The sequence below is a fragment of the Ruegeria sp. BHSC223 genome (genome assembly GCF_059613025.1).
This window is the reverse complement of record NZ_JBXWRR010000002.1, coordinates 166413-389578: the sequence shown is the minus strand read 5'-3', so window position 1 is coordinate 389578 and position 223166 is coordinate 166413. Positions and strand designations below refer to the sequence as shown.

215 protein-coding genes and 1 tRNA gene (2 of these 216 cut by a window edge) are annotated in these 223166 nt (G+C 63.6%); 115 read left to right on the top strand and 101 right to left on the bottom strand.

What is annotated here, in order from left to right; translation table 11 throughout:
• The 6 genes from sdhA to AC2FNY_RS05835 all read left to right on the top strand — a co-directional run.
• On the top strand, window positions 1-796 hold the final stretch of the coding sequence (gene sdhA / locus AC2FNY_RS05860; RefSeq protein ID WP_238904165.1) for a succinate dehydrogenase flavoprotein subunit. It extends 1010 nt beyond the left edge of the window; the window shows 796 of its 1806 coding nt (coding positions 1011-1806); the start codon falls outside the window, past its left edge; the stop codon is at window positions 794-796.
• 124 nt (window positions 797-920) lie between these two features.
• Window positions 921-1520, top strand: a complete 600-nt coding sequence (locus AC2FNY_RS05855) for a sulfotransferase (protein ID WP_234165622.1) — start codon at window positions 921-923, stop codon at window positions 1518-1520.
• Window positions 1521-1551: 31 nt separating this feature from the next.
• Window positions 1552-2331, top strand: a complete 780-nt coding sequence (locus tag AC2FNY_RS05850; protein WP_234137256.1) for a succinate dehydrogenase iron-sulfur subunit — start codon at window positions 1552-1554, stop codon at window positions 2329-2331.
• A 179-nt stretch (window positions 2332-2510) separates the two neighbouring features.
• Window positions 2511-2663, top strand: coding sequence for a hypothetical protein (locus AC2FNY_RS05845; protein ID WP_234137257.1), 153 nt, complete (start codon window positions 2511-2513; stop codon window positions 2661-2663).
• 420 nt (window positions 2664-3083) lie between these two features.
• On the top strand, window positions 3084-4259 hold the full coding sequence (locus tag AC2FNY_RS05840) for a type III PLP-dependent enzyme (RefSeq protein ID WP_496801894.1): 1176 nt from the start codon (window positions 3084-3086) through the stop codon (window positions 4257-4259).
• Window positions 4260-4339: 80 nt separating this feature from the next.
• Window positions 4340-5185, top strand: a complete 846-nt coding sequence (locus AC2FNY_RS05835) for an urea carboxylase-associated family protein (protein WP_496801893.1) — start codon at window positions 4340-4342, stop codon at window positions 5183-5185.
• A gap of 83 nt (window positions 5186-5268) precedes the next feature.
• Here AC2FNY_RS05835 and deoD read toward each other — a convergent pair whose 3' ends face one another.
• The 3 genes from deoD to AC2FNY_RS05820 form a co-directional block, all read right to left on the bottom strand.
• Window positions 5269-5979, bottom strand: coding sequence for a purine-nucleoside phosphorylase (deoD, locus tag AC2FNY_RS05830; RefSeq protein ID WP_496801892.1), 711 nt, complete (start codon window positions 5977-5979; stop codon window positions 5269-5271).
• Window positions 5980-5994: 15 nt separating this feature from the next.
• On the bottom strand, window positions 5995-6312 hold the full coding sequence (locus AC2FNY_RS05825) for an H-NS histone family protein (RefSeq protein WP_234137261.1): 318 nt from the start codon (window positions 6310-6312) through the stop codon (window positions 5995-5997).
• 110 nt (window positions 6313-6422) lie between these two features.
• Window positions 6423-8423 carry a protein meaA gene (locus tag AC2FNY_RS05820; RefSeq protein ID WP_234142577.1) on the bottom strand — a complete coding sequence of 667 codons (2001 nt, stop codon included), beginning with the start codon at window positions 8421-8423 and terminating at the stop codon, window positions 6423-6425.
• Between the two features lie 149 nt (window positions 8424-8572).
• On the opposite strand from AC2FNY_RS05820, the gene AC2FNY_RS05815 reads away from it, so the two are divergent.
• The 7 genes from AC2FNY_RS05815 to AC2FNY_RS05785 all read left to right on the top strand — a co-directional run bounded on the left by AC2FNY_RS05815 (window position 8573) and on the right by AC2FNY_RS05785 (window position 15501).
• Window positions 8573-9973 (top strand): 1-acyl-sn-glycerol-3-phosphate acyltransferase, encoded by a 1401-nt coding sequence (locus AC2FNY_RS05815; RefSeq protein WP_234137263.1) that lies wholly within the window; start codon window positions 8573-8575, stop codon window positions 9971-9973.
• Window positions 9974-10083: 110 nt separating this feature from the next.
• A complete protein-coding gene (gene ccrA / locus AC2FNY_RS05810) occupies window positions 10084-11370 on the top strand; it encodes a crotonyl-CoA carboxylase/reductase (RefSeq protein ID WP_496801891.1) in 1287 nt (428 codons plus the stop codon).
• A gap of 213 nt (window positions 11371-11583) precedes the next feature.
• The gene (locus tag AC2FNY_RS05805) at window positions 11584-11802 is read left to right on the top strand and encodes a hypothetical protein (protein ID WP_234137265.1); all 219 of its coding nucleotides are present in this window, start codon (window positions 11584-11586) and stop codon (window positions 11800-11802) included.
• On the top strand, window positions 11741-12460 hold the full coding sequence (locus tag AC2FNY_RS05800) for a helix-turn-helix transcriptional regulator (RefSeq protein ID WP_234162791.1): 720 nt from the start codon (window positions 11741-11743) through the stop codon (window positions 12458-12460). The genes AC2FNY_RS05805 and AC2FNY_RS05800 overlap by 62 nt, the downstream gene beginning before the upstream one ends.
• An 82-nt stretch (window positions 12461-12542) precedes the next feature.
• Window positions 12543-13181, top strand: a complete 639-nt coding sequence (locus tag AC2FNY_RS05795; RefSeq protein ID WP_234137542.1) for an acyl-homoserine-lactone synthase — start codon at window positions 12543-12545, stop codon at window positions 13179-13181.
• A 59-nt stretch (window positions 13182-13240) separates the two neighbouring features.
• Complete coding sequence (locus AC2FNY_RS05790) at window positions 13241-14776, top strand: ATP-dependent DNA helicase (protein ID WP_234176331.1); 1536 nt, start codon at window positions 13241-13243, stop codon at window positions 14774-14776.
• Window positions 14773-15501: an SDR family oxidoreductase gene (locus AC2FNY_RS05785; protein ID WP_234142584.1), complete on the top strand. Its 729-nt coding sequence runs from the start codon at window positions 14773-14775 to the stop codon at window positions 15499-15501. The genes AC2FNY_RS05790 and AC2FNY_RS05785 overlap by 4 nt, the downstream gene beginning before the upstream one ends.
• Before the next feature lie 2 nt (window positions 15502-15503).
• Here the strand turns inward: AC2FNY_RS05785 and AC2FNY_RS05780 are convergent, their stop codons facing one another.
• The 10 genes from AC2FNY_RS05780 to AC2FNY_RS05735 all read right to left on the bottom strand — a co-directional run bounded on the left by AC2FNY_RS05780 (window position 15504) and on the right by AC2FNY_RS05735 (window position 24450).
• The gene (locus AC2FNY_RS05780; RefSeq protein ID WP_234162790.1) at window positions 15504-16277 is read right to left on the bottom strand and encodes a TIGR02186 family protein; all 774 of its coding nucleotides are present in this window, start codon (window positions 16275-16277) and stop codon (window positions 15504-15506) included.
• Between the two features lies 1 nt (window position 16278).
• Window positions 16279-17199 (bottom strand): sulfite exporter TauE/SafE family protein, encoded by a 921-nt coding sequence (locus AC2FNY_RS05775; RefSeq protein WP_234137270.1) that lies wholly within the window; start codon window positions 17197-17199, stop codon window positions 16279-16281.
• A gap of 91 nt (window positions 17200-17290) precedes the next feature.
• Window positions 17291-18256, bottom strand: a complete 966-nt coding sequence (locus AC2FNY_RS05770; RefSeq protein WP_234137271.1) for an ABC transporter permease — start codon at window positions 18254-18256, stop codon at window positions 17291-17293.
• Window positions 18256-19350 carry an ABC transporter permease gene (locus AC2FNY_RS05765; protein ID WP_234142587.1) on the bottom strand — a complete coding sequence of 365 codons (1095 nt, stop codon included), beginning with the start codon at window positions 19348-19350 and terminating at the stop codon, window positions 18256-18258. The genes AC2FNY_RS05770 and AC2FNY_RS05765 overlap by 1 nt, the downstream gene beginning before the upstream one ends.
• Window positions 19350-20879: an ABC transporter ATP-binding protein gene (locus tag AC2FNY_RS05760; protein WP_496801890.1), complete on the bottom strand. Its 1530-nt coding sequence runs from the start codon at window positions 20877-20879 to the stop codon at window positions 19350-19352. Before AC2FNY_RS05760 ends, AC2FNY_RS05765 begins: the two co-directional genes overlap by 1 nt.
• A 123-nt stretch (window positions 20880-21002) precedes the next feature.
• On the bottom strand, window positions 21003-22001 hold the full coding sequence (locus AC2FNY_RS05755; RefSeq protein ID WP_234137274.1) for a BMP family lipoprotein: 999 nt from the start codon (window positions 21999-22001) through the stop codon (window positions 21003-21005).
• A gap of 159 nt (window positions 22002-22160) precedes the next feature.
• Window positions 22161-22574 (bottom strand): GNAT family N-acetyltransferase, encoded by a 414-nt coding sequence (locus AC2FNY_RS05750; RefSeq protein WP_496801889.1) that lies wholly within the window; start codon window positions 22572-22574, stop codon window positions 22161-22163.
• Complete coding sequence (gene tsaB / locus AC2FNY_RS05745; protein ID WP_496801888.1) at window positions 22571-23161, bottom strand: tRNA (adenosine(37)-N6)-threonylcarbamoyltransferase complex dimerization subunit type 1 TsaB; 591 nt, start codon at window positions 23159-23161, stop codon at window positions 22571-22573. The genes AC2FNY_RS05750 and tsaB overlap by 4 nt, the downstream gene beginning before the upstream one ends.
• Window positions 23151-23714, bottom strand: a complete 564-nt coding sequence (locus tag AC2FNY_RS05740) for a NifU family protein (RefSeq protein ID WP_234137277.1) — start codon at window positions 23712-23714, stop codon at window positions 23151-23153. The genes tsaB and AC2FNY_RS05740 overlap by 11 nt, the downstream gene beginning before the upstream one ends.
• A gap of 121 nt (window positions 23715-23835) precedes the next feature.
• The gene (locus AC2FNY_RS05735; protein WP_234142591.1) at window positions 23836-24450 is read right to left on the bottom strand and encodes an FMN-dependent NADH-azoreductase; all 615 of its coding nucleotides are present in this window, start codon (window positions 24448-24450) and stop codon (window positions 23836-23838) included.
• Between the two features lie 128 nt (window positions 24451-24578).
• On the opposite strand from AC2FNY_RS05735, the gene AC2FNY_RS05730 reads away from it, so the two are divergent.
• On the top strand, window positions 24579-25169 hold the full coding sequence (locus AC2FNY_RS05730; protein ID WP_496801887.1) for a CGNR zinc finger domain-containing protein: 591 nt from the start codon (window positions 24579-24581) through the stop codon (window positions 25167-25169).
• 53 nt (window positions 25170-25222) lie between these two features.
• On the opposite strand, the gene AC2FNY_RS05725 is transcribed toward AC2FNY_RS05730, so the two are convergent.
• From AC2FNY_RS05725 to AC2FNY_RS05705, 5 genes are read right to left on the bottom strand one after another with little or no spacing between them, the layout of a single operon-like run.
• Window positions 25223-25816, bottom strand: a complete 594-nt coding sequence (locus AC2FNY_RS05725) for a 2-hydroxychromene-2-carboxylate isomerase (protein WP_496801886.1) — start codon at window positions 25814-25816, stop codon at window positions 25223-25225.
• A 7-nt stretch (window positions 25817-25823) separates the two neighbouring features.
• Window positions 25824-26279 (bottom strand): universal stress protein, encoded by a 456-nt coding sequence (locus AC2FNY_RS05720; protein ID WP_234137281.1) that lies wholly within the window; start codon window positions 26277-26279, stop codon window positions 25824-25826.
• Window positions 26280-26318: 39 nt separating this feature from the next.
• Window positions 26319-27383, bottom strand: a complete 1065-nt coding sequence (locus AC2FNY_RS05715; protein WP_496801885.1) for an AbrB family transcriptional regulator — start codon at window positions 27381-27383, stop codon at window positions 26319-26321.
• Entirely contained in the window at window positions 27380-28243 is an 864-nt protein-coding gene (locus AC2FNY_RS05710; protein WP_496801884.1) for a branched-chain amino acid aminotransferase, read from the bottom strand. The genes AC2FNY_RS05715 and AC2FNY_RS05710 overlap by 4 nt, the downstream gene beginning before the upstream one ends.
• Window positions 28244-28303: 60 nt before the next feature.
• Entirely contained in the window at window positions 28304-28765 is a 462-nt protein-coding gene (locus tag AC2FNY_RS05705; RefSeq protein WP_011046150.1) for an Lrp/AsnC family transcriptional regulator, read from the bottom strand.
• Window positions 28766-28894: 129 nt separating this feature from the next.
• Between AC2FNY_RS05705 and AC2FNY_RS05700 the strand changes: the two genes are divergently transcribed.
• Window positions 28895-29944 (top strand): Leu/Phe/Val dehydrogenase, encoded by a 1050-nt coding sequence (locus AC2FNY_RS05700; protein WP_496801883.1) that lies wholly within the window; start codon window positions 28895-28897, stop codon window positions 29942-29944.
• 23 nt (window positions 29945-29967) lie between these two features.
• Here the strand turns inward: AC2FNY_RS05700 and AC2FNY_RS05695 are convergent, their stop codons facing one another.
• Window positions 29968-30453, bottom strand: coding sequence for a VOC family protein (locus tag AC2FNY_RS05695; RefSeq protein WP_234184463.1), 486 nt, complete (start codon window positions 30451-30453; stop codon window positions 29968-29970).
• Between the two features lie 105 nt (window positions 30454-30558).
• Window positions 30559-31575: a tryptophan--tRNA ligase gene (trpS, locus tag AC2FNY_RS05690; protein ID WP_234142602.1), complete on the bottom strand. Its 1017-nt coding sequence runs from the start codon at window positions 31573-31575 to the stop codon at window positions 30559-30561.
• An 85-nt stretch (window positions 31576-31660) separates the two neighbouring features.
• Between trpS and AC2FNY_RS05685 the strand changes: the two genes are divergently transcribed.
• On the top strand, window positions 31661-32347 hold the full coding sequence (locus tag AC2FNY_RS05685) for a rhomboid family intramembrane serine protease (RefSeq protein ID WP_234137288.1): 687 nt from the start codon (window positions 31661-31663) through the stop codon (window positions 32345-32347).
• 20 nt (window positions 32348-32367) lie between these two features.
• On the opposite strand, the gene AC2FNY_RS05680 is transcribed toward AC2FNY_RS05685, so the two are convergent.
• The 5 genes from AC2FNY_RS05680 to AC2FNY_RS05660 all read right to left on the bottom strand — a co-directional run bounded on the left by AC2FNY_RS05680 (window position 32368) and on the right by AC2FNY_RS05660 (window position 38718).
• On the bottom strand, window positions 32368-32559 hold the full coding sequence (locus tag AC2FNY_RS05680; RefSeq protein ID WP_234137289.1) for a YgaP family membrane protein: 192 nt from the start codon (window positions 32557-32559) through the stop codon (window positions 32368-32370).
• Between the two features lie 70 nt (window positions 32560-32629).
• Window positions 32630-33214: a Crp/Fnr family transcriptional regulator gene (locus tag AC2FNY_RS05675; protein ID WP_496801882.1), complete on the bottom strand. Its 585-nt coding sequence runs from the start codon at window positions 33212-33214 to the stop codon at window positions 32630-32632.
• Window positions 33211-34752 carry a murein biosynthesis integral membrane protein MurJ gene (gene murJ / locus AC2FNY_RS05670; protein WP_496801881.1) on the bottom strand — a complete coding sequence of 514 codons (1542 nt, stop codon included), beginning with the start codon at window positions 34750-34752 and terminating at the stop codon, window positions 33211-33213. The genes AC2FNY_RS05675 and murJ overlap by 4 nt, the downstream gene beginning before the upstream one ends.
• A complete protein-coding gene (locus tag AC2FNY_RS05665; protein WP_496801880.1) occupies window positions 34749-37583 on the bottom strand; it encodes a [protein-PII] uridylyltransferase in 2835 nt (944 codons plus the stop codon). Before AC2FNY_RS05665 ends, murJ begins: the two co-directional genes overlap by 4 nt.
• Window positions 37543-38718, bottom strand: a complete 1176-nt coding sequence (locus tag AC2FNY_RS05660; RefSeq protein WP_496801879.1) for a penicillin-binding protein activator — start codon at window positions 38716-38718, stop codon at window positions 37543-37545. Before AC2FNY_RS05660 ends, AC2FNY_RS05665 begins: the two co-directional genes overlap by 41 nt.
• Before the next feature lie 84 nt (window positions 38719-38802).
• Between AC2FNY_RS05660 and rsmI the strand changes: the two genes are divergently transcribed.
• The 3 genes from rsmI to gshB all read left to right on the top strand — a co-directional run bounded on the left by rsmI (window position 38803) and on the right by gshB (window position 41028).
• Window positions 38803-39660: a 16S rRNA (cytidine(1402)-2'-O)-methyltransferase gene (rsmI, locus tag AC2FNY_RS05655; RefSeq protein WP_234137293.1), complete on the top strand. Its 858-nt coding sequence runs from the start codon at window positions 38803-38805 to the stop codon at window positions 39658-39660.
• Window position 39661: 1 nt separating this feature from the next.
• Entirely contained in the window at window positions 39662-40033 is a 372-nt protein-coding gene (locus tag AC2FNY_RS05650) for a YraN family protein (RefSeq protein ID WP_234165644.1), read from the top strand.
• 62 nt (window positions 40034-40095) lie between these two features.
• Window positions 40096-41028 (top strand): glutathione synthase, encoded by a 933-nt coding sequence (gshB, locus tag AC2FNY_RS05645; RefSeq protein WP_234137295.1) that lies wholly within the window; start codon window positions 40096-40098, stop codon window positions 41026-41028.
• Window positions 41029-41095: 67 nt separating this feature from the next.
• On the opposite strand, the gene AC2FNY_RS05640 is transcribed toward gshB, so the two are convergent.
• The 4 genes from AC2FNY_RS05640 to cobU are packed head-to-tail and all read right to left on the bottom strand — an operon-like array spanning window position 41096 to window position 44703.
• Entirely contained in the window at window positions 41096-42610 is a 1515-nt protein-coding gene (locus AC2FNY_RS05640) for a YifB family Mg chelatase-like AAA ATPase (RefSeq protein ID WP_496801878.1), read from the bottom strand.
• A gap of 58 nt (window positions 42611-42668) precedes the next feature.
• Window positions 42669-43544: a glutathione S-transferase gene (locus AC2FNY_RS05635; protein ID WP_496801877.1), complete on the bottom strand. Its 876-nt coding sequence runs from the start codon at window positions 43542-43544 to the stop codon at window positions 42669-42671.
• Window positions 43545-43603: 59 nt separating this feature from the next.
• Window positions 43604-44182, bottom strand: coding sequence for a histidine phosphatase family protein (locus AC2FNY_RS05630; RefSeq protein WP_234142614.1), 579 nt, complete (start codon window positions 44180-44182; stop codon window positions 43604-43606).
• Window positions 44179-44703 carry a bifunctional adenosylcobinamide kinase/adenosylcobinamide-phosphate guanylyltransferase gene (cobU, locus tag AC2FNY_RS05625; protein WP_496801876.1) on the bottom strand — a complete coding sequence of 175 codons (525 nt, stop codon included), beginning with the start codon at window positions 44701-44703 and terminating at the stop codon, window positions 44179-44181. Before cobU ends, AC2FNY_RS05630 begins: the two co-directional genes overlap by 4 nt.
• 98 nt (window positions 44704-44801) lie before the next feature.
• Between cobU and AC2FNY_RS05620 the strand changes: the two genes are divergently transcribed.
• The 6 genes from AC2FNY_RS05620 (at window position 44802) to AC2FNY_RS05595 (ending at window position 50238) form a co-directional block, all read left to right on the top strand.
• Window positions 44802-45680: an RNA polymerase factor sigma-32 gene (locus AC2FNY_RS05620; RefSeq protein ID WP_234137300.1), complete on the top strand. Its 879-nt coding sequence runs from the start codon at window positions 44802-44804 to the stop codon at window positions 45678-45680.
• The gene (locus AC2FNY_RS05615; protein ID WP_496801875.1) at window positions 45677-46501 is read left to right on the top strand and encodes a ChaN family lipoprotein; all 825 of its coding nucleotides are present in this window, start codon (window positions 45677-45679) and stop codon (window positions 46499-46501) included. The genes AC2FNY_RS05620 and AC2FNY_RS05615 overlap by 4 nt, the downstream gene beginning before the upstream one ends.
• A 78-nt stretch (window positions 46502-46579) precedes the next feature.
• The gene (coaBC, locus tag AC2FNY_RS05610; protein WP_238904137.1) at window positions 46580-47776 is read left to right on the top strand and encodes a bifunctional phosphopantothenoylcysteine decarboxylase/phosphopantothenate--cysteine ligase CoaBC; all 1197 of its coding nucleotides are present in this window, start codon (window positions 46580-46582) and stop codon (window positions 47774-47776) included.
• A gap of 64 nt (window positions 47777-47840) precedes the next feature.
• The gene (dut, locus tag AC2FNY_RS05605) at window positions 47841-48296 is read left to right on the top strand and encodes a dUTP diphosphatase (RefSeq protein ID WP_496801874.1); all 456 of its coding nucleotides are present in this window, start codon (window positions 47841-47843) and stop codon (window positions 48294-48296) included.
• Window positions 48296-49336 (top strand): HesA/MoeB/ThiF family protein, encoded by a 1041-nt coding sequence (locus AC2FNY_RS05600; RefSeq protein WP_496801873.1) that lies wholly within the window; start codon window positions 48296-48298, stop codon window positions 49334-49336. The genes dut and AC2FNY_RS05600 overlap by 1 nt, the downstream gene beginning before the upstream one ends.
• A gap of 26 nt (window positions 49337-49362) precedes the next feature.
• Complete coding sequence (locus AC2FNY_RS05595; protein ID WP_496801872.1) at window positions 49363-50238, top strand: hypothetical protein; 876 nt, start codon at window positions 49363-49365, stop codon at window positions 50236-50238.
• Window positions 50239-50343: 105 nt separating this feature from the next.
• Here the strand turns inward: AC2FNY_RS05595 and AC2FNY_RS05590 are convergent, their stop codons facing one another.
• Window positions 50344-50793: a phasin family protein gene (locus AC2FNY_RS05590; protein WP_234162779.1), complete on the bottom strand. Its 450-nt coding sequence runs from the start codon at window positions 50791-50793 to the stop codon at window positions 50344-50346.
• Window positions 50794-50902: 109 nt separating this feature from the next.
• Complete coding sequence (locus tag AC2FNY_RS05585; protein ID WP_234165652.1) at window positions 50903-52114, bottom strand: aminotransferase class I/II-fold pyridoxal phosphate-dependent enzyme; 1212 nt, start codon at window positions 52112-52114, stop codon at window positions 50903-50905.
• 121 nt (window positions 52115-52235) lie between these two features.
• Here AC2FNY_RS05585 and AC2FNY_RS05580 point away from each other — a divergent pair, with 121 nt between their 5' ends.
• Window positions 52236-54251, top strand: a complete 2016-nt coding sequence (locus tag AC2FNY_RS05580; protein WP_496801871.1) for a M3 family metallopeptidase — start codon at window positions 52236-52238, stop codon at window positions 54249-54251.
• Between the two features lie 64 nt (window positions 54252-54315).
• Here the strand turns inward: AC2FNY_RS05580 and AC2FNY_RS05575 are convergent, their stop codons facing one another.
• From AC2FNY_RS05575 to AC2FNY_RS05550, 6 genes are all read right to left on the bottom strand, one after another.
• Entirely contained in the window at window positions 54316-55248 is a 933-nt protein-coding gene (locus tag AC2FNY_RS05575) for a 2-hydroxyacid dehydrogenase (protein WP_496801870.1), read from the bottom strand.
• 19 nt (window positions 55249-55267) lie between these two features.
• Window positions 55268-56407: a rod shape-determining protein RodA gene (gene rodA / locus AC2FNY_RS05570; protein WP_496801869.1), complete on the bottom strand. Its 1140-nt coding sequence runs from the start codon at window positions 56405-56407 to the stop codon at window positions 55268-55270.
• Window positions 56404-58329 (bottom strand): penicillin-binding protein 2, encoded by a 1926-nt coding sequence (gene mrdA / locus AC2FNY_RS05565; RefSeq protein WP_496801868.1) that lies wholly within the window; start codon window positions 58327-58329, stop codon window positions 56404-56406. The genes rodA and mrdA overlap by 4 nt, the downstream gene beginning before the upstream one ends.
• A gap of 22 nt (window positions 58330-58351) precedes the next feature.
• Window positions 58352-58888, bottom strand: coding sequence for a rod shape-determining protein MreD (locus tag AC2FNY_RS05560; RefSeq protein ID WP_234137312.1), 537 nt, complete (start codon window positions 58886-58888; stop codon window positions 58352-58354).
• Window positions 58881-59798: a rod shape-determining protein MreC gene (mreC, locus tag AC2FNY_RS05555; protein ID WP_234137313.1), complete on the bottom strand. Its 918-nt coding sequence runs from the start codon at window positions 59796-59798 to the stop codon at window positions 58881-58883. Before mreC ends, AC2FNY_RS05560 begins: the two co-directional genes overlap by 8 nt.
• Window positions 59799-59877: 79 nt before the next feature.
• Window positions 59878-60924, bottom strand: a complete 1047-nt coding sequence (locus AC2FNY_RS05550; RefSeq protein WP_234137314.1) for a rod shape-determining protein — start codon at window positions 60922-60924, stop codon at window positions 59878-59880.
• Between the two features lie 163 nt (window positions 60925-61087).
• On the opposite strand from AC2FNY_RS05550, the gene AC2FNY_RS05545 reads away from it, so the two are divergent.
• Complete coding sequence (locus AC2FNY_RS05545) at window positions 61088-61873, top strand: 23S rRNA (adenine(2030)-N(6))-methyltransferase RlmJ (protein ID WP_234162777.1); 786 nt, start codon at window positions 61088-61090, stop codon at window positions 61871-61873.
• An 89-nt stretch (window positions 61874-61962) separates the two neighbouring features.
• Here the strand turns inward: AC2FNY_RS05545 and AC2FNY_RS05540 are convergent, their stop codons facing one another.
• Window positions 61963-63537 (bottom strand): 2-isopropylmalate synthase, encoded by a 1575-nt coding sequence (locus AC2FNY_RS05540; protein ID WP_234165656.1) that lies wholly within the window; start codon window positions 63535-63537, stop codon window positions 61963-61965.
• A 271-nt stretch (window positions 63538-63808) separates the two neighbouring features.
• On the opposite strand from AC2FNY_RS05540, the gene AC2FNY_RS05535 reads away from it, so the two are divergent.
• Complete coding sequence (locus AC2FNY_RS05535) at window positions 63809-64474, top strand: SDR family NAD(P)-dependent oxidoreductase (RefSeq protein WP_496801867.1); 666 nt, start codon at window positions 63809-63811, stop codon at window positions 64472-64474.
• Complete coding sequence (locus AC2FNY_RS05530; RefSeq protein WP_496801866.1) at window positions 64471-65997, top strand: cryptochrome/photolyase family protein; 1527 nt, start codon at window positions 64471-64473, stop codon at window positions 65995-65997. The genes AC2FNY_RS05535 and AC2FNY_RS05530 overlap by 4 nt, the downstream gene beginning before the upstream one ends.
• On the opposite strand, the gene AC2FNY_RS05525 is transcribed toward AC2FNY_RS05530, so the two are convergent.
• Complete coding sequence (locus AC2FNY_RS05525) at window positions 65994-67415, bottom strand: MORN repeat-containing protein (protein ID WP_496801865.1); 1422 nt, start codon at window positions 67413-67415, stop codon at window positions 65994-65996. The genes AC2FNY_RS05530 and AC2FNY_RS05525 overlap by 4 nt on opposite strands.
• A 153-nt stretch (window positions 67416-67568) precedes the next feature.
• Here AC2FNY_RS05525 and AC2FNY_RS05520 point away from each other — a divergent pair, with 153 nt between their 5' ends.
• The 4 genes from AC2FNY_RS05520 (at window position 67569) to AC2FNY_RS05505 (ending at window position 72276) form a co-directional block, all read left to right on the top strand.
• A complete protein-coding gene (locus tag AC2FNY_RS05520) occupies window positions 67569-69227 on the top strand; it encodes an NAD+ synthase (RefSeq protein WP_234137319.1) in 1659 nt (552 codons plus the stop codon).
• Between the two features lie 200 nt (window positions 69228-69427).
• Window positions 69428-70021: a hypothetical protein gene (locus AC2FNY_RS05515; protein WP_234137320.1), complete on the top strand. Its 594-nt coding sequence runs from the start codon at window positions 69428-69430 to the stop codon at window positions 70019-70021.
• A gap of 187 nt (window positions 70022-70208) precedes the next feature.
• A complete protein-coding gene (locus AC2FNY_RS05510) occupies window positions 70209-70829 on the top strand; it encodes a hypothetical protein (RefSeq protein WP_234137321.1) in 621 nt (206 codons plus the stop codon).
• Between the two features lie 115 nt (window positions 70830-70944).
• Entirely contained in the window at window positions 70945-72276 is a 1332-nt protein-coding gene (locus AC2FNY_RS05505) for an NAD(P)/FAD-dependent oxidoreductase (RefSeq protein ID WP_496801864.1), read from the top strand.
• A 10-nt stretch (window positions 72277-72286) separates the two neighbouring features.
• On the opposite strand, the gene AC2FNY_RS05500 is transcribed toward AC2FNY_RS05505, so the two are convergent.
• Window positions 72287-73219, bottom strand: coding sequence for an MBL fold metallo-hydrolase (locus AC2FNY_RS05500; protein ID WP_234137323.1), 933 nt, complete (start codon window positions 73217-73219; stop codon window positions 72287-72289).
• A 229-nt stretch (window positions 73220-73448) separates the two neighbouring features.
• Between AC2FNY_RS05500 and gltX the strand changes: the two genes are divergently transcribed.
• Window positions 73449-74774: a glutamate--tRNA ligase gene (gene gltX / locus AC2FNY_RS05495; protein ID WP_234176364.1), complete on the top strand. Its 1326-nt coding sequence runs from the start codon at window positions 73449-73451 to the stop codon at window positions 74772-74774.
• A 79-nt stretch (window positions 74775-74853) separates the two neighbouring features.
• Here gltX and AC2FNY_RS05490 read toward each other — a convergent pair whose 3' ends face one another.
• Window positions 74854-75423 carry a gamma-glutamylcyclotransferase family protein gene (locus tag AC2FNY_RS05490; protein WP_234165662.1) on the bottom strand — a complete coding sequence of 190 codons (570 nt, stop codon included), beginning with the start codon at window positions 75421-75423 and terminating at the stop codon, window positions 74854-74856.
• A gap of 105 nt (window positions 75424-75528) precedes the next feature.
• Between AC2FNY_RS05490 and AC2FNY_RS05485 the strand changes: the two genes are divergently transcribed.
• A complete protein-coding gene (locus AC2FNY_RS05485; RefSeq protein WP_234142653.1) occupies window positions 75529-75996 on the top strand; it encodes an RrF2 family transcriptional regulator in 468 nt (155 codons plus the stop codon).
• A gap of 1 nt (window position 75997) precedes the next feature.
• Here the strand turns inward: AC2FNY_RS05485 and AC2FNY_RS05480 are convergent, their stop codons facing one another.
• Window positions 75998-78514: an ABC transporter permease gene (locus AC2FNY_RS05480; RefSeq protein WP_496801863.1), complete on the bottom strand. Its 2517-nt coding sequence runs from the start codon at window positions 78512-78514 to the stop codon at window positions 75998-76000.
• Entirely contained in the window at window positions 78511-79206 is a 696-nt protein-coding gene (locus tag AC2FNY_RS05475) for an ABC transporter ATP-binding protein (RefSeq protein WP_496801862.1), read from the bottom strand. The genes AC2FNY_RS05480 and AC2FNY_RS05475 overlap by 4 nt, the downstream gene beginning before the upstream one ends.
• 48 nt (window positions 79207-79254) lie before the next feature.
• Between AC2FNY_RS05475 and AC2FNY_RS05470 the strand changes: the two genes are divergently transcribed.
• Both AC2FNY_RS05470 and AC2FNY_RS05465 read left to right on the top strand, forming a co-directional pair.
• Window positions 79255-79890, top strand: coding sequence for an arylesterase (locus tag AC2FNY_RS05470; protein WP_234176366.1), 636 nt, complete (start codon window positions 79255-79257; stop codon window positions 79888-79890).
• 71 nt (window positions 79891-79961) lie between these two features.
• Window positions 79962-80090, top strand: coding sequence for a hypothetical protein (locus AC2FNY_RS05465; protein ID WP_496801861.1), 129 nt, complete (start codon window positions 79962-79964; stop codon window positions 80088-80090).
• Between the two features lie 41 nt (window positions 80091-80131).
• On the opposite strand, the gene AC2FNY_RS05460 is transcribed toward AC2FNY_RS05465, so the two are convergent.
• From AC2FNY_RS05460 to AC2FNY_RS05450, 3 genes are all read right to left on the bottom strand, one after another.
• Window positions 80132-80338 (bottom strand): cold-shock protein, encoded by a 207-nt coding sequence (locus tag AC2FNY_RS05460; protein WP_011046198.1) that lies wholly within the window; start codon window positions 80336-80338, stop codon window positions 80132-80134.
• A gap of 202 nt (window positions 80339-80540) precedes the next feature.
• Window positions 80541-81098: a L,D-transpeptidase gene (locus tag AC2FNY_RS05455; protein WP_234137330.1), complete on the bottom strand. Its 558-nt coding sequence runs from the start codon at window positions 81096-81098 to the stop codon at window positions 80541-80543.
• 60 nt (window positions 81099-81158) lie between these two features.
• The gene (locus AC2FNY_RS05450) at window positions 81159-81503 is read right to left on the bottom strand and encodes a hypothetical protein (protein ID WP_234165666.1); all 345 of its coding nucleotides are present in this window, start codon (window positions 81501-81503) and stop codon (window positions 81159-81161) included.
• 168 nt (window positions 81504-81671) lie between these two features.
• Between AC2FNY_RS05450 and AC2FNY_RS05445 the strand changes: the two genes are divergently transcribed.
• The 4 genes from AC2FNY_RS05445 to AC2FNY_RS05430 all read left to right on the top strand — a co-directional run bounded on the left by AC2FNY_RS05445 (window position 81672) and on the right by AC2FNY_RS05430 (window position 83330).
• Window positions 81672-82064, top strand: coding sequence for an acyl-CoA thioesterase (locus tag AC2FNY_RS05445; RefSeq protein ID WP_234137332.1), 393 nt, complete (start codon window positions 81672-81674; stop codon window positions 82062-82064).
• Between the two features lie 146 nt (window positions 82065-82210).
• On the top strand, window positions 82211-82540 hold the full coding sequence (locus AC2FNY_RS05440) for a hypothetical protein (RefSeq protein WP_496801860.1): 330 nt from the start codon (window positions 82211-82213) through the stop codon (window positions 82538-82540).
• 71 nt (window positions 82541-82611) lie between these two features.
• Complete coding sequence (locus AC2FNY_RS05435; protein WP_496801859.1) at window positions 82612-83037, top strand: thioredoxin domain-containing protein; 426 nt, start codon at window positions 82612-82614, stop codon at window positions 83035-83037.
• A gap of 92 nt (window positions 83038-83129) precedes the next feature.
• Window positions 83130-83330 carry a YgaP family membrane protein gene (locus tag AC2FNY_RS05430; RefSeq protein WP_234137335.1) on the top strand — a complete coding sequence of 67 codons (201 nt, stop codon included), beginning with the start codon at window positions 83130-83132 and terminating at the stop codon, window positions 83328-83330.
• A gap of 12 nt (window positions 83331-83342) precedes the next feature.
• Here the strand turns inward: AC2FNY_RS05430 and AC2FNY_RS05425 are convergent, their stop codons facing one another.
• Together AC2FNY_RS05425 and ettA are read right to left on the bottom strand one after the other, a co-directional pair.
• A complete protein-coding gene (locus AC2FNY_RS05425; RefSeq protein ID WP_234137336.1) occupies window positions 83343-83558 on the bottom strand; it encodes a hypothetical protein in 216 nt (71 codons plus the stop codon).
• 457 nt (window positions 83559-84015) lie between these two features.
• Window positions 84016-85671 carry an energy-dependent translational throttle protein EttA gene (ettA, locus tag AC2FNY_RS05420; RefSeq protein ID WP_234137337.1) on the bottom strand — a complete coding sequence of 552 codons (1656 nt, stop codon included), beginning with the start codon at window positions 85669-85671 and terminating at the stop codon, window positions 84016-84018.
• Window positions 85672-85827: 156 nt separating this feature from the next.
• On the opposite strand from ettA, the gene AC2FNY_RS05415 reads away from it, so the two are divergent.
• Window positions 85828-86298: an MOSC domain-containing protein gene (locus tag AC2FNY_RS05415; RefSeq protein WP_496801858.1), complete on the top strand. Its 471-nt coding sequence runs from the start codon at window positions 85828-85830 to the stop codon at window positions 86296-86298.
• Between the two features lie 33 nt (window positions 86299-86331).
• Entirely contained in the window at window positions 86332-86973 is a 642-nt protein-coding gene (locus AC2FNY_RS05410; protein ID WP_234171992.1) for a nicotinate-nucleotide adenylyltransferase, read from the top strand.
• On the opposite strand, the gene AC2FNY_RS05405 is transcribed toward AC2FNY_RS05410, so the two are convergent.
• Window positions 86926-87753, bottom strand: coding sequence for a DMT family transporter (locus AC2FNY_RS05405; RefSeq protein ID WP_234142667.1), 828 nt, complete (start codon window positions 87751-87753; stop codon window positions 86926-86928). The genes AC2FNY_RS05410 and AC2FNY_RS05405 overlap by 48 nt on opposite strands.
• A gap of 84 nt (window positions 87754-87837) precedes the next feature.
• Between AC2FNY_RS05405 and dacB the strand changes: the two genes are divergently transcribed.
• A complete protein-coding gene (gene dacB, locus AC2FNY_RS05400; protein ID WP_496801857.1) occupies window positions 87838-89328 on the top strand; it encodes a D-alanyl-D-alanine carboxypeptidase/D-alanyl-D-alanine endopeptidase in 1491 nt (496 codons plus the stop codon).
• A gap of 48 nt (window positions 89329-89376) precedes the next feature.
• On the opposite strand, the gene AC2FNY_RS05395 is transcribed toward dacB, so the two are convergent.
• Together AC2FNY_RS05395 and AC2FNY_RS05390 are read right to left on the bottom strand one after the other, a co-directional pair.
• Window positions 89377-89799 (bottom strand): tellurite resistance TerB family protein, encoded by a 423-nt coding sequence (locus AC2FNY_RS05395; protein WP_234137342.1) that lies wholly within the window; start codon window positions 89797-89799, stop codon window positions 89377-89379.
• Window positions 89800-89891: 92 nt separating this feature from the next.
• On the bottom strand, window positions 89892-90350 hold the full coding sequence (locus AC2FNY_RS05390) for a cupin domain-containing protein (RefSeq protein ID WP_234137343.1): 459 nt from the start codon (window positions 90348-90350) through the stop codon (window positions 89892-89894).
• Between the two features lie 93 nt (window positions 90351-90443).
• On the opposite strand from AC2FNY_RS05390, the gene AC2FNY_RS05385 reads away from it, so the two are divergent.
• From AC2FNY_RS05385 to AC2FNY_RS05365, 5 genes are all read left to right on the top strand, one after another.
• Window positions 90444-91325 (top strand): LysR family transcriptional regulator, encoded by an 882-nt coding sequence (locus AC2FNY_RS05385; protein WP_234137344.1) that lies wholly within the window; start codon window positions 90444-90446, stop codon window positions 91323-91325.
• A 101-nt stretch (window positions 91326-91426) separates the two neighbouring features.
• A complete protein-coding gene (locus AC2FNY_RS05380; protein ID WP_496801856.1) occupies window positions 91427-93001 on the top strand; it encodes a lysine--tRNA ligase in 1575 nt (524 codons plus the stop codon).
• A gap of 98 nt (window positions 93002-93099) precedes the next feature.
• On the top strand, window positions 93100-93420 hold the full coding sequence (locus AC2FNY_RS05375; protein ID WP_234137346.1) for a DUF4389 domain-containing protein: 321 nt from the start codon (window positions 93100-93102) through the stop codon (window positions 93418-93420).
• Window positions 93421-93472: 52 nt separating this feature from the next.
• On the top strand, window positions 93473-93874 hold the full coding sequence (locus tag AC2FNY_RS05370; protein WP_234165675.1) for a DUF4864 domain-containing protein: 402 nt from the start codon (window positions 93473-93475) through the stop codon (window positions 93872-93874).
• Window positions 93875-94014: 140 nt separating this feature from the next.
• Complete coding sequence (locus tag AC2FNY_RS05365; RefSeq protein ID WP_234137348.1) at window positions 94015-96300, top strand: glycosyl hydrolase family 28-related protein; 2286 nt, start codon at window positions 94015-94017, stop codon at window positions 96298-96300.
• Between the two features lie 49 nt (window positions 96301-96349).
• Here AC2FNY_RS05365 and AC2FNY_RS05360 read toward each other — a convergent pair whose 3' ends face one another.
• Window positions 96350-97162, bottom strand: a complete 813-nt coding sequence (locus AC2FNY_RS05360; protein WP_496801855.1) for a hypothetical protein — start codon at window positions 97160-97162, stop codon at window positions 96350-96352.
• On the opposite strand from AC2FNY_RS05360, the gene parA reads away from it, so the two are divergent.
• The 4 genes from parA (at window position 97154) to AC2FNY_RS05340 (ending at window position 99290) form a co-directional block, all read left to right on the top strand.
• Window positions 97154-97783: a ParA family partition ATPase gene (gene parA, locus AC2FNY_RS05355; RefSeq protein ID WP_496801854.1), complete on the top strand. Its 630-nt coding sequence runs from the start codon at window positions 97154-97156 to the stop codon at window positions 97781-97783. The genes AC2FNY_RS05360 and parA overlap by 9 nt on opposite strands.
• A gap of 49 nt (window positions 97784-97832) precedes the next feature.
• A complete protein-coding gene (locus AC2FNY_RS05350) occupies window positions 97833-98159 on the top strand; it encodes an antibiotic biosynthesis monooxygenase family protein (protein ID WP_234137351.1) in 327 nt (108 codons plus the stop codon).
• Between the two features lie 77 nt (window positions 98160-98236).
• Window positions 98237-98644: a universal stress protein gene (locus AC2FNY_RS05345; RefSeq protein ID WP_234137352.1), complete on the top strand. Its 408-nt coding sequence runs from the start codon at window positions 98237-98239 to the stop codon at window positions 98642-98644.
• A gap of 106 nt (window positions 98645-98750) precedes the next feature.
• Window positions 98751-99290 carry an NYN domain-containing protein gene (locus tag AC2FNY_RS05340; protein ID WP_496801853.1) on the top strand — a complete coding sequence of 180 codons (540 nt, stop codon included), beginning with the start codon at window positions 98751-98753 and terminating at the stop codon, window positions 99288-99290.
• Here the strand turns inward: AC2FNY_RS05340 and AC2FNY_RS05335 are convergent.
• The 4 genes from AC2FNY_RS05335 to phnF are packed head-to-tail and all read right to left on the bottom strand — an operon-like array spanning window position 99287 to window position 101325.
• Window positions 99287-99571, bottom strand: coding sequence for a pyridoxamine 5-phosphate oxidase (locus tag AC2FNY_RS05335; RefSeq protein WP_496801852.1), 285 nt, complete (start codon window positions 99569-99571; stop codon window positions 99287-99289). The two genes, AC2FNY_RS05340 and AC2FNY_RS05335, sit on opposite strands and share 4 nt — an antisense overlap.
• A gap of 24 nt (window positions 99572-99595) precedes the next feature.
• Window positions 99596-99769: a hypothetical protein gene (locus tag AC2FNY_RS05330; RefSeq protein ID WP_496801851.1), complete on the bottom strand. Its 174-nt coding sequence runs from the start codon at window positions 99767-99769 to the stop codon at window positions 99596-99598.
• Window positions 99766-100557: a formate/nitrite transporter family protein gene (locus tag AC2FNY_RS05325; RefSeq protein WP_496801850.1), complete on the bottom strand. Its 792-nt coding sequence runs from the start codon at window positions 100555-100557 to the stop codon at window positions 99766-99768. The genes AC2FNY_RS05330 and AC2FNY_RS05325 overlap by 4 nt, the downstream gene beginning before the upstream one ends.
• Before the next feature lie 57 nt (window positions 100558-100614).
• Complete coding sequence (gene phnF / locus AC2FNY_RS05320) at window positions 100615-101325, bottom strand: phosphonate metabolism transcriptional regulator PhnF (RefSeq protein ID WP_496801849.1); 711 nt, start codon at window positions 101323-101325, stop codon at window positions 100615-100617.
• Window positions 101326-101428: 103 nt separating this feature from the next.
• Between phnF and phnG the strand changes: the two genes are divergently transcribed.
• From phnG to AC2FNY_RS05285, 7 genes are all read left to right on the top strand, one after another.
• Window positions 101429-101884 carry a phosphonate C-P lyase system protein PhnG gene (gene phnG / locus AC2FNY_RS05315; RefSeq protein WP_496801848.1) on the top strand — a complete coding sequence of 152 codons (456 nt, stop codon included), beginning with the start codon at window positions 101429-101431 and terminating at the stop codon, window positions 101882-101884.
• Window positions 101884-102459, top strand: coding sequence for a phosphonate C-P lyase system protein PhnH (gene phnH, locus AC2FNY_RS05310; protein ID WP_496801847.1), 576 nt, complete (start codon window positions 101884-101886; stop codon window positions 102457-102459). The genes phnG and phnH overlap by 1 nt, the downstream gene beginning before the upstream one ends.
• A gap of 3 nt (window positions 102460-102462) precedes the next feature.
• Complete coding sequence (locus AC2FNY_RS05305; RefSeq protein ID WP_496801846.1) at window positions 102463-103554, top strand: carbon-phosphorus lyase complex subunit; 1092 nt, start codon at window positions 102463-102465, stop codon at window positions 103552-103554.
• Window positions 103555-103832: 278 nt separating this feature from the next.
• Window positions 103833-104663 carry an alpha-D-ribose 1-methylphosphonate 5-phosphate C-P-lyase PhnJ gene (locus AC2FNY_RS05300; protein ID WP_496801845.1) on the top strand — a complete coding sequence of 277 codons (831 nt, stop codon included), beginning with the start codon at window positions 103833-103835 and terminating at the stop codon, window positions 104661-104663.
• 85 nt (window positions 104664-104748) lie between these two features.
• The gene (gene phnK, locus AC2FNY_RS05295) at window positions 104749-105519 is read left to right on the top strand and encodes a phosphonate C-P lyase system protein PhnK (RefSeq protein WP_496801844.1); all 771 of its coding nucleotides are present in this window, start codon (window positions 104749-104751) and stop codon (window positions 105517-105519) included.
• A 66-nt stretch (window positions 105520-105585) separates the two neighbouring features.
• Window positions 105586-106269 carry a phosphonate C-P lyase system protein PhnL gene (gene phnL, locus AC2FNY_RS05290; protein ID WP_496801843.1) on the top strand — a complete coding sequence of 228 codons (684 nt, stop codon included), beginning with the start codon at window positions 105586-105588 and terminating at the stop codon, window positions 106267-106269.
• Window positions 106266-106814, top strand: coding sequence for a ribose 1,5-bisphosphate phosphokinase PhnN (locus AC2FNY_RS05285; RefSeq protein ID WP_496801842.1), 549 nt, complete (start codon window positions 106266-106268; stop codon window positions 106812-106814). Before phnL ends, AC2FNY_RS05285 begins: the two co-directional genes overlap by 4 nt.
• On the opposite strand, the gene AC2FNY_RS05280 is transcribed toward AC2FNY_RS05285, so the two are convergent.
• Window positions 106796-107479 carry a DUF1045 domain-containing protein gene (locus tag AC2FNY_RS05280; protein ID WP_238904098.1) on the bottom strand — a complete coding sequence of 228 codons (684 nt, stop codon included), beginning with the start codon at window positions 107477-107479 and terminating at the stop codon, window positions 106796-106798. The genes AC2FNY_RS05285 and AC2FNY_RS05280 overlap by 19 nt on opposite strands.
• Window positions 107480-107532: 53 nt before the next feature.
• On the opposite strand from AC2FNY_RS05280, the gene AC2FNY_RS05275 reads away from it, so the two are divergent.
• Window positions 107533-108675 (top strand): alpha-D-ribose 1-methylphosphonate 5-triphosphate diphosphatase, encoded by a 1143-nt coding sequence (locus AC2FNY_RS05275; RefSeq protein WP_496801841.1) that lies wholly within the window; start codon window positions 107533-107535, stop codon window positions 108673-108675.
• A gap of 4 nt (window positions 108676-108679) precedes the next feature.
• On the opposite strand, the gene AC2FNY_RS05270 is transcribed toward AC2FNY_RS05275, so the two are convergent.
• Entirely contained in the window at window positions 108680-109093 is a 414-nt protein-coding gene (locus tag AC2FNY_RS05270) for an excalibur calcium-binding domain-containing protein (RefSeq protein WP_496801840.1), read from the bottom strand.
• Between the two features lie 176 nt (window positions 109094-109269).
• On the opposite strand from AC2FNY_RS05270, the gene AC2FNY_RS05265 reads away from it, so the two are divergent.
• On the top strand, window positions 109270-109521 hold the full coding sequence (locus AC2FNY_RS05265) for a hypothetical protein (RefSeq protein WP_234162759.1): 252 nt from the start codon (window positions 109270-109272) through the stop codon (window positions 109519-109521).
• A gap of 59 nt (window positions 109522-109580) precedes the next feature.
• Here AC2FNY_RS05265 and AC2FNY_RS05260 read toward each other — a convergent pair.
• The 6 genes from AC2FNY_RS05260 to AC2FNY_RS05235 all read right to left on the bottom strand — a co-directional run bounded on the left by AC2FNY_RS05260 (window position 109581) and on the right by AC2FNY_RS05235 (window position 113782).
• Window positions 109581-109657 (bottom strand) — tRNA-Arg (locus tag AC2FNY_RS05260).
• A 35-nt stretch (window positions 109658-109692) separates the two neighbouring features.
• Window positions 109693-110169 carry a GNAT family N-acetyltransferase gene (locus AC2FNY_RS05255; RefSeq protein WP_234137368.1) on the bottom strand — a complete coding sequence of 159 codons (477 nt, stop codon included), beginning with the start codon at window positions 110167-110169 and terminating at the stop codon, window positions 109693-109695.
• 7 nt (window positions 110170-110176) lie between these two features.
• Window positions 110177-110488 (bottom strand): ETC complex I subunit, encoded by a 312-nt coding sequence (locus AC2FNY_RS05250; protein ID WP_234137369.1) that lies wholly within the window; start codon window positions 110486-110488, stop codon window positions 110177-110179.
• 455 nt (window positions 110489-110943) lie between these two features.
• Complete coding sequence (locus AC2FNY_RS05245) at window positions 110944-111150, bottom strand: cold-shock protein (RefSeq protein WP_234165693.1); 207 nt, start codon at window positions 111148-111150, stop codon at window positions 110944-110946.
• Window positions 111151-111376: 226 nt separating this feature from the next.
• On the bottom strand, window positions 111377-113059 hold the full coding sequence (locus AC2FNY_RS05240) for an adenylate/guanylate cyclase domain-containing protein (protein WP_496801839.1): 1683 nt from the start codon (window positions 113057-113059) through the stop codon (window positions 111377-111379).
• Window positions 113060-113086: 27 nt separating this feature from the next.
• A complete protein-coding gene (locus tag AC2FNY_RS05235; RefSeq protein ID WP_496801838.1) occupies window positions 113087-113782 on the bottom strand; it encodes a glutathione S-transferase family protein in 696 nt (231 codons plus the stop codon).
• An 85-nt stretch (window positions 113783-113867) separates the two neighbouring features.
• Here AC2FNY_RS05235 and AC2FNY_RS05230 point away from each other — a divergent pair, with 85 nt between their 5' ends.
• From AC2FNY_RS05230 to AC2FNY_RS05205, 6 genes are all read left to right on the top strand, one after another.
• Window positions 113868-114359 (top strand): MarR family winged helix-turn-helix transcriptional regulator, encoded by a 492-nt coding sequence (locus tag AC2FNY_RS05230; protein ID WP_496801837.1) that lies wholly within the window; start codon window positions 113868-113870, stop codon window positions 114357-114359.
• A 43-nt stretch (window positions 114360-114402) separates the two neighbouring features.
• Window positions 114403-115788: an alpha/beta fold hydrolase gene (locus AC2FNY_RS05225; RefSeq protein WP_496801836.1), complete on the top strand. Its 1386-nt coding sequence runs from the start codon at window positions 114403-114405 to the stop codon at window positions 115786-115788.
• An 84-nt stretch (window positions 115789-115872) separates the two neighbouring features.
• Window positions 115873-118071: an excinuclease ABC subunit UvrB gene (uvrB, locus tag AC2FNY_RS05220; RefSeq protein WP_496801835.1), complete on the top strand. Its 2199-nt coding sequence runs from the start codon at window positions 115873-115875 to the stop codon at window positions 118069-118071.
• Between the two features lie 2 nt (window positions 118072-118073).
• A complete protein-coding gene (locus AC2FNY_RS05215; protein WP_496801834.1) occupies window positions 118074-118838 on the top strand; it encodes a DUF4145 domain-containing protein in 765 nt (254 codons plus the stop codon).
• Between the two features lie 423 nt (window positions 118839-119261).
• On the top strand, window positions 119262-119600 hold the full coding sequence (locus tag AC2FNY_RS05210) for a hypothetical protein (RefSeq protein WP_496801833.1): 339 nt from the start codon (window positions 119262-119264) through the stop codon (window positions 119598-119600).
• Window positions 119601-120224: 624 nt separating this feature from the next.
• The gene (locus AC2FNY_RS05205) at window positions 120225-121358 is read left to right on the top strand and encodes a response regulator (RefSeq protein ID WP_496801832.1); all 1134 of its coding nucleotides are present in this window, start codon (window positions 120225-120227) and stop codon (window positions 121356-121358) included.
• A gap of 34 nt (window positions 121359-121392) precedes the next feature.
• Here AC2FNY_RS05205 and AC2FNY_RS05200 read toward each other — a convergent pair whose 3' ends face one another.
• From AC2FNY_RS05200 to AC2FNY_RS05190, 3 genes are all read right to left on the bottom strand, one after another.
• Window positions 121393-122745 (bottom strand): cytochrome P450, encoded by a 1353-nt coding sequence (locus AC2FNY_RS05200; protein WP_234137378.1) that lies wholly within the window; start codon window positions 122743-122745, stop codon window positions 121393-121395.
• Window positions 122746-123281: 536 nt separating this feature from the next.
• Window positions 123282-124682, bottom strand: a complete 1401-nt coding sequence (locus AC2FNY_RS05195) for a sensor histidine kinase (RefSeq protein ID WP_234137379.1) — start codon at window positions 124680-124682, stop codon at window positions 123282-123284.
• 165 nt (window positions 124683-124847) lie between these two features.
• Window positions 124848-125606, bottom strand: a complete 759-nt coding sequence (locus AC2FNY_RS05190; protein WP_234137380.1) for an acyl-homoserine-lactone synthase — start codon at window positions 125604-125606, stop codon at window positions 124848-124850.
• 461 nt (window positions 125607-126067) lie between these two features.
• Between AC2FNY_RS05190 and AC2FNY_RS05185 the strand changes: the two genes are divergently transcribed.
• Entirely contained in the window at window positions 126068-127009 is a 942-nt protein-coding gene (locus tag AC2FNY_RS05185) for a response regulator (RefSeq protein ID WP_255699897.1), read from the top strand.
• 101 nt (window positions 127010-127110) lie between these two features.
• On the opposite strand, the gene alr is transcribed toward AC2FNY_RS05185, so the two are convergent.
• From alr to AC2FNY_RS05135, 10 genes are all read right to left on the bottom strand, one after another.
• Entirely contained in the window at window positions 127111-128226 is a 1116-nt protein-coding gene (alr, locus tag AC2FNY_RS05180) for an alanine racemase (protein ID WP_234137382.1), read from the bottom strand.
• 2 nt (window positions 128227-128228) lie between these two features.
• Window positions 128229-129380: an amidohydrolase gene (locus tag AC2FNY_RS05175; RefSeq protein ID WP_496801831.1), complete on the bottom strand. Its 1152-nt coding sequence runs from the start codon at window positions 129378-129380 to the stop codon at window positions 128229-128231.
• A 117-nt stretch (window positions 129381-129497) separates the two neighbouring features.
• Window positions 129498-130790: an ArgE/DapE family deacylase gene (locus tag AC2FNY_RS05170; protein ID WP_234165704.1), complete on the bottom strand. Its 1293-nt coding sequence runs from the start codon at window positions 130788-130790 to the stop codon at window positions 129498-129500.
• A gap of 8 nt (window positions 130791-130798) precedes the next feature.
• The gene (locus AC2FNY_RS05165) at window positions 130799-131452 is read right to left on the bottom strand and encodes a 3-oxoacid CoA-transferase subunit B (RefSeq protein ID WP_496801830.1); all 654 of its coding nucleotides are present in this window, start codon (window positions 131450-131452) and stop codon (window positions 130799-130801) included.
• Complete coding sequence (locus AC2FNY_RS05160; protein ID WP_496801829.1) at window positions 131436-132131, bottom strand: CoA transferase subunit A; 696 nt, start codon at window positions 132129-132131, stop codon at window positions 131436-131438. The genes AC2FNY_RS05165 and AC2FNY_RS05160 overlap by 17 nt, the downstream gene beginning before the upstream one ends.
• Window positions 132128-133480 (bottom strand): aminotransferase family protein, encoded by a 1353-nt coding sequence (locus tag AC2FNY_RS05155; RefSeq protein ID WP_496801828.1) that lies wholly within the window; start codon window positions 133478-133480, stop codon window positions 132128-132130. The genes AC2FNY_RS05160 and AC2FNY_RS05155 overlap by 4 nt, the downstream gene beginning before the upstream one ends.
• Window positions 133477-134247 carry an amino acid ABC transporter ATP-binding protein gene (locus AC2FNY_RS05150; protein ID WP_234137388.1) on the bottom strand — a complete coding sequence of 257 codons (771 nt, stop codon included), beginning with the start codon at window positions 134245-134247 and terminating at the stop codon, window positions 133477-133479. The genes AC2FNY_RS05155 and AC2FNY_RS05150 overlap by 4 nt, the downstream gene beginning before the upstream one ends.
• Window positions 134248-134263: 16 nt before the next feature.
• Complete coding sequence (locus AC2FNY_RS05145) at window positions 134264-134920, bottom strand: amino acid ABC transporter permease (protein WP_234137389.1); 657 nt, start codon at window positions 134918-134920, stop codon at window positions 134264-134266.
• Between the two features lie 17 nt (window positions 134921-134937).
• Window positions 134938-135585 carry an amino acid ABC transporter permease gene (locus AC2FNY_RS05140; protein WP_234137390.1) on the bottom strand — a complete coding sequence of 216 codons (648 nt, stop codon included), beginning with the start codon at window positions 135583-135585 and terminating at the stop codon, window positions 134938-134940.
• Between the two features lie 173 nt (window positions 135586-135758).
• Entirely contained in the window at window positions 135759-136535 is a 777-nt protein-coding gene (locus AC2FNY_RS05135; protein WP_496801827.1) for a transporter substrate-binding domain-containing protein, read from the bottom strand.
• A gap of 137 nt (window positions 136536-136672) precedes the next feature.
• Here AC2FNY_RS05135 and AC2FNY_RS05130 point away from each other — a divergent pair, with 137 nt between their 5' ends.
• Both AC2FNY_RS05130 and AC2FNY_RS05125 read left to right on the top strand, forming a co-directional pair.
• On the top strand, window positions 136673-137647 hold the full coding sequence (locus AC2FNY_RS05130) for a LysR family transcriptional regulator (RefSeq protein ID WP_234162752.1): 975 nt from the start codon (window positions 136673-136675) through the stop codon (window positions 137645-137647).
• 187 nt (window positions 137648-137834) lie between these two features.
• Window positions 137835-138098: a hypothetical protein gene (locus AC2FNY_RS05125; protein WP_234137393.1), complete on the top strand. Its 264-nt coding sequence runs from the start codon at window positions 137835-137837 to the stop codon at window positions 138096-138098.
• Between the two features lie 6 nt (window positions 138099-138104).
• On the opposite strand, the gene AC2FNY_RS05120 is transcribed toward AC2FNY_RS05125, so the two are convergent.
• The 8 genes from AC2FNY_RS05120 to AC2FNY_RS05085 are packed head-to-tail and all read right to left on the bottom strand — an operon-like array spanning window position 138105 to window position 145883.
• A complete protein-coding gene (locus AC2FNY_RS05120; RefSeq protein WP_234137394.1) occupies window positions 138105-138581 on the bottom strand; it encodes a class I SAM-dependent methyltransferase in 477 nt (158 codons plus the stop codon).
• Window positions 138578-139342, bottom strand: a complete 765-nt coding sequence (locus AC2FNY_RS05115; protein ID WP_496801826.1) for a polysaccharide deacetylase family protein — start codon at window positions 139340-139342, stop codon at window positions 138578-138580. The genes AC2FNY_RS05120 and AC2FNY_RS05115 overlap by 4 nt, the downstream gene beginning before the upstream one ends.
• A complete protein-coding gene (locus AC2FNY_RS05110; protein ID WP_496801825.1) occupies window positions 139339-140478 on the bottom strand; it encodes a glycosyltransferase family protein in 1140 nt (379 codons plus the stop codon). Before AC2FNY_RS05110 ends, AC2FNY_RS05115 begins: the two co-directional genes overlap by 4 nt.
• Window positions 140475-141059: a histidine phosphatase family protein gene (locus tag AC2FNY_RS05105; RefSeq protein WP_234165710.1), complete on the bottom strand. Its 585-nt coding sequence runs from the start codon at window positions 141057-141059 to the stop codon at window positions 140475-140477. Before AC2FNY_RS05105 ends, AC2FNY_RS05110 begins: the two co-directional genes overlap by 4 nt.
• A complete protein-coding gene (locus tag AC2FNY_RS05100) occupies window positions 141056-142135 on the bottom strand; it encodes a glycosyltransferase family 4 protein (protein WP_496801824.1) in 1080 nt (359 codons plus the stop codon). The genes AC2FNY_RS05105 and AC2FNY_RS05100 overlap by 4 nt, the downstream gene beginning before the upstream one ends.
• Window positions 142136-142137: 2 nt before the next feature.
• Window positions 142138-143382 carry a glycosyltransferase family 4 protein gene (locus AC2FNY_RS05095; protein ID WP_496801823.1) on the bottom strand — a complete coding sequence of 415 codons (1245 nt, stop codon included), beginning with the start codon at window positions 143380-143382 and terminating at the stop codon, window positions 142138-142140.
• On the bottom strand, window positions 143379-144593 hold the full coding sequence (locus AC2FNY_RS05090) for a glycosyltransferase family protein (RefSeq protein ID WP_496801822.1): 1215 nt from the start codon (window positions 144591-144593) through the stop codon (window positions 143379-143381). Before AC2FNY_RS05090 ends, AC2FNY_RS05095 begins: the two co-directional genes overlap by 4 nt.
• A 9-nt stretch (window positions 144594-144602) precedes the next feature.
• Window positions 144603-145883, bottom strand: coding sequence for a nucleotide sugar dehydrogenase (locus tag AC2FNY_RS05085; RefSeq protein WP_234137401.1), 1281 nt, complete (start codon window positions 145881-145883; stop codon window positions 144603-144605).
• Between the two features lie 238 nt (window positions 145884-146121).
• Between AC2FNY_RS05085 and AC2FNY_RS05080 the strand changes: the two genes are divergently transcribed.
• Window positions 146122-148464 (top strand): mechanosensitive ion channel family protein, encoded by a 2343-nt coding sequence (locus AC2FNY_RS05080; protein ID WP_496801821.1) that lies wholly within the window; start codon window positions 146122-146124, stop codon window positions 148462-148464.
• Between the two features lie 53 nt (window positions 148465-148517).
• Here AC2FNY_RS05080 and AC2FNY_RS05075 read toward each other — a convergent pair whose 3' ends face one another.
• Genes AC2FNY_RS05075 through AC2FNY_RS05060 form a run of 4 tightly spaced genes read right to left on the bottom strand, consistent with a single transcriptional unit; the run spans window position 148518 to window position 154388 of the window.
• Complete coding sequence (locus AC2FNY_RS05075; RefSeq protein WP_234142794.1) at window positions 148518-149669, bottom strand: ABC transporter permease; 1152 nt, start codon at window positions 149667-149669, stop codon at window positions 148518-148520.
• Window positions 149666-150694, bottom strand: a complete 1029-nt coding sequence (locus tag AC2FNY_RS05070; RefSeq protein ID WP_496801820.1) for an ABC transporter permease — start codon at window positions 150692-150694, stop codon at window positions 149666-149668. Before AC2FNY_RS05070 ends, AC2FNY_RS05075 begins: the two co-directional genes overlap by 4 nt.
• A 12-nt stretch (window positions 150695-150706) precedes the next feature.
• A complete protein-coding gene (locus AC2FNY_RS05065) occupies window positions 150707-152623 on the bottom strand; it encodes an ABC transporter substrate-binding protein (RefSeq protein WP_496801819.1) in 1917 nt (638 codons plus the stop codon).
• Window positions 152616-154388, bottom strand: coding sequence for an ABC transporter ATP-binding protein (locus tag AC2FNY_RS05060; RefSeq protein WP_496801818.1), 1773 nt, complete (start codon window positions 154386-154388; stop codon window positions 152616-152618). The genes AC2FNY_RS05065 and AC2FNY_RS05060 overlap by 8 nt, the downstream gene beginning before the upstream one ends.
• A 241-nt stretch (window positions 154389-154629) precedes the next feature.
• Here AC2FNY_RS05060 and AC2FNY_RS05055 point away from each other — a divergent pair, with 241 nt between their 5' ends.
• The 6 genes from AC2FNY_RS05055 (at window position 154630) to AC2FNY_RS05030 (ending at window position 161969) form a co-directional block, all read left to right on the top strand.
• Complete coding sequence (locus AC2FNY_RS05055; protein ID WP_234162743.1) at window positions 154630-155133, top strand: class I SAM-dependent methyltransferase; 504 nt, start codon at window positions 154630-154632, stop codon at window positions 155131-155133.
• 99 nt (window positions 155134-155232) lie between these two features.
• The gene (locus tag AC2FNY_RS05050; protein ID WP_496801817.1) at window positions 155233-155862 is read left to right on the top strand and encodes a glutathione S-transferase; all 630 of its coding nucleotides are present in this window, start codon (window positions 155233-155235) and stop codon (window positions 155860-155862) included.
• A gap of 191 nt (window positions 155863-156053) precedes the next feature.
• Complete coding sequence (locus AC2FNY_RS05045; protein WP_234162741.1) at window positions 156054-158462, top strand: GcvT family protein; 2409 nt, start codon at window positions 156054-156056, stop codon at window positions 158460-158462.
• Entirely contained in the window at window positions 158459-159982 is a 1524-nt protein-coding gene (locus tag AC2FNY_RS05040; protein WP_496801816.1) for a trimethylamine methyltransferase family protein, read from the top strand. The genes AC2FNY_RS05045 and AC2FNY_RS05040 overlap by 4 nt, the downstream gene beginning before the upstream one ends.
• A gap of 11 nt (window positions 159983-159993) precedes the next feature.
• A complete protein-coding gene (locus tag AC2FNY_RS05035; protein ID WP_234137410.1) occupies window positions 159994-160668 on the top strand; it encodes a TetR/AcrR family transcriptional regulator in 675 nt (224 codons plus the stop codon).
• Window positions 160665-161969, top strand: coding sequence for an NAD(P)/FAD-dependent oxidoreductase (locus AC2FNY_RS05030; RefSeq protein WP_496801815.1), 1305 nt, complete (start codon window positions 160665-160667; stop codon window positions 161967-161969). Before AC2FNY_RS05035 ends, AC2FNY_RS05030 begins: the two co-directional genes overlap by 4 nt.
• 185 nt (window positions 161970-162154) lie before the next feature.
• Here the strand turns inward: AC2FNY_RS05030 and AC2FNY_RS05025 are convergent, their stop codons facing one another.
• Complete coding sequence (locus tag AC2FNY_RS05025; RefSeq protein WP_496801814.1) at window positions 162155-165604, bottom strand: indolepyruvate ferredoxin oxidoreductase family protein; 3450 nt, start codon at window positions 165602-165604, stop codon at window positions 162155-162157.
• A gap of 149 nt (window positions 165605-165753) precedes the next feature.
• On the opposite strand from AC2FNY_RS05025, the gene AC2FNY_RS05020 reads away from it, so the two are divergent.
• A complete protein-coding gene (locus tag AC2FNY_RS05020) occupies window positions 165754-166212 on the top strand; it encodes an Lrp/AsnC family transcriptional regulator (RefSeq protein ID WP_234137413.1) in 459 nt (152 codons plus the stop codon).
• A 326-nt stretch (window positions 166213-166538) separates the two neighbouring features.
• Here AC2FNY_RS05020 and AC2FNY_RS05015 read toward each other — a convergent pair whose 3' ends face one another.
• Complete coding sequence (locus AC2FNY_RS05015) at window positions 166539-166928, bottom strand: DUF3307 domain-containing protein (RefSeq protein ID WP_234137414.1); 390 nt, start codon at window positions 166926-166928, stop codon at window positions 166539-166541.
• Window positions 166929-167139: 211 nt separating this feature from the next.
• Between AC2FNY_RS05015 and AC2FNY_RS05010 the strand changes: the two genes are divergently transcribed.
• The gene (locus AC2FNY_RS05010; RefSeq protein WP_496801813.1) at window positions 167140-170139 is read left to right on the top strand and encodes a cyclic nucleotide-binding domain-containing protein; all 3000 of its coding nucleotides are present in this window, start codon (window positions 167140-167142) and stop codon (window positions 170137-170139) included.
• A gap of 95 nt (window positions 170140-170234) precedes the next feature.
• Here AC2FNY_RS05010 and AC2FNY_RS05005 read toward each other — a convergent pair whose 3' ends face one another.
• The gene (locus tag AC2FNY_RS05005; RefSeq protein ID WP_496801812.1) at window positions 170235-171392 is read right to left on the bottom strand and encodes an acyl-CoA dehydrogenase family protein; all 1158 of its coding nucleotides are present in this window, start codon (window positions 171390-171392) and stop codon (window positions 170235-170237) included.
• Window positions 171389-172018, bottom strand: coding sequence for a TetR/AcrR family transcriptional regulator (locus tag AC2FNY_RS05000; protein WP_234137417.1), 630 nt, complete (start codon window positions 172016-172018; stop codon window positions 171389-171391). Before AC2FNY_RS05000 ends, AC2FNY_RS05005 begins: the two co-directional genes overlap by 4 nt.
• 113 nt (window positions 172019-172131) lie before the next feature.
• On the opposite strand from AC2FNY_RS05000, the gene AC2FNY_RS04995 reads away from it, so the two are divergent.
• From AC2FNY_RS04995 to AC2FNY_RS04970, 6 genes are all read left to right on the top strand, one after another.
• Window positions 172132-173895 carry an acyclic terpene utilization AtuA family protein gene (locus AC2FNY_RS04995; protein WP_496801811.1) on the top strand — a complete coding sequence of 588 codons (1764 nt, stop codon included), beginning with the start codon at window positions 172132-172134 and terminating at the stop codon, window positions 173893-173895.
• 12 nt (window positions 173896-173907) lie between these two features.
• Complete coding sequence (locus AC2FNY_RS04990; protein WP_496801810.1) at window positions 173908-175527, top strand: acyl-CoA carboxylase subunit beta; 1620 nt, start codon at window positions 173908-173910, stop codon at window positions 175525-175527.
• A 2-nt stretch (window positions 175528-175529) separates the two neighbouring features.
• A complete protein-coding gene (locus AC2FNY_RS04985) occupies window positions 175530-177509 on the top strand; it encodes an ATP-binding protein (protein WP_496801809.1) in 1980 nt (659 codons plus the stop codon).
• Complete coding sequence (locus AC2FNY_RS04980) at window positions 177506-178636, top strand: NAD(P)H-dependent flavin oxidoreductase (protein WP_496801808.1); 1131 nt, start codon at window positions 177506-177508, stop codon at window positions 178634-178636. The genes AC2FNY_RS04985 and AC2FNY_RS04980 overlap by 4 nt, the downstream gene beginning before the upstream one ends.
• A gap of 2 nt (window positions 178637-178638) precedes the next feature.
• The gene (locus AC2FNY_RS04975) at window positions 178639-179430 is read left to right on the top strand and encodes a TIGR03084 family metal-binding protein (RefSeq protein WP_496801807.1); all 792 of its coding nucleotides are present in this window, start codon (window positions 178639-178641) and stop codon (window positions 179428-179430) included.
• Between the two features lie 104 nt (window positions 179431-179534).
• Complete coding sequence (locus AC2FNY_RS04970) at window positions 179535-180692, top strand: acyl-CoA dehydrogenase family protein (protein ID WP_496801806.1); 1158 nt, start codon at window positions 179535-179537, stop codon at window positions 180690-180692.
• A 182-nt stretch (window positions 180693-180874) separates the two neighbouring features.
• Here AC2FNY_RS04970 and AC2FNY_RS04965 read toward each other — a convergent pair whose 3' ends face one another.
• The gene (locus AC2FNY_RS04965) at window positions 180875-181756 is read right to left on the bottom strand and encodes a LysR substrate-binding domain-containing protein (RefSeq protein WP_496801805.1); all 882 of its coding nucleotides are present in this window, start codon (window positions 181754-181756) and stop codon (window positions 180875-180877) included.
• An 81-nt stretch (window positions 181757-181837) separates the two neighbouring features.
• On the opposite strand from AC2FNY_RS04965, the gene AC2FNY_RS04960 reads away from it, so the two are divergent.
• The 4 genes from AC2FNY_RS04960 to AC2FNY_RS04945 are packed head-to-tail and all read left to right on the top strand — an operon-like array spanning window position 181838 to window position 187602.
• Entirely contained in the window at window positions 181838-183016 is a 1179-nt protein-coding gene (locus tag AC2FNY_RS04960) for a pyridoxal phosphate-dependent aminotransferase (RefSeq protein ID WP_496801804.1), read from the top strand.
• A gap of 38 nt (window positions 183017-183054) precedes the next feature.
• Complete coding sequence (locus AC2FNY_RS04955; protein ID WP_496801803.1) at window positions 183055-185247, top strand: dehydrogenase E1 component subunit alpha/beta; 2193 nt, start codon at window positions 183055-183057, stop codon at window positions 185245-185247.
• The gene (locus tag AC2FNY_RS04950) at window positions 185244-186281 is read left to right on the top strand and encodes an ACP S-malonyltransferase (RefSeq protein WP_496801802.1); all 1038 of its coding nucleotides are present in this window, start codon (window positions 185244-185246) and stop codon (window positions 186279-186281) included. Before AC2FNY_RS04955 ends, AC2FNY_RS04950 begins: the two co-directional genes overlap by 4 nt.
• 43 nt (window positions 186282-186324) lie before the next feature.
• The gene (locus AC2FNY_RS04945; protein ID WP_496801801.1) at window positions 186325-187602 is read left to right on the top strand and encodes an NAD(P)/FAD-dependent oxidoreductase; all 1278 of its coding nucleotides are present in this window, start codon (window positions 186325-186327) and stop codon (window positions 187600-187602) included.
• Here the strand turns inward: AC2FNY_RS04945 and AC2FNY_RS04940 are convergent.
• Complete coding sequence (locus AC2FNY_RS04940; protein ID WP_234142820.1) at window positions 187596-188507, bottom strand: LysR family transcriptional regulator; 912 nt, start codon at window positions 188505-188507, stop codon at window positions 187596-187598. The two genes, AC2FNY_RS04945 and AC2FNY_RS04940, sit on opposite strands and share 7 nt — an antisense overlap.
• 75 nt (window positions 188508-188582) lie before the next feature.
• Here AC2FNY_RS04940 and AC2FNY_RS04935 point away from each other — a divergent pair, with 75 nt between their 5' ends.
• On the top strand, window positions 188583-191801 hold the full coding sequence (locus AC2FNY_RS04935; RefSeq protein WP_496801800.1) for a reductive dehalogenase: 3219 nt from the start codon (window positions 188583-188585) through the stop codon (window positions 191799-191801).
• A 9-nt stretch (window positions 191802-191810) separates the two neighbouring features.
• Here AC2FNY_RS04935 and AC2FNY_RS04930 read toward each other — a convergent pair whose 3' ends face one another.
• The gene (locus tag AC2FNY_RS04930) at window positions 191811-192839 is read right to left on the bottom strand and encodes a LacI family DNA-binding transcriptional regulator (RefSeq protein WP_496801799.1); all 1029 of its coding nucleotides are present in this window, start codon (window positions 192837-192839) and stop codon (window positions 191811-191813) included.
• A 144-nt stretch (window positions 192840-192983) separates the two neighbouring features.
• Between AC2FNY_RS04930 and AC2FNY_RS04925 the strand changes: the two genes are divergently transcribed.
• From AC2FNY_RS04925 to AC2FNY_RS04885, 9 genes are all read left to right on the top strand, one after another.
• Window positions 192984-193172, top strand: coding sequence for a hypothetical protein (locus tag AC2FNY_RS04925; RefSeq protein ID WP_234137429.1), 189 nt, complete (start codon window positions 192984-192986; stop codon window positions 193170-193172).
• A 23-nt stretch (window positions 193173-193195) separates the two neighbouring features.
• Complete coding sequence (locus tag AC2FNY_RS04920) at window positions 193196-194341, top strand: TRAP transporter substrate-binding protein (RefSeq protein WP_496801798.1); 1146 nt, start codon at window positions 193196-193198, stop codon at window positions 194339-194341.
• An 80-nt stretch (window positions 194342-194421) separates the two neighbouring features.
• On the top strand, window positions 194422-194964 hold the full coding sequence (locus tag AC2FNY_RS04915) for a TRAP transporter small permease (protein ID WP_234137431.1): 543 nt from the start codon (window positions 194422-194424) through the stop codon (window positions 194962-194964).
• 10 nt (window positions 194965-194974) lie between these two features.
• Window positions 194975-196303 carry a TRAP transporter large permease gene (locus AC2FNY_RS04910; protein ID WP_234137432.1) on the top strand — a complete coding sequence of 443 codons (1329 nt, stop codon included), beginning with the start codon at window positions 194975-194977 and terminating at the stop codon, window positions 196301-196303.
• A gap of 12 nt (window positions 196304-196315) precedes the next feature.
• Window positions 196316-197623, top strand: coding sequence for a histidinol dehydrogenase (hisD, locus tag AC2FNY_RS04905; protein ID WP_496801797.1), 1308 nt, complete (start codon window positions 196316-196318; stop codon window positions 197621-197623).
• On the top strand, window positions 197616-198377 hold the full coding sequence (locus AC2FNY_RS04900) for an SDR family NAD(P)-dependent oxidoreductase (protein WP_496801796.1): 762 nt from the start codon (window positions 197616-197618) through the stop codon (window positions 198375-198377). Before hisD ends, AC2FNY_RS04900 begins: the two co-directional genes overlap by 8 nt.
• A complete protein-coding gene (locus tag AC2FNY_RS04895) occupies window positions 198374-199372 on the top strand; it encodes a zinc-dependent alcohol dehydrogenase (RefSeq protein WP_496801795.1) in 999 nt (332 codons plus the stop codon). The genes AC2FNY_RS04900 and AC2FNY_RS04895 overlap by 4 nt, the downstream gene beginning before the upstream one ends.
• 3 nt (window positions 199373-199375) lie before the next feature.
• Window positions 199376-199780, top strand: coding sequence for a universal stress protein (locus tag AC2FNY_RS04890; RefSeq protein WP_234137436.1), 405 nt, complete (start codon window positions 199376-199378; stop codon window positions 199778-199780).
• A gap of 43 nt (window positions 199781-199823) precedes the next feature.
• A complete protein-coding gene (locus AC2FNY_RS04885; protein WP_496801794.1) occupies window positions 199824-200978 on the top strand; it encodes an alpha-hydroxy acid oxidase in 1155 nt (384 codons plus the stop codon).
• On the opposite strand, the gene speB is transcribed toward AC2FNY_RS04885, so the two are convergent.
• The 5 genes from speB to AC2FNY_RS04860 form a co-directional block, all read right to left on the bottom strand.
• Window positions 200948-201796: an agmatinase gene (gene speB / locus AC2FNY_RS04880; protein ID WP_496801793.1), complete on the bottom strand. Its 849-nt coding sequence runs from the start codon at window positions 201794-201796 to the stop codon at window positions 200948-200950. The two genes, AC2FNY_RS04885 and speB, sit on opposite strands and share 31 nt — an antisense overlap.
• Entirely contained in the window at window positions 201793-202962 is a 1170-nt protein-coding gene (gene nspC, locus AC2FNY_RS04875) for a carboxynorspermidine decarboxylase (protein ID WP_496801792.1), read from the bottom strand. The genes speB and nspC overlap by 4 nt, the downstream gene beginning before the upstream one ends.
• 104 nt (window positions 202963-203066) lie before the next feature.
• A complete protein-coding gene (locus AC2FNY_RS04870) occupies window positions 203067-204278 on the bottom strand; it encodes a saccharopine dehydrogenase family protein (protein WP_496801791.1) in 1212 nt (403 codons plus the stop codon).
• Between the two features lie 25 nt (window positions 204279-204303).
• Entirely contained in the window at window positions 204304-206193 is a 1890-nt protein-coding gene (gene speA / locus AC2FNY_RS04865; RefSeq protein WP_496801790.1) for a biosynthetic arginine decarboxylase, read from the bottom strand.
• A gap of 233 nt (window positions 206194-206426) precedes the next feature.
• Window positions 206427-207095, bottom strand: coding sequence for a GntR family transcriptional regulator (locus AC2FNY_RS04860; protein WP_496801789.1), 669 nt, complete (start codon window positions 207093-207095; stop codon window positions 206427-206429).
• Between the two features lie 152 nt (window positions 207096-207247).
• Here AC2FNY_RS04860 and AC2FNY_RS04855 point away from each other — a divergent pair, with 152 nt between their 5' ends.
• The 15 genes from AC2FNY_RS04855 to AC2FNY_RS04785 form a co-directional block, all read left to right on the top strand.
• Window positions 207248-208198 (top strand): dihydrodipicolinate synthase family protein, encoded by a 951-nt coding sequence (locus tag AC2FNY_RS04855; protein ID WP_234216017.1) that lies wholly within the window; start codon window positions 207248-207250, stop codon window positions 208196-208198.
• A gap of 10 nt (window positions 208199-208208) precedes the next feature.
• Window positions 208209-209639, top strand: a complete 1431-nt coding sequence (locus tag AC2FNY_RS04850; protein ID WP_496801788.1) for an aldehyde dehydrogenase family protein — start codon at window positions 208209-208211, stop codon at window positions 209637-209639.
• The gene (locus tag AC2FNY_RS04845; RefSeq protein WP_496801787.1) at window positions 209636-210880 is read left to right on the top strand and encodes an NAD(P)/FAD-dependent oxidoreductase; all 1245 of its coding nucleotides are present in this window, start codon (window positions 209636-209638) and stop codon (window positions 210878-210880) included. Before AC2FNY_RS04850 ends, AC2FNY_RS04845 begins: the two co-directional genes overlap by 4 nt.
• Window positions 210881-210886: 6 nt before the next feature.
• A complete protein-coding gene (locus tag AC2FNY_RS04840; protein ID WP_496801786.1) occupies window positions 210887-211888 on the top strand; it encodes a 4-hydroxyproline epimerase in 1002 nt (333 codons plus the stop codon).
• Window positions 211889-211901: 13 nt separating this feature from the next.
• Window positions 211902-213575 carry a cis-3-hydroxy-L-proline dehydratase gene (lhpI, locus tag AC2FNY_RS04835; protein ID WP_496801785.1) on the top strand — a complete coding sequence of 558 codons (1674 nt, stop codon included), beginning with the start codon at window positions 211902-211904 and terminating at the stop codon, window positions 213573-213575.
• 14 nt (window positions 213576-213589) lie between these two features.
• Window positions 213590-214615: a trans-3-hydroxy-L-proline dehydratase gene (locus AC2FNY_RS04830; protein WP_496801784.1), complete on the top strand. Its 1026-nt coding sequence runs from the start codon at window positions 213590-213592 to the stop codon at window positions 214613-214615.
• Window positions 214616-214773: 158 nt separating this feature from the next.
• The gene (locus AC2FNY_RS04825; RefSeq protein WP_234137450.1) at window positions 214774-216507 is read left to right on the top strand and encodes an ABC transporter substrate-binding protein; all 1734 of its coding nucleotides are present in this window, start codon (window positions 214774-214776) and stop codon (window positions 216505-216507) included.
• Window positions 216508-216619: 112 nt separating this feature from the next.
• A complete protein-coding gene (locus AC2FNY_RS04820; protein ID WP_496801783.1) occupies window positions 216620-217684 on the top strand; it encodes an ABC transporter ATP-binding protein in 1065 nt (354 codons plus the stop codon).
• A 7-nt stretch (window positions 217685-217691) separates the two neighbouring features.
• The gene (locus AC2FNY_RS04815; RefSeq protein WP_496801782.1) at window positions 217692-218777 is read left to right on the top strand and encodes an ABC transporter ATP-binding protein; all 1086 of its coding nucleotides are present in this window, start codon (window positions 217692-217694) and stop codon (window positions 218775-218777) included.
• Window positions 218774-219637 carry a carbohydrate ABC transporter permease gene (locus AC2FNY_RS04810; protein ID WP_234137453.1) on the top strand — a complete coding sequence of 288 codons (864 nt, stop codon included), beginning with the start codon at window positions 218774-218776 and terminating at the stop codon, window positions 219635-219637. Before AC2FNY_RS04815 ends, AC2FNY_RS04810 begins: the two co-directional genes overlap by 4 nt.
• Before the next feature lie 11 nt (window positions 219638-219648).
• On the top strand, window positions 219649-220446 hold the full coding sequence (locus AC2FNY_RS04805; RefSeq protein WP_234137454.1) for a carbohydrate ABC transporter permease: 798 nt from the start codon (window positions 219649-219651) through the stop codon (window positions 220444-220446).
• Complete coding sequence (locus tag AC2FNY_RS04800; protein ID WP_234142841.1) at window positions 220446-220724, top strand: DUF2160 domain-containing protein; 279 nt, start codon at window positions 220446-220448, stop codon at window positions 220722-220724. The genes AC2FNY_RS04805 and AC2FNY_RS04800 overlap by 1 nt, the downstream gene beginning before the upstream one ends.
• Window positions 220725-220811: 87 nt before the next feature.
• Window positions 220812-221207 carry a BlaI/MecI/CopY family transcriptional regulator gene (locus AC2FNY_RS04795; protein ID WP_234143020.1) on the top strand — a complete coding sequence of 132 codons (396 nt, stop codon included), beginning with the start codon at window positions 220812-220814 and terminating at the stop codon, window positions 221205-221207.
• On the top strand, window positions 221197-222330 hold the full coding sequence (locus AC2FNY_RS04790; RefSeq protein ID WP_234165753.1) for a M56 family metallopeptidase: 1134 nt from the start codon (window positions 221197-221199) through the stop codon (window positions 222328-222330). The genes AC2FNY_RS04795 and AC2FNY_RS04790 overlap by 11 nt, the downstream gene beginning before the upstream one ends.
• Before the next feature lie 85 nt (window positions 222331-222415).
• Window positions 222416-223166: the 5' portion of an NADPH:quinone reductase gene (locus tag AC2FNY_RS04785; RefSeq protein ID WP_234176486.1), read on the top strand. 242 nt of this gene lie beyond the right edge of the window; 751 of the gene's 993 nt are visible here — the first part of the coding sequence; its start codon is at window positions 222416-222418; its stop codon lies beyond the right edge, outside the window.

The window sequence follows — 223166 nt, the reverse complement described above, 5'->3', positions numbered from 1 at the left end:
CAAGATCTTTGCGGGCGTCGACGTGACCAAGGAACCGATCCCGGTTCTGCCCACCGTGCATTACAATATGGGCGGCATCCCGACCAACTATTGGGGTGAGGTGCTGAACCCCACCGCCGACAACCCGACCGCCGTCGTGCCCGGCCTGATGGCCGTGGGCGAGGCCGGTTGCGCCTCGGTGCATGGGGCCAATCGCCTCGGCTCGAACTCGCTGATTGACCTTGTTGTGTTTGGCCGTGCCTCGGCCATTCGCGCGGGCAAGGTGGTGGACCCCGCGGCGCCGAACCCGGTGCTGAACCTCGCCTCGGTTGAAAAGGCGTTTGACCGGTTCGACGGGCTGCGCAACGCCAAGGGCAATGTCGCCACCGCCGAGTTGCGGCTGGAGATGCAGAAGACCATGCAGGCCGACGCCGCCGTGTTCCGCACCGCCAAGACCATGGCCGAGGGCGTCGAAAAGATGACCGCGATCGCGGCCAAGATGGACGATCTGAGCGTCACCGACCGCAGCCTGGTCTGGAACAGCGACCTGATGGAAACGCTGGAACTGACCAACCTGATGCCCAGCGCGCTGGCCACCATCGTCGGTGCCGAAGCGCGCAAGGAAAGCCGTGGCGCCCATGCGCATGAGGATTTCCCGACCCGCGACGACGAAAACTGGCGCGTTCACACCGTGTCGCGCGTGGAGGGCAACAAGGTCGATCTGAGCTATCGCCCGGTGATCACCGACCCGCTCACCACCGAAGAGCAGGGTGGCATCAGCCTGAAGAAAATCGCGCCCAAGGCGCGGACTTTCTAGACAGGAGGTAGGGACCGCTTTGGCGGTCCTCCGTTCCCATGGCCGACACCGCGCTCATATCCTGCCACTATGGCCCGGCCCGTTTTCGGGCCGTCATCGCTGTGCGCAGTCGAAGGGAGCTGTGATGACTGACCCAAAGATCATCCTGATTGGTCTCAACCGGTGCGCCACCACCACATTCTACAAGCTGTTTCAAAACAGCGGCATTCCGGCGGTGCACTGGCAGGATGGTAAAGGCAAGAATATCGCCCTCAGGATGATGACCAATATCGCGATGGGTCGAAAACCGCTGGACGGTTTCGGGGAGGTGCGTGCCTTTACTGATATGGCGTTTGTCAGCCACCGGATGATGCTGGACTGCGCACGCTTATTTCGCGAACTGCATCAGGCGTATCCCGACGCTTATTTCCTGCTGAATACCCGCGACAAGGATGATTGGCTTGCCTCTAGGGCACAACATGCCGATGGCTCCTATTTGGAGCGCTGCTGCAAAGCCAACGGCCAGGACGAAGACGAGGTCAAGTCGGGTTGGGCGCAGATGTACGACGTACATCATGCCGAGGTCATGGGTTATTTCGCGGGCAACCCCCAATTCATGTATTTCGACATCGACCGCGATGATCCGCGAGCCGTGGTCAATTGGCTCGCGCCGGATTTCGACGTAAACCTCGCCCATTGGGGGCATTACAATCAAAAGGCCCCCAAGCGGGTCAAAACAGGCTGAATGGCGGCCCAGTGCCGAATGGAGGATTGACATGGTTCAACTGACCCTGCCCAAGAATTCCCGGATCACCACCGGCAAGACCTGGCCCAAGCCGGACGGCGCGACCAATCTGCGCAAGTTCCAGATCTATCGCTGGAATCCGGACGATGGGCAGAACCCGCGCGTCGATACCTATTTCGTCGATATGGACGATTGCGGGCCGATGGTTCTGGACGCTCTCATCTATATCAAGAACAAGGTCGATGCGACGCTGACCTTCCGCCGGTCCTGCCGCGAAGGGATCTGCGGATCCTGTGCGATGAACATCGACGGGATCAACACGCTGGCCTGCATTTACGGCATGGACGAGATCAAGGGCGACGTGAAAATCTATCCGCTGCCGCATATGCCGGTGGTCAAGGACCTGATCCCGGATCTCACCCATTTCTATGCCCAGCACGCCTCGATCATGCCCTGGCTGGAGACCAAGACCAACCGCCCGGCCAAGGAGTGGAAGCAATCCATCGAGGATCGCAAGAAGCTGGATGGCCTTTATGAATGTGTGATGTGCGCGAGCTGCTCGACCTCGTGCCCCAGCTATTGGTGGAACGGCGACCGCTATCTGGGGCCCGCCGCGCTGCTGCACGCCTACCGCTGGATCATCGACAGCCGGGACGAGGCCACGGGCGAACGCCTGGACAACCTCGAAGACCCGTTCAAGTTGTACCGCTGTCACACGATCATGAACTGCGCCAAGACCTGCCCCAAGGGGCTGAACCCGGCCAAGGCGATTGCCGAGATCAAGAAAATGATGGTCGAACGCACGGTCTGATCGGTTCAATACCCATGGTAACAGCGGGCCCTCCTTTGGCGGGCCCGTTTTTTTGGTGATCTATTAAGTGTTGCCCTTTCTGCATGGCCAGTCTGCACAACTGTCCGATGCATCCGCTGTGCTTTGCGCTTAGTTTGATCGGCAGGGAGGGGCCAAATCTGATGCAAAGGATGACGCCCATGAACACCGCGAACAAACCCGCCAGACCCCATATCCCCGCGCAAGAGGCGCTGGACCTGCTTAACCAGGCTTGGGCTTACTACGTGCCCGAACCAGTCATGGTTGCAAAGGAAGAGCAACCCGACCTCTTCCAATATGCCAATGCCGCCTGAGGGCAGATTGCCTAAGCGGTACTGACAAGATAGGACGGGGTCATGCCCGTCCTTCTTCTGTTTTTGGCGTTGGTTGTCTTTGCCTATTTCTTCTGGCGCGCCCGCAGCACCACTCTGACCCGAAACTGCCGCTGGCGGTTTGACCGAAATCGCGAAATCTGGACTTGCGCCTATTGCGGAGGTCAGGTTTTGGGGTCTGTGGATAAGCCACCAACCTGTTGCGTTGAAACAGCAAATAGAGCCGACTAGGAAGAAATTTGCGTGCTTTGGAAATTCCTCTTGAAACGACTCATCATTAGACCGATATCGCGATTCAAGACGCCAACGCACGCGCCTCTGTCGTAAGGGACGCACCCTATGGTTACGCAGCGACGGTAACGTCTCCACTTTTGCCGCACGGCTTTGCCGCGTCTGTTGGAGATGACCTTGAACGCAGTTGTAACCGGGCCCCTGGCCTGTGAAAGCGCGACTCTGTCCCGCGCCGAAACCTTTATCCTGTCCAACCGTTTCGATCGCCCGACGCTGGTGATCGACACCCAGGCCGTCGCCCACCAGTTCGCCGCGCTGGCCCAAGGGCTTGGCCGCGCGCGTATCCACTACGCGGTCAAGGCGAACCCGCTGCCGGAAATCCTGTCGACGCTGGCCCGCTTGGGCAGCAATTTCGACGCCGCCTCGCGTGCCGAGATCGAGCTGTGCTTGGCCGCCGGGGCCTCGGCTGACCGCATTTCCTTTGGCAACACGGTCAAGAAACCGGCCGATATAGTCTGGGCGCATGCGGCGGGGATCACTCTGTTTGCCGCGGATGCGGAAGACGAATTGAACAAGATCGCAGCCCATGCGCCGGGCGCGCAGGTCTATGTCCGCATGATCGTCGAGGCCTGTGAGGCCGACTGGCCGCTCAGCCGGAAATTCGGCTGTGCGCCGGACAAGGCCATCGCTGTCCTCGACTACGCGCGCTCTGTCGGCCTCGACCCGGTTGGCCTGTCCTTCCACGTCGGCTCGCAAACCCGGCGAGCCGAGATGTGGGTGCCGGTGCTGGATCAGGTGGCGGCTGTCTGGCATGCCGCCCGCGCCGCAGGGCATGAACTGAGCCTGCTCAATATCGGCGGTGGTTTCCCGGCCTTCTATGGTCAGGAGGTGGATGCGCCCGAACTCTACGCCGCCGAGGTGATCCGCCTGATCAGCGAACGGTTCGGCGACGTTCCCCAGATCATGGCCGAGCCGGGCCGCGGCATGGTGGCCGAAGCCGGTGCGATTGCCGCCGAGGTGCTGCTGGTCTCGCGCAAATCCACCAATGACCTGCACCGCTGGGTTTACCTGGATATCGGCAAGTTCTCGGGTCTGGCCGAAACCATGGACGAGGCGATCCGCTATCAGTTCCTCACCGAGCGCGAGCACGAGCCGACCGGTCCCTGTATTCTTGCCGGTCCCTCCTGCGACAGTGCTGATGTTCTCTATGAAAAGAAGATGGTGCATCTGCCGCTGGGCCTGCGCGATGGCGACCGCATCGTGATCCGCAACTGCGGAGCCTATACCTCGACCTATGCCAGCGTCGGTTTCAACGGTTTCCCACCGCTTGACGTTGTCGCGATCTGAGACACTGCTGTCGGAGACGGTCTTGCGCCGTCTCCGTTCCGACGGCTTTATGGGGTGGCAAACAGACAGGTGACCGCCCGATGACCGATACCCCCGCCGATGCCGATGCTCGCCGCGCCGTAAAGCCGGTGATCTGTTATCCCAACGACAGTCTTCCTCGCCCCGACCTGGATCTCTATCGCGCCGCGCGCGCGTCTGCCCGCAAGACGGACGAGGTGCTGGTCCCGCCGCGCGAGGGGCGGTGCTTCGAGGTCAAGGCGGGTCAGGTCTTTCGCATCAGCTCCGTCGAGGGGCCGCAGGTGGGGGACTTGAACCTGCACAACCTGCATGACCTGAGCGAGCGGTTCTTCTCGGGCAAGACACGCGCCCTGCACGGTACCCACGTTACCACCGGTGAACGGTTGTGGTCGAATCTGCCCTACCTGCGACCGATGGCGACGATCATCGAAGATACCCTGGGCTGGTACGGGATCGACCAATTTGGTGGTTCTGTCCATGATGTGATCGGCACCCGCTGCGATCCCTATACCGGCAATTTGCTGGCGGGCGACCACTACCATCATTGCTGCCATTCGAACCTGACGCGCGCCCTGGCCGACCATACCGGGCTACCGCTGCACGATGCCGAGATGCTGGTACATGACGTTCTGAACGTGTTCATGTGTACCGGCTTCACCCGCGATACCGGGCAGTATTTCATGAAGGCTTCGCCGGTGCGACCGGGGGATTATCTGGAATTCTTTGCCGAGATCGACCTGTTGGGCAATCTCAGCGCCTGTCCCGGCGGCGACTGTTCGTCCGAGCATTCCTCGGACACGGCAACCTGTCACCCGCTTCTGGTAGAGATCTTTACGCCAGCAGAGGGCGCGCTTGGCGATTGGTCCAGTCCGTCGGTCAATGGCTATGATCGTAGCCACGGGCGATAGGCTTGTGCGGAAACAGCCCGACAGGGCGGGATGAGCGCATGAAAAACGCGGCCCCAGAGAGCCGCCTTTTTTTTCTTTTCGGTTCAGGCGTCGGGAAAGGCCGCGTGCAGCGCGATCTCGACCATGTCGCCAAAGCTGGTTTCGCGCTCTGCGCTGGGCAGGGCGGCCCCGGTCAGCAAATGGTCGGAAACCGTCAGCACCGCCAGCGCCCGGCATTTATGCCGTGCCGCCAGAATGTACAGCTCTGCCGCCTCCATCTCGACCCCCAGCACGCCGTGGCGCACCATCTGTTCGTTCAGATCGGGCCGCTCGTCATAGAACACGTCCGACGAATAGATGCCGCCCACATGGGTCCGCACGCCTTTTGTTTCGGCGGCACGCGCCGCTGCGTGCAGCAGGGACCAATCGGCGCAGGGGGCAAAGTTCAACTCGCGAAAGATGCCGCGTGACGGCGTGCCAAGCGTCGAGGCTGTCATCGCCAGGATCACGTCCCGCACCTCGACACTGTCTTGCATCCCCCCGCAGGAACCGATCCGGATCAGCGTTTTTGCCCCAAAATCGCGGATCAGTTCGTTGGCATAGATCGACAGTGACGGCATGCCCATCCCGGACCCATGAATGGTTACCCGATTTCCGCGCCACATGCCGGTAAACCCCAACATGCCCCGAACCTCATTTACCAGAACCGGATTATCCAGGAACGTTTCGGCCGCCCATTTCGCGCGATAGGGATCGCCGGGTAAAAGAACGGTTTCCGCGATTTCGCCAGCCTTGGCGCCAATATGGATCGTCATTTCCCCAGAATCCGCTCAGATTTCCAGATCGGAGATATCTGCGCCGCTCTGAATGGCATCATGCACCCATTGCGGTTTGCGTCCGCGGCCCGACCAGGTCTGTTCCGGATTGGCGGGATTACGGTATTTGGGCTGGGCCTTGGTCCCTTTGGTCGACTTCCGTGTTTCACCGGACAATTCAGCCAATGAAAAGCCGAATTCGGCTGCCGCTTTTTCCGCCGCTTTCAGGGCTTCCTGACGTTCGCGTTGTTCGGCGGTTTTGATGGCTGCATCAACCTTGTCCCTTAGGTTGATCAGTTCCTTACGCGTCATGCCGCTAAGATCGTGTCCCATCCTGTGTTCCTTTTTGAGTTCTATTGAGCGCAAAAAAACGTGGCGCCAATCGCGCCACATTAAGCACAGACAAAGACGCGTTTCAGCATCATTTTTTTAGAGCAGCGAATTTATTCCGCCGCTATTTCGGTGTCTCTCACCAGCGTCACGATATCACCCATAATTCCGTTCAATTCGAAATCCTTGGGTGTATAGACCTTGGAAACCCCCATTGCGCGCAATTTTTGGGCGTCCTCGTCAGGGATAATGCCGCCAACGATTACCGGGATATGTGCCAGACCGGCGAGGCGCATGCGATCCATCACCTCTTCGACCAGCGGCAGATGACTGCCCGACAGGATCGACAGGCCGACTACATGGGCCTGTTGCTCGAGCGCCGAGGTGACCAGTTCCTCGGGCGTGAGGCGGATACCGTCATAGCTGATATCCATGCCACAGTCGCGGGCGCGAAAGGCAATCTGCTCGGCGCCGTTGGAATGACCGTCCAGCCCGGGCTTGCCCACAAGGAATTTCAGGCGACGGCCCAACCGGTCGCTGACCGCGTCCACCGCCGCGCGCAGGTCTTCCAAGCCTTCGGTCTTGTTCGAGACCGATCCGGATACACCGGTAGGGCCGCGATAGGTGCCATAGGCCTTGCGCATTTCTTCGGCCCATTCGCCGGTGGTGACCCCGGCCCGCGCCGCCGCGATCGAGGGTTCCATCACGTTCGCTCCGGTCCGGGCCGCGGCGCGCAGCGCCTCCAGCGCCGCCGCCACCGCCGCATCGTCGCGTTCGGCGCGCCAGCTATCCAGCCGCGCAATCTGTTCCTGTTCGACCGCCGGATCGACGACCATGATACCGCCATCCTCGGTCTGCAGGGGCGAGGGTTCGCCTTCGGTCCAGCGGTTGACGCCAACCACTACGGTTTCGTTGCGCTCAATCCGGTTCAGGCGTTCGGCATTGGAATCGACCAGACGCGATTTCATGTATTCGATCGAGGCAACCGCACCGCCCATCGAGTCGAGATTGGCAAGTTCCGCCCGCGCTCCCGCCTTCAGCTCTTCGACCTTGGCATCCACGACCGGGTTGCCGTCAAAGAGGTCGCCATATTCCAGCAGGTCGGTTTCGTAGGCCAGAATTTGCTGCATCCGCATCGACCATTGCTGGTCCCAGGGGCGGGGCAGGCCCAGTGCCTCGTTCCAGGCGGGCAGCTGCACGGCGCGCGCGCGGGCCTTCTTCGACAGGGTCACGGCCAGCATTTCGATTAGGATGCGGTAGACGTTGTTTTCCGGCTGCTGCTCGGTCAGGCCCAGCGAGTTCACCTGCACCCCATAGCGAAAACGGCGGAACTTCGGGTCGTTGACGCCATAGCGGCTTTCCAGAATCTCGTCCCACAGATCGACAAAGGCGCGCATCTTGCACATCTCGGTGACAAAGCGGATGCCTGCATTCACAAAGAATGAGATGCGGCCACACAACGCCGGGAAGTCTTCGGCGGGGACACGCGGTTTCAACTCGTCGAGTACCGCGATGGCGGTGGCCAGCGCATAGGCCAGTTCCTGTTCCGGTGTCGCGCCCGCCTCTTGCAGGTGATAGGAACACACGTTCATCGGGTTCCATTTCGGCACGTTGGTGTAGCAATATTCGGCCACATCCGCGATCATCTTGAGCGACGGTTTCGGCGGACACACATAGGTGCCGCGCGAGAGATACTCTTTGATCAGGTCGTTCTGAACCGTACCTTGCAGTTTCGAGACATCCGCGCCCTGTTCTTCGGCCACCGCGATATAGAGCGCCAGCAGCCAAGGCGCCGTGGCGTTGATCGTCATCGAGGTATTCATCTGTTCCAACGGGATCTGGTCAAACAGCACCCGCATGTCGCCCAGGTGGCAGATCGGCACACCGACCTTGCCCACCTCGCCACGCGCCAGCACGTGGTCGCTGTCATAGCCGGTCTGCGTCGGCAGGTCGAAGGCCACCGAAAGGCCGGTCTGCCCCTTGGACAGGTTATTGCGATAGAGCGTGTTCGAGGCCTTGGCGGTCGAATGGCCGGCATAGGTGCGGATCAGCCAGGGACGGTCCGCCTTGCGGTCGGAGTTTGCAGTCTGACGGTCTTTTTGCATCTGCGACATGGACGGCCTCTCGATTCTGCTTCGGTAACAAAGTTTCGCTAGAGGGTTCTAAATCGCAATTTTCGGGACATGTCAATTCGCTGCATTGCGGCGAAGCCATCTCGCATCATTCGATTGTGAGGGGCCGCGATTGGTGGCAGTGTGCCGGAATGACGCAGACCGTGGAACTCCCGCTTTGGCTATTCGTGCTGATCGTGCTGTTTGCCGCGGTCACCTTCGCCTCGCACTTTCTTTTCCCATCAGTCCGCTGGTTTTTCCGCCGCAGGCTGGAACGCGCGGTTGCCCGGTTGAACACGCGGTTGGCCCGACCGATCCAACCCTTCAAGCTGGCCCGCCGTCACGACATGATCCAGCGGCTGATCTACGATCCAGAGGTGGCGCGTGCCGTGCGTGACCAGGCTCGCGACGAAGGTATCCCCGAAGCGGTGGCCTTCGAGCAGGCGCGACGCTATGCGCGCGAGATCGTTCCGGGCTTTTCGGCCTTTACCTATTTCAGTTTTGCAATCCGGTTGGCACGCTTTCTCTCTAACGCGCTTTACCGCGTCCGGCTGGGCCATGTGGACGCCGAGGCGCTGCGCGGCATCGACCCCGAGGCGACTGTTGTTTTTGTGATGAATCATCGCAGCAACATGGATTACGTTCTGGTCACCTATCTTGCCGCCGAGCAATCCGCGCTCAGCTATGCGGTGGGCGAATGGGCGCGGGTCTGGCCGCTCAGCCGGCTGATCCGGGCGATGGGCGCCTATTTCATCCGCCGTAGATCGCGCAGCGACCTCTACCGCAAGGTGCTGGCCGCCTATGTCCGCCATGCGACCGAGGCGGGCGTGACACAGGCAATGTTTCCCGAAGGCGGGCTCAGCCTGTCGGGCGGGTTGGGGCGGCCCAAGTTGGGTCTGCTGAAATACATCGTAGACGGCGCCGACCCGGCTGGGCGCGATGTGGTCTTTGTTCCCGTGTCGATCAACTATGACCGCGTGCTCGAGGACACGATCCTGACAGCGGCTGCCAGCCGCGGAGAGCGCCGTTTTCGCGCGCGGATTGGCGTGATCACGATCTGGTTTCTCAAGCAGTTCTGGTGGCGGATCACCGGACGGTTTCACCGCTTTGGCTATGCGGCTGTCAGTTTCGGCAGGCCACTGTCTTTGTCCGGGTTTCGAACCAAGGCCAAGGGAGACCCGACAGTACCGCTGGCACGCGAACTGATGGCGCGTATCGGGGCTGTTGTTCCGGTGCTTCCGGTGCCGCTGGTGGCCTGGCTGATCCAGCAAAACGGGCCGATGACCCGCAGTGCTTTGGCCGCAGGGTTCGATCATGCCCTTGCTGCGTTGCCGCATGCACATATCCATATGCCGCGCGACGACCGCCACTATGCGATCGAAGTGGGGCTGCGGCAGTTGATCGAGCGGCGCATCCTGGTCGAGAGTGATGGCCGCTTTGGTCCGGGTACCGAGCGGCAGGACCTGTTGGCCTATTACGCGGCCTCGATTGCACATCTGATGGATGGCGGCGCTGCATATGCAGCAGAACTTTCTGCGATTGCAGGGTCATAAAATTTCAAAACATTGGTCAATTGCTATTGCAATGTTGCGTGACCGTTTGTAGGTCATGCTGAGGGCCGCGATTCTGCGTTGCGGCAAAGAGATCGTAAAAGGAGGCCACCATGGCTTTGGACACCGACAGCGGTATCGCGTCTTACGAGGCGCCCGAAAAAGACCTCTATGAGATGGGTGAGATCCCGCCGCTGGGATATGTGCCCAAGAAGATGTATGCATGGGCGATCCGTCGCGAGCGCCATGGCGAGCCCAACTCCGCCATGCAGCAGGAAGTGGTCGATATCCCCGAGCTTGACAGCCACGATGTGCTGGTTCTGGTGATGGCCGCGGGCGTCAACTACAACGGCGTCTGGGCGGCGCTGGGCAAGCCCATCAGCCCGTTCGACGGCCATGGGCAGCCCTATCACATTGCCGGTTCGGATGCCTCGGGCATCGTCTGGGCGGTGGGCGACAAGGTCAAGCGTTGGAAGGTCGGCGACGAAGTCGTGATCCACTGCAACCAGGATGATGGCGACGACGAGGAATGCAACGGTGGCGATCCGATGTATTCGCCCAGCCAGCGGATCTGGGGCTACGAGACCCCTGACGGGTCGTTTGCCCAGTTCACCCGTGTGCAGGCACAGCAGCTGATGCCGCGCCCCAAGCATCTGACCTGGGAAGAAAGCGCCTGTTACACCCTGACCCTCGCAACCGCCTACCGGATGCTGTTCGGCCACCCGCCGCATGACCTGCAACCGGGCCAGAACGTGCTGGTCTGGGGCGCATCGGGCGGTCTGGGGTCCTATGCGATCCAGTTGATCAACACCGCTGGCGCCAATGCGATCGGTGTGATCTCGGACGAGGACAAGCGCGACTTCGTCATGGGACTGGGCGCCAAGGGCGTGATCAATCGCAAGGACTTCAACTGCTGGGGCCAGTTGCCCACGGTCAACACGCCCGAATATGCCGCTTGGCTAAAAGAGGCGCGCAAGTTCGGCAAGGCGATCTGGGACATCACCGGCAAGGGTGTGAGTGTCGACATGGTCTTTGAACACCCTGGCGAGGCGACCTTCCCGGTGTCGTCGCTGGTGGTGAAAAAGGGTGGCATGGTGGTGATCTGTGCCGGGACCAGCGGGTTCAACTGCACCTTTGACGTCCGTTATATGTGGATGCACCAGAAGCGTTTGCAGGGGTCGCACTTTGCCCATCTTAAGCAGGCCGCCGCTGCCAACCGGTTGATGTTGGAGCGCCGGCTTGATCCTTGCATGTCCGAGGTTTTCACCTGGGCCGACCTGCCCGAGGCGCATATGAAGATGCTGCGCAACGAGCACAAACCCGGCAACATGTCGGTGTTGGTGCAAGCGCCCCGCACCGGTCTGCGCACGTTGGAAGAGGTGCTGGACGCCCGCGATTAACCCAACCGACAGAACTGGCTGACATCATGGCCTGCGAATCACCGCTATGGTTCGCGGGCCATTTGCGTTTGCGGGACACGGCCACGGGGTATCAGGAGGTTAGAAATTGCCACCTCGCTACTTTTGGGGAGTGGAAAGCAGTGAATTTTCACCCACAAGCCGCACATGCTATAGTTGTGTTAACCTTTCGTTAACCGTTTCGGAGAGACTCTGATGCCGCAAACTGAGTGGATACTGGACGTCCTGTCGGACCTCAAAACCTTCGCCAACGCGAATGGCTTGAGTGCCCTGGCCGAGCAGCTCGACGACACCAAGATCGTTGCTGCGGCCGAGATCGCGTCCAAGAGAGAAGAGGCGCTGTCACCGACCCATGGGCAGAAAGGTCAACCTGAACCCGATTTTGGAGGACTTGGACGCCACCAGCGCGCTTGAAGACCTCGAAAGGGTTACCGTCAAACTGCGCGATACGCTCGAAATTGACCACATCGTCTATCATTGGGTTGACAGCGCAGGCGATCAATATGGATGTGCAACCTATCCTCAAGCCTGGCAGGAACGGTACCTGGAAAAGAACTATCACCGGATAGACCCGGTGATTCTGGGATGTTTTCAAAGGTTTCACCCGGTAGACTGGAAGCGGCTCGACTGGTCAGGCAAGGTTGCCAAAGCGTTCTTGCAGGATGCGCTGGAACACGGGGTTGGAAATCAGGGTTACTCGATTCCGATCCGAGGTCCAAACGGGCAGTTCGCCCTCTTTACCGTGAACCATGTCTGCGATGACGCGGTCTGGTCCGAGTTTACCGAAACGTACGGGCGCGATCTGATCCTTATCGCTCATTTTTTCAACCGCAAGGCGCTGGAGTTCGAGAGATCGCGCCAACCGGACCAGCTCCGCAACCTGTCTCCGCGTGAAGTCGATGCGATGACTTTGCTGGCACTGGGCTATAGCCGAGCGCAGGTGGCGCATTCATTGTCAATCTCGGAACATACATTGCGGGTCTATATCGAAAGTGCTCGTTTCAAACTTGGGGCACTTAACACAACCCACGCGATAGCTACCGCAATGAGTCGCGGTCTTATTGTAGTTTGAACGGCGCTCGCACTACTGACCAGATTTTAACCATTTGTACGTACCCCTTTTGTTCCATATCGGACGGCAAGGGAACAAACAAATGCTGCGCTATTTGTATGCGGATGAATTGCACCAATACCCGAAACTAGCGAAATCCATGTTTTTGGATCGCGCGGACCAGTTCAAGACGCGCCTTGGATGGGATGTACATGTCAACGAAGATGGGGAAGAGCGCGATCAGTACGACGAGCTTAACCCGCTCTATGTCATCTGGGAGGAACCCGATGGAAGCCATGGAGGCTCCATGCGGTTTCTGCCTACGACTGGCCCTGTGATGATCAACGATGTGTTTGGTCACCTGACCGGGGGTAGCCCGATCTGCAGCCCGATGATCTGGGAAGTCACGCGCTTCTGTCTCTCGCGGAGGGCCAGTTCGCGCGTTGCTGGCGCGATCATGCTCAGTGGGGGCGAGGTGATGGAGGGTTTCGGCCTGACGCATATCGCCGGTGTCTTTGATGAGCGAATGATCCGAATTTATCGATTGATCGGCTCGTCGCCCGAGATACTGGGCAGCGAGGGCGAAGGCCGCGACCGGGTTTCGGTAGGTCTATGGCCGTTTTCGCCCGCCGATTGTGCGCGGGTAGCCGAACGGGCGGGTGTCCCGCGCGAACTCTCGCGGCTCTGGTTCAATCGCGCCTTTGGCAAGGTGAACCGTCGCCGCTTTGCCCGGGCGGGATAATTCCCGTCACGGACCGGTCCTCTCTGGCACGGCGCGGCCCCCGACTGTAGGGTCGCGCCATGACCACAAATGCTGTTACCTACTCCGATGATCAGGCCAATGCCTTTGACGCCATAGCCGAGCTGCTGCGCGCGGCCGGGGTCGATCTGGACGATGATGCGCTGCTGCGCCCGCCCGGCGGGGGCAAGACCGGGGTGATGGCGGTGATCGGCAAGGCGGGTTCGGGCAAAACCCTGTTGCTGGCCGAACTCTGCAAGGCGCTGACCGAAGCCGGGGTACAGGTCGTTTCGGGCGACTACGAGGGGCGCAAAAGCAAGGACCGGCGCACGCTCGCGATACTGGCCCCGACCAACAAGGCCGCCAGTGTTCTACGCCTGCGCGGGGTGCCTGCGACCACGATCCATCGTATCCTCTATACTCCGGTTTATGATCCCGACTACGAGCGTATCGCCGAATGGCTGGCTGGCAATGGCGACCGGCCCGAGATCGAGGGGTTGAGCGACGCAGCGCTGGACCGGGCGGCGGCGTTTTACGCGCGCAACACATCGATTCCCGGCGCGCTAGCAGCGGCGGGGCTGCGCGGGTCTGATTTCATCACCGGCTGGAAGCGCCGTGAGGAACCTCTGGATATCGGATTCATCGACGAGGCGTCGATGCTGGACGACCGCCAGTTCGAGGATTTGAAAGAGATCTTTCCCACCCTGATCCTGTTCGGTGACCCGGCGCAGCTGGCACCGGTCAACCAGTCCGGATCGATGGTGTTCGATGCATTGCCCGAACCGCGCAAGCTGACGCTCAGCCGCATTCACCGGCAAGAGGCCGACAGCCCGATCCTGGATCTGGCCCATGCCCTGGCCGATCCGGCAGTCGATTTCGAGGCCTTCGAGCGCATGGTCGAGGACAAGGCCCGTCAGGACGACCGCGTCGTCTGGGGCGGCAGGGTCGAGGTCGACCTGATGGCCCGCAGTCCGGTCCTGGTCTGGCGTAACGCCACTCGGATTCGCCTGATCAACGCCTTTCGCTCGGTCCACGGTGCGCCCGAGACAGAACTTCTGGAGGGTGAACCGCTGATCTGCGACGGGATCGAGTTGCCGCTCAAACACCGTAAGAAACGGCTCGACCTCGAAGCGCGCGGCCTGATCAAGGGGGCGCAGGTGATCTATCTGGGCCCCGGCCGCAAACCGGGTTTCTCGCGCCTGCATGTGATGGGTGCCGAAGATCCGCAAGTCAGCGCCGCCTCGATCGTCAAGATCGAGAAGCCCGATGAAGAGGAGCCGTTCATCCCTTTCGCGGCCCGCATGGGCGCGACGTTCCTGCACGGGGCGGCGGTGACCATCCACAAGGCGCAGGGGTCGCAATGGGAGACGGTGCAGGTCTTTGCCCCTGACATCTATGCCGCTGCCCGCGCCGGACGCGTCGAGGCGGGGCAACCCCTCTGGAAACGACTGGCCTATGTGGCAATCACCCGTGCGCAGGAACGGCTGATCTGGGTGGTGCGCAATCGCCTGTCGAAACCGACCTATCCGCTGCGGGTCGATGATCTGCGGCAGGCCGCCGCGCCGGTGCTGACGCTGGAAGAGGAGCAAGAGGCATGAGAACCATCCTGATCACCGGTGCCAGTTCCGGCATCGGGCGCGCCACCGCCGAGCTGTTCCTTGGCGAAGGGTGGACCGTGGGATTGCTGGCTCGGCGTGGCGAGATGCTGGAGGAAATCGCGGCAGGTCACGACCGTGCGGTTCCTCTGGTGGCAGATGTGACCGATCCGCAGTTGGTCGAGCGGGCCTTTGACCGGTTTCAGGGCAGGGTCGGGCGGCTCGACGTGCTGTTCAACAATGCGGGCATTTTTGCGCCGGGCGGCACCATAGACGAAATCGCTCTCGATGACTGGTTCACAACCGTCAATGTGAACCTGAACGGCATGTTCCTTTGCGCCCGAGCCGCTTTTGCCTGGATGCGAGGGCAGGCGCCACAGGGTGGTCGGATCATCAATAACGGGTCGATTGCCGCCCATGCACCTCGGCCGAACTCGATCCACTACACCACGACAAAGCATGCGATCACCGGTCTGACCCGCAGCTTGTCACTGGATGGCCGCGCCTTTGGCATCGCGGCGGGACAGATCGACATCGGCAATGCCCAGACCGATATGGTGCGGGGCCTGAACGAAAGGGCGCTGGCCGAAGGCCGCACGCCCGATCCGTCGATGGCGGTCATGGATGCGGCCCGCTCGGTTCTGCATATGGCGACCCTGCCGCCCGAGGCGAATGTCCTGTTCATGACGGTGATGGCGACCACGATGCCCTATGTCGGGCGCGGCTGAGTCTAGGTTCCGCGCAGCGCGCGGAAGGCGGCAGAGGCGCCCCATCCGGCGGCGATGGCAATGGCCAGAGACATCAGCCCGTACAGAACCGGTTGCTGATGCGCCAGATTGAACAGGAACCGTTCCAGCCCCACCTTTCGCACATCGATCGTGGTTTGGAAGTTCGAAACCACCTTGCCGCCGCGAGTCAGGAAGATACGCGCGACATATTCGCCCTCGGTCAGGTTGGCGGGCATGTCGATCTCGGTCCGGAACAGGGTCTGTTCATCCACGGCAACGGTGTTCTCGCGGATGGAATACAGCCCTTCGTTCTGGCGAATGCGAACAACGGCCCGGGTAAACTCTTGCGCGTCGGCGATGTTCATGTCGGCGCCGACCGAGCGGATTGCCCGCTTGATGGACACCTTGTGGCGCAGGTCCTCGGTATCGCTCAGGGCCTGGCTGAACGGCGCACTGGTCGCGGCGGCATAGAAACTGGGGGCTGAATCCACCAGAACGCTGTCGGTGTTGACCCAGATTCCCAGCTTCTTTTCTTTGCGGCGAACCAGCACCGGGGTCGAAGGACCCGACACCGCCACGATCACCTGAAGCGGATCGCCCTGCGGGATCGGTGTCTCGCGCTTCACCGCGCCAAAGATCAGGATGTCTGAACCGTCAAAGTCGGCGGTGATCGCAACGCGGTCACGGCTCAGGCCAAGTACCACTTGTTCTTCGGTGGCCGTGGCCATCAGCGGCATCACCAGCGCCAGCAGAGTGGCAAGAACGATGCGGCGCATCTCAGTGCCCCCCCGAGGCGCCAAGCGAGAAAAGCTCGCTGGGCATCAGCAACAGGTCAAGGGCCAGTTTCGCACAGACCGCCAGAACCAGCCCAGCCAGCAGGATGCGCAGCTGTTCGGCCTTCATCCGGGCGCCGATCACCGTTCCGATCTGAGCTCCGATCACGCCCCCGATCAGCAGCAGCACCGCAAGCACCACGTCAACCGTGTAGTTGGTGGTAGCATGCAGCATGGTGGTGAATGCGGTGACAAAGATGATCTGGAACAGCGAGGTGCCCACCACGACCTTGGTCGGCATGCCCAGCAGATAGATCATCGCGGGCACCATGATAAAGCCGCCCCCGACCCCCATGATTGCTGACAGCACCCCGACCAGCAGACCGACCACCACAGGCGGGATAACCGAGATATAGAGGCCCGAGGTGCGGAACCGCATCTTGAACGGCATCGCATGGATCCAGCCACGCTGGCGCCGTTTCGGCACTGTGCCACCTGACTTGCGGGATTTGCGGATGGCATTCAGGCTTTCGATGAACATCAGCCCGCCGATGATGCCCAGAAAGACGACATAACAGAGCTTTACCAGCAGATCGACCTGGCCCAGGCTCTTAAGGTAGTTGAACAGGACCACGCCCAGCGCCGCACCCGTCAGGCCGCCGATCAGCAGGATCGTTCCCATCCTGAAATCGACCGTACGCCTTCGGAAATGCGCCAGAACCCCCGAAAAGGACGAGGCGACGATCTGGTTCGCTTCGGTCGCCACCGCCACAGCGGGCGGGATGCCGATGAAGAACAGCAAGGGCGTCATCAAAAAGCCGCCACCAACCCCGAACATGCCCGACAGGATGCCGACCATGCCGCCGAGGCCCAGCAGCAGGAACGCGTTGACCGAAACCTCGGCAATGGGAAGGTATATCTGCATGTTTTTTGTTAAACCGGCATGCCCCGTCAAATCAACGGGGAATGCCGCTTTGCAGCGAACAGGACCGAAATTCCCCGGGGAACTGGCCCTATCACCGCTCTTTCACATAGGGTTCGCCGCCTGCGCGCGGGGGAATCGCCTTGCCGACGAATCCGGCCAGGATCACCACCGTCAGGATATAGGGCAGGGCGTCCATCACCTGCACCGGGATCACCACGCCGCCCAGGTCGATGTTCTGGAACCTGAGCGCAATGGCTTGCAGCAACCCGAACAGCAGGCAGGCCCACATCGCGTGCAGCGGGCGCCATTTGGCAAAGATCAGCGCAGCCAGCGCGATAAAGCCGCGCCCGGCGGTCATGTCCTTGACGAACCCGGCCTGCAATGCGGTTGCCAGATAGGCGCCGGCAATGCCGCAGAGCACGCCGCAGATCATCACCGCCGCATAGCGCAGCCCCACGACCGAGACGCCGGCAGTATCGACAGCGGCCGGGTTCTCACCCACCGCGCGCAGGCGCAGGCCGAAACGGGTGCGATAAAGTAGCCACCAGGTGCCGGGCACCGCCAAAAACGCCAGATAGACCAGCACCGAATGGCCCGACAGCAGTTCGGCATAGATCGGACCCAGAACGGGGATGCCGCTCAGCGTTTCGGCCAGTGGCCAGTCGATCGGTTCGAATCGGGCGCCACCGAACAGCGACGGCGTGCGCCCGCCCTGCTTGAACCAGTCCTGCGCCACCAGAACGGTCATGCCAGCGGCGAGAAAGTTGATCGCGACCCCGGAAATCAGCTGGTTGCCGCGAAAGGTGATCGAGGCCAGCCCATGCAACCCCGCCAGCACCAGAGACGAGGCGATCCCGGCAAGAAGGCCCAGCAGGACCGAGCCGCTGACCGCCGCAACGGCCGCGGAAAAGAATGCGGCCATCAGCATCTTGCCCTCAAGCCCGATGTCAAAAATGCCCGCCCGTTCGGAATAGAGCCCGGCCAGACAGGCGAGCAACAGCGGCGTTGACAGGCGGATCGTCGAGTCGAGCACCTGGATGATCGTCAGGAAATCCATCACGCTTTGCCTTTCCGCAGGGCCAGGAAGACTTTCTCCAGCGGCATCCGCACCATGTTGTCCAGCGCCCCGGTGAACAGGATCACCAGCGCCTGGATCACCACAATCAACTCGCGCGGGATATTGGTCCACAGAGCTAGTTCAGCGCCGCCCTGATAGAGAAAGCCGAACAGGATCGCGGCCAGAAACACCCCGAACGGGTGGCTGCGCCCCATCAGCGCCACGGCGATCCCGATGAAACCGGCGCCCTCGGTCGAGTTCAGGACCAGCCGCTCGGCCTCGCCCATCACGTTGTTGGTGGCCATCAGCCCGGCCAGCGCGCCCGAGATCAGCATGGCGACCATGGTGATCTTGAAGGGCGAGATCCCGGCATAAAGCGCGCCGCTCTCGGAATGGCCATAGGCGCGGATTTCATATCCCAGCCGGGTGCGCCAGATCAGCGCCCAGACCACGACGCAGGCCAGCACCGCAACCAGCAAAGACACGTTTGCCGGCGCCGCCTTGGAAAAGCTGATGCCGATCGGGGCCAACAGCTCATGCAGGGTGGGCAGATGCACGGCGGCCGGAAAGCGTTCGCTGGCCGGGTCCATCGACCCATCGGGCCGCATCACGTTGACCAGCATATAGTTCAGCAAGGCCGCAGCGATGAAGTTGAACATGATCGTGGTGATCACGATATGGCTGCCTCGGCGCGCTTGCAGATAGGCCGGGATCGCGGCCCAGACGGCACCGAACAGCATCGAGGCCGCGCAGGCGGCCAACAGCGCCATGGTCCAATGCGGCCAGGGGATGTAAAGGCAGATCATCGCCACACCAAGCCCGCCCAGCATCGCCTGCCCTTCACCGCCGATATTGAACAGGCGCGCATGAAAGGCGACGGCCACGGCCAGGCCGGTGAACATGAAGTTGGTGGCGTAATAGAGCGTGTAGCCCCAGCCATAGGTCGACCCCAGCGCCCCCGATACCATCATGTTGACGGCGGCCACCGGGTCTTCGCCGATGCCAAGGATCACCAGCGCCGACAGGATCGCGGCCAGGATCAGGCTGATCAGCGGGATCAGCACCACATCGGCCCATTTGGGCATCTTGTCCATCAGGCGGCCTCCCCGTTGACACCGGCCATGAGCAGGCCGAGTTCCTTTTCATCCGTCTCGTCGGGCAGGCGTTCACCCATGATATGGCCGTCGAACATTACGGCGATGCGATCGGCGAGGCCAAAGATCTCCTCCAGCTCGACCGAGACGAGCAGCACCGCCTTGCCCTGATCGCGCAGGGCGACGATCTGCTTGTGAATGAACTCGATGGCGCCGATATCGACGCCACGCGTCGGTTGACCGACCAGCAACAGGTCGGGATTGCGCTCGATCTCGCGCGCCACGACGATCTTTTGCTGGTTGCCGCCCGAGAAATTCTTGGCCGCCAGCCAGCCATCGGCGGGGCGAACATCGAATTTCTCGATCTTGCGCTCGGTATCGGCGCGCAGGGCGGCGTTGTTCATGAAGATGCCGGATTGATAGGCCGGATCGTGGTGATAGCCAAAGGCGACGTTTTCCCAGGCGTGGAATTCCATGATCAGCCCTTCGCGCTGGCGGTCCTCGGGGACATGGGCCACATGGGCGGCACGGCGGGCGCGCGCGTCGGACCCGGGTCCGCTCAGCGGCAGCGGGGCGCCGTTCAGCCGGATCGCGCCGCTGCCCGGTCGCATGCCGCCCAGCACCTCGAGCAGTTCCGACTGCCCATTCCCTGCGACGCCGGCGATGCCCAGGATCTCGCCCGCGCGCACGGTCAGGTCGATGCCCTTGACCCGTTCGACGCCCTTGTCATCGGTTACGCGCAGGTTTTCGATTTCCAGGATCGGCTTGCCGGGTTTGGCGGGCACCTTGTCGACACGCAGCAACACCTTGCGGCCCACCATCAACTCGGCCAGATGTTCGGGGCTGGTCTCGGCCGTCTTGACGGTGGCGGTCATCTCGCCCCGCCGCATCACGCTGACGGTATCGGTCGCCTCCATGATCTCGCGCAGCTTGTGGGTGATCAGGATGATCGTCTTACCCTCATCCTTGAGCCGGTGAAGGATGCGGAACAGCTGATCGGCTTCGGCCGGGGTCAGCACGCCGGTCGGCTCGTCCAGAATCAGGATTTCGGCCTGACGATACAGCGCCTTGAGGATCTCGACCCGCTGCTGCATACCGACGCCGATCTCTTCGATCACCGCATCGGGGTCGACATTCAGCTCGTATTCGGCGGCCAGCTCGGCCAGGGTGCGGCGGGCCTTGGCCAGCGAGGGTTTCAGCAACCCGCCATCCTCGGCGCCCAGAATGATGTTTTCCAGCACGGTAAAATTCTCGACCAGCTTGAAATGCTGGAACACCATGCCGATCCCGGCAGCAATGGCCGCCTGGCTGTCAGGGATCTCGGTCTTCTTGCCGTTGATCCATATCTCGCCCTTGTCGGCCTTGTAGAAGCCGTAAAGGATGCTCATCAGGGTGGACTTGCCCGCACCGTTTTCGCCGATGATACCGTGAATGGTGCCGGGGGCGACGCTGATCGAGATGTCCTTGTTTGCTTGCACAGGCCCAAAGGATTTGGAAATCCCTTTGAGCTCGATGGCGGGGACGGTCATGTCTTGTCCTCGATGGCCGAAAGGGCGCTCATCCGCCCGGGCGGGCGTTTTCGCAAGGATGGCCCGCAGGGCCGGAGGAGCGCCGGGTGAATGCGGGCCGGAAGGTCCGGCCCGCGATCTGGATCAGAACTTCAGTGCGGGGCAGCTGTCGTTCTCGTAATAGCTCACCACGCTCAGCTTGCCGTCGATGATGTCCTGGCGGGCCTGATCAACTGCGGCCTTCATCTCGTCCGAGATCAGCGCGGCGTTGTTGTCATCCAGCGCATAGCCCACGCCCTCTTCGGCCAGACCCATGTTGAAGACGCCGGTTTCGAGGTTTTCGCCCGCCTTCATCGCGTCATAGACGGCCACGTCGACGCGTTTCAGCATCGAGGTCAGCACCTTGCCGGGATGCAGGTGGTTCTGGTTGCTGTCGACGCCGATCGACAGGATGCCCTCGTCGGCTGCGGTTTGCAGCACGCCGACACCGGTGCCGCCAGCAGCGGCATAGACCACATCAGCGCCCTGGCTGATCTGCGCCTTGGTCAGTTCCGAGCCCTTCACCGGGTCGTTCCATGCGGCCGGGGTAGTGCCGGTCATGTTGGCCACGATCTTGACATCGGGGTTCACCGCCTTGGCGCCCTGGGCATAGCCGCAGCCAAAGTGGCGGATCAGCGGAATGTCCATGCCGCCGACAAAGCCCACGGTGCCCGATTTCGAAGCCATCGCCGCCATCATGCCGACCAGATACGAGCCTTCGTGTTCGGCAAAGCCGATCTGGCGAATATTGGGCGCGTCAAGCCAGGTCACGTCGACCGCGACGAACTTTGTGTCGGGATAGTCCGCAGCAACGGCGCTCAGCGGGTCGGCCATGGCAAAGCCCATGGTGATGACCGGGTTGGCGCCTGCCTCGGCAAAGCGGCGCAGCGCCTGCTCGCGCTGGGCCTCCGATTGCAGTTCGATCTCGCGGAAGCTGCCGCCGGTTTCCTCGGCCCAGCGTTGGGCGCCGTTGAATGCGGCCTCGTTGAACGACTTGTCGAACTTGCCGCCCAGATCAAAGATCAGGGCCGGTTCGGCCAGGGCGGCGCCCGCGGTCAGCGCCATCGCTGCGGCGGCTCCCATCAGGGATTTCATCAGGGTCATCTTATACTCCCGTTGGTTTTTTGTTCCCGGGGTGGTGGTCGGACCAGTCACCCCGCTCAAAGCGAGCAGAACTGCTGTGATGCTGGTAATTAAGGACGGTTGCAACCCTGCCGGTCAACCGCTTTTTGACCGCTTGGTCCGAGAATGCGGCGCTTGCCGTCAGGGCAGGGGGCGCTCCATCACGATGGCATCGGCTGTCTCTCCACTCGGACGCCGGTAATAGCCCCGGCGCAGACCGCAGGGCGCATAGCCGCAGGCGGTGTAGAGTGCAATGGCCGGGTCGTTATCGGCCGCGACGTCAAGCAGGGCGCGCGTTGCGCCGGCATGCGCCGCCTGTATCTGCCACTCATTCATGCAGGCGCGTGCCAGCCCCTGACGGCGGTAGACAGGGTCGGTGGCAATGGTCAACAGCTCGGCCTCATCCGCGATGAGCTGAAACAGGGCGAAGCAGCGGTTATCGCCGACCAGATGGTTGTACGGGTTGCCAAGCAGCGTCGCGAATTCCGCCTCGCTCCAGGGGCGCGACTGGGTGAAGGCGCGGCCATGCAGCCGGGCCAGGTCCGCCGGTGTCATGGGTCGAGCAACACCGGAGGCCGGTCGCGCGAGGGCGCCGCATCCGCCGGGCGGACATATAGCGGGGCGGGTGGAGTCGTGGTATCGCGCCAGCGGGTGGCGGTGGTCCGGGCGATGGCCTCTGCCAGCTGGTTGGGAGCGTATTCGGTCTGAAGCAGCCCAAACGCCTCGGCCTCTTGCCGGGGCATGAGTTGTGCCGTGCCACCTTCGGGCATCAAATAGACCTGATCGCGCGGCGCCGGAATCGCGGGCCAGATCCCCGGCAACGTCAGCGGCACACGGGCTTCGAACCCGTCGACCCCGACTGCGGGAATGCCGAGTCCCAGTGCCAGGCCACGCGCGGCGGAAACGGAAATGCGGATACCGGTGAAGTTGCCCGGCCCGATGCCGACGCCGATGGCATCAAGGTCGCGCCAGCCCAATCCCGCTTCTCGCAGCATCTCTTCGAGCAGGGGCATCAGCCGCTCGGCCTGACCGCGCGTCATCTCTTCGACGGTGGCGGCAACGATCCGATCGCCCACCAGCAAAGCGGCCGCGCAATGCGCGGCCGATGTGTCGAATGCCAGAATGACCGGGTCAGACGGCAACGGGGCGCACCTCGGTCACTTCGGGGATGTAGTGGCGCAGCAGGTTCTCGATCCCCATTTTCAGGGTCAGCGTCGAAGAGGGGCAACCCGCACAGGCGCCCTGCATGTGCAGATAGACCACGCCCCGGTCAAAGCCGTGGAACGTGATATCGCCACCGTCCTGTGCCACCGCCGGGCGCACCCGGCTGTCCAGAAGCGCCTTGATCTGGGTCACGACCTCTGCATCCTCGCCGCTATGTTCGGCATGGCCCGAGGCGGCCTGTGCATCGGCGCCCATCACCGGCTGGCCGGACTGGTAATGCTCCATCACCGCGCCCAGGATCGCGGGTTTGATATGGTCCCATTCGACGCCTTCGGCCTTGGTCACGGTCACGAAATCATTGCCGAAGAAAACACCGGTCACCCCGGAGACAGCAAAGATGCGCGCGGCCAATGGTGATTTCTCGGCGGCGTCGGCCGAGGGGAAATCGGCGGTGCCTGCTTCCAGAACGGTCTGTCCGGGCAGGAATTTCAGCGTTGCCGGGTTCGGGGTCGATTCGGTCTGGATGAACATGGTCGGAATTCCTTATCGCTCCCCTCAGATATGAGGCGGCACCCGCCCCTTGTCAACTTTTGAACCATTCTAAATCTCGGGTTGGCCATGATCTGGCCAACCCGTTGACGGGCACCGGTGATCACATCGCGGTCAGGGTGGCTTGGGCGTGGTCATACCCCGCCTGCGGATCGTTCGTCAGCAGCGAAGGCTGGTATCTGACGATGGTCACATCCGTGATCCCGATGGTCTCGAACCACCATTTCAGATAGGTCGAGTGAAAATCGCTGCCATACTTTGCGTCCGCCCCCTCGGACCAGACGCCGCTGGTGGTCACCACCGTTGCCTTCTTGTTCCGCAGAAGGCCCGAATACCCCGCTTCAGGGTCGAAGCCGAACAGCATGCCGGGCTGGGTAATGATGTCGATATAGTGCTTCAGCCGATAGGGGATGCCGCCGTTCCACATCGGGACACCGATCACGATGTGATCGGCCGCCATGAAGCGGTCCGTGATCCGTGCAACCTCGGACCAGGCTTGTTCCTTGGCGGGGTCCATCTCGCCCACTCCGAAAAAGGTCATCTTGGCAGCGGCTGGATCGCCGTCAAAGGCGGGCAGGTCCTCGTCCCAAAGGTCAAGGCGATCCACCTGGAGAGTGGGGTCCTTGGCGCGTTGTGCGGTGACGAAGGTCTCGGCAAGCGCGTTCGATTTCGATGCACTTCCGCGGGGCGAGGCGACGATATGAAGAAGGGTTGGCATAGGTGGGCTCCTTTGTAACCATTATAAGTGAGATAAACGGTTACATGGGGGTGGAAACTTGTAAAGGGCATTTTAGGGGGTTACATAATGGGTCACGCCAACGTGACCTGACTCGGGGCATTCGATCCATGCGCACCACGCTTCCACCGCCTTATCTGATTGCCGACAACACAGGGGTCGAGTTGCTGAACTCGATGGGGGCGCCCTATGGCGAGGAACTGGACTGGTTGCGGAACGGTACCGAGATGCTGTGTTGGATGCAGTCCGTCGGATTGCTCACCGCCCAAGAGGCAGAGGCAGTACGCAACACGCTTGAGGCACAGGAACTTGAGGCCGCCGCCTCTGACCTGCGGGACCTGCGGGCCGCGTTTCGCGACAATGTCCCCGTGGCCTCGGCCGAATTCCTTGACCGCCTGAATGCCTGTCTTGCCGAAACCAGCCGGCATGACCGTATCGTCGTGACACAGCAGGGCGTACCGGAATTGCAGCAGGTGCCAAGACTTCGAAATGGCCGCGATCTGGTCGGCCTGTGCGCCGCCGCCATCGCCGAGTTGTTGTGCCAGGGAGAACCCGGCCGGACCCGTCAATGCGACGGGCCCACCTGCACCTACTGGTTCCGCGATACCAGCAAGAACAATCGGCGCCGATGGTGCAGCATGGCCGTCTGCGGCAACCGGGCCAAGGTGGCGTCACATCGCGCCCGCGCAAGATCGGATTGACCTCGACCGCGCGTGCGAACGGGCTTGAAAGCGAAGCCTAGGACGTGGGGCAATCAGGATTGGGCAGCCAGCGCCAATGCCTGGTCCAGCCGATCATCACCCCAGAACAGCTCCTCCCCCACCACGAAACTGGGGGCGCCGAACAGGTCAAGCGCGGCGGCGCGCTCGCCCTGGGCAAACAGCGCGGCCTTGATCTCGGGCGCCTTGGCCCGCTCCATCGCCTCGGGCGGCAATCCTGCTTCGGCCCAGCACGAGGCCAGCACGTGCGGATCCGAGATCACCAGCCCACGCCCGAATTGCGCGCCATAGACGGCGCGGACAAAGGGCGCGATGTGGCCCATCTCGCGGGCCACCAGTGCCAGTCGTGCCGCCGGAAGCCCGTTTTGAGGGAACGGATCGGGTCGCGTCAGCGGCAGGCCCTGCCGGGCACAAAGCCGCTCCATGTCGCGCCACATGTACCGCCCCTTGGCCGGATAGAGGTTGAAGGGCGAACTGGTCCAGCCCTGCGCGGCAAAGATCGGACCCAGCAGGAATGGCTCCCAGTCGACCGAGACCCCCAACGCCTCGGCGGCCCGTTCGATCCGCATCGCCGAGAGATAGGAATAGGTCGAGGCAAATTCGAACCAGAATGCAATGCGCTTGCCCATGCCCGCCTCAGGTGATCGCTTCGAGCTTTTCCTTGCTCAGGTCGCCCGGCACGATGGTTATGGGAATGGGCAGGCTGCCCGACGAACGGCTCATCTGCGACACCAGCGGGCCGGGTCCCTTCTTGTCGGTGCCAGCACCCAGAACAAGAACCCCGATTTCGGGGTCTTCCTGAATCTGTGCGATGATCTCGGGTACGGCCTCGCCCTCGCGGATCACCAATTCGGGCTCAACCCCCTGCTTGTCGCGCATCCATTTGGCGAACACCTCGAAATGCGCGTGGATACGCTCGCGTGCCTCTTCGCGCATCACTTCGCCGACGCCGATCCAGTGGTTGAATTCGTCCGGCGGTATGATCGACAGGATCGCCACCCCGCCACCTGTGTGCGCGGCGCGCATGGCGGCAAACCGCATCGCGTTCAGGCACTCGCGGCTGTCATCCAGTACAACAAGAAACTTGCGCATCTCGGTCCTCCACAATCCCGGTCAATCTGCCTGAGGGGCCTAACACTGTCCATCGCTTTTCCCTGCCGCCCTCCGCGCCACGTTGGTGGCATAGAGGGTCAGGACGACGGCCAGTACCGACAGGCGGAACAGATGCGCCGCCGCGACAAAACTGGGATCGGCGCCCAGGGCGGCGCTGAGAATGATCATGGTTTCAAGGCCGCCGGGCGAAAAGCCCAGCAACACATCCAGCAGCGGCAGACCGGAAAGATAAGAGGCCGGGAGCGCCACCAGCGTCGCCAGGCCCGTGGTCACGGTGACGATGGCCAGACCCGCTGTCAGGCTCTGGCGCAGGTCGCGCCACCCCATGCCGCCAAATCGGGTTCCGATCAGCGTACCCATCAGGACCAACGCTGCCTGCGCGGCCCAGCCCGGCAGGCCACCTGCCGTCCAGCCCGCAAGATGCGTCGTGGCGGCCACCAGGATGCCGGCAATCAGCACATGGGCCGGCAGCCTGGCCGCTTTCAGCAAGGGGGCAAGCAGCAGGGCCGCGACGAGTTGGCCAAGAATCCAGGCCCATGGGGTCACAGCCGAGGCCTGCGGCAGGCCCGGTCCAATGTCGATCCCCGCCAGGGTGGCGGCCAGAGGCACCAGCAGTGTCAGCGCCATCAGGCGGATCGAGGCCAGCACGACGGGACGTGTCAGCGACAGGCGCAGACTGTCTGCCAGAGCGATGACAAGGCTCAGGTGACCGGGTGCCGCCGCGAGAAATGCTTCGTCCTGGTCGATGGGCAACAGGCGCGGGATCAGCCAGCGTCCGGCCCAGGGCGTGACCAGCGTCAGTCCGGCCAGCAGGCCGAAGGCCACTGGCCAGCGCATCATCGCCTCGATGCTTTCAGGGCTCACCATAGAGCCGATGCTGAGGCCGACAATGAGAAAGCCCGCGTCGCGCAACTGTGGCGAGATATGAAGCGACAGCCCCGCCAGCCCCGCCAGCGATACCAGAACGGCGGGCCCGGCCAACAGGGCCATGGGAAAGTGAAGCAGCGCCGCAACCAAGGCGCCAAACGCACCGACCGCAAGCGTCAGCAGGTCCCGACGCAGCTCTGCGAAGCGCAGGATCACGCGTTGGATTTCGCCCAGTCCCAATAGAGAGCGCGCGCGCGACGGGCGATCGGGCCGATCTGGTACTGGGTGTCGTCCAACGCGGTGACCGGGGTCACCTTGCTCATGTTGCCGGACATGAACACCTCGTCGGCTGCGTGGAAATCGGCAAAGCTCAGCACCGTTTCATGCACGGCGACACCATCGGCGCGCAGGTTCTTGATGTGGCGCGCGCGGGTAATGCCTGCCAGAAAGGTGCCGTTTGCGATGGGTGTGAACACCTCGCCATCCCTGACCATGAAGATATTGGCGGTGGCGGTTTCGGCCACATTGCCCAGCGCATCGGCCACCAGCGCGTTGGTGAATCCCTTGGATCGCGCCTCGCGCAGCATCCGGGCGTTGTTGGGGTAAAGGCATCCGGCCTTGGCGTTGACCACCGCGTCCTCGAGCACCGGGCGGCGGAACCGGGTGGTGGTCAGCGTCGCCGAGGCCGTGGCGGGCGCCATCGGGATTTCTTCCAGGCAGACGGCGAAGCCGGTGCTGTCGGCCATCGGGATGATCGCGGTCGGATCGCCGTCTATCCCCCAATACATCGGCCGGATATAGACCGCCTGGTCCGGGCGATAGGCCTTGAGCCCCTCGCGCACGATCTCGATCATGTCTTTGGTCGATACCGTGGGGGTCAGCATCAGCGCCTCGGCCGAGCGGTTGACCCGCGCGCAATGCGCCTCAAGATCGGGGGCCATTCCGTCAAAATAGCGGGCACCGTCAAAGACGCCCGATCCCAGCCAGGCGCCGTGATCGGCGGCGCGGATGATCGGGGCGTCGCCCTCGTGCCAGCTGCCTTGGAAATAGGTGCGGATATTGCTGCCGGTTGCCATGATCGCCTCCCTCGGGTTGGTATCAGGGTAGGCTTGACTGGGTCAGAGGTCCAGACCTTTCTAGCGGCGGATCGCGGGCAGGCTGTCGCGCTGGACCATGGTGCGCAGGGCGAAGTTGGACCGCAAATTTCGAATGCCGGGGATCTGCATCAGCCGGTTTTCCAGAAACGCATCGAAGGCCGCCAGATCGGCCACCAGAACCCGCAGCAGGATATCACGCGAACCGGTCATCAGATAGCATTCCATCACCTCGTCACAGGTGCGGATTGCCCGTTCGAATGCATCGACGGCGGCGCGCTCCTGCCGCTCCAGTTCGACCGAGACAAAGACCGACACGCCTAGCCCCAGCTTTGCCGGATCAACCCGGGCGCTGTATCCGGTGATCACGCCGTCACGCTGCAACCGTTCCAGCCGCCGGGCGCAGGGGGTGGGCGACAGCCCGACCTTGTCGGCCAGATCCGAGATGGTCATGCGCCCGTCGCGTTGCAGGGCGCGGACAATGCGATGGTCGATCTGATCCATTGGTGAAACACTCCAATACTATCCAAAGTAATGGTGAATATCTCTAACCTTTCCCAATTTCGCGCGCAATCTTGGTGAAAAACAGCGCCGCAGTTGTGGCAGATAATGGGCCATTCAGCGGAGGATTCCATGCAGATTACACCCGTCGCAGCGCCCGAACACGAACAGGTGGTCCGAATAGCGGACCCTGAGAGCGGGCTTCTGGGCTTTATCGCCATCCACTCCACCCGGCGCGGTCCCGCTGCGGGCGGCGTGCGGATGCGCCCCTATGTGCAAGAGGCAGACGCGCTCGACGACGCGCTGCGCCTGTCGCGCGGCATGACTTACAAGAACGCCGCCGCGGGTCTTGATCTGGGCGGTGGCAAGGCGGTGATCATGGCTGATCCCGCAACCCAGAAGACGCCGGACCTGCTTGCCGCATTTGGTGCGGCGGTCGAGGCACTTGCGGGCCGTTACTGGACCGCCGAGGATATGGGCATGACCCCCGCCGACATGGCGCGGATCGGCACCCGCACCGCCTGTGTTGCGGGTCTCGCCGACGGGGATTTCGCCAGTGGCGACCCCTCGCCGATCACCGCGCGCGGCATCTTCAACGCGATCCGCACCGCTGCGCGGCACCGCTTTGGCTCGGACGATCTGCGCGGGCGCACCGTCTCGGTGCAGGGGCTGGGCCATGTGGGTCACTACCTGTGCGGCTATCTGCATGACGCGGGCGCCAAACTGATCGTCACCGATATCGACGCGGGCCAGGTTGCCCGCGTGGCCGAGGAGTTCGGCGCCACCGCCGTCGCGCCCGATGCGATCTACGGGGCCGAGGCCGATATCTTTGCCCCCTGCGCCATCGGTGCCATCCTGAATGCCGAGACTATCCCGCAGTTGAAGGTCGGGGTGGTCGCGGGCGGTGCCAACAACCAGTTGGCCATGCCCGAGGATGCCGCCCGTCTGCACGATCTGGGCATTCTTTACGCGCCCGATTACGTGGCCAATGGCGGCGGGATCATCAATGTGGCAACCGAGATCCTCAAGATCTCGGGGCGCGAGGCCTGGGTTGCCGGCCGCCTTGCGGCGCTGGACGACACCATGGACCGCATCCTGACCCGCGCCCGCACCCTGTCGGTCAGCCCGGCCGAGGTGGCAGATGCGACCGTGGACGAGATCCTGCAGGCAAAGGCTGCCTAAAAGTAGCGTGACCGGGGCCGGTCCTAACCGGCCTCGGCCAGCAGCGCAGGGATATCGAGCGGCGCGTTGACCATGGCCAGATTACCCTCGGCATCGCGCGGCCAGTCCTCGGGCGCGCGGTCGCGATACAGCTCGACCCCGTTGCCGTCGGGATCGCGCAGATAGACGGCCTCGCTGACCCCGTGATCGGCTGCGCCGTCGATGGCTATCCCGGCCTCGACCACCTGACGCAGCACTGCCCCCAGCGCCTTGCGGTCGGGGTAGAGGAAGGCCGAATGATACAGCCCGGTCGCCCGAGCGGGCGGTTGCGGACCGCCCCGGCTGTGCCAGGTGTTCAGCCCGATATGGTGGTGATAGCCACCGGCGCCCAGAAAGGCGGCGGCGTCGCCGTATCTCTGTTGCAGTTCGAACCCCAGAACATCGCGATAGAATGCGATAGCCCGGTCCAGATCGGACACTTTCAGATGGACATGGCCGACACAGGTGCCGGCGGGGGCGGAATAGGTCATGATGCGTCTCCTTTGCCCGATTATCGGATGGATCCGCGTTCCCGCAAAGGGTCGATCCCGCGCAGATCTCCTGCGCGGACGCACATTATTCTTGATACTTGGGTGTCAGGACACCATGCCGACGATTTCATAGGTCCGTTTCAGGATCGGCGCGGTGATCGCGCGGGCGCGTTCAGCGCCACGTGCCAGGATGCGGTCGATCTCGGCCTGATCGTCCATCAGCCGCGCCATCTCGGCCGAGATTGGCGACAGTTTCGCGACCGCGAGTTCCGCCAGCATCGGCTTGAACTCTCCGAACTGTTTGCCGCCCACCTCGGCCAGCACCTGATCGACGCTCTGATCCGCCAGTGCGGCATAGATATTGATCAGGTTGCGCGCCTCGGGGCGCCCCTCCAGCCCCTCGGCCTCGGATGGCAGGGCGTCGGGATCGGTCTTGGCCTTGCGGATCTTTTGCGCGATGGCATCGGCATCGTCGGTCATGTTGATCCGGCTCATGTCCGAGGGGTCGGATTTCGACATCTTCTTGGACCCGTCGCGCAGGCTCATCACCCGCGTTGCCGCGCCCTCGATCACCGGTTCGGTGACGGGAAAGAAATCGACGCCGTAATCGTGGTTGAACTTGATCGCGATGTCGCGCGTCAGTTCCAGATGCTGTTTCTGGTCCTCGCCCACCGGCACATGGGTGGCGTGATAGATCAGGATGTCGGCGGCCATCAGCGACGGATAGGCAAACAGGCCCAGCGAGGCGTTCTGCTGGTTCTTGCCGGCCTTGTCCTTCCACTGGGTCATCCGCTGCATCCAGCCCATGCGGGCGACGCAGTTGAAGATCCACGCCAGCTGCGCATGTTCGGGCACCTGGGATTGGTTGATCAGGATCGACTGTTCCGGGTCGATCCCGGCTGCGATGAAGCCTGCACACAGTTCCCGCGTGGAATGCGCAAGTTCCTTGGGATCTTGCCAGACGGTAATCGCGTGGAGATCGACCATGCAATACACGGTCTCCATCTCGGGTCCCTGCATATCCACAAATCGCTTGAGCGCACCGAGGTAGTTACCAAGATGCAGGTTTCCCGAAGGCTGGATGCCGGAAAACACACGCGGCGTGAACTGGGTTTCGGTCATGATGGGGAACTCCCGTCTGGAAAATTCGGCCCCCGTCGCTTACCCATGGGGCAAAGGGACGTCAACAGCCGCGAAAGGCCCGCCCATGAGCAGTGATAACGATACATCGCCGGTCAATCCGCTGCCGCCCGTCGTGGTGGCGCTGGTCCTCTTCATCATGGGGATCGAGATCGCCTTCTCGCTGGGCGCGCGCGGCATCGTCGGCGGGCCGCAGGCGGTGGGCTGGCGGCTGGCGGCGATGCAGTCCTATGCCTTCTCACCCGATATCCTGACCTGGATGTGGGAGACGGGGCGCTGGCCTGTCGAACATGTGATCCGGTTTGTCAGCTATCCCTTCGTCAACGCCTCGTTCACCCAGTCGCTGTTCGTATGTGTCTTCGTGCTGGCGATGGGCAAGATGGTGGCCGAGAGCTTTGGCAGCCTGGCGATGCTGGTGGTTTTCGTGGTCTCGGGCATCGGCGGGGCGCTGGGATATGCACTGATGACCGGGTCGCCGGTGGCGCTGATCGGGGGGTTTCCACCCGTCTACGGGTTGATCGGCGCCTTTACCTGGCTCTTGTGGCGCAAGCTGTCGCTGGTGGGGCAGCATCAGGCGCGGGCGTTCAGTCTGATCGCCTTTCTGATGGGGGCGCAGCTGCTGTTCGGCCTGCTGTTTGGCGGTGGGCTGGACTGGGTCGCCGATCTGGCGGGCTTTGCCACCGGATTTGCGCTGTCCTTCTTCCTGTCGCCGGGCGGCTGGGCGCGGATGCGCGGCCGGATCCGCCACGATTAGGGCGGTCCGGCCGGGCAGGTTTACTTCTTCAGCGGGCAGGTGTTCAGGCCCAGGATGGTATAGAGCGGGCAGGACCCCACCAGCCCGGTCAACAGCGGGATCAGGCCGACCAGGCCCCACATGGTCTTGGGGCCGATCACGGTCAGCGACAACAGGACGAGGCCCAGAATGATACGGGCGGCGCGGTCGAGGGTTCCTGCGTTACGGGTCATTTGCGAATCCTTTCAGGTCAGAGGTCTGTGCCCCTTGTGACCGATCCCGCGGCCGCTGTCGGTGACAGTGTCACCGTTCCTCTGCGGCAATCCGTTCCAGCCCGGACCGGTCGCACAGCGTCACCTGTCCGCGCGCCAGTTCCACCAGGCCCTGACGCGCGAATTCGGCCAGCCGGCGACTGACAAAGGCCCGGCCCGAGGCGGTCTCGGCCGCCAGCGCCTCATGCGTTGCGGATACTGTGTCGCCTTTTGCCAGCCGCAACAGCACCCGCGCCAGCCGCGTGTCGAACCCAGTCAGGGCCACGTCCTCGACCAGATGTTCGAAATCGGCAAACCGGCGTGCCACCGCCTGCATGACCTCGGTGCGGAACGCCTCGTTCTGGGCCAGCGCGCTGCGGAACTCGGCATGGCTCATCAGATGGCCGCGCACCCGGGTTTCGGCCACCCCTTCGGCGCTGTAGCTGCGCCCCTCGGTGAGGCAGGCAAAGGTTTGCAGGCAGACATCGCCCGGCCCGACCCGATAGAGCACCACCTCGCGCCCGTTGGCGGCGGTCAGGGTGACGCGGATCGAGCCTTCGTCCAGGCGCAGGAAACCGGGGCAATCCTGCCCGGCGCGGAACAGGACGGTGCCGGCGGGACAGTCAAGCGCGCTCATGACCGCCTCAACGCGCGGCGGAATTCCGACAGGCGGAAGGCGCCGATCAGATGGCCGACCCCGAAATAGATCACAGCAGCAAAAAGGATCAGCGCCAACAGGCCCAGATAGCGCCAGCTGGGCAGGTCCAGCACCCAGCCCAGCGGGATCAGCACCGCATACAGCGCCGCCCCCATGATCAGCGAGGCCATCAGGATACGCCAGGCGCGACGGTGAAAGCGAGCGTCGAACCGGGCCACGTCCCCCATGCGTCGAGCGCCCAAGGCCAGTTGCGCCACCATGGTCCAGCCGGCGACGGTGGTGGCGATCGCGGGCGCGATCCAGCCCAACAGGGGATAAAGTGCAAAGGCCAGCACAGCGTTGATCACCATGGCCACAACTGCATAGCGGAACGGGCTTTTGGTGTCTTCGCGGGCAAAGAACAGCGGTTGGAACACCTTTTGCAGCATGAAGGCGGGCAGGCCCAGCCCGTAGACCGCGACAGCCAGAGCGGTGGCGGCGCTGTCCTCGGGCGTAAAGGCGCCGCGCTGGAACAGCACCGCGACCAACGGCAGCGGGATCGCCACCAGCGCCATGGCCGAGGGCAGGGTCAGGATCAACGAGAACTCGCCCGCGCGCGAATAGGCATCGCGCGCGCCGGTATCGTCACCGGCCCGCAGGCGGCGCGACAGATCGGGCAAAAGAACGATCCCCACCGCGATGCCCACCACGCCCAGCGGCAGTTGATAAAGTCGGTCCGCCGCAAAGAGCCAGCTGACCGCGCTTTCGGTGCGCGAGGCGACAAGCTGTCCCACCACCAGGTTGATCTGCGTCACCCCCATCGCCAGCGCGGCGGGAAAGGCCACCCGCACCAGCCGCCGCATGTCTGGGCTGAGCCGGGGAAGGCCGGGGCGCAGTCGGATGCCCGCACGCTCGGCCGCGACCCAGACCAGTGCCAGCTGCGCCACACCCGCGACCGGGATCACCCAGATCAGCCAGTCGATCACTTCTCCACCCAGTGCCGAGCCGGCCAGCATCGCGGCGCAGGCGAACACGTTCAGCAGAACCGGCGCGGCGGCAGCGGCGGCAAACCGCCCGGTGGCGTTCAGAACGCCGGAAAACAGCGCCGCCAGCGACATGAACAGGATATAGGGAAAGGCGATCTTGCCGTATCCCACCGCCAGGTCGAACCGCGCGTCCCCGGCAAAGCCGCTGGCGGTGACCCAGATCAGCGCGGGCATGAAGATCATGGCCAGCGCCACCAGCGTCAGCACCGCCGTACCCAACAGGTTGAACGCCTGCTGGGCAAATCCCTCGGCATCCTCGCCGCCTTCTAGCCGTTTCGAGAACATCGGCACGAAAGCCGCGTTGAACGCACCCTCGGCAAAGAAGCGGCGGAACAGGTTGGGCAGGCGAAAGGCCGCCACAAAGGCATCCATAACCGGGCCGGGGCCGATATAGGCGGCCAACAGGATCTCGCGCACGAAACCCAGAATGCGGCTGGCCAGAGTCCAGAAACCGACCGTGAAGAAACCGGCCATCATGCGAACGGGCTTCATGATGCGGCAGCCCGTTCTGCACCTTCGGTTATGGCCTTGCGCAGCTTTGTCTCAAGCGTGCGCTGCTTGGCCTCGGAATGGTATTTCAGTCCGAACATGTCCTTGACATAGAAACTGTCGACCACCTGTTCGCCATAGGTCGCGATCACCGCATTGGCGATATAGACATTTGCCGCCGCCATTGCCCGGGCCAGATCATAAAGCAGGCCGGGCCGGTCGCGGGTATCGACCTCGATGATCGTGTAGATGTCCGAGCCTTCGTTGTCGAAGGTGATATGGGTCGGCACGTTGAATGCCTTTTCCCGCTTCTTGATCTTGTCGCGGGATTTCAGCGCGTCGCGGGCCACCACCTCGCCCTTGAGGGTTTTCAGGATCATCTGGCTGAGCCGGGGCAGGCGCGCGGCCTCGTAAGGGTGGCCTTCGGCGTCCTGGATCCAGAAGGCATCGGTCACGTAGCCGTCCTTGGTCGTATAGCTGCGGGCATCGACCACGTTCGCGCCAACCAGCGCCAAGGCGCCGGCCATCCGTGAAAAGATACCGGGATGATCGGCCATGGCGAAACAGGCGCGGGTGGCATCGCGGTCCTCGTCCGGGTCGAGCCGGATTTCGATGCCGCCGGGATCGCCGCTTTGTTCCAACTGGCGCAGCATCTCGGCAAAGGTGACATGGGTCTCGACATTGAAGCCCTGCCAATAGGGCGGATAGTGGCGGGCGATCTCAGTCTTGATCTCGCCTGCGGGCCAGTCGGACAGGGCCGTGCGCAGCGCCTTCTTGGCCTCGTTGCCGCGCCCTTCGCGGTTCAGTGCCTCCATCCCCATTTCAAGCGCCCGCTTGGTTTCCGCATGCAGGGCGCGCAACAGCGTTGCCTTCCAGTTGTTCCAGGTGTTGGGGCCGACGCCGCGAATATCGCAGACGGTCAGCACCGTCAGCAGGTCCAGGCGCTTGACCGTCTGCACCGCCTTGGCAAAATCGCGCACGGTCCGGGGATCGGAGATATCGCGTTTCTGCGCCATGTCCGACATCAACAGGTGATAGCGCACCAGCCATTCCACCGTTTCGCAATCGGCCTTGGACAGGCCCAGACGCGGCGCCACGCGGCGGGCGATACGCGCTCCCAGAATCGAGTGATCCTCGGGCCGGCCCTTGCCGATATCGTGCAACAGCAGCGCCACATAAAGAACCTTGCGGTTCACCCCGGCCTTGAGGATGGACGAGGCCAGCGGCAGCGACTCGACCAACTCTCCCTTTTCGATCTGGGCAAGGTTGACGATGGTCTGGATGGTGTGTTCGTCCACCGTATAGCTGTGATACATGTTGAACTGCATCATCGCCACGATGGGTTCGAATTCGGGCACGAAGGCCGACAGCACCCCCAATTCGTTCATCCGCCTGAGCGCCCGTTCGGGGTTGCCGTGTTTCAGCAGCAGGTCCAGAAAGATGCGCCGCGCCTCCTTGTTGTTGCGCATGTCGTCATCGATCAGGTCCAGGTTGGCGGTCACCAGCCGCATTGCATCCGGATGGATCAGCATGCCGGTACGCAACCCCTCCTCGAAGATGCGCAGCAGGTTCAGCTTGTCGTCCAGAAAGGTCTCGGGATCGAGCACGTCGATCCGGCCATGAACCACCTTGTACCCCTGCTTGACCCTGCGGCGACGACGAAAGATGCGTTCCAGCAGCGGCGCGCCCTTCATATGCGACGCTTCGAGCTTGGTCAGGAAAATCCGCGTCAGTTCGCCCACGCGCGTGGCCTCGCGAAAGTATTTCTGCATGAACACTTCGACCGCGCGGCGCCCGGCGCGGTCCTGATAGCCCATGCGCTCGGCCACTTCGACCTGGAGATCAAAGGTCAGCTGTTCAGTGGCCCGCCCGGTAACCAGATGCAAATGCGCGCGTACCGCCCACAGGAACTCTTCGGCCTGTACAAAGGTGCGGTATTCCGATGCGGTGAACAGGCCCAGCGGCACCAGTTCGGCGGTCTCCTTCACCCCATAGATATATTTGGCGATCCAGTAGAGCGATTGCAGGTCGCGCAGCCCGCCCTTGCCCTCCTTCACATTCGGTTCGACCATGTACCGCTCGCCCTGCTTGCGGTGGCGGGCGTCGCGCTCCTCCAGCTTGGCCTCGATGAATTCGCGCTGGGTATCCTTGTAAAGCTCGCTTTTCAGACGCTGGTCCAGCGAGCGCGCCAGAGGCGCATGCCCGGCCAGGAACCGGTGTTCCAGCATCGCGGTGCGGATGGTGAAATCCTCGCGCCCGAGCCGCACGCAATCCTTTACCGTGCGCGAGGAATGCCCGACCTTCAGTCGAAGATCCCAAAGGATGTAGAGCATCGATTCGATGACGCTCTCGGCCCAGGCGGTGATCTTGTAGGGGGTCAGAAACAGCAGATCGACATCGGAGAACGGCGCCATCTCGCCGCGCCCGAACCCGCCCACCGCCAATACCGCGATCCGTTCGCCCTGGGTGGGTGTGGCCAGCGGGTGCAGGATTTCCGAGGCAACATACATTGCCGTCTTGACCAGCCCGTCGGTCAGATAGGTATAGGCGCGGGTCAATGGTCGCGCGGCAAAGGGGTCGCCCGCAAAACCGGCGGCGATCGCGGCCCGGCCCGATTTCTGAACATCGCGCAGAATGGCCACGACAGCCCCGCGCAGCGCTGCGTTGTCGGCGGCCTCGTTTGCCGCCTCGTTGATCCGCGCGAACACGGCCGGGGCGTCGAACACCTCGGCCGGGTCGCAGATCAGATCGCCGGTCAGCCTGGGCTGGATCGGCAGAGAGGTATCGGCCGGATCAGAATCCGGCGCCGGAGAAGCTTTGTGGGGCAGGGTCAATCACAACCACCTGTTTGTTCTGGATCGTGGCCACGGCCAGCCCCCGTTCATTAGTCCCGTCGGGGCGCAGACGGAAGATGCCACCGACACCCTGGAACCCAGCACTTTGGGTCAGGGCGGCGCCAGTCAACGCATCCGACTTGCCCGCGCCCACCAGCGCGCCGATGGCGGCAATGCCGTCATAGGCCAGCCCGCCGATCGGGTGCGGTGCGCCGCCATAGGTGCTTTGATACCGGGCGCGGAACGCCTGTGCCTTGGACGGGTCGGGCAGAGCGAACCAGCCGCCCTGCACGCCGGGAAGTTCCAGCGTCTGCGCCGGAATGTCCCAGCGGGTCAGGCCGATATACTGGGTCTCCGCCGGTGATACGCCCGCCTCGGGTAAAAGCTGGGTGTAGAGCGGCAATGCCCCGGCCGTGGTCGAGGTGAAAAAGATCGAATCCGCGCCGGCCCCGTCCACCGTTGCCTTGACCTGCGGGATCGAGTTGATCACACCCTGCTGCGATCGTTCATAGGCAACCGTTCCGGCCAGTTTGGCGCTGCTGCGCGATATGGCGTCGGTGATCGCCGCCCGGCCCAGCTGCCCGGCCTCGTCGTTGCTATGTACCACGACGATATCGCCCTTACCCTGCCGCGCTGCGAAATTGACCAATCGGTTTGCGCTGTTGTTGAAGGTCGGCCCCAGGACAAACACGTTGCCACCAGCGATGTTGACGTTGTTGGAGAAGGACAAGACGTTGATGTTGTCGCTTAGCACCGCCAGCCCGGCGGCGTTGGCGGCCTGGGCATAGACCGGGCCGAGGATGATCTTGGCGCCGTCTCCGACGGCCTGTTTGGCAACCGCAGCGGCAGTGCCCGCATCGCCTGCGGTGTCATAAACCCGTAGGTCGATCTGTACGTTCTGCAGGTCCGCAATCGCCAACCGGGCCGCGTTTTCCAGGCTTTGCGCCAGAACCGCGTCACCCGACTGGGCCGAGCCGCGCGGAACCAGCAGCGCAACGGGGACCGGTTTCGAGGTATTGATGCTGGGACCGCCGCCACCGATGGCGACCGGCTCGCAGGCCGATAACAGTGCAGCCGCCGCCAAGGCCATCGCGGAAAGGGCAATCTTGCGGGCGGGGTTGAAAACGGCAAACATCTAATCAATAGCTCCTTGATCCGGCGGCAGCCCGCCTCAATGGTCGAGCCGCGATAATAGACGTCATGAAACACGGGTCCAGCGTTGAATTACCAAAAGCTCAGATTGCCTGCGGGCCTGTATTTCGTCGGAACCCCGATCGGGTCGGCGCGCGACATCACGCTCAGGGCGCTGGATGTGCTCGCCTCGGCCGAGGTGATCGCTGCCGAGGATACACGCTCGCTGCGCCATCTGCTTGATATTCACGGCGTGCCGCTCGATGGGCGGCGGGTCCTTGCCTATCACGACCATTCCGGTGCCGGGGCGCAGGCGCGGTTGCTGCAAGCATTGGCCGAGGGCAAGTCGGTGGCTTACGCCTCGGAGGCGGGCATGCCGCTGATCGCCGACCCGGGCTTTGAGCTGAGCCGTGCCGCCGCCGAGGCAGGGCATATGGTGACCTGCGCACCAGGGCCGTCGGCGGTGCTGACAGCGCTGACGCTCGCGGGTCTGCCGACGGATGCGTTTTTCTTTGCGGGGTTTCTGCCGAATGCTGCAGCGGCGCGCAAAACCCGGCTCGAAACCCTGCGGGGAGTGCCCGGCACGCTGGTCTTCTACGAATCGCCCAAGCGGCTGGCGGCCAGCCTGCGGGACATGACCGCGGTGCTGGGTGGTGACCGGCCAGCTGCACTGTGCCGGGAACTGACGAAGAAATTCGAGGAAACCCGCCGGGATACGCTGGCCGGCCTGGCCGAAGCGCTGGTCGAGGCGCCGGTCAAGGGCGAGATTGTGGTGCTAGTTGATCGTGTCCGTTCAGGTCCGGTTAAGGAGTCTGACCTAGAAAAAGATCTCATGGCAGCACTCGAAACGCATTCGGTCCGGGACGCCGCCGATCTGGTGGCGCGCATGCATGATGTGCCCCGGCGCCCGGTCTACCAGTTGGCGCTGAAGCTCGGGAAGGGATGACATGAAGGCGCTTGCATCGCGAGGGGCACAAAATCACCTGGCCGGAGAAGCGGCCGAGCATTCGGTGCTGCGCGATTACGAGCGGCGCGGATATCGACTGGTTCACCGTCGCTGGCGCGGCAGGGGTGGCGAGATTGACCTGATCGCTCGCTTGGGTGACGAGGTCGTCTTTGTCGAGGTCAAGCAGAGCCGGGATTTCGCCCGTGCCGCCGAAAGCCTTGGTGCGCGCCAGATGGAGCGCCTGCATGCGGCCGCGGCCGAGTTCCTGGCGGAGGAACCCGCCGGGCAGCTGACGCCGATGCGCTTTGACGTGGTTCTGGTCGATGGAACCGGGCAGCTTGAAATTATCGAGAATGCCTTTGGTCATGGCTGATCGCCATTGAACCCTCTGCCCCTCTGCGCCATGTATCTGGACAATCGATAGAGGGACTTGCCATGAAGATCGCCTTTCAGATGGACCCGATCGGGGCCGTGAACATCAATGCTGACAGCTCTTTTCGGCTGGCAGAAGAGGCGCAGGCGCGCGGGCACGAACTGTTTTATTACGGTCCTGATCAACTGGCCTATCAGGAGGGCCGGATCACCGCGCGCGGTCATGATATGACCGTGCAGCGCGTGGTGGGAGCCCCGGCTGTTCTGGGACCAATGCGCGAGGTCGATCTGGCAGATTTCGATGTGGTCTGGCTGCGTCAGGATCCCCCGTTCGACATGCATTACATCACCTCGACGCATCTGCTGGACCGGCTCAAGGGGCAGACTCTTGTTGTCAACGACCCGTTCTGGGTGCGCAACTATCCCGAGAAGCTTCTGGTTTTGAATTTTCCCGAGTTGACCCCGCCCACCGCCATAGCGCGCGATCTGGAGACCATCCGCGCATTCAAGGCGCGGCACGGCGACATCATCCTGAAGCCGCTCTACGGCAATGGCGGCGCCGGGGTGTTCCGCTTGGACGAGAACGATCGCAACCTGTCCTCGCTGCATGAGCTGTTCGTGGGTTTTTCGCGCGAGCCGCTGATCGTGCAGAAATACCTGCCCGATGTACGCAACGGCGACAAGCGTGTCATTCTGGTCGATGGCGAGGCGGTGGGCGCCATCAATCGGGTCCCGGCTGAGGGAGAGGTGCGTTCGAACATGCATGTGGGCGGGCGGCCCGAAAAGATCGGGCTGACCGAGCGCGACCGTGAGATTTGCGCTGCCATCGGCCCGCTCCTGCGGGAAAAGGGGCAGGTTTTTGTCGGGATCGATGTGATCGGCGACTATCTGACCGAGATCAACGTGACCTCGCCAACCGGGATTCAGGAATTGGAGCGCTTTGACGGGGTGAATATTGCCGGGCGTATCTGGGAGGCCATCGAGGCCAAGCTCTAAGCGAGCGGCAGGCGGCCGTTTTCCGCTGCGGAAAACGGCCCGGAAAACGTGTCGTTTTCCGGTACCCTCAATTCAGAGCTTTGGCCGAAACCCGAAAGCTGAGCGCTTCGGCGATATGCGGGCGCCGAACATCGGGTTCTCCGGCAAGATCAGCGATGGTGCGCGCCACCCGCAGGATGCGGTGGTAAGCGCGTGCGGACAGCCCGAACCTGTCGGCGGCGGTGATCAAGAGGTCGCGTCCCTCGGCGTCGGGCGTGGCGATCTCTTCCAGCGCTTTACCCTCCGCATCGGCATTCTGCCGTAAGCTCGGGTGGCTACCGAATCTCAATGTCTGGACCGCCCGCGCTGCCGCAACGCGCGCCGCCACCTCGGCTGAACCTTCGGCGCTGGGCGGCAGGTCGAGATCGGTAAAGGCCACTGGCGGCACCTCGATTCTGAGATCGAACCGATCCATCAAGGGCCCTGAAATGCGGCCCAGGTAATCTTCGCCACAGGCGGGCACCCGGGCACAGGCGCGTGCCGGATCACTGAGATAGCCGCAACGGCAAGGATTGGCCGCTGCCACCAGCATGAACCGGCAGGGATACTTTACATGGGCGTTGGCGCGGGCCACCATCACCTCGCCGGTCTCGATCGGCTGGCGCAGGGTTTCGAGCACAGTGCGCGGAAATTCTGGGAATTCGTCCATGAACAGGACCCCGTTATGGGCCAGGCTGATCTCTCCCGGTTTGGCTCCTTTGCCTCCTCCCACGATCGCCGCCATCGAGGCGGTGTGATGCGGTTCGCGAAATGGCCGGGTGCGGCTGATCCCGCCCTGGTCCAGCAGGCCGCACAGCGAATGGATCATCGAGGTTTCCAGCGCCTCGACCGGGGTCAGCGGTGGCAGGATGCCGGGGATGCGCGCGGCCAGCATGGATTTTCCCGACCCGGGCGTGCCGATCATGATCATGTGATGTCGGCCCGCCGCCGCGATCTCCAGCGCCCGTTTGGCTCGTTCCTGTCCCTTGACCTCGCGCAGGTCGCGCTCGAACGCGGTGGCGCTGACCTCTCCGGGCCGGGCCGCGTCGATCGGAGCCTGCCCGGTAAAGTGGCGTACCACCGCCGCCAGGGATGGAGCGCCGATCACCTTGGCCGCGTCGACCCAGGCGGCCTCGGCGCTCGACGCTTCGGGGCAGAGTAGCAACCAGTCCTCTGATGCCGCGGTCATCGCGGCGGGCAGCGCGCCGACCACCGGCACCAGCGACCCGTCAAGCGACAGTTCCCCCAGTGCCAGCGTCGCTTCGGCCGCATCGGCGGGCACGATCTCCAGCGCGGCCAGCAGCGCCAGCGCGATGGGTAAGTCGAAATGGCTGCCTTCCTTGGGCAGGTCGGCGGGGGACAGGTTGATGGTGATCCGTTTAGAAGGCAGCGCGATGGCCATGCCGCTCAGCGCGCTACGCACCCGATCACGCGCCTCGGACACCGCCTTGTCCGGCAGGCCAACGATGGAGAAGGCGGGCAGGCCCGGTGTGACGGCGCATTGCACCTCGACCGGGCGGGCCTCGACCCCCTGAAATGCAACGGTATGGGCGCGGGCGACCATGTGGAACCTGCCTCGTGGTTAACACTTCGTTGCTATCCCGAGGCAGGTTTAAGAATGGTTAACCCTTGGCCACCATCGCCATGAATTTCGGCCAGGCGCCGGGGTCGGCCACGGTCTTGTCCCGGCAGAAGGCGTTGCAGAAACCCCAGACGCTTCCATCGAGTTCCAGGAAATCGGTCACCGGATTCCCGGAATAGGGGCAGGAGGCGTTCACCGACGGGCCGGCTTCGACCGCGCGCGCGGCGCTGGGCGTGCCCACAGGCCAGTCAAGCGTCGGCAGGTCCAGCGCATAAGGCATCGGATCGTATTGCACCGTCAGCCCCATCGCCCGCCATTGCCGGACGGCGGTATCCCCGAGAAGGAACAGGCAATAGTCGCGCGCCGCCGCGCTGACCGGCAGGCCATAGCCGATGATGCGCGCGGCGACCGGCACATAGAACACATCCGCCAGCGAATAGGTACCAAAGAGCGGCCCCGTCGCAACGCCCGACACCGCCCTGGCATGCGACCAGAGCGTTTCGATCCGCGCCAGATCGGCCAGCGTCCCTTCACTGGGTTGGAATCCGTCAAAACAATAGAGAAGCTGCATCGGGCATTCGCCGCGCAGGGCGGAGAAGCTCGACACCATTTCGGCGCACAGCCAGCGGGCGGTCGCGCGGCCAGCAGGATCGGCGGGCCACAGCCCGGCCTCGGGATGCCGTTCAGCCAGGGTCTCGGCCATGGCGAGACTCTGACCCACCACGATACCCTCGGATGTCCGCAGCGCCGGCACCTGCCGTGCCGGAGCCAGGGGCGCCAGATCCGAGGCCATGTTGCCGGAATAAAGCCCCATCAGATGCGAGCGATACGGGATGCCGAATTTCTCGAGCATCAGCCAACCGCGCAGCGACCAGCTGGAGAAACTGCGGTCGCCGATAAAAAGATCATATGTCATGCGCAGACGTTACGCGTCAGGCAAAGCGCCGGTAAATCGACGTTTCGTGCGGCGGCGCATCACACCAGATGATTGATCCGCCCGACCTCCCACCCCTGCGGCAGGCGGGTGATCTCGGTCACGGACAGGTTGTCGATCCGATGGGCAAAGGCCTGATCGGCGTCCAGCCGCAGGGCGCGCTGTACCTGGGTCAGGATCATGCCGAAATGGCCGACCACGATCAGGTCACCGCCGGGATGCGCGGCGATCAGTGCGTCGATCTCGGCATCGACACGGGCGCAGACCTCGTTCCAGCTCTCGCCGCCGGGGGGACGCACATCGCCGGGGGTCTCCCAATAGGCGCGGATATGCTCAGGGTCCTCGGCCTCAATCTCGGCAAAGCGGCGCAGCTCCCAGGCGCCGAAATTGATCTCGCGCAGCCCGGCCCGATGCGGCAGGCGGGTGCGGGCGCCCTGGATGGCGCTGGCGGTATCGGCGGCGCGGCGCAGGTCGGACGAGACGACCAGCGCCTGTTGCGGCAGGTGCGCGGCAAGGCGGGTCAGGAAACCGGTATCGCTCAGATCGGCGGGCAGGTCGGACCAGCCGACCATGGATTTGGCATGAGTGGGACCATGACGGACCAGATGCAGGCGGGTCATGGCAATTGCCCCTTCAGGACGAGTGGCAGCCCGGCCACCACCAAAACGACCAGATCGGCCTCGGCCGCCAGCGCGATGTTGAGCCGCCCCTGCGCTTCGCGGAACTGGCGCGCCAGGGCGTTGTCCGGCACGATCCCGTGCCCCACCTCGTTCGAGACCATGACCAGCGGCGCCGGACAATGGCGGATGGCCGCCATCAGCCGTTCCTGCGCGGCGTCCAGATCGTTCTCGGCCAGCAGGTGATTGCTCAGCCACATGGTGGCGCAGTCAAACAGGCAGATTTCGCCGGCGCTCAGCGCAGCGAGGGCCGGTCCGGGCTCCAGCGGTTCCTCGATCGTGGTCCAATCCGGCCCGCGCTGGGCCAGATGGCGGTCGATCTTGGTCTGCATCTCGGCATCAAAAACTTGTGAACTGGCGAAATAAACGCGGGATTTTCCAGTGGAAACAACCATCTGTTCGGCAAAAGCCGATTTGCCCGATGCCGCACCGCCCAGAACAAAGGTGAATTTGGGATACAGCATTCCTACCTTTCTGGTGATCCATCCGTGCAATCCGTGCGTAATGGGTAGGACGGCTCAGGGAAAGTCAAGCTGAGCGCCGGACATTTGGGGAGAGATGTATGGCACTGGACGACCCGCAGGACAAACGCATGTCCCGACAGGCGATGAAGGCCGAACTGCTCGATGCCGAGACCGAGCTGGCCTTGGCCTATGCCTGGCGCGACCACCGCGACGAGGCGGCGCTGCACCGCCTGATTACCGCTTACATGCGGCTGGCGATATCGATGGCGGCCAAGTTCAAACGCTATGGCGCGCCGATGAACGACCTGATCCAAGAGGCCGGTCTGGGCCTGATGAAGGCCGCCGACAAGTTCGACCCCGATCGTGGCGTTCGGTTTTCGACCTATGCGGTCTGGTGGATCAAGGCCAGCATTCAGGACTATGTGATGCGCAACTGGTCGATGGTGCGGACTGGCTCGACCTCGAGCCAGAAATCGCTGTTCTTCAACATGCGCCGCGTGCAGGCCCGGCTGGAGCGTGAGGCCGCCACCGATGGGCTGGCGCTGGACCGGCATCAGTTGCACCAGATGATCGCCTCGGAAATCGGGGTGCCGCTGCGCGATGTCGAGATGATGGAGGGCCGGCTCTCGGGTTCCGACTTCTCGTTGAATGCGACCCAGGCCTCGGACGAGGAGGGGCGCGAATGGATCGAAGCGCTGGAGGATGAGAGCGAGCAGGCCGCCGAACTGGTGGCGCACCGGCACGATACCGAGCAACTGCGCGATTGGCTGATCGAGGCGATGCAGGCGCTGAACGAGCGCGAACGCTTTATCGTGCGCGAACGCAAGCTGCGCGAGGATCCCCGCACGCTGGAAAGTCTGGGCGATGAGTTGGGGCTGAGCAAGGAGCGGGTGCGGCAGTTGGAAGCGGCGGCCTTTGCCAAGATGCGCAAGAGCCTTGAAGCGCGCTCGCGCGAGGTGCAACACTTCCTGGTATGAAACGTTTCTTTGCCGCGGGCCTGGCGCTGGCCCTGTGTCTGGTCGCCCCGCTTCGGGCGGCGTCTGCCGGTGAGCTGATCCCGGAGGATATCCTCGCCGCCATGCGGCAGGCCGATGTGGTGATCCTGGGTGAGACTCACGACAACCCTCGTCATCACCTGGTTCAGGCCGAGGCGGTCGCCGCCATCGGCCCCGGCGCGGTGGTCTGGGAGATGCTGACCGAGGAGGGCGCCCAGCGCCTGACCCGCAAGGCCGTGAACGATCCCGACGAACTGGAGCGCATCCTGCAATGGGCGGAACTGGGCTGGCCCCCGCTGGCGATGTACCTGCCGGTGTTCGCGGCGGCGGATGCGCCCGTGTATGGCGCGCTGGTGACGCGGACCGCAGCGCGCGCCGCGATGGAGACGGGGGCCGCCGCGGCGATGGGCGCGGATGCCGCACGCTTTGGGCTGACGGTACCGTTGACCGAGGCCGAGCAGGCCGCGCGCGAGGCCGATCAGCAGGCCGCCCATTGCAACGCCATGCCGCCCGAGATGCTGCCGAAACTGGTGGCGATCCAGCGCCTGCGCGACGCGGTGCTGGCGCGTGCCATTCTGCGCGCGCAGGACGAAACCGGCGGTCCTGTTGCGGTGATCACCGGAAATGGCCATGCGCGGGCCGACCGGGGCGTCCCGGTCTATCTCTCCCGGATTTCGCCGGGACTGCGCGTCTATGTGCTGGGCCAGTCCGAGGATGGCATGATCGAGGGCCGGTTCGATGCGGTGATCGACAGCCCCGCCGCCCCGCGCGAAGACCCTTGCGCCGCTTTCGACAAGAGCTGAAGCCGGGGTTTTGTGCTGGCACTTGGCCGGCGGCGGGCCTAAGTTCAGGGCCGACCCGGGTTTTCGGAGACGCGCGCCATGCTGGCATCCAGACGCATTCTGCTGATCATCGGCGGCGGCATCGCCGCCTACAAGTCGTTGGACCTGATCCGGCGCCTGCGCGAACGCGGCGCGGCGGTGACGCCAGTCCTGACCCGGGCCGCCGAGGAATTTGTGACGCCGCTCTCGGTCTCGGCCCTTGCGGGCGAGAAGGTTTATCGCGAGCTTTTTGATCTGACCGACGAGGCCGAGATGGGCCATATCCAGCTGTCGCGCTCGGCCGATCTGGTGGTGGTGGCCCCGGTTACCGCCGATCTGATGGGAAAAATGACGGCCGGTTTGGCCAATGACCTCGCCTCGACCCTGTTGATGGCGACAGATACCCCGGTGCTGATCGCGCCGGCGATGAATGTGCGGATGTGGCAGCATCCGGCGACACAGCGCAACCGGGCACAGCTGGCGGCGGATGGCATCCGTTTCGTGGGGCCGAACGAGGGCGACATGGCCTGCGGCGAATTCGGGCCGGGGCGGATGTCGGAACCGCTGGAAATCGTGGCCGCCATCGAGGCGGCGCTGGGCGACGGGCCGCTCAAGGGTAAGCGGGTGCTGGTGACCTCGGGGCCCACGCACGAGCCAATCGACCCGGTGCGCTACATCGCCAACCGGTCCTCGGGCGCGCAGGGCACGGCGGTGGCGCGTGCCCTGGCGGCGCTGGGTGCCGAGGTGGTGTTTGTCACCGGTCCGGCCGACGTGCCCCCGCCCGAAGGGGTCGAGGTGGTGCGGGTGCAGAGTGCGCGTGAGATGGACGCCGCCGTTGATGCGGCTCTGCCTGTCGATGCCGGGGTGTTCGCGGCGGCGGTTGCCGATTGGCGCGTGGCCAGCGCCTCGGACCGCAAGCTGAAGAAATCCAGGGACGGTCTGCCGGTGCTGGAATTCGCCGAGAATCCGGACATTCTGAAACGGGTAAGCCAGATGGAACAGGGCCGCCCGGCGCTGGTCGTGGGATTTGCCGCCGAGACCAATGACGTTCTCGAGAATGCCACCGCCAAGCGGCTGCGCAAGGGCTGTGACTGGATCGTCGCCAATGATGTCAGCCCGGCCACCGGCATCATGGGCGGGCGCGAGAATGCGGTGACCCTGATCACCGGCGAGGGGGCCGAGGAATGGCCGCGCATGGGCAAGGACGCGGTCGCCGACCGTCTGGCCCGGCGCATCGCCGAGACCTTGGCGGGGTAGAGATTTTTCGTCGAAGAATCTCGCGTGCCGCACGGGCAACGCAGAGAAACAGGAGAGGTTGGAAATGATTGCCATTCGGGTGATCCGGGATGCAGGGGCGGATCCGGGCGTGCCGCTGCCATCCTATGAGACGGCGGGCGCAGCGGGGGCCGATATCCGGGCCAATCTGCCTGATCGCGGGTCACTGACACTGGCCCCGGGCGGACGGGCATTGATCCGGACCGGGCTGCGCGTCGAGATCCCCGCGGGCTTCGAGATTCAGATCCGCCCCCGCTCGGGTCTGGCGCTGAAACACGGGATCACCCTTCCCAATACCCCCGGCACCATCGACAGCGACTATCGCGGGCCGCTTGGGGTAATCCTGCTGAATGCGGGCGCCGAACCCTTCGAGGTGGTCCATGGCGAGCGGATTGCCCAGCTGGTGGTGGCGCCGGTGGTGCAGGCCCGGTTCGACCTTGTCGACAGCTTGGACGAGACTGCGCGCGGGGCGGGCGGTTTCGGCTCGACGGGGCGCGGCTGATGCTGCTGGTGTTGGCACTTGCGGCGGGTCTCTGGGCCATGGGGCATATGATGGGCGTGTCACGGCGAGCCCGGCTGGTGATGCTGACCGCTCTCTTTGCCGTTGTTTTGTTGCTGCAAGTCGCCTTGCCTGCGTCCCATCCCCTGCGCGTGGCGACCGGCGGGTCGCCTGCGCTCTGGTTGCTCATCGGCGGCTTTGGCATTCTGGCCTTTGGCTATGGCAGCGGGGTTGCCTGGCTCAAGGCGCGCGCGCAGGGGCAGCCTGCCGAGGCTACGGCAAAACCCGGCAGTTTCACCGAGACCGAGCTGGACCGTTACGCCCGCCATATCGTCCTGCGCGAGTTGGGCGGACCGGGGCAGAAGCGGCTGAAACAGGCGCGGGTGCTGGTGATCGGCGCAGGGGGGCTGGGCGCGCCCGCGTTGCAATATCTTGCGGCGGCGGGGGTCGGCACCATCGGTGTTATCGACGATGACGTGGTCGAGAACGCCAATCTGCAACGGCAGGTGATCCATCGCGATGCCGATATTGGCAAGCCCAAGGTGTTTTCTGCCGAGGCCGCGATGCTGGCGCAGAACCCCGCCGTGACCGTGCGCCCCTATCACCGGCGCCTGACCGAAGAGATCGCGGCCGATCTGTTTGCCGATTACGATCTGATCCTGGACGGAACCGATAATTTCACCACCCGCTACCTGGCCAACCAAGTGGTGGTAGCGCAGGGCAAGCCTCTGATCTCGGGGGCGTTGTCGCAATGGGAAGGGCAGCTGAGTGTCTTTCATCCTGCCGATGGTACACCCTGTTACCAGTGCATCTTTCCCGAGGCGCCCGCGCCGGGGCTGGCGCCATCCTGTGCCGAGGCCGGGGTGATCGGCCCCCTGCCCGGTGTGGTGGGCGCGATGTTGGCGGTTGAGGCGATCAAGCTGATCACGGGCGCCGGAGCACCGCTCAAGGGTGAAATGCTGATCTATGACGCGCTCTATGGCGAAAGCCGCAAGATCCGGCTGAGCCGCCGGGCCGATTGCCCGGTTTGCGGCAAGGGGTGACCCAATCCCGAGAGGGCCAGCACGAGATGAGCACGAACCTGTTTCACGCCGAATTGGCCAACTATCTCGGGGTCGGGGACCTGCGCAGCGACTATTCCGATGGCAGTTGGTCGTGGAACCGCCACAGGCTGACACTGGGTCGCTACCGGGTGGAGTTGACGCAGGACCGCCAGATCGTCGCGCAGCGCCCGCGTGGTGGCGGGCTGATCCCGTCCACCCAACTTGTCATTACCGGTGTGCGCAGCTTTGGCGAGGGAGAGCGGGTGACCGACGATCTCTGCCGCCTGTTGTCATTGGCCGCACAGTCGCAGGTGGTGCCGCTCAGCTATCGGTTCGGCGGCCGCGGACGCCAGCCTCTGCATCCAATGGGGCAGGCACTCTATTTTCGCCCTCTCCTGCCCATTCGTGACGGCGCCGTGATGCGGACCTATCTGGAAACGGTCTGGCCGCGCTATCGGTTGCTCAGTCGGCGGCGCAAGCTGGCCGAAGTGATCGACATGCTACTGATCGCCGAATTGCCGGTGCAGCCGCTTGAGGTGAAACTGGCCCAGCTCTTCATCGTCATGGAAAACCTCAAATCGACCCATGCCAAGGCCTGCGGCTATCCGTTCCGGCGTGGGCGCTATCGTGACCCGGCTCAGCCCTCGCGTGTCCTGGGGTTTGAGGCGCTGCTGCGCGAAATGTTTGCCGAGATGGGGATGCGCCCCGGTCTGCGCCGCCTTGTCACCCTGCGCAACGAGATCGTGCATTTCGGCCTGTCCCGCCGACCCTACGAGTCGCTTCGCGACCACCACGATCGCGGCAAGGATATCCTGCACGAATACCTGCTCCGGCTGCTGGGATTTCGCGGCCGGATGCTGCTGTACCGCCATGCAGCGCGGGTGGGCAAGGATATCGGTTGAACGCGCGACCGCGCCGGGGACCCATCGGGCGCCGGGCGCCGGGCCCAACGCCGCCAGCGGGCATCCTTGATGCCTGCGCGGGGGCGGGAGCCGCCCCTGACTGGATCAGACCGGTTCGGATTTCGCCGATTTGGTCGCCTTGCGGGCGATGTCGCGGGCCTCGTCCAGCGTTTCCTCGACCGCTTCGGCCTCGGTCTTGGTCACGTAATCGGCGCAGCGCGAGACCGTGTCGAACCATTCGCGCGCATCCTCGACCATGCGTTCGACCGAATGGCGCTGCCAGTCCATTACCGTTTCCATCGCCTCGGCCGGATTGGACGGATCAGCGGCGGTGGCGCTGCGGGCGGCGTCCAGCGCGGTGCGGATCGCTTCGTGTCGGCGCTCGAACCAGTGCCGGGTGAAGCGTTCGGATTCGGCCAGCAGCTTTTCCTGCGCGTCCCAGAATTGTTCCAGCTGCGGCTGAACCAGCGATGTCATCGACACCGGCCCCTGCATGGATTTCAACACCTCGGTGAACGAGGCGGGTGTGATCTTCGTCGTGTCTGTCTTGGCCATCTCTTTTCTCCCGGTCACGATTGCCCAACCAAGTCTGGCAGACCCGTTGGGGGTCTGCCTTAACCCAGATCAATTTGGCCGGTTTTCGCCTTTGACCGGGGACGTGGGTCTAGGCCAGCGCCCGATCCAGATCGGCGATCAGGTCCTCGGGGTCCTCGAGCCCGACCGACAGACGGAAAATCCCGTCGCCCGCATAGGCGCGATAGGCCTCCAGCTGGGCGCCCTCCAGCCGGAACGAGGTCTCCATCAGCCCCTCGGTCCCCATCCAGAAGATCAGGCTGCGGTGATGGCCCAGCGACACGGCATAATGGATCACCTCTAGCCGCTCGATCATCTGCCGGGCCAGACGTTCGCCCGTGGCGGCATCGCCCACCTGGAACGAGATCATCGCCGACATGTTCGACATCTGCCGCGCGGCCAGCTCTGCCTGCGGATGCGAAGCGAGGCCCGGATAGATCACCCGACCAACGCGCGGATCGGCCTCCAGCCATTCGGCCACAGCCTGGGCGCCCGCCGCATGCGCCTTCATCCGCAGGGGCAGCGTGGCGGCCCCGCGTGCGATCAGCCAGGCGTTGAAGGGCGACAGCACTCCGCCATGATGGATCGCCGCCTCGACCCGCATTTGCGAGACCAGATCGGCCCGGCCACAGACCGCGCCCGCCACCGCGTCACCATGGCCGCAGATATACTTGGTCACCGAATGCATGGTCAGATCGACACCCAATGCGACCGTGTCCATTCCCAGCGGCGAGGCAAAGGTGGCGTCACAGCTCAGCAGCGCGCCTGCCTGCCGTGCCAGCGCGGAAATCGCAGCCAGATCGGTCAGCCGCCCGATCGGGTTCACCGGGGTCTCGGTATGGATAAGCCTGGTCTCGGGCCGGATCGCCGCCGACACTGCGGCAAGGTCGGACATGTCCACGGTGCTGACCGCGATTCCCATCCGGGGCAGCGTGTCGCGCGCCAGTTCCGCCACGCCCGCATAAGAGACATCCGACACGATCACATGATCGCCCGCCGACAGGAAGGTGAAGAAGATCGCCGCCGCCGCCGCCATGCCGGATGCGGTGCACAGGCAGGCCTCGGTCCCCTGCATCGCGGCGATCTTGGCCTCGAGCATCGCGACGGTGGGATTGGCCCAGCGTGAATAGGCATAGGGGCTTTGCGGGGTCAGGTCATGGGCGGAAAAGCCCAACACATCCTCGGACACATAGGTCGAGGACATGTGGATCGGCGGCGCCGAGGCCAGCGTTGCCGGGTCCGGGGACTCTCCGGCGTGAATGGCGGTGGTCATCGGGCCTGCGGGGCGGTTGGTCTTTTTCATCGTGTCTCCTCCTTGCGCCCGACCCTGAGGGGGAGGGCGCGCAGATGCAACCCGGTTTCGGTCCGGCACCTCTGGACCATTCCCGCGCGCGCTCCTAGCTTGTCGGACAAAGGAGAGCCGCATGACCAACCCCATCCTTGCCGATTGGCAGACCCCGTTCGACATCGCCCCGTTCGACCGGATCGCGGACAGCGATTTCGCCCCGGCGCTGGAGGCGGCGCTTGCCGAACACAGGGCCGAGATCGCTGCCATCGCCGACAGCCCCGAGGCGCCGACCTTTGCCAATGTTGTCGAGGCGCTCGAGGCGGCGGGCGGTGCACTGGACCGGGTTTTGGGCGTGTTCATTACCGTGGCGGGGGCGGACAGCAATCCGGCGCGCGAAGAATTGCAGCGCGCGTTCTCGCCCCAGTTGGCGGCGCATTTCTCCGAGATTTCGGCCAACAAGGCGCTGTTCGCCCGCGTCGCCGCCGTGTGGGATGCGCGCGAGGATCTGGAACTGACCGACGAACAGCAGCGGGTACTGATGCTGACCCATCGTGGCTTTGTTCGTTCGGGCGCGGCGCTCAGCGGTGAGGCCGAGGCGCGGATGAAGGAGATAAAGGCGCGGCTGGCGGTGCTGGGTACCGAATTCACCCAGAACCTGCTGGCGGACGAGCGCGACTGGTTCATGGACCTGTCCGAGGAGGATCTGGAGGGGCTGCCCGATTTCGTCACCGCCGCCGCCCGCGCGGCAGGGCAAGAGAAACAGGCCGCCGGGCCGGTGATGACCCTGTCGCGCTCGCTGATCGTGCCCTTCCTGCAATTCTCGCCGCGCCGCGATCTGCGCGCGCGGGCCTATCGCGCCTGGGTGGCGCGTGGGGCCAATGGCGGCAAGACCGACAACCGCGCCATCGCGACCGAGATCCTGGCGCTGCGCGAGGAGCGCGCCGCGCTCCTGGGTTATGACAGTTTTGCCACCTACAAGTTGGAGACCGAGATGGCCCGCAGCCCCGACAGGGTGCGCGACCTGCTGATGCAGGTCTGGGCGCCCGCCCGCGCGCGGGCCGAGGAGGATGCCGAGGTGCTGACGGCGATGATGCAGGAAGACGGGATCAACGGGCCGCTGGAGCCCTGGGACTGGCACTATTACGCGGCGCGGCGGCGCAAGGCCGAGCATGACCTGGACGAGGCGGCGCTGAAACCCTACCTGCAACTGGACCGCATGATCGAGGCGTCCTTTGCCTGCGCCAACCGGCTGTTCGGGCTGGAGTTCCGCCCGCTCGACATCGCGCTCTATCATCCCGATTGCCGGGCCTGGGAGGTGACGCGGGACGGTCGGCATGTGGCCGTCTTTATCGGTGACTATTTCGCGCGTGGATCGAAACGCTCGGGCGCCTGGTGTTCGGCGATGCGGGCGCAGGCGAAGTTCCCGCGACCCCAGGCGCCGGTGGTGATCAATGTCTGCAACTTCGCCAAGGGCGATCCGGCGCTGCTGAGCTATGATGACGCGCGCACGCTGTTTCATGAATTCGGTCACGCCCTGCACCAGATGCTGTCCGATGTGACCTATGAAAGTGTGTCGGGCACATCCGTTGCACGTGATTTTGTGGAACTGCCCAGCCAGCTTTACGAGCACTGGCTGGAGGTGCCCGAGGTGCTGGCAGAGTTTGCCACCCATGCCGAGACGGGGGAACCGATGCCCACCGAGATGCTGGAAAAGGTACTGGGCGCGGCCAACTTCGATCAGGGGTTCCAGACGGTGGAATATGTGGCCTCGGCCCTGGTGGACCTGGCATTTCACGACGGGGCGGCACCGGTCGATCCGATGGCGAAACAGGCCGAGGTGCTGGCGGAACTCGGCATGCCCCATGCCATCGGCATGCGGCACGGCACCCCGCATTTCGCCCATGTCTTTGCCGGCGACGGCTATAGCTCGGGCTATTACAGCTATATGTGGTCGGAGGTGATGGATGCCGACGCCTTTGCCGCGTTCGAGGAGGCGGGCGGGGCCTTTGATCCTGAGCGGGCCGAGGCGCTGGAGCGGCATATCCTGTCGACCGGCGGCTCGCGCGAGGCCGAGGACCTTTATCTGGCCTTCCGGGGCCGTCTGCCGGGGGTCGAGGCCCTGCTCAAAGGCCGCGGATTGATCGCGGCCTGAGATTTTTCGACGAAAAATCTCGCCTCCGGCGGGAGTATTTCGGGCGAAGTGAAAGGGTTGGGCTTCAGTAGCCGAGAGTGCGGTCGACCAGGTGCAGGAACGGTTCGCTGCTTTCGCCCCGGCGGATGTTCTCGCAGATCACCTGCGCCGCCGTTTCGGGGCGGGTTTCCGAGGCGATATGCGGGGTGACGGTGACGTTGGGATGTGCCCAATAGGGATGATCCCGGGGCAGTGGTTCGATGCGGAATACATCGAGTGTCGCATGGCCCACCTGCCCGCTGTCAAGCGCGGCAAGCAGAGCGTCGTCGTCGATCAGCGGCCCGCGCCCGGGATTGATGATGCGGGCGCCCCGGGGCAGGCGGGACAGCTTTTGGGCATTGAGCGTGTTTTCGGTTGCGGCGGTGCTGGGCAGCAGCAGCACCAGGATTTCGGCGCCCGACAGCGCTTGGTCCAGCCCCTCCGGCCCATGCAGGCAGGTGATGCCGGGCAGGTCCTTGGGCGATCTGCTCCACCCCGTGACTTGGAAGCCCAGCGCAGTCAGAGCGCGGGCGGCGGCCTCTCCCAGCGCGCCGAGGCCTAGGATGGTCACCTGCCGCTGGCTGGCCAGTGGCGGCACGTCCTGACGCCAGTCGCCTTTCAGACCGTGGATATGGGCGTCCATCCCGAGATGGTAGCGCAGCACGTGTCCCACCACCCATTCGGTCATGCCCTGGGTCAGTCCGTGATCGACCATCCGGGCCAAGGGTGCCGTCAGTGTCGGATTGTCGGCGATGCTCTCTACTCCGGCCCAGAGGCTCAGCACTGCCTTGAGCCGGGTGAACGGGGTGAAATCGTGCAGACCGCCATTGGGCGCGTAGACGACATAGTCTACCTCTTCCGGCGCGAATGCATTGCGCAGGTCAAAGGTGACTCCCATGCCTGAGAGGTATCCTTCGATCAACGGTCGATAGATCGGCCAAAGCTCGGGGCGCGCGGAAAAGAGCACATTGGCGGGCATGGTGGATCCTTTCAGGGGGTCAGCGGGGGCGGTGGATATGGGCACTGTGCACAAGGCCAAAGGCCACCATCAGCACCAGCATGGCCGAGCCACCATAGCTGACCATCGGCAGCGGCACGCCAACAACCGGGGCCAAGCCCATGACCATCGACATGTTGACAGCAAAAAACAGAAAGAAGTTCACCGCGATCCCCATCGTGACCAGTGACGAGAACCGGTCGCGGGTGGCGAGCGCAGTGACCACGCAAAACGCGATGATCAGCGCATAGAGCGACAACAGCGAGATGCCGCCGATAAAGCCGAATTCCTCGGCCAGCGTGGTAAAGATGAAGTCGGTATGCTTTTCGGGCAGGAAGTTCAGCCGCGACTGGGTGCCCTGCATGAAACCGCGCCCCGACCAGCCGCCCGAACCCAGCGCGATCTTGGACTGGGTGATGTGATAGCCGGCGCCCAGCGGATCCGAGGACGGGTCCAGAAAGGTGTCGATGCGGCGGAACTGATAATCCTTGAGCAACTGCCAATCGGTTCCACGGCTTTTGAACACCGTTGTGATCAGTCCTACGCCCGCCGCGATGACGGCGGCGAAATAGGCCCAGTGCACCCCGGCCAGGAACATCAGCGCGCCCCCCGCCGACAGCAGCAGGATGGCGGTGCCGAGATCGGGCTGTTTCAGCACCAGCGCGGTGGGGACCAGGATGATCAGCACCGGCACCAGCACCCAGAGCGGGCGCGAGGTCTTCTTGCCCGGCAGCCAGTCGTAATAGGCGGCCAATACCATGACCAGCGTGATCTTGGTCAGTTCCGAGGGTTGCAGCCGCATGAAACCCAGGTCGATCCAGCGCTGGGCGCCCATGCCGACGGCGCCGAACAGCTCGACCATGATCAGCAACACCAGCGATCCGCCATAGGCGACGGCGGCCATGTTGCGCCAGAACCAGATCGGCACCATTGCGACCGCTGTCATCACCAGAAGCCCGGCCACGAACCGCTTGATCTGCGGTTCGGCCCAAGGGCTGAACGAGCCGCCAGCAACGGAATAAAGCATCAGGAAACCGACCGAGGCCACCGAGATCAACAGCAGCGTCAGGGGCCAGTTCATGTAGAGAATCTTGCGCAGGCCGCTGGGTGTCGCTTTGACCGTATATTCAAGATAGCTCATGCGCGGTCCTTGTCCTCGGGCCGGGTAACCGGGCGCAACTCGCGGCGCAGGCGATCTTGCTGCGCCTCGATCCGGCTGCGGTCCTTGGCCGGATAGGCATCGAGCGGCGGGAACCCATCATAGAGCGCCTGAAGCAGGATGTCGCGGGCGATCGGTGCCGCCGCAGTCGAGCCGCCACCGCCATGTTCGACCACCACCGACACTGCGAAACGCGGGTTATCGAAGGGGGCGAAGCAGACAAACAGCGCATGGTCGCGCCGTTCCCAGGGCAGGTCCTCGTTGCGGATCACCCCGGCGGCACGCTCGGCGGCTGTGATGTTGCGCACCTGACTGGTGCCGGTCTTGCCTGCCATCCGGTTGTCATCGGCCAGGATGCGGCTGCGATAGGCGGTGCCACGGCGATTGTTGCTGACCGCGTACATGCCCTTGCGCAGGCGGCGCAGGTTGGCCTGGTTCATCGCCAGCGGCTCGCCCGCGCCCGAGGGCTGCTCGACCCCGTCGACCGATTTCACCAGCCGGGGCGCCACCTTGCGCCCGGTGGCGATCCGGGCGGTCATCACCGCCAGTTGCAAAGGTGAGGCCAGCATGAAACCCTGACCGATCGAGGCGTTGGCGGTATCGCCGACCAGCCAGTCCTGCCCATGCACCCGTGCCTTCCAATCGCGATTCGGGGCCAGCCCGCGCGCCACTGCAGACATAGGAATGTCATGCCTTACGCCTATGCCGAATTCCTCGGCCATGGCCGAGATCTTGTCGATGCCGACCTTGAGTGCCACGTCGTAATAATAGACGTCGCAGCTCTGCTCCAACGACTCTTCCAGGTTCATATGACCGTGGCCACCGCGTTTCCAGCAATGGAAGCGGCGGTTGCTGACCTCAAGGAAGCCGGGGCAATAGACCGTCTCCTCGGGGCTGGTGATCCCTGCCTCAAGCGCCGCCATGGCGGTGATCATCTTGAAGGTCGAGCCGGGCGGATAGGCCCCCTGAACCGACTTGTTCGCCAGCGGGCGGTAGGGGTCCTCGGTCAGGCCGCGGTAGTCGGCCACCGAGATACCGCGCACGAACAGGTTGGGGTCGAAACTCGGGGCCGAGGCGATGGCGCGCAGATCGCCGGTTTCGCAGTCGATGACCACGGCCGCCGCGCTTTCCTGTCCCAGCCGGGCCTGCACATAAGATTGCAGCGCCGAGTCGACGGTCAGCTGCAGGTCGGCGCCAGGCTTGCCCTCGCGCCGGTCCAGCTCGCGCATGACGCGCCCGTTGGCGTTGACCTCGACCCGTTTGGCGCCGGCCTTGCCACGCAGGAGGTCTTCCTGTTTGGCCTCCAGCCCGACCTTGCCGATCTGGAAACGCGGAATGCGCAGCACCGGTTCGGGATCCTGGATCTGGCTCAGGTCGTAATCGCTGACCGGGCCGACATAGCCCACCACATGGGCAAAATCACCGGCCTGCGGATAGACACGGGTCAGGCCGACCTCGGGTGTGATGCCGGGCAGGGCCGGGGCGTTCACCGCCACTTTCGAGATATGCTCCCAGCTGATCTGATCGGCCAGCGTGACCGGCAGGAATGGCGGCGAGCGGCGCATCTCGGCCAGGGCGCGGTCCAGTTCCTCGGGGTCCAGCGGGATCACCCGCTTCAGGTTTTCGATCACCTCATCCACATCGCCCGCATCCTCGCGCACCATGACGATCCGGTACGAGGGGGTGTTCTGGGCGATGATGGCGCCGTTGCGGTCGAACAGTTCACCCCGTGTTGGCGGGATCAGGCGGATGTTGATCCGGTTCTCCTCGGCCAGCAGGCGGAACTGGTCGGCCTGATCGACCTGCATGTAGCGCATGCGCATCGCCAGCCCGCCGACAAAGGCCGCCTGCGCACCGCCAAGCAACAGGGCGCGGCGGGTCAGGACCCGCTGTACCTTGTCCATGTCGCGCGCCGATCGTCTCAACTCAACGGGCTCCCAGTGCTTCGGCATCGGCGGGCGTCAGGCGGCGCACACCGAACACCGCCTGGCTGGACCCGGCCACCAGCGGATAGATCAGGATTGTCAGCAGCAGTTGCGAGGTTGCTAGGAACAGAGGCGCCTGATCGACCGAGGTGATCGCAAGGACGATCCGGTAGAGCAGGGCGATTACCGCCATAACCACCGCCACTGCCAGCCACTCGGCGGCAAAACCGGATTCGCCATGTCCTCCGAAACGGCTGCGCAGGAACACTGCACCCGCCAATATCAGTGCCGCCAACAGGCCCGGAGGACGCTGCAACAGCAGATCGGCCAGCAGGATCACCACAGCAATCAGCAGCGCTGGCACGAAATCGGGACGGCGTAGCGCCCATGCCAACGTCAGCGCCAGCAACAGGTCGGGTTCCGCCCAGCCTTTTGGCAATGTGTCGAGCGGCAACAGGTGAAAGAACAAGATCACTGTCGCCAGCCCGGCGTAGCACAAACGCATCAGCCAGATGCGCGAGGGAGCCAGACTATCCATCGGTGGCCTCTGCAGGGTTTGCCAGAGAGGAGGTGTTGGGCGCGACCGGTGCCGGCGGCCCGACCACGCCGCCATGATCTTCGATCTGCTCGGTGCCGTGATGGCGCAATACGCGCAGGAATTCCAGCCGCTCATAGTCGGCCGAAAGTCGCACGCGCAGGCGCCCGTTGCGGTCCTCGGCCACCTGCCCGATCAGCAGCCCGGCGGGAAACACGCCACCATCGCCCGAGGTAACGACCCGGTCGCCGGGCCGAACAAATTCGCGGTTTTCCAGGAAATCGATCACGGGTGCTGCAGTATTGTCACCGGTGATCAGGGCGGTCTGTCCCGAGGGTTGGATCGTGGCGGGGATCGAACTGGCCGCATCGATGAGCAGGATGACTCTGGCCGAGGATTGGCCCACGCCCGAGATCCGACCCACCAGCCCGATCCCGTCCATCGCCGCCCACCCATCGACGATCCCGTCGCGCGCACCGACGTTCAGCAACACTGATTGCCGGAAGGGCGAACCGCTATCGGCCATGACAACGCCGGTGATATAGGTCAGGCGCGGGTCGAGCCGGACATTGTTGAGATCCAGCAGCCGGGCGTTTTCTTGCTCGAGCTGTAGTGCCGCCTCTTTCCAGGCCCGCATCTGGCGCAGCTCGCTGCGCAGTTCACGGTTCTGCTCGCTCAGCCGCTGATAGCTCTGGAAGTCGCGGATCAGGTTGATCGTGCCGGTGACCGGCACCATGGCCCAGTCCATCGAAGGGATGACCGTATCGACGACTTGGGCGCGGAACCGTTCGACTCGCGGGCTGTCGATACGCCAAACCAGGAAGATGCCCAGCAGGCACAGCAACACGACCCCGAGCAACAGACGGCGCAGGGGGCCGGCATAGTCCTCGCGCTGTGAGCGGTCGCGTGCCAAAGAGGTCCTTTCCGCCAATAGTCCGGGCCGCCGGACGGCAGCCGCTTAAACCGCCGAATACCCCGGGATCCTGCGCGGCTTAGCTGTCGTAGTCAATCGCGTGGCGCAGCTGCTTTTCGTATTCCAGCGCCTTGCCGGTGCCGAGTGCGACGCAGTTCAGGCTTTCATCGGCAATCGAAACCGCCAGCCCGGTCTGTTCGCGCAGGGCCAGGTCAAGATCGCCCAGCAACGCGCCGCCGCCGGTCAGCATGACACCGCGGTCGACGATATCGGCGGCCAGATCGGGCGGCGTGGTCTCCAGCGCGGTCATCACCGCCTCGCAGATTTGCTGTACAGGCTCGGCCAGCGCCTCGGCCACCTGGGCCTGGCTGATCTCGATTTCCTTGGGAACGCCATTCAGCAGGTCGCGCCCCCGTATCTGCATCGACTGGCCGCGCCCGTCATCGGGCATGCGCGCGGTGCCGATCGAGGTCTTGATGCGTTCGGCGGTGCTTTCCCCCACCAAAAGGTTCTGCTGACGGCGCAGGTAGCTGATGATCGCCTCGTCCATCCGATCGCCACCGACACGAACCGAGCGGGCATAGACGATGTCACCCAGTGACAGTACCGCCACTTCAGTGGTGCCACCGCCGATGTCCACGACCATGTTGCCGGTCGGGTCGGTGATGGGCATGCCAGCACCGATGGCGGCGGCGATCGGTTCGGCGATCAACCCGGCGCGGCGGGCACCGGCGCTCAGCACCGATTGACGGATCGCGCGCTTTTCAACCGGGGTGGCGCCATGAGGAACGCAGACGATGATCTTGGGCTTCGAGAAGGTCGAGCGCTTGTGCACCTTGCGGATGAAATGCTTGATCATCTCTTCGGCGGTGTCGAAATCGGCAATCACGCCTTCGCGCATCGGGCGGATCGCCTCGATGCTGCCCGGGGTGCGGCCCAGCATCAACTTGGCGTCCTCGCCCACGGCAAGAACCTTCTTGACCCCGTCCTTGACGTGGTAGGCCACAACCGAGGGTTCGGACAAAATGACACCGCGTCCCTTGACATAGACCAGTGTGTTAGCCGTGCCTAGGTCGATCGCCATGTCCGCTGCGAACAGGCTGCCCAGACTATCGAAGATCCCCATGTGAGTGGTCCTGTCTACCAGAATTCTTGCAATGCCCACGACTCGACGGGCCTGCGACGAATGACTTATAGGGCGCAGACGCACTGTGGAAAAGGGCCGAATCTGCTCGGATCAGCACCAATCCGCCGCGCAAGCGGACATGACGCGGGGACAGAACAGGCAAATGCTATCTTATCAGCACATTTATCACGCCGGAAACCTGGCCGATGTCCAGAAACACGCGCTGTTGGCGGTAGCGCTAGATTATCTCACCCGTAAGGACAAGCCGTTGAGCTATCTGGAAACGCATGCCGGACGCGGTCTTTATCATCTGGATGCGGCCGAGGCGGTGCGCACGGGTGAGGCGAGGGTCGGGATCGGCCGGGTCGAAGAGGCGGAATGGTTCGTTTCGGGGCATCCGATAATGCGGGTGCTGGCCGCAGTTCGGGCGGATCACGGCGGTGCGGCCTACCCCGGCTCACCGCTGGTGGCGGCGCACCTGCTTCGTCCCGGTGATGTGATGCACCTCGCCGAGATGCACCCGCAGGAAAACGCGGCGCTGGAACAGACGATGGCAGGTTTTCCGGCACGTGTGTATCGGCGGGACGGGTTCGAAATGGCGCAGTCGCTGCTGCCGCCCGATCCTCGAAGGGGGATGATGCTGATCGATCCCAGCTACGAGGTTAAATCCGACTACGACCGGATGCCGGCGGTGATCGCGCAATTGCACCGCAAGTGGAATGTGGGCGTGATCGCGCTTTGGTATCCGATCCTGACCGATGAGCGGCACAAGGTGATGCTGGCGGCGCTAGAGCGGCAAGGCCTTCCCAAGGTCCTGCGGCATGAGGTCCGTTTTGCGCCCGCCCGCGAGGGGCATCGGATGGTGGGGTCGGGTATGTTCGTGATCAATACGCCCTTTGGTCTTTCCGCCGAGGCGACGCGCCTTTCGGGCCTGTTCGCTCAGCTCTGAGAGAGGCACCGTTTTCCGAGCCGGAAAACGGCCCGGAAAACGAAGTTTTCCGTTTCGGAATTCTTGCAGAATTCCGATCTACCAAGGCGTCAGGTCAGGTCCTTGTAGCTGATCTCGCGCGTATCGGCGCCGGGGCCAGCCTTCTCGCGCCGTACGATCAGACGGTTGAGTGCGTTGATATAGGCCTTGGCGCTGGCCACCACCGTGTCGGTATTGGCGGACTCGCCGGTGGCAATCATCCCGTCCTCTTCCAGCCGAACGCTGACCGTGGCCTGGGCGTCGGTGCCTTCGGTCACCGCATGCACCTGGTAGAGCTGCAGATGTGCCTTGTTGGGATGCAGCTCGCGGATCGCTTTGAAACTGGCATCTACCGGCCCGTCGCCATGCGCGGTCGCGCTGACATCCTTGCCGTCGATCTCCATCTCGACCGTCGCCTCGGCCGGGCCACCGGTGCCGCAGATCACCTTCATCGAGACCAGCTGCAAATGGTCCTGTTCGGCATTCTCGCCCGAGCGCATCAGCGCGATCACATCGTCGTCGAACACCTCTTTCTTGCGGTCGGCCAGTTCCTTGAACCGAACGAAGATGTCCTTGAGCTGGTTGTCGCCCACCTCATAGCCGAGGTGTTCGAGCTTGTCGCGCAGCGCCGCGCGCCCCGAATGCTTGCCCAGTGGCAACGAGGTGCCCGAGAGGCCGATATCCTCTGGCCGCATGATCTCGAAATTCTCGCGGTTCTTCAGCATCCCGTCCTGGTGGATGCCGCTTTCATGGGCGAATGCGTTCTTGCCCACGATGGCCTTGTTGAACTGCACGTTGAACCCGGACACGGTCGCCACACGGCGCGAGATCGCCATGATCTTGGTGGTGTCGATCCCGGTGTGCCAGGGCATGATGTCGTGGCGGGTCTTCATTGCCATCACCACCTCTTCCAGGGCGGTGTTGCCGGCGCGTTCGCCCAACCCGTTGATGGTGCATTCGATCTGGCGCGCGCCACCTGCCACGGCGGCAAGGCTGTTGGCCGTCGCCATGCCGAGGTCGTTGTGGCAATGGGTGGCAAAGATCACATCGTCGGCACCCGGCACCGTTTCGATCAGCCGCCGGATCAGATCGGCGCTTTCGGCAGGGGCGGTATAGCCCACGGTATCGGGGATATTGATGGTGGTGGCGCCGGCCTTGATCGCGATTTCGATCACACGGCACAGGTAGTCCCATTCGGTCCGGGTCGCATCCATCGGCGACCATTGCACGTTTTCGCACAGGTTGCGGGCGTGGCTGACCGTTTCGTGGATCTTCTCGGCCATTTCGTCCTGGGTCAGGTTGGGAATGGCGCGGTGCAGCGGTGACGTCCCGATAAACGTGTGAATGCGGTTATGTTCGGCGTGTTTCACCGCCTCCCAGCAGCGGTCGATATCGGCGAAATTGGCGCGCGCCAGCCCGCAGATGCGGCTGTTTTTCGAACGCTTGGCGATCTCGCTCACCGCTTTGAAGTCCCCTTCCGAGGCGATGGGGAAGCCCGCTTCGATGATATCCACGCCCATCTCGTCGAGCATCTCGGCGATCTCGAGCTTTTCTGAATGGGTCATGGTGGCGCCCGGGCTCTGCTCGCCGTCGCGCAAGGTGGTGTCAAAGATCAAGACGCGGTCTTGGTCGGTCGCATGGGTCATGTCGGTAACTTTCGTATCTGTCCTAAGCCAAATGGCGCGCAAGCCTCCTCCTCTGAGCGGGCGCGCCGAAAGGGCACGCTCAGAGGCGGATTAGGATCAGTAGGCCACGCAGAACGGCGCCAGAAATGGCGGTGCCGGTCGATGCTATGTCTGCGCGGTTGATCATGCGGAAAGGTTATACCGGCCCGCGCGGGAATGGAAAGGGAGAAAATGCTGTCTCGGACGTGGCGCTGATATTGAAGTCGTTGCCGGTCCAGCTAGCTGCGGAAGCATGAAAAAGGCTCTTGTTATTGGTGCTTCGGGGGGGATCGGTGCGGCCATTGCGGCGCAGCTTGAAGCGCGCGGCATTTCCGTGACCGGCCTGTCGCGCTCTGCCGATGGGCTGGACCTGACCGATGATCAGAGGAGTGCGCGGATCTTGCAAGGGCTCGATACCCCGTATGATCTGGTTTTGGTGGCGACCGGCGCGCTGGAAATCAACGGTACCGGGCCAGAGAAATCGTTGCGCGCCCTGTCGGCGCAGGTCATGGCCGACCAATTCGCCCTGAATGCCATCGGCCCGGCCCTTGTCCTGCGTGAGGCGGGCCGACTGTTGCCGAGAGAATCCCGTAGCGTATGCGCGGTGCTTTCCGCGCGGGTCGGGTCGATCGGTGACAACCGGTTGGGCGGATGGGTCAGCTATCGCGCGTCCAAGGCGGCGTTGAACCAGATCGTCCGAACCGCAGCCATCGAGCTTGCGCGCAGCCACAAGCAGGCCGTCTGTGTCGCCTTGCATCCCGGTACAGTCGCCACCGCCTTTACCGAGAAATACCTTGGCCGCCATCCGGCGGTCTTGCCGAACGAAGCGGCGTCGAACCTGTTGCGCGTGATCGAGGGGCTTACCCCCGAGCAGAGTGGTGGGTTCTATGATTGGGCCGGGAAAGAGGTTCCCTGGTGACCCGACTCATCCTTGTTCTGGGTGATCAATTGAGCGCCGGCCTCTCCGCGCTGGCCGAGGCGGACCCAAACACCGATTGCGTTGTCATGGCCGAGGTCGCCGCCGAGGCAGAATATGTTCCGCATCACCCCAAAAAAATCGCGCTGGTGCTGGCGGCGATGCGCAAGTTTGCCGAACAGCTGCGCCGGGCAGGGTGGCGGGTCGCGTATTCTCGGCTCGACGACCCGGATACGGGCGGTTCCGTTGACGACGAATTGCTGCGCCGGGCCGGTGAAACCGGCGCGACCGAGGTTCTGGTCACCACGCCCGGCGAGTGGCGGTTGATCGGGCAGCTTCGAGAGCTGCCGCTCAAGGTGAGGCTACTTCCCGATACGCGGTTCATCGCGTCCCGGCGCGATTTCGAGGACTGGGCAAAGCGGCGCAGCCAGTTGCGCATGGAATGGTTCTATCGCGACATGCGCCGCAAGACTGGGTTGTTGATGGAGGGTAATCAGCCTGCTGGCGGCAGTTGGAACTATGATGCCGAAAACCGCAAGCGACCCCCGAGCGGCCACCAGTTTCCGGCCCCGATGCAATTCGCACCTGATAGCGTCACTGCCGAGGTTCTGGATCTTGTCGCGGCCCGTTTTGATGCCAGTTTCGGTACTCTGCGCCCGTTCTGGTTCGCCACCGACCGGGTACAGGCGTTGCAGGCGCTTGACCATTTCATCACCGAGGCGCTGCCTCTTTTTGGTGACTACCAGGATGCGATGCTGATGGGGGAACGGTTTCTGTATCATTCCGTCCTGTCGGTCTATCTCAATCTCGGTCTGTTGGAGCCGCTGGAGGTCTGCCGTGCTGCCGAACAGGCCTGGCGCCAGGGCCATGCGCCCTTGAACGCCGTCGAAGGCTTCATTCGGCAGATCATCGGTTGGCGCGAATTCGTAAGGGGCATCTATTTCCTCGAGGGGGCGGGATACACGGCATCCAATGCGCTGGGACACCAGCGTGATCTGCCGACTTTTTACTGGGGCGGCGAGACGCGGATGACCTGTATTCGCGAGGCGGTGTCGCAGACGCGGGACGAGGCCTATGCCCATCATATCCAGCGCTTGATGATCACCGGTAACTTCGCCCTTCTGGCGGGTGTTGATCCGCAAAAGGTCCACGAATGGTATCTGGCCGTTTACGCCGATGCTTTCGAGTGGGTCGAGGCCCCGAACACCATTGGCATGAGCCAGTTCGCCGATGGCGGGATCGTGGCGTCCAAGCCCTATGTGTCGAGCGGCGCCTATATCAATCGGATGTCGGACCACTGCAAGACATGTGCCTATGACGTCAAGGCCAAGACCGGAGACCGGGCATGCCCTTTCAACCTGCTATACTGGAGCTTTCTGGATCGCCATCGGGACCGGTTTGCGAGCAATCCTCGCATGGGTAACATGTACCGGACGTGGGAGCGGATGGACCCGGATCAGCGCCGGACCATCCTGTCGGATGCCGACACCCTTCTGGCCCGGCTTGACGGCGGAGATATCGTCTAGCCGTCAGACGCGGCGGGGGCCGGATCACCTTTGGTCAGCGCACCATTGTCCCAGTTGCCCTTTTCTTCCTGGCCGCTGGCATATTTCATGGTGCCTTCGCCCTGACGCTTACCATTACGGAAATGGCCTTCGTAGACATCGCCATTGGCATAGGTGGCGACACCGATGCCGCTGATCTTGCCCGCCTGCCACTGGCCTTTGTAGCGGAACCCGTCGGCCATCACGATCTCGCCGTCGCCCTCGCGCTGGCCGTTGACATATTGCCCGGTATAGACCGATCCGTCGGGATAGGTGGCCTTGCCCTGTCCGTGGCGGACCCCGTCCAGCCATTCGCCCTCGTAGCGATAGCCGTCGGCATAGGTCATGATGCCCTGGCCGTGGTTCTTGGCATTCTTGAAGGTGCCCTTGTAGACGATGCCATTGGCATAGATCGCGGTCCCGGTGCCCTCGATCACGCCGGCGACCCATTCGCCCTCATAGCTTGACCCGTCGGGATAGGTGATCTTGCCCTGGCCATCGGCCAGATCTGCGCGGAAATTGCCCTCGTAGACAGAGCCATCGGGATAGGTGACGCGGCCCTGGCCCTCGATCTGACCCGCGACCCAGGACCCGGCATAGCTGTAGCCGTCGGTGCCGGTGAAGATGCCCTGACCCTCGCGCCGGTCATCGGTGAAATCACCTTGATAGACATCGCCATTGGCATAGGTGACCTTGCCCTTGCCTTCGCGACGGCCAGCGATCAGGTCGCCTTCGTAGACATCGCCATTGGCCTGGGTCAGCGTGCCCTTGCCGTTGATCTGGCCATCGGCCCAGAAGCCCACATAGACCAGCCCGTCGGGCAGGGTCAGCGTGCCCTCGCCATGACGCTGCCCCGCGACGATGCCGCCCTCGTAGACGGCGCCGTCGGGATAAGTGATCTTGCCCAACCCCTCTTTCTGGCCGTCGACCCAGTCGCCATCATAGACATATCCACCGGGGCTTTGCATCACGCCCTTGCCATGATGTTTGGCATCACGGAACCCGCCTTCGTACCGTACACCGTTGGCATAGATCGCGACACCCTGGCCGTTGATCACACCGTCCGACCATTCTCCCTCGTAGGTGCCTCCATCGGAAAAGGTGATCTTGCCCATGCCTTCGGGCTTGCCCTGGGCAAAGCTGCCCTCGTAGACCGACCCGTTGGGAAAGCGCGCGACGCCGCGGCCGCGGATCTCGCCATCGACCCATTCGCCGCTGTATTCATAGCCGTTGGGCAGCCGATAGGTGCCGGTGCCATGTTGCAGGCCGCCCCGGAACGTGCCCTCGTAGACGCCGCCGATCTCGTCCTGCGTGGTCAGGACCTGGTTCTGCTGGGCATAGGCCGCAGGGGCCATGGCCAGGATGGCGGCAAATGCGATGCGTCTGCGGTTTCTGGTCATTGGTGCCTCTGTCTGCCCTGTCGACCGTCTGAATGCGGCACCGCGAAATTAAGGCAGGTCCGGGCAAGGGGCAACGCCTTTTGCCGCATTTGGCTTTTCCTCGCGCGTCGATCTGATAAATCGGCAGATCAGGAGCAAGGGCAAGGGGGCATCATGGCCGACCGTTTCCGTATCACTCTGGCGCAGCTCAATCCCACCGTGGGCGACCTGGCTGGCAATGCCGCCAAGGCCCGCATGGCCTGGGAGCGGGGACGCGCGGCGGGGGCCGACCTGGTGGCGCTGCCCGAGATGTTCGTGACCGGGTACAACACGCAAGATCTGGTGATGAAGCCGGTGTTTCATGATGCCGCCATAGCCATGGTCGAGGCGCTGGCCGAGGAGTGCGCCGATGGCCCGGCGCTGGCCATAGGTGGCCCCTGGGTCGAGGACGGCAAGCTCTATAACGCCTACCTGATCCTGCGGGGTGGCAAGATCGTCAGCCGCTCGCTCAAGACCCACCTGCCCAACGAGACGGTGTTCGACGAGGTGCGCATTTTCGATGCCGGGCCGCTGGGGGGGCCGTATTCGGTGGGCAACACCCGCATCGGCAGCCCGATCTGCGAGGATGCCTGGCACGAGGACGTGGCCGAGACTCTGGCCGAAACCGGGGCCGAGTTTTTGCTGGTGCCCAATGGCTCGCCCTATTACCGCGACAAGTACGATACTCGGATCAACCAGATGGTGGCGCGGGTGGTCGAAACCGGCCTGCCGCTGATCTATCTCAACATGGTGGGTGGGCAGGACGATCAGGTGTTCGATGGCGGCACATTCGGCCTGAATCCAGGCGGCGCGCTGGCCTTTCGCATGCCGGTCTTTGACGAGGCAATCACGCATGTCGATCTGGAGCGCGGACCCGAGGGCTGGCGGATCGCCAAGGGAGAAGTGGCGCTGCTGCCCGACGCCTGGGAGCAGGATTACCGCGTGATGGTCGAAAGCCTGCGCGATTACATGCGCAAGGCCGGCTTTGCCAAGGCGCTGCTGGGCCTCTCTGGCGGTGTGGATTCGGCGCTGGTGGCGGCAATAGCGGCCGACGCCTTGGGTGCAGAAAACGTGCGCTGCGTCATGTTGCCCTCGGAATACACGAGCACCGAGTCGCTGGAGGATGCCGAGGCGGTGGCGCAGGCGCTGGGCGTTCGATACGACTATGTCCCGATCTCTGAAAGCCGGGCGGCGGTGACCAATACGCTGGCACCGCTCTTTGCCGGGACCGAACCGGGCCTGACCGAAGAGAACATCCAGTCCCGCCTGCGCGGCCTGTTGCTGATGGCGCTTTCCAACAAGTTCGGCGAAATGCTGCTGACCACCGGCAACAAGTCCGAGGTGGCGGTGGGTTATGCCACCATCTATGGCGACATGGCGGGCGGCTATAACCCGATCAAGGATCTCTACAAGACGCGGGTGTTCGAAACCTGCCGCTGGCGCAACGCCAACCACCGGCCCTGGATGATGGGACCGGCGGGCGAGGTGATCCGGCCCTCGGTCATCGACAAGCCTCCCAGCGCCGAGTTGCGCGCGGATCAAAAGGACAGCGACAGCCTGCCGGACTATCCCGAACTGGACGCGATCCTGGATATTCTGGTCGATCAGGACGGCTCCATCGCCGATTGCGTGGCCGCAGGGTTCGACCGCGATGTCGTCCGCCGGGTCGAGCATCTGATCTATATCAGCGAATACAAGCGGTATCAGTCGGCCCCCGGCGCGCGGCTGACCCCGCGTGCCTTCTGGCTGGACCGTCGTTATCCCATCGTGAATCGCTGGCGTGACCCGAGTTGATCTATTGTCGTGGACAATCGTGGGTTCTTCGAGGTGACTGTCATCCGCTTCGGTTCGATTTATGGCGAATTTGACCCAAATGTGACATTTTGAGGGCTTCCGAGGTGAGGGGATGGCAGAATGTCCAAAGTCATCGCCCCACACCTGTTTTAACGAACTCAACCTGGGGCGGAACATAACTCGTGTCTGGGATGTGTGCCATGTTGAACCCGCTGAATGCGCCCCCTAAAGGCGTAAAAATGCTGAAATCGCCACCGAGAGAACTGGACGAAGCCGATATCGATCGTGTTGTCCAGGAAATCATACGCGAAGAGATCGCGGCGCCTAAGCTGAAGCCGCGCAAGACGCTGCCGGAGCTCGCTCCCGCTTTGCCATTCGAGCCCGAGAGCGAAGAAGCCTCGTTAGGCAAGCCGCGCTATCAACCGAAACTTCGCCACTCGGCCGCAATTCTTGCGCTGGCGTTGATGATCGGCTGGCCGTGGCTATTGCCGACTTTCTTAGGGCTGGCGATCATTCTTCCCGTTGTTGCCTGTCTTGTGTTGGGCCGGAAACGCATTGGCAAGGTCGTCGCGAGCGGTTTCTCGCGCTTCCACCAGCTCAGCCCTGCTCAGGCGGAGGCGCTGCGCGGATGGGCCATGCGGCGTGTTGCCGGAATGGAGCGAATGCTAGCACGCCTTCCGAACCGTTGGACCGCTGGGCTCTATCTTCCGGATTTGGGGCCCACGCCTGAGAGCGCTGAAAAAATGCAGCAGGATCCGTTCGACAGACTCCGCCTGGATCAGGCCGAAGTCTGACGGAGGCGCAATTGTGATGGAATTCTCCATTCTGTCACAATTCGGCCCAAACGGCGCCCTATTTGCCTTTTTAAAGTCGATATAGGTAAGTTAAGACCACATAAATGGCGATTTTGCCCGAGCAGTGAATAGCGTCTGAATAAAGACGAAGGTGGGAAAGAAGCTGAACTCGCTTGGGGACAGTCACATGAAAGCGCCGCATAAGCTTCACTTGTCCGCTGAAAACATGAACCAATCCAAGGGGCGTGATGTCGATGAACAGTTGATCGACACGACAATTCGAACCCTTCTGGAAAGTGACGTTTCGGCCCCTCGACAGCAAGCGAACCGGGATTGTGTTCAGGAGCGGGAGCAGGGCACGGCACCGATACGGCCTGATAGTCCAGTCTCCGCCTCGGTTCGGCGCTCTTTTCTGGGTAATCCGCCGGGGTGGCGGGTTTCGCTCGTAATTCTTGTCCTGGCCATATTGATCGGCTGGCCGATCTTGTTGCTGGTCTTTTTCGGGCTGTTGGTGGCTATCCTGGTGATCCCGTATCTCACGCTTGGCCATGATCGCTCGGTGGAGATTTGCCTTCTTGGTTACGACCTGCTGTCCCGACACAGCCCAAGTCGCGCCGAATATTTGAGAGGCTGGGCTGCTAGGCAAACTAGCGCGATGGAACGTTGGCTGACCCATTTGCCGGAGAGCTGGGTCTCGGGATTGTACTTGCCAGATTTTGAGACCGATACTGGAAGGCCGGAAAAAATGCAGACGGATCCGTTTGACAGGCTGTATGAACGTCTGCGCAGCAAGGATGCCGAACCGTAAGTGCAGTTTTGCCACAGCTATCCGGGATGTGATCCGGCGCGTCATTTTTGACCCTTTCGTTCGGGTAGGCCGGGCTACATCTCTGGCACCGATTGTGTCACTTGATTGAGATTGAATGCCCGGACCCCGCCCGACCGATTTCTATTCCGACCTTGCCCTGCCCAAGCAGGTCGAGGTCGTTGTGGTTGGTGGTGGCATCATCGGGGTCTCGGCGGCGCTGGAATTGGCGGAACGAGGCGTCTCGGTCCTGTTGTGCGAAAAGGGTCAGATCGGCGCTGAACAAAGCTCACGCAACTGGGGTTGGGTGCGGCTGGGCATGCGCGACCCGCGCGAGATACCGCTCATGCAGGCGGCGCTGGAGATCTGGCACGGGTTGGATGCGCGTCTGGGACGCAACACCGGTTTTGTGCGCTCGGGCATCCTGTTTGCCGCTTCGGGGCGGCGCAGTACCGGGAATCTGGAGCGCTGGGCGCGCCATGTGGATGGGCTGGACACGCGGGCCCGGATGATCGAGGGCGCCGAGCTTGCCGCCCAACTGTCCGGTCACCGCAAACCTCCGCAAGCGGCGCTGTTCATGCCGCAGGACGGCCGGGCCGAGCCGCAATGGGCCGCCCCCGCGATTGCCGAGGGCGCCCGTGACCGGGGTGCACAAATCCTGACGGCCTGTGCGGTGCGTTCGGTCGATGTCGAGGCGGGCCGGGTGACAGGGGTCTATACCGAACGGGGCCGGGTGGGCTGTTCCAGAGTGATTTTGGCGGGAGGGGCATGGTCACGCCTCTTTGCCGGTAATGCTGGCGTGTCGCTGCCGCAACTCAAGGTGCTGAACACCGTGTTGCGCAGTTCGCCGATGCCCGATGGTCCGAATGCCGCCTACTGGTCTGATGCGTTTGCCATGCGCCGTCGCGCCGATGGAGGGTTCACCATCGCTGCCGGCACCCAGAACACGGTCGAGCTGGTACCTGACAGCTTGCGCTTGGCCTATAGCTTCCTGCCCGCCTACCGGCAGGAATGGCGTTCGCTGCGCTTTCGGCTATCGCGCCGCTGGCTGGAAGAGGCGCAGATGGCGCGCCAGTGGCAGCCGGGCGATGTAACTCCGTTCGAGCTGACCCGGATACTCGACCCGGAGCCGTCGCAGAAACACCTGCGCCGCGCGTGGTCTGCCGCCCGCCGCGCCTTTCCGATGCTCGACGGGGCCGAGATCATGCAAAGCTGGGCCGGGATGATCGACGTGACCCCGGATGCGATCCCGGTAATCTCAGGTGTCCCGGATCTGCCGGGCCTGTTCATTGCGACCGGGTTTTCCGGTCACGGGTTCGGGATTGGACCGGGCGCCGGGCGGCTGATCGCCGATCTGGCGACAAGCGAACCCCCGGTGGTGGACCCGTGGGAGTTTCGCCTGTCGCGGTTCAGCGATGGCAGCCGGGTGGCGCCCGATCCGGGGTACTGAGCCTGGAGCCTTAGCCCATCAACTGATAGCTGACGGGCACGAAGCGGAAACCGTCACCGCGCGCTTCCACGTAACCTGCCGCGGGGAAAGGCATGTGATAGCCGATCATCGGCACCCGGTCTGCGGCCAGCATACCCAGGATCTGACGGCGCGAGGCGGTTGCCTTGGCCTTGTCCATGTCGAACCGTACCTCCCATTCAGGATGGGCGAAGGACCAGACATAATGGTTCGCCAGATCGGCGGTCAGCATCAGCTGTTGCCCGTCGCTCTCGAGCATGTAACCCATATGGCCCGGCGTGTGCCCCGAGGCATCAACCGCCGTTACCCCGGCGGCGACCGAGGCGCCCGGCTCGACAAAGGTCATTTTCTCCGCCAACGGCGTTACATGCGACTTGACGAGGTCACCGACACGGTTGCCGGCCTCGGCCTTGGACCAGAAATCGTATTCGGCGGCGCCGGTGACATAACGGGCATTGGCAAAGGTGGGGGCGCCATCGGTCATCATGCCGCCGATATGGTCGGGATGCATATGGGTGATTACCACCACATCGATGGCTTCGGGCGCAACGCCAGCTGCTTCTAGCGCGCGGGTGATGCCGCCCTGGCCCAGACCGGTGTCGAACAGCACCAGTTCGGCCCCGGTATCGACCAGCGTAGGGGTAAAGAAGAATTGTGCCGTGTCGGCAGGGATGAAGTTCTCGGCCGAGACACGCGCGAAATCCTCGTCCGATGCGCCACCGCCAAAGATGTCCTTGGCCCCGTCACGCGGCAGGCTGCCGTCAAGAAGGGTGGTCACCCCCAGGCTGCCCAGCTTGAACGAGCGGGCGATGGGGGCCGCCGCCTTGCCGCCATGGGCACCGGCCAGGACGGGCGCCGCGGCGGCGGCAAGCGGCAGGGATGCGGCACCGGTCAAGGCGGCGCGGCGCGAAAGCTTCAGGGTCATGTCAGACCTCCCCAGTTATGTGTGAAACACCCAAAAGGATAGGGCAGCGCGTGCCCCCGGCAACCTCGGCATTCGTGCATAAATCTGTGCGGATTTGAGGTGGTGCCGGATGATCGGCCGGATCGGCGACATGCGAAACAGTGATGTTGTCTGTGTGATACGGGTGGCTGGGGCCGAACTGGACAATTGTCGGCCCTTGTGACAAGGGGATCGGCAACAGGAGATGTCCATGACCACCACCCGTTTCGCCCCTTCGCCCACCGGTTACATTCATGTGGGCAACCTGCGCACCGCGCTGATGAACTATCTGATCGCCCGCAAGGCGGGCGGTACCTTCATCCTGAGGATCGACGACACCGACCCCGAGCGGTCGAAAGAGGAATATGTCGACGCAATCAAGCAGGATCTCGACTGGCTGGGCCTGCATTGGGACCGGGTGGAGCGTCAGTCCGAGCGGCTGGACCGCTATGCCGAGGCCGCCGACAAGCTGCGCGACATGGGCCGGTTCTACGAGGCGTTCGAGACCCCGACCGAACTGGATCTGAAGCGCAAGAAGCAGCTCAACATGGGCAAGCCGCCGGTCTATGACCGGGCGGCGCTGTCGCTGTCTGAGGGTGAGAAAGACGCCCTGCGTGCCGAGCGCGGTAACGGGGTGTGGCGTTTCAAGCTGGATCAGGAGCGGATCGAGTGGACTGACGGCATCCTCGGGGATATCTCGATCGACGCGGCCAGTGTCAGCGACCCGGTCCTGATCCGGGGCGACGGTCAGGTTCTCTATACGCTGGCGTCGGTGGTGGATGATACCGATATGGGTGTCACCGATGTGGTGCGCGGATCGGACCATGTGACCAACACCGCGACCCAGATCCAGATCATGGCGGCGCTCGGGTTCGAACACCCCCGCTTCGCGCATCATTCGCTGCTGACCGGCCCGCAGGGCGAGGCGTTGTCGAAGCGCCTGGGCACGCTGGCCCTGCGCGACCTGCGCGAACAGGGAGTGCAGCCGATGGCGCTGCTCAGCCTGATGGCGCGGCTCGGCTCGTCCGATCCGGTCGAGTTGCGCAGCGACATGGCCGAGCTGATCGAGGGGTTCGACGTGACCCGGTTTGGCGCGGCACCGACCAAGTTCGATGTGCAGGATCTGTTTCCGCTGACGGGGCGCTACCTGCAGGCGCTGCCGCTGGAGGCAGTCGCGGCAGACGTGGCAGCGGCGGGTGTGCCCGAGGATATGGCCGCGCCTTTCTGGTTGATGGCGCGCGAGAACATCACCACGCTGAACGATCTGGCAGGGTGGTGGGCGCTGTGCCGGGACGGAGCCGAGCCGCTGATCGCCGACGAAGATCGCGCCTTTGTGGCCGAGGCCATGGCGCTCTTGCCCGAAGGGCCGCTTGACGGTGGCAGCTGGGGTGCCTGGACCCAGGCAGTGAAAGAAGCCACCGGCCGCAAGGGCAAGGGGCTGTTCATGCCGCTGCGCAAGGCGGTAACCGGTATGGAGCGCGGCCCGGAAATGGCTACGCTGCTGCCGTTGATGCAGGTGATCCGCGCGCGCGGCTGAGCGGGAGCGCAAGATTTTTCGACGAAAAATCTTGTCGCCTCCGGCGGGAGTATTTGCGGCGAAATGAAGGGCTGCGCGTTCAGCTCACCGCGACGATGCGGGCGCCGATTTCGATGAGGGACCGGTCCACCAGATCGGTCTCTTCTGCCTTGAGTTGCTGGTGGCGCGGGTAGCGCGGCTGGGAGCGGTCGTCGAGAATGGGTGCTTCCCAGCCGCTGGTGGTGTTAAAGAAATCACGCACGCCCTCGCGGCCGAAGGCATGCAGATAGCCCTGCACCACCACGTCGATATAGCTGAGGAGGATGGGGTGCCGGGTGCTCGGCACGCTCTGTTTTTCCGGTGCCACCGCATAGACCGCGATCTCGGTGGGCTGCTTCAGGTCGTGGCGCACGTGGTCGGTGACCGCGACGCGGTCATAGGCCCATTCGCGCGCATCGAGTGCCTGCCAGTCGTCATTGGGCACATGGGCGATCATGCCGTCGATGCTGCAATCCGCATCCGGAAGTGCCGTCAGAAAGGCCACTTGTCTGAGGTCTGTATGACGCCAGACGCGCCGCCAGCCATGCAGGCGGGCCGGGCGCGGATCGGGGAAGTCGTGGGTTGCCAGGTTCACCAGGCTGCCGTAGCCAAAGAAATAGGGGTCTGCCATAGGTGCCTCGCCGCCGATCCGGTGCAATTGATGTATGTCAAACAGGTTTTTCCCGGGTTGTGCAATAAGGCTTGCAGATGAAATCCCACGGGGGAGGACCCGATCATGCGCATTACCAAGCGCACCAATATTGCGGTTCGGCTGCTGATGTACTGCGCCGCGCATCCGGACCGGCTGGTGACCAAGTCCGAGATTGCCGAAGTCTGCAACATTTCCGAGAACCATCTGGCCCAGGTAATCAACCAGCTCAGCCAGTTGGGGTTCCTGACCACGCAGCGCGGCCGCAATGGCGGCATGTGTCTGGGCATGGCCGCGGATGCGATCCGCATCGGTGAGGTGTTCAGACATGTCGAGGGCAACCTGCCGATGGTCGAGTGTTTCGCCGATGCCGACAACAGTTGTCCGCTGACCGATGCCTGCCGCCTTCGGCTGGCGCTGAGGGATGCGGCGCAGGCGTTCTATGCTTCGCTGGACGAGATCACGCTGGATGCGCTGGTCTGTGACAACACCGACCTGCTCAAGATCCTCAATCCGGTGGTCTGCGCGCGGCAGAGCGTGTCCCAGGCGGGCTGATTCATTCTCGGGCACGCAGGACGCGCGCCGGGCGGGTGGCGAGCGGGGACAGAGAGAACACAAGGCTTGCACCAAGTACCGCTGATACGCCCCCCAGCACGATGGTCAGTGCCGAAGGCCAGATCACCGAGAATGATGTCTCGAAGACAAAGCGGCTGACCGCCCAGCCGCCCAGGATGCCTGCGGCCAGCGCGATGGTTCCGGCAGCGGCGCCCAGAAGGGCGCTGCGCAGTGCAAGGCTCAGCAGGATACGGCGGCGCGACGCGCCCAGGGTGCGCAGTACCGCCGCCTCGTAGATGCGTGCGCCCTGACCTGCGGCGGCGGCGCCGATCAGGACCAGAAACCCGGTCAGCAAAGAGACGCCTGCGCCATAGGATGTGGCGCTGGCCAACCCGGCCAGCAGGCCCGAGGCGCGGTCGATGGCGTCGCGCACCCGGATTGCGGTGATGTTGGGGTAGCTGCTGGCCAGATCGCGCAGAATGGCGGCCTCGGCGGCTTCGTCGGCATAGACCGTGGCGATATGGCTATGGGGGGCGCCGGACAGGGCAGCAGGGTTCATCGCCATGATGAACCCCATGCCCGCGGTCGAGAAATCGACCTCGCGAAATGACGAGATACGGGCGGTGATATCGCGGCCCAGGATATTGACGGTCAGGGTATCGCCCAGTTGCAGGCCCATCTCGGCCGCCTCTTCGGCGGCAAAGCTGATCAGTGGCGGGCCTGCGTAATCTTCGGGCCACCATGCGCCCTCGGTCAGCCGGGTGGTGTCGGGCAGTTCGGCGGAATAGGTCACCCCCCGATCGCCGCGCAGGACCCAATGGTTTCCGGCGACCTCGCGCGCGGGCAGATCGTTGATACGCGTGATGATGCCGCGCAGCATCGGCGCGCTTTCGATACGGCTGACGCCGGGGTCGTTTCGCAGCCGGGCGGCAAAGCCGGGCATCTGGTCACGCTGGATATCGACAAAGAAATACGAGGGCGCCACATCGGGCAGGTTGCCGGAAATCGCGTTGCGCAGCGTGCCGTCGATCTGGCCCACGGCGGCCAGCACCGACAGGCCAAGGCCCAGCGACAGCATCACAGGCGCCGCCCCCTGCCGTGGCGAGGATATCGAGGCCAGCGCCCAGCGAAGTGCCGGGCGGCCACGCGCCAGCGGGGTGGCGGCACGACTGAGCGCCCGCACCGCACCGGCGGCGAAGGCGAGCAAGAGGAGCGCCCCGGCGATGCCGCCCAGGGTCCAGAGTGTCAGGGTGACGGCCCCGCTGAACCATGCGGCCAGCCCGCACAGCAGGACCAGTCCGGCGCCCGTGGCCAGCACATAGCGAAATCGCGGCAGCAGCGGGGCGCGGGACAGCGCATCGCGCAGCAGGGTCGCGGCGCGCACCTCCTCGGTCCGGGCCAGAGGCCAGAGGGTAAAGACCAGCGCCGTCAGCAGGCCATAGATCGCGGCTTCGGCCAGCGGCTCTGGGTAGATCGCAAAGACAGCAGGCACCGGCAGTTGCGCCTCGATCAACGGCGCCAGCAGCAGGGGCGCGAACCCGCCAAGCGCGAGCCCCAGCAGGATGCCAAGGCCCGACAACGCGCCGATTTGCAGGAAATAGGTCTGGAACACGGTGCGCCGGTCGGCGCCCAGCGTGCGCAGCGTGGCAATGGTGGCGGTCTTGTCAGCCAGATAGGCGCGAACCGCCGCCGAGACTCCGATGCCGCCCACAGCCAGGCCAGAGAGTCCGACAAGGATCAGGAACGCGCCCAATCGCCGGGTGAAATCGGCGATGCCAGGGGCGCCATTGCGCGCATCGGTCCAGCGCAGGCCACTGTCGGCGAAGCGCGCGCGGGCCTCTTGCGAGATGCTGGCCAGATCGCTCTCGGGGGGCAGGTCGAGCCGGTATTTGGTGTCAAAGAGGGTGCCCGGCGCCAACAGGCCGGATTGCGTCAGGTCCTCGGTTCGCACCAGCGTGCGCGGCCCGAGGGCAAAGCCGTCTGCGATACCGTCGGGCACCTGCATCAGCCTTGCCATCAGGACAAAATCCTGCGTGCCCAGCCGAAAGCGATCACCGGGTTGCAGCCCCAGCCGGTCGGACAGAACCGGTTCCATCACTCCACCGGGCAGGCCATCGGTGCCCGCCAGCGCCCGATCAAGCGGCAGGTCCGGGTCCAGCGTGACACTGCCAAGCAGGGGATAGGCATCGTCCACCGCCTTGACCTGGGTCAGGGCGCGCTCGTCGCCCACGACGGCCATCGAGCGGAAATCCACCAGTTCCGAAACCCGGTTGGCGCGGGTCTGCATCCACACCCGCTCCTCAGGGGTGGCAAAACGATAGGTGAAACTCATCTGCGCATCACCGCCGAGAAGGGCAGCACCCTCGCGGGTCAGCCCGGCCTCGATTGCGCTGCGGACCGAGCCGACGGCGGCAATGGCGGCGACACCCAGCGCCAGACAGGCCAGAAAGATGCGGAACCCCCGCAGCCCGCCGCGCAACTCGCGCCTGGCGAGGCGGGCGGCCAGTCGCAGGCTCATTGCGCGGCCTCGCGGCTTTCGTTGTCCTCGATACGGCCATCGCGCAGGCGGACTACCCGGTCGCAGCGGCTGGCCAGGCGGGCGCTGTGGGTGACCAATACCAGCGTTGCGCCATACTGGTCGCGCAGGCCGAACAAAAGGTCCATGATCGCGGCGCCATTGGCCTCGTCCAGATTGCCGGTCGGCTCGTCGGCCAGCAGGATTGCAGGGCGCGGGGCCGCGGCACGGGCCAGTGCGACGCGCTGTTGCTCGCCGCCCGAGAGTTGCGCCGGATAATGCCCGGCGCGGTGGGACAGACCCACCGCCGCAAGCTCGGCCGCCGCGCGGTCGAATGCGTCTCGGTGGCCGGCCAGTTCCAGCGGCGTCGCCACGTTTTCCAGCGCGGTCATGGTGGGGATCAGGTGAAAGCTTTGGAACACCACGCCCATCCGGTCGCGTCTGAAGCGGGCCAATGCGTCCTCGTCCATCGCGCCCAGATCTTGGCCCAGCACCTGTACCAGGCCACCGGTGGCGCGTTCGAGCCCGCCCATCAACATCAACAGCGAGGATTTGCCCGATCCCGATGGCCCGACCAGCCCCAGCGTCTGCCCCGCCGATACACTCAGCGAGATACCGCGCAGGATATCGACCCGCCCGGCATTGCCTTCGAGCGACAAACGGGCATCTTCTAGGAGAATGGCAGGGTCGGTCATGATGGGCCTTTGCTTGGGTATTCTAGGGCATATGGAGCGTCGAGGGATATGCGCAAGGCTTTGATCGGGCTTCTGTTGACGGGGTGGGGCGCGGCTGCAACGGCCGAACCGGTGGTGATCGCCGCGCTGGGCGACAGCCTGACCCAGGGCTATGGCCTCGTGCAGGATCAGGGCTTCGTACCCCAGTTGCAACGCTGGCTGGTGGCCGAGGGGGCCGAGGTCACGCTGATCAATGCAGGCGTCTCGGGCGATACCACGGCGGGCGGCGCGGCGCGGGTGGCCTGGACCCTGACGCCTGAGGTGGATGCGATGATCGTGGCGCTGGGGGGCAATGACCTGCTGCGTGGCATCGCGCCCGAGGTGGCGCGCGGCAATCTGGCAACAATCCTGACCGAGGCGCAACAGGCCGGGGTCGAGGTGCTGCTGATCGGCATGCAGGCACCTGGCAATTACGGCGCCGAGTACAAGGCGGCGTTCGATGCCATCTATCCCGAGTTGGCGGCCCAGTACGGTGCGCTCTTTGCGCCGAGCTTCTTTGCCGGCCTCGCGGCTGAGGGCGACCCCTCGGCGGTGTCAGGCTTGATGCAGGGCGACGGTATCCACCCTAATGCCGAAGGTGTGGCGCGAATCGTCGCGGCGCTTGGTCCGCATGTGCTGGACCTGGTTCGGTCAGCGGAGGAGTGAGATGCCGGGACGCTTCTTTCTGACCCGGCAGCTGGCGTAACGCGCCGAGTCCTCACCGGATAGGAGTGCTATTGACACTTGCGGATGTGCCGATCTGGCTGATTGGCGATGAAACGCAGCTTGAAGCGCTGATGCGCCTCTGGCCCAAGGGCCGGTTGCGGATCAAGAAGGCGACGGATGTGGATTGGTCCGCCCCTTAGAAAGGGCCGGGTCCGGCAAGGCGGACCCGACGCGCAACAGCTCAGAGCAGCTTCAGGTCGACCGCGGATTCGCGGCCGTCGCGTCCGGGCTTCAACTCGTAGCTGACTTTCTGGTTGTCGGCGAGGCCGGTCAGCCCCGAACGTTCAACGGCGGAAATGTGCACGAACACATCCTTGCCGCCTTCTTCGGGGGCGATAAAGCCGAAGCCTTTGGTGGTGTTGAACCATTTGACGGTGCCGGTGGCCATCGTCATATCTCCTGTCTGTTCTTTCAATTCCCTGCCCGCGATATGCGGCAGATCGGCTCGGTCAATGCGAAATCGAGGACTGAGCCGGAAAAGGAGCAGTATGGTCGATAGCGTAACGTTGCGCCCCCAGAAATGGGTCGCGCTTACGCGTTTGGCAAGAAGAATCTCGCATAACCGCCGGTCTGGCGCTGAAATCCGAGCGTCAGAGCACCGTCACGAGCGTGCCGAGAGGCACCCGGTTGTACAGGTCGATCACGTGCTCGTTGAGCATGCGGATACAGCCGTTCGATGCAGCCTGTCCAATGGTTTCGGGCTGAGTGGTGCCATGAATGCGGAAATAGGTGTCGACACCGTTCTGGAACAGGTAGAGCGCCCTTGCCCCCAGCGGGTTCCCCGGGCCGCCGGGCTGAACATAGGAGTTGTCCACGAATTTGGCATAGGTTCGCGGGTCGCGCTCGATCATCTCTTGCGTCGGGCGCCACGTGGGCCATTCCTTTTTGACGTCGATGGTGGCGTTGCCGGTAAACTCCAGCCCGGCCTTGCCGACGCCACATCCGTAACGGATCGCCTGACGTTCCTCGGTCACGTAGTAGAGGTAGAAAGAACGCGGGAGGATCAGCAAATGTCCGGGTTCGAACGCTTTCTTGATCCGCACGAATTGCGGGGTTGGGTCGAACTCTGCACTGGCGTTGGCCTGCACCGCCCATGGCAGCGTACCGGCCGCAACCGAAGCGGCGATGAATGTCCGGCGCGTGATCATGTCTGGCCTCGCATCTTGAAACGGTAATATCAGGTATTTTCCGGTGCCTGTTCCGCTTGGTCAATGTGTTTGGCGGCTATAGCGGAAAAGTGATGCCAGAGTTGCGGCGGCAAAGGCACAAGTGGCGATCCAACCGAAATACCAGGCCTGGCCCGCAAGTGTATCTTCGGCAAAGGAGGCGGCAAAGCGGGACTTTCCCAAATGAGCGGTCAGAAAGGCCGCGAGAGTCAGCAGGGCGAATCCGCCCTGTCTTGGCAGGCGCGGGATCCCGAGCGCCCCGGCAAGGATCGCCAGACCGATGCCCAGCGGCAGACCGATCCAGATCACCTTTTGCGCCCACCATGGGTGCGCACCCAGTCTGAGCGTCAGCCCTGTGATCTGCGCAATCAGCGCGAATACAAGCAAGACTGCGCCCGGCAAGAGGGCTGTGTTGAGACGTCGCATAGAGCCAACATGCCCATTTGTGTGATGGCATGAAAGGCGGTGCACCGGAACGTGATGATGATTGCGGAGTTGCCCGCGAATTGCTTTACGCTGTCTCCAGCCGCAGTGCAGCAAAGAGGATATCGCGCCATGACCGACCCGCAACCCAATGGTGAACTCACCCTGCGCACCCTTGCCATGCCGCGCGACGTGAACGTGAACGGCGACATCTTTGGTGGTTGGGTGCTGAGCCAGATGGACATCGCCGCTGGCCTGACCGCTGGCGCCCGCGCAGGGGGGCGGGTGACCACGGTTGCGGTGGATGCGATGAAGTTCATCCGGCCCGTGGGCGTCGGTGACGTGTTGTGCATTTACTGCCAGGTGGTGCGTGTCGGGCGCAGTTCGATGGCGATCGAGATCGAGGCCTGGGCGTTGCGCGACCGGCAGGGACTGCGCGAGAAGGTGACCGAAGCGGTGTTCACTTTCGTTGCGATCGACGAGCAGGGCAGACCCCGCCCGGTGGACGGCACCGCCGCAGGCTGATTGCCGCCGAACGGCGGAACAGAGCGGACGAAGCCCTCTTTTCAGTTTGCCAAAGCTGCATATCATATCGCTTCGGGCGCCCGACTCAGAGTGACGGGCCAGCGTGGACCCGACGGGCATCCGGCGCCCGGATCGTGGAGATCATCATGCAGATTCTGGTGGGTATTGCCGGGCTTTCGCTGGCAGTGCTGATCTATGCCTGGGCTTATGGTCGGGTGCATGACCCGGCCGCACCGGCCTGGGCACGGGGACAGTTGTTCGCCTCGGCAGCGTCGTTATTCGCGACGTCATTGGCGCCGATAGGCGCCGGCTATCTGACGGCTGGCATCTTGTGGCCCGATAGTTTGAGCCTTGTCTGGGGGCTGCCGGTCGCGATCGGTGCGGTACCGTTGGTCTGGATCGTGGCCCGCCGCCTGCTGCGCCGCGGGCGCGACAAGGCGCATTCCCCGCTGACTTTTACACGTGGCATGGCATGAGGGCGACCCTTGCAGGGTGATCTTCTGAAACCTATGTCACTTTCCGAATGTGATGCTTTCGGAGAGCCGAGATGGGTGACAAGACACTGACATGTCTGGCTTGTGGCCAGCTCAACCGCGTACCCGAGGCCCGGCTGACCGCTGGCGCCAAATGCGGGAAATGCGGCGAGGGGCTGGTCACGGGTCAGGCGCGGGATGTTGATCCCGCGATCCTCGAAAAGGCGAAGAAGAATGACGACTTGCCGCTGGTGGTCGATTTCTGGGCGCCATGGTGCGGCCCTTGCCGAATGATGGGTCCGGAGTACGCCAAGGCGGCCGGGGCACTGGCCGGGCAGGTGCGGCTGGTGAAGCTCGATACTCAGAAACACCAGTCCACCGGAGGCCGATACGGCATTCGCGGCATTCCGACCATGGTCGCCTTTGAACGTGGCAAGGAAAAGAAACGCCAGTCAGGCGCGATGCAGTCCGGGCAGATCGTCGGTTGGGTGCGCGGCTAGAAAACATTCTTATACTTGAATGTGATTTCTGGCCAGGTTATATGTACCTCAAGGCCGGGCGCGTCGCCCGGCAATTGACAGGAGTTGGATGAATGACCCTCGATCGTGCCGTGATGATGTTTGCTGGCTTCATGGTGTTGCTCAGCGTCTTGCTGACCACGCTGGTCTCGCCCTTGTGGATGTGGTTCACCGTGTTCATCGGCGTGAACCTGATCCAGTCCTCGGTCACCGGTTTCTGTCCGGCGGCCATGGTTCTGAAGAAGCTGGGGTTCAAGGCCGGGACCGCGTTCTGATCTGGCCCGCGTCTAACCGTTGACGGTTCTGCCGCTGGCCATCGGTTCTGCGGCAGGACTCTGCGCTTCGCGCAACAAGAAGAACACGACTACGGAAACCGCGATGGCGGATCCGGTCACCGGATAGAGTAGCAGGGCGGCCCAGAGTGGCAGGTTCCAAAACAGAACGCCCAGGATACTGCAGGCAAGACCGGCAAAGGTCCCCAGGAAAACTCCGATCCAAGCCATTCGTCTTCTCTCCCACACATCCTTAGGCAGCGCATTTCACGCGCCTCGATGCTGAGACAGTCTAGGGAAGAATGTGTTCAAAATATGTTAATCCCGGGGTGACTGCGTCGCAGCATGTCGCTCGCTCTCTGGCCCGGAATGCCCGGCGCCCGGAAGCCCGGTTTTGTAGCGCACTCGACCACGGCAAGCAGGGCGTCAGCGGGTCATGCCCACAAGCTTCGAGGCGCGGGTCGGCCGACACGGCTTCAGCGCAGTTTTCTGTCTTTGCAATGATGGTGGCGGCCTAATTTCCATGCAACTTAGGACAGGAACATGGGGCGTTTCAGCAGCCGGGATATATAGCGTCGCTACTTTCGGATCGTAGCGACGTCATTGTGTTTCTAGCTCTTTCAACCCGTTGCGAGTGCGCCCACCAGACGGGCGCAGGCTCGCGCTGGGTTGAAAAATGCGGCGTGATCTACCGCACGAACTTCTTGTGCTTCAACCGCTTGGGTTCCAGGGCGTCCGGGCCCAGGCGGCGCTTCTTGTCCTCTTCGTAATCCTCGAAGTTGCCTTCGAACCACTCGACATGTGCGTCGCCCTCGAAAGCGAGGATATGGGTGCAGATGCGGTCGAGGAAGAAGCGGTCGTGGCTGATGACAACGGCGCAGCCGGCGAAATCGACCAGCGCGTCTTCGAGCGCGCGCAGGGTTTCAACATCGAGGTCGTTGGTCGGTTCGTCGAGCAGGATGACGTTGCCGCCCTCTTTCAGCAGACGCGCCATGTGCACCCGGTTACGTTCGCCGCCTGACAGCAGCGAGACCTTTTTCTGCTGGTCGCCGCCCTTGAAGTTGAAGGACGAGCAATAGGCGCGGCTGTTCACCTGGGCATCGCCCAGCTGGATGATCTCGGCGCCGCCGGTGATTGCCTCCCAGACGGTATCACCGTCCTTGAGGTCATCGCGCGACTGGTCGACATAGGAGAGCTTGACCGTATCGCCGATCTCGATGGTGCCGGCGTCGGGGGTTTCCTGCCCGGTGATCATCTTGAACAGCGTCGATTTACCGGCACCGTTGGGGCCGATGACGCCGACGATGCCGCCGGGGGGCAGCGAGAAGTCGAGCCCTTCGATCAGTTGCTTGTCACCCATGTGCTTCGACAGGCCGTTGACCTCGATCACCTTCGATCCCAGGCGCGGGCCGTTGGGGATGACGATCTGGGCGCGGCCGACCTTTTCCCGCTCGGATTGGCTGGCCATCTCGTTATAGGCCTGGATACGGGCCTTGGATTTGGCCTGACGCGCCTTTTGCCCCTGCCGCATCCATTCCAGTTCGCGTTCCAGCGTCTTTTGCTTGGCCTTGTCCTCGCGCGCTTCCTGTTCCAGGCGCTTGGCCTTCTGCTCCAGCCAGGCGGAATAGTTGCCCTCGTAGGGGATGCCCCGGCCGCGGTCGAGTTCCAGGATCCAGCCGGTGATGTCATCCAGGAAATAGCGGTCGTGGGTGACGATCAGGATGGTGCCCTTGTAGTCGATCAGGTGCTGTTGCAGCCAGGCGATGGTTTCGGCGTCCAGGTGGTTGGTCGGTTCGTCGAGCAGCAGCATGTCGGGCGCTTCGAGCAGGAGCTTGCAGAGCGCGACGCGGCGTTTCTCGCCGCCCGAGAGGTTGGCGATATCGGCGTCGTCGGGGGGGCAGCGCAGGGCCTCCATCGAGACGTCGATCTGGCTGTCGAGATCCCAGAGGTTCTCGGCGTCGATCTGGTCTTGCAATTGCGCCATCTCGTCGGCCGTCTCGTCGCTGTAGTTCATCGCCAACTCGTTGTAGCGGTCGAGGATGTCCTTCTTGGCCTTGACGCCCAGCATGACGTTCTCGCGTACGGTCAGGTTCGGGTCGAGTTGCGGCTCCTGCGGGAGATAGCCGACCTTGGCGCCTTCGGCGGCCCAGGCCTCGCCGGTAAAATCCTTGTCGAGGCCCGCCATGATCTTCATCAGGGTCGATTTACCGGCACCATTGACACCGACGACGCCGATCTTGACCCCGGGGAGGAAGCTCAGGTGGATGTTCTCGAAGCATTTCTTGCCACCGGGGTAGCTCTTGGAAACACCCTGCATGTGGTAGACATATTGATAGGCGGCCATGTCGTGTCCTCTGGGTCGGGGAAAGTCGGGTTGGCCGGTGTGATAGCGAATGGCGAGGATGGGGGCAATCGCTGGCGTGACCGAAGATGACGCAGCTGTGCATTGTATCCGGCCTGGCCCCCATGCAGCATGAAGCGCGCGGTTTCGGGGATAGCGATGAGCGGTTTGACAGAGCTTATAGGCGGTTGGGCGCAGCCGGGGCGGGTCGGCTGGATCGGGCTGCGGCCCGAGCGGCGCGCGGCGCTGGTCGCGGTTGACGCGGTTCCTGTCGGGCTTGATGGTCTGGCGGGCGATCACGGGCGGCCCGGCAAGCGGGCGGTGACGCTGGTGCAGGGCGAGCATCTGGGTGCCATCGGGTCGTATCTGGGGCGCGGGGCGGTCTCTCCGTTCGATCTGCGGCGCAATATCGTGGTCGAGGGGATCAACCTGGCGGCGCTCAAGGATCGGCCTTTGCGGCTGGGCGGGGCGGTTCTGCGCTTGACGGTGATCTGTGCGCCCTGTTCCCGGATGGAGGAGACATTTGGCTCCGGCGGCTATTCGGCGGTGCGCGGTCATGGCGGCTGGTGCGCCGAGGTGTTGGAGCCGGGCCTGATCAGGCTGGGCGATGCGGTGCGGCCTGCCGATTGACAAGGCGGGACGCAAGCGCCAAGCAAGCAGTTCATGAGACAGGGTTTTCCATATGCGCGGCCCGGGCAGGTGATCGGGCTGTTTGGCGGATCGTTCGATCCACCGCATGCGGGGCATGTGCATGTGACGCGCGAAGCGCTGAAGATGTTCGGGCTGGACCGGATCTGGTGGTTGGTGACGCCCGGCAACCCGCTCAAGACACGAGGTCCGGCGCCGCTGGATCGGCGTATGGAAGCGGCCCGCGCGATGATGCGGCATCCCCGCGTGGATGTCACCGATATCGAGACCCATCTGGGCACGCGGGCAACGGCAGACACGATTGCGGCGCTCAGGCGGATTTATCCGCGGGTGCGGTTTGTCTGGCTAATGGGCGCCGACAACCTGGCGCAGTTGCACCGTTGGCAGGACTGGCGTCAGATCATGGAAACGGTGCCGGTCGGTGTGCTTGCGCGGCCGGGGGATCGGATCTCGGCCCGGATGTCACCCGCGGCGCGGGCCTATGCACCCTATCGGATCGACGGTCACGCGCGGCACCTGCTGGGGCGCTCGCAGGCTCCGGCCTGGTGTTTCGTCAATGTGCCGATGGTCGATGTCAGCTCGACCCGGATCCGGGCGGCGGGCGGCTGGTCAGCGGCGCAGCAGGGCCGAGGCAAGACCGGCGCCCAGGACCAGTGACAATCCCGCCCATGTCCACAGATCGGGCAGATCGCCGAACACTGCCCAGCCCAACCCGGTCGCGGCAAGAAGCTGGAAATAGACCAGCGGTGCAAGCCGGGTTGCCGGGGCATGGGCATAGGCCACCAGCAAGAGCAGGTTGCCCAGCATCGAGCCCAGTGCGCTGGCCAGTGTTAACCCCGCCACCTGTGGTGTGAAGGGGGGCAGGGCGGCGAGGCCAAAGGGCATCAGCACCAGTCCGGCAATGGCCAGCTGAGTGAGGCTGAGCGCCAGTGGCGAGCCCAGCGGGCTGAGCCAGCGCGACGCGGTCAGGAACCCGCCATAGAAACAGCCCGCCAGCAGGGCAAGCATCAGACCGGGTGAACCGCCGAACCCCGGGCGGACCACCAGCAATACGCCACAGAAGCCGAGCAGCATCAGGAGCGTTCGCAGCGCAGTCACGGGTTCTCGTAGCAGAAGAGCCGAGAGGGCATAGCTGAGGATCGGTCCGACAAAGAAGGCAGCAAAGACATTGGCCAGAGGCTCGGTCCTCAGGGCGGATTGTATCGACAGGATGCCACCGGCAAGCAGCAGCGCCCGAAACCAGATCCGCCAATTGGCGAGCAGACGCCATGCGGAGGTCGGCACGAAAGGCACCAGCAGCAACAACCCTAGCGTAAAGCGGGACCAGGCCACATAGATGGGCGCCGCCCCATAAGTCCCGGTCAGCAACTTGCCAGCCAGGTCCCCCGCGGGGATCAGCGACATGGCGATGAACATGATTCCGATGGCGCGGCCCATGCCCGCGCCGTAACATGATGAAAGCGGGGGCGAAATGCGAAACCACCGCTTGTGCGGCGCGGGTCACTGGGTTTTTATTGCGGCATGGTTGAAGTGATTTCCAGACGTGTTTTCCTTGCGGGGCTTGGCGCGGCGCTGAGCCATTCCGCGGCCTATGCCGAAGCCCCCGCATTGTCGCTGCGCCCACCGCTCAGACCCAAGGACGCGCAGGCGCTTGCCGGTCCCGAAGCGGTGTTGTCGGGTTCGGGCCTGTCCGGGCGCGTCGCCTTTGCGGTTGCCGATGCCGAGACCGGGCTGGAGCTGGAAACGGTCGAGCCGGGGCTGGCCCTGCCGCCGGCAAGTGTCGCCAAGGCGCTGACCGCGCTCTATGCCCTGGAGACACTCGGACCCTCGCATCGGTTCCGGACGCGGGTTCTGGCTGATGGGCCGGTCGAGAACGGGGTTCTCAAGGGCGATCTGATTCTGGCGGGCGGGGGCGATCCGACCCTGGATACCGATGCCTTGGCCGCGCTGGCGCGGGCACTGAAGGAGAGCGGATTGCGCGAGGTGCGCGGTGCTTTCAAGGTCTATGACGGTGCCCTGCCTGAGATTTACAGCATTGACCCCAAACAGCCCGAGCATGTGGGTTATAGCCCCTCGGTGTCAGGCATCGCGCTGAATTTCAACCGCGTGCATTTCGAGTGGAAGCGGGCTGGCAAGGGCTGGAGCATCAGCATGGACGCCCGCAGCAGCAAGATCAGACCTGTGGTTGCGATAGCCGAGATGAAGGTGGTGAACCGGGCGCTGCCGATCTATACCTATGAGCAGCGCCAGCGGATCGACAGCTGGACGGTGGCGAGCCAGGCGCTGGGCCAGGACGGTGCGCGGTGGCTGCCGGTGCGCAAGCCGGCGCTCTATGCTGGGGACGTGTTCCAGACGCTGGCGCGGTCGAACGGTATTGTCCTGGGGCGGGTCGAGGTCGTCAGGTCATTGCCCGCGAGCGCACGAATGCTGGTTCATCACGACAGTGCGCCGCTGGAAGAAATTCTGCGAGACATGCTGAAATACTCCACCAATCTCACCGCCGAGATGGTTGGGTTGGCGGCAACCGTTGCACGGGGCAAGCGCCCGGCCACGTTGCGTGCCTCGGCTGAAGAGATGACGGTCTGGGCGGCGGAGCGGTATGGCCTGCGCGGCTCGCGGCTGTTCGATCACTCGGGGCTGGGCGATGCGTCGCGGATGACGGCGCGGGATCTGGTGGCGGTTCTGGTGCAGGCGGGCAAGACCGGACGGTTGCCGCACCTGCTGAAGGATATCCCGATGCGCGATCCAAAGGGCCGCGTGCTCAAGGGGCATCCGATCAAGGTGGCGGCCAAGACCGGGACGCTGAATTTTGTCTCGGGGCTGGGTGGCTTCATGACCGGAGCGGATGGTACGGTGCTGGCCTTTGCGATCCTGACCGCGGATACCGACCGGCGCGCGGCGATCCCGCCCGAAGACCGCGAGCGCCCGGAAGGCGCGCGCGGCTGGAATGCGCGGTCGAAGAAGCTTCAGCAAGCGCTGATCGAGCGATGGGGCGCGATATACGGCAGTTGAGGCACGGGCCGCGCGTCAAGCGCCCGGTGCTAACCTTGCAAAGTGCTCTCAGACCACGTGACGGGCACGGGCGCCACGCTCGATGGCTGCGGCGTGCAGCCGGTCGATATTGAGTTCGTAGCGGATTTCCTCGAGCAGCCGAAGTTCGGTTTCAGCGAGGGTGCCGTCGGCGGCAGCGACGTCGCAGGCCAGGGCATAGGCGGTTTCAAACAGGCGTTCGGGCAGGTTGTCACGGACCAGGCCAAAAAGAGCGTCCAGCCCGTCCTCTTGTTCGAACAGGTCGAACACCACCTGGCTGACCTGTTTCATCCGGTCAATGTCGTAGTCGGCAAAAACCGGCAGCATGTTCACCGCCGACTGGATTTTGACCAGTTCGGCGGTGCGGATGTTTTCGTCCGAGGCGGAAATCGCCATCATGATCGCGACCAGGCAATCCTGCGGGGTCATCGGGTGGGTCGGTTGCTCGGTCATGATCGGTCCTGCCAATGGGGTTGCGTCGCAGGGCAGGATAGGGTTGGCGCGCGGGGGGTTCAACTCCTTGCGCGCCAGACGGTTTGCGGCAATCAGGCGCTGGCGGTAAAGCGATACTCGATCGCCTCGAAGCTGGCCGAGGCAAAGCCATAGGCAAAGCGCAGACCTTCGGGGCCGGCAACGGTGCCATGTTCCGCATCGCCGGGAATATAGAGCGCGACGCCCGGGCGGATCTCGTGCGGCACGCCGTCGATGGTGACGGTGCCCGAGCCTTCGAGGCCAAGGTAGAACTCTGGTGGCGTGTGGCGATGCGGGCGCAATTGGTGGCCCGGGCCGAATTCGGCAATGCCCAGCACCATGTCGCGCGGTGCGGTGGGCGTGCCATTGATCAGGGTCCGCCAGCGCACTTCGCCAAAGGTGGGGTCGGTCCCACCCGAGAGCGGGACATGATCGGCATGAATGGCATGCGGCGGATGCGGCAGGTTGCCGGGCTGGTGCAGCGGAGTGGCTGCGGTCAGATCGGCGGCGAAACTGTCGAGCATGTCGGTCATGATGGGCTCCTTCCCTTTGCGCCCTCATAGTCGTGCTTGCCGGTCACGCGCAATCGCGTAAAACTGCATCACATTATACGCTGAGGTTATGATATGGATCGCTTGCCAAGCTTCTCGGGACTGACGGCTTTTTACGCGGCTGCACGACGCGGAACACTAACCGCCGCGGCGGCGGAATTGAACGTCTCACAGCCCGCCGTTTCGCGCCGGATTGCCATGTTGGAGGCCGACCTGGGCTGTCCGCTGTTTGATCGTAGCCACAAGCCGGTTCGAATGACCCAGTCGGGCAGAGATTTGTTGCGGGCGCTGCAAGGCGGGTTTGGCCAGATCGAGGCCGCGGTGGCACAAATCAGACAGTCGGCACAGGGCAAGGTGGTGACGGTAACCGCGCCGTCAGGCTTTGTCGCGTTCTGGTTGATCCCGCAACTGGGAGATCTGGAGGCCGCCTTTGAGGATGTGACGATCAGGATTATAAGCCAGGAGTATGGCGAGGCCACCCGGCCAGGCGACATCGCAATCCGGTTCGGGCTGGCCGAGGGCGGCGGAGAGACGCGGTTGCTGGGCGAGGGTGTGTTTCCGGCCGCCAGTCCACTCTATCTGGATCGGCGCGAGATGAATGGCGACAGCTACGATTTCGCCCGCATGACCTTGTTGACGATGGAAACGGCGCGCAGTCAGTGGCATGACTGGCCAAGCTGGTTTCGCGCGGTCGGGGTGCCGATGCCGCACAAAGCCCGGGTTCTGGACTTCAGCTCTTATGCGATGCTGGTCAATGCGGCATTGGCGGGGCAGGGGGTTTGTCTGTGCTGGGACGGGGTGCTGGATCGGTTTCTGGAGGCCGGCGCGCTGGTCCGGCTGGAGGGTCCCGAGGCGGTATCCGCGCGCGGCTATTTCATCGCTGCGCGAGAGGGTTTGGCCGCTCCGCCGCATGTGCTTGGTATCCTCGACTGGATCGTCGAAAAAAGTCACAAATAGCGCGGTTTGGCACCAGCATTTATTGACTCATGCTGCACTGGCACAATAGGACAGCCGGGCCGGGCGCATGGGGCGCCCTTCCTTCCCCGATGGAGATTGACATGTCCGACTCGCGTGAACTCGCACTTGCGTCCAAGGCCTGGCCTTTTGAAGAAGCGCGTCGGGTGCTCAAACGCTATGAGAAGGCGCCGCCGGAGAAGGGGTATGTGCTGTTCGAGACCGGCTATGGCCCCTCGGGCCTACCGCATATCGGCACGTTCGGAGAGGTGGCGCGCACCACGATGATCCGCCGCGCGTTTCAGGAGATCAGCGATATTCCGACCCGGCTGATCTGTTTCTCGGACGATTTGGACGGCATGCGCAAGGTGCCGGCTAACGTTCCCAACCAGGACATGCTGCGCGAGCATCTGCAAAAGCCGCTGACCTCGGTTCCCGATCCGTTTGGCGAATACGAAAGCTTTGGCCATCACAACAACGCCATGCTGCGGCGGTTCCTCGATACCTTCGGGTTCGAGTACGAGTTCTATTCGGCGACCGAGTTCTACAAGTCGGGTCAGTTCGACGAGATCCTGCTGCGTGCGGCCGAACGCTATGACGACATCATGAAGATCATGCTGAAGTCGCTGCGCGAGGAACGGCAGCAGACCTATTCGATCTTTTTGCCGATCCATCCCGAGACGGGGCGGGTTCTGTACGTGCCGATGAAGGAGGTGAACGCCAAGGACGGCACCATCACTTTTGACGACGAGGACGGGCGCGAATGGACGCTGCCGGTGACGGGCGGCAACGTGAAACTGCAATGGAAGCCCGATTTTGGCGCGCGCTGGGCGGCGCTGGGCGTCGATTTCGAGATGTACGGCAAGGATCACTCGACCAACACGCCGATCTATGATGGCATCTGCCGGGTGCTGGGCGTGCCCGCACCCGAGCATTTCACCTATGAGCTGTTCCTCGATGAGAACGGGCAGAAGATTTCCAAATCGAGCGGCAACGGGGTGAGCATCGACGAATGGCTGACCTATGCCAGTTCGGAAAGCCTTGCCTATTTCATGTACCAAAAGCCCAAGACCGCCAAGCGGATGTATTTCGACGTGATCCCCAAGGCGGTGGACGAGTATCACCAGCAATTGCGCGCCTATCCGACCCAGGATCTGGCGGCGCAGCTGAACAACCCGGTCTGGCACATCCATGGCGGCGATGTGCCTGCCTCGACCCTGATCGTGCCATTCGGGATGCTGTTGAACCTGGCCAGCGTGTCGGGGGCCGAGGACAAGGAGGCGCTGTGGGGCTTTATCCGCCGCTATGCGCCAGAGGCCAGCGCCGAGAGCCATCCGGATCTGGATCAGGCGGCCGGGTTTGCGGTGCGCTACTTCAACGATTTCGTCAAGCCGACGCGGGTTTGCCGGGCGCCGACAGAGGCCGAGCGCGAGGCACTGGTGGAGTTGCGCGCGCAACTGGCCGCCTATGACGGGCCGGTTGAAGACGAGGCGCTGCAATCCATCGTCTATGCGGTGGGCCGTGACCGGTTCGACCCGCTGCGCGCCTGGTTCGGGGCGCTCTACGAGGTGTTGTTGGGCGCGTCGCAGGGGCCGCGTTTTGGCGGCTTCATCGCGCTCTACGGCATCCCCGAGACCATCGCGCTGATCGACAAGGCGCTGGCGGGCGAGCTGGTCTGAACCAGCCCTCATCAGCTCCTTGCGGAGCTTCTTCGGAAGGATGGCGGCGCCCGCTGGCGGGCGCCGCCATCTGTGATACTCTGTCCCCGACCAAGGGCATGGAGGTTGGTGTGACGATACCGGATGAAGACAAGTTTCAAGGTCGGATGCATGGTGAACAGCCCGAACCGAAAGACTCTGAAAACCTTTGGTGGCGGCTGCTGCACATGATCCTGATCGCGATCATGATCAATCTTGCCCAGACCATTCTGGCGGTGGTCACGGTGGTGCAATTCATCATAATGGCCGTCAGCAAAAGCCAGCCGAATGAACGGCTTGCCGATTTCGGAACCGACCTGGGTATCTGGATTGCCAAGGCAGCGCGGTTCCAGACAGCGGCCAGCAATGTCAAACCCTGGCCCTGGACCGACCTGGACTGATCCGGCGCGCTTTGCGCTTCGTAGTACTCCTCAGGGAAAGAGGAGACACACAATGCGTCAACTTCTGCTCATACTGGCCTGTTGTGTCGGTCTGGCGGGGCCGGCACAGGCCCAGAGCGACGAGATCGAGGCAGTCATCAATGACCAAATCAAGGCATTTCTAGCAGATGATTTTGCCAGAGCGTTTACGTTCGCCAGCCCGACGATTCGCAACATCTTTGGAACGCCCGAGAAGTTCGGTGCCATGGTACGCAACGGGTATCCCATGGTCTGGCGTCCCGCCGGCATTCGCTATCTGGGTTTAGAGGCGCGCGGCGGCGACCTATGGCAACTGGTGCAGGTAACCGATCAGCAGGGTCGCGCGCATCTCCTTGCATACCAGATGGTTAACCTGGAAAGTGGCTGGAAGATCAACGCGGTGCAGGTTCTGGAGACGCCGCCCCCCTCGGTTTGAGGCAACGTCACCGTCACGGTGCTATGAGCCGGGATTAATCCCTTTGTTCTACCCATTTGGCGCGTTCGGGTGCGGCCCGGACCCGTCACATGAAAGCGCGCTGACAGGTCGTCAGCGGCGCGATTGGGAAAGGGATTTGTATGAACAAGGCAATCACCGACGGCATCAACTTCATGCCGCCCGCCTTTCAGCTGGGCTTGAACGTGTGGTCAAGCGGCGACGGCACACCGGGGTCTGATACCTATGATGGGGCGCCGAATGCGGCCTTTGTCCCAGCTGATGCTGATTTTGGCGGCTGCTTGGAGTTGCAGAAGACCGCTTCCGTCCAAAAGCTGCGCTACATGGGGCAGACGCCGTTGCAGCCGGGCTGCTACTTGCAGATTAGGGTCCGGATCAAGGCGATCAGTGGAAACCTGCCCAGCGTTCGGGTCGCGGGATGGGCCGGTGCGGCAGGCGGTGCGCATGTCAGCGGCGTGACGGAACAGGGACCCTCTATTACGCTGACCAGCTATGGCGATGTGGTCGAGGTGACGGGCATCGTGGGGTCCGGCAATCGCGGTGGCGTCGACATGGTATGGGGCCGCTCTGCGCTTTTTGGTCATTTTGGCATCGACCTCGTTGGGGCGAACGGTGGTGTCGTTCGGATCGACGATATCGAGATTACCGACATCACCAGCGCATTCTTGCGAGATATGCTGAGCCAGGTTGACGTCCGCGACTATGGCGCGGTTGGCGATGGGATCACCGACGATACAGCCGCGTTCGAGGCCGCAGATGCTGCCGCCGGTGGGCGTCGCTTGTTCGTACCTGAGGGCAGTTACTTCCTGGCCGAAACGGTAAGTTTGGCGGCGGAAGTTGAGTTTGAGGGCACCTTGACGATGCCCACCGACAAGATGTTGCTGCTGACCAAGAGTTTTGATCTGCCGACCTATATCTCAGCCTTTGGCGACGAGGAGCTGGCCTTTCGCAAGGCGTTTCAGGCGCTGCTGAACGGATCGGATCACGAATCACTCGATATGGGTGGACGTAATGTGTCAGTTACCGCGCCCATAGACATGCAGGCGGCGGTTCCCAATCGGACCAGCTATTCGACCCGCCGGGTAATCCGAAACGGTCAACTGGTCGCTGTGGCTGGTCCGGCTTGGGAGACCGAAACCTTTACCTCGCAAGCGACTTATGATCCCAGCGATCAGCGCAAGCTAAGCAATGTGATCAACATCGCCAATATTCCGGTAGGGTCCTTGGTGACGGGCGCTGGGGTCGGGCGCGAAATATACGTTCGGTCAAAGAATGTGGGGGCCGGAGAAATAACGTTGAACGCGCCGCTCTACGATGCGGCAGGCACCCAGGTATTCACCTTTCGGAGCTTCAAATACATGTTGGATTTCAGCGGCTTCAGCTCGCTGTCGAAGTTTAACATGCAGAACATCGAGTTCCAATGTAACACCCATTGCAGTGCGATCCGTCTGGCGCCGTTCGGTTCGACCTTTGCGTTGTATGACTGTTTTGTCAGTCGGCCCAAGGATCGTGGCATCACCTCGATCGGCGGTGGCTGTCAGGGGATGCTTATCGACGGGTGTCAGTTCCTGTCTGCCGAAGAACCGCTCAATGTCCCGGATCGAACCAGCATCGGGTTCAACGCCAATGCAAACGATGTGAAGTTGCGTCATTGCCGCGCCACCAGGTTTCGTCACTTTGCCGTCATGGCGGGGCAGAATCACATGATCTTGGGCAACCACTTCTTTCAGGGTGATGCGGTCGCCAATGGGCCCCGCACAGCGGGTATCGTGTTGGTCGGAACCTATTCCAGCACCACCGTCGCCGAGAATTATGTCGACAACTGTTATCTGGAATGGACCAACGAACAGGACCCGATCCCTGATTTTGACGGCGGGTTTTCGTTCAGTGCGATGAGTATCACCGACAACATTTTCTTGTCGGGTGAGGTGGCACCTTGGTTCAGCTATATCGTGATCAAGCCGCACGGGGTCGGACACTTCATCAATGGCATGACCGTGACAGGCAACAAGTTCAGGTCGATCAACGGCTATATCGACCGGGCTGAGCGGATCGATACGAGCTTTGCTGGTCTCAACTTCGATCGAACCAAGGACTTGATCTATCAGGGCAACACCTATCACGGCGTCACTACGCGCAGCGCTAATCCTTTGCGGCTGGAATTCGAGCAGACCAGTGCGTCGGAAAACTGGTTGATAGAGACCAACGCAACATTGCCGTTCGGTGCCGAAACTCGGGGGGTCGATGGGGTGACGCCGCAGGGGCCGTTGGCCGCCTCGGACGGAGGCATTCGGTACCTGGCACCGTATGCGCAAGTACAGCAGGGGACTAGTCAGGATCAGCTGCGTTTGCGTTGGAGTGAGCCGGTTTCGGGCACCGTGTTGGTGACAGTTCGCGCGGACAAGTAGATCAGACAGACAGGGAATGACGGGGCCGCGATTGGCGGCCCCCTTTCGTTTAGAATTCGCGCCAAAGACTGAACTTGATGTTCAGCCCCCCAGGCAGATCGGATTTGTGTTCAAGGCCCAGTACCCATGTCTTGCCCTTTCCGCCATCGATCAGGAGTGAGGGTGTAACAGTCCAGAAAAGCCGGTGGTCCAGGACATAAGAGGTTTCAACCTGCAACATCGGATCGATGCGCCTTGCGGTGGATAGTCCGACAGTTAGATCGAGCTTGTAGATATCTGTGCGGGTGCCGCGGCGCTGCTCCCAAGCGGTGTCGATGGCCAGCCAGCCGTCACCCCACGACGTATGCACCCCCTTTCCGTATGATAGGGTGAGCTTGTGCATCATCGCCCAGTCGCCCAACCAGTGGTGCGCACCCAAACCCAGTTCGGCGGCAAACCGCCCCTTCGAGGCCTTGTCCCAGAGCGGATACCTTGCAAAGATGAGGGCGTGTCCGGTCAGGCCCGGTTGTTCGTTGATGTCGAGCCCGACTGTCAACCGTTCGGCCATGCCCCATTCGGCATAAACCGCCGTCTTGTAGTCATAGATGCCCTGAAATCGGTACAGGGTGGCCGAAACAGACGTGAAACCATGCCCCTTTTCTCGCAGCCACGCTCCTGCGGCTGCCGGTCCGGCGACGACGATGCAGAACCACAAGGCAAAGAGCACTTGTATCATTGCGACCCCTCCGTCGCAAGCTTGGCGGAGCTTGGTTAACGAACCGTTAGTGCGGTTGTGCCGCAGGAAGGGCTGAACTTTACCGTTGTGGGCGGGCTTGTCGGTGGTATGCTGCATTGCAGCATGGGGAATCGTCGCATGGGACATGTCATTACGGTCGCACAGCAAAAGGGCGGGTCTGGCAAGACCACGCTGGCAGTGAACTTGGCCGTTGCCTTTGCCCGAGCAGGCAAGCGCGTGGCGCTGATGGACACCGACCCGCAAGGTTCTGCCGGGCGCTGGTTCATGGCGCGTCTTGAGGCGGGCGGCGATCCAGGGCTGGAATTCTCGACGGCCTCGGCTTGGGGCGTTAGCTATGAGGTGCGCAAGCTGGCCAAGGACAATGACATCGTCATCATCGACACCCCGCCCAAGGCCGATAGCGACCTGCGCCCGGCCCTGCGTGAGGCTGATCTGGTGCTGATCCCGGTGGCGACCTCGCATCTGGACCTCTGGGCGGTGGAAATGGTGCTCTATCTGGCTGAGCGTGAGGACAAGCCGGCGCTGATGGTGATGACCCGCAACCGCCCCGGTACCCGGCTGGCGCTGGATGTGGTGGCCAAGGCGCATGAACTGAACGCCGAGCTGGCGCAATCGGCGATGGCAAACCGCGTGACCTATGCCGAAACGCTTGGCTACGGTCGCGCTGCACTGGAGGCCCCTAAGGGGCCCGCACATGCCGAAGTAACTGGTTTGATGCGGGAAATCGAAACCGCGATGGGGTTATGAGCGAGCGCAACCTGTGCTAGGCTGATCTTGCATTCGCAGGAGAAGCAATATGCCCAAGATCGTCAAAGCCGCCCCTGTGCAGACCGTTATCACTACCTTTGAGATGACGCCCGGCACCTGTCAGGACCTGCTCGAGGCGCTGACCGAGGCCTATGCCGATTTCATCTCGAAACAGCCCGGGTTCGTCGCGGCCGGTCTGCATGTGAACGATGCCCAAACCCGCATCGCCAACTATTCGCAATGGCAGCGGCGCGAGGATTTCCTTGCCATGCTGCGGACCCCCGAGATGCGCGAGCGCAACCGGCGCATCAACGAGATGTGTAAAAGTTTCGAACCGGTGATGTATGAGGTGGCCGAAACCTTCGACAGCGACTGAACCGGGGTGTGATCTGGATCAAGGATTGCGCGCCGCCGACGGGGCATAGTCGCTGTACCCAAACGGAGGCGCGACACATGTATCACAACATCCTTGTTCCGATCTCGTTCGATGCCGAACGCGATGTTTCCGGCCCGCTGAAGCTGGCACGGTTGCTAGCCACGCCTGAGGCACGAGTCACCCTGCTGCACGTGGTCGAACATATCCCTGCGTATGCGATCTCATATATGCCGACCGACTATCTGGCCGAGGCGCGCAAGGCGCTGAAGAAGGAGCTTGATGCGCTGGCTGCCCAATTGCCCAACGCCGCCGGCGTACTGATCGAGGGGCATTCGGGCCGTTCAATTCTGGATTGGGCCGAGGCCAACAATCCCGACCTAATCATCATCTCTTCGCATCGTCCCGGCATGCAGGATCTGCTGCTGGGGTCGACCGCGACTCAGGTGGTGCGCCATGCAAGATGCGCGGTGCATGTAGTACGCTGAACCAGTGAGTGCGATCCGGGTGAAATTTTCTTGCTAAAGGAGATCTATTGGGCAATCTATACACCTCATGATTGCCTCCCTCACTCTTCTTGCCGCATCGCTTCTTTTGCTCGGATGGTCCCTGCTGACCTTTGGCTCGATACTGACGCCGGCGCTGCTGGCGGCGACGCTGGGCGTGGTTATCGGGGTCGTTCTGGTGCTGCGTTTCAGACTGCGCAAAGCGCCAATCTGGATCATCATCGACGGCTCGAACGTGCTCTACTGGCGGGAAGAGACACCCAACCTGCAGACGGTGCGCCTATGCGTCGAAGGGTTGGTGCGCAATGGCTGGACCCCGCTTTTGTGGTTCGATGCAAATGTCGGCTATCTGGTCGGATCACAATACATGGGCCCGCACGAGCTGTCGCGGGCGCTGCGCTATCCGGCCTCTTTGATCAATGTGGCGCCCAAGGGGACGCCTGCGGATCCGCTGCTGATCGAGCAGGCCGGTGATCTGGGCGCCCGGATCGTGACCAACGATCGGTTCCGCGATTGGGTCGAAACCTATCCGCAGGTCGCCGACTCTGACCTGTTCCTGCGTGGCAGCGCCTCGGATCAAGGCGTGTCGCTACGTTTCGCCGAGGAGCCTGAGCGCAAGCGGGCCTAGGTCGCGAGATCTTTGGCGCTCAACCGCACCGCTCTGCCGAAACCCGCGTTCAGCAGGCCATCGGTGACGACGAAACGGACAAAGCGGAAATCACCGAAATCGGCATAAAGCCCCGCTTTGGGTCTCAGGGCCAGATAGCGGGCCCGCAAGGTATCGTGCTCGGATGTGCCGCGTAAGACCTGTCGCGCGGTGCAATGCAGGGTCAGGCGTGGATGGGTCAGCGGGTCACCCTTGCCGTCCGGCTCTCCGATCAGCAGGGCACAAGCCGGGGTCGTCTCCAAAGCGGCGGTATGGGCGGCAAGAGATTAAATCAGCGAGATGGGCATGCCTTGCGCATCGGTGGCCAGCGCGATGCGGCTGATCGAAGGGGTCAGGCTACCCGGTTTCAGCACCGCCAGCGCGGCGTGCCGCGCGGTGTCGATCAGGGCGCGGGCCTGGGCACGGGTTTCGGCATCGGCGGGCAGATACGGGTCGGTCATGATGGCTTCTTGCGCAGATAGGCAAAGCGATAGGCCAGCGCCACGCCGCCCGCCCCGCCGAGGATATTGCCCAGTGTGACCCAGAGCAGGTTCGACAGCGCCGCGCCGAATGTCACCCCGGCCCCGGCCAGCATGCCCTGCGGGATCAGGTACATATTGGCCACCGAGTGTTCCAGCCCCAGCAGGACGAACCCCGAGATCGGCCAGAGGATGGCCAGAATCTTGCCCGCCGCCGTGCGCGCGGCAAAGGTCAGCCAGACCGCGAGGCAGACCAGCGCATTGCAGAGCACCCCGCGCATGAAGGCCGCGCCGGGTTCCAGTGCCGCCTTGCCGCGCGCGATGGTCTGGGCGGTCTCGCCCATCGGCCCGTCCAGCAGGCCGGAAAGGCCAAAGGCCAGCGCCAGCCCGACCGCGCCCAGCAGATTACCCAGATAGACCAGGCCCCAGTTGCGCAACAGGGCGGACAGAGCGATCCGCCGGTCCACCGCTGCCATCACCATCAGCGCATTGCCGGTGAACAGCTCGGCGCCGCCAACGATGACCAGGATCAGCCCCAGCGAGAACACCACCCCGCCCAGGAATCGCGCCGGGCCTAAGCCCGCATCCGCGCCGGTCATCACCATCGTATAGGCCGCGCCGCCAAAGCCGATGAAAACCCCCGCCAGCACCGCAAGCGTCAGGGTCTGGGCGGCGCCAAGCCCGGCCTTGGCCACGCCTGCATTTTCCACCAGGCGGGCAATTTCGGCGGGTTTATAGGCATCTAGCCCGGTGGGGTTGGTATCGCTCATGTAGGCACCCTAGCCATGGTTGCGCTGCCTGTACATTGATGCCGATCAAAGGGCGGCTCAGTCCTCGCCCACGGTCAGCGTCACCCGGTCACCGGCAAACCAGGTGCGACCGTATTCCACAGGCTGCCCGTCGGGATCGACATTGATCCCTGTCGAGAACATCAGCGGCGCCCCCTCGTTCAAACGCAGGTGCAGCGCCTGGGTGGCGTTGGCGGGCCTGGCGGTCAGGCGGGTCGAGATCCGGGTGAAATCCGCGACCCCCAGCCGTTGCAGGGCGGCGGTGACCGAGCGCGTTTCGGTCAACACCTCGGGAAGCCCGGGGAAACGTGCGGCAGGAAACACGCTCTGGAACACGGCGATGGGCTGGCCATCGGCCAGTGACAACCCGTCATAGACATGCACGCGCGCGCCGTCGGGCAGGTTCAGCGCCTCGGCCTCGGCCGCATCGGCGGCACGGGTCAGCAGGGTCAGGATACGTTTGCCCGGAATGCGGCCCCCGGCGGCGATGTTCTTGTGAAACCGCACCCGCTTGCCGATGGCGTAGTCGGTGGGCCGGGCGGCGACAAAGACACCCGCGCCGCGCCTCGCATGCACCAGCCCCTGATCGGCCAGATCGGCCAGCGCCCGGCGCACCGTGTGCCGGTTGACGCCATGTGTCGCGGCCAGCTGCGCCTCGGTCGGCAGCTGGTCGCCTTCGCCATAGCGGCCTTCGGCGATGTCTTCGGTCAGGCTCAGCGCGATGGTCTTCCAGACGGGGATGCGGCTCATGTCATCAAAACTTCATCGTTGGGTGGATTGCGGGATGGGCGGTGACCCGCTAATATTTGTCTAGTTGTATAGGAAATGTAGACAACCGGGCCAAGGGGTTTTCATGGCGGATGAAGAAAAGGACACGGCGGCGCGGCAGGGCTGGATGGGCCTTCTGGCCCGCGCGCCCGAGGCGGCGCTGATGGCGCTGTGGGACCGGGTCGAGGAGCGCCCCGCCTATGACTGGTTGCGCCCGCCCGAGACCGGTGGCGTGATGGTGCGGGGTCGCGCCGGTGGTACCGGCGCCCCCTTCAACCTGGGCGAGATGACCGTAACCCGCTGCGCGCTGGCGCTGAGCGATGGCACGGTGGGTCATGCCTATGTACAGGGCCGCTCGCGGGCCAAGGCCGAGGCGGCGGCGCTGATCGACGCGCTGATGCAGACCGAGGCCGCCGACCGGATCCGCGCACGCGTGCTGGACCCACTGGCGGCCCAGATGGCCGAGCGCGCCGAAACCCGCGCCGCCCGGGCCGCCGCCACCAAGGTCGAATTCTTCACGCTGGTCAGGGGAGAGGATTGATGGACGGATCGGGCCTTTATGCCGGTGGCTTTCGCGACGCGCCTGTCGACGCGGCGCATGCCTTTCGCGCCGCGATGACTGCCATGGCGCGACCGGGGGACATTCGCAGGATCGCAGGCGCCGCGCCGCCCGCACCCCTATCCGTCGCGGCGGGCACATTGTTGCTGACGCTTTGCGACCCGGAAACGCGGGTGCATCTGGGTGGGGCGGCGGACAATGACGCGGTGCGCCAATGGTTGAGCTTTCACACAGGTGCGCCATTGGTCGATGCGGCAGAGGCCGATTTCGCGCTGGGCAGCTGGGATGCGCTGATGCCGCTGTCGCAATACCGGATCGGCACGCCGGAATATCCCGACCGCTCGGCCACGCTGATCGTTGAATGCGAAGCATTGGAGAACAGCGGAGCCGTGCTCAGTGGTCCGGGTATCCGCGACACGGCGCGCCTGTTGTTGCCGGATGTGGACGCGTTGCAGGGCAACGCGATTCTCTACCCGCTGGGTTGCGATTTCTTCTTCACCTGCGGCGACCGGGTTGCGGCCCTGCCGCGCAGCACCACCATTCGCGTGGAGGGCTAGGCCATGTATGTTGCCGTCAAAGGGGGCGAGCGCGCCATCGAAAACGCCCATGCCTGGCTGGCCGAGGAGCGGCGGGGCGATACGTCGGTCGACGAACTCTCCCTTGCCCAGATCCGCGAACAATTGAGCCTCGCGGTCAACCGGGTGATGGCCGAGGGCTCGCTCTATGACCCCGACCTGGCCGCGCTGGCGATCAAGCAGGCGCGTGGCGATCTGATCGAGGCGATCTTTCTGATCCGCGCCTATCGCACCACCCTGCCGCGCTTTGGTGCGAGCCGCGCGGTCGATACCGGCGCGATGGCCTGCGACCGGCGCATCTCGGCCACGTTCAAGGATGCGCCGGGCGGGCAGGTTCTGGGGCCGACCTTCGACTACACACATCGCCTGTTGGATTTCAAACTGGCCGCCGAGGGCGCGGTGCCGCCCGCGCCAAGCGCGCCCCCGCGCCGCGAGCCGACACCCCATATCACCGAGTTCCTGGGGCAGGAGGGGCTGATCCAGCCCGAGCCCGAGAGCGAGGCCGTGCCGCGCGACCTGACCCGCGAACCGCTGGAGTTTCCCGCCGACCGCGCCCTGCGCCTGCAATCTCTCGCGCGCGGGGACGAGGGGTTTGTGCTGGGGATGGCCTATTCCACCCAGCGCGGATACGCCCGCAACCACGCCTTTGTCGGCGAGCTGCGCATCGGGCGGGTCATGGTCGAGATGGAGGTTCCCGAACTGGGCTTCGCCATCGAGATCGGCGAGGTCGAACTGACCGAATGCGAGACGGTGAACCAGTTCAAGGGGTCCAAGACCGAACCGCCGCAATTCACCCGGGGCTATGGGCTGGTGTTCGGCCAGTCCGAGCGCAAGGCAATCTCCATGGCGCTGGTCGACCGCGCCCTGAGGTGGAAGGAGCTGGGCGAGGATAATCTGGGCGCGCCGGCGCAGGACGAGGAATTTGTGCTCAGCCATTGCGACAATATCCAGGCCACCGGGTTCCTGGAGCATATCAAGCTGCCCCACTACGTCGATTTCCAGTCGGAATTGGAACTGGTCCGCAAACTGCGCCGAGAGGCGGAAGAGCGCATCGCGCATCGGGAGGCGGCGGAATGATCTCAATCGCCTCCACCGTCTCCGCCGCCAAAGGAATCCCCGCCGAAATCGGACGAATGCCAATCTCCGCCCGGGGCGTCGGGATGGGTATGCGAGCGGTGTTCGCGGCCGTCAGACTCGGTCCAGATCCAAACGCCGCTGCCGTCTTGGCGAAGGGTGTCGCGCCGCCGTCGCCTCCGCGCCACATCTATCCAGCAGATCAGAATCGTAACAAGCAGCAATATCGCTGTGAAAACCATGTCCTCCAATGCGTCTCCTTTCAGAAGGCGGGGTCCTGAATGTCTGACTATAACTTCGCCTATCTCGACGAACAGACCAAGCGGATGATCCGCCGCGCCGTCCTCAAGGGGCTGGCGGTGCCGGGATACCAGGTGCCCTTTGCCAGCCGCGAGATGCCGATGCCCTATGGCTGGGGCACTGGTGGCGTGCAGGTTTCGGCCGCGACACTGACGCCCGAGGACCGGCTGAAGGTGATCGACCAGGGCGCCGACGACACCACCAACGCGGTGTCGATCCGCAAGTTCTTTGAACGCACGGCCGGGGTGGCGACGACCGAGGCGACGCAGGAGGCGACGGTGATCCAGACCCGCCACCGCATCCCCGAGGCGGAGCTGACCGAGGATCAGATCCTGGTCTATCAGGTGCCGATCCCCGAACCGCTGCGCTTTCTGGAGCCGCGCGAGATCGAGACCCGCAAGATGCACAGCCTTCAGGAATACGGGCTGATGCATGTGAAACTCTACGAGGATATCAGCCAGCATGGCGCGATCTCGACCGCCTATGCCTATCCGGTGCGGGTGGCCGATCGCTATGTGATGGACCCCTCGCCGATCCCGAAATTCGACAACCCGAAGATGGAGATGGCGGCGATCCAGCTCTTTGGCGCCGGGCGCGAGCAGCGCATCTATGCGGTGCCGCCCTATACCCGCGTGGTCAGCCTCGATTTCGAGGATTACCCGTTCGAGGCGATGAAGGCCGATCATCCATGTGACCTGTGCGGCGCCGGGGACAGCTATCTGGACGAGGTGATCATGGATGATGCCGGAGGGCGGATGTTCGTCTGTTCCGACACCGATTACTGCCGTTCCCGCCGCGAGGCGGCGGCATGAGCGCATCGGTCGGAACGGGGGAAAAAATTTCGACGAAATTTTTTGGACAGGATTTCGGAGAAATCCTGGGCGCGGGAGGTGAGGGATGAACCCTTTGTTGCGGGTCGCGGGGATCGAGAAGCGCTATGGCGCGCGGATCGGCTGCGCGGATGTGAGTTTCGATCTCTATCCCGGTGAGGTGATGGGGATCGTGGGTGAAAGCGGGTCGGGCAAGTCGACCTTGCTGAACTGTCTGGCGGGGCATCTGACGCCCGATGCGGGGCGGGTGATTTTTGACACCCGCCATATGGGGCCGGTGGATACGGTCACCATGTCGGAACCCGATCGCCGGATGCTGAGCCGTACCGACTGGGCCTTTGTCCATCAGCATGCCCGCGACGGGCTACGCATGTCGGTCTCGGCGGGGGGAAACATTGGTGAGCGGCTGATGGCGGTGGGCGACCGGCATTATGGCCGTATCCGCGCGGCCGCGCTCGACTGGCTGGATCGTGTCGAGATCGATGGCGCCCGGATCGACGACCGGCCTTCGGCCTTTTCCGGCGGCATGCAGCAACGCTTGCAGATCGCGCGCAACCTGGTGACCGGGCCGCGACTGGTGTTCATGGACGAGCCCACCGGCGGGCTCGACGTGAGCGTGCAGGCACGGCTTCTGGACCTTTTACGCGGGCTGGTGCGGCGGATGGGGCTGAGCGCCATCATCGTCACCCATGATCTGGCAGTGGTGCGACTGTTGGCCGACCGGTTGATGGTGATGAAGGACGGGCACGTGGTCGAGAGCGGGCTGACCGATCAGGTGCTCGACGATCCGCAGCATGGCTATACGCAACTGTTGGTGTCGAGCGTGTTGCAGGTATGACGGGCGCTGCCCCCGCGCCTTTGGCGCTCCCCCGGAGTATTTGGGGCGAAATGAAAGGGATTTGGGATGATCGACATCCGTGACGTGAGCAAGAGTTTCACGCTGCACAATCAGGGCGGCGCGGTGATCCGGGTGATGGAGGGGGCCTCTTTGCATGTGGCGCCAGGCGAATGTGTGGCGCTGACCGGTGCGTCGGGGGCGGGTAAATCGACCCTGATGCGGGTCATTTATGGCAATTACTTGGCGGCCTCGGGTTCTGTCCTTGTGGGCGGGCTGGACGTCGCCCGGGCCGAGCCGCGCGAGATCCTGCGGCTGAGGCGTGAGGTGCTGGGCTATGTCAGCCAGTTCCTGCGGGTTGTGCCAAGGGTGCCGACGGTCGAGGTGGTGGCCGAACCGCTTTTGGCGCTAGGCGTGGACCCCGAGGCGGCGCGGGCGCGGGCCGAGGCACTGCTCAGGCGGCTCAACATTCCCGAACGGCTCTGGTCGCTGAGCCCGACCACCTTTTCGGGGGGCGAGCAGCAGAGGGTGAACATCGCGCGCGGCTTTGCCCATGCCTATCCGGCACTGTTGCTGGACGAGCCGACAGCGAGTCTGGACGCGGAAAACCGGGCGGTGGTTCTGGAGCTGATCGCGGAGGCCAAGGTGCGCGGCGCGGCCATCGTCGGTATCTTTCACGATATCGAAGCGCGGGCGCGGGTGTGCGACCGGGTGGTCGATGTCTCGGGTTTTACGCCAGAGGCAGTGGCATGAAGCAGGTGCCGGTCATCGCTGTGGTGGGCCCTTCGGGTGTAGGCAAGGACAGCGTCATGGCCGCACTTGCCGCGCGCGATCCGGGATTTCGTCTGATCCGGCGGGTGATCACCCGGCCGGACCAGGCGGGCGGTGAGGTGTTCACCGGCGTTTCGCAGCAAGATTTCGACGCGAAGCGTGCGGGTGGTGTCTTTGCCCTCAGTTGGCAGGCACATGGGTTGAGTTATGGTGTCCCGATGCCCTCGGATGAAGAGCGTGCGGGCGCAAGGGCGCTGCTGGTCAACCTGTCGCGCGCAGTGCTTCTGCAAGCGCAGGGCGTGTTCCACCCCTTTTCCGTGTTGTCCCTGACGGCCCGGCCCGAGGTGCTGGCGGCGCGGCTGGCCGCGCGCGGGCGCGAGGATGTGGCCGATCAGGCGCGGCGGCTGGGGCGTGCCGACATGGCCCTGCCCGCGGGGCTGCGCCGGGTGATCACGATCGACAATTCAGGCCCGCTCGACGACACCGTCGAGGCGGTTCTGGCCCATCTTCAGCGGGAAAGTGCATAGCGATGGATCAGGTAAAACCGGCCATCACCGGCCTCGCCCACCAGCGCCAGATCACCCAGGGTGAAGGGCACCGGCAGCAAGGGGCCGAGCCGGTCCTGCAACAGGGCCTGTGCCCGCGCCAGCAAGTCATCGTCCAGCCGACCGGTGAGGGTAATGTGAAAACGGAACTGGTCGAGCACGTAAGGATAACCCCATCGGGTCAGATGCGCGTCTTGCGCCGGGGTCAGCCGGGCGGCGCGGCGGCGCTCCAACTCCTGCGGCGTGGCGGGCGCGCGAAAGCGGTCCAACTCGGTGACGCAGGCCGCCGCCAGCGCGTTCAACTCGGTCAGGTCCCCCACTGGGCGCAGGGCAAGGAACCGGCCGAGCCGGGCGATTTCCAGCCCCGCCAGCATCACCGCCGGGCGGCAGGCGGCCAGCGCCGCGCAGGCCCGGTGCAGCGCATCGGCATCCTGCCCCTCGGCCAGGCGAAACGGTGGTTTCATCGTCGCATGCAGCCCATATTTGCGCGGCGTCGCGGTCAGGACGGCCACATCCAGACCGGTACCCTCGGGATGTGCCAGTTCCTGCCCGGTCTCGACGTCCCAACCCAGCCAGGCGGCACCGAACCCTGTCCAGGCCTCGGACGCAGGTGGCAGGAAATAGATCGCGTATCGCAGGAATGTCACATTGGCCTCCTATGTCGTGGCCTTCACCCATGCCCCAACCAGATGAAGTTCAGATGACAGATGAAATGATCCTTGCCAATGCCACGCTGGTTCTGCCCGGCGAGACCGTAACCGGCAGTCTGCGGGTGGTGGATGGAACCATCGCCGAGATCGACCAGGGCGCGCGCGTGCCCGCCGGGGCCGTCGATTGCGGCGGCGATATGCTGGCGCCGGGGTTGGTGGAGCTGCATACCGACAATCTGGAGCGCCATATCCAGCCGCGCCCCAAGGTCGACTGGCCCCATGCCGCCGCCATCCTGGCGCATGACGCGGAACTGGCAGGTACCGGCATCACCACCGTATTCGACGCGATGCGGGTTGGCTCGATCCCTTCGGGCGCCGGACGCTATCTGAAATACGCCCGCAGCCTGTCGCGCGAGCTGTGGCAACTGCGCGAGGCGGAGGTGCTGAAGATCAGCCATTTCCTGCATCTGCGGGCCGAGGTCTGTTCGGAAACGCTGGTCGAGGAACTGGACGAGTTCACGCCCGAGGACCGGGTCGGGCTGGTTTCGCTGATGGATCACACGCCGGGCCATCGGCAATTCCGCGACATGGCCAAGCTCGAAGCCTATATGAAGGGCAAGAATGCGATGGACGACGACACGTTCCTGCAACATGTCAGCCATCTGAAAATGCTGCGCGACCGCAATGGCAACCGGCACGAGGCCGAGACGGTCAAGGCAGCCGCGCGGCTGGGCTCGGTGCTGGCCAGCCATGACGACACCACGCCCGAACAGGTGGCGGTATCAGCCGGTCACGGCATCCGGCTGGCCGAGTTTCCCACCACGATCGAGGCGGCCGAGGCCTGCCATGCACATGGGATAAAGGTGATCATGGGGGCGCCGAACCTGATCCGGGGCGGGTCGCATTCTGGCAATGTGGCGGCGTCGGAATTGGCCGAACGCGGCCTGCTCGACATTCTCAGCTCGGATTACGTGCCATCGGCCCTGTTGTTGTCTGCGCTGCGTCTGGGTGAGTGCTGGGGCGACATGGCGCGTGGCCTGGCCACGGTGACACGCGCACCGGCGCGTGCGGTCGGCTTGGATGATAGGGGCGAGATCGCGCCGGGGCTACGCGCCGATCTGATCCGGTTCCGCATGCGCGAAGGGGTGCCAGCGTTGCAATCGGTCTGGTCGCAGGGGCGCCGGGTGGCCTGAGCGCTCAGGGCCGGACAAATTTCGCCTGTCCGGGCGCGTGCTGCACAGGGACCTGAGCCTCCATGCTGGCCGAGGCCAGCGTGGTGCCGCAGGCGACACCGTCCAGATCCGCGTCGTTACGCAGGTGATAGCCAGGTTCGCCGCGCCGCGCCTCTGGCAGACCCGCGAGAGCCGCGACTTCGCACCCGGCCAGCGCAGCGATATGGCGCAAGGCCAGTTCTGGCGGATAGGGGCTGGTACGAATGTAGACACCAAAGGCCGTCGATCCCGCGATCACCGGCAGGCTGGCCAACAACAACAGGATGCGCAGGGGCGACAGCGCCTTTGCGCGGGTGCGTTCGGCCCGGCGCTGACGCCGGGTCTGCTTTTTCGAGACCTCGGGATAGAGCGCCTCTCGGATGGCTTGCAACTCGGTCATGGGTGGATCGTGACACCTGAATATGGCGGCGGCATGGCGCGCAAAGGTCAGGATCGGGAAGTTATTCTAAGTACTTGAAATAATAGCAACAATAAACAATGGCTCCGTACTTGTGCCCTGCCTTGCGTCACCACATCTATCACCTGGTTTCAACCCATGCTCAAAGGAGCACCCCCATGCGCAGCCTTATCCTTGCTGCAACCCTGCTATCCGCCGCGATCCCTGTTCTGGCTGACGAGGTGACCGGTACTATCCTCGCCTTCGACCGGGTCGATAGCCTGATCGTTCTTGAGGACAAGACCATCTGGTCGCTGGAATTCGTTGACGAGATTCCAGAGGATCTGGCCGCCGGGGACGAAGTCCATATCGTTTTCGAAAGCGCGGGCGAGGACGGAATCACCAAGATCAACGCCATTCACCGCAAGTGAGAAACCTGTCCCGAAGCGGTCTTGCTCGCTTCGGGATACACATCCGCGCCAAGGAATGATGGCGATCCCACGAGGACTCGAACCCCGAACCTGCTGATTAGAAGTCAGCTGCTCTATCCAGTTGAGCTATGGGACCACTTGGCGCCTGTTATGCCACGCAAACATGGGGGGTCAAGCGGCCCCGCGCAGATCGAGGGTCATGAAGGTGGACCAGGGATCCTCGGCATACCCTTCGAAGGGGCCGCATTCGGCGAAACCATAGGTTTCATAAAGCCGCCGGGCCGGCAGGAAATCATCGGTCGATCCGGTTTCCAGATAGATGCCGGAGGCGCCTTGGTTGCGGGCATGGTCGAGCAGGAATTCGAGCATTGCGCGTCCCGCGCCCGTGCCGCGCGCCTCGACCAGGGTATGCATCGATTTCAGCTCCAGCGCGCCGCCCGACAGGGTTTTGAGCGCGCCCATTCCAATTGCGGGGCCCGCCTGACGCAGCAGGAAAAACGCCACGTCGGGGCTGTCCAGTCCACTGCCATCCAGCACATGACAGCTTTCCTCGGGTGATTGAGACGCCATCAACGCCACGTGCCGCGCGATCAGCGCCGCCGCCTCGGGCGCGGATGGGCTGGCCCGCTCTATGGTGAATTCGGACAAAGCGCCCTCAGTGGGTCCAGGGGCCGCGCCGGTCGGTAGCGAAATTCTCGCCATAGCCGCGTGCGCGCAGGTTGGGCTTGCGCTTGTGCGGCTCTGTAACAGTAACCTCGATCCCGTGCGACTTTGCGTAATCCAGCGCCTCTTCCTTGGTGTCGAACCGAAGCCGGACCTGGGACTGCGTGTCGCTGGACGAGGTCCAACCCATCAGCGGATCGACCTCACGTGCCGAACCGGGGGCGTATTCCAGAACCCATTTGCGGGTCTTGGCCATGCCCGAGGTCATGGCATTCCGGGCGGGCTGGTAGATCCGTGCGCGCATCATGTACTCCGTCGTCTTCGGCTGGTTCCTATATGCGCGGATCGGCGGCATCGGGCAAGGCGGTTTTCCGCGACCGCTCGTCACCTTGGGCCGGCGGCCAACACAGAGCCGGGCGTCACACCCGGGGTCCCCTCTGGCAGGCCGTACAGCGGAAAGGCGCCGGGGCGTTTGAGCGAGGCGGCAAAGCCCCCGGACCTGTTGGAAGGTGCATGAATTCGTTCGGGCAATCGGCAGGCGTGCCCGTTTGGTGCCGCTGGTCCTGACCGACCCGGCCCAGGAACAATTGGTTTTGCAGAGGTGTGGAAAGCGGGGCGTCGCTCAACCGGCGGACCGTCGGTGCGCTGCGTGGCCAATTCCCGTTCCAAAAAACGAGAAAGCCCCCAAATCAGGGGGCTTTCCGTTAAGTTTCATGGTACCGGTGACACGCGTCGCGTTCACCCGTTGCCTGCGCTGGCTTAGGCCAGTTGCAGGTTGGTCGCGCTCTGGCGACCGTCGCGACCTTCTTCCATGTCAAAGGTCACGGCCTGACCGTCATCCAGCGAACGGATGCCTGCGCGTTCCAGTGCGGTGATGTGCACGAACACGTCCTTGGAACCGCCCTCGGGCGCGATGAAGCCGAAGCCTTTAGTTGCGTTGAACCATTTCACAGTGCCATTGGCCATTGTGATGTCTCCATTATGTTTCGTTGCCCGCGGAATGCGGCAACCCGGCCTGTCAGTTCGAAATCGAGGACTGTGGCCATATTGGAGAACAGTAGGTCGAGATAGAAATACGTAGCATGCTGGACATGGTCCCTTGTGGCACACAAATCAAGGGAATTCGCCTGAAACAGCAAAAGAATCTCGGGGCGTCGCTGGACACCGGCGTTTTGTCGGGTGGAAAGCGACCTCAGGTCTCCAACCCGTCCAGTTGCCCCTGTGGGCTACGGACCGCGCTCGCCAGCGCATCGGCCAGATGTTGGTGTGACGCCGGTAGGACGGGGCAGCGCGAGCAGATATTGGGCTGTGGCGCAAGCCCCGCCGCGCGCTGGAACACGCTTTGGGCGGCCTCGGTCTTGCCGTCGGCCTGCAAGGCGAGCCCGCGCAGGACATACATCGCCCGTTCCTTGGGTCGGGTATCCGCCGCAAGACGTGCATCCTCGGCGGCCAGATCATAGCGGCCGCCACAATAATAGGCCGCCGCGCGCAAGAAGCGTCGATACGGGATCATCGGATTGTGCACCTGCCGTTGCAGCAACAGTCCAAACTTCTCTGCGGCCTGATCGAACTCTCCCTCTACCATCAGGATATGCGCTTCGAGTTCGTGACTTTCGGCATAGGCCGGGTTCAGGTCGCGACTTCGGATCAGATCGGCACGCGCGCCCGCCACATCCGACAGGCAGTTGATTCGATATAGACCGCGTGTCCAGAACACATAGTCGCTGCCGGGGTTCTGTTCGATCGCGGTATCAAGCTCGTCTGCCAGTTCCGTCAGCAGGTCCTGGGACAGGCGCCTGTAGCGCGCGGAATGCGTCATGATCTCGGCCTCGGTGCGCATCGCCAGCGACACGCCGTCGCGCGGGTTCATCCGGATCGCGCGTTTCATCAGTCGCAGACCGTCGATCCAGTCTTCGTAGGTCAGCCGGTAATAGGCATTGGCCGCCCGCGCCCGCAGTTCCGAGACGCTCAGCTCCTCTTCGGGGATATGGGCCAGGCGGTCGCCGTCAAAGGCGTTGGTCTGGATGCGCAGATCGGCCTCGGCGCGTTCCAGCACCACGTCGCAGAAATCGAAAATGTCGGCCGTTTCGCGGTCATAGCTTTCGGACCAGACCGGCCGCCCTTCGGAGCGCAGGACCAGTGACAGGCTCAACCGCCCGCGCCCGCCCGCGACGCGCAGCCTGCTGCGCAGGTCATAGGTGGCGTTCTCGACAGGCCGGTTCGCGGCGTCCAGCACGACGACACCCTGCCGCCGGGACAGGCGGATCACCAGCTGATCGTGCAGGTCGCCCGCCAGTGCGGCGGTTTCGGCATCCAGCGGGGCGTATTCGATGGCGGCTATCGCGATCGAAGTGATCTGGTCCGGGTCGATCTTGCGCTTGTGCTTGGGCCGCCACTGATACAGCCGCACCGGCTGGGCGATGTTTTTCAGCCGGAACGTACCGGCATCCTTGAGGTCACTTGCCAGCGGGCCGGACAATTGCCGGAACAGGTCTTCGGATACCATCAGCCCGCCAGGGGGTGCCTCGGCCTCGATCCGCTGCGCGATGTTCAGTCCCGAGCCATAGAAATCCTCGCCATCCGAGACGATCTCACCGATATGGGCGCCGATTCGCAGTTTCAGCGGGGTCCCGGCCTGGAGCTTTCTCTGTATATTCATCGCGCAGTCGACGCAGGCGGCGACGCTGCTGAAAGAGATGATCCAGCCGTCGCCAAGGCGTTTCAGAACGCGGCCCGAATGGGCTGCGACAACAGGCTCCAGCATGTCCACTCGCAGGCCTCGGACCGCGTCGATCGTCTGCTGCTGATCGGCCTCCATCATAGCGGAATAGCCGACGATATCAGCGAACATCAGGACGGCAAGCTGGCTGTGCATCGGCTCTCCTTGTCGTGTCGTTCAAGTCTATGGGATCGTGGCCTGCTGTAAAGTGTTCGGCTCAGTAGACCGTGCCAGCTCTCCCAGATGCGAGGGCCGTGCCCGCAGAAACGCCAACAGCCGCGCTGGATAGCCCTCGGGCGGGGCATCCCGGACCGAAGGGCGCGCTGCCACCGCTGCGCGCCAGCGCGCCATGCCCTCGTCCTCGGGCATCAGGTCGAACGTGCCCAGCGTCTCGAACGTGTCGAGATAGCGGAACACCGTACCCCAGACCCCGTCGATCATGTGAAACCGCTCGCCCGCGAAAAACGGACCTTGCACTTCGGGCGCCACCCGCGCCAGCCGGTCGCGCAGGGCCTGCCTGCGGCTCTCGAAGGTCGGGGCATCGGAGGCGTTATAGAACCCCGCGATCTCGGCCAGCGTGGCCGAGGCATATTCGACCCACGCCCGGTGCCGCGCCTTCTCCAGCGGGTCGTCGGGATGCAGCGAACCGGGGGTGATTTCGTCCAGGTATTCGACGATCACCTGGCTTTCGAACAGCACCCTGTCGCCGGTTTCGAGCACCGGTACACGGCCCAGCGGCGACAGGGCGCGGAACCAGTCGGGCTTGTCCGACAGGTCGATATAGCTGCGTTTGTGGGCAATGGCCTTTTCGCTCAGCACGATCACCGCGCGCTGCACATAGGGGCACAGGTGATGGCTGATCAGATGCAGGTCGGTCATGGGAACCTCATGTGGATGCAGTTGCATGTAGATGATCTGGATATTCTTGATTGAAAGTCAATGCACATGCATTTACTTTCTCCACATGAGCAAACCCACCCCCGATCCCTTTGCCGTCTGGCTGCCGTTGGCCCGTGCGCACAAGGCCATACTGACCCATGTCGAGGCGGCGTTGAAATCGGCGGGCCTGCCGGGGCTCGACCGTTACGACATCCTGTGGGAGCTGGAACAGGCCGGGCCCGAGGGCCTGCGACCCTTCGAATTGCAGGACCGGCTGCTGCTGCCGCAATATGGCGTGTCGCGGCTGGTCGACCGACTGGCCCGCGCCGGGCACCTGGCCCGCAGCGCCTGTGACGGGGACGGACGCGGGCAGGTTCTGGTGCTGACGCCCGAAGGCGCGCGGGTGCGCGCCGCCATGTGGGCGGTCTATGCCGCCGCCATGCACGAGGCCATCGGCGATCACCTTGCCCCGGGCGAGGCGCGCCGCCTGGCGGAACTGCTGAGCAAGCTCACCCGCCCCGGCGACGCGTCTGAGCCGTACCAAGACACTGGACAGGCAGGCCCTTCCACGTCCTAATCCGAGTTGGTGCAAGGGTGCGCCGGATCGGGGACCCGTCCACATGGCAAGACAGATCGCGGCCATACTCTCGCTTGACGTGGTGGGGTTCACTGCCCGTATGGCCGCGAACCCCGACACCACGATGGCCGAACTCAACCAGATCTTCGAGCAGGTCATCCGCCCAAGCGTGAAGATCGGCAATGGCCGCATCTTCAAGCTGATGGGTGATGGCGCGCTGGTGCGCTTCGGCACCGCGACCGAGGCAATTGCCACCGCGCACGCAATTCAAAAGGCGATGCTTGGCAAGCCGGTGCAGCTGCGCGCGGGTGTGCATGTGGGCGACGTCACCATCAATGGCGAGGATGTATTCGGCGACGCGGTCAACATCGCGTCGCGGCTTCAGGCGGCCGCCTCGCCCGGTGGCTGCCTCATCAGCCGCGTGACCCGACAGATCGCGGGCGGCACCGTCGGCATTCCACTGAAATCCGAAGGCGCTATGAGCCTCAAAGGGCTTTCTGCCCCGCTCGAAGTCCTGTCGCTCGACCTGTCGGGCGCAGATGACCAAGCCGAACGCGCGCGCCAATCCGCGCGGCAGGTGATCCGCTTTGCCACCTCGCGGGACGGAACCCGCATCGCCTGGACCGAAACCGGCAAGGGCCGGACATTGGTCAAGGCGCCCAACTGGGTGCAGCATCTGGAATACGACTGGACGCAGAACCCGATGGATGGGTGGCTGCCTCATCTGAGCAACCACTATCGGTTGATCCGGTGCGACGGGCGCAACAACGGCTTGTCGGACCGGGGCGTTCAGGATGTGTCGTTCGACCGCTTTGTCGACGATCTGAAAGCGATGTTCGACGCAGCGGGCCTGGAACGGGCACCTGTGTTCGGCGTATCGCTGGGGGCGGCGGTCGCCGCGGCCTTTGCGGCACGCCACCCCGATCGGGTATCCAGCCTGATCCTGATGAGCGGTTTCGTCAAGGGATTGGGTAAACGAAACCGGCCGCAGGACCTGGCGCTGGGGCAGGCGATGAGAGAGCTTGTGCGTGACAACTGGGACGATGGCTATCCCTCGGGCCGGCACCTGTTTGCCCAGGCCTTCTTCCCCGAATCCAGCCCGCAGGATCAGGACAGATACGCCCGCTTCATCAAGATGGCGATGACCCATGCGGATTACCTGCGCGTTGGTGATTCCGTCGACGTGGTCGATATCGAACCGCTGCTGCCCGACATTTGCTGCCCCGCGCTGGTGCTGCATTCCGACCGCGAGCGGCTGCATTTCCGGGACCAGGGCCAGCGCCTGGCCGCCGGTATCCGCAACGCGCGCTTTGTCAACCTCGATACCGCCAACAACACCATGCCCGATTACGACCCCGAATGGCCCAGGGCGCTGCGCGAGATCGAGGATTTTCTCTCCACCATTCCCGACGAGACCGCGCCCGGCTGATGCCAGTTTCCGGCATCAGCCCGCCACACCCCCTTGAACCGGAACAAAAACGGACCAAGATCGGGGGCGAAAGGAATCCCCCCGATGCCCTATGCCCATTCCGACAAGTCCGAGGCGCTGATGCATGCCCCCGCGCCGGACGTGAAGGCGCGCCCCAAGCTCGAAGGCGGCCGCCGCTTTGTCATGCAGACCGAGTTCCAGCCGGCGGGCGACCAGCCCACCGCCATCGCGGAACTCTCGCAGGGTGTCAACGAGGGCGAGCGCAACCAGGTCCTCTTGGGCGCGACCGGTACGGGCAAGACCTTCACCATGGCCAAGGTGATCGAGGAAACCCAGCGCCCCGCCATCATCCTGGCCCCCAACAAGACGCTGGCGGCGCAATTGTATGGCGAATTCAAAGGCTTCTTCCCCGATAACGCGGTCGAATACTTCGTCAGCTATTACGATTATTACCAGCCCGAAGCCTATGTGGCGCGCTCGGACACCTACATAGAAAAGGAAAGCCAGATCAACGAACAGATCGACCGCATGCGCCACTCGGCCACGCGGGCTCTGCTCGAACGCGACGATGTGATCATCATCGCCTCGGTCTCCTGTATCTACGGTATCGGCTCGGTCGAAACCTATGGCGCCATGACCCAGGACCTCAAGGTCGGCGGCGAATACGACCAGCGCCACATCATCGCCGATCTGGTAAGCCAGCAATACCGCCGCAACGATCAGGCGTTCCAGCGGGGCAGCTTCCGGGTGCGCGGCGACAGTCTTGAGATCTGGCCCGCCCACCTCGAGGACCGCGCCTGGAAACTCTCCTTCTTCGGCGAGGAGCTGGAGGCGATCACCGAGTTCGACCCCCTCACCGGCCAGAAAACCGACACGTTCGACCAGATCCGCGTCTATGCCAACTCGCACTACGTGACACCCAAGCCGACGATGCAGCAGGCCATCATCGGTATCAAGAAAGAGCTGCGCCAGCGGCTCGACCAGCTGGTGGGCGAGGGCAAGCTCTTGGAGGCGCAACGCCTCGAACAACGCACCAATTTCGATCTGGAGATGCTCGAGGCCACCGGCGTCTGCAACGGGATCGAGAACTATTCGCGCTATCTCACGGGGCGCGCGCCGGGTGAGCCGCCGCCGACGCTGTTCGAATTCATCCCCGACCATGCCATCGTCTTCGCCGACGAATCCCATGTCTCGGTCCCCCAGATCGGCGGCATGTACCGGGGCGACTACCGGCGCAAGTTCACGCTGGCCGAACACGGCTTCCGCCTGCCGTCGTGCATGGACAACCGCCCCCTCAAGTTCGAGGAATGGGATGCCATGCGTCCGCAATCGGTCTTTGTCTCGGCCACCCCTGCCGCCTGGGAGATGGAGCAATCGGGCGGCGTCTTTACCGAACAGGTGATCCGCCCCACCGGTCTTCTCGACCCGCAGGTCGAAATCCGCCCCGTCAGCATGCAGGTCGACGACCTGCTGGACGAGGTGCGCAAGGTGGCCGCCAACGGCTATCGCACCCTTGTCACCACGCTGACCAAACGCATGGCCGAGGATCTGACCGAATACCTGCACGAACAGGGCATCCGCGTGCGCTACATGCATTCCGACATCGACACGATCGAACGGATCGAGATCCTGCGTGACCTGCGCCTGGGCGCCTTTGACGTGCTGGTGGGCATCAACCTGCTGCGCGAGGGGCTGGATATTCCCGAATGCGGCCTGGTCGCCATTCTCGACGCGGACAAGGAAGGCTTCCTGCGCTCGGAAACCTCGCTGATCCAGACCATCGGCCGCGCCGCCCGCAACGCCGATGGCCGCGTCATCATGTATGCCGACCGCATCACCGGCAGCATGGAACGCGCATTGGGCGAGACCGACCGCCGCCGCGCCAAGCAGATCGCTTACAACGAGGCGCACGGGATCACCCCCGCGACGGTGAAAAAGAATGTCGAGGACGTGCTGGCCGGCCTCTACCAGGGCGACACCGACATGTCCCGCGTGACGGCCAAGATCGACAAGCCGCTGCATGGCGGCAACCTCGAGGCCGTGCTGGACGGTCTGCGCGCCGACATGCGCAAGGCCGCCGAGAACCTCGAATTCGAAGAGGCCGCGCGTCTACGCGACGAGGTCAAGCGGCTCGAAGCGGTCGATCTGGCGGTGTCAGACGACCCCATGGCCCGGCAATGGGCGGTCGAGAAGGCATCAGAGGAGGCGGTGAAGTCCAAGGGGCGGAGCACCGCCGGGCGTCCTGGGCAGCGGGGCGGGAATGTGAAGCGGAGGGGGCGGTGACTATGTTGAAGAATGCAGAGGCTTTTAGTCGTCGAGCGTGGGCCAAAGCACCAAGTTGGCCGTGTCCAAAATGCAAAAATGGCACTTTGATCAAACAGGATGAACTCTCCAAAGATATTGAGCACGGATGGTCCGAAGATGCGCATCGCCATGAGGCATGGGAACCCGAATGGGTGTCTGGCGCATTTTTCTGGACTATGTGTTGTTCATCCCAGGATTGTAGGCACTTTGTTATTGTCACTGGTGAAACGGAGGTCGATTGGGATATTCAGGACAATGGCGCTGGGTGGGAACAGATTTGGTTGACATACTTTGTGCCACGCTCGTTTAGTCATGCACCACCGATTTTTGTTATCCCAGAGAAAACCCCAGACAATGTTAGGGCTTTAGTTGAGGCGAGTTTCCATCTTTTTTGGGTTGATGCAGCGAGTTGCTTGAATAGGATTCGAGTTTGCATTGAAGAATTGTTGACAATTGAAAAAGTTGCGCGATTTAGAATATCCAACGGGAAGCGCAAGATAATTCCCCTTCACAGTCGGATTCAGGCGTTCAAGGAAAAGAATAACCAAGTTGGTGAACTCCTGATGGCGTTAAAGTGGCTCGGAAATGATGGTAGTCACTCAAATGCCAGAGCTAAACAGATTGAGCGATCTCACTTGTTGGATGCGATGGAAATCCTGGAGTACAGCCTGGAAGCCATTTTCGACCCCAAGAGTGCATCTCTTGCCAAGACCGCAAAAAAGATAAACAAGAAAAAGGGAATATGACCAGCAAGCGTAGGGTGGGCAGTCCTGCCCACCATCCCACCATCGAATATTGACTCCACCCGCTGCGTGGGTGGGTAAACTGCCCACCCTACGAGATTGCTTGCCCCGATCCTCTGCCTGCTGCGGGGCCTTGCCCTTGCCAGGGACCGGGACGCGCTGGGCCAGCCCGGTGCTTTTGCCACCCTGCGCAATGCCTTGGCCCTCGGCACCGGCGATCCCGCAGGGATCGGCGACAGCGATTGTGTCCCCCGCGCAATCTGGGCGACCGACCGCCGTTTGACGGCGCCGACATGTCCCTGTCTGTCCCGCAAAGCAGGGAAATCCGGACTTTGGGCTTGCCCCTCTGTCGGTTAGACTGAGGCATTTCCAATTTCCCGGCCCTGGGGCCGAATTTTTCGACGAATTCTACCGTCAGGAGTTTCCATGGTACAGATTGCCGCCGGTTACGGCCTTGTTCTGATTTGCGCGACCGTCATCATCATCGCAGATGTCATATTGAAACAGGCTTCGGTCAATGGTGCCGAAACCGCCTCGCCCGAGGTCGGCCTTGCCAGCGCGCTCTACGTCGCCTCGGCGGTCGTCTGGTTCCTGTCCATGCGATATGTCTCGCTCATGCAGGCCAGTGTGGCCTACACGATGTTCAGCCTGGTCGCGCTCTGCGCGGTCGGGGCGCTGGTCTATGGTGACCCCATACGGTTGCGCGAAATGGCCGGGCTGACCTGCGCGGTCCTTGCGGTCGTGCTGTTGATCAGGGTCACCTGATCCGCAACAACCGTAGGGTGGGTTATGTTGCCCACGATCCCGCCCTCTCATCTGACGCCAACCGCCGCACCGATGGGCCGATTGCCCATAGTTCGAGGGTGGAGCGGCGCGGCGTGTCTGGCACTCTACCAGGCGCTGCACGCCGGGTGTATTCGAGTGTCAAATGCAAATGAGTTGTTGTCCCACCGAACTGTTCGCCCTGGCATCTGATTGCTTGCAGTTCCTCGGTCGGTCGCCAACCGATGTCGTCACCGATGACTGATCGCGTTGCGCCAGTTTTTACGAAGACCGGACAAGGCATGAAACAGGCTAAAGTTGTTTTGCGTTTGCGGCAAAGAGCTTGACGCTATGGCCAATGAATGCTCCAAGGCTGGCACAAAGGCGTGTCCCGATTCTCTACCAGAACAATGAGTCTGGGGGAGCAACTGCTTTGAGAGCTTTTCTGGCTGAAGTGGAGACAATCAGGGCGATTTTCGGGTATTGGGTGGTGGATGGAAACCGCCGCCCAAATATTTCCCAACATTGGCCACATTTTCTCGATTTTTCTTAGCAAGCGCCACTGTTTTGACCCAGTCGTTACCTAAAAATATTCAATAAACCTCAACAATTATCGGTTGCCAACTGATGAAACATTCAAATCCTGGCAGAGATCAGTTTCAAAAGAAGCTCGAACTCCGCGCTCTGAAGCAGCGGGCTCTAAAGGTTTTGATCGTTGATGACGAGCCGAGCATTCTTGAACTACTCAAGACCGCGTTGGACTCTTTTGGAAACTGCAAGGCCACGGCGGCCAGTTCCGCAGCGAGCGCTCTCAAGCTCGTGGAGTCGGCCGAGGTTCCTTTCGAGTGTTTTCTGCTGGATATCCAGATGCCGAACATGAACGGCATCGAACTGTTGCGCCGGATCCGCAGCGTTCCGCGATACTCCGAAACCCCAGTGATCATGCTTACGGCGATGAGTGATCGTAAATACGTCGAAGAAGCCTTCCTTGAAGGCGCCACCGACTATGTGACAAAACCCTTCGATTTTCTCGAATTGCGTAGCCGGATCAATTCGGCGCATCTATTGGTTCAAGAGCGTCTTAAGGCGCAAAAAACCATGGAGTCGGCGCAGCATCTGCGCGAAGAACTCGACTATAACCAGCAGTTCAATCTGGAAGATCCCCTGACAATCGAAGGTTTGAACCGGGCCCTGAGATATGTGGAGTTTGACAACTACATTGAGCAGTTGTCCCGCGGTCGGCTGTTCGATGCCTGGGCAACCGCTGTCAAACTGCAAGATGCCGAGTTCTATTTCGACTTGAGTAACTGCGGGGATTTTCGGCGCGCGATTACCGATATCGGCGCCGCAATTCAGAAAACCACAAAAGATGCAGAGGCTATTTTCTCCTACAGAGGCAGCGGTGTTTTTCTGCTGGTCACACATGGCAAGGAGGCGACCAATGCGCTGCCGAGCGAGGAGCGACTGAACCACGTGTTCCAGACAATACTGGGCAATCGCCGCGCCTCTGGCTGGTTGCGTGCGCTGGTCGGAGAGCGTGTGTCACTGCGATCGCTGTCAAAGGCAGGGGCATTCTCTGCGCTGAACAAGGCAATTGCGAACGTCGACGCCCGAGAACTGTCTCTACGTAACGACGCTGATAAGCCGGTCGCGACTGACGAGTACTTTGAACCGGTGGAGCAGGAAAAGGAGCGCCGCCGTGTTTATGAACGTGTCATGCTCGAACTGTTCGGAAAGGACTGTTACCTGGCGCAGAAGTGAAACGTGGTTTGGCGCCATGGCACTAGGAACACCGTCAATTAGCATTGGAAACTGCTTTGACGTTCAAAACCAGCGGGCCGCTGGAGCGCATTGTGAATGTCAGGACCGGTTCAGGTAGTGGCTGGGATGAAAGCGAGAATTCGACGCGCCGCAAGACAGAAGCCATCAAGACCATGATTTCGGTTTCAGCATACTGCGCACCGATACAGATCCTGGGGCCATCACCAAAGGGAATGTACTGTCCGCGCGGAAGCGAAGTACCAAGAAACCGTTCCGGCCTGTACTGATCGGGATCGTCCCAAAGCTGCTGGTTTCTATGCAGCGAGTAAACGGGAAAGAACAAGGCATCACCCCTTTTTATCTTGATACCCTTTACTGTGATCTCTTCTGACGCATCCCTCGCGAAAAACGCTGCCGAAGGATAGAGACGCAGTGTTTCCTTAATATGCGCCCGTAACAACGGAAGCTGCTGCAAGTCTTCGAAGGTTATCTCACCCTTTGGGCGGACAGATAAGATCTCTTCGCGAATTCTTGTCTGCTCAGTTGGATTTAGCGCAAGCAGATAGAGCCCCCAGCTTATCGCGTTGGCCGAGGTCTCATGCCCCGCTACGACAAAGGTCAGCAAGTTGTCGATCGTTGTCTCGGCGTCCTCGAAATCGGTCTTGAGCGCTTCGATCATGAAATCCAAGAAGTCGCGGGGAACGTCACGGTCCTCTGCGCGACGCTGCTCGATCACCTTTCGTGCCAAATCACGCATTTTTGTGACGGGGGCTTTGCTGCTCAGCCATTTCTTTCGCGGGAGCCATTTGGGAAGCCCCATGAGGTCAAAAAGAGAGATATCGGAGATATATTTGAAATATGCGATCAATCCGACGCGGATCTGTTCAGAGCTGACCTCTTCATTGCCGGAAAAGATCACCCTTGAGATATTCGTCAAGGTCGACGCCGGCGCGACCTGCGCAACATCTACCGGCCCTTCGTGCTCAGCCAGGGACTCTGCGACCTCGTCGCCCGTTTCCGCAAAATAGCGGGCCAGGGTCGGAAGGTTTCGAGCTGCAAAGAGTGGAGAGTAACGCCTTCTTTGTTGCCGCCACTTTTCTCCTTCCGAGAGGATAAGACCGTTGCCAACGGCAGAGCCGATGATGTCCTTGGTGAACTTCGCTTTCGGAAAGGAACGCCCCTGTCCCACGAGAAGATCCGTTACCATTTCAGGATCGCAGAAGTAATGGATATTGAGCGGACCCTTGACATAGGTTTGGGTCAGCGTTTCTGCGGGAATGACTTCGAGCATGTTGCGGCCTGCCGATTTGGCGAACTGAAGCAGTCCAACAGGTTTTTCCGCAAGTCTGGCCGAGACCGGCGTTTGGTTGCTTTGTTTCTTGTCCACCGTTTTGGTTCCCGTCCCGTTCAGGCAGCCGCGCGATCTCACGCTGTGCACCTTTCGTTATTGGTATGCCAAAGGGGCCAATCGGCCCCCGGACCCCCGAGCTTTCCTACCGAAAGAACACTGAACACGAACACCCCGCATCCGACAAAAGACAGCCTAGATGCCAAACCAGTATCCCTGCGGTGCAAAGGATTGAAACCTTGCACATGCTTTCGCGCGCGCAACAGGTCCTTTGTGTCTCAGAACGGCAACGACCGGGACGAGGTTGCAGGCCTGGATAATGCGTAGTCGTTTGAGGAAAGTCCGATAGCTGCAACTAACGTAACGAGTGGCGGCTCAGCGGGGCACTGCCGGTCCGAAGTCTCGGTATCAAGCAAACGGGTGGTTGGGCTCCCTCGGGATTGGCAAATTGCAAAGAAGCGACATGTTCACTCAGGGTGGTGAAAACTGTCAGACCAGCGGAAGAAGGGCCAGAAACTGCCGCGCGCAATCGTCACCGGGTCTTGCGCATGTGGCACCGGGTATCGAGGGGGCGCTTAACCGCGTCTCCGTATGGTTTCGGCCAGCGTCTCCTCGGCAAGTAGAGCAAACTCTACGAAAAAGGTCGACCCTGCGCCCAGCGTGCTTTCATAGTCGATAAGGCCGCCGAAATGCTCGACAATTTCTTTTGAGATGTTCATGCCCAGGCCCGTACCACCCGCGTGCCGTTCATCCGAAGAGTCTATCTGAGAAAAGCGATCAAAAACCTTGTCGCGGCTGCCACTTGGAATCCCGATACCTTGGTCCTGTACGTAAATGCGGACGCGTTCGCCCATCTTCTTAAACCCGACAGTGACGGTGCCGCCCTCGAACGAGAACTTTGCCGCATTCGAGATCATGTTGGACAGGACTTGCATCAATCTTGATGCATCGGCTGAGATGAATAGATCTGTTTCGCCCGGGCAGTCCTCGGTGATACTAACGTTATGTGCGCTGGCATAACCAAGATTGCTTGCGATGGACTCGCTGACAATAGAGTGGACGTTCACGGGCTGGATCCGATAGACCATTTCACCCGCCTCCATCTTTTGGATGTCCAAGATGTCATTGATCAGCGTGGACAATCGCCGGCTGTTTTTGCTGGCCATGTCGATTAGGCCCTGCATTTTTTCGGGAACCTCGCCCAAAGCGCCGGTGTTGATCAGGTCGAGAGAGCCTTTGATCGAGGTTAGGGGCGTGCGCAGTTCGTGGCTGACCGTCGAGACAAACTGTGACTTGGCAATGTAGGCGGCCTTTGTCCGCTCGTGCTCTTCCTTCAGCTTTTCCAGCTGGGCAAGATTGGTTCTGTAGAGCCGCAGAAAAACCAGGGCGCAGTCGATCAGAAAATACATCACGAAGACAACGGTAAAGAAATGCAACCACAATTCCGATGACAGGTCTGGCCGTTCAACCCAGATATCCTTGACGACAATAACCATGAAGGAAATGCCGTACATGGTCAGGCGGATGATCATCGCCCAGACGATCTGGTGGTTGTTCATTGCGGCGAAAAGGGCAGCCGCGAACAGGAAAAACAGCGGTGTAAAATGTCCGCCAGACGGTTGTTCGAATGCGACGAACACAGCATAGAGGCAGATCGCCGCGGAATGCAGTATCGTGTTCAGAAGGATCCAAACCAAGGTTTCTGCGATTGCCTTGCGCTGGTGCCGGGTCAAGCGCTCTACACGCTTGGCGAGTAGCAGGTCCTGCCCCTCGCAAATCATGATCGTGGCGTAGAAGAGAACCGCGTTGAACGGGTCGAAGAAAAACGCGGTAAGAATTGTGGTAGCGAGAAAAATTGCCTGCCGCTGCCAGATGAGCTCGAAGCTCATGGCAGTGTAGTCCTTCATATTCTGAAGCAACTGATCGACCGGCATTTCAGGGGCCGGCTCAATCCTTTGCGAGTCAATTGCTGTCATTTGTCAAACTGCATTGGTGTTGTCTGGTCATTGATTTACCGCATCAATGAGGAACTATTGGGCCGGAAATGCGGTCGCAGTTTGACCGAAGCGTAGATCGGCAACCCGTGGGATACTGCCCGGTAGCTCAAGCGCAAGCGCAACAGAGCCAATTTCTAGGCTGGGTCAGGTCAGGTAATCGCGCGTATTGAACAGGACCGACTGGCTCGTCGTGCCGTCGATCGAAAACTGCGCTCCAATCGGCGTCGCACCAGCGCCCAGGCGACGTGCCCATCGCGACCATACGGCAGGAACAATACCAAGAATGCGCGTTGCACCGTTCTTGGCAGCGGTTACCGCCATGCTGTCGAACAGTTTCTGTTGGACGTCCACCCGGCGTGCCGTTGGAACCGCATCAGTGACAAAGAACCGTGTAGCTTCCCAGACAGAAGGTTTAACGGGAGCTTCGAAAAACAAGACGTCCCTGGGCAAGCCAGCAAGAAGGCCATTTTGGGCGTCACGCAGCATATAGCTGTATATGCCGCAACGTGCAGTTGTCGGGAGCAGACGCACCCCGCCCAGGACTTCTCCGTATTCGTGTAGAACGATCCAGTGGCAGGCAGGCGTGTCATATTGATCGAATTCCATCCCGTCTGCCTCGGCGACATGCCAATGGAGGCGGTCGATGAAGATTGACTTCCGAGCTTCCAGATACTTGGTCAACAGGTTGCCATGCTCGTGCATGTTGCGAAAGCTCATGGTGGTCGCGTGAATGCTGCCACGCGACTGCCTGGGCTGTGGTGCAATGGAACGCTCTTTCCTGAGAAGCCGGCGTTTGATAGGCTCCCGGACGTCACGGCGCAACAGCTTACGCTCGACGGGTTCCAGCTCGGGAAACACCATCGCAGCGGGGTATGGGTCCACCAGCCTAAAGGTTTGGTCCATTTTCTGCTCTTGTTTTTCCGTCTTTTTGCCAAGAAAACAGGTTTCAAGTCTACTTTCGGCGTGCCTTTGCCTCCGGGTTGTACATGGGGTGTGACTAATTAGCACTTGAACAGTAGCGACGAACTGGTCGTCTCTGTACGGGAAACGGTATATTGCGGCGCATCATCTCTCTTGACAACCATTTGAGGTTAACTTCGGGCAAAAAGCAACCCTGAGGTGCGACTCCAGCCTCTTGGAGGCCTCAGAATTTTGTTCGGTGGTCGAACTTTATGCTTCTGGGACCGGTGACGCCGAGGAAAAAGCCCGCGTTGCAGAGTCTTGCCCTTGCCTTCGGTGGGTCATTAAAATGCCGCTTTTGCCTGACAGTTCTATGAAAATGCGATGGACCCGTTGGAAAACGGGTTCAAAATGTACCCGTGTCGCGAGTTGTCCGAGCGATACGAAAACCCAGGTGTAAAACTATGCGAATTCTAGCAGTAGATGACGAGCCGAGCATCCTGGAGCTGTTGACCCAGATTCTGTCGGTTTTCGGGTATGATGAAGTGGTTACCGCCCCGAACGGACGCGAAGCGCTTGAGATTCTGCGCGATGCGGCAAAACCATTTGAATGTCTGCTTTTTGATGTGCAGATGCCTCAGATGAACGGGATTGATCTTTGCGAAGAGGTTCGCAATCTCCCAGATTATCGCTTTACACCCATAATCATGGTCACAGCGATGGTTCAGAAGCAGTACATCGACGACGCATTCGAAGTGGGCGCTTCGGATTATGTGACCAAGCCTTTCGAATTCGATGATCTCAAGCAAAGACTTGCAGATGCCCATCGGCTGGCCGAAGAGCGAAAGGCCGCGATCCTGGCGATGGAAGCATTCCAAGATGTGCAGACCGTGGGCAGGGAAGCGCATGGCTTCCAGTTGAGTGATCCTGTTTTGCTTGATGCGGTGTCAGGTTTTTACGGATTGGCCGAGTTCGAAAACTACGTTCGCAAGATCGCTGTTTCGCACCCTCTCAATGCATCGATCCTGGCCATCAAACTGGAAGAGGTGGAACAGCTCTTCCAGGAATCGAGCGCGGAGGTTTTCCGATCGACCTTGGCTTCGGTCGGTCGCGAGATCATATCGGCGACCAATGGTGCGCGGAGCCTGGCGACATACTGGGGTAACGGTGTCTTTCTGGTCGTACTCGACAGCGGCAAGTTGCTGGATTTACAGGCTCTGGGTATCCGTTTGGAAAAATTGGTCAGGCCAACGAGTGGTGATGGTGTACCAACCAATAGCATCTCGTGCCGGATCGGTGACATAATCCCTTTGCGTGCCTCCACCAAACTGGAAGCAATGCATCTGATCGACAAAGCGGTCGAAAGTGCCGACGCACCCTTTCAACCTATGACGCTGGTCAGTTGAGTTGCACTGAATGGCCTGAGCGATTAGCACAGGTCGACTAGCGTAGCAAAGCTCGGCAACCCACATACGCGGCGTAAGTGGCGGTCGAGGTGTGGAGGCGGTCAGCGATAGACCCGCGCGTTTCGCTGACCCCAGTCGGTATAAAGATCTGCCATGATTGTCTCGAACTGGCGTTCCACCATCGACGGTCGGATCGTGGCTGTTTTGCTCTCTCCAAACACACGGACCGTATCGCCGACTTCGACCTGATCGAGATCGGTGACATCGGCGACGATCGCGTTCATCGACACCTTGCCCAGGACCGGCGCCAAGGCGTCCCGGACCGCCACGACACCGCCACCTTGGACTAGGCGCCGGTACCCGTTCTCATATCCGATCGAGATACAGGCCAAGCGTCGGTCGCGGTCCAGATGGCTGCTCCGGTCATAACCGACACTCGCACCGCCGGGATACGTCTGAAGGCTGACCACGCGGGCCTCGACATCCATCGTCGGACGAAAGCCGAGCTCAGGCTTCAGAATGCCGTAGAGAATGGCGCCACAGCGATACATGTCCGTGTCGATGTCGACGCCAGAAACCAATGTCAGTGAACTGCCCGCATGCACCAGAATTTGTTCGCGCTTCAGGTCGCTGTTTGCAAGAACCCACGCGGCCTGTTGTTGAAACAGCTCCGAGCTCTGCCGCAGGTCCCCAGGTGCGTTCGAAGAGAAGTGAGAGCAGATGCCACCGATCCTGCTGCCCGCGGTATCGATGATTTGGCGGCACGTGTCTTGCCCCTTCGTCGTCGAGATCTCCAGACCGTCGCGCGCCATACCTGCTGCGTTCAACGAAAGGTGCAGGCGAGAGGTGAACCGGCCCGAGGCTGTCAGCGCTGCGATCTGTTCTGCGGTGCTGAGCGAGGCGACTTGCTCTTCGACATGGTTTTCAAGCGCCGTCTCGATTTCCAAAGGTGTTGCCGCCCGTAATCGGATAATGGTGCCCTTGAAACCGGCCTTGCGCACGGCGTCGGCCTCGGCGTTCGACGTTATACCAATAGTGGTCACACCCTGCTCTTGGACAAGGGGCACCACCTGCATGATGCCGTGCCCATAGGCGTCCGCCTTCAACACCGCACAGAAACGGCGACCGTTGGGCACGAGCCCAAGCGCAAGCTCGAGATTGCGCGAGATACGGTCACGGTGGATGGTACACCAAGAGGCTGGGTAAGAAGCTGGCATAGTCAATTCTGCGGAAATCCGAGCAATTCGCGCAGAATGCTACAGAACAGGTCCGTTACCACAGGCAGCAAAGCGTCGGGGAAATCATAGTCTGGATTGTGAAGCTGCGGATGGTCCTCGCCCGCACCGATGTACATCAGGGCAGCCTTTGCGCCATCATCACCAAATCGCCCGAAATCCTCGGACCAGCGCATGGGGATCGGCATTTCGTAACAAACCATCCCACGCATGCTTGCCGCATGTCGCGCAATGCTCGTGGCCTGTTCGTCATTCACAACCGATCGAAAAACATCGTGCCACGAGATGTCGGCCGTGAGGCGATCGGAGTGCGCCTCAACCTGCGCCAGCGCGTCGAGAACCAGCGTCTCCATCCGCGCATTTGTCATCGAGCGTAGCGTCACACGCAACTCGCCGTCTCCGGGCGCAATCCCGAAACTCGGTTCGCCAAGCTTGGCATGGGTCAGGGTTGCAAGGGCGAAAGCATCATCGCCGATCCGCCCCTTGCTCAGAGCAGGCAGTGCGGTCATCAGACCAGCCATCGCCGCGCCGGGAGAGAGTCCGTCTTCCGGCGCCGCCGCGTGTGAGCTCTTGCCTTCGAGATGAAGCTTCATTCCGCGCGAGGCGCAATTTCCCGGCCCTGACCGCAATCCGATCTCACCCAGCGGGCGACCGGGGACATTGTGACAGGCAAAGGCATAGTCCGGTCGTATCTCGGGCCAGCGAGGATCCGCGATCACCGCTTTGGCACCGGCCCCGGTCTCTTCGGCGGGCTGGAATAACAGGATTACCCGCCCTTTGGCCGGCCGTCTGGCAAGGCGCATTGCCACGCCCAACAGCGAGACCATGTGCCCGTCATGGCCGCAGAGATGCCCCTTGCCCTCGATCTCGGATTTATAAGGCAAGTCAGAGATCTCCCGGATCGGCAAGCCGTCCAGCTCGCATCGCAGCAGAACCGTTGGCCCGTCTTCAGCGCCTCTGAATTCGGCGGCGACCCCATGCCCACCAAGTCCCTGCCAAAGACGATCAGCGCCAAGAGAGATGAGTTCCGAGGTGATGCGGGCAGCTGTCGCGCGCTCGTCACCAGAGACTTCGGGGTGGCGGTGAAGATGCTTGCGAATGTTGATCAGCTGGTCAATTTGTTCCGGAGAAAGCATGTGCATCCTTTCCTCTCGGCAGGTGTCGATCTCGACAGCTGCGCGTGTTCCTTGGCAATGTCTGCGAGACCAAAACTTGAGCCGAAGCAGGAGGTCTTTGCCGCATTTGCGTGGCGCCTAACTCTCTTCTACTCCGCACCAGTCGGCGATGAACATGGCGGTGGCCTTGGTCACGCGGCGCATGCTGTCCAGATCGACACGCTCGTTGAATCCGTGAATCGCTTCGGCCCGTGGGCCATAGACCAGCGCGGGCGTATTTGCGTAAAGCCCAAAGAACCGAGCATCGGTGGTGGCGGTGATCGCCTCGCGCTCCAGTTTCACCCCGGTAACAGACCGATGCGCGCGTTCGAGTGCGTCGATGGCCGAGGCAGCATTGACCGAGCCGTCCCGAGACAGCGCATAACCTTCGGCGTGAAAGCCGTGATAGACAATCTCGGGCAATGCATTACGCAGGAAATCATTGCTGCGCGCGGCGTCCAGAATGACTTGTTCAATCTCGGCTTTGGCCTCCTTGATCGATTGCTCTGGGAAGATCGCCATACGCACGTCGAACACGCACCAGGCAGGCACCGAGCTGGCCCAGTCGCCGCCCTCGATCTTGCCTACATTCAGGTTCAGCGCATGATCCATATGGGTGTAGTCTGCTGGGCGCTGTTCAGCGGCATTCCAGCGATGTTCCATTGCGTGCAAGGCTTTGATCAGCGGAATGGCAGCCTCGATCGCGTTTGCACCACTGCCTGCATAAGCAACATGGGTCGGCCGTCCTTTGAGTTGAACCTGAAACCAGATCACCCCCAATTGAGCGGTCACCAGACGTTCGGCAAAGGGTTCGGGGATCAGCGCCGCATCCGCGCGATACCCGCGAGCCAGACAGGCCAACGCTCCATTCCCGGTACACTCTTCTTCGACAACGGATTGAAAGAATACATCAGCTGCCGGCGCCAACCCCAATGAAGCAAGTGCGTCGAGCGCAAACAGGTTCGACGCCAGACCAGCCTTCATGTCGCCACCGCCGCGGCCATAGAGCCAGCCGTCTGCGACGCGTGGTTCAAAGGGCGGACTGTCCCACATCTCCAGCGGTCCGGCAGGCACGACGTCGATATGTCCGTTCAGGATCAGCGACCGGCCCGAACGTTCACGCGAACGGTGCGTTCCCACCACATTCACCGCGTCCTCATACGGGGTCAGCACCGGTGAAAAACCGGGGAGGTGCTGTATCTCTTCCAGATCGATTTGCCAGCGGTCGAGTTCCAGGCCGCGTATGCCTAATTCGCGGGCCATGAAATTCTGCGCCGATTGTTCGTTCCCCCGGGTTGACGGATGCGCAGTCAGCTCTGAAAGAAAGTCAACCTGCCGGTCGAAGGCTGCGTCGACGGCGTCAGAGAGGCGGGAGTTCAGATCGTCTTGCATGGGGCACCTCAGAATGTCGGGGGCGTTGCGTTGGGGAGAACCAACGGAGCGCCGGTGGCATCGGCCACCTCGGCGGCGGTGATCCCGTCTCGCGTCTCGACCAGGACAAAACCCCGATCAGATATGTCGATGACGGCCAGGTCCGTAAAGACCCGCGCCACACAACCGCGTGCGGTCAGGGGCAAGGTGCATTGCCTCTTGAGTTTGGGGTTGCCCTTGCGATCTGTATGAGTGGTCAGAACCACCACGCGTCGCGCCTTTTGCGCAAGCTCGATGCCGCCGCCTACACCGGGGCTGAACCGGCCGGGGATCTTCCAATTGGCCAGATCGCCATTGCTGGCCACTTCGAAAGCGCCCAGCATGGTCAGGTCCAGTCGCCCCGACCGCACCATCGCAAAGCTGGTGGCGCTATCGAAAAAGGCCGATCCCGGCACGGTCGATACATAGGCGCCGCCCGCGTCGATCAGATTGCGATCGGCGCGTTCGGGCGGCAAGGTCGGGCCGATACCGGTCAGCCCGTTTTCTGTGTGCAGGCATACCGGCAAGTCTGCGGGCAGGTGGTTGATGACCTTCGTGGGCAGGCCAATGCCAAGATTGACCACCATACCGGGCGCAACCTCGCGCGCGGCGCGGGCGAGCATGCGGTCATTTGCGTCGGACAACATCGTATTCCTTCGACAATGTACCCAGTTCGGTGACGTGATCGACAAATACCCCAGCGGTATGGATGGCATCTGCGGTTAATCCACCCAAGGGCAGCAGCGTCTCGGCCTCTGCGATTACGCAATCGGCGGCCATTGCCATCAAGGGGTTGAAGTTTCGCGCTGTCGCGACAAAGGCCAGGTTGCCAAACCGATCGGCGGCGGCGGCGTGTATGAGTGCCACGTCAGCCCTGAGCGCGGTTTCGACGATATGCGGCTTGCCGGCGAGTTCGACCACCTGTTTGCCGTTTGCCAGTTCGGTCCCGATGCCGATATCTGTCAGCACCGCTCCAATCCCGGCGCCGCCGGCGCGGATGCGTTCGGCCAATATGCCCTGAGCGTTGAATTCGACCGTGATCCGGCCTGCGTTCATCATGTCGATCGCGCGACTGTTCAGACCCAGATGGGTGGTGATCAAACGCGATATCTGCCCGCTTTGCAGCAAGTGATCGACGCCCATGCCGGGTTCGTTTGCATCGTTCTTGACGATGGTCAGCTCCCGCGCCCCATGGGCGACAAGCGCATGGATCAGTGCCATCGGTGTCCCCGGCACGCCGAACCCACCGATCATCACCGTATCGCCATCGCGTATCCTGGCGATAGCGCCCTCCAGCGAACACTGTTTGTCAGGCAGTTTCATGCTGCCACCACGACCGGCAGCCCCGCCTCCGCGGCAAAAGCGTCCAGCGCGTCGCGCAGGATCGACATCATCTCGCCGATCTGTGTCTCGCTGATGATCAGGGGGGGGGCGATCAGGAAGTGATCACCCGAGGTGCCCCCGCGCGTGCGCCGCGAATAGATGATCAGGCCGCGCTCATAGGCAAGCTCGACCAGCCGGGCATGCGCGTCCAGCTCCTTTGGCAGGGGCTCCATGGTCTCTCGGTTGGCAACGAATTCGAACGCGGTCAACAAGCCCTTGCCGCGCACGTCTCCGATGAACGGATAATTATCCATCAACGCTCGCAATTCCCGCATCAGGACATCTCCCATTGCAGCGGCATGCGCGATCAGACCCTGCTCCTCCAGTTCTTCAAGAACTGCCAGACCGGCTGAACAGGCCAGCGGATTGCCCGCATATGTGAAGCCGTGCAGAAAGCCGCCGGCATCTAAAACCGGTTCGACCAGAGCGGCCCGCGCAACGATCGCGCCCAACGGTGCATAGCCCGCTCCGAACCCTTTGGACATTGCAACGATATCCGGCGTGATATCCCAATGCTCGGCAGCCAGGAACTTTCCCGTTCGACCGGCACCGGTCATGACCTCGTCATAGATCAGCAGAACACCGAACTCGTCACAGATCTCTCGGACCCTGGCATAGTAGCTGTCCGGGGCTACAAGGGCGCCGGTCGAGGCGCCTCCTATGGGCTCCATCAGAAAGGCAAGGACGGTGTCGGGGCCTTCTTCGAGGATCTTGTCGCGCAGCATTTCGGCATATTTCAGCCCGCGCGCCTCTTCGGTCAGGTTGTCACGGTCAAGATAGGTTGTGGGCGCCGCGATTTTTGGCATCGCCGCCAACATCGGCACAAAGGGTTTGCGCAGCGGATCGTATCCCGTCAGCTCAAGCGCCCCGAAAGTCGAGCCATGATATGAGGGAAACCGCGAAATTACCTTGTAGCGCGTGCCCTGGCCCTGCGTCAGGGCATATTGCCGTGCCAGTTTCACCGCGCTTTCGACGGCCTCGGAACCGCCAGAGACAAAAAACACGCGATCCAGTCCCTCAGGGGTCATGGCAACGGTCTTTGCAGCCAGATCCTCGGACGGATGCGTGCGGAAATGCAGCCTATAGCCAAATGTCGCCTTGTCCATCTGGGTCTTTATCTTGTCCAAGACACGTGGGTTGGAATGACCGATATTCGACACCATCGCCCCCGACGATCCGTCGATATAGCGTTTGCCGGCCTCGTCGATCAAATAGATTCCCTCTCCCCGGTCCAAGAATGGGCGCGGGTTTCGGCTTTGATAGAACAGGTATGAGCGAGCGTCGGTCACTTTGCACCTTCGATATGTTTGCGGAGAAATTCCCGCGTGCGTTCCTTGCTCGGGTTCTTGAAGAGGATCTCTGGCGGGCCTTCTTCGACCACAATGCCTTTGTCCATGAACAGCACCCGATCGCAGACCGACGCGGCAAAATCCATCTCGTGTGTCACGATGATCATGGTCATGTGCTCTTCGGCGAGCTTCTTCATCACCAGGTTCACCTCTTCGACCAATTCCGGGTCGAGCGCCGAGGTGGCCTCGTCGAACAGCATCATCTTGGGTTTCATCGCCAGGGCGCGGGCGATGGCCACACGCTGCTTTTGCCCGCCGGACAGTTGCGAGGGGTAATAGTCAATCCGCTCCAGCATGCCGACCTTGTCGAGCTGCTCCTCGGCCAGTTTGTCGGCATCGCTCTGCGACAACCCCTTTAGAAGCTTCGGCGCCATCGTGACATTCTCGCGCGCAGTCATATGCGGAAACAGGTTGAAGTGTTGGAACACCATCCCAACCTGTTGCCGCATGGCATTGATGTGTTTTTCATATTGCCGGTGAGGCAGCGCCTTGTTCACTTGCACACCGTCCAGCCAGATCTCTCCGCCTGTCAGCGGGTCCAGATCGTTGATCGCCCGCAACAGGGTGGATTTGCCGGACCCGGACGAGCCGATGATACCGACGATCTGCCCGCGTTCGACATTCAGGCTGATATCCTTGAGAACCTCGACCGCACCAAAGGATTTCTGGGCGTGACGGATTTCGACAAAATGCAGCGGTTCGCTCATGTGGGACCTCTTCAAATCAGCGGGAGACGGAGATGCGGCGTTCGATACGGCGCTGTACCCATTCCATGCCTAGGTTGATGATGTAGTAGAGGGCCGCCGCGAGGATGTAGAATTCGAACGGACGATAGGTCTTGCCGATTACCCTCTGGGCAGACAGGGTCAGCTCGCTCACCCCGATCACCGAGACCAGTGCACTGTCCTTCAGCAGGGCGATCATGTTGTTTCCGATAGGCGGGATCACATCACGGATCGCCTGGGGGATGACCACCTTGCGCAGCGCCTGACTACGGCTCAGGCCAAGAGTGCGGGCAGCTTCCATCTGGCCCTTGTCCACTGCCAGAATGGCGGTCTGGATCAATTCCGAGTTGTAGACGGCGAAATGCAGCCCCAGTCCTATGATCCCGGCGACGAAAGCAGGCAGGTCGATGCCGATCTGCACCAATCCGAAATAGATCAGGAATAGCTGCAACAGCAGCGGTGTACCCATAAACACCCCTTCGACCAGGCGAAAGGGCTGGCGGATGATCCACGGCGCATAAAGCGCGATCACGGCAAAGAGAATGCCGCCGATGAAACTCAGCAATGCCGCCGACACCGTGATCCCGATGGTCCAGGCCACGCCGAGCAGGATGATGTCCATGTATTTGGGAATAATTGTAAAATCGAGACCCATCTATCTGCCCTTCCTGATCAGGTGATCTGTACCTTGCGGTCCAGCCAGGCCACGCCCCGACCTACCGCGTAGATGATGATCATGTAGAGAACCCCTGCGAGCAGGAACATTTCGAATGGCTTGTAGGTCGAGCCAATATAGCGCTGCGCCGTGTAGGTCAGCTCAACCACCGAGATAGCAGCCACCAGGGCTGTGGCCTTGACCAGCATGTTCAGGTTCACGCCAAGTGGGCGAACCATCAGACGCGCGGCTTGTGGTAGTATCACCTTGTAAGTGGCTTGCCAGCGGCTCAGTCCAAGAGTGCGGGCGGCCTCGCGCTGACCCTTGTCGATGGAAATGATCGATCCGCGGATCGTCTCGGTCATATAGGCTCCGGCATTGATGCCGAGCCCGATCACGCCAGCTTCGAAGGCATCCAGCTGGATCCCGATCTGTGGGCCACCAAAGTACAAGATGAACAGTTGGAGCAGCGCGGGTGTGCCCCGGAACAGGCTGACATAGGCCGCGCCGGCAAAACGCAGCAGGGCAAAGCGTGACAAGCGTGCAGCGGCCCCCAGCGCTCCACAAAACAGGCCCAGGATTGCCGTAAGGACCGAGAGGACGATGGTGGTCAATGCCGCCTCAAGGAAAAACGGGTAAACCTTCAACATCAGGTCGAAATCCATGACTCACCCTTTGTCTAATCGCTGTCGGCGATGCGTGGTTGGCCCCGCCAAGAGTAGGACAGATCCGAAACAGGGGCGCGAGCCGCGCGCAGACCTGCGAAGAAAGGTCGACCAACCAGTGGATTGGCCCAGCGGTTCTCCTGCCGTTGAACGGGGCGGCAGGAGGAAGTCGCTTAGCGGATATCGGCTCCGATCCATTCCTCGGCTAGCGCAAGGTAGGTGCCGTCTTCCATGATCGAATCCAGCGCCTTTTGCATTTCTGCTGCCAGTTTGGGGTTGCCTTGACGAATGGCAATGCCGGCGCCAAATGGCTCGGTGGTCGGGTCAGCGAACATTTCGAATTCCTGCCCCTTTTCGGTCATCGCCAGAATGGCCGCGATCGAGTCGTTTACGATTGCATCGACGCGTCCGTTTTCCAGCTCGAGAAGCAGTTCCGGCAGACCTTTGTAGGTGTTGATGTCATAGCCTTTCTCGCGGGCCCAGTCCTCGTGGGTTTCGCCCAATGTCAGACCAACTTTCTTGCCCTCCAAATCCGCGAGGCTGGCGATGCCCGAGCCCGGCTTCGTGAAGATCGCGCGCTTGTCCGAATAGTAGGGGCCGACGAAATCAACAACTTCGTCACGTTCGGCCGTGATCGTCATCGAGCCGACGATTGCGTCGTATTTATTGGCAAGGAGCCCTCCGATGATGCCATCCCAGGCAGTGGTGACGATTTCCGCCTCCATACCCATACGCTTTGCGATTTCGGTGCCGATTGCGGGGTCGAATCCGACAACCTTGTTTTCGTCGTTGACGAAGTTGAACGGAGGATAGGCGCCGGACATCGCTATCCGGATTACCCCTTTTTCCTTCAACGCGTCGAGCTCATCCGCAGCGACGGCGGATATACCGAAGAGTGCCAAGCCAGCGGCGGCCAGAGTGGATTTCAGGATAGTGCGGCGAACAGTCATTTCTTTCTCCCTGTTGTCGGTCACGCCGGGTTCGTTGCCCGAGCGAAAGCGGCGGGTTGGCCGGTTCAAGCAAAGAGTTGCATGACGATCACCATCGTGCAAATAAATATATACTAGCTTCAATATAGACGAAATCTATGAGTATCGCCCGACAGCAACGCTTTCCTTGGAACCTCGACTGGAACCTGCTACGCACCTTCATGGTCGTGGTTGAGCAGCGCGGGATATCCAAGGCAGCTGACTTTCTGGGGTTGAAGCAACCAACGGTTTCCGCCGCGCTTAAGCGGTTGGAGCACTCAACCGGCAAGCAGCTTATCATCCGCAAGCCGCACGAATTCACTATCACTAGGTCAGGTCAGGCGCTCTATGCTGAGTGTGCCAAAATCTTCGGTTCTATCTCTCAGCTCCCTTCGCTTCTCGATGCCGACAAGGCCGAGTTGCGCGGGCATCTGTCCATTGCCATCACCAGTTCAGTGATTTCTGACCATTTCGATGATTTCCTGAACAAGTTTTCTCAGGCGCACCCGCATGTCACCTACTCCTTTTCGGTGAATGAAAGTGGGGATGTGGAGATGATGATCGCAAAGAACCGGGCCAGTTTCGGGATCTGCCTTTTGTCGAAGATTCCACAGAACCTGAACACCCTCGTCCTGTACCGAGAGTTTTTCGGCTTGTATTGCGGCGCGCGCCACCCCCTGTTCAATGCCGAGTCAATCGACCCAAGGCAGATGGAGGGCGAGCCGTTTGTTGCGTTTCAGACCGAGGCAGAAGGTGGCCCGCTAGAGGCTGTTTCCCATCTTCGGGCCCGGGCAGGATTGGCCAATAGCTGGCGTGGCGTTTCCTCCAGCCTGAACGAGATTCGCCGGATGATCATGGCGAACATCGGAATAGGCGCCCTGCCGTTGCATGTGGCCCAGCAGGATGTGGATTGTGGGCACATCCGGCAACTGCCGCCGTATGATGAATTGCCGATGGTGAAAATCTATCTGATCACCAATCCAGTGCGTCGTCAGACGGATGCCGAAGCAGCCTTTCTAGCCGCCTGCGAAGCCGAGTTTGCCAGGATCGACATCGCAGAGCGCACCTATCCTCGCGACTTCAACGTGCAGTGAACCGTTCTGGCTTGCGTTTCTTGGCTCGGCTGAAGAACACTTCGGGCGAAGGCAAAACGTTTTCTCGCAAAGAAAACGGCCCGAAACCCTTGCGGGATATCGTCCCAGGGAAACGCCTGCACCTTGATCGTCGCGAACGGTCTTGCGTGGCTTGGCAGGGACGGGGGCACGCAGTAATCTGTTCCGTATGCGTGTCGCCGTTTTCGCCATTTGCCTTGCTTATGCTCTGTTCTTCGGCTGGAACTGGGTCGAGACCGTCAAAGCCGGGGGTGACGCGGCGGGGCGGGGGATGGCGTTGGGCTTTCTGACCATCGGCATGGGAACGACGGCAATCTTTGTCATTCCGGCGCTGATCCTGGCCATCACCGGGCGGGGGATGAAGTGGGCGTTGGGTCTGTCGCTGGTGCCCGCACTTCTGTTGCTCCTCTTCACCATTACCTACGTGGTCTGATCCGCCTCAGGCGCGGTAGAACAGGTAGCGTTCGGGCGGGATGCTGTCGGGGGCGGCGATGGCTGTGAACCCGACCAGCGGCTGACCCGAGATGATCAGGCCGCCGGGTACCATGACGCGGGCGATCAATGGGCTGAGACGCGCGGCCTCGGCCACGTCATCGGCCTTGATACCCATACCGAAATCGTAATGGGCCAGAACGATCGGGGCGCCCTCGGCGGCCAGACGTTCCAGCATAGGTTCCGCCTCGCCCATCAGGAAATCCGCTTCGGGCGGGGTGCACGAGGGGTGGCATTGCAGCACCCGGTCCATCACCCGGATGCGCCGGTCGGGCAGGATCTCTCGCAGGTGGTCATAGGTGCGCCCGTTGCCCAGACCCATGTCGAGCACCTCACCGGGCATGTCGGCAATCTGCTGGGCGGCCCAGTTCAGCCCGTCTCGCTGAGCGGTCAGGCGGCGCAGCATCGAATCCAGTCGGCTCATTGTTGGATCTCCTTGGGGGGCATGGTCCAGGGCTGTGACGGTCCGGCCAAGAGCCGCGTCAGCAGCGCCCGGGTGAATTGCCAGATTTCATCGTCATGCACCAGATGGTGGGTCAGGACGCCGAAGGGCTCGGCTGCGTCGGCGCGTCCTTCGCGCCGGTCGATCAGCAGCGCTGTGGTCTGGGCGATCAGGATCTGTGGCGACATCAGGCCTCGGCAGCCGCGCCAGTCGATCGGGTCGAGATGGGTGTTGACCTGCGCCAGCCCCGGCGCGGCCATGGGGTTGCGGCGCGGCGTGGCGGTAGAGAGTGCCCGGAACCCCAGGGCGGGCAGGCCGGAGGCGACCTCGGGTGCGATCCGGTTCCAGGGTGGCACGAACATCGGGCGCAGCGCGGCGCCGAACAGCGCCTGCAACCGCGCCTTGCCTTGCCCGGCCTCGGCCAGGATCTCGGGCAGCGGGCGGTGGGCGCGAAACTCGGCCTTCTTCTCGGTTGCGGGAGCATGGTTCTGATGCGCCCAGCCGTGCACGACCGGGACCAGATGCGGATGCGCCGCGACATGGTCAGCGAGCGCGGTTTCGGCCCCGGCGGGGATCACCGCCAGATGCACCGGCAGTTCCAGATCCTCGGCCAGCGCGGTCAACTGATCCAGCTGTGGTGTCGTGGTCACCGCGTCATCGTCGCGCCACCAGAGCGGCAGGGTCAGCCCCTCCGCTGCCCATAGCGCCAGTTCGGCATCGAGCGGGGTCCAGTCCGGGGTCATCGTGCCGTCTCCATCATCTCGACGATCCGTACCGCTTCGGCCGCGCCATCAAAGCGCAAGGCGGACGTTTCGCGGCGCGGATCGGTCATCACCTGACGCAAGGCCCGGACCAGGGTTTCGGGGGTCAGCTCGGCGCTGGTCACCGTGGCAAAGCCGGGCAGGGCGGTCAGGGCTTGGGCGCGCAGGCCCTGTTCGGCCTCCTTGCCCGCGTCAAAGGGGATCAGCACGGCCGGGATGCCAGCTTGCAGCAGGTCCAGCGCGGTATTGTAGCCGCACATGCTGACCGAGGCCGCGGCATGGCTCAGCATGGCGCGGAAATCGGGGCGCGCGGGTTCTACCGTGATCGGGGCATCGCCAGCTTGCGCTTGCAATGCGGCCACCTCGGCGCCAGCCTGCGTACCCCCCACCAGCAGCCGCCAGCGTTGGTCGGGCATCCGGCGCGCGGCCTCCAGCGCGACCCGGAACAGCGGCCCGCCGACGGCACCGCCCCCGGCGCTGACCAGGATCTCTCCCGCCCCGGTGCGCTCCGGGTGCGGTCGGGCGGGGGGCGGCGCGACATAGCCGGTGTAGCGCAGCTTGCCGGCCAGCGCGTCGCTGACCGGCCAACTGGCCTCCAACCGCGTGACTGTAGGGTCGGAATGCACCAGCACCGCGTCATAGGCCTCGGCGATCACCCGATCGGTTGCTTCGGCCTTGGCCGGTTTCGAGGGTGGGGCAAGGATGTCGCGGATCGAACTCAGCACCAGCGGCGGGCGCGGCAGCGCCCGCGCGGCGGCGAGCAGTGCGCGGAACTCCTCCTGCAAGCTGCGGCGGCCAAAGGGGTAAAGCTCGGTGATCAGCACATCGGGGGCAAAGGCTGTGAGCGTCTCCAGCAGTGCCGCTTGCCGCACGTTGTGAAACTCCGCATCGGCTTCGGCCCCGGTTTCGGTCAGAAGGCGGGCGAAATCCACCCCGTCCGAGCGGAGCGCGGGCAGTTGCACGAGATCCAGCCCCGCCGGGTCGAGCTGTGGGGCGGGCATCCCGCCCGAGACCAGCCGCACCTGATGGCCGGTGGTGGCAAAGGCGCGGCCCAGTGTCAGCGCCCGGCTCAGATGACCGGTGCCCAGCAGATGGGTGACGACGATCATCACCCTCATGGGCGGGCCTCACGCGGGATCAGGCGCACCGGCTCGCCCAGCGGCGCCAACGGGTCGAGCGAGACGACGAAAAGCCGGTTGCGCTTGACCTTGAAAGGCGGGATGCCGTCGAAATTCCAGCCATGGGCGCGGGCCAGAATGACCCGCATGATGCCGATATGGCAGACCGCGACGCTGTCGCCGGTCAGCCCGGCCAGCCAGGGTTCGATCCGGGCCCAGACCTCTGCCGGGCTTTCGCCTGCGGGCGGGCGGAAATCCCAGCCCCAGTCCTCGATATGCCGATAGCCGCTGCCGGGCGTGTCCAGCAGGTCTTGCCCGCGCTGCCCCTCCCAGTCGCCCCAGTTCATCTCGGTCAGCGCAGGCGCGGTGCGGGGTGCGTGACCGGCCACCAGTTCGGCGGTTTCCACCGCCCGCGAGAGCGGGCTGGACCAGAGCGTCGCGCGATCCCAGGGCGCGGGCAGGGCCAGCGCGCCCAGATCGTGCCGCGCGGCGTCATCCAGCGGGATGTCGCTGCGGCCCTGGATGCGACCGGCGCGGTTCCAACCGGTGTGACCATGGCGGAGAAGGGCGAGGCGTCTCATCGGGCGGTCTCCATCAGCGGTGTCACCGCGTTCCAGAACACCCGCGCTGCCGCGGCGGGCAGATGCCGGGTGGCAATACGGTCGCGGGCCTGCGCACCGATCCGCTGGCGCAGGGCGGGATCGGCGCGCAGCTGGTCAATCATCCTGGCCAGTGCCTCGGGTCCCGCCTCGGGCGCGGGATAGGCGGGGCCGGGCAGCAGCACGTCGCGCACGCCGGGCCTGTCCTGCGCCACCACCGGCAGACCGGCGGCCTGCGCCTCGAGATAGACCATGCCAAAGGCCTCGTTCACGCCGGGCCAGAAGAACAGCGAAGAGCGGCCATAGGCAACCTGCAATCCGGCCCGGTCAAGCTGGCCCAGAAACCGCACCCGCGCGCCAAAGGGCGCCATCAACGCCGCGACCTCGGCCCGGGCCGGGCCATCGCCTGCGATATCGAGCTGCCAGTCGCCGCCCAGATGCGCCAGTGTCTCGGCAATCACCCGGTACGAGGCAAGCTTGTCGCCGGGCCGCATCATGCCGGCGCTCAGCATCGGGCCGTCGCATGCCGCGCGTGGCGGCAGGGTGTCGTCGGGCAGAAAGGGCGGCAATTCGACCAGCGCCTGAGTGCCGAACCGTTCCCGCTTGAGCGTGATCAGGTCATTGGCGGTAAGGTAGAAGATCACCCGCGCCGCATCGCAGGCATCATGCGCCGCCTGCGCAAACCCGGCCCAGGGGCCGGTCAGGCGGCTGGTGGCGCGGGTGCTTTCGATCTGCACATAGGGGATGGTGCGGGCGGCACAGACGGCGGGGCCGATCAGGTCCGGCGCCTTGTAATAGTTGTGATAGGTCACCCACAGGGCGCAATCGTCGGGCAGGTCGCGGATCAGCCGCTGAACCTCTGCTGTCGCACCCGCGCGCAACCGGGTCTGCGCCCCGGCATCGCCCTGCTTGTCGAGGCTCTTGAACTCCGAGACCAGATCGACCGGCAGGCCGCGCCCGGCGATCATCGCCCGCAGGCTGCGCGCCAGTTCGCGATCGCCCGAGGGCACCGGGCTGTCGGGCGATTTCATCGGCGCGTAAAAGGCGATGCGGGCCATGCTCAGCCCCCGGCGCAGAGGGCAGTCAGCCGGTTGGACAGATGGGCGATGCCCGGGGCCATGGTGAATTCGGACAGCAGGCGCAGGCGCGCGGCCCCAGCCATGCGGGCGGCGCGGTCAGGGTCGGCGGCCAGTGTGGTTATGGCGCGGGCCAGCGCCTCGGGTGCGTCGTCCGACAGGGTGCCATGGGTGCCGTCGGTGATGAATTCGGGGATCGCAGAGACCGGGGTAGACAGGATCGGCAGCAATTGCGAGGCCGCCTCCATCAGTACATTGGGCAGGCCGTCGCGGTCGCCATCGTCGGCGATCCGGCTGGGCAGGACAAACAGGTCGGCGGCGCGCATGGCGGCGATGACCTCGGGCTGGTCGCAGGCGCCGCGCCAGGTGATGCGCTCTGCGATCCCCAGCGCCTCGGCCTGAGTCGCCAGGGCGGCACGGTCGCCGCCCCCGCCGATATGGGTCCAGTGCCAGTCCAGATCGGGCGGCAACTGGCCAAAGGCGGCGATCAGCCGGTCAAAGCCCTTCTTTTCCACCAGCCGCCCGACCGACAACATGGCCAGCGGGGCACGCGCTGCGCGCGGGCTGCGCGCGGGCGGATCGGGAAAGCGGGCCAGGTCAAGCCCGTGATAGACCAGATCGACCCGACCGGGATCATCGGCCAAGCCGCGCAGATGCGCGGCGCCGACGCCCGTGCAGGTGGCCCCAAAGGCCGCGCCGTGGCTGGCGCCGCTCAGTTTCTCGGCTTTTTCCCAATCGGGTGAGGTCCAGATATCCTTGGCATGGGCCGAAAAGCTCCACGGCAGGCCGCGCATGATCGCGGCATAGCGCGCGACCGAGGCGGGTGTGTGCAGGAAATGCGCATAAAGCCCTTGGGTCGAGGCGGGCAGTTCGGCCGCCATCACACAGGCCTGTCCGAAGCGGCGGATACGGTTCGGCGTGCGGTCCCGGGCCAGATCGGCGCGCCACACCCGATAGGCCTCGGCGTAGCCGGGCAGGGCCTGCGCCACGGCGCGCGCGCGCCAGACCCGCTCCGGTTCCTGCCACAGGTATTCCGGCAGATAGCGCACACGCGCGCGAAGCCGCTCGTGCAGGGGGTGGCGTTTCACGTCGGTCGGATGGCGCAGCGACCAGATGTCGAAATCATGGCCCGCCTCTTCCAGCGCCACCAGTTCCTGCGCGATGAATGTTTCGGACAGGCGCGGCCAGCCCTTGACCACCACGGCCAGTTTCGGTGTGTCTGAGGTCATTCCGCCGCCTGATGGCTGGTCTTGCTCAGCAGTGCGCGGACACGGCGGGTGACGTGGTCAAGCCCGTCCAGCAACCCCTCGCCAATGGCCTGGCTGGGCAGCGGCTGGTTGGGCAGGTTGCGGATGGCGTTGATCATCGTTTCGGGGGTCAGGCCGTCGCGGCTTTCCTCGAGCATCCGCACCAATCCCAGTTCCTCGGCCCGGCTGGCGCGGATCCACTGTTCCAGACGCGGTACGGTACGCGGTACGATCACCGCGCGCTGGTCGAACGAGAGAACCTCGCAGAACGTGTTGTAGCCGCCCATGCAGACAACGCCAGCGGCACCGGCAAAGAGTGTCTCGATCTGGCTTTCGAAACCGACCGCCGTCACCCGCCCGTTCAGCGCGGCCACACGCCGCTCGAATTCCGCTCGGGTGTCGCCCGACAGGAAGGGGCCATAGACCAGAACCGCGCGCGGCGACAGGGTGGGGTCCTGTTCATAGGCGGACAGGACGAGGCTGACCATCGCCTCGCCATCGCCGCCGCCGCCGGGGGTGATCAGCACATAGGGCTGTTCCGGCGGCGCGCTCACCGGACCCAGATCGCGGCGCAGATAGCCGGTCCAGTACATGCGCGCCTGCGCCTCGGGGCTGAGGGACAGGCCCGCAGTCGGATCATAGACCGAGCGCAGCCCGTAAACCCAGATCTCGTCATAGAACCGTTCCGTTGCCGCCACCGCGCCCTTGCGGGCCCATTCGGCGGCCAGCACCTCGGGCTCGTCCAACACGTCGCGCAACCCCAGCACCAGCCGGGCGCGCCCGCGCCGTTGCAGGCAGTCGAGCGTCGGCAGCAGTTCGCCACGAAAACCGGTCGGTTCCTTGTCGACAATCAGGATATCGGGGTCATAGCGCTCGGCCGCGCCGCGGATCAGGCCGCTGCGCAGATCGGTTACCTCGTCGATGCCCATCCCCAGCGTCTGCGACGCATAAGACCCATCGGCGCGCTTGGTGACGCCGGGCAGGCGCACATGGTCTACACGGCGCGGAAAGGTGAAACGCCCTGCCACCGGAGACCCGGTCAGGATCAGCGCCGAGGCTGATGGGTCAGCCTGAGTGATTGCCGCTGCCAGCGCGCGGCTGCGCCGAAGATGTCCCAGCCCGAACGTATCGTGGCTGTACAGCATTACCCGCGCTGCGCGGCTGGTTTCGACTGTCCTGCTCTCGCCCTGCATCGCTGCCGTCTATAGCCTTAGATCCGCGTCGGATTTGGAGAAAATGCCCTTGATATCATAGAGGACTGCACCCGGCAGGCCAAAGGTCCGAATGGACGCAGCCCCCAACTCGACAAACTGCCGATGCGCCACCGCAACAACAATCGCGTCATAGACACCCGTCTGCGGTTCCGAAACCGGAGTGACACCATATTCACGGGTCATCGCCTCGGGGTCAACCCAGGGATCGTAGACCTCGGTCGCAACAGAAAACTCAGCCAGTTCCGACAGGATGTCGGCCACCCGCGTGTTGCGGATGTCGGCGCAGTTCTCCTTGAAGGTAAAGCCCATCACCAGCACCCGCGCCCGGCCCGGGTCGATACGGCGCGCGATCAGTGCCTTGATCAGCTGCTGCGCCACATGGCGGCCCATGTTGTCGTTGATACGTCGTCCCGCCAGGATCACCTCGGGGTGATAGCCGCTCTGCTCGGCCCGATAGGTCAGGTAATAGGGGTCGACCCCGATACAGTGACCGCCCACCAGACCGGGCTTGAAGGGCAGGAAGTTCCATTTGGTCCCGGCGGCCTCCAGCACTTCGAGCGTGTCGAGGCCCAACCGCGAGAAGATCAGCGAGAATTCGTTGACCAGGGCGATGTTCAGGTCGCGCTGGGTATTCTCGATCACCTTGGCCGCCTCGGCGGTGCGGATCGAGCTGGCCCGGTGCACACCGGCCCTGACCACCGGGGTATAGATGGCGGCGACGCGGTCCAGCGTCTCGGCATCCTGGGCCGAAACGATCTTGACCACATTCTCCATCGAGTGTTCGGCATCGCCGGGGTTCACCCGCTCGGGCGAATAGGCCAGCTTGATCTGGGAATAGAGTTCCAGCCCGCTGCCCTCGGCCAGAACCGGGCCACAGATCTCTTCGGTCACGCCGGGATAGACCGTGCTTTCCACGATCACCATGTCACCCGGTGCCAGATGCGGCGCAATCATCCGGCAGGCGCCCTTTAGCGGTTCCAGATCGGGGGTCTTGGCGTCGTTGATCGGGGTGGGCACACCGATGATATAGACGGTGCAGGCTGCCAGATCGGCCGGATCGCAGGAAAACCGCGCCCGCGTCTCGCGCAACGAGCGTTCCGAAACCTCGCCGTTGCGGTCATGGCCACGGCCCAGCGCGCTGATATGCCCGGCATCGGTGTCAAAGCCCAGCGTCTGGAAACCGGCCCGCGCCAGACCCAGCGTCAGCGGCAGGCCGACATAGCCCAGCCCAAGCACGGCGATCCGGTCCTGATCCGTTTGGCGCGACATGGCTTGCGTTCCCGATCTTGCGTGTTTCGTCGTGCGGCCGGGCAGAACAACCCCTTGCCGCCATCCGGTATCCTGGCCCGCAGGCAGCACCGTACTAGTCAAATCCCGCCGCCTTGGAAACACGATTCTGCGGTGCCGCCGGGGCAGTCGCTTCGCATCGGACGACACTTGCCATTTGAATGCACTTCGTTGCTTCGATACGCTGCCCCGAAGCGCAACACCCCCACAGGTTCTCTTGATGATCGCAGTCTTTCGCCTCTTCCTCGCCTGTTTTGGCCTGATCCTCTGCCTGTCGCTCCCATTGGCGGCGCAGGTGTCGCTTTATCCCGGGATCGGCGGTAGCTCGGAAGAGGTCACGGGCGGGGACCTTGCCGAGGCCATTCGCGCCGCGTCCGAGGCGGGCGCTTCGGTCATCGTGATCGACAGCGCCGGCCGGGTCGCCGCAACCGGCACCGACCCGGCGGCGGAGGGAACCGCGCCCGTCGATCCGATGGGCGAGGCGTCGCAACTGATGAAGGCGCAGGAAAAGGTCGCCGATTTCGTCGGCGCGCTGCGCTCGCGGTTCGAGGCGCTGCCCTATTCCATCTTCGAGGTGCAGTACATCCTGCGCCAGACCAGTCCTGACGGGCGGATTGCGACCTATGTCGAGGTGCTGGCGATCAACCTCGTGCTGCTGCTGATCGGGCGCTGGATGTCGATCGAGATCTACGGCAAGCGCATCGCGCGCAAACACGTGGTGTCGCGGATCCGCGAGGCACCGCGCGGCTATCGCGAGAAGATGCCGTTCCTGGTGTTCCGCTTCGTGATGGGGGTAGGGGCGACGCTGTTCGCCATGGTCTTTGCCTTTATCATCGGCTTTCTGGTCTTTGGCAGGATGCAGGATCTGTCGATCCAGTTCACCGTCACCGCCATCTTTACCGCCTTCTTCCTGGCCCGGACCGCCTCGGACCTGTGGCGGATGGTTTTGTCGCCCTATCTCAGCCAGTACCGGCTGCCGCCCTTTTCGGATCGCGACGCCAAGCGGCTGTATCTCTGGGCCTCTGTGCTGGCGACCTACGATATCTCCAGCGAGCTGTTTTCGACCTGGGTCGCGGATTTCGGCTTGAACTACAATGTCTATGCCATGGTCTATGGCGTGCTGACCGGGATCGGTGCCCTGGGCAATGTGCTGATGGTGCTGTTCAACGGGCGCGCGATCTCGAACGCCATACGCGGCGGACGAACCAAGGAGGACGTCTCCTGGTTGCTCCGGCTGGTTTCGGTCGCCTGGGCGCCTGTGGTCGTGTTCTACATGATCTTCGGCTGGTTCCAGCTGGCCTTTGATCTGGTCTTGGAAAGGCCGGTTCATATCCCGCTCATGGCCGGTACCTATGGCATCTTCGTGTCGGTCGTGGTGGCCTATGGCGCGATGAATTACCTGCTTGAACGCTACTTCGATCGCACCCGGCAGGTAAAGGAACTGAACGCGGCCCTGGCCGAGGCCGAAGCGGCGGAAAATCACCCGATGGCAGGAGCGGGCGCGCAGCGGCTCCACATCGCGACCTACGAGGACCTGGCCCGCCGTGTCGCTGGCATTCTGGCCTTTGTGGTGGGTACCTATGCGCTGGTCCTGATCTGGAATCCGGGGATGGACTGGACCGGCGAGCTGCCGCTCGACCGGGCGCTGGACGTGATGGTGATCATCTTCCTTGGTTACATCGTCTTTCACTTCTTCCGGATCTGGATCGACAGCAAGATTGCCGAAGAGACGGTGGATGTGCCCGAGGGAGAGCTGGGCGACGAGGGCGGCGGTACCAGCGCCAGCCGCCTGGCAACGCTGCTGCCGCTGTTTCGGGGTGCGATCCTGGCCGTTGTGGTCGTCTCGATCGTGCTGATCGCGCTGATGGAGGTTGGGATAAATGTCAGCCCGCTCTTTGCCGGTGCTGGCGTGGTTGGCCTGGCGGTGGGCTTCGGCTCGCAAACGCTGGTGCGCGACATCTTTTCGGGGGCGTTCTTCCTGCTCGATGACGCGTTTCGCAAGGGAGAGTATATCGACATCGGAGATGTGAAAGGGACGGTCGAGAAGATCTCGGTACGCTCGTTCCAGCTGCGCCACCATCTGGGCGCGCTGCACACGATCCCCTTTGGCGAGATCAAGGTGCTGACCAACTTCTCGCGCGATTGGGTCATCATGAAGCTGCCCTTGAGGGTGACCTATGACACCGATGTGGAAAAGGTGCGCAAATTGATCAAGAACCTCGGGCAGGAACTGCTCAGCGATCCGGTGATCGGGGACAATTTCATCCAGCCGCTGAAAAGCCAGGGCGTGATCGAAATGCAGGATTCGGCGATGATCATCCGAGTCAAGTTCATGACCAAGCCGGGCGATCAATGGCTGGTGCGCAAGCGGGTTTATCAGGATATCCGCGAGCTTTTTGCCCGCGAAGGCATCAAGTTCGCCCATCGCGAGGTCACCGTGCGCCTGGCCGACGGACAGGACGCCGCCAACATGACGCCGCAGCAACGCGAAGCGGTTACGGGCGCGGTTCAGGCCGCCATCGACGAGGATGTGCTGGACGACATGATGGACGACGACCGGTGAGGGGGAGACCAAGATTTTTCGACGAAAAATCTCGGGTCCCGCCTGCCTGTTGCTCAGCTATAGGGATCGAGACTGTCGCGCAGGCCGTCGCCGAGGAAGTTGAAGGCAAGCACCACCACAACGATGGGTAGCATCGGGATCGCGGTCCAGGGATAAAGCTCGATGCTGGCCAGGTTCTGTGCGTCGTTCAGCATCACCCCCCAGCTGACCGCGGGCGCCCGCAGGCCGAGGCCCAGAAAGCTGAGCGCGGTCTCGCCCAGGATCATCGCCGGGATCGACAGCGTGGCGCTGGCGATCAGGTGCGACATGAAATTGGGCAGCAGGTGTTTTCGGATCACCCGACCCTTGCCCGCGCCCATCATCTCGGCGGCGCGCACATATTCCTCTTCGCGCAGCGACAGGAACTTGGCCCGCACCGATCGCGCCAGCCCGGGCCAGTCGAGGATTCCAAGGATCACCGAGATGATGAAGAACACCGCCACCGGTGACCAGTTCGACGGCACCGCCGCCGACAATGCCAGCCAAAGCGGCAGTTCGGGCAGCGAACGCAGGATCTCGATCACCCGGTTGATCACCCAATCGGTCTTGCCGCCCAGATAGCCCGCCAGCGAGCCAAAGAAGATACCCAGCACGAAGGACACCGAGATGCCGATCAGGCCCACGGTGAGTGACAGCTGTGCGCCATAGAGGATGCGGCTGAACACGTCGCGGCCCAACCGGTCCGAGCCCCACAGGAACAGCGTCGCGCCCTCGGGTGCGCAGAACAGATGGGTGTCGCTCTCGATCAGCCCGGCCAGTTTGTAACTGTCCCCCTCGCAAAAGAACCGGATCCGCTGGGGGTTCTCGGTATCGGGGACAAAGGTCCATTGAAAGGTCTCCAGATCAGCCTCGGCGGTGATCGGATAGATGAACGGGCCGAGAAACTCGCCCTCATGCACCCAGCGTACCGCCTGTGGCGGGGCATAGAGGTGATCGGCATTGCGGAAATTGGGCGAGTAGGGCGCGATGAACCCCATGAAGGGCAGCAGCAGGTAGCTCAAGAGCAGGAAGATGCCCGAGATCAGGCCCAGCTTGTGGGTACGGAACTTGCGCCAGACCAGCAGCCAGTTGGGCGCATCCAGATCGCGCCGCTCCAGTTGCTGGATCGATTGTTGCGGATCATAGGGGGCGTCGTCGACATAGCGTCCGTCGGGAAGTTGGGTCATGCGTCGCGCCCCTCGTATCGAATGCGCGGGTCGAGCATGACCAGCAGGATATCGGAAATCATTGTTCCGATCAGCGTCAGCAGCGCCACGAACATCAGTACGAAGCCCGACAGGAACATGTCCTGGCTCTTGAGCGCTGTCAGCAGGGTCGGGCCGATGGTTTGCAGCCCCATCACCACCGAGACCAGAACCGAGCCCGACACCATCGAGGGTAGCAGGTTGCCGATATCGGCCACAAACGGGTTGAACGCCACGCGCAGCGGGTATTTGGCCAGCATCCGGCTGGGCGCCATGCCCTTGGCGATGGCGGTTTCCACATAGGGTTTGCCCAGTTCGTCCAGCATGTTGGCACGCAGGCGCTGCATCATCGCCGAGGCGCCGGCGGTGCCGATCACGATGGTCGGCACGATCAGATGCACCAGCACCGACTGGATCTTGGCCCAACTCATCGGCTGCCCCTCAAAGGCCGGGTCCATCAGGCCGCCGATGGGGATATCCAGGTACTTGCGCCCGTAATAATACAGGATCAGCGCCAGCAGAAAGTTCGGCGTCGCCAGTCCCAGATAGCCGACAAAGGCCGAGGTATAATCGGCCCAGGTCCGCGCCTTGGCCGCCGCGATCACTCCCAGCGGCAGGGCGGTGGCATAGACGAACACAATGGCCGCCATGTTCACCAGCACGGTCAGCCACAGGCTGTCGCCGACAATATCGGAAACCGGCCGGTCGAACTCAAACGACCAGCCGAAATTGCCCTGGATCAGGCCGGAAAACCCGTGCGGGCCGGGCATGAAGCCCATCCAGATCATGTATTGTTCCCAGACAGGCCGGTCGAGCGCGTATTCCTTGCGCAGGAACTCGGCCTTGGCCACGCCAGCGGACTGGCCCGAGGCCTTGAGTTCGGCGATCTGGTTGGACAGGTAATCGCCCGGCGGCAGGTTGATGATGGCAAAGACCAGCACCGAGACCACAAGCAGGGTCATCAGCATGGTTCCGAACCGGTAAAATGCGTAGCGCAGGATTGCCATTCCGCCGATCCGTCAGTCTTGAATAAAGAATTCGTCCATCCGGTGCACACCGAAATGCGCCCCCGGATCCCACGCCCACATGCCCTTTTTCGGCACGTTGCGCATCCGGGCCGAGACCACGATGGGCTGCGGCGCCTCGGCCAAAAGGCCAATGCCATAGATCTGGTCGGCATGGATGGCCAGCATCTCGCTCCAGGCGGCAGCGCGCGCCTGATCGTTGGCGGCGCTTTCCCAATCGTGCAGCAGCTCCATCAGCCGCTGCGCCTCGGGCAGGTCGGGCGCCTCACCCGCCTGGCCGGCGGTCTGATAATACTGCCCCCATTTCGGCCAGGCCAGAAACACCTGATCGGTGGGCGCCAGATAGGCCGGAGAGGTATAGGCCTGAGGCAGGCCGTTGTCCCAGCCGAACCAGACCGAGGCCATGGTCGTGCCCGCAAAGACCCGGTTGCGCAGGATGTCGCGATCCAGCGGGCGCATGACCAGCTTGACCCCGATCTCGCGCCAGGTGTCGGTGATGATCTGAAGCGCGTTCTCGACCTCCTGCCGCTCGCCCGCCGTTTCGATCACCAGTTCCATCGGGCGGCCATCGGGCAGCAGGCGGATGCCCGAGCCGTCGCGCTTGTCCAGCCCGATCTCGTCCAGCAGCGCGTTGGCCTGCGCCACGTCATAGGCCGCCCAGGCGTCGCGGTGCTCCTGCTTGAAGAAGGGCGAGGCCGGCAGCACTGCCATGGCACCGGGCTTGGCCAGCTTGAAATAAAGCGCCCGGTTGATCGCGTCGCGGTCGATCGCCAGCGACAGCGCCCGGCGCAAACGGGCATCGCGCAGCACCGCCCGCCAGCCGTCATCATTATGGTTGAGGTTGGGATAGATCGCGATCTGCGAGGCAACGCCGGTTTGCCAAAGATAGGTCTTGTAGCCGCCATCGGCCTCGCCCTTCTTCAGGATCGAGGCATCACGAAAGTCGAGCCCGCGCCCCTGAAGATCGACTTCGCCCGCGTTCGATTTGGCCGCGACAAGGCCGGGGGCCACGATCTCCATCTCGACGATGTCGATATAGGGCAATTGCACCCCTCGGGTGTCGATCCGGTGATAGAATGGATTGCGCACGAAGTTGTGGCGGATCTTCTTGCCTTCGCTGGCATTGATCCAAGGTTGCAGGGTCGGCAGCTGGGCATTGTCGAACTGGTACATGTTGTCCAGCTTGTTATGCAGCGCCGCCCAACTCTTGACCCGGTTTTCCTCGACTGCTGCGGCCAACGACGCAGCATCGGCATAATCCTGATGGAACTGTTTCAGGAAATGCGCAGGGCGATAGATGAAGGGCGGACGCGCCTGCGCCAGCGATTGAAGGAAATTGGGGTTGGGCTTGTCCCATTCAAACACCACGGTCGTGGCATCGGGAAAGCTGACCCGGGGCGGCTGGCCTTCGATCAGCAGGAAATCGGGAGGACCGGCGGGGCTGAGCAGCGGGTTGTTGGCCACATCCTTCCACCAGTATTCGAAATCGGCCGAGGTAAAGGGCGCGCCGTCCGACCATTTGTGCCCCTTGCGCAGGTGCAGGGTAAAGCGGCGATCCTCTTCGGCCTCATAGGATTTCAGCAGATCGGGGACCAGTTCGTATTTCTCGTCATAGCCGACCAGCCGGGCATAGCCATAGACGACCATCTGGCGGATATCCTTGGAGCGGGTGATCATGGTGCGCATCACCCCGCCCGGTGTGCCGAATTCACGCCCCTTGGCCTCGAGATCGACAATCAACGGTTCTTCTGGAATGCGTTGGTCAATGGGTGGCAGGTCGCCGGATTTCACCTCGGCCCCCCAAAAGATCGATTCCTGTAATGTCGGCACGGTTTCAGCGCGCAACGGTAATGCCCCGGCCAGAACCATGGTCAGGGCAAGCGCAAAAGTGCGTCGGGGCAATTCAAACATGGCAGCGTACCTTGTGTCCTGGCTCCATTTCCACCAGCGAGGGTATCACGGAGTCGGTGAAACGAAAGGCCTCGGCCCAGCTGTCTGGCGCACCGGCGCCCAGGGCCACAAGCTTCAGATTGATCGGCCGGTCGATATCGGGTTCCGGCTGGGCGGCGATCAGCGCCTTGGTATAGGGATGTTGGGGATTGTGGAACAATGTCTCGGGCGGGGCCTGTTCGACCACCAGCCCCTGACGCATCACCGCCACCTCGTCGGCGATACGCGCCACGACTGCCAGATCGTGGCTGATGAAGAGGTAAGACAGTCCCAGCCCCTCCTGCAACTCTTCCAGCAGGGTCAGGATCTGGTCCTGTACCGACACGTCCAGCGCCGAGGTCGGCTCGTCGCAGACGATCATCGCCGGGTCGAGCATCAGCGCGCGTGCGACTGACAGGCGCTGGCGCTGGCCGCCGGAAAAGGCATGCGGATAGCGTTTGAGCATGTCGGCGTTCAGCCCGACCCGTTCCAGCGCCTCGGCGGCCTTGTCGCGTTGCTCGGCACGGGTGCCGATCCGGTGGATCTCCAGCGGTTCGGTCATCGCGTCCTGGATGCGCATGCGCGGGCTGAGCGAGCTGTAGGGATCCTGGAACACCATCTGCGCCTGACGCTGGAACGCGGTACGCTGCACGCGGCTCATGTCATGCACCGTCAGCGGCGCGGCTTCTGGGTTGGCGCGGAACAGTACTTCGCCGCCGGGATCGGGCGGCTCGGCGCCCAGCGCGATACGCGCCGCGGTGGTCTTGCCCGAGCCGCTTTCGCCCACGATCGCCAGCGTCTTGCCGCGGGCCAAGCGGAAGTCGACGCCCCGGCAGGCATGGATCAGCTTATCGGCCTGCCAGCCCCGGCCAGAGCGCATGGTATAGGTCTTGGACACATCCTTCATCTCGAGGATCAGATCGTCCTGCGGCATCGGCAGGCCGACGGCTTGAACATCCGGAATCTCGGGCGCGGCATCGAACAGTTGCCGTGTATAGGGATGTGCCGGGTCCTTGAGCATGGCGGAGGCAGAGCCGCTTTCCATCACCCGGCCCTTGTGCATGACAACCACCTGTTCGGCCATGTTGGCCACCACGCCCAGATCATGGGTAACCAGGATCAGCGCCATGCCGATTTCGCGCTGCAACTCCTTGATAAGCCCAAGAACCTGCGCTTGGGTGGTCACATCCAGTGCCGTGGTCGGTTCATCCGCGATCAGCAGGTCGGGTTTGGCCACCATTGCCATGGCGATCATCGCCCGCTGCCGCATGCCCCCCGACAATTCGAACGGATAGGAGTTGTAGGCGCGTTCGGGATCGGGAAACCCCACCCTTTCGAACTGTTCCAGTACCGCCTTGCGCGCCTGCCGCTCACTGGCGCCGCGATGCAGCCAGAGCACCTCACTGACCTGATTGCCGATCCGGTGCAGCGGCGAGAGAGAGCGCATCGGCTCCTGGAAGATCATCGAAATGCGGTTGCCGCGGATCGACCGCATCTGCCGCTCGCCGAGCTGGTTCAGGGCGAGCGGCCCTTCCTCGCCGTTCAGAGTGATCCGGCCCATGCGGATTTGTGCCGCCTTGGGCAGGATGCGCAACGCGGCCCGGCAGGTGATTGTCTTGCCCGAGCCGGATTCACCCACCAGCGCCAAAGTCTGCCCGGGCATCACCTCGAAACTGACGTCCCGCACCACGGGTTCGTCGCGACCAAAGCCGATGCTGAGGTTTTCGACAGACAATAAAGGGGTCATTCAGGTGTCCCACCCGACTGGCCAGAAAACGACATGACGCTATCAATACCCCCAACGGTCTTTATTGTTTTGCCTGCACTTTCGCGCGCCGGGCGCCGGTTCGTCAAACCTCAATTTCGCAAAGATGGCCGGGAAATCGCGATATTGCCGGTCTGATGACTGTCAAAGCGGGGCGGAATTTGGCATGAGGAGCAAAAGCGGCACCCGGAACGGCGCCGCGCGGACAAGGGAATATCAGATCATGAGCCAACCAGAGCAGAGCCGCCTCGACCTGTTCATCGACCGGATGGTGTCGCAACGGGCCTGTCTCGACCATGCCATCGCATTGACCGCCGAATTGCCCGGTCCGGTCTACGAACTTGGTCTGGGCAACGGGCGCACCTATCACCACCTGCGCCAAAATGTGCGGGGGCGCGATATCTACGTGTTCGAACGCGCGGTGGCCTCGCACCCCGATTCGACACCGCCCGAGGCCGCGCTGGTCCTGGGCGATATCCGCGAGACCCTGCCCGCCACACTGGAGCGGTTCGGCGCCACGGCCAGCCTGATCCATGCCGATCTGGGCGGTCACAACCGGGAAAAGAACGATCGTTTCGCCCGCATGATCTCGCCTCTGATCGAGCCGCATCTGGCGCAAGGCGGGCTGATGGTGTCGAGCGACCGGATGTATTTCGAGGGGCTCGAGGAACTGCCGCTGCCCCCCGGAGCGGTTGAGGGGCGGTGTTTCATCTACCGGCGCGGATGACGTCCGGGCGATGTGCCGCAGGGTCACGCCCGTGAACGGCTAGGCGCGCGGCGCGGTTGATGCCTAAGCTTGGTGCATGCTGCACCAGAGGATCCCGTCATGCTGTTTTACGACTGTTCCACCGCGCCCAATCCGCGCCGCGCCCGCATGTTCATCGCCGAGAAGGGGGTGGAGATCGAGAGCCGCGATATCTCGATCGCGGCGGGCGAACAGTTGCAGCCTGCGTTCCGGGCGGTCAACCCGCGCGCAACAATCCCGGTTCTGGTGACCGAAGAGGGCACGGTGCTGACCGAGAACCTCGGGATCGCCGCCTATCTTGAGGCGCGCTTTCCGGAACCGCCGCTGATGGGGCGCACGGCCGATGAAAAGGGTCTGGTGATGATGTGGAACGCCATCGCCGAACAGCAGGGCGGCGCGCCGGTGGCCGACGCGCTGCGCAACGGGCATCCGGCGTTCAAGGATCGCGCTATCCCTGGCCCGGCCAACCATGCCCAGATCCCTGAACTGGCGCAGCGCGGGGTCGCGCGGGTGGCGCAGTTCTTTGATGTACTTGAAGATCGATTGAGCGAAAGCCCGTTCGTGGCCTGTGATCATTTCACGCTGGCCGATATCTCGACCTTTGTGTTCGTGGATTTTGCCCGGGTGATCAAGATGCGGGTGCCCGAAGGTAATACCGCAACCCGCGCTTGGTATGAGGCCATCAAGGCCCGTCCCAGCGCACAGATTTAGGTGGTCCCTTTCGACTGGAGCCGGAAAACACATGTTTTCCGGGCCGTTTTCCGTGACGGAAAATGGCGCCTGCCGTGCGGTCCGGTGCCTTTGTCGTATAGGGGAGCAAGGCGCAAGTAGTACTGTACATAAATGTCTAGACAGGTGCCCAACCCCGCACTAGCCTGAGGCGAGGAGCAAGGGAGGGTCGTATGAAATCCCATTATCGCGTTGTCGTCATCGGAGGTGGCGTTGTCGGTGCCTCGGTTCTTTATCACCTGGCCAAGTTCGGCTGGAGCGATGTGGTGATGCTTGAGCGGCGCCGACTGGCATCCGGATCATCCTGGCACGCGGCGGGCGGCATCCATGCGCTGAACGCCGATCCCAACATGGCGGCCTTGCAGGCCTATACCATCGACCTGCTGTCCGAGATCGAGAAGGAATCGGGCCAGAACATCGGGCTGCACATGACCGGCGGTCTGACGCTGGCGGGCACGCCCGAACGCTGGGAATGGCTGCAGGCGAACTATCGCATTTTTCAGTCCATCGGTATCGACGACTGCGAGCTTCTGACCCCTGAAGAGGCGCAGCGCCGATGCCCCATCATGTCGACCGATGGCGTTCTGGGCGCGATGTGGGCCGACCGAGAAGGCTATATCGACACCACCGGCACGGTGCAGGCCTATGCCACCGCCGCCCGCAAGCGCGGCGCTGAGTATTACGAGGACACCAAGGTCGAACAGCTGATCCAGACCGCCGACGGCTGGCAGGTGGTCACCGACAAGGGCACGATCACTTGCGAACACGTGGTCAATGCCGCCGGTCTCTGGGCCAAGCAGGTGGGCCGAATGGCGGGCGTCGAACTGCCGGTGTCGCCGCTGAAACACCACTACCTGATCACCGATACGGTGCCCGAGGTGGCAGCGGCGGAATTCGAAATGCCGATGACCGTCGATCTTGAAGGTTTCACCTATATGCGGCAGGATCAGAAGGGCATTCTGGTCGGTATCTACGAGATCAACCACGAACATTGGGCGATGGACGGCGCGCCCTGGAACTATGGTGAGGAGCTGTTCCAGGAACAGCTCGACCGGATCGAGAACGAGCTGATGCTGGGCTTTGCCCGCTACCCCTCGATCCAGGACGTAGGCATCAAGACCTGGGTCAACGGCGCCTTCACCTTTTCGCCCGATGGCAACCCGCTGGTCGGCCCGGTTCCGGGCAAGCGCGGCTATTGGTCGGCTTGCGCGGTCATGGCGGGCTTTCTCCAGGGTGGCGGCGTCGGCAAGACTCTGGCCGAGTGGATGATCCATGGCGAGCCCGAGGCGGACGCCTGGTCGATGGACGTGGCGCGCTATGGCGACTATGCGCAGAACAAGCGCTACATCCGGGAAACCACCGGCCAGTTCTATTCCCGCCGCTTCGTGATGTCTTACCCAAATGAGCAGCTTCCGGCGGGTCGACCGCTGAAAATGGCCCCGGCGCATGACGCGATGACGGCCGCGGGCTGTCGATGGGGCGTCAGCTGGGATCTCGAAGTGCCGCTCTACTTCGCGCCCTCCGAGGATTTCGTCGAGAACCTGACGCTGAAACGCTCGAACGCGCACCCGATCGTGGCCGAGGAATGCCGGGTGATCCGCGAGGGCGTGGGCCTGATGGATATCACCGGCTTTTCCCGGTTCGAGGTCTCGGGTCCCAACGCCGAAGCTTGGCTGGATAAGCTTTTTGCCACCAAGCTGCCCGCGCCGGGGCGCGCGCGCCTTGCCGTGATGCTCAGCGAGACGGGCCGCCTCAAGGGCGACCTGACGCTGCTCAACTGGGGCGACGGAACATGGTGGATCATGGGCTCCTATTACCTGCGGGCCTGGCATATGCGCTGGTTCAACGACCATCTCGACGATGGGGTGGCTGTCCGTGATCTGGGCGAGGAGATCTGCGGTTTTGCTCTTGTCGGCCCGAAATCCCGAGCTGTGATAGAGAAACTGGCCGAACAGGATATCTCGGACCTGAAATTCATGGGCTGCGGCGACTTTGACATCGGTCTTGTCCGCGCCCGCGTCGCCCGCATGTCGGTCACCGGCGAGATGGGCTACGAGATCAACTGCCGCTATGGCGAGCACATCGCGCTACGCCGGATGCTGCTGGAAGCCGGCGCGGGCGAGGGAATCCGCGAGGTGGGTTTCAACGCCTTGCTCTCGACCCGGATCGAAAAGAGCTTTGGTATCTGGTCGGCGGAATTCACCCAGGATCGCACCCCCGGCATGACCGCCATGGACCGCTGGATCGCCTGGGACAAGGGCGATTTCATCGGCCGCGCGGCTGCGATTGCCGAGCGCGACGGCAATGGCCCGGCCCGGGTGCAGGTGACATTGGAGGTCGAAGCGGCCGACGCCGATGCCTCGGGCTATGAGCCGGTCTGGGCGGATGGCACGCAGATCGGTTTTGTCACCTCGGGTGCCTATGGCCATTACACCGGCAAGTCGCTGGCAATGGCGCTGGTGGACCGGGACAGGGCACAACCGGGTACGAAGGTCAGTGTACATGTCGTGGGCGTCGAACGACCCGCCAAGATCATCGCACCCTCGCCCTATGATCCCGACGGCAAGGCGATGCGCGGATGAGCGGCGGGCGGCGGGGCAGGCGGGCACGGACCGACGCCCCGGCGCCGGCCCGCCAGGTCGATTACCGCAACCTGCGCAACCCGTTCCCGCCGATGGCGGCCTTTTCCGACGACCGGATCGAGGCGCTGCACGAGGCGGCGCTGAGCGTGCTTGAAGATTTGGGGATCATGGTTCTGCATCCCGGCGCACGAGATCTCTATCGGCAGGGTGGTGCCCGCATCGACGGCGAGATGGTTTACATGGGCCGCGACATGGTCGAGGCGGCGCTGGTCAGCGCGCCGAAGTCCATCCGAATGCGCGGCGCCGTGCCCGACCGCGACGTGGTGCTGGAACTGGGCCGAATGGCGTTTCAGCCCGGTGCCGGTTGCCCGCATGCCACCGACCTGACGCGCGGCCGCCGCCCCGGCACCATCGCCGATTTCCGCGAACTGGTGCAGATCACCCAGAGTTTCGACGTGCTGCACATGGTGCCGCCGCTGGTCGAGGCGCAGGACGTGCCGATGCATCTGCGACACATGGCAATGACCGAGGTCGAACTGACCCAGTCCGACAAGGTGCCCTTCCTCTATTCGCGCGGCACGCCGCAGGTGATGGACGGGTTCGAGATGATCCGAGATTTCCGGGGCCTGTCGGATGCGGAGTTCCGCTCCGAGCCGTGGAGTTACACGATCATCAACACCAATTCTCCACGCACGCTGGACCTGCCGATGGCGCAGGGGCTGATCGACTTTGCCCGCCATGGCCAGTTGGCGATTGTCACCCCCTTTACCCTGATGGGCGCGATGGCGCCGGTGACGGTGGCGGGCGCCATGACGCTCAGCCATGCCGAGGCGCTGGCGGCCATCACGCTCAGCCAGTTGGCGCAGCCCGGCGCGCCGGTCTGCTACGGCACCTTCACCAGCAACGTGGACATGAAATCGGGCGCGCCGGCTTTTGGCACGCCGGAACATTTCACCGCCTCGCTGGTGGCGGGGCAACTGGCGCGGCGCATCGGCCTGCCCTGGCGCTGCGCCGGGGGCAGTGCCGCCAATATCAACGACGCCCAGGCCGCGAACGAGACACAGTTCGGCCTCTGGGGCTGCCTGCTGGCCGGGGCCACGGTGACGATACATTCGGCGGGCTGGCTCGAAGGGGGGCTTACCGTCTCATACGAAAAGATCATCACCGATCTGGAAGTGCTGCAAATGGTGGCCGAGCTCTGCGCGGGTACGCCCGCCACCGACGCGGATATCGCGCTGGATGCGCTACGCGAAGTGCAGCCGATGGGCCATTTCTTTGGCGCTGCACACACGATGGCGCGCTATCAGACCCAGTTCTATGAACCGCTGGTGGGAGACTGGTCGAATTTCGGTGCCTGGACCGAGCGCGGGGCAGTCGATGCCAATCATCGCGCCACTGGCATCTGGCGCGGGATCGTGGATAATTTCGAACCACCGCCCATGGACCCGGACCGGGTCGCGGCGCTGCAAGACTTCATCGCGCGCCGAACCGCCGAAGGGGGCGCCCCGCCCGAAAGCTGAGGAGACCCGCCATGGGCAGCAAACCGATCCTGCATCGCGACGATCCCAGCGCCGAGCCGCTGGTGGGCAACATCAAGGTGACGCGTGACGACTGGCTGAACGTGGCGATGGATGTGCTGGTCTCGGACGGGGTCGAGCAGGTCAAGGTCCTGAACCTGGCCGAGCGGATGGCGGTCTCGCGCTCGTCGTTCTACTGGTATTTCAAGTCGCGCCAGGACCTGCTGGACGCGCTGCTGGCGAAATGGCAGGCCACCAATACCGCGGGCCTGATTGCGCAGACCGAGCTGCCTGCCGAGACCATAACCGCCGCGGTCTGCAACCTGTTTCACTGTGTTGTCGATCCGGCGCTGTTCGACACCGCGCTGGATTTTGCGGTGCGCGACTGGGCGCGACGGTCGGGCAAGGTGCGGCGCTTGCTGGATCTGTCCGACAGCCGACGGCTTGAGGCTCTGACAGCCATGTTCCTGCGCTATGGTTACAGCCAGATCGAGGCCGAGACCCGCGCCCGCGTGCTCTATTACATGCAGATCGGCTATGACCTGGCGCAGATGAACGAGCCGATCGACCAGCGTCTGTCCTTTGTGCGGCACTATCTGTTTGTCTTTACCGGCGTGCAGGCCCGTGACGAAGAGGTCGCCGCCTTCAGCGCATTCGCTCGCGGTTTCTGGGAGGGACGACGACCATGAACAGCCCCGACGCAATCATCATCGGCACAGGCGTGATCGGCGCGGCGATTGCATTCGAGATGGCCAAGGCAGGCTGGAAGATGCTTTCGCTGGATCGCAACGCACAGGTGGGCCACGGCTCGACCGCTGGATCCTGCGCCATCATCCGGATGCATTATTCCACCTTCGAAGGCACGGCGCTTGCCTGGGAGGGTTATCACTATTGGCGCGACTGGGCCGACTATCTGGGCCTGCCCGAGGGGGCAGAGCTGGCGCGGTTTCGGCAGACCGGTTGCCTGGTGATGAAGACCGACGCCAATGATCAGCTTGACAAGCATATCCAGACATCGGCCGAACTGGGCATCCCGTTCGAGGAATGGAGCGCCGAAGAGGTTCAGGCTCGCCTGCCGATTTATGCAATGGACAGCTATGCACCTGCCCGGCGGTTGGATGATCCGGAGTTCGGCAAACCCAATGGCGGTCGAATGGGGGGCGCGGTTTTCTGGCCCAATGGCGGCTATGTCACCGATCCGGCGCTGAGTGCGCAGAACCTCATGGATGCGGCGCGACTATACGGGGCGTCGGTGCGCAACCGTGCCGAGGTGGTGGAGATCCTGCAATCGGGCGGACGGGTGGCCGGGGTAAAGCTGGCCAGCGGCGAGGAAGTCCACGCCCCCGTGGTGATCAATGTGGCGGGACCGGGCTCGGCCATCGTCAATCGCATGGCGGGCGTCACCGGAGACATGACCATCCAGACCCGCCCGCTGCGGCAGGAAGTGGTGCATCTGCCCGCACCCGAAGGGTTCGATTTCGAAGCGCAGGGTACCATCGTCTCGGACAGCGATATCGCCTGCTATTGTCGGCCGGAGCAAGGCAATCACATCCTGATAGGGTCAGAGGACCCCGCCTGCGACCCGCATCAATGGTGCAAGGATGATCTGGATTATGATCGCAACTTCACCGATCAGTGGACCACCCAGGCCATGCGCTATGCCCAGCGGGTGCCGAGCCTGGGTATCCCGTCGCGGATGCGCGGCGTGGTGGATCTCTACGATGCCTCGACCGACTGGATCCCGATCTATGACAAGTCTTCGCTGCCGGGGTTCTACATGGCCTGCGGCACCAGCGGCAACCAGTACAAGAACGCCCCCATCGCGGGCAAGATGATGGCCGCGCTGGTGCGTTATTGCGAGGAAGGCGGCGATCACGACGCCGCGCCGCTCCAGTTCGAACTGCCCTATATCGGACGCCATATCGACGTGGGTTTCTACTCACGCAAGCGGCCGGTCAATCAGGAAAGCAGCTTCTCGGTCCTGGGATAGCGCTGTCAAACGGCGCGCCTTCGGCGCAAGACAATGTCTCGTCGTCGTTCCTCCTCCTCGGAGCGTGGGGGGAGGTGATGGTCATGCGCTGGTGCAGCGGGGATGAGAGGTCAGATGCCTCCGGCGGGAGTATTTCGGACCAGAAAGAAGCGGGAAAGATGCTGCTTCTTTCTGGTCACAAATACTCAATCCGCCGTCGCAGCAAGTGCAGGCGCTGCGGATCGGCCCTTGTCGAGGCGGCTGGCTATGTCTGCTTGTACACGTTTGACCGCTTCAACCCGGACCGGGCCATAGCCGCGAATTTCGCCTGCCAGGGTCAGGACGGATTGCCAGTCGGCCTCGTTCGTTGCGGTGCAGTCCTGCTGCATACGGTCGAGCAGGGCGAGATACCAGGCCAGTGTTTCGCGATGCAGGCGAGCCTCGAAATGGTAACCAAACGGGTTGAGCGCGGTGCCGCGCAGCGGTTTGGCGCGGGCGAGCAGGCTGAGGACAGGGCGCAGCCATGGACCGAAGCCCCGTTTCAGGGGCCGTCCGCGCGCGTCCCTGCGATGCGCCAGTAACGGCGGGGCAAGGTGGTAGGTGAGTTTGACGTCACCCTCGAACTGCTCTTGCAGGTCCCGCTGGAAGTGGTCTGCGGTCAGCAGCCGGGCGACTTCGTACTCGTCCTTGCTGGCCATGAAGCGGAAGAGGTTGCGCGCGGCCTCACCGATCAGCGCGTCGGGGGCCTGAGGCAGAGCGCGGCGTAGCGTGGCGATGCGATCGGTGAAGCGTGCGGCATAGGCGGCATTCTGGTAGTCGGTCAGAAAGGTGGCCCGACGGGCGAGCATCTGGTCGAGGGTTTCCTCTGCCTCCGGGGTGGCGCTTTCGACGTCGAGCCGCGCGGGATCCTCGGCAAGCGCCCGGCCCGCGGCAAAAGCGAGGCGGTTCTTTTCCACCGCCACGCCGTTGAGCAGGATCGCCTGTGCCAGTGCACTGCGGCTCACCGGCACCAGCCCCCGCTGCCAAGCGTAGCCCAGCATCATCACATTGGCGAAGACCGCGTCGCCCAGCAGCTGTTCGGCGGTCTGGTTGGCGTCGAAACCGCTGACGTTCTCGGTGCCGACCACGGCGCGGATGGCGGCCTCGCGCGTGTCGATCTTCAGCTGCGCGTCGCGATGCAGCACCAGATCGCCGGTGGGCATTTCGGCCCGGTTCAAGACGACCTTTGTACCGTTGCGATAGTGAGCGGAGGCCTTGGGCGCGGAACTGACCACCATGTCACAGCCGATCACCGCATCGGCGCCGCCGGTGTCGATGCGCACCTGGTGCAGGGCGTCGGGCTTGGCGCCGAGGCGGATATAGCTGAGCACAGTGCCGAATTTCTGCGCAAACCCGGTGAAATCCAGCACCGAGGCGCCCAGCCCTTCGAGATGGGCGGCCATGGTGATCAGTGCGCCCACGGTGACGACGCCGGTGCCGCCGACCCCGGTGACCAGCAGATCGAACGGATCGGACAGTGCAGGCAGGGTCGGTTCGGGCAGGCCGCTTTCCAGCTGTTCCAGATCCAGTTTGACCGCGCGCTTGCGCCGGGTGGCGCCCTCGACGGTCACAAAGCTGGGGCAGAACCCGTTCAGGCAGGAGAAGTCCTTGTTGCAGGAGCTGAGGTTGATCTTGCGCTTGCGGCCCAGCGGGGTTTCGCGCGGCTCGACGCTGAGGCAGTTGGAGGCGACCGAACAGTCGCCGCAGCCCTCGCAGACCAGATCGTTGATCCAGACGAACCGGGCCGGGTCCTCGATTTTAACGCGCTTGCGGCGGCGGCGCTTCTCGGTGGCACAGGTCTGTTCATAGATCAGCACGGTGACGCCCTTGATCTCGCGCAGCTCTTTTTGCACCGGCATCAGCTCGGCCCGGTCGTGGAACGTGGTGCCGGCGGGGAAATCGTCGCGCGAGAATTTCTCGATGTCGTCCGAGACCAGCGCGATGCGCGCGACCCCCTCGGCGCGGCAGGTCTGGGCGATGCCCGAGACGCTGACCGGCCCGTCGACCGGCTGGCCGCCGGTCATCGCAACCGCGTCGTTATAGAGGATCTTGTAGGTGATATTGGTGCCCGCCGCGACCGCCTGCCGGATCGCGAGGGAGCCGGAGTGATACCAGGTGCCTTCACCCAGGTTCTGGAAGATATGCTTGCCGCCGTTGAACTTGGACGCCACCACATGCGGCACGCCTTCGCCGCCCATCTGGGCGTATCCGTCGGTGTCGCGGTTCATCCAGCTGGCCATGACATGGCAGCCGATGCCGCTGTTGGCGCGCGAGCCTTCGGGCACCTTGGTCGAGGTGTTATGCGGGCAGCCCGAGCAGAAATAGGGGGTGCGGGTGGCGCCGGGCACCGCGATCACGGGCGGCGGCGTTTCGGTCAGCGCGCGGGCGCGGGCGGGCAGGTTCTCCTCTGGGAAGAACGCATCCAGACGGGCGGCCACGATTGGCGCCAGCATCAGCGGGCTCAACTCGCCGGTCCAGGGGATCAGCGGCTCGCCCTGTTCGTCGTATTTGCCGACCATCCGGTGCGGCTTGTCGCCGGGCCAGTCATAAAAATACTCCTTGAACTGGCTCTCGATGATGCCGCGTTTTTCCTCGACGACCAGCACTTCCTGCTTGCCGCGCACAAAGCGCAGCGCGTTGCGGCGGGCCAGCGGCCAGACCATGCCGACCTTGTAGATGTCGATGCCAAGCGCGCGGCACTTGGCCTCGTCCAGACCCAGGAGGCGCAGCGCCTCCATCAGGTCGAGATGCCCCTTGCCGGTGGTGACAAAGCCAAAGCGGGCGTTGGGCAGGTCATGGATGCGCCGGTCGATCGGGTTTTCCTCGGCAAAGGCGCGCACGGCGCGCAGCTTGGCCTGAATGCGGGTCTCGATCTCGGGGCTGGGCAGATCGGCGCGGCGGATGTGCAAGCCTCCGGCGGGCAGGTCGATCTGCGGCAGGGTGAACTGGCGATCCGGGCGCAGCTCCACCGAGCGGCCGCTTTCCACGGTTTCGCTGATCGCCTTGAACCCGACCCAGGTGCCCGAGAAGCGCGACAGCGCCAGGCCGTATTCGCCGAACTCCAGGTATTCTTCGACCGAGGCGGGATTCAGCGTCGGCATGAACCATGCCATGAAGGCCACGTCGGACTGGTGCGGCATCGAGCTGGAGACGCAGCCATGATCGTCGCCCGCCACCACCAGCACGCCGCCCTTGGGCGCGCTGCCATAGGCGTTGCCGTGCTTCAGCGCATCGCCCGAGCGGTCCACCCCCGGCCCCTTGCCGTACCACATCGAAAAGATGCCCTCGTGCTGGCAATCGGGGTCCAGCACCGCCTGTTGCGCGCCCAGAACGGCGGTGGCGCCCAGATCCTCGTTCACGGCGGGCATGAAGGTGATGCGGTCCTGCTCCAGTCGAGCCTTGGCCCGCCACATCTCCAGATCAAGCCCGCCCAGCGGCGAGCCGCGATAACCAGAGACAAAGCCAGCGGTGTTCAGCCCGGCAGCGCGGTCGCGGCGGGCCTGATCCATCATGATCCGCACCAGCGCCTGGGTTCCGGTCAGGAACACGCGGCCGGTGGTCTGGTCGTAACGGTCCTCCAGCGCATAGCTGCGCAGGGCTGGGGCGGGGTGGGTCATCTGGGCTTCCTGATCGCGGTGGCTGAGGGTTCGCGCGAAAGGATAATCCGGGTTGAGTGGAAATCGGTGCCAGAAACTCCGGGTTTGCCCGGGTCTGCCGGATAAACTATTCATCAAAGGTCAATGATGTGAAACAACAGACCGAATCCATGCAATTAGATGACCGCGACCGCCGAATCCTGACCCTGCTTCAGCAGGACAGCCGTATCTCGAATGCCGATCTGGCCGAGGCGGTGGGCATGTCGGCCTCGGCCCTTTGGCGCCGGGTGCGCGCGTTTGAAGAGGCGGGGGTGATCACCCGCTATGGCGCGGTGGTCGATCCGGGGGCGATGGGGCTAGATTTCGAGGCCATCGTGCACGTGCATCTGACCCGGCACGATCCGGACGGGATCGTCGCCTTTATCCGCGCTATCGAGACCGCGCCCGAGGTGCAGGAATGTTACGCCACCACCGGTCAGGCCGATTATCATCTGCGGGTGCTCTGCCCGGATCTGGCGGCCTATAATATCTTTCTGGAACGCTTCCTGTTTCGTCTGCCTGCAGTGGCCAGCGCCCAGACGAATGTCGTTTTGCGAACGATCAAGCGTAGCCGTCCGGTCACGTTGTGAAGACCTGATGTTCCCACTATGAGAACAGATTTCGGAGACGGTCAGGCTCGGGTCGAAAGCGATCCGTTCGAAGCGCCGATACAAGAAAAACACCCTAGTCCGGGACAATACCATTCGTGGTATCGCCCGGTATTAGCATGATCCCGATCTGTGGTCCGTATGTCGATTCGAAGGTAGAACCGTTGCCTGCATGGTCTGGCTGGCTGGCGACCTTCGCGCCGTATTTGCGAGATGTCGTTGGGTGGTTTGATCCCGCAGTTCTGGCCGGCCCCCGGAAATTCCAAGATTCTCCGTCGCGGCTTTGCTGCCGGAAAACGGGCGAGAGTTTAGTGGGCGAATTCGACCCAGGCCCAGGCCATGGCCAGATAGGTTAGCTGGTGCAGAAACTGGTCGAAGCCCATCGCATACCAGTATTTTGCCTGATTGGGTTGCAACGCGTTTCGATCAGAGTAGCTGGCCTTGCCATAGTCGATATTGAAATGAACCACCCATTCCAAGACCGCTATGACCAATGCGAACACCGCCGGCGCGCCGACCACCAGGAAAAGCAAGACCGATCCTAATGCATGGATCCCTGCATGCTGGGCGCGGCCTAAATGCCAATACTGGCAGCGACCGGACAACATTCTTGGTGTCTGCAGGAAGAAGTCTGCAAACATATGCTTGACTTGCAAAAGACCAAGCACCAACAGCAGCGAGGCTATGGTAACAGGCAAGAACACTCCTCCATCCGCGTTCCTGAACCCACCTTAGCGCAGGATTCGGGGGCTGCAAAAGGAACTCGTTCACAAATAAAGCCGATTGACCAAACGTAAATGCGATTGCCAGGCCGTATTAGGCCGCGATAGCTTCGAACTGGGGCGCCGCCTTTTGGTGACGGTCAAACAGTACAAGTCCGATTTGGGGGTCGGAGCCATAGAACGCACTTTGTTCCGTTTTATCTGGAAGTACTCCAGACGCGATCAGCTGATCCTGCTGATGGTGACGGCGACGCTGTTTCCGCTGCTCTACCTCACGTTGGAGCTTCCCAAACGCATTATCAACGACGCTATCGGCGCCGCCAGTTCCACCATCGAGGTTTGGGGCTTCACCTTTGACCAGGTAACCTACCTGGCCATCCTCTGCGCTGCCTTCCTGATCTCGGTCACTGCGCATGGGCTGATGAAAATGCGGATCAACACGATGAAAGGCGTTATGTCCGAACGGATGTTGCGCCGGTTCCGCTATCTGCTGATCACTCGGGCGCTGCGGTTTCCACAGCCCTATTTCGAGCGTGTCAGCCAAGGTGAGCTGGTGTCGATGATCACCGCCGAAAGCGAGCCGATGGGCGGGTTGATGGGCGATGCGATCAGCCAGCCGGTCTTGCAGGCCGGGCAGATGATCACGATCCTGTCCTTTCTTTTCCTGCAAAGCCCGTGGTTCGGGCTGGCTGCCGTCGCGCTGATCCCGCTTCAGGCCTGGCTGATCCCGCGCATGCAGCGCCAGATCAACCTGCTCAACAAGAAGCGTATCCAGGAGGTGCGCGTTCTCGCCGCGCAGATCGGCGAAAACGCGGCCGGCGCGGCGACGCTGCGATCCAATGCCGGCTGGCCCTGGCGGATGTCGATGATCAGCTATCAGCTGGGGCGGCTGTTCAGCATCCGCTTCGACATCTACCAGAAAAAGTTCTTCATGAAGTTCGTGAACAACTTCATCGGGCAGCTGACTCCCTTCCTGTTCTATTCGATCGGCGGCTATCTGGTGTTGCAGGGCAGCGTGTCACTGGGGGCGCTGGTGGCGGCGCTTGCAGCGTACAAGGATTTGTCGAGCCCCTGGAAAGAGTTGCTGACCTACTACAATCAGACACAGGACATGTCGCTGCGCTGGGAGGTGATCCTGGACCGGTTCGCGCCGCCGGGTATGATCGACGAAGACAAGTTCAGCGGTTTCCCCGAAGAGCGCCCGCGCCTGACCGGCGATATCGTGCTCGACAAGGTTTCGGTCCGTGATGCCGATGGCAATCTGGTGCTGGACGATCTCGACCTGACCCTGCCGGGCGGCAAGGTGATCGGTATCGCCGCCAGCAGCGAAGAGGATCGCCGCGCCCTGTCCGAACTGCTCACGCGTGAGGTATTGCCGGCCAGCGGACAGGTACGGATCGGCGAGGTCGGACTGTCGGATCTGCACCAGATGGTGGTGGCCTCAAGGATCGGCCATGCAACCTCGCGCCCGGTGCTGTTCCAGGGCACCTTCGGGGAAAACGTGACGATGCCGGTCCGGGTGCGCCCTCAGGGTGACAGCGGCGAGCCGGGCTTTCACGCCGAAACCTTGCGTGCGGGCAACAGCGCCGATCCCTATCACAGTGACTGGCTGGAGCCGGGCCTCGCTGGCTTCGATGATGCCCGTGCGCTGCGCGACTGGTGGCTGAAGCTGGTCGAGGGGCTGGGTTCGGGTGCGGCACTCTATCGTCGCGGCGCCGAGCAGGTCTTTGCCGAGGCCGATCACCCCGAACTGGCGGCGCGGCTGGTGGCGCTGCGGCCGGTCATTCAGGAGGCGGCAGAGCGCGCGGGGCTTGCCGGGCAGGCGCATTTCTTTGACCCCGGCCAGTACAACCCGGCGCTGCCGGTGGCCGAAAACCTGCTTTTTGCCACCCCGCGCGCGGCCTTCACGCCCGAGGTTCTGGCCGGTCAGACCGATTTTCTGGCCCAGATCCGTCAGATCGGGCTGGACGAGCCGCTGGTGCGCCTGACCCAGGACGTGATCGACATGCTGCGCCAGATCTTCGGGCTGGACGGCACCGACCACCCGCTGTTCCGCAAGCTGAATCTGGATGTACGCACCTACGAGACCGCATTGGAACTGGTGGAAAAGACCCGCGACGACGGCGCTCGGGCGCTGGAGGATGCGCAACTGGCCAGCCTGCTTGCGGTGCCGTTCCGGATCTCGGCAGACCAGATCGGCCCGGCCTTCTCCGACGAGATCAAGGCGCGCATCTTGGAACTGCGCAAGAGCCACTCGGCCGAGCTGATGCGCAGTCTGGACGATGTTTTTGCCCCGCTCGACCCCGACGCCTTTGCTCCGGGACTGAACGTGCTGGAGAATGCGCTGTTCGGCAAGGTAAGCGAGGTGGGCGGGGCGCGGTCGGACGAATTGCGCAAGATGATCGCCGAGGTGCTGGACGAACATGGCCTGCGACCTCTGGTGATCCAGCTGATCTATGATCTGCCCGTCACGCTGGGTGGGCAGAATGTGCCGGCGATTTTTGCAGAACCGCTGGCCTTTACCCGCGCGACAATCAAGAAGCCCGACATCCTGCTGCTCGACCGGGCGCTGGCAAGTTATGATATGCAGACCCAAATCGCTGTGTACCGCAATCTTCGCGCGTTGCTGCCCGAGACGACATTGATCTATCTTAACGATGCGTTCGAGAATCCGGACGTTTTCGACCTCTATATCGAGGTCCAGCAAGGCCGGATCGTGACCGAGGAAGTGCCGAAAAAACAGGAGGAAGAGGACAGCGTCGCCTCGGCCGATCTCAGCCGCAAGGTCCGCACGCTGGAGCAGACGCCGCTGTTTTCCGGTCTCGATCGGCGGCAGCTGCGGCTGCTTGCCTTTGGTGCGCGCTGGTACTCGGCCAAGGCGGGCGAGGTGGTGTTCCTGAAGGACGATCAACCCACCGATGGTGCCTATATGATGATCGAGGGCGAGGCCGGGCTATACCTGCCGCGCGAGGGGCAGGAGGATCAGTTGATCGTGACTGTCGGGCCAGGCCGCCTTGTGGGCGAATTGGGCCTGATCCGCAAGGAGCCGCGCGCGCTGAGCATGGTGGCGGCCACCGACATCACCTGTTTGCGCATCGGCGAGGAAGAGTTCCTGGCAGTGGTCGAGAACGATGCCGCGACCGCGTTCAAACTGTTGCAGGTGGTGGCGGGCTACGTCTCGAACTGACACGGTGCGCGTGCGGCAGGAGCCGTTTTCCGCGACGGAAAACGGCTTGGAAAACCTCGTTTTCCAGAACGGAATTTTTGCAAAATTCCGTGCCCCTACTGACCGGCAAGGCCCATTTGACGGACCGCAAGATCGCGCAGGATTTCTTCGGAGCCACCGCCGATCGCCATCACCTTGACCTCGCGCCAGACCCGTTCGACCGGGTTTCCGGTCAGATACCCGGCGCCGCCGAAGATCTGCATTCCTTCCGAGGCCACGAATTCCAGCGCCTTGGTCGCCTGCACCTTGGCTTTGGCGATCTCGGCCGCAGGCATCAGCCCCTGGTTCATCGCCCAGCAAATCCGCTCCAGATAGGCCTCGATCATATCTATCCGCGCTGACATTTCGGCGAATTTATGGGCGATGACCTGATGTTCGATCAACCGCTGGCCAAAGGTCCGACGCTCACGCGCCCAGTCAAGCGCGGAACGATAGCAGACCCGCATCATGCCAAGGCTACCGGCCACCATCGCCAGCCGCTCGTGGTTGAAGTTGTTCATGATCGCCAGGAAGCCCTTGTTCTCGGGGCCGATCAGCGCCGTCTCGGGCACGTGGCAATCGTCGAAATGCAGCATGGCCTGGGTCGAACAATGCCACCCCATCTTGCCCCCCAGCGGGGTGCGCGAAAAGCCGGGCGTATCCGCCTCGATCAGGAACAGCGAGATGCCGCCCAGGCCCGGTCCGCCGGTGCGGGCGCCGACCACGTACCACTGCGCGTCCATCCCCCCGGTGATATAGGCCTTGGCACCATTCAGCACCCAGCCACCCGCCGCCCGCTCCGCCCGCGTGCTCAGATTGGCCACATCAGACCCGCCCCCAGGCTCGGTGATTGCGAGCGCCGAGTTCATCTCGCCCCTGACGATCCGGGGCAGGACGTTTTGCCGGAATGCTTCGGGCGCGAACCGGACCATCGGGCCCAGCGAGATCATCCGACCACCGACCGCCGCGGCCACCCCCGAGGCACCGCAGCCAAAGGCCAGTTCGGCGTAGTCGCAGCGCATGAAGGCGTCGTCGAACCCCAGTCCGCCATATTCCTCGGGGATGCCAAAGCCGAACACGCCCAGTTCGCCCAGTTTCTGGTGCAGTTCCCAGGGCACGGCCTGTGCGGCCTCCCACTCCTCCACATGCGGGGTGACCTCGGTGGCGAAAAACGCTGCAAGCGTGTCGCGAAAGGCCTGACGCTCGGGCGTCATGAAGGGAGAGGGGCAGGTCATGGCGCATCCTTTGCGGGCAGGGGGGTCAACTGGCTTTCCATCATCCCGGCGAACCGCTCCACCATCCGCGCCAGATAGGCAGGGTCGGTGACGAAACGTTCGTGCAGGACCAGACCGCGCAGAAAGTTCCGGGTCATGCTCCACAAGAGTTCGGCGTCGTCCGGCGCCGGGTCCGCCCCGATATAGGCGCGCGCGACCGAGGCGCGGCTTTGCCGGTCCCAGTCGTGCAGGCGGGTTTCTAGCAGGCGATAAAGCTCGGCATCGGTGCGGCAGGCCACCAGAATCTCGACCATTGCCCGCCCCCCGGCGGCGTTCACCACCTGACCCCAGGCCCGGGTGATCAGATCGCGCACCGGTTCGGGGCTGGCGGCCTGCGCGGCGCGGCGTTCGACCGGGTCGAGCGCGCGTGCCAGCAATTCCATCGCAGTGGCCGCGACCAGCGCCTGCCGGGTTGGAAAGTGATGGGTGATCGCGCCACGCGACACGCCCGCCCGCTCCTGAATGCGGGCAAAGGTGGTCTCGGCATAGCCCAGCCTATCCAGACAGGCGATGGTGGCCCGGATCACCTTGGCCTGGGTCGATCGGGATCGCCGGTCTTGCGGGGTCGGTTTCAGGGTCTCGGGCATCTGCCGTCACGTCACACTTATTTCGATTGACCGCGAGGGTCTCGGGAGGCAGCTTAAAAACAGAACGGGCGGTCTGTAAAGTGGCTGCCGAAAGCCAGGGGAGAGAACGTCGCGTGACTGCAGCGTTGAGGATCGGCGGGGCCTGCGGTTTCTGGGGTGAGGCGCCGCATGCGACGGCACAGCTTCTCGCGGCCGGGGTCGATGTGCTGGTTTATGACTACCTGGCCGAGATCACCATGTCGATCATGGCGCGCGCGCGGCTGAAGGATCCGGATCAGGGCTATGCCACCGATTTCGTGACCGAGGCGATGGGACCGAACCTGAAGGCCATTGCCAGGCAAGGGGTGCGGGTGCTGTCGAATGCCGGCGGGGTGAACCCCGAGGCCTGCGCAGAGGCGCTGAGAGAGCGGATCGCGGCGGCGGGGTTGTCCCTGCGGGTGGCGGTGGTGACCGGCGACGATCTGCTGGCGCGCGCCTCGGAGTTTGCCGCATGCACCGAGATGTTCACTGGCGCTGCCATGCCACCGCCCGAGCGGATCGCCTCGATGAACGCCTATCTGGGCGCGGCGCCGGTGGTGGCGGCGTTGCGGGCGGGGGCGGATATCGTGCTGACTGGGCGCTGTGCCGACAGCGCCCTGACACTGGCGGCCTGTGTGCACCGCTTTGGCTGGGACCTGTCCGATCATGACCGGCTGGCGGCGGGGTCGCTGGCCGGGCATCTGCTGGAATGTGGTCCGCAGGCGACCGGGGGCAATTTCACCGATTGGGAGGCGGCGGGCGATCTGGCGCGGATCGGCTATCCCATCGCCGAGGTCGCCGCCGATGGCGGTTTTGTCCTGACCAAGCCCGAGGGCAGCAGCGGGCTGGTGACCCCGGCTACGGTCGGCGAACAGATGCTGTACGAGATCGGCGATCCGCGCGCCTATCTGCTGCCCGATGTGGTCTGCGATTTCTCGGGCGTGACGTTGGAACAGGTGGGGCCGGACCGGGTGCGGGTCAGCGGTGCGCGCGGGCGGGCGCCGACCGGGCGGCTCAAGGTCTCGGTCACCTGGGCCGATGGCTATCGCGGCGGCATGGTGTTCCAGATGACCGGGCGCGACGCGCGGGCCAAGGCGCAGGCCTTTGCCCAGGCCGGGCTTGACCGGGCGCGGGCGCGGCTGGCGGCGCTGGGCGCGCCAGACTATCGCGAGGTCTCGTTCGAGGCCTTTGGCGGGCGCCCGACCCCGGATGCGCCCGAAGAGATCGCGTTCAAGGCGGCGGTACGCCATGACGATGCACGCGCGGTGGGTCTGTTTCTCAAGGAACTTGTGGGCGCGGCGCTGGCGACACCTCCAGGCCTGCATTTCTTTACCGGTGCCGGGCGACCCCGGCCCTCGCCGGTGGTGGCGCTGTTCTCCTGCCTGATCCCGGCTGAGGCGGTGCGATGCCGCGTCGTGCTGGACGGGGGAGAACTGTCCTTCGATCCACCCGAACAGCCGCTGCGCGAGGTTGAGGCGACACCAGCCCCCTGTCCGCCGCCGCCGGATATGGAATTTGAGCTGGAGGCGCGGCCACTTGAAGCGCTGGCCTGGGCCCGCTCCGGCGACAAGGGCGACAGCGCCAATATCGGCGTGCTGGCCCGCCGTCCCGAATACATGCCCTATATCTGGGCGGCCCTGTCGACCGAGGCGGTGATGAGTTTTTTCGACGAAAAATCTCCCGCCCAAATCCAGCGTTTCTATCTGCCGGGCTGTCATGCCATGAATATCGTGCTGACAGGGGCGCTGGGCGGTGGCGGAGTGGCCAGCCTCAGAAACGATGCCCAGGGCAAGGCTTTTGCCCAAGAGCTTCTGTCCCTGCCGGTACCTGTTCCGGTCGGGTTGATCGCAAAGAACTAAGGCAGAGGGACCATGCGTTTTTTCAGCCAGCTCGACAAGGACAGCGACAGCTATCGCCGCAACCGCGCCGATATGCTGGCGCTGGTGGATCGGCTCCGTGCGCTCGAGGCGCGGCCCATGGCGCTCAGCGAGGAGCGGCGCGCCCGGATGGAGGCGCGCGGCCAGATCACCCCGCGCGACCGTCTGGCGCGGCTGCTGGACCCGGGTCTGCCTTTCGTGCAACTGCACAGCCTCGCGGGATACATGGTCGACAGCGCCGATCCCGAAACCTCGGTTCCCGGGGCCTCGGTCATTATCGGTATCGGCTTTGTCTCGGGCGTGCGCTGCATGGTGGTGGTCGATGACAGCGGCATCAAGGCCGGTGCCATGACCGAGATGACGGCCGCCGCCTTTCTCAGCGCGCAGGAGGTGGCGCTGAAACAGCGTCTTCCCTTCCTGCACCTTGTCGAAAGCGCGGGCGCCAATCTGATGGAATACCGGGTCGAGCTGTGGGCCCATGGCGGCAAGCTGTTTCGCAACCTTGCCCGGCTGTCGGCGGCGGGCATTCCCAATATCGCGGTGTTGCATGGCCCCTCGACCGCAGGGGGCGCCTATATGCCCGGTCTGGCCGATTATGTGGTGGGCGTGCGCAAGAACGGGATGGCGGCGCTGGCGGGGGCGGCGCTGGTGCATGCCGCCACCGGCGAGCACGCCAATGATCGCGATCTGGGCGGGTCCGAGATGCATGCCCAGACCAGCGGGCTGGTGGAATACCTGGCCGAGGATGACGCCCACGGGATCGAAATCGCCCGTCAGGTGGTTGCCGCGCTCGACTGGAACAAGTCGCTGCCCGCACGGCCCACGCCCGCCGAGATCGCGCCGCCGCTCGACCCCGAGGACCTGGCCGGGCTGGTCCCGGTCGATTACCGGGTGCCCTATGACATGCGCGAACTGGCGGCGCGGGTGGTGGATGGCGGGATCTTTCAGGACTTCAAGCCGCGCTATGGTGTCTCGACCGTCTGCCTGCAGGCGGCGATCCACGGGATCGCGGTGGGCATCATCGGCAATAACGGCCCGATCGACCCCGATGGCGCCACCAAGGCGGCGCAGTTCATCCAGCTTTGCGGGCAATCCGATACGCCGTTGATCTTTCTCAACAACACGACCGGTTACATGGTCGGCACGGCCTATGAACAGGCCGGCATGATCAAGCATGGCGCCAAGATGATCCAGGCGGTCACCTCGGTCGATGTGCCGCGCATCACGCTCTATGTCGGCGCCAGCTTTGGGGCGGGCAATTACGGCATGTCCGGTTATGCCTACGAGCCCGATTTCCTGTTTGCCTGGCCCAACGCCACCACCGGTGTGATGGGGGGCGAGCAGGCGGCGGGGACCATGGCCATGGTCGCCCGCGCCGGGGCCGCCCGCAAGGGGCAGGAACTCGACGAGGCGCGGCTGGCCAAGCAATCGGCGATGATCGCGGCGCATTTCGACCGCCAGTCGGATGCGTTCTATACCTCGGGGCGCTGTCTGGATCACGGGGTGATCGACCCGCGCGACACCCGGCGGGTGCTGGGCTTCTGCCTGCACACCTGTCGCGAGGCGCGGGCACGCCGGGTCAAGCCCGGCTCATACGGGGTGGCGAGGTTCTGACGATGCGATTTGACACTCTGCTGATTGCCAACCGGGGCGAAATCGCGGCGCGGATCATCCGCACCGCCCGCGAGATGGGGCTGCGCACCGTGGCCGTCTACACCAGCGCCGATGCCGGGGCGCCGCATGTGGCGCTGGCCGATCACGCGGTCTGGATCGGCGAGGGGCCGGTGGGCGACAGCTATCTGAATGTCGAGCGCATCCTTGATGCCGCCCGGCAAAGCGGCGCCGGGGCCATCCATCCCGGCTATGGGTTCCTGTCCGAGAACGCCGGGTTTGCCCGCGCCGTGGCGGCGGCGGGGCTGGTCTTTGTCGGGCCGGACGCGGCGGCGATCGAGGCGATGGGCAACAAGGCCGAGGCCAAGCGGTTGATGCTGGCCGCCGGGGTTCCTTGCGTGTCGGGCTATCAGGGGGCCGATCAATCCGATGCCGCGCTGGCGCGCGAGGCCGAACAGATCGGCTATCCGCTGATGGTCAAGGCCGCGGCTGGCGGCGGCGGGCGCGGCATGCGGCTGGTGCAGAGTTCCGACACCCTGACCGAGGCGCTGGCCCGCGCGCGGGCCGAGGCATTGGGCGCCTTCGGATCGGACGAGTTGATCCTGGAACGCGCCATCGTCGAACCGCGTCATGTGGAGTTTCAGGTCTTTGGCGATGCCCATGGTGCGGTGATCCATCTGGGCGAGCGGGACTGCTCGGTCCAGCGCCGCCACCAGAAGGTGATCGAAGAGGCGCCCTGCCCGGTGATGACACCCGATCTGCGCGCAGAGATGGGCGCCGCCGCCGTGGCCGCCGCCCGTGCGGTGGAGTATCGCGGCGCTGGTACGGTCGAGTTCCTGCTGGACGCGTCGGGCAACTTCTATTTCCTCGAAATGAACACCCGGCTTCAGGTCGAACACCCGGTGACCGAGATGGTCACCGGCCTCGATCTGGTGGCGCTGCAATTGCAGGTGGCGCAGGGCGATCCGCTGCCGCTGCCGCAGGACGATCTGCGCATCGACGGCCACGCGATCGAGGTCCGGCTTTATGCCGAGGATCCGGCGGCGGGCTTCTTGCCCGCCATCGGGCCTGTCCTGCGCTGGCGCCCGGCTGACGGGGCGGGTCTGCGTGTCGATGCGGGCATCGCGCAGGGGCAGCAGATCGCGCCCCATTACGACCCGATGCTGGCCAAGATCATCGCCCATGGCCCTAGCCGCGCGGTGGCGCTGGCCCGGCTTGCGCGCGCGGTGGCCGATACGGTGCTGCTGGGCACCGCGACCAACAGCGCCTTTCTGGCCGATCTGCTGGCACTGCCCGAATTTGCCGAGGGCCGCGCGACCACGGGCCTGTTGGCGCGCAGCTATCCCGAGGGTTATGGCGCGGGCACAGCCGAGCCTCGCGCGGTGGCGCTGATGGTGGCAGTGCTGATGCAGCATGACCGCGACGCGGCGCTGGCGGTTGCCGGTCCGATCCCGCCCGAGCTTCTGGGTTGGACCAGCGCCCCGGTCCTGCCGCGCAGCCTGCGGGTCGAGACCGGCGGGCAGGTCTTTGACTGCACCGCGGGCGCCGGTCCGGGCGGCTGGCGGATCGGCGTTGCGGACGCGCAGTTCGAAATCGAGCTGGACCAGCGGGGCGACGGTCTGCGGGCGCGGCTGGGTGGCGAGACCCATGACCTGCTGGCGCATGTGGCGGGCGATACGGTGTACATGGCATCTGGCGCACAGCGACTGACCCTGCGCCGCCAGCGTCCCGGCGCGCCCGATGCCGAGGCGCTGGGCGGTGGCCGCGTCACCGCGCCGATGCCCGGTCTGGTGCAGTCGGTGTCGGTGGCCGAGGGAGGCGAGGTTGCCAAGGGCCAGACGCTTGCGGTGCTTGAGGCGATGAAGATGCAGCACCAGATCACTGCCCCGGTCGCTGGTCGGGTGACCCGGCAACATGTGGCACCCGGCGCGCAACTGGCGGCGGGCGATGTGATGTTCGAGATCGAAGAGGAAGAGAGCGCATGAATTCCGACCTGTGCCGCAAACTGGGGATCGAGTTTCCGCTCTTTGCCTTCAGCCATTGCCGCGACGTGGTGGCCGCCGTCAGCCGGGCGGGCGGCATGGGCGTGTTCGGCGCCGTGCTCTATACGCCCGAACAGCTCAGGACCGAGCTGGAATGGATCGATGCCCATTGTGGCGGCAAGCCCTATGGGGTGGACCTGATCGTGCCGACCTCGATCCAGCGGCAGGGGGGCAGCGGGCCGGATGACGATCAGTTGCTGGCGGGGCTGCCCGCCGAGCATCTGGCCTTTGCCGAACAGGTGCTTGAGCGGGCAGGCGTGGGGGCCGACGATCTGGACGAGCGCCGCCGCGCGCTGCTGCATATCTCGCGCAACCTCGATAGTGCGGGGGCTGAGGCGATGCTGGATGTGGCTTTTTCCTTTCCCATTCGGCTGATTGCAAACGCGCTGGGCACGCCGCCGCAGATCATGCTGGACCGCGCCCGTGCGGCGGGGGTGCCGGTGGCGGCGCTGGTGGGGTCGAAACAGCACGCCCAGCGGCAGGTCGCCGCCGGGGTCGACATTCTGGTCGCCGCCGGGGGCGAAGCGGGCGGCCATTGCGGCGAGGTCTCGACCATGGTGCTGGTGCCCGAGGTGGTCTCGGTCGCGGGCGAAACCCCGGTTCTGGCGGCGGGTGGCATCGTGACCGGCCGACAGATGGCGGCGGCGATGGCCATGGGCGCGGCAGGGGCCTGGTGCGGCTCGGTCTGGCTGACCACCGCCGAGGGCGAGCCCAGCCAGGTGGTCAAGGACAAGATGCTGGCGGCCTCGTCATCGGATACGGTGCGCTCGCGCTCGCGCACGGGCAAGACCTCGCGCCAGCTGAAATCGGCCTGGACCGATGCGTGGGAGGCCGAAGGCCCCGCGCCGTTGCCGATGCCGCTGCAATCGCTGGTGGCCGAACCGGCGCTGGCCCGGATCGAGGCGTTGGCCCAGCGCGGCCATGCGGGTGCTGCCGACCTGGCCACCTATTGGGTCGGGCAGGGGGTCGGGCTAATGACCCAGACCACTTCCGCCGCCGAAGTGGTGCAGGAATTCAAACGCGACTACCTCGCCGCGACCGAGCGGCTGATGACGACATTGGAGGATTGAGGATGGAACAGGCAGGCGATTTTCTGGCCGAGTGCCAGGCGCTGGACGCGGTACTGGACGGGATGCGCGGCGCCGATTGGGACCGTCCCACCCAGTTCAAGGGCTGGACCCTGAACGACGTGCTGGTGCACCTGCATTTCTGGAACCGGATGGCGGATCTGTCGCTGACCGACCCGGCCGCCTTTCAGGCCCGCGCCGCCGAGACCCTTGCGGGTATCGGGCGCGACGGCTTTCGCGCCACCGAAAACGCGATGGTCACCGAACGCGGCGCCGATCTGCGCGCCGCCTGGGCCGCGCAATATGCGGATATGGCGGACCGCTGGTCGGCGCTTGACCCCAAGCAGCGGCTGCAATGGGTCGGTCCCGAAATGTCGGCGCGCTCGTCCATCACCGCGCGGCAGATGGAAACCTGGGCCCATGGGCAGGAAGTGTTCGACTGTCTTGGAGCCACCCGGGCCGAGACCGACAGGATCAGGAATATCGTGGTGCTGGGGGTGAACACCTTTGGCTGGTCATTCAAGGTACATGGCCGCCCGCAGCCCGAGATGATGCCCCGGCTGGAGCTGACCGCCCCCTCGGGCGCTCTGTGGGACTTCGGCGACCCGGGCGCGAACCGGATCGCCGGCCCGGCGGTCGAGTTTGCCCAGGTGGTGGCCCAGACCCGCAACATCGCGGACACTTCGCTGGTGGTCGAAGGCCCGGTTGCCACCGAATGGATGGCCATCGCGCAATGTTTCGCGGGCGGGCCGGAAACCCCGCCCGCCAAGGGCGCGCGCCACCGCGTCGCGGGCTGAGTGGAAAAGGACGTAGCGTAGCGCCGCCGAAACGCCGCGTCACCCGGATTGGCGGGAATCGGGTGCGCGCGTAATTTCGGCGCAAACGCAAATTGGAGAATGTCATGTCCCTTTTCAGCAGCACGGCCGCCTGGGTCACCGACGAACACCGCATGTTCGCCGAAGCGGCGGGCCGGTTCCTTGATGACGAACTGGTTCCCAACATCGAAACCTGGGTCGACAATGGTGTGGTTGACCGCGATTTCTGGCGCAAGGCGGGTGAGACCGGGCTGATGGCGGGTGCCATCCCAGAGGAGTTCGGCGGCGTCGGTGGCGGCATGGGGTTCGACGCGGTCACCATCTATGAACAGACCTCGCGCGGGGATGCGGGCTGGGGCTATGGCATCCAGTCGATCGTCACGCACTACATCACCGCCTATGGCAGCGAGGAACAAAAGGCCAAATGGTTGCCGAAGCTCGCCTCGGGCGAGATGGTGGGCGCCATCGCGATGACCGAACCGGGCACCGGCTCGGACCTGCAGGCGGTGCGCACCACCGCCGAGAAAGACGGCAATTCGTATCGGATCAACGGCTCAAAGATATTCATTACCAACGGCCAGACCGCCGATCTGATCATCGTGGTGGCCAAGACCGACAAGACGTTGGGGTCCAAGGGCGTGTCGCTGATCGCGCTTGAAACCGAAGGCGCCGAAGGCTTCCGCCGCGGCCGCAACCTCAAGAAACTGGGGATGAAGGCCAACGACACCGCCGAACTGTTCTTTGAAGACGTCAAGGTGCCGATGACCAACCTGATCGGACCGGAAGAAGGGCATGGGTTCTACCAGCTGATGAAACAGCTGCCCTGGGAACGCCTGACCATCGGCATCATGGCGCTGGGCGCTATCGACTTTGCTCTCTCCGAGACGGTGAAATACGTGCAGGAGCGCAAGGCATTCGGCCAGCGGGTGATGGATTTCCAGAATACCCGGTTCAAGCTGGCCGAATGCAAGACCAAGGCCGAGGTGCTGCGCAGCTTTGTCAACGACTGCATCGCGCGGCTGGAGGCCGGGCAGCTCGACGCCACCACGGCCTCGATGGTGAAATACTACGGCTCCGAGGCGCAGAACGAGATCATGCATGAATGCCTGCAACTGTTCGGCGGCTATGGCTTCATGATGGAATACCCGATCGCGCGGCTCTATGCCGATGCGCGGGTGCAGATGATCTATGGCGGCACCAACGAGGTGATGAAGGAACTGATCGCCCGCTCCATGGACGTCTGACCCGTTCGCAATCAAATCGTGCGCCTGCGGCGCGCTCGATCCTTTGTTGAGGGACGCTGTCCCTCAAACTCCCTGGAGTATTTGCAACCAGAAAGAAGCCAGAGCCGGATTTGCGCTTCTTTCTGGTCGGAAATACTCCGGGGTGAATTGCCCGCAGGGCAAGAGGGGCAGCGCCCCTGTTCTTAAGTAAATGCCTCTTGCAGCCATACTCGGAACGAGTCGAGCGGCGGCGCGATCATGCGTTCCTTTGGCCAGACCAGGTAATAGCTCCCCAGGCTTATGGCGGGCCCGTCATGGGCAGTGACCAACCGGCCCCGGGCCAGATCATATTCAACCAGATAGCTTGGCAAGAGCGCCACGCCCAGCCCGTTGGCCACTGCCGGGATCATGGTCGAGAACTGGTCGAACAGCATGCCGCGCAGCCCCGGCGCCGCAAGGCCATGGGCCGCGAACCAGCGTTCCCAGGCATCCGGGCGGGTGTCGAGATGCAAAAGCGGAGCCGTGCGCAGCCAGCCAGGATCGTTGGTGGATTGTCGCAAGTCAGGCGCGCAGACCGGCAAAACCTCCTCGCGCATGATCTTGAGATAGTCGACCCCGGCCCAGTCGCGCCGTCCGAAATGGATGGCTGCATCGAAGGGTTCGCTGGCAAAGTCGAAGGGTTTCAGCCGGGTGCTGAGATTGACCGACACTTCCGGGTGGCGGCGGGCGAAATCCTGCAATCGCGGCGCCAGCCAATGCATGCCGAAGGCAGGCAGGATCGACAGGCTGAGCGTGCCGCCGGTCGGGTTGGCCTTGAGCTTGAGCGAGGCCTGCGCCAGCTGGGTCAGCGCGGTGCGGGCGGTCTGCACATATTCCTGTGCCGCAGGCGTCAGGTGGAGCCGCACGTGGTCGCGTTGGATCAATTTGACGCCCAGTTGTTCTTCCATCGTCTTCAGCTGCCGGCTGATCGCGCTTTGGGTCAGGGCCAGTTCCTCGGCGGCGGCCGAGGCGCTGCCCAGCCGGTCGACCGCCTCCAGAGCCAGCAGCGAGGAAATCGAGGGGAGGAAGCGGCGGGGGGCAATCACTTGAGTTTTCCTCATACCTTTTGACTGGAATATCACTGGTTTTTGGCATGATCCAGCGCGATCTAATGCGGGAAACTCCTGATGGTGGGGAAGGCGATGAACGGATACGGCGAATCTGGATTTCGGCGCGCAGGGCGTCTTGATGGAATCGAGCTGTCCGAGATCGTGCAGATCTCGGAACGCGCGGCGCAGTTGCGGGCCGGCGGCGCCGATATTGTTGCGCTCAGCACCGGCGAGCCGGACTTTCCGACGCCGGATCACGTGATCGAGGCTGCGCACGGGGCGGCGCTGGCGGGGCAGACCCGCTATCCGGCCACGGCGGGTACACCTGCCCTGCGCGCGGCGATTGCCTCTGATGCGGGGGTGGAGCCTGCCAATGTGATCGTTTCGACCGGGGCCAAACAGGTGCTGGGGGGCGCGTTCCTGGCCACGCTCGACCCGGACGACGAGGTGATCACCACCGCGCCCTTCTGGACCAGCTATGCCGATATGGTGCGGCTGGCGGGCGGCGTGCCGGTGGTGCTGGATTGTCCGGGCGATCAGGGGTTCAAGCTGACGCCCGCGCAGTTGGAGGCCGCGATCACCCCCCGCACGCGCTGGCTGTTGCTCAACACGCCATCGAACCCCACCGGCGCCATCTATTCTCAGGCCGAGTTGCAGGCGCTGGGTGCGGTGCTGGAGCGTCAACCGCATGTCTGGGTGATCTCGGACGAGATTTACCAACATCTGGCCTATGTGCCCTTCACCCCCTTTGTGCGGGCGGTGCCAGAACTGGCCGATCGCACCCTGATCGTGAACGGGGTGTCCAAGGCCTATTCGATGACCGGCTGGCGCATCGGATGGGGTATCGGCCCGGCCCCGCTGATCAAGGCGATGGTGGCGGTACAGGGGCAGATCACCTCGGGCGCCTGCTCCATCGCGCAGGCGGCGGCGCTGGCGGCGCTGACCGGGCCGCAGGACCTGCTGGCCGAGCGGAGGGCCGAGATGCGGTCGCGGCGCGATCTGGTGGTTGCGGGGTTGAACGCGGCGGGGCTGGATTGTGCGCTGCCCGATGGCGCGTTCTATGTGTTTCCGAAGACACCCGCGCAGATGCCGGTCGATCATGAATTCTGCCATTACCTGCTGGACAATGCCGGGGTGGCGCTGGTGCCGGGGCGGGCCTTTGGCATGCCGGGGCATTTGCGCCTGTCCTTCGCTTATGCGAGGCAGAGTCTGGAAGAGGGGATTGCCCGTATCGCCCGCGCCACCGCCGCGTTGTAACAAGGGGCATCGCCCCAAGCATAAAAGAAGGCCGAGCCATGGACCGCGCCCAGATCGTACATGAAAACTTCCTCAGCCGGGTCGCGGCGGGCGACCTGCCTGCCGGGGTCCCACCGCGCCCGGGTCTGTTGCGAGAGCAGGCGGTGTCTCTTTATCGCTCGCAGGTGCTCAGCCGTGCGCTTGACCGGACCAGCCGGGCCATGCAGAAAGCGGGGCAGGGGTTCTATACCATCGGGTCGTCGGGGCATGAGGGGATGGCGGCGGTGGCGCAGGCCCTGCGCCCGACCGACATCGCCTTTCTGCATTACCGCGATGCGGCGTTCCAGATCGCGCGGGCGGAGCAGGTGCCGGGGCAGCAGATCGCCTGGGACATGCTGCTCAGCTTTGCCTGTTCCAAGGAGGACCCGACCTCGGGCGGGCGGCACAAGGTGCTGGGGTCCAAGGCGCTGATGATCCCGCCGCAGACCTCGACCATTGCCAGCCACCTGCCCAAGGCGGTGGGCGCGGCCTATAGCCTGGGTGCGGCGCGGCGGCACCCCCCCGAACACCGGCAATTGCCCGAGGACGGGATTGCCATGTGTTCCTTTGGCGATGCCTCGGCCAACCATTCCACGGCGCAGGGCGCGATCAACACGGCGGGCTGGACCAGCGTGCAGTCGATCCCGCTGCCGCTCCTCTTTGTGTGCGAGGATAACGGGATCGGCATTTCGACCAAGACGCCCAAGGGCTGGATTCAAGCCTCGATGGAGCATCGGCCCGGTATCCGCTATTTCCAGGCCAACGGGCTGGACATTTACGAGACCTATGCCGTGGCGCAAGAGGCCGCCGAATATGTCCGCACCCGGCGCAAACCGGCCTTCCTGCATCTGAAAACCGTGCGGCTCTATGGTCATGCCGGGGCGGATGTGCCGACCACCTATTTGACCCGGGCCGAGGTCGAGGCCGAGGAGGCCATGGACCCGCTGCTGCACAGCGTGCGGCTGCTCGCCGAGGACGGCGCGCTGTCGCCGGAGGAGGCGCTGGCGATCTATGAACAGACCTGCGCGCGCACCGACCGCATTGCCGCCGAGGCCGCGACCCGCCCGCACCTTGCCAGTGCGGGTGAGGTGGCAGCCAGCCTGATCCCGCCGAAACGGGACTGCAAACCCACCAATGGCCCCAGCGCCGAGGCGCGGGCAGCCACATTTGGTGGCGACCTGCGCGCCATGGACGAGCCGCAGCCGATGAGCCGCCTGATCAACTGGGCGCTGACCGATCTGATGCTGGAACATGGCGAAATCGTCTGCATGGGCGAGGATGTGGGCCGCAAGGGGGGCGTCTATGGCGTGACCCAGAAGCTGCAACAACGGTTCGGCCCCGACCGGATGATCGACACGCTGTTGGACGAGCAGTCCATTCTGGGGTTGGCCATCGGCATGGGCCATAACGGGTTCCTGCCGATCCCCGAGATCCAGTTCCTCGCCTATCTGCACAATGCCGAGGATCAGATCCGGGGCGAGGCCGCGACGCTGCCGTTCTTCTCGAACGGGCAGTTTTCGAACCCGATGGTGCTGCGCATCGCGGGGCTGGGGTATCAAAAGGGGTTCGGTGGGCATTTCCACAATGACAACTCGCTCGCGGTGCTGCGCGACATTCCCGGCGTGATCATCGCCTGCCCCTCGACCGGGGCGGATGCGGCGCAGATGCTGCGCGAATGCGTGCGGCTGGCGCGCGAGGAGCAACGGGTGGTGGTGTTCCTCGAACCCATCGCGCTCTACCCGATGCGCGATTTGCACGGGGCGCAGGATGGTGGTTGGATGACCACCTATCCCTCGCCCGACCGGCGCATCGCGCTGGGCGAGGTCGGGGTGCATGGCGATGGCACCGATCTGGCCATCGTCACCTATGGCAACGGGCACTACCTGTCCAAACAGGCGCTCCCCGAGATCGAGGCGGCAGGGATCAAGGCGCGGATCATCGACCTGCGCTGGCTGGCGCCGCTGCCCGCCGAGGCGCTGCGCGCGGCCACGCAAGGGTGCAAACACGTGCTGATCGTCGACGAATGCCGCCGCACCGGCAGCCAGTCCGAGGCGCTGATGACTTTCTTCTGCGAAGAAAGTCGCGCCCCCGCGACCGCCCGCGTGGTGGCCGAGGATTGCTTCATTGCCACCGGCCCGGCCTATGCTGCCCCGCTGCCGTCCAAGGACGGCATCGTGGCCGCCGCACTGTCCCTGACCGGAGTTGCGAAATGACCCGTACCGCTGTCGTGATCTGCCCCGGCCGGGGTACCTATAACAAACCGGAACTGGGCTATCTGCACCGCCACCACGGCGCCCGGATGGACATGTTCCGCGCCTTTGACGCCATCCGCGCAGAGGCCGGGCAGGAGGCAGTCACCGCGCTGGACGAGGCCGAGCGGTATACGGTCGGAAAATACTCGCGCGGCGATGTGGCCTCGCCGCTGATCTATGCCGCCGCGCTGGGTGATGCGCAGGCGCTGGCCGAGGATATCGAGGTGGTTGCTGTCACCGGCAATTCGATGGGCTGGTATATCGCGCTGGCTGCCGCCGGGGCGCTGAGCCCGGAAAACGGGTTCCGGGTGGTCAACACCATGGGCACGCTGATGCAGGAACGGCTGATCGGCGGGCAGCTGGTCTATCCCTTCACCGGTGAGGATTGGGCGAATGACCCGGCGCGCAAGGCGGCGCTGCTGGCGGATGTGGCGCGGATCGACGCCATGCCGGGGCATGACCTGGCGCTGTCCATCGAACTGGGCGGCATGCTGGTGCTGGCCGGAAATGAGGCAGGGCTGTCGGCCTTCGAGGCCGCGCAGCCGGTGGCGCAGGAACGCTTCCCGATGCGGCTGGCCAATCACGCGGCCTTTCACACCCGCTTGCAGGCACCGGTTGCCGCCGAGGGGCGGCAACGGCTGGGCGCGGGCCTCTTCACCCAGCCCACCCGCCCGATGATCGACGGGCGCGGCAAGATCTGGTGGCCGGGCGCCACCGATACCGGGGCGCTGTGGGACTATACACTGGGCCATCAGGTGACCGAGCCCTATGATTTCACCCGCGCCGTGCAGACCGCCGCGCGTGAATTTGCGCCCGACCTGTTCATCGTCACCGGTCCCGGCGCCACGCTTGGCGGTGCGGTGGCGCAGTCGCTGGTGCTGGCCGATTGGCGTGGCATGAGCGACAAGGCGACGTTTCAGGCGCGCCAAGCCGAGGTGCCCTTGCTGGTGGCGATGGGGCGCGACGATCAACGCGGACTTGTCACCGCCGTCTGAGTGCCTAAGACGTAGATATCCCTCTTGCAGACGAGACCCGGCCATGTCGGACAATACCCGCAACCTCTGGCATCTGACCTCGGCTGAGCAGGTCACCGCGCCGCCGCTGGCGGGGGATGTCACCGCCGATCTGGTGGTGATCGGTGGCGGCTATACGGGCCTGTCGGCGGCGCTTCATGCCGCGGAGCAGGGCGCCGATGTACGGCTGGTCGAGGCCGAGATGCCGGGCCATGGCGGCTCGGGCCGCAATGTCGGACTGGCCAATGCGGGCCTGTGGCTGCCGCCCGACGATATCCGCGCCCATCTGGGCAACGGGGCGGGCGACCGGTTGATCGCGCTGCTGGCCGGGGCGCCGGGAATGGTGTTCGATCTGATCGACCGGCACGGTATCGCCTGCGAGCCGGTGCGGGGCGGTACGCTGCATTGCGCGCATTCCCTCTCGGGCCTCGCCGATCTGAAACGCCGCCACGCGCAACTGACCGCCAGCGGGGCGCCGGTCGAACTGCTCTCGGCCGCAGAGACCGCGCGCCGTACCGGGTCGGCCGCGTTTCACGGCGCGCTCTTTGATCCGCGCGCGGGCACCATCCAGCCGCTGGCCTATGCCTGCGGGCTGGCCCGTGCCGCGCAGGCGGCGGGGGCGCAGCTGCACGGGCAAAGTCCGGCGCTGGAGGTGGAACATAATGACGGGGTCTGGCAGGTGCGCACGCCCGGTGGCAGCATCCGCGCGGGCAAGCTGATCCAGGCCACCAACGCCTATCACCGGGGATTGGCCCGACGAAAGCCCGCCCATGTGCCGGTGCACTATTTCCAATATGCCACCGATCCGCTGCCGGAGAAGATCCGTGCCGCGATCCTGCCGGGCGGCGAGGGGTGTTGGGATACCGGGTTGATCATGACCTCGTTCCGGCTGGACCGGGCGGGGCGGATGATCATCGGCGGCATGGGGGCGCTGGACCATCCGGCCAGCGGCATCCACCGGGCCTGGGTGCGGCGCAAGCTGGCGCAGCTCTATCCCGCCTTGTCAGGGCAACCGCTGGTCACCGGCTGGCATGGGCGCATCGCGATGACCGGCGATCACATCCCCAAGATCACCCGCCCCGGCCCCGGCGCGCTGGCGGCGCATGGCTATTCCGGGCGCGGCATCGGGCCGGGCACCCTGTTCGGCAAGGCCATGGCCGAGGCGCTGCTGAGCGGGGACGAGACCAACCTGCCGATCCCCGCCATCGATCGCCATGCCGAGCGCTGGACCACCCTGCAACAGGCCTATGTGGAGACCGGCGCCACGCTGATGCACCTGATCCGGGCGCGCGCGGGCTACTGAGCGCCGCGTTGCAGCCGGGCGGCGATTGCCTCGACCCGGGCGCGCAGCCAGCGATGTGCCGGATCCGCGGTCGAGCGTTCGTGCCAGACCATGTAGATCGACACCGGATCGCAGGCAAAGGGCAGCGGCGCGCAATCCAGCGCCGCCAGCGGCCCCAGTTTCATCAGCGTGGTATCGGTCGAGATCAGGTCGCTGCCTTTGACAAAGGCGGGGATGGCGCCGAAATGTGGCAAAATCACCGTGGGTGGGCGTATCTGGCTTTGATCCACGCCGCGCATCACCACATTGGCGCTACGTCCGTCGCTGAATCGCACCTCGACATGTTCGGCGGCACAATAGCTCTGCCAGCTGTCGGGCGGGCTGCGATGACTGGCGTCATAGTAGATTTGCAACGGGCTGGTGAACAGGTGCCGCTGATAGATATCGGGCCCATCCGGCGGCAGCGGCGTCAGCACCAGCTGGCAGCGGTCGCTGCGCAACAGGGCCGGATCGGGCACGCCCGAGGGGACGAAGCCAAGGCTCAGCCGTACTCCTTCGGAGCGGGCGCGGTGCAACAGTTCGGGAAAGATCAGCTCGCGTTGCAGGTCGTTGGCGGCGATGTCGAAATGCATCGCTTCGCCCAGCGGGTCAAAGGGGCGGGCATCGGTCAGCGACTTGATCCCGTCCAGCACCCGCTGCACCGGTTCGCGTAGCGACAGTGCCCGTTCGGTGGGCGTCAACCCCTGGCCCGAGCGTACGAACAGCGGATCACCCAGCACCGCGCGCAGCTTGGCCAGCGTATGGCTGACCGCCGATTGGGTGACGCCCAGCCGGTCGGCCGCGCGCGAGACCGAGCTTTCTTCGAGGATGACCAGAAAGCAGCGCAGCACCTTGCCATCGAGATCGGTGAAATCGAATTTGTTCATGAGATTTATGACTAAACATGAATGGTTTTACTGTCCATTCCACGCTACGCCGGATGGGCATTCAGGAGGCGCCGGATGGGTATTCGCTTTTTCTCGGACCGCGATAGGCCCGTTCATATGGGTCCCTATCCGCTGGAGCGGCTCGCCCGGCGCGATGGCGTGGCGGATCTGGCTGGCGTTCCGCAAATGCCTGTGCTCAGCTTTCACCGGCCCGAGCAGCCCGAGAGCATCGTCAACGCGATGGGCGAGTTTCAGGCGATGCTGGATGCGATCCGCGACGGGCTGGTCAACCCGGCCCGCGCCGAGATCCCTTCCGATCCACAGGAGCGCGCCAACCATCTGAAAGCTTTTGGGTATTTCAACGATGCCTCGATGATGGGTTGCGGACCCTTGCCGGCCGGGGCGCTGTTGCCGGCACCCCGACGCAACCCCGATATCGACCGGCTGGCCGAGGCGCTGCGGACCCGGCAGACCAAGACGCTGGCCTCGGGTATCGACGTGATCATGGCCGACCTCAAGGAGAGCATGGAGGCGCCGCCACGCCCGATCGAGGGGCACCGGCACGCGATTGTCTTTCTCTACGAACATCACCGCGACCCCGAGGCGGACGAACCGGGAACAGAGTGGATAAGGGACGCGCAGGACCATCGTGCCTGTCTGCTTGCCAGCGAAAACGCGGTGGTGATCGCCAATTACATCCGCCTGCTGGGCTATGACGCGCGGGCGCATACCGCCATGTCGAGTGATGTCGATCTGGGGCGGCTGGCGCTGGCGGCGGGGCTGGTGACGCTTGAAGGCGGGCAACTGGCCGCGCCCTGGCTGGGGCGCCGTTTTGGTCTGGCTGCCGTCACCACCGAAATGGAACTGGCCCATGACCGCCCCTTGACGCCACTGGCCGCGCAGTCCTGGGCCGCCACCCGAGGCCCGATCTGGTGGCTGGGCAAGGGGTTCGCCAAAAGCGCGTTGAACCGCGACCCCTATGCCCGGCGGCGCTATGTGGACGGGGCTCACCCGTTCGAGCGGCTGCACCGGGTCGAGACGCCCACCACCTATATCGACGAGGCCAATGTGGCCCGTGTTCCCAAACGCGCCGACATGTTTGCCCGCGCCCAGTTCGGCGATATGGGCAAGGCCCTGCAAGAGGGGGCCAAGGGTGGTCATTACGTGCGCAAGGCGGCGCCCAGCTTTGCCCAGCGGCGGGCGCTGGGGGCGTTTGTACTGCTTCAGGATGGCGACAGCGCCGATGTGCCCCGTCCGGTCGATCCGCGCCGCAATGCCGCCAACCTCAAGGCGGCGAGCTATTTCCTGGGCATCGACGCCGTCGGCCTCAGCCGCTGCCCGACCTGGGCCTGGTACAGCCATGACGCCACCGGCGAGGCAATTACCCCGCCGCATGATCAGGCGATCAGCATGATCGTCGATCAGGGCTATGAGACGATGGAAGGGTCGAGCGGCGACGACTGGATCGCGGTGGCGCAATCCATGCGCGCTTACTTGCGCTTTTCGCTGTTGGGGGGCGTGATCGCGCAGCAGATCCGCAATCTGGGCTACAAGGCCAAGGCCCATACGGTGATGGATGGCGAGGTGTTGCAACCGCCGCTCCTGCTGCTGTCGGGTTTGGGCGAGGTCAGCCGCATCGGCGAAGTGATCCTGAACCCGTTCCTGGGCCCGCGCCTGAAATCGGGTGCGGTGACCACCGACATGCCGATGAGCCATGACAAGCCCATCGACTTTGGTCTGCAACGGTTCTGCGAGGCCTGCAACAAATGCGCCCGCGAATGCCCCTCGGGGGCGATCACCGCCGGGCCCAAGCGGATGTTCAACGGCTACGAGATCTGGAAATCTGACAGTCAGAAATGCGCCACCTATCGCATCACCACCCAGGGAGGCGCCATGTGCGGGCGCTGCATGAAGACCTGCCCGTGGAACCTCGAAGGGTTGTTTGCCGAACGCCCCTTTCGCTGGGCGGCGATGACGATCCCGGCGGCGGCCCCGGCGCTGGCGCGGCTCGACGATGCGCTGGGCAATGGTGGGCTGAACGAGGTCAAGAGATGGTGGTGGGATATCGAGTTGCAGCCCGATGGCGCCTATCGCCCGACCGCCAGGCCAGTGAACCGGCGCGGCCTGCAACGGGATCTGGACCTGAAATATGAGGATCAGACACTGGCTGTCTATCCCGCGCCGCTGGCGCCGCATCCCTGGCCCTATCCGTTTCCGATGGACCGTGAGGCGGGGATCGCCGCCTATCAGGAGATGATCAGCGCCGACGAATACCGGGCGCGGCTGGCATCTGGCGACCGGTCGATGGTGCATCGTTATACCGTACCCGATGCGGACAGTGCGCCGGTGATCCGGGTCGAGGTGACGCGGGCCGAGAAGATGACGGCTGAGATCACCAAATACGAGTTTGCCGCCCCAGACGGCGCGCCGCTGCCCGAATGGACGGCGGGCGCGCATCTGGACGTTCTGGTCGCGCCCGAGTTCCTGCGTCAGTATTCGATGTCGGGCGACCCGGAGGACCGCGCCACCTATCAGATCGGGGTGCTGCGCGAGGATGCGGGGCGGGGCGGCTCAAGGCTGATGCATCGCATCTTTACGCCGGGCCGGCGGGTATTCATCTCGAAACCGATCAATCACTTCGAACTGGAGGAGCGCGCGACGCGCACATTCCTGATGGGCGGCGGCATCGGCATCACCCCGATGATCGCCTTTGCCCACCGCTTGCACGCGCTGGGGGCCGACTTCGAGCTGCATTATTCCGTCCCCAGCCGCGCCAGCGCAGGATATCTCGAGGATCTTGGCGCGATCCCCTGGGCCCATCATGTGCAGTTGCATGTCTCGGATGAGGGGTCGCGCGCCGATCTGGATACGGTTCTGGCGGGGTATCGGCCCGGCTGGCACGTTTATACCTGCGGTCCCGAGCGTTTCATGGATGGGGTGATGCAGGCCGCCGAACGACAAGGCTTCCCCGAAGAGGCGCGGCATCTGGAATACTTCTCGGTTCCCGAACAGCCCGCGTATGAAAACCACCCCTTCACTCTGAAACTCGCCCGGACAGGGCGCGAAATCGCGGTGCCCGCGGACAAGGATGCCGCGCAGGTGTTGAACGAGAACGGGATCCCTATCGACGTCAAATGTTCGGACGGGATCTGCGGCGTCTGCAAATGCGGGCTGATCGCGGGCGCGGTCGAGCATCGCGATTTCGTGCTGTCCAGGAAACAGCGCGAGGGCGCGATCATCCTCTGCCAATCCCGCGCGGCAGAACCGGGTGGGGTGGTCGAGATCGACCTGTAAGCTTGCGGCCTATGCGCGCGGTGGCCCCAGCGAGCCGCGCAGAACGACGCGGGTATCCAGTCGCTGCCCCTGTCCCGGTGTGCCCTCTGACACCATCGAGATCAGGGCACGCGCAGCGCGGGTACCCATCTGTCGATGTGGAACATGCACGGTGGTCAGGCCCGGGCTGCACACCTTGGCCAGTTCGATATCGTCAAAGCCGGTGATCGAGACATCGCCCGGCACGTCATATCCCATCTCCTTGGCCCGTCCCATGGCGCCGACAGCCAGCACGTCATTGCCGCACATCACAACGGTCGGGCGGGGCGTACGCTGCATCAGGGCCTCGAACGCGGCGGCGCCCTCGTCGATACCATAGGCGGTTTCCACAAGGCTCAGCGCGTCGGGGTCCAGTCCCGCCTCGTCCATGGCCGCGCGGATTGCGGCCACCCGGGCGCGGGCGCGGTCGTTGCTCGCCTGTTCGGCGCTGATCACGCCGATATGGCGATGGCCGTCCGCGATCACCCGTCGGGCAAGGTCCAGCATTGCGGAATGGTTGTCGAACCCGATCGTGGGCACCGGCGCATTCGGGTCGTGGACCCAGGCCACGAGGGTCGGAATGCCGCGCCGGTTGAGAAAGTCGTAGAGCGCCGGATCGCGATGGGCGCCGATCAGGAACAACCCGTCGGCGCCGCGCGCCACCAGGGTGCGAATCTGCTCCTCCTCCAGTTCGGCGCGATATGAAGAGGAGGCCACCAGCAACGTGATCCCCTTAAGCCGCAACTCCTCCTGAAAGGCCTGAAGACCTCGGGCAAAGATCGCGTTCTCCATGGTCGGGATCACGGCGCCGATGGTGTTGGTGCGTTTCGCGGCCAGGGCGCGGGCGCCGAAATTGGGCGAATATCCAAGGTCGCGCACCGCCTGCAAAACCCGGTTGCGGGTCTCCTCGATGACCCGGTCAGGCGTGTTCAGACAGCGCGAAACCGTTGCCGTCGACACGCCCGCGCGCCGGGCCACATCGGCCAGGGTCGGGGTGCGTTCGGTTGGCGGCGCGGTCATGCTGAGCGGTTCCATCGGGTTGAGGGCGGTAGGGTCCGATATCCCATCCGCTGGGAACAGCATAGCGTGTAAGCGCTTGCATCGTCAAATGTAAGCGCTTACATTGCTAGGGCGAATCGTGTTTTTACCCATCCGGAGGACCCGATGCTTTTGATCTCGGCCGCACTCTTTGCCCTGTTTGCCCTGAATGTGGGCCTTGGCTCTGTCGGGGTCGGGCCGATGCTGGGGGATGTTGGTGAAATGCTGGTTCTGTTCGCCGCTGCAATCGCGTTTGTGGTGGCCATTCTGCAACGGGAAGCCGCAGCGAAGAGCAAGACAAACCAGCGGCCCTGATCTGTCCAAATGGGAGGAAATACATGAAAGACGACCGGACCGGACTTGCGTCCGCGACACGCCGCAACTTTCTGAAACTGGCCGGCAGCGGCAGCTTTACCGCCGCCATGGTGGCCGGCGCGGCGGGGACCCTGTGGTCGACCGAGGCCGCAGCGCAGACCGCCAAGGAAGAGAAGGAACGAGAAGCCGCCGCATCGCATGTGATGACGGTGGCGACGGCATATGTGCTGGGCGCGTCGCGCAGCTATCCGATCATGCAGCTGGACCTCAAGGAGAACATCCAGAACGCCACCAACGGCAAGGTCTATGTGAAACTGGCGCCGGGCGGCCAGCTGGGCGCCGGTGGCGCGCTGGTGCAAAAGGTGCAGGGCGGCACCATCCAGGCGGCGCAGCATTCGCTGTCGAATTTCGCCCCCTTCGCAAGCGCCGTCGACCTGATCAACATGCCGTATTTCTGCGGCTCGAACCAGCGGTTCACCAACCTCGTGTCGTCGGATGCCTGGAAGTCCGAGGTGCATCCCAAGGTCGAGGCCGCGGGCTTCAAGGCGCTGTTCTATATCGTGATCGACCCGCGCGTCGTGGCCGTGCGCAAGGGTGGCAACGCGGTGATCACGCCGGGCGATCTGGCAGGGGTCAAGTTCCGCGTGCCGGGCTCGAAGATGCTGCAACAGTATTACCGCATGGTCGGCGCCAACCCGACGCCGGTGGCCTGGGGCGAGACGCCCTCGGCGATCAAGCAGGGCGTGGCCGATGCGCTCGACCCGTCGGTCGGCGCGCTTTATGTTTTTGGCTTCAAGGACATCCTCAGCCATGTGACCTTTACCCAGGCGGTGCCCGACAGCCAGGTGTTCTCGATGAACCTGGAATGGTTCAACGGGCTTCCGGCAGACGTGCAGGAAGGCATCATGTTCGCGGGCGAGGTCACCTCGCAGCAGAACCTGGCCAAGGTGCCCGCCGCGCGTGCCTATGCGATGTCGGAACTGACCAAATCCGGGGTCGAGTTCCATTCGCTGTCCGCCGATCAACTGGCCGAATGGCAGGCGACCGGCGGCTATCAGCGCCCGGAATGGGACAGCTTCAAGACCGAACTGGCCGGGTCGATGGATGCCTTTGCCCGCCTCGAAGAGGCCGCCGGCACCATGGGCCGCTATTACGTGCACGACGCCTGATCGGGCACTGGCCGGCGCCTGGGATGGCGCCGGCCCTTTCCTTACCCGCATGACGCCATCAACCGGGCCTCCGGCAACGGATGCCCCTCGCCCGGAGGGAGGGACGCGTGAGCCTTATCCTGAATGCCCTGAACCGGAATGCCGAGCGCTGGGCGCTCTTGGTGTTCTACGTGATGCTTGTCGTCACCATGGCCATCGAGGTGCTGCGGCGCGAGATCTTCGCCTATTCCTCGATCTGGGGAGAGGAGATCGTGCGCTATTCCTTCATCTACCTCGCCTGGATCGGCGCCGCCTCGGCGGTGAAGGAACGGGGCCATATCCGCATTGATGTGCTGATGCATTACCTGGGCCGCCGGGCCAAGGCGCTGCTCTATATCTTTGGCGATCTGGTGATGTTCGTGGTGGCGGTCATCGCGCTGTACTGGTCGTTCGAAACGGTGCTGGTCTCGGCCAAGTTCGGCTCGGTCAGTCACGGCCTGCGCATCTCGATGGTGTGGTTCCTGATGGCGGTGCCGGTGGGCTTTTCGCTGATGATCCTGCGACTGGTGCAATCCTTCCTGCGCGATTTGCGCAGCCTTCGTGACGGCACGCCCGTCTACGAGGGCGACAAACTGTTCGATTGAGGGGACGGTCATGCTTTGGAACACCCTCAATCAGACGGTTGAACTGGGCTGGGATTTCTACCTGCCGGTGATCCTGTTCGTGGGCCTCATCGCGCTGGCGGTGCCGGTCTGGGCCGCCATCGGGGCGGCGGCGATCACCATGTTGATCATGTCGGGGGACATGCCGCTGAGCGCGGTGGGCGAGAGCCTGTTCACCGGCATCGACGCTTTTGCGCTGACAGCGGTGCCGCTGTTCATCCTGACCGGTGACGTGCTGGTGCGCACGGGGCTTTCGCGCAAGTTCCTGGACGTGGCCGAGGCGCTCACGCAATTCGCCAAGGGCGGGTTCGGCTCGGCCACGGTGCTGGTCTGCGGCATGTTCGCGGCCATTTCGGGCTCGGACGCGGCGGGGGCCGCCGCCGTGGGCCGGATGACCATCGACCGGCTGGTCGAGTCGGGCTATCCCCGGCCCTATGCCTGTGCGCTGGTGGCAGCGGGGGCCTGTACCGGCATCCTGATCCCGCCTTCGATCGCCTATATCATCATCGGTCTGGTGCTGGGTATCTCGGCCTCGACCCTGTTTCTGGCCGCGCTCATTCCGGGTCTGTGCATCCTGATCTCGATCCTGGTCACCAATGTGGTGATGAACCGCATCAACGGCTGGGAGGGCGGCGGCAATATCTCGGCCGCCGAATACCTGGGCAATCTGGGCCGGGCGCTGAAATCCGGCTGGTATGCCTTCATCGTGCCGGGGATCATCTTTTACGGCATCTTCTCGGGCCGGCTGACGCCGACCGAGGCGGGTGCCACCGCTGTTGTCGTCACCATCCTGATGGGCTTCATCCTGCGCACCCTGTCGCTGTCCGACTTCCCGGCGATGCTGGTCAGCTCGGCCAAGGTGAACGGGGTTATCCTGCCGATCATCGCCTTTTCGGCGCCGCTGGCGGAGGCGCTGGCGATCATGGGCGTGCCGCAGGGATTTGTCGCCGCTGTCACCGGCATGACCGACGAACCCTGGCTGTTGATCCTGCTGATGATCGGCATCCTGATCGCGGCGGGCTGCGTGATGGAGACGACGCCCAATATCGTGATCCTGGCCCCGATCCTGAAGCCGCTGGCCGACAATATCGGCATGAACGAGATCCAGTTCTGCATCATGATGATCACCGCGCTGGGTGTGGGCTTCATCACGCCGCCGCTGGGGCTGAACCTGTTCGTGGTCTCCGGCATCACCGGCGAGTCGATCCTCAAGATCGCCGCCCGCGCCGTTCCCTTCGTCTTGTTCATGCTGCTGGTGGTGCTGCTCATCGCCTATCTGCCCGCCATTTCCACCACCCTCTTGCCCGATATCTACAAATAGGACGCCCCCGGTATGACCATCGAATACCTCAAGAAAGCTTCGCTTACCTCGAAATCCGATGCCTCGGATGTGCAAGAGACGGTGCGCGCGATCCTCGCCGATATCGAGGCGGGCGGGGATCAGGTCGCGCTGGACTATGCCGCCAAGTTCGACCGCTACGAGGGCAGCATCATCCTGTCGCCCGCAGAGATCGAGGCCGCCTGCGCGCTGGTGCCGGAAAAGCTCAAGGCCGATATCCGCTTTGCCCATGACAATGTGCGCCGCTTTGCCGAGACGCAGAAGGCGACATTGACCGATGTCGAGCTTGAGGTGGTGCCGGGCGTGATCACCGGGCAAAAGGCGATCCCGGTGGACGCGGCGGGCTGCTATGTGCCGGGCGGGCGCTATAGCCATATCGCCAGCGCCATCATGACCGTGACCACGGCCAAGGTGGCGGGGTGCAAACATATCATGGCCTGCTCGCCACCGCGTCCCGGTGTCGGCGTGGCGCCTGCCATCGTCTATGCCGCCCATATCTGTGGCGCCGACACGATCATGGCAATCGGCGGTGTGCAGGGGGTGGCGGCCATGGCCTTTGGCCTGTTCGGTCTGCCCAAGGCGAAAATCCTGGTCGGTCCCGGCAACCAGTTCGTGGCCGAGGCCAAGCGGATGCTGTTCGGGCGTGTCGGCATCGACATGATCGCGGGCCCCACCGACAGCCTGATCCTGGCCGACAAGACCGCCGATCCGCATATCGTGACCACCGATCTGGTGAGCCAGGCAGAGCATGGCTACAACTCGCCCGTCTGGCTGGTGACCGATGATCGCGCGCTGGCGGAAAAGGTGATCGAGATGATCCCGGCCTATATCGCCGACCTGCCCGAGGTGAACCGCGACAATGCCGCCGCCGCATGGCGCGACTATGCCGAGGTGATCCTGTGCGCCGACCGCGAGGAGATGGCCGCCACCTCGGACCGTTACGCGCCCGAGCACCTGACGGTGATGGCCAACGACCTGGATTGGTGGCTCGACCGGCTCAGCTGTTATGGATCGCTGTTCCTGGGCGAAGAAAGCACCGTCAGCTATGGCGACAAGGCGGCGGGCACCAACCACGTGCTGCCGACAAGCGGCGCCGCCAGCTATACCGGGGGCCTCAGCGTGCACAAATACATGAAGATCGTGACCTGGCAGCGCGGCACCCGCGAGGGCTACAAGCCCGTGGCCGAGGCCACCGCCCGCATCGCCCGGCTGGAGGGGATGGAGGGCCATGCCCGTGCCGCCGATGTGCGGCTGGCCAAGTACTTCCCCGACGAGACCTTTGACTTGACCGCCAATGGCTGAGCCGGGCGATCTCTTCTCGGTGCGGGGCCGGGTGGCCTGTGTCACCGGCGCCAGTTCCGGACTTGGCCGGCGCGCGGCGACGGTGCTGGCGCAGGCTGGCGCACAGGTGGTGGGCGTGGCCCGGCGGGCCGACGCGCTGGACGAATGGCGCGCCGAGGCGGGGGGCGAAACCCATGCCATTCCCTATGACCTGTCGGACCGCGACGGGCTGGAGGGGCTGGCGCGGCAGGTGGTCGACCCATTCGGGGCGCCCGACATTCTGGTGCATGCGGCTGGCATCAACACCCGCCAGCCCGCCGATGAGGTCACGCCCGAAGGCTGGGACATCACCCTGACCTTGAACCTGTCGGTGCCGTTTTTCCTCAGCCAGTATCTGGTGACCGGGATGAAAGCGCGCGGCTGGGGCCGGATCGTCAATTTCGCCTCGCTCCAGACAACCCGCGCCTTTCCCGGCGGCATCGCCTATGGCGCGTCCAAGGGCGGCGTGGCCCAGATGACCCGCGCCATGGCCGAGGCCTGGTCTCCGCACGGGATCACCGCCAACGCGCTGGGGCCGGGTTTTTTCCGTACCGAGCTGACGGCGCCTGTCTTTGCAGATCCCGCGCGCGCGGCGCGCAATGCCGCGCAGACCTGTCTCGGCCGCAATGGAGAGCCCGAGGATCTGGACGGGCCGCTGTTGTTTCTTTGTTCCGAGGCGTCGGCCTATGTCACCGGTCAGGTGTTGATGGTGGATGGAGGATATACCGCGAAATGAAGGCGCTGGTTTACACGGGCCCCGAAACGCTTGCGCTGCGCGAGATGCCCAACCCGGTCGCGGGGCCGGGCGAACAGCTGATCCGCATCGCGCAGGTGGGTATCTGCGGCTCGGACATGCATGCCTATCTGGGCCACGATGCGCGCCGCCCGGCGCCGCTGATCCTGGGGCACGAGGTGGCGGGCGTGATCGTGGGTGGGCCGCGCGACGGCGAGCGGGTCACCGTGAACCCTCTGGTCACTTGCGGCGACTGCCCGGCCTGCCGCACGGGACGCGACAACCTGTGCCCCGCCCGGCAGATCATCTCGATGCCCCCGCGCGAGGGCGGCTTTGCCGAATATGTGGCGATGCCCGAGGGCAATCTGGTCACTGTCCCCGACCCCGTCCCGCTGGCCAAGGCGGCACTGGCCGAACCCATCGCCTGCGGCTGGCACACGGTGCGCCTGTCCCTGGCCGCGCTATCCGGTGCGCGTGACACGGCGCTGGTACTGGGAGGCGGGGCGATCGGGCTGGGCGCCGCACTCTGCCTGGCGGCGCAAGGCGTGCCGCAGGTTACCGTGGTCGAGCCGAACCCCGCCCGCCGCGCCTATCTGAGCGACCGTTGTGGCCAGCATGCGCTCGGTGCTGCGCCAGAGGGGGCGCAATACGATCTGGTGATCGACGGGGTGGGCTATGCCGCCACCCGTGCCGCTGCCTCGGCCCATGTGCGCCCCGGCGGGGTGATCGGCCATATCGGCCTGGGCGAGGATACCGGTGGCCTCGATATCCGGCGGATGACCTTGCAAGAGATCACCTTTATCGGGACCTATACCTATACCGCCGAGGATTTCCGCCAGACCGCGCAGGCGATCTTTGACGGCCGCCTCGGCCCGCTTGACTGGACCGAGGCGCGCCCGCTGGAACAGGGTGCCGAGGCCTTTGCCGATATCCGCGCGGGCCGGGTGGCGGCACCCAAGGTCCTGCTGGTTCCCGACACCGACCCGGAAAGGAGTTAGGCCATGTATCACCGCATCCTTGTTGCCCTGTCGCTGGAACACGGGATCAGCGAGCGGGCGCTGGAAACCGCCCGCGCCCTGGCCGCCGAGGGCGCCACCATTCGCGCCGTCCATGTGATCGAGCCGCCCAACCCGGCGGTCCGCGCCTATCTGGACGCCGATCTGGTGGCCAAGGCCCGCGCCGATGCCGAGGCGCGGTTGCGCGCCCGCGTGGCCGATGCGCCCGGGGTCGAACCGGTGTTGCTGAGCGGTCATTCCAGCCGCGCGCTGACCGAATATGCCACCGACATGGGCATCGACCTGATCATCGTCGGCTCGCACCGGCCCGGCCTCAGCGACTATTTTCTGGGCACCACCGCCGCCCGCGTTGTTCGCCACGCGCCCTGTACCGTGATGGTGCTGCGCTAGGGAACGGCCCAACCCGCAGGACGACTAGGAAAGAGCCCAGGCCATGCTGCGCCAGACCGGCATTCATTCCAGCGAGGACGCCCGCAGGCTGGCGCGCAGGCGCCTGCCCTGGATGGTGTTCGACTATATCGACGGCTCGGCCGGCGAAGAGCATGGCGCGATGCTGGCGCGCCGGGCCATTCAGGATATTCGCCTGACGCCCCGGGTGCTGCGCAACGTCAGCCGGCGAGAGCTGCGGGTGCAGCTCTTCGACAAGCTGGCAGTGCGCCCCTTTGGCATCAGCCCGATGGGCATGTGCAACCTGTCCACCCCCGGCGCCGATCTGATGCTGGCCCGGCTGGCCGCAAGGGACCGGGTGCCGCATGGCGTCTCGACCGTGGCCTCGACCGACATGGAAACCCTGCTCAAGGTCTCGGGCGGCATGGCCTGGTTCCAGCTTTATTTCAGCGGCGATGGCAGCGGCACCATGAAACTGGTCGAGCGCGCCCGTGCGGCCGGCTATGGCACGCTGGTGCTGACCGTCGATGTGCCCGAGGTGGGCCGCCGCCCGCGCGAGTTGCGGCACGGGTTCAAGATGCCGTTCCGCATCGGTCCCCGTCAATTCGTCGATTTCGCGCTGCATCCGCGCTGGTCCCTGTCCACGCTGATCCGGGGGCGGCCGCAGATGGCCAATTTCGACGGGCGGGATTATGTTTTCGACCGTACCGAGAGCCGTGCCGCCGCCGATTGGACGACATTCGAGCGCCTGCGCGCCGCCTGGCCCGGAAAGCTGGTGGTCAAAGGCGTGCTGCACCCCGATGATGCGCTGCGCCTCAAGACGCTGGGCGCCGATGCGATCCAGGTCTCCAGCCACGGTTGCCGGCAGCTTGACGCCGCACCCCCCGCGATCGAGGCGCTGGCCGCGATCCGACAAGCGGTCGGCCCCACCTATCCGCTGTTCTATGACAGTGGCATCCGCAGCGGTGAGGATGTGGTCAAGGCCTATGCGATGGGGGCCGATTTCGTGTTCCTCGGCCGCCCGCTCCTTTATGCCATGGCGGCGGGGGGCGAGGCAGGGCTGCACCAGCTGTGGGACGTGCTGGCGCAGGAGGTCAGCCTGACACTGGCGCAGCTGGGCCTGACTGAGATGGCCGCGCTGCGCGAACGTGCCCTACCGGATAACGGGGATCAGGCTGTGCAGGCCGCCATCAGCCGATAGACGATCTGGGCGGCGGTGAAATCCCAGGCAGCATTGCCGTCGGGCGCCAGTTCCACCACGTCAAGGCCAACGCATGTGCGGCCCTTGAGCGCGTGCTCGACCAGGTGCAGCGCCTGGTAATAGCCAAGGCCGCCCGGCACCGGCGTGCCGGTGGCGGGCATCTGGGCCGGGTCCAGCCCGTCGACATCGAAGCTGACATAGACCAGTTCGGGGAAATCTTCGGGCAGGTCGATGGCGTGGATGTTGCCTGTGACCAGCTCCTCGGCATCCTTGTAGAACACGCCGTGTTTGGCGCGCTCGTCCATTTCCTGCTGGCAGAGGGCGCGGACGCCGAATTGCGCCAGCCGAATACCCTCCTCGGCGAGCAGGTGCATGACCGAGGCGTGGCTGTGTTTCTCGCCCTGATAGGCGATGCGCAGGTCGGCATGGGCGTCGATCTGCACCAGCCCCAGCGGCCGACCCAGGGCGCGCGCCACGCCCATTACCGCGCCGAAGCTGAGCGAATGTTCACCTCCCAGCGTCACCGGCACCCGGCCTGCGCTGATGGCGGCTTCGGTCCGTTGGGCGAGGCGCTCCATCACCTCGGGCAGCGGGCCGTCGCAGTCGAGCGGGGCTTCGGTGAAGATGCCCTGCGCGCAGGGTTCGGCGCCGTTGGTGATGCGCTCAAGCTCGTTTGATGCCGAGAGGATCGCCGCCGGACCGCCGGCGGTGCCCGAGCCGTAAGAGACGGTGCGTTCCAGCGGCACCGGGATGATGCGGAAACGGGCGTCTTCGCCGCGCTCTGTCGCGGTCAGTTCGCTGTCGAGGAAGATGCTCATGAGAGACGGTCCTTGAAATCGGAATAGTCGAATTGGCGGATGATGCGCAGCGCGTCGGTTTCGCTGTTCCATAGCGCGATAGTGGGCAGGGGCACGCCGTTGAACGTGTTGGTCTTGACCATCGAGTAATGCGCCTGGTCGAGAAAGGCGAAGCGCTGGCCGATGGTCAGGGGCCGGTCCCAAGTGTAGTCGCCGATCACGTCGCCGGCGAGACAGGAGGGGCCGCCCAGGCGATAGGTATGGCCGCTCTCGGCCTCGTCCATCAGGGCGGGGCGATAGGGCGCCTCGATCACGTCCGGCATATGGCACGTGGCCGAGATATCGGTGATGGCGAGGTCCATGCCATTGGAGGGCAGGTCAAGGATTTCACCCACGAGGATACCCGCATCCAGCGCCACCGCCTCTCCCGGTTCAAGATAGACGTCGAGGCCGTGTTTCTCGCGGATCCCCTGGATGAAGCGCACCAGCGCGTCGCGGTCGTAATCGGCGCGGGTGATGTGATGACCGCCACCGAAATTGAGCCATTTGAGGCCGGGCAGATAGGGGGCGAGTTTCGCCTCGACCGCCGCCCAGGTCCGTGCGAGCGGTTCGAACCCCTGTTCGCAGAGCGTGTGCATGTGCAGCCCGTCGACGCCTGCCACGGCTTCGGGCGTCAATTGGCTGACCGGCGTGCCAAGCCGGGAGCAGGGCGCGCAGGGGTCGTATTTGGCGATCTCGCCCTCGGAATGTTCGGGGTTGATCCTGAGACCCACCTGAACGCCCGCCGCCTGGGCGCGGGTCAGGAAGCGGTCCTTTTGTGCCGGGCTGTTGAAGATGATGTGATCGCTGAGCGACAGGATCTCGTCGATATCCTGTTCCTTGTACCCGGCGCAGAAGGTGGCGACCTCGCCGCCATATTCCTCGCGCCCCAGCCGCGCCTCGTAGATGCCGCTGGCGCAGGTGCCGCCGAGATATTGGCGCACGAGGGGCGCGAGGGCGAACATGGAAAACGCCTTGAGCGCCGACAGCACATGCGCGCCGGAGCGGTCGGAGATATCCTTGAGGATCGCCAGATTGCGCTCGATGGCGACCTCGTCGACCACGAAACAGGGGGTAGGCACGCGGGAGAGGTCAAAGTGGCGGAAGGCGCCAGCGTCTCCTGCCTGGGTCTGCATCACATCTGCCATTTCCGGCGCCTCCGCTGGAGGAGAGGCCGGGGGGCGCTGCCCCCCGGACCCCCCGAGGTATTTTCAAACAGAAGAAAGGGCGCGGGCGCCCGTTGCCCACAAGGTCAGAAAGAGACCGGACCGTCGAGTTCATGGACCTGCCACGGCAGGCCGTGATTGTTCAGCATGTCCATGAAGTCATCGGGGTCGAGCTGTTCCATGTTCCACACGCCCGGTTCCACCCAGTTGCCCTTGAGCACCTGCGCCGCGCCGATCATGGCGGGGACACCGGTGGTGTAGCTGACCGCTTGGCTGCCAACCTCGGCAAAGCATTCCTCGTGGTCGCAGATGTTGTAGATGTAATAGGTCTTCTCGCCCGATCCGTCCTTGGCCTGACCCGTGGCGATATCGCCGATGCAGGCCTTGCCCTTGGTTTCCTCGGCCAGCGTGCCGGGATCGGGCAGCAGGGTTTTGAGGAACTGGATCGGGATGATTTCCTTGCCGTCATGCATGACCGGGTCGATGCGGGTCATGCCGACGTTTTCCAGCACCTTGGCGTGCATGATATAGGCATCGCCGAATGTCATCCAGAAGCGGGCGCGCTCGATCTCGGGGAAGTGGGTCGAGAGGCTCTCCAGTTCCTCGTGATACATCAGGTACATGTTCTTGGGCCCGATGCCGGGGAAATCGAACTCGACTTTGTGGGTCATCGCGGGCGTGACCTGCCACGCGCCGTTTTCCCAGTGCCGCGCCTCGGCCAGAACCTCGCGCAGGTTGATCTCGGGGTTGAAATTGGTGGCGAATGCCTGCTCGTTCGAGCCGCCATTGGCATCCAGTACGTCGATCTGGCGGATGGTTTCGAGCTTATGCTTTTTCAGCCAGGTGGCAAAGACCGAGGTAACGCCCGGATCGAAGCCCGAGCCGAGGATGGCGGTAAGGCCCGCTTCCTTGAACTTGTCCTGATAGGCCCATTGCCAGTGGTATTCGAACTTGGCCACATCCTCGGGCTCATAGTTGGCGGTGTCCAGGTAGTGGCACCCGGCCTCGAGGCAGGCATCCATCAGCTTGAGGTCCTGATAGGGCAGGGCGAGGTTCACGAGGATCTCGGCGCCTGTCTCCTTGATGAGCGCGACGGTGGCGGCCACGTCCATCGCATCCAGCGCGGCGGTCTTGATCGTCACGCCGGTGCGCTCCTTGACCGAGGCGGCGATGGCGTCGCATTTCGCCTTGGTTCGGCTGGCCAGAGTGATCTCGGAAAAGATGTCGGAATTCATGGCCATCTTGTGAACGGCGGCGTGGCTGACGCCACCTGCGCCGACAACGAGTGTTTTGCCCATGGGAAGGTCTCCTCTGGCTGGTGGGTTATTCGTAATAGGTATAGCCGTTGATGCTGTCGCGATAGGCGCCGATGATCAGCTTGCGCTCGTTGGCCTTGAGGCAGCCGTTCGAAATGGCACCGTCGACCAGCTTGCGAAAGGCGGCGACGCAATCGGCCGGGTCGTATTCGACGTAAGAGAGCACCTCGGAGATGGTGTCGCCCTCCTGCTCGTGTAGCAGGTCGAACCCGCCATCGGCGCGCAGGTCGATGGTGACCACGTTGGTGTCGCCAAAGAGGTTGTGCAGATCGCCCAGCGTTTCCTGATAGGCGCCGACGAAGAAAACGCCGAGGTAATAGTCCTGATCCTCGGGTAGGGAGTGCACAGGCAAGGACGGCGACACGCCATCGGCAAGGATGAAGCGGTCGACCTTGCCGTCGCTGTCGCAGGTGATGTCGGACAGGACCGCGCGGCGGTCGGGCGCCTCATTCAGCATCTGCAAGGGCACGATCGGGTGCAGCTGGTCGATGGCCCAGACATCGGGCAGCGACTGGAACAGGGAGAAATTACAGTGGTAGATATCGGCGATCTTTTCCATCTGGGCGTCCAGATCGGTCTCGGCCTCGACCTCGGCCACCATGGTCTTGATCCGCGCCATCAGCGACAGATAGATCCGTTCGGCCCGGGCCATCTGGCGCAGATCGACATAGCCACGGCGGAATAGCGCCCGCAATTCGTTGCGATAAAAGGTGGCGTCGTTCCAGCATTCCTGAAGCCGCGCGGGCGTCAGGTACCCGTTCACCGCCGCCAGGTCGGTGACCAGATGGTGATCGTCGGGCTCGGTGCCCGGCGCGGTGGGCGCGTCGTACAGCGTGCTTTCGAGCACGTTGAACACCAGCAGCGACGAGGTTGCCACCACCGCGCGGCCGCTTTCGGTGACGATGGTGGGATGCGCGATGCCGGCCTCGTCCATCGCATAGGCCACTGTTTCCACCACATTGGCGCAATATTCCTCGACCGTGTAGTTGATCGAGTTCTCGGTGGCGCGCTTCTCGCCGGTGTAATCGACGCCCATGCCGCCGCCCAGGTCCAGATGGCTGAGCGGCACGCCCTCGGCGCTGAGTTCGGTGAAATAGCGGCAGGCCTCGCCCACGGCGCGGCGCACGTCGTTGACGTCGGGCACCTGGCTGCCCAGATGCGAGTGTTGCAGTTTCAGGCAATGGATCAGCCCGGCATCGCGCAGCTTGTCGACCACGCGCACCAACTGGTCGGTATTCATTCCAAAGGAAGAGCGGTCGCCCGAGCTTTCGACCCATTTGCCGCTCAGCTGGTTGGTGAGCTTCACGCGCACACCCAGAAGCGGCTCGATCCCCAGCTCGTTATAGACCTCGATAACGGTATCGGCCTCTTTCGGGCTTTCCAGCACGATCACGGTGTTGAAGCCCAGTTTGCGGCTGAGGATGGCCAGCCGGATGAACTCGGCATCCTTGACCCCGTTGCAGACGATCAGCGCGTCCGAGGCCAGCTTGTGTGCCAGCGCAATCACCAGTTCGGGTTTCGAACCGGCCTCAAGCCCGTAACTGTAGCGATGGCCAAACTCGACGATACGGTCGATCACCTGCGCCTGCTGATTGACCTTGATCGGGAACACGCCGCGATAGGCGCCCTTGTAGCCCGAGCGCCTGATGGCATCGGCAAAGCTGTCGTTGATATGGGCGATCTCGTTTTCCAGATAGGAACTGATCCGCAGGATCATCGGCGCGCGGATGCCGCGCTGTTCCAGATCGTGCAGGATACCGGGAAGGCTGACCGCATCGGCCTCGGGGCGGAGCGGGTTTTTCAGCCCGATCTCTCCCTCTTCGGTCACCACAATCAGGCCCTTGCCCCATTTGTCCACGCCATAGATGGAATGCGGTGCGTCAAGAGGATGTTTCAATCGGGTCGGCCTTTCCTGCGGCTGGGGCTCCGGTGTCGGTCGCCGTTTAAAGGCGGGGTTTGATTCGTCCAAGGCCAAACTTGCGGCAGGCGCAAAGGGGGGCAGGAATTGGACTTTGGGTCGCTTTCGCCTGTTTCTTTGGTCGGCTGTCAGGCCAGCATAACCAAGGAATGCAACAACCTGAAACCGTTTGTGGCGATCCAGGGGTATTCGGTCGCTCCTGGTTTGCGGGGTTACCTGCTGCCTGGTCCCATATGCTCGGCCAGCGAGTCGCGGGCGCCCTGGATATGTTCGGCGGTCAGGGTGGCGGCGCGTTCGGCCTCTCCCCTGGCGCAGGCGTCGAGAATGGCGAGGTGTTCGCGGCGGGCGCTCTCCATCCCGTCGCTCAGCACCAGCTGCGCGCGCAGATAACGGTCGATCCGGTCCATCGCGTTTTCGATGACCCCCAGGTGATAGGGCAGGGCCGAGGCGCGGTAGAGCGTTTCGTGAAACTCGCGGTTCAGGTCGCCATAGTGCATCGGGTCGCTGGCGGCGGCAAAGCGTTCCAGACAGGCGCGGGCGGTGTCCAGCACCTCGGTCGTCATGTTGGGCACGGCCCGGCGCATCACCTCGGCCTCGACCAGCGCGCGGAAATCGAAGATCTCGGTTGCCTCGGCCATCGACAGGCCCGCCACCACGGCGCCCTTGTAGCGTTCGGTTTTCACCAGACCCTGCTGCTCCAGCATGGTCAGCGCCTCGCGCACCGGGATGCGGCTGGTGTTGAAGCTGCGGGCGATCTCGTCTTGGCGTAGCGGTTCACCATCGGCCAGGTCGCCCTCGACAATCGCGCGGCGCAGGGCGGCAAAGATGATACTGGCCGCCGAGGCCGAGCGTCCAATGTCAACGGTTTGAAATTTCGCCATTTTCCACGCTGTCAGCTACCGCTTTTCCCGCAGGCTAACGCAACACGGCGGGGATGTAAAAATTTTATATTGAATATTGGATACAATATCCGATACCAAGAGAATATCACGACTCAGGGCGGGTCCGGTGATCCGCGATGAAAGGACATTCCATGACCCAGACCGTTTTCTCCGGCACCATGCCGGCGCTGATGACCCCCTGCACCCCCGACCGCCGCCCCGATTTCGACGCGCTGGTGCGCAAGGGGCGCGAGATGATTGCCGCGGGCATGTCGGCGGTGGTCTATTGCGGCTCTATGGGGGACTGGCCGCTGTTGACCGATGCCGAGCGGATGGAGGGCGTGGCACGCCTGACCGCCGCCGGAGTGCCGGTGATCGTCGGCACAGGCGCGGTCAACACCGCCTCGGCCGTCGCCCATGCCCGCCACGCGGCCGAGGTTGGCGCGCGCGGTCTGATGGTGATCCCGCGCGTGTTGTCGCGCGGCAGTTCGATGGCGGCGCAGCGCGCCCATTTCGCGGCGATCCTGTCGGCGGCGCCTGACCTGCCCGCCGTGATCTACAACAGCCCCTATTACGGCTTTGCCACCCGCGCCGATCTGTTCTTTGACCTGCGCCGTTCGCACCCAAACCTGATCGGGTTCAAGGAGTTCGGCGGCAAGGCCGACTTGCGCTATGCCGCCGAGGCGATCACTTCGCAGGATGATGGTGTGACGCTGATGGTCGGGGTCGATACCGCCGTCTATCATGGCTTTGTCAATTGTGGGGCCGAAGGGGCGATCACCGGCATCGGCAACGCGCTTCCGCGCGAGGTGCTGCATCTGGTCGCGCTCTGCCAGCAGGCAGCGGCGGGCGATCCGGTGGCGCGGCAGCGCGCGCAGGAGCTGGAAGAGGCGCTGGGGGTATTGTCGTCCTTTGACGAGGGGCCGGACCTGGTTCTTTACTACAAACACCTGATGGTGCTGAACGGCGAGCCGGAATACAGCCTGCATTTCAACGAGTCTGATGTGCTGAGCGACAGTCAGCGCGGCTATGTCGAGCGGCAATACGCCCTGTTCCGCGCCTGGTATGCCGATTGGTCGCGGCAGATGGACCTGGCGGCCTGAGGCAACGGGGATGGAGTATCGCAATTTCATCGGCGGCGACTGGGTCGCCTGCGGCACAGGCCGCGCCAATGTGAATCCTTCGGATGTGACCGACATCATCGGTCACGCGGCGCAGGCCGGGGAAGGGGAGTTGGACGCCGCCATTGCCGCCGCCCATGCAGCGGCGCCGATCTGGGCCGCATCGACCCCGCAACAGCGCTTCGATGCGCTCGATTTCACTGGCGCCGAGCTGTTGGCCCGCAAGGAGGAACTGGGGCGGCTCTTGTCGCGGGAAGAGGGCAAGACGCTGGCCGAGGGGATCGGCGAGGTGGCGCGGGCCGGGCAGATCTTCAAGTTCTTTGCCGGTGAGGCGCTGCGCCAGACCGGCGACCGGCTGGCCTCGGTTCGGCCCGGTGTCGAGGTCGAAGTCACCCGCGCGCCGGTGGGCGTGGTGGGCCTGATCACGCCCTGGAACTTTCCCATCGCCATCCCGGCCTGGAAAATCGCCCCGGCGCTGGCGCATGGCAATGCGGTGGTGCTGAAACCCGCCGACCTGGTGCCGGGTTGCGCCCATGCGCTGGTCGAGATCCTGTCGCGTTCCGGTCTACCCTCTGGCGTGGTGAACCTTGTTATGGGGCGCGGGTCCGAGTTGGGTCCGCGTCTGGTATCGGACGCGCGGGTGGACGCGATTTCCTTCACCGGGTCGGTGCCCACCGGGCGCGGTATCGCGGCGGCCTGCGGCGCGGCGATGAAGAAGGTGCAGCTGGAGATGGGCGGCAAGAACCCGATGGTGGTTCTGGACGATGCCGATCTGGATCTGGCGGTGGCCGCCTGTCTCAATGGCGCGTTCTTCTCGACCGGCCAGCGCTGCACTGCCTCTTCGCGGTTGATCGTGACCGAGGGTGTGCATGACCGTTTCGTGGCGGCGCTGGCGGCGGCGATGCGCGATCTTCGGGTGGGCGATGCGCTGGACCCGGCAACCCAGATGGGGCCGGTGGTGGACGCGCGGCAGTTGGAGCAGAACCTGGGCTATGTCGAGATCGCGCAGGCCGAGGGCGGCACCGTCACTGGCGGTGAACGGTTGGCGCTGGACAAGGACGGGTTCTACATGGCCCCGGCGCTGGTGACCGAGACCACGCCCGACATGCGCATCAACCGCGAAGAGGTGTTTGGCCCCGTCGCCTCGGTCCTGCGGGTCCGCGACTATGATGAGGCTTTGGCGGTGGCCAACGATACCGAATTCGGCCTGTCCGCGGGGATCTGCACCACCTCGCTGAAACAAGCGAGCCATTTCAAGGCCTATGCGCGCGCGGGCATGGTAATGGTCAACCTGCCCACGGCGGGGGTGGACTATCATGTGCCCTTTGGCGGCACCAAGGGGTCGAGCCACGGGGCGCGCGAACAGGGGACCTATGCCGCCGAGTTCTACACCACCGTCAAGACCGCCTATACGCTGCCATGACACGCGGTGCCGAGGTCGTCGTCATCGGGGCTGGCGTGGTCGGCATCACCTGCGCGCTGGCCCTGCAAGGGGCCGGGTGTGTGGTCACGGTGCTGGACCGCAAGGGGGTCGCGGCCGAGGCGTCGGCGGGCAATGCCGGTGCCTTTGCCTTTGCCGATGTGATCCCGCTGGCGACGCCGGGGATCATGCGAAAGGCGCCGAAATGGCTGCTTGATCCGCTGGGTCCGCTGTCGGTGCCGCCCGGCTATGCCGCGCAGATTGCCCCCTGGATGGTCCGGTTCTGGCGGGCCAGTTGGCGCGACCGCTATACCAGTGCGCTGGCGGCGCAGGCGGCGCTGATGCGGCTGAGCGCCGAGACACTGGACGCTCTGATCGCCGAGACTGGCGCGCGGGCGCTGGTCCGCGACGAGGGGCAGTTGCAGCTCTACGAAGGGCGGCGCGCCTATGAGGCGAGCCTGCCCGGCTGGGAGACCCGCGCCGCCCATGGCGTCGCCTTCCGCCTGCTCGACCGACCCGAGGCGATTGCCGAGATTCAGCCGGGCCTGTCGCCACGCTTCACCCATGCCGGGTTCACTCCCGGCTGGCGCAACGTGACCGATCCGGCGCAATGGGTCGCACATCTGGCGGATGTGTTCCGGGCGCGGGGCGGGCGGATCGAGATCGCCGAGGTCCGCGCGTTGCGTCAAGACGGCGAGACGGTGACGCTCGACTGTGCCGATGGTGCCCGCCGGGCAGACCGGGCGGTGATCTGCGCGGGGGCATGGTCGCATCACCTGGCGCGGACCCTGGGTGACGGCATCCCGCTGGAAACCGAGCGCGGCTATAACACCACCCTGCCTGCGGGGGCTTTCGATCTGCGCACGCATCTGACCTTTCCCGATCACGGTTTTGTCGTCTCGCGCATCGGGCAGGGGGTGCGTGTCGGCGGCGCGGTCGAGCTGGGCGGGTTGAAACGCCCACCCAACTGGCGCCGGGCCGGGGTGCTGCTGGACAAGGCGCGCGATTTCCTGCCGGGTCTGCGGGCCGAGGGCGGGACACAGTGGATGGGGTTCCGCCCGTCGCTGCCCGACAGCCTGCCGGTGATCGGCCCGGCCCCGCGCGCGGATCGCATCACCTATGCCTTTGGACACGGCCATCTGGGCCTGACCCAATCGGCGGGTACGGCGGCGCTGGTCGCCGCGCTTGTCACCGGGGTCGCGCCCCGGATCGACCTTTCCCCCTATGCTGCAACCCGTTTCTGAGGCGTCATGACCCAGTTCACCTTTTCCTGTATCGACGGCCATACCTGCGGTAACCCGGTGCGCGTGGTCACCGGCGGCGCGCCGCGCCTGGAGGGCGCCACCATGCTGGAGCGCCGGGCGCATTTCCAGGCCGAGTTCGACTGGATCCGCACCGGATTGATGTTCGAGCCGCGCGGCCATGACCAGATGTCGGGCAGCATCCTCTATCCGCCGACGCGCGAGGATTGCGATGTGGGGGTTCTCTATATCGAGACCTCGGGCTGTCTGCCGATGTGCGGGCATGGCACCATCGGCACGGTGACAACCGCCATCGAACACGGGCTGGTCACGCCCCGTGTGCCGGGTGTGCTGCGGCTCGACACGCCCGCCGGGTTGGTGGTGGCGGAGTACCGGCAAGAGGGGCGGTTTGTCGAAGAGGTGCGGCTGACCAATGTGCCCGCCTATCTGCATGCCTCGGGTCTGAGCGCCCATGTCGAGGGGCTGGGCGAGGTCACGGTCGATGTGGCCTATGGCGGCAATTTCTATGCCATTGTCGAGCCGCAGGCGGTGTTCCGCGATATTGCCGATCACCGGGCGCTGGACCTCGTGGGGTGGAGCCCGCGCCTGCGCGCGGCGCTGAACGAGAAGTACACGTTCACCCACCCCGAGAAACCCGAGATCCGGGGGCTGTCGCATATCCTGTGGACAGGGCAACCGACCCAGCCCGACGCCGATGCGCGCAACGCGGTGTTCTATGGTGACAAGGCGATTGACCGGTCGCCCTGTGGCACCGGAACCTCGGCCCGGATGGCGCAGCTGGCGGCGCGGGGTGCCTTGCGTCCCGGCGACGATTTCGTGCACGAGTCCATCATCGGCTCGCTGTTTCATGGCCGGGTCGAAGCGGCGGCAGAGGTGGGCGGCAGGCCGGGGATCATCCCCTCGATTGGCGGCTGGGCGCGGGTGACCGGCTTCAACACCATCTTCATTGACGCGCGCGACCCCTATGCCCATGGTTTCGTGGTGGCCTGAACAGGGAGGCGGGATGGCACACTGCATCGTGGCGGCCCGGGCGTCGGGGTCGGTTCTGGTCTGTGACGAGGGGTTGAGTTTCTGGGGCGGGGTCGATCCCGAGACGGGCCGGGTGATCGACGCGCACCACCCGCAGCACGGTGCGGCGCTGGCCGGGGCGGTGGTGATGATGCCGACCAGCCGGGGCTCCTGCTCGGGCAGTGGCGTGCTGCTGGCGCTGGCGCTGAATGGCCAAGCCCCGGCGGCGCTCGTGTTCCGCGAGGGAGAGGATATCCTGACCCTTGGCGCTCTGGTCGCGGCCTGGATGTATGACCGGCCCGTCGCGGTGCTGCGCCTGTCGGCGGCGGAATACGAGGCGCTGGCGAAGGAGCCTTTGGCCGAGGTGACGCCCGAGCGCTTGACGGCAGGGGCGCTGACGCTCACGCTGGAACCGCTTTCGGGCGAGGCGCTGGACCTGAGTGCGGCGGACCGTGCCATGCTGTCCGAGGCGGCCACGCCGCCGGTGCGGCTGGCGATGCGGATCATCTGCGCCATGGCGGCGGCGCAGGGGGCGGACCGGCTGACCGATGTCAGCCGCGCCCATATCGACGGCTGCATCTATCACAGCGAGGCCAATCTACGCTTTGCCGAGGATATGGCCGCGATGGGCGGGCGGGTCTGTATTCCCACCACGATGAACGCGATCTCGGTCGATCATGCCAACTGGCGCGCGCAGGGGGTGCCGCCCGCGTTCGGCGGGCCGGCCAGCCGGCTGGCCGATGCCTATCTGCGCATGGGTGCGCGGCCCAGTTTCACCTGTGCGCCCTATCTGCTGGAGGACACACCACAGGCGGGCGAGGCCATCGCCTGGGCCGAGTCGAATGCGGTTGTCTATGCCAACAGCGTGCTGGCCGCGCGCAGCGTCAAACATCCCGATTACCTCGACCTGTGCATGGCGCTCACCGGGCGCGCGCCGCTGGCCGGGGTCTATCTGGACGCCAACCGCAAGGCGCAGGTGGAGATCCGGGTAGAGCGGCCCGAGGGGGCAGATGATGCGTTCTGGCCGCTCCTGGGCTATCTGGCCGGGCGGCTGGCGCCGGACCGTATCCCGCTCTTGACCGGGCTGGAGGACAGCGCGCCGTCCGAGGATGACCTCAAGGCGCTCTGCGCTGCTTTCGGCACCACTTCGGCGGCGGCGATGCTGCATGTGGCGGGGGTGACACCCGAGGCTGATGGCGCCCTGGCCGAAGGCGCGGCGCGTATGGCAATCGAACCGGGCGACTTCGCCCGCGCCTGGGCGCAGTTCAACCCCGGACCCGAGCGGGTGGAACTGGTCGCTATCGGCAGCCCCCATGCCTCGGCCAATGAATGCATGATTCTAGCGGATCTGCTGGACGGGCGCCGGATCGCCGCAGGAACCGCCGCCATTGTCACGATCGGCCGGGGCGAGCGCGACAAGCTGGCGGGCGACGGGGTACTGGCGCGCCTGCAAGCCTCGGGCGTGCAGGTGATCCCGGACCTCTGCTGGTGTTCGGTGACCGAACCGGTACTGCCACCGGCCACGCGCACCATCATGACCAATTCGGGCAAATACGCCCATTACGGGCCGGGCCTGTCGGGCCGCGCCATGCGGTTCGGCAGCCTTGCGCATTGCGCCGAGGCGGCCGTGAGCGGGCATGCGCCGGGGCGTCCCGGCTGGATCAACTGACAGGGCAGGGCATAATGCGCAGCAGCAAGACCATCCATGTGATTTCCGCCCATGCCGAGGGCGAGGTGGGCGATGTCATCGTGGGCGGTGTCGCGCCGCCGCCGGGCGAGACCCTGTGGGAGCAGCGCAGTTGGATCGCGCGCGACGGGCGCCTCCGGAACTTCATGCTGAACGAGCCGCGCGGTGGCGTGTTCCGGCATGTCAACCTGCTGGTGCCGCCCAAGGACCCGCGTGCCGATGCCGCATTCATCATTATGGAACCCGAGGACACGCCGCCGATGTCGGGATCGAATTCGATTTGCGTGGCGACCGTGCTGCTCGACAGCGGGTTGGTCGAAATGGTCGAGCCGGTGACCGAACTGGTGCTCGAAGCGCCGGGCGGGCTGGTGCATGTGCGGGCCGAATGCCGAAACGGCAAGGCCGAGCGCATATTCGTGCGCAACCTGCCCTCCTTTGCGGCGCAGCTCGACGTTGCGCTGGATGTGCCGGGGGTGGGGCGGGTGACGGTCGATACCGCCTTTGGCGGTGACAGTTTCGTTGTGGTGCGACCGCAGGATGTGGGGGTCGAGATCGCCCGAGACCGGGCGCGTGATCTGGCCGAGATGGGGATTGCAATCACCAATGCGGCCAATGCGCAGCTGGGCTTTCACCACCCGGAAAACCCTGAGTGGCGGCATATCTCCTTTTGCCTCTTTGCAGGCGAGATCGAACGGCGGGACGGGGTCTTGCGCGCCGCCTCTGCCGTGGCGATCCAGCCCGGAAAGATCGACCGTTCGCCGACCGGCACCGCCGTGTCGGCGCGTATGGCGATCCAGCATGCGCGGGGCGAGATGGCCGAGGGGGAACAGTTTGTCGCGATCTCGATCATCGGGTCCGAATTCTCGGGTCGCATTGCCGGGCTGACAAGCGTCGGCGACCACCCGGCAATCCTTCCCGAGATTTCGGGGCGGGGCTGGATCACTGGCATTCACCAGCACATGCTGGACCCCGACGACCCATGGCCCGAGGGATACCGCCTGCGCGACACTTGGGGAGTCTGACACGTGATTTCATTTTGTTTTCGTAAATAAATTATAAAATACAAAGCGATATATGAAACTAAAAATTTAGTTTGACAACTTGCGCGCCCATGTGAAAGCTAAATGACAGTCAGGTGCCGCAGAGCATTTCTGGCATTGCAGACAACAGGGAGGAAAAGATGCGCAGGTATCTTTTGTCCGCAGCCGCGGTATGCGCCGTGGTCGCGGGACAGGCAGCCTATGCCGACGAGGCCGCTGCCAAGAAATGGATTGACGAAGAGTTCCAGCCCTCGGTCCTGTCCAAGGACGAGCAAATGGCCGAGATGCAATGGTTCATCAAGGCGGCCGAACCTTATGCGGGTATGGAAATCAACGTGCTGTCCGAGGGCATTCCCACGCACAGCTACGAATCCGAAGTGCTGACCAAGGCCTTCGAGGAAATCACCGGCATCAAGGTGAATCACCAGATCCTGGGCGAGGGCGAGGTCGTTCAGGCCGTGCAGACCCAGATGCAGACCAAGCGGAACCTGTATGACGCCTATGTCAACGATTCCGACCTGATCGGCACCCATTCGCGCCTGCAACTGGCCTATAACCTGACCGACATGATGGCGGGTGACTTCAAGGACGTGACCAACCCCGGTCTCGACCTGGACGATTTCATGGGCACCCAGTTCACCACCGGTCCCGATGGTGACCTGTACCAGCTGCCCGACCAGCAATTCGCCAACCTCTACTGGTTCCGCAAGGACTGGTTCGACCGCGAGGATCTGAAGGCGGCGTTCAAGGCCAAATACGGCTATGAGCTGGGCGTGCCGGTCAACTGGTCGGCCTACGAGGATATCGCCGAGTTCTTCAGCGAGGACGTCAAGGAAATCGACGGCACCGCGATCTATGGCCACATGGATTACGGCAAACGCGCGCCCGACCTCGGCTGGCGGATGACCGACGCCTGGCTGTCGATGGCCGGTGCCGGGTCCAAGGGGGAACCCAACGGTATCCCGATCGACGAATGGGGCATCCGCATGGAAGCGGGCTCGTGCAACCCGGCGGGCGCCAGCGTGACCCGTGGCGGCGCGGCAAACGGCCCGGCGGCGGTCTATGCGATCCGCAAATGGGATGAATGGCTGCGCAAATATGCGCCTCCGGGTGCGGCGTCCTATGACTTCTACCAGTCGCTGCCGGCGCTGGCGCAGGGCAACGTGGCCCAGCAGATCTTCTGGTACACCGCCTTTACCGCCGACATGGTCAAGCCGCAGTCCGAAGGCAACAACACCGTGGATGGCGACGGCAACCCGCTGTGGCGGATGGCGCCCAGCCCGCACGGCCCCTATTGGGAAGACGGCCAGAAGGTCGGCTATCAGGACGTGGGATCGTGGACCATCCTCAACTCCACCCCGCTGGATCGTGCGCAGGCGGCCTGGCTCTATGCTCAGTTCGTGGTCTCCAAGACCGTCGACGTGAAGAAAAGCCATGTTGGCCTGACCTTCATCCGCGACAGCTCGGTCAATCACGAAAGCTTCTCGGAACGCGCGCCGAAACTGGGTGGCCTGGTGGAATTCTACCGCTCGCCCGACCGGGTGCGCTGGTCGCCTACCGGCATCAACGTTCCGGATTATCCCAAGCTGGCCCAGATCTGGTGGCAGCAGATCGGCGACGTGAACTCGGGTGCCTTTACCCCGCAAGAGGCGATGGACCGTCTGGCGTTCGAAATGGACACCGTGATGGCCCGGATGCAGGCAGCGGACGAGGCGGCGAATGTCTATGGCGGCTGCGGCCCTCGCCTGAACGAAGAGAAGGACGCGGAGTGGTGGTTCGCCAATGGCGGCGCCAAGCCCAAGCTGGACAACGAAAAGCCGCAGGGCGAGACCGTCAACTATGACGAGCTGGTCGCCCGCTGGGCCAAGAACTGATCTGGCTTCCTGATGGGCGGGGCGTGTGTGGCCCGCCCACCCTCAGCCCCGGGGAACCTTCCGGTCTCCGGGGCCTCTCTGACCAAAAGAACCGGCCGAAAGCTTTGGGACGATGGCACTCGAACTCAGAAACGTAACCAAGCGCGTCGGCGCCGACCTGCATATCAAGGAGACCTCGCTGGTCCTTGAGACGGGTCACTTCAATGTCCTGCTCGGCGCGACCGGCGCGGGCAAGACCTCGCTGATCAAGATGATGGCCGGGCTCGATCCGGTGGCCAGCGGACAGATCCTGATGGACGGTCAGGACGTGACCGGGCAGAGCACCCAGAAACGCAATATCAGCCTGGTGCACCAGTTTTTCATCAATTACCCGCATATGACGGTGTTCGACAACATCGCCTCGCCGCTCAAGGTGGCGGGCCTGCCGAAATCCGAAATTCAGGGCCGGGTGGAACATGCTGCCGATATCCTGAAGCTGCGCCCGATGCTGCACCGGCGTCCGCACGAGTTGTCGGGCGGCCAGCAGCAGCGCACCGCGCTGGCCCGCGCCATTGCCAAGGAAAGCCGCGCGGTGTTCCTCGACGAACCGCTGGCCAATCTCGACTATAAACTGCGCGAGGAGTTGCGCGATCAGCTGCCCGAGCTTTTCGCGGGCCGGGGCGCGGTGGTGGTCTATGCCACATCGGAACCCGAAGAGGCGCTCTTGTTGGGCGGACATACCGCGCTGATGGAGGATGGTCGGGTGACCCAGTTCGGCCGCACCGCCGAGATCTATCGCGATCCGGCCAATGTGCTGGCGGCACGGGTGTTTTCGGACCCTCCGATCAACACGGCCGAGATCGTCAAGCAGGGCGATACCGCCCGCATGGGCACCGATGTCACCTGGACTCTGACCGGCGCTGCTGCCGGTCTGGCGGACGGGTCATACATGATTGCGATCCGGCCCCATCACGTGTCGCCGGTTGCCTCGCCCGAAGCCACCGTCACCCTGTCGGGGCGGGTGCAAGTGACCGAGCTGTCCGGCTCGGAAAGCTCGGCGCATTTCGACACGGGCAGCGGTAGCTGGGTGTCGCTTGCTCCGGGCGTTCACCCGTACCGGGTGGGCGAAATGCATGATTTCTATATGGATCCGTCGGCGGCCTATGTGTTTGCGCCCGATGGCTCCCGCGTGGCGTGAGGCGCAGATGGCGAAAATTACTCTCTCCAAGCTGCGGCACAGCTATTATCCGAACCCGAAGACGCCCGATGACTATGCATTGAAGGAGATCGACCTCGACTGGACCGACGGCGGCGCCTATGCGCTGCTTGGCCCCTCGGGTTGTGGCAAGTCCACGCTGCTGAACATCATCTCGGGCCTGCTGGTCCCGTCCGAAGGGCGGATCCTGTTCGACGGCCAGGACGTGACCGAACTGCCGCCCGACAAGCGCAACATCGCGCAGGTGTTCCAGTTCCCGGTGATCTACGACACGATGACCGTTTACGACAACCTCGCCTTTCCCCTGCGCAACCGGGGCCGGGACGAGGCCACGGTACGCGAGCGCGTGACCGCGATTGCCGAGATGCTGGAACTGTCCGACCTGCTCGATCGCAAGGCCGCGCATCTGAGCCCGGACAACAAGCAGAAGATCTCGATGGGGCGCGGGCTGGTGCGCCAGGACGTCAACGTGGTGATGTTCGACGAGCCGCTGACCGTGATCGACCCGCATCTGAAGTGGAAGCTGCGCTCCAAACTCAAGGAACTGCACCAGCGGGTGCGGGCCACCATGATCTATGTCACCCATGACCAGACCGAGGCGCTGACATTCGCCGATCAGGTGGTGGTGATGCAGGATGGCGAGGTGGTGCAGATTGGCACCCCGGTCGAGCTGTTCGACCGGCCCGCGCATACGTTCGTGGGCCATTTCATCGGCTCGCCCGGCATGAACATCCTGCCCGCCGACGTGTCGGACGGGGTAGCACGGTTCGCCGGTCAGGCGATCCCGCTCGAAGGGCCGATCACCGCGGCGCCCGGCGCCCGGACCGAGATCGGCATCCGCCCCGAATTTGTCTCGCTGGGACAGTCCGGCCTGCCTGCGACGGTCTCCAAGGTCTCGGATGTGGGACGGCACACCGTGGTCGAATGCGAGGTCGCGGGCAGCCGCGTCAATGCCATCGTCAGTGGAGCCGGCCCTGAACGAGGCGCGATGGTGCAACTGGATTTCCGCCGCGACCAGACCCGGCTGTATGCCGATGGCTGGCTGGCGACCGAGGCCGCGGAGGGCGCCGCATGAAGACCGAAAATCAAAAGGCCTGGTTCTTTGTCCTGCCGGTGTTGTTGTTGGTGGCGTTCAACGCGCTGATCCCGATGATGACGGTGGTCAATTATTCGGTGCAAGAGACGTTCGGCGACAACCTGTTCTTCTGGCAGGGGCTGGGTTGGTTCGAGCAGATCCTGCGCTCGGACCGGTTTCACGCGGCGCTGGGGCGGCAGTTCCTGTTCACCTTCCTGATCCTGATCATCGAGGTGCCGCTGGGCATCGCCATTGCGCTGTCGATGCCGCGCAAGGGGTTCTGGGTGCCGGTCTGTCTGGTGCTTATGGCCCTGCCGATGCTGATACCGTGGAACGTGGTGGGCGCGATGTGGAACATCTTCACCCTGCCCGATATCGGCCTGTTGGGCTATTTCCTGAACCATGTCATTGGCATAAACTATGACATGACGCAGGATCCGCTGGCGGCCTGGATCACCATCGTCACCATGGATGTCTGGCACTGGACCTCGCTGGTGGTGCTGCTCAGCTATGCGGGCCTCGTGTCGATCCCTGACGCCTATTATCAGGCGGCCAAGATCGACGGGGCGTCGAACTGGGCGGTGTTCCGGTTCATCCAGCTGCCCAAGATGAAGACGGTTCTGACCATCGCGATCCTTCTCAGGTTCATGGATAGCTTCAACATCTATACCGAGCCTTTCGTGATGACCGGGGGCGGTCCCGGCAACTCGACCACGCTTCTGTCGATCGACCTGGTCAAGATCGCGCTGGGGCAGTTCGACCTGGGTCCGGCGGCCGCGATGAGCCTGATCTATTTCGCCATCACCCTGCTGGTCAGCTGGCTGTTCTATACGCTGATGACCAAGGACGACCTGAACTGAGGACGACAGACATGCAGAAACGAACCCTCGTCCCCATAGTCTATATCCTGTTCCTGATGCTGCCGATCTATTGGCTGGTGGCGATGAGTTTCAAGACGACGAACGAGATCCTGGCCGGGTTCTCGCTGTTCCCGCAAACCTTCACGCTGGAGAATTACCGGGTCATCTTCACCGATCCGACCTGGTATTGGGGCTATATCAACTCGATCCTCTATGTGACGATGAACACGGTGATCTCGGTCGCGGTGTCACTGCCGGCGGCCTATGCGTTCAGCCGGTACCGGTTCCTGGGCGACAAACAGTTGTTCTTCTGGCTGCTGACCAACCGCATGGCGCCGGCGGCGGTGTTTGCATTGCCCTTCTTCCAGCTCTATTCGGCGGTGGGCCTGTTCGATACCCATCTGGCGGTGGCGCTGGCGCATTGCCTGTTCAACATCCCGCTGGCGGTCTGGATCCTCGAAGGTTTCATGCGCGGTATCCCCAAGGAGCTGGACGAAACCGCTTTTGTAGACGGCTATTCCTTTCCTCGCTTCTTTGCCACCATCTTTGTCCCGTCGATCAAGGCGGGCGTCGGCGTCGCAGCGTTCTTCTGCTTCATGTTCTCGTGGGTCGAGATGCTGTTGGCCAAGACATTGACCGCAGTGGACGCGAAACCCATCGCCGCCACCATGACCAAGACCGCGTCCAGCGCGGGGTATGAACTGGGTCTGCTGGCGGCAGCTGGGACATTGACGATCATTCCGGGCGCGATCGTGATCTGGTTCGTCCGCAACTACATCGCCAAGGGTTTTGCGATGGGGAGGGTGTGATGTTTTCATGGATGGCCTGGACATGGCCCACCGCGCTTTTGTTCATCGGCATCTTCAGCGCCATCGGGGTGCTGGTGGTGCTTGAAATCCGGCATCCGGGCGGCGATGCCCGCAAGGGGGTGCTGGGTCTGACCACGACCCGGGGCGATCGGCTGTTCATCAGCCTGTTGGGCAGCAGCTATATTTTCCTCGCCTGGCTGGGCCTTATGGGCCCGCCGCTCTGGGTGCCACTCGGGCTGGCACTGGCCTGGGGCACCTTCTGTTTCTGGAAGGTGTGAGGACCCGCCAGCTAAGAAAATAGTTTTCAACCGCCTCTTCAGCCCCTAGCATGGATCGGAACAAGGACGATGCGGAAAACCGAGCCGATGGCGCGCAAACAGGAACGCTCCCTGCTGACCGAGGTCGAACTGGAATTCATGACCGTGGTCTGGGAAATCGGCAGCGGTACCGTGCGTGATATTCTGGCCGAACTGAACAAGGCGCAGACCCGCGCCTATACCTCGGTCGCGACGGTATTGAAGATCATGGAGCAGAAGGGCTTTCTGACCTCCGAGCGGCATGACCGCTCGCTTGTCTACCGCCCGGCCGTTCCCAAGGAAGACTACCAACGAACGACACTCAAGGACCTTTCGAGCAAGCTTTTCGACGGCGCACCGGCGGCATTGGTTGCCCGGCTTGTCGACGACGAAGAGGTGACGGACGACATGCTCGAAAGCATGCGGGCCTTGCTGAACGAAAGGTTGGGGGACAATGGACGGTGAAGTTCTTCTCAATGCCTATCTCGATCTGAATCTTCTGCTGGTCGCGGGTGTCGTGATCTGGTCGCTGCTCCGATGGGCGGTGATGAAAACCCGGCTGGGCAGTGCCTATCTGCCGCAATTGCGGCTCCTGAACGGGCTGACCGTTCTGCTGGTGGCCTCGCCGTTGCTGGCGCTGATGATCACAACCTGGATTGTCGCCCATCCCCCCAATATCCCGGATTTGCTTGTACGGCAGTACCTGCACGGCAATGTCGGTCTCAGCGCCAGCCAGTTCGAGGCCCTGCTGGGTCTGCGCGAGGATATGGTTCGTGCGCTGCTGGCACAGCACGAGGTCTGGACACAGGTCGTGGCGGTTGCCTTTCTGGCTGGTGCGCTGTTCTGTGCCCTGCATATGGGCCTGTCGGTGCTGCGACTGACCCACAGCCTGCGCGGTGCCCATCTGTGGAAACGCATCGGACGGGTGGAGCTCCTGATCAGCGACACCGCCCGCGTTGCCTATTCGACCCGCGGGGTGCGCAATCGCTATGTGGTGCTGCCCTCGGCGCTGCTCGAGGCGCCTCAGGACCTGCGGATGACCGTCGCACACGAGTTGCAGCATTTTCGCCAGAGTGACATCGAATGCGAGTTCCTGCTTGAACTGCTGCGCCCGCTGCTGTTCTGGAATCCGGCCTTTTTCCTGTGGCGTCGCCAGGTGCGGATGCTGCGGGAATATGCCTGTGACCAGGCGCTGATGGTGCGCCCGCATTTCGACATGCGCGCCTATTGCGAGTGCCTTATCCGGGCCTGCCAGTTGGCCGCGCAGAACCCGGTGCTTTTTGCTCGCACCACCCCCACGGTGGCCCTGGTGGACCGGCGCGAGACGCGCCGTCCCTCTACCTTGCAAAGCCGTATCGTGGCGCTGACCGCCACCCGTCAGGATACCGCCGGGCCTGGGGTCTGGCTGCTCATTTCGGGGCTGCTGATGGCCTCGGTTCTGACGACGATGCTGGTCATGCAGCGCTCGTCGGACTGGAGCCATGACCGCATCATGCTGTCGACCATCGTTAATCTGGAACGAATGGCCCAGCGCAATGCGACCGTCAGCAGCCCGTTCCAGGGTGGTTTCGTGGTGGCGACGGACTGAAACGGTGGGCCAGCTTTCGGATTTGCGATTCAGCTTGGTCTGGAAACCGTCTAAGCTGTCGCAGATCTGAAACCGGAGACCCGTGATGAAAGCCGTCCTTTACCGTGCCTTTGGCGCCGCGCGCGATGTCCTGCAATTGGAGGAACTGCCCGCGCCCCGGCCCGGTCCGGGCGAGGTGCTGGTCGATGTCGCGTTCTCGGGGGTGAACCCCTCGGATGTAAAGGCGCGCGCGGGTGCGCGCGCCGGCGTCACCGAACTGCCCTATCCGGCCATCGTACCCCACAGTGACGGGTCCGGTGTAATCCGTTCGGTGGGCGACGGGGTCGATGCCGGCCGGGTGGGCGAACGGGTCTGGTTGTGGAACGGGCAGTGGGGCCGCGCCATGGGTACCTGCGCCGAACAGATCGCGCTGCCCTCGGAACAGGCGGTGCCGCTGCCGGAGGGGGTAAGCCTTGAAACCGGTGCGGTGCTGGGCATTCCCGGCCTGACGGCGGCGCATGTGGTGTTCTCGGGCGGTCCTGTCTCGGGCAAGACCTTGCTGGTGCAGGGCGGGGCCGGCACGGTGGGCTATCTGGCGGTGCAACTGGCCAAATGGGGCGGTGCTCGGGTCATCGCCACCGCCAGCGCCGGGGCCGCCGAGCGCCTGCGCGCGGCTGGTGCAGATGCGGTTCTAGACTATGCCGCGCCCGATCTTGCCGCGGCGGTGCTGGCGGCCAACGACGGGGCCGCCGTCGAACGTATCGTCGAGGTAGAATTCGGAGCCAATGCAGAAGTGGACGCTGCCGTGATCGCCCCGAACGGACGCATCAATGCCTATGGCTCGGCCCGGGTGATGG

What these genes read in the sequence shown, in the direction of transcription:
- AC2FNY_RS05855 (WP_234165622.1), top strand. Translation starts at nt 921, where the DNA reads ATGACTGACCCAAAGATCATCCTGATTGGTCTCAACCGGTGCGCCACC.
- AC2FNY_RS05850 (WP_234137256.1), top strand. Translation starts at nt 1,552, where the DNA reads ATGGTTCAACTGACCCTGCCCAAGAATTCCCGGATCACCACCGGCAAG.
- AC2FNY_RS05845 (WP_234137257.1), top strand. Translation starts at nt 2,511, where the DNA reads ATGAACACCGCGAACAAACCCGCCAGACCCCATATCCCCGCGCAAGAG.
- AC2FNY_RS05840 (WP_496801894.1), top strand. Translation starts at nt 3,084, where the DNA reads ATGACCTTGAACGCAGTTGTAACCGGGCCCCTGGCCTGTGAAAGCGCG.
- AC2FNY_RS05835 (WP_496801893.1), top strand. Translation starts at nt 4,340, where the DNA reads ATGACCGATACCCCCGCCGATGCCGATGCTCGCCGCGCCGTAAAGCCG.
- deoD (WP_496801892.1), bottom strand. Translation starts at nt 5,979, where the DNA reads ATGACGATCCATATTGGCGCCAAGGCTGGCGAAATCGCGGAAACCGTT.
- AC2FNY_RS05825 (WP_234137261.1), bottom strand. Translation starts at nt 6,312, where the DNA reads ATGGGACACGATCTTAGCGGCATGACGCGTAAGGAACTGATCAACCTA.
- AC2FNY_RS05820 (WP_234142577.1), bottom strand. Translation starts at nt 8,423, where the DNA reads ATGTCGCAGATGCAAAAAGACCGTCAGACTGCAAACTCCGACCGCAAG.
- AC2FNY_RS05815 (WP_234137263.1), top strand. Translation starts at nt 8,573, where the DNA reads ATGACGCAGACCGTGGAACTCCCGCTTTGGCTATTCGTGCTGATCGTG.
- ccrA (WP_496801891.1), top strand. Translation starts at nt 10,084, where the DNA reads ATGGCTTTGGACACCGACAGCGGTATCGCGTCTTACGAGGCGCCCGAA.
- AC2FNY_RS05805 (WP_234137265.1), top strand. Translation starts at nt 11,584, where the DNA reads ATGCCGCAAACTGAGTGGATACTGGACGTCCTGTCGGACCTCAAAACC.
- AC2FNY_RS05800 (WP_234162791.1), top strand. Translation starts at nt 11,741, where the DNA reads ATGGGCAGAAAGGTCAACCTGAACCCGATTTTGGAGGACTTGGACGCC.
- AC2FNY_RS05795 (WP_234137542.1), top strand. Translation starts at nt 12,543, where the DNA reads ATGCTGCGCTATTTGTATGCGGATGAATTGCACCAATACCCGAAACTA.
- AC2FNY_RS05790 (WP_234176331.1), top strand. Translation starts at nt 13,241, where the DNA reads ATGACCACAAATGCTGTTACCTACTCCGATGATCAGGCCAATGCCTTT.
- AC2FNY_RS05785 (WP_234142584.1), top strand. Translation starts at nt 14,773, where the DNA reads ATGAGAACCATCCTGATCACCGGTGCCAGTTCCGGCATCGGGCGCGCC.
- AC2FNY_RS05780 (WP_234162790.1), bottom strand. Translation starts at nt 16,277, where the DNA reads ATGCGCCGCATCGTTCTTGCCACTCTGCTGGCGCTGGTGATGCCGCTG.
- AC2FNY_RS05775 (WP_234137270.1), bottom strand. Translation starts at nt 17,199, where the DNA reads ATGCAGATATACCTTCCCATTGCCGAGGTTTCGGTCAACGCGTTCCTG.
- AC2FNY_RS05770 (WP_234137271.1), bottom strand. Translation starts at nt 18,256, where the DNA reads ATGGATTTCCTGACGATCATCCAGGTGCTCGACTCGACGATCCGCCTG.
- AC2FNY_RS05765 (WP_234142587.1), bottom strand. Translation starts at nt 19,350, where the DNA reads ATGGACAAGATGCCCAAATGGGCCGATGTGGTGCTGATCCCGCTGATC.
- AC2FNY_RS05760 (WP_496801890.1), bottom strand. Translation starts at nt 20,879, where the DNA reads ATGACCGTCCCCGCCATCGAGCTCAAAGGGATTTCCAAATCCTTTGGG.
- AC2FNY_RS05755 (WP_234137274.1), bottom strand. Translation starts at nt 22,001, where the DNA reads ATGACCCTGATGAAATCCCTGATGGGAGCCGCCGCAGCGATGGCGCTG.
- AC2FNY_RS05750 (WP_496801889.1), bottom strand. Translation starts at nt 22,574, where the DNA reads ATGACACCGGCGGACCTGGCCCGGCTGCATGGCCGCGCCTTCACCCAG.
- AC2FNY_RS05740 (WP_234137277.1), bottom strand. Translation starts at nt 23,714, where the DNA reads ATGTTCATCCAGACCGAATCGACCCCGAACCCGGCAACGCTGAAATTC.
- AC2FNY_RS05735 (WP_234142591.1), bottom strand. Translation starts at nt 24,450, where the DNA reads ATGCCAACCCTTCTTCATATCGTCGCCTCGCCCCGCGGAAGTGCATCG.
- AC2FNY_RS05730 (WP_496801887.1), top strand. Translation starts at nt 24,579, where the DNA reads ATGCGCACCACGCTTCCACCGCCTTATCTGATTGCCGACAACACAGGG.
- AC2FNY_RS05725 (WP_496801886.1), bottom strand. Translation starts at nt 25,816, where the DNA reads ATGGGCAAGCGCATTGCATTCTGGTTCGAATTTGCCTCGACCTATTCC.
- AC2FNY_RS05720 (WP_234137281.1), bottom strand. Translation starts at nt 26,279, where the DNA reads ATGCGCAAGTTTCTTGTTGTACTGGATGACAGCCGCGAGTGCCTGAAC.
- AC2FNY_RS05710 (WP_496801884.1), bottom strand. Translation starts at nt 28,243, where the DNA reads ATGGCAACCGGCAGCAATATCCGCACCTATTTCCAAGGCAGCTGGCAC.
- AC2FNY_RS05705 (WP_011046150.1), bottom strand. Translation starts at nt 28,765, where the DNA reads ATGGATCAGATCGACCATCGCATTGTCCGCGCCCTGCAACGCGACGGG.
- AC2FNY_RS05700 (WP_496801883.1), top strand. Translation starts at nt 28,895, where the DNA reads ATGCAGATTACACCCGTCGCAGCGCCCGAACACGAACAGGTGGTCCGA.
- AC2FNY_RS05695 (WP_234184463.1), bottom strand. Translation starts at nt 30,453, where the DNA reads ATGACCTATTCCGCCCCCGCCGGCACCTGTGTCGGCCATGTCCATCTG.
- trpS (WP_234142602.1), bottom strand. Translation starts at nt 31,575, where the DNA reads ATGACCGAAACCCAGTTCACGCCGCGTGTGTTTTCCGGCATCCAGCCT.
- AC2FNY_RS05685 (WP_234137288.1), top strand. Translation starts at nt 31,661, where the DNA reads ATGAGCAGTGATAACGATACATCGCCGGTCAATCCGCTGCCGCCCGTC.
- AC2FNY_RS05680 (WP_234137289.1), bottom strand. Translation starts at nt 32,559, where the DNA reads ATGACCCGTAACGCAGGAACCCTCGACCGCGCCGCCCGTATCATTCTG.
- AC2FNY_RS05675 (WP_496801882.1), bottom strand. Translation starts at nt 33,214, where the DNA reads ATGAGCGCGCTTGACTGTCCCGCCGGCACCGTCCTGTTCCGCGCCGGG.
- murJ (WP_496801881.1), bottom strand. Translation starts at nt 34,752, where the DNA reads ATGAAGCCCGTTCGCATGATGGCCGGTTTCTTCACGGTCGGTTTCTGG.
- AC2FNY_RS05660 (WP_496801879.1), bottom strand. Translation starts at nt 38,718, where the DNA reads ATGTTTGCCGTTTTCAACCCCGCCCGCAAGATTGCCCTTTCCGCGATG.
- AC2FNY_RS05650 (WP_234165644.1), top strand. Translation starts at nt 39,662, where the DNA reads ATGAAGGCGCTTGCATCGCGAGGGGCACAAAATCACCTGGCCGGAGAA.
- gshB (WP_234137295.1), top strand. Translation starts at nt 40,096, where the DNA reads ATGAAGATCGCCTTTCAGATGGACCCGATCGGGGCCGTGAACATCAAT.
- AC2FNY_RS05640 (WP_496801878.1), bottom strand. Translation starts at nt 42,610, where the DNA reads ATGGTCGCCCGCGCCCATACCGTTGCATTTCAGGGGGTCGAGGCCCGC.
- AC2FNY_RS05635 (WP_496801877.1), bottom strand. Translation starts at nt 43,544, where the DNA reads ATGACATATGATCTTTTTATCGGCGACCGCAGTTTCTCCAGCTGGTCG.
- AC2FNY_RS05630 (WP_234142614.1), bottom strand. Translation starts at nt 44,182, where the DNA reads ATGACCCGCCTGCATCTGGTCCGTCATGGTCCCACTCATGCCAAATCC.
- cobU (WP_496801876.1), bottom strand. Translation starts at nt 44,703, where the DNA reads ATGCTGTATCCCAAATTCACCTTTGTTCTGGGCGGTGCGGCATCGGGC.
- AC2FNY_RS05620 (WP_234137300.1), top strand. Translation starts at nt 44,802, where the DNA reads ATGGCACTGGACGACCCGCAGGACAAACGCATGTCCCGACAGGCGATG.
- AC2FNY_RS05615 (WP_496801875.1), top strand. Translation starts at nt 45,677, where the DNA reads ATGAAACGTTTCTTTGCCGCGGGCCTGGCGCTGGCCCTGTGTCTGGTC.
- coaBC (WP_238904137.1), top strand. Translation starts at nt 46,580, where the DNA reads ATGCTGGCATCCAGACGCATTCTGCTGATCATCGGCGGCGGCATCGCC.
- dut (WP_496801874.1), top strand. Translation starts at nt 47,841, where the DNA reads ATGATTGCCATTCGGGTGATCCGGGATGCAGGGGCGGATCCGGGCGTG.
- AC2FNY_RS05600 (WP_496801873.1), top strand. Translation starts at nt 48,296, where the DNA reads ATGCTGCTGGTGTTGGCACTTGCGGCGGGTCTCTGGGCCATGGGGCAT.
- AC2FNY_RS05595 (WP_496801872.1), top strand. Translation starts at nt 49,363, where the DNA reads ATGAGCACGAACCTGTTTCACGCCGAATTGGCCAACTATCTCGGGGTC.
- AC2FNY_RS05590 (WP_234162779.1), bottom strand. Translation starts at nt 50,793, where the DNA reads ATGGCCAAGACAGACACGACGAAGATCACACCCGCCTCGTTCACCGAG.
- AC2FNY_RS05585 (WP_234165652.1), bottom strand. Translation starts at nt 52,114, where the DNA reads ATGAAAAAGACCAACCGCCCCGCAGGCCCGATGACCACCGCCATTCAC.
- AC2FNY_RS05580 (WP_496801871.1), top strand. Translation starts at nt 52,236, where the DNA reads ATGACCAACCCCATCCTTGCCGATTGGCAGACCCCGTTCGACATCGCC.
- AC2FNY_RS05575 (WP_496801870.1), bottom strand. Translation starts at nt 55,248, where the DNA reads ATGCCCGCCAATGTGCTCTTTTCCGCGCGCCCCGAGCTTTGGCCGATC.
- rodA (WP_496801869.1), bottom strand. Translation starts at nt 56,407, where the DNA reads ATGAGCTATCTTGAATATACGGTCAAAGCGACACCCAGCGGCCTGCGC.
- mrdA (WP_496801868.1), bottom strand. Translation starts at nt 58,329, where the DNA reads ATGGACAAGGTACAGCGGGTCCTGACCCGCCGCGCCCTGTTGCTTGGC.
- AC2FNY_RS05560 (WP_234137312.1), bottom strand. Translation starts at nt 58,888, where the DNA reads ATGGATAGTCTGGCTCCCTCGCGCATCTGGCTGATGCGTTTGTGCTAC.
- AC2FNY_RS05550 (WP_234137314.1), bottom strand. Translation starts at nt 60,924, where the DNA reads ATGGGGATCTTCGATAGTCTGGGCAGCCTGTTCGCAGCGGACATGGCG.
- AC2FNY_RS05545 (WP_234162777.1), top strand. Translation starts at nt 61,088, where the DNA reads ATGCTATCTTATCAGCACATTTATCACGCCGGAAACCTGGCCGATGTC.
- AC2FNY_RS05540 (WP_234165656.1), bottom strand. Translation starts at nt 63,537, where the DNA reads ATGACCCATGCGACCGACCAAGACCGCGTCTTGATCTTTGACACCACC.
- AC2FNY_RS05535 (WP_496801867.1), top strand. Translation starts at nt 63,809, where the DNA reads ATGAAAAAGGCTCTTGTTATTGGTGCTTCGGGGGGGATCGGTGCGGCC.
- AC2FNY_RS05525 (WP_496801865.1), bottom strand. Translation starts at nt 67,415, where the DNA reads ATGACCAGAAACCGCAGACGCATCGCATTTGCCGCCATCCTGGCCATG.
- AC2FNY_RS05520 (WP_234137319.1), top strand. Translation starts at nt 67,569, where the DNA reads ATGGCCGACCGTTTCCGTATCACTCTGGCGCAGCTCAATCCCACCGTG.
- AC2FNY_RS05515 (WP_234137320.1), top strand. Translation starts at nt 69,428, where the DNA reads ATGTTGAACCCGCTGAATGCGCCCCCTAAAGGCGTAAAAATGCTGAAA.
- AC2FNY_RS05510 (WP_234137321.1), top strand. Translation starts at nt 70,209, where the DNA reads ATGAAAGCGCCGCATAAGCTTCACTTGTCCGCTGAAAACATGAACCAA.
- AC2FNY_RS05505 (WP_496801864.1), top strand. Translation starts at nt 70,945, where the DNA reads ATGCCCGGACCCCGCCCGACCGATTTCTATTCCGACCTTGCCCTGCCC.
- AC2FNY_RS05500 (WP_234137323.1), bottom strand. Translation starts at nt 73,219, where the DNA reads ATGACCCTGAAGCTTTCGCGCCGCGCCGCCTTGACCGGTGCCGCATCC.
- gltX (WP_234176364.1), top strand. Translation starts at nt 73,449, where the DNA reads ATGACCACCACCCGTTTCGCCCCTTCGCCCACCGGTTACATTCATGTG.
- AC2FNY_RS05490 (WP_234165662.1), bottom strand. Translation starts at nt 75,423, where the DNA reads ATGGCAGACCCCTATTTCTTTGGCTACGGCAGCCTGGTGAACCTGGCA.
- AC2FNY_RS05485 (WP_234142653.1), top strand. Translation starts at nt 75,529, where the DNA reads ATGCGCATTACCAAGCGCACCAATATTGCGGTTCGGCTGCTGATGTAC.
- AC2FNY_RS05480 (WP_496801863.1), bottom strand. Translation starts at nt 78,514, where the DNA reads ATGAGCCTGCGACTGGCCGCCCGCCTCGCCAGGCGCGAGTTGCGCGGC.
- AC2FNY_RS05475 (WP_496801862.1), bottom strand. Translation starts at nt 79,206, where the DNA reads ATGACCGACCCTGCCATTCTCCTAGAAGATGCCCGTTTGTCGCTCGAA.
- AC2FNY_RS05470 (WP_234176366.1), top strand. Translation starts at nt 79,255, where the DNA reads ATGCGCAAGGCTTTGATCGGGCTTCTGTTGACGGGGTGGGGCGCGGCT.
- AC2FNY_RS05460 (WP_011046198.1), bottom strand. Translation starts at nt 80,338, where the DNA reads ATGGCCACCGGCACCGTCAAATGGTTCAACACCACCAAAGGCTTCGGC.
- AC2FNY_RS05455 (WP_234137330.1), bottom strand. Translation starts at nt 81,098, where the DNA reads ATGATCACGCGCCGGACATTCATCGCCGCTTCGGTTGCGGCCGGTACG.
- AC2FNY_RS05445 (WP_234137332.1), top strand. Translation starts at nt 81,672, where the DNA reads ATGACCGACCCGCAACCCAATGGTGAACTCACCCTGCGCACCCTTGCC.
- AC2FNY_RS05440 (WP_496801860.1), top strand. Translation starts at nt 82,211, where the DNA reads ATGCAGATTCTGGTGGGTATTGCCGGGCTTTCGCTGGCAGTGCTGATC.
- AC2FNY_RS05435 (WP_496801859.1), top strand. Translation starts at nt 82,612, where the DNA reads ATGGGTGACAAGACACTGACATGTCTGGCTTGTGGCCAGCTCAACCGC.
- AC2FNY_RS05430 (WP_234137335.1), top strand. Translation starts at nt 83,130, where the DNA reads ATGACCCTCGATCGTGCCGTGATGATGTTTGCTGGCTTCATGGTGTTG.
- AC2FNY_RS05425 (WP_234137336.1), bottom strand. Translation starts at nt 83,558, where the DNA reads ATGGCTTGGATCGGAGTTTTCCTGGGGACCTTTGCCGGTCTTGCCTGC.
- ettA (WP_234137337.1), bottom strand. Translation starts at nt 85,671, where the DNA reads ATGGCCGCCTATCAATATGTCTACCACATGCAGGGTGTTTCCAAGAGC.
- AC2FNY_RS05415 (WP_496801858.1), top strand. Translation starts at nt 85,828, where the DNA reads ATGAGCGGTTTGACAGAGCTTATAGGCGGTTGGGCGCAGCCGGGGCGG.
- AC2FNY_RS05410 (WP_234171992.1), top strand. Translation starts at nt 86,332, where the DNA reads ATGAGACAGGGTTTTCCATATGCGCGGCCCGGGCAGGTGATCGGGCTG.
- AC2FNY_RS05405 (WP_234142667.1), bottom strand. Translation starts at nt 87,753, where the DNA reads ATGGGCCGCGCCATCGGAATCATGTTCATCGCCATGTCGCTGATCCCC.
- dacB (WP_496801857.1), top strand. Translation starts at nt 87,838, where the DNA reads ATGGTTGAAGTGATTTCCAGACGTGTTTTCCTTGCGGGGCTTGGCGCG.
- AC2FNY_RS05395 (WP_234137342.1), bottom strand. Translation starts at nt 89,799, where the DNA reads ATGACCGAGCAACCGACCCACCCGATGACCCCGCAGGATTGCCTGGTC.
- AC2FNY_RS05390 (WP_234137343.1), bottom strand. Translation starts at nt 90,350, where the DNA reads ATGACCGACATGCTCGACAGTTTCGCCGCCGATCTGACCGCAGCCACT.
- AC2FNY_RS05385 (WP_234137344.1), top strand. Translation starts at nt 90,444, where the DNA reads ATGGATCGCTTGCCAAGCTTCTCGGGACTGACGGCTTTTTACGCGGCT.
- AC2FNY_RS05380 (WP_496801856.1), top strand. Translation starts at nt 91,427, where the DNA reads ATGTCCGACTCGCGTGAACTCGCACTTGCGTCCAAGGCCTGGCCTTTT.
- AC2FNY_RS05375 (WP_234137346.1), top strand. Translation starts at nt 93,100, where the DNA reads ATGGAGGTTGGTGTGACGATACCGGATGAAGACAAGTTTCAAGGTCGG.
- AC2FNY_RS05370 (WP_234165675.1), top strand. Translation starts at nt 93,473, where the DNA reads ATGCGTCAACTTCTGCTCATACTGGCCTGTTGTGTCGGTCTGGCGGGG.
- AC2FNY_RS05365 (WP_234137348.1), top strand. Translation starts at nt 94,015, where the DNA reads ATGAACAAGGCAATCACCGACGGCATCAACTTCATGCCGCCCGCCTTT.
- parA (WP_496801854.1), top strand. Translation starts at nt 97,154, where the DNA reads ATGGGACATGTCATTACGGTCGCACAGCAAAAGGGCGGGTCTGGCAAG.
- AC2FNY_RS05360 (WP_496801855.1), bottom strand. Translation starts at nt 97,162, where the DNA reads ATGTCCCATGCGACGATTCCCCATGCTGCAATGCAGCATACCACCGAC.
- AC2FNY_RS05350 (WP_234137351.1), top strand. Translation starts at nt 97,833, where the DNA reads ATGCCCAAGATCGTCAAAGCCGCCCCTGTGCAGACCGTTATCACTACC.
- AC2FNY_RS05345 (WP_234137352.1), top strand. Translation starts at nt 98,237, where the DNA reads ATGTATCACAACATCCTTGTTCCGATCTCGTTCGATGCCGAACGCGAT.
- AC2FNY_RS05330 (WP_496801851.1), bottom strand. Translation starts at nt 99,769, where the DNA reads ATGACCGACCCGTATCTGCCCGCCGATGCCGAAACCCGTGCCCAGGCC.
- AC2FNY_RS05325 (WP_496801850.1), bottom strand. Translation starts at nt 100,557, where the DNA reads ATGAGCGATACCAACCCCACCGGGCTAGATGCCTATAAACCCGCCGAA.
- phnF (WP_496801849.1), bottom strand. Translation starts at nt 101,325, where the DNA reads ATGAGCCGCATCCCCGTCTGGAAGACCATCGCGCTGAGCCTGACCGAA.
- phnG (WP_496801848.1), top strand. Translation starts at nt 101,429, where the DNA reads ATGGCGGATGAAGAAAAGGACACGGCGGCGCGGCAGGGCTGGATGGGC.
- phnH (WP_496801847.1), top strand. Translation starts at nt 101,884, where the DNA reads ATGGACGGATCGGGCCTTTATGCCGGTGGCTTTCGCGACGCGCCTGTC.
- AC2FNY_RS05305 (WP_496801846.1), top strand. Translation starts at nt 102,463, where the DNA reads ATGTATGTTGCCGTCAAAGGGGGCGAGCGCGCCATCGAAAACGCCCAT.
- AC2FNY_RS05300 (WP_496801845.1), top strand. Translation starts at nt 103,833, where the DNA reads ATGTCTGACTATAACTTCGCCTATCTCGACGAACAGACCAAGCGGATG.
- phnK (WP_496801844.1), top strand. Translation starts at nt 104,749, where the DNA reads ATGAACCCTTTGTTGCGGGTCGCGGGGATCGAGAAGCGCTATGGCGCG.
- phnL (WP_496801843.1), top strand. Translation starts at nt 105,586, where the DNA reads ATGATCGACATCCGTGACGTGAGCAAGAGTTTCACGCTGCACAATCAG.
- AC2FNY_RS05285 (WP_496801842.1), top strand. Translation starts at nt 106,266, where the DNA reads ATGAAGCAGGTGCCGGTCATCGCTGTGGTGGGCCCTTCGGGTGTAGGC.
- AC2FNY_RS05275 (WP_496801841.1), top strand. Translation starts at nt 107,533, where the DNA reads ATGACAGATGAAATGATCCTTGCCAATGCCACGCTGGTTCTGCCCGGC.
- AC2FNY_RS05270 (WP_496801840.1), bottom strand. Translation starts at nt 109,093, where the DNA reads ATGACCGAGTTGCAAGCCATCCGAGAGGCGCTCTATCCCGAGGTCTCG.
- AC2FNY_RS05265 (WP_234162759.1), top strand. Translation starts at nt 109,270, where the DNA reads ATGCGCAGCCTTATCCTTGCTGCAACCCTGCTATCCGCCGCGATCCCT.
- AC2FNY_RS05250 (WP_234137369.1), bottom strand. Translation starts at nt 110,488, where the DNA reads ATGCGCGCACGGATCTACCAGCCCGCCCGGAATGCCATGACCTCGGGC.
- AC2FNY_RS05245 (WP_234165693.1), bottom strand. Translation starts at nt 111,150, where the DNA reads ATGGCCAATGGCACTGTGAAATGGTTCAACGCAACTAAAGGCTTCGGC.
- AC2FNY_RS05240 (WP_496801839.1), bottom strand. Translation starts at nt 113,059, where the DNA reads ATGCACAGCCAGCTTGCCGTCCTGATGTTCGCTGATATCGTCGGCTAT.
- AC2FNY_RS05235 (WP_496801838.1), bottom strand. Translation starts at nt 113,782, where the DNA reads ATGACCGACCTGCATCTGATCAGCCATCACCTGTGCCCCTATGTGCAG.
- AC2FNY_RS05230 (WP_496801837.1), top strand. Translation starts at nt 113,868, where the DNA reads ATGAGCAAACCCACCCCCGATCCCTTTGCCGTCTGGCTGCCGTTGGCC.
- AC2FNY_RS05225 (WP_496801836.1), top strand. Translation starts at nt 114,403, where the DNA reads ATGGCAAGACAGATCGCGGCCATACTCTCGCTTGACGTGGTGGGGTTC.
- uvrB (WP_496801835.1), top strand. Translation starts at nt 115,873, where the DNA reads ATGCCCTATGCCCATTCCGACAAGTCCGAGGCGCTGATGCATGCCCCC.
- AC2FNY_RS05215 (WP_496801834.1), top strand. Translation starts at nt 118,074, where the DNA reads ATGTTGAAGAATGCAGAGGCTTTTAGTCGTCGAGCGTGGGCCAAAGCA.
- AC2FNY_RS05210 (WP_496801833.1), top strand. Translation starts at nt 119,262, where the DNA reads ATGGTACAGATTGCCGCCGGTTACGGCCTTGTTCTGATTTGCGCGACC.
- AC2FNY_RS05205 (WP_496801832.1), top strand. Translation starts at nt 120,225, where the DNA reads ATGAAACATTCAAATCCTGGCAGAGATCAGTTTCAAAAGAAGCTCGAA.
- AC2FNY_RS05195 (WP_234137379.1), bottom strand. Translation starts at nt 124,682, where the DNA reads ATGACAGCAATTGACTCGCAAAGGATTGAGCCGGCCCCTGAAATGCCG.
- AC2FNY_RS05190 (WP_234137380.1), bottom strand. Translation starts at nt 125,606, where the DNA reads ATGGACCAAACCTTTAGGCTGGTGGACCCATACCCCGCTGCGATGGTG.
- AC2FNY_RS05185 (WP_255699897.1), top strand. Translation starts at nt 126,068, where the DNA reads ATGCGAATTCTAGCAGTAGATGACGAGCCGAGCATCCTGGAGCTGTTG.
- alr (WP_234137382.1), bottom strand. Translation starts at nt 128,226, where the DNA reads ATGCCAGCTTCTTACCCAGCCTCTTGGTGTACCATCCACCGTGACCGT.
- AC2FNY_RS05175 (WP_496801831.1), bottom strand. Translation starts at nt 129,380, where the DNA reads ATGCTTTCTCCGGAACAAATTGACCAGCTGATCAACATTCGCAAGCAT.
- AC2FNY_RS05170 (WP_234165704.1), bottom strand. Translation starts at nt 130,790, where the DNA reads ATGCAAGACGATCTGAACTCCCGCCTCTCTGACGCCGTCGACGCAGCC.
- AC2FNY_RS05160 (WP_496801829.1), bottom strand. Translation starts at nt 132,131, where the DNA reads ATGAAACTGCCTGACAAACAGTGTTCGCTGGAGGGCGCTATCGCCAGG.
- AC2FNY_RS05150 (WP_234137388.1), bottom strand. Translation starts at nt 134,247, where the DNA reads ATGAGCGAACCGCTGCATTTTGTCGAAATCCGTCACGCCCAGAAATCC.
- AC2FNY_RS05145 (WP_234137389.1), bottom strand. Translation starts at nt 134,920, where the DNA reads ATGGGTCTCGATTTTACAATTATTCCCAAATACATGGACATCATCCTG.
- AC2FNY_RS05140 (WP_234137390.1), bottom strand. Translation starts at nt 135,585, where the DNA reads ATGGATTTCGACCTGATGTTGAAGGTTTACCCGTTTTTCCTTGAGGCG.
- AC2FNY_RS05135 (WP_496801827.1), bottom strand. Translation starts at nt 136,535, where the DNA reads ATGACTGTTCGCCGCACTATCCTGAAATCCACTCTGGCCGCCGCTGGC.
- AC2FNY_RS05130 (WP_234162752.1), top strand. Translation starts at nt 136,673, where the DNA reads ATGAGTATCGCCCGACAGCAACGCTTTCCTTGGAACCTCGACTGGAAC.
- AC2FNY_RS05125 (WP_234137393.1), top strand. Translation starts at nt 137,835, where the DNA reads ATGCGTGTCGCCGTTTTCGCCATTTGCCTTGCTTATGCTCTGTTCTTC.
- AC2FNY_RS05120 (WP_234137394.1), bottom strand. Translation starts at nt 138,581, where the DNA reads ATGAGCCGACTGGATTCGATGCTGCGCCGCCTGACCGCTCAGCGAGAC.
- AC2FNY_RS05115 (WP_496801826.1), bottom strand. Translation starts at nt 139,342, where the DNA reads ATGACCCCGGACTGGACCCCGCTCGATGCCGAACTGGCGCTATGGGCA.
- AC2FNY_RS05110 (WP_496801825.1), bottom strand. Translation starts at nt 140,478, where the DNA reads ATGAGGGTGATGATCGTCGTCACCCATCTGCTGGGCACCGGTCATCTG.
- AC2FNY_RS05105 (WP_234165710.1), bottom strand. Translation starts at nt 141,059, where the DNA reads ATGAGACGCCTCGCCCTTCTCCGCCATGGTCACACCGGTTGGAACCGC.
- AC2FNY_RS05100 (WP_496801824.1), bottom strand. Translation starts at nt 142,135, where the DNA reads ATGGCCCGCATCGCCTTTTACGCGCCGATGAAATCGCCCGACAGCCCG.
- AC2FNY_RS05095 (WP_496801823.1), bottom strand. Translation starts at nt 143,382, where the DNA reads ATGACCTCAGACACACCGAAACTGGCCGTGGTGGTCAAGGGCTGGCCG.
- AC2FNY_RS05090 (WP_496801822.1), bottom strand. Translation starts at nt 144,593, where the DNA reads ATGCAGGGCGAGAGCAGGACAGTCGAAACCAGCCGCGCAGCGCGGGTA.
- AC2FNY_RS05085 (WP_234137401.1), bottom strand. Translation starts at nt 145,883, where the DNA reads ATGTCGCGCCAAACGGATCAGGACCGGATCGCCGTGCTTGGGCTGGGC.
- AC2FNY_RS05080 (WP_496801821.1), top strand. Translation starts at nt 146,122, where the DNA reads ATGATCGCAGTCTTTCGCCTCTTCCTCGCCTGTTTTGGCCTGATCCTC.
- AC2FNY_RS05075 (WP_234142794.1), bottom strand. Translation starts at nt 149,669, where the DNA reads ATGACCCAACTTCCCGACGGACGCTATGTCGACGACGCCCCCTATGAT.
- AC2FNY_RS05070 (WP_496801820.1), bottom strand. Translation starts at nt 150,694, where the DNA reads ATGGCAATCCTGCGCTACGCATTTTACCGGTTCGGAACCATGCTGATG.
- AC2FNY_RS05065 (WP_496801819.1), bottom strand. Translation starts at nt 152,623, where the DNA reads ATGTTTGAATTGCCCCGACGCACTTTTGCGCTTGCCCTGACCATGGTT.
- AC2FNY_RS05060 (WP_496801818.1), bottom strand. Translation starts at nt 154,388, where the DNA reads ATGACCCCTTTATTGTCTGTCGAAAACCTCAGCATCGGCTTTGGTCGC.
- AC2FNY_RS05055 (WP_234162743.1), top strand. Translation starts at nt 154,630, where the DNA reads ATGAGCCAACCAGAGCAGAGCCGCCTCGACCTGTTCATCGACCGGATG.
- AC2FNY_RS05050 (WP_496801817.1), top strand. Translation starts at nt 155,233, where the DNA reads ATGCTGTTTTACGACTGTTCCACCGCGCCCAATCCGCGCCGCGCCCGC.
- AC2FNY_RS05045 (WP_234162741.1), top strand. Translation starts at nt 156,054, where the DNA reads ATGAAATCCCATTATCGCGTTGTCGTCATCGGAGGTGGCGTTGTCGGT.
- AC2FNY_RS05040 (WP_496801816.1), top strand. Translation starts at nt 158,459, where the DNA reads ATGAGCGGCGGGCGGCGGGGCAGGCGGGCACGGACCGACGCCCCGGCG.
- AC2FNY_RS05035 (WP_234137410.1), top strand. Translation starts at nt 159,994, where the DNA reads ATGGGCAGCAAACCGATCCTGCATCGCGACGATCCCAGCGCCGAGCCG.
- AC2FNY_RS05030 (WP_496801815.1), top strand. Translation starts at nt 160,665, where the DNA reads ATGAACAGCCCCGACGCAATCATCATCGGCACAGGCGTGATCGGCGCG.
- AC2FNY_RS05025 (WP_496801814.1), bottom strand. Translation starts at nt 165,604, where the DNA reads ATGACCCACCCCGCCCCAGCCCTGCGCAGCTATGCGCTGGAGGACCGT.
- AC2FNY_RS05020 (WP_234137413.1), top strand. Translation starts at nt 165,754, where the DNA reads ATGCAATTAGATGACCGCGACCGCCGAATCCTGACCCTGCTTCAGCAG.
- AC2FNY_RS05005 (WP_496801812.1), bottom strand. Translation starts at nt 171,392, where the DNA reads ATGACCTGCCCCTCTCCCTTCATGACGCCCGAGCGTCAGGCCTTTCGC.
- AC2FNY_RS05000 (WP_234137417.1), bottom strand. Translation starts at nt 172,018, where the DNA reads ATGCCCGAGACCCTGAAACCGACCCCGCAAGACCGGCGATCCCGATCG.
- AC2FNY_RS04990 (WP_496801810.1), top strand. Translation starts at nt 173,908, where the DNA reads ATGCGTTTTTTCAGCCAGCTCGACAAGGACAGCGACAGCTATCGCCGC.
- AC2FNY_RS04985 (WP_496801809.1), top strand. Translation starts at nt 175,530, where the DNA reads ATGCGATTTGACACTCTGCTGATTGCCAACCGGGGCGAAATCGCGGCG.
- AC2FNY_RS04980 (WP_496801808.1), top strand. Translation starts at nt 177,506, where the DNA reads ATGAATTCCGACCTGTGCCGCAAACTGGGGATCGAGTTTCCGCTCTTT.
- AC2FNY_RS04975 (WP_496801807.1), top strand. Translation starts at nt 178,639, where the DNA reads ATGGAACAGGCAGGCGATTTTCTGGCCGAGTGCCAGGCGCTGGACGCG.
- AC2FNY_RS04970 (WP_496801806.1), top strand. Translation starts at nt 179,535, where the DNA reads ATGTCCCTTTTCAGCAGCACGGCCGCCTGGGTCACCGACGAACACCGC.
- AC2FNY_RS04960 (WP_496801804.1), top strand. Translation starts at nt 181,838, where the DNA reads ATGGTGGGGAAGGCGATGAACGGATACGGCGAATCTGGATTTCGGCGC.
- AC2FNY_RS04955 (WP_496801803.1), top strand. Translation starts at nt 183,055, where the DNA reads ATGGACCGCGCCCAGATCGTACATGAAAACTTCCTCAGCCGGGTCGCG.
- AC2FNY_RS04950 (WP_496801802.1), top strand. Translation starts at nt 185,244, where the DNA reads ATGACCCGTACCGCTGTCGTGATCTGCCCCGGCCGGGGTACCTATAAC.
- AC2FNY_RS04945 (WP_496801801.1), top strand. Translation starts at nt 186,325, where the DNA reads ATGTCGGACAATACCCGCAACCTCTGGCATCTGACCTCGGCTGAGCAG.
- AC2FNY_RS04940 (WP_234142820.1), bottom strand. Translation starts at nt 188,507, where the DNA reads ATGAACAAATTCGATTTCACCGATCTCGATGGCAAGGTGCTGCGCTGC.
- AC2FNY_RS04935 (WP_496801800.1), top strand. Translation starts at nt 188,583, where the DNA reads ATGGGTATTCGCTTTTTCTCGGACCGCGATAGGCCCGTTCATATGGGT.
- AC2FNY_RS04930 (WP_496801799.1), bottom strand. Translation starts at nt 192,839, where the DNA reads ATGACCGCGCCGCCAACCGAACGCACCCCGACCCTGGCCGATGTGGCC.
- AC2FNY_RS04925 (WP_234137429.1), top strand. Translation starts at nt 192,984, where the DNA reads ATGCTTTTGATCTCGGCCGCACTCTTTGCCCTGTTTGCCCTGAATGTG.
- AC2FNY_RS04920 (WP_496801798.1), top strand. Translation starts at nt 193,196, where the DNA reads ATGAAAGACGACCGGACCGGACTTGCGTCCGCGACACGCCGCAACTTT.
- AC2FNY_RS04915 (WP_234137431.1), top strand. Translation starts at nt 194,422, where the DNA reads ATGCCCCTCGCCCGGAGGGAGGGACGCGTGAGCCTTATCCTGAATGCC.
- AC2FNY_RS04910 (WP_234137432.1), top strand. Translation starts at nt 194,975, where the DNA reads ATGCTTTGGAACACCCTCAATCAGACGGTTGAACTGGGCTGGGATTTC.
- hisD (WP_496801797.1), top strand. Translation starts at nt 196,316, where the DNA reads ATGACCATCGAATACCTCAAGAAAGCTTCGCTTACCTCGAAATCCGAT.
- AC2FNY_RS04900 (WP_496801796.1), top strand. Translation starts at nt 197,616, where the DNA reads ATGGCTGAGCCGGGCGATCTCTTCTCGGTGCGGGGCCGGGTGGCCTGT.
- AC2FNY_RS04895 (WP_496801795.1), top strand. Translation starts at nt 198,374, where the DNA reads ATGAAGGCGCTGGTTTACACGGGCCCCGAAACGCTTGCGCTGCGCGAG.
- AC2FNY_RS04890 (WP_234137436.1), top strand. Translation starts at nt 199,376, where the DNA reads ATGTATCACCGCATCCTTGTTGCCCTGTCGCTGGAACACGGGATCAGC.
- AC2FNY_RS04885 (WP_496801794.1), top strand. Translation starts at nt 199,824, where the DNA reads ATGCTGCGCCAGACCGGCATTCATTCCAGCGAGGACGCCCGCAGGCTG.
- speB (WP_496801793.1), bottom strand. Translation starts at nt 201,796, where the DNA reads ATGAGCATCTTCCTCGACAGCGAACTGACCGCGACAGAGCGCGGCGAA.
- nspC (WP_496801792.1), bottom strand. Translation starts at nt 202,962, where the DNA reads ATGGCAGATGTGATGCAGACCCAGGCAGGAGACGCTGGCGCCTTCCGC.
- AC2FNY_RS04870 (WP_496801791.1), bottom strand. Translation starts at nt 204,278, where the DNA reads ATGGGCAAAACACTCGTTGTCGGCGCAGGTGGCGTCAGCCACGCCGCC.
- AC2FNY_RS04860 (WP_496801789.1), bottom strand. Translation starts at nt 207,095, where the DNA reads ATGGCGAAATTTCAAACCGTTGACATTGGACGCTCGGCCTCGGCGGCC.
- AC2FNY_RS04855 (WP_234216017.1), top strand. Translation starts at nt 207,248, where the DNA reads ATGACCCAGACCGTTTTCTCCGGCACCATGCCGGCGCTGATGACCCCC.
- AC2FNY_RS04850 (WP_496801788.1), top strand. Translation starts at nt 208,209, where the DNA reads ATGGAGTATCGCAATTTCATCGGCGGCGACTGGGTCGCCTGCGGCACA.
- AC2FNY_RS04845 (WP_496801787.1), top strand. Translation starts at nt 209,636, where the DNA reads ATGACACGCGGTGCCGAGGTCGTCGTCATCGGGGCTGGCGTGGTCGGC.
- AC2FNY_RS04840 (WP_496801786.1), top strand. Translation starts at nt 210,887, where the DNA reads ATGACCCAGTTCACCTTTTCCTGTATCGACGGCCATACCTGCGGTAAC.
- lhpI (WP_496801785.1), top strand. Translation starts at nt 211,902, where the DNA reads ATGGCACACTGCATCGTGGCGGCCCGGGCGTCGGGGTCGGTTCTGGTC.
- AC2FNY_RS04830 (WP_496801784.1), top strand. Translation starts at nt 213,590, where the DNA reads ATGCGCAGCAGCAAGACCATCCATGTGATTTCCGCCCATGCCGAGGGC.
- AC2FNY_RS04825 (WP_234137450.1), top strand. Translation starts at nt 214,774, where the DNA reads ATGCGCAGGTATCTTTTGTCCGCAGCCGCGGTATGCGCCGTGGTCGCG.
- AC2FNY_RS04820 (WP_496801783.1), top strand. Translation starts at nt 216,620, where the DNA reads ATGGCACTCGAACTCAGAAACGTAACCAAGCGCGTCGGCGCCGACCTG.
- AC2FNY_RS04815 (WP_496801782.1), top strand. Translation starts at nt 217,692, where the DNA reads ATGGCGAAAATTACTCTCTCCAAGCTGCGGCACAGCTATTATCCGAAC.
- AC2FNY_RS04810 (WP_234137453.1), top strand. Translation starts at nt 218,774, where the DNA reads ATGAAGACCGAAAATCAAAAGGCCTGGTTCTTTGTCCTGCCGGTGTTG.
- AC2FNY_RS04805 (WP_234137454.1), top strand. Translation starts at nt 219,649, where the DNA reads ATGCAGAAACGAACCCTCGTCCCCATAGTCTATATCCTGTTCCTGATG.
- AC2FNY_RS04800 (WP_234142841.1), top strand. Translation starts at nt 220,446, where the DNA reads ATGTTTTCATGGATGGCCTGGACATGGCCCACCGCGCTTTTGTTCATC.
- AC2FNY_RS04795 (WP_234143020.1), top strand. Translation starts at nt 220,812, where the DNA reads ATGGCGCGCAAACAGGAACGCTCCCTGCTGACCGAGGTCGAACTGGAA.
- AC2FNY_RS04790 (WP_234165753.1), top strand. Translation starts at nt 221,197, where the DNA reads ATGGACGGTGAAGTTCTTCTCAATGCCTATCTCGATCTGAATCTTCTG.